We start from the raw sequence: 230,686 nt of genomic DNA, 5'->3' as shown, positions 1-230,686 counted from the left end.
TCGATGCTGTTCCTGTCTGCGGACATGAAGTATCGCCCGCTGCAGTTGTTCTTGTATAACGTCATCACTAGCGCGGATTTCATCCGCAACTCGTCCGCCGCTTCGAACGTTCCGCTGCGGGATATGCCGCTGGAGTCGATGAAGATGGCGACCGCGGTCGTTGCGACCGGTCCTGTGGTGCTGTTCTACCCGTTCGTGCAGCGATATTTCATTCAAGGAATTACCGTTGGTGCGGTAAAAGGGTAAGGCATCTATGCATGGGTATGTGAGGGCCTGGTCTAGTCCCTCTTACCATAACCGCTTGAATGAGCGGAAACAAAGCGATTTATCCAAAATGGGGAGGCTACAAAGAATGGGAAACATGAAAAAGATTGCAATTACCGCGTGTTCGCTTTTCCTTGCTTTCGGCTTAACTGCTTGCGGCAGCAACAACGACAGTTCCTCGGATAATAAGGCAAACAATTCATCCGGCGACACAGCTGCAAACGCTTCATCCAGCAACACGTCTAACGACACGTCTGGCAATGCGAATGCGTCGGACAGCAAGATCGACACGAAGGACTTTGAGACCATTACTTACGTTATGCTCGGCGACAAGCCGAAGAACGGCCAGCTTGAGAAGGTTATGGAAAAAATCAACGTCATTATGAAGGACAAAATCAATGCTGAGCTGCAGCTCAAATGGGTAGAGTGGGCAGACTGGCAAACGAAGTACAACCTGCTGCTTGCTTCCGGCGAGCCGATTGACCTGATTAACATTGGTACCGACTGGCTCGATACATGGGGCAACGCTCAGCGCGGCGCATTCCTGCCTCTGAACGATTTGCTCGAGAAGTACGCACCACAAACATACGCTGAGATTCCGCCTGAAGACTGGGATCAAAGCAAATACAAAGACGATATTGTTCTGATTCCGGAAGATCACTATACGCAATGGGTTAACCACGGCTTGTACTACCGAGGCGACTGGGCTAAGGAGTTCGGCATTACAGGGCCAATCACAGATTTCGCTACGTTCGGCAAATACCTCCAAGGTATTAAAGACAACAAGAAAGACGTGATTCCTTTTGATTCAGCAGGCGCGGCTACTACATTCTACACAGGCTTCGCTACAGCAGAAACAGATAATATCGAGCTTCCTATTTCCACAGGTTATGTAAACGCTTTCTACGGTAAATCGTATGACGACCGCTATACAGTTGACAGCCCAATCTTCAACGATCAATTCATTGATTTCGCGAAGATGTTGAAGCAATGGGGCGATGCTGGTTACTGGCGTGAAGATGTTCTCAACTACAAGGGCGATACCCGCTCTGAGCTGAGAGCGGGTCAAACAGGTGCTGATGCGCATCATACGCAAACGTTCAAGAACCTTCGCGTACAGATGGACCATGACCAACCAGGCTCTGAACTGCAAATGTTCTCGTACTCCGATACTCGGGGCAACTTGATCTCGATGCCGATTACGCACGGCGGTACTTCGGTCGGCGCACACAGCAAACACCCAGAGCGCGCTCTGATGGCATATGAGCTGATTCGTCAAGACAAAGAAGTTTACCAACTGTTTAACTACGGTATCGAAGGCGTTCAATATGAGATCAAAGATGGCGTCCGCGTACGTCCTGCTGGCTACGATGATGCAAAAGACGGTTTCTACTCCGACTTCTGGGGCGGTCGTGTCGACAAATTCGAAATCCCGTCAGACCAAGACTGGAGCGGCATCGGCGACATCTACAAGAAGTATGATGCAATCAAGAAGCCATTCCCTTATGGCAAATTCGTATTCGACAAATCTGCAGTAGACCCAGAAATGACAGCAATTTCTCAAGTGCTCGGCGAGCAAATGCCAGCTATTCTAGCTGGTAAAGCAGGCGACGCTGAGCAAGCGGTAGCTGCGCTTCGCGACAAGCTGAAAGCTGCTGGTTATGACAAAGTTAAAGACGAAATCCAGAAACAACTGGACGCATTTAAGGCATCTGAACAAGGCTAATATCATGTTCATAATCAACCGGGTGGTGCGAAAGCGCTGCTCGGTTGATTTTTTTTGCGATTGACGGCGGGGCGGTCTAGCAGAAGTCAACACGATAAGCAGTAAGTGCAATCATCCACTTATTTCGGTGTAAACGTGATTATCGGTGAGCATAAGCGGAAATATCCATCTATTAGGTGCGGATAGTTGCTCATGCGGCGCAAAGTGGCTGAATAAGTGGATATATGCATCTCATTTCAAGCATTCGTTCCGCATAGCGGGGAGTGGTTGGGCAGCGGCAAAACTTATTTCGTGGTATGTGCTATGATTCACCCATACCCAGCGTCTTACTCTATGAAGGAGGCGAGAGCATGCCAAACGATCAGATGCCGGCCCGATATCAACAGTTATTTCGGGAGCATTATCCATCCGTGCTGCGCAAAATAATCGGTCTCATCGGAGACAGGGCGGCAGCGGAGGACCTGGCGCAGGAAGTGTTTCTCAAACTGTACCGCAACCCGCCGGAAGATCTGGCGAGAACGGGACCTTGGCTGCACCGCGTGTTGACGCGTATCGTATATGACCATTACCGCAAGGCGGGAAGGCTGAATGACTTGAATGAAAAGCAGCAGCATGAAGCGCTCGCAGGGGAACAGACTTATCCGTCCAATGAGGCGGTTGTCATTCAGAGCTGGGAGCGGGACGTTGTGCGCGGCGTGCTGAATAAGCTGTCCGAACGGGACAGGCAAGCGCTGCTCTTGAAGGAGCAGGGCTACAGCCATGCTGAGATTGCTGAGGTGCTGCAAGTGAATCCGAAGATTGTCGGAACGCTGCTCATGCGAGCGGCCAGCCGTTTTAAGAAAAATATGTTGTCCGAGGAGGTTATGGAGCAATGAAACAACCGAAACGCCTGGATGAAGAGAATCAAGGGCTGAACATAACGGAAGACGATGTAGAGCTGGCGCTGAGCCGATTGTTCATGTCCGTGAAAGAGGAAGAGGTCGCGCCGGTTTGGCTGAAAGAGGAACAGATGCCAGCTGCAGCGCAGCGTGAAGATATAGCGAATGAAGCTTTGAAAAATCAAGCTCAAGTTCCGGCTCAAAATCCTGCTCAAGAGCTTGCAACGGCACCCTTACATTTCAACAATATTAATGAAGAGAAAATTTCACATAAGCCTTCGAGCCGCCCACGTTACAAGCGGAGATGGGTATCGCTCGTATCGGCAGCAGCGGTTGCCGGCGTGCTCATTTTCTCGTCCCTAGGCCAGGATGTTATGGCGTCAGTGATGAATACGTTCCGCGTGCAGCATTTCCAGACGGTTGCGATCAGTCAGTCTGATATGGACAGCTTCCGGGCTGCTTTGCAGGAGGGCACGGACGGAACGCGCCAGCTGAACCTGAAGCGCTACGGTGAAATCGAGCAGATAGGCGGCGGCCAGGATCGTGTCGTGAGTGAAGCGGAGGCGGCTGCGCTTGCTGGAGATCGTCAGCTGAAAGTACTCCCGGTCAAAGGGGAAGCGGTCATTCACTACATGCCGGAGCAGCAAATTACGTTCAAGCTGCATCCGAAGGCGATCAATCAGATGATTGCGCTGCTCGGCGGCAAGACGGAGTTCCCGAAATCTGTTGATGGATCGCCAATCAAGCTCGTTATTCCAGGCACTTTTGTCACGGAAAGTACGGACGATTCTTCGTCGAAGCGGCTTACTCAGCTGCCTAACCCATCGCTTGATGTGTCGGACGACGTAGATGTCGAACAGATCCGTCAAGCAGTGCTTGATCTGCCGATGCTTCCCGACGATATGCGCTCGAAGCTGGCCGGCATTGGCGATTGGCGCCACACGCTGCCTGTGCCTTCGTTCTCAACGGATAGCACCCATACGACGAAGATTGAAGGCAATGAAGCGATTGTGACAGACTCGGGCTCTAGCCGTTCGATTATTTGGCTGCAAGATGAATGGGTTTATCAATTAAGCGGCTCGGTGACGGATTACCCGACGGAAGATTCCATTATTAATGAAGCTCGAGGAATGATGAAATGATTATTTTGCAGACCGATCGTCTGTCCAAAACCTACTCATCCGGCACAGGCTGCTCGAATATCTCGCTGAGCATCAAACAGGGGCAAATTTTTGGACTGCTCGGGCCGAACGGAGCAGGCAAGAGTACGTTTGTGAAGATGGTCGTCGGCCTCCTTCGCCCGGACAGCGGCAGCGGCACGCTGTTCGGCAAGCCAATCGGCGATCCTGAATCGCGGGTGAAGCTCGGGTATTTGCCCGAGCTGTTCCGCTTTCAGGATTGGCTGACCGGAGCGGAGGTGCTCCGGTACCATGCAGGTCTGTGCGGCATGACGCGCGCGCAGACGAAGTCGGCTTCCTTCGCCGCGCGGATGAAGGAAGTATTCCGCATCTGCGGGCTGAATGAACGCGGCAATGACCGAGTAAGACAATATTCCAAAGGTATGCAGCAACGGCTTGGACTTGCCTGTGCGCTGCTTATGGACCCGGATTTCATCATTCTTGATGAGCCGTCATCGGCGCTTGATCCCATTGGCAGATATGAAGTGCGGCAGCTGCTAGAACAGCTGCGCTCAGCAGGGAAGACGGTCTTCTTGAACACCCATCTGCTTGAAGATGTGGAGGCGGTATGCGACGAAGTCGCGTTCTTGCATAAGGGGCAGCTTCGTGCCAACGGTTCGATGCGTGACATGCTGCGAAGCGACCTCAGCTGGGAGTTTACGGTTAGCGGCTGGCTGCCGGAATTGCAAGAAGAGCTGCGCGAGCAGCTGCTGCCTGGGATGGCAGTCGAAGTTGCGAAGCAGGCTGCGGATGGCAGCGCCGTCTTGAAGGTGTCCGCCCACGACCGTGAGCAAATCGGCTATCTGATCCGCTTATTAGTAGAGGAAGACATAACCGTCTATGAAGTGGTGCCGGTCCAAGGCAGCTTGGAAGCTTGGTTCCTATCCATGTCAGGCGGGGAAGCTGCTGGAGGTGCGCGTACATGAGCTGGATCGCTTTTGCCGGTAAGGAGCTGCTGCGCAAACGGATTTTACCAGTAACGTTCGTGCTTTCGCTGCTGTTCGTCTCCCTCTTCATCTTCGGCGTCTATAAGATATCGATCAATTTCGAGGGACATGAGGTGACACTCTCCGGGAACGTCTCCGACAGCATTGTGTTAGTGACACTCGGTCTGCTATTCTCCCAAATGATTATTGCGTTCTTCATCCTATTCACGACGATGGGAGCGATCTCCGGGGAGATCGAGAACGGGCTGATGCTGGCTATACTATCGCGGCCAATTGCAAGATGGCGCGTATACCTTGGCAAGTATATCGGATATGCGTTCTGGCTGGTGCTGTACGCGGGCATCATGTTTTTTGCGATATTGCTGCCAGTTCATTATTTGTTGCATTTTCCGATTATGCCGGCGACATTAATAAAGACTTTTATGCTGTTTATATGGATTCCGTTAATCCTGCTTGGCGTATCGATGCTCGGTTCGACGTACTTGCCGATGCTCGGTAATGGCGTTGCCTGCGCAATGCTGTACGGGCTGAGCATGTTTAGCGGTTTCGCCGAAAATATATTCAACCACAGCGGCGAGAATGAGATGGCGAGCCGTTTTGCATTCCTGCTTAAGCTATTAATGCCAGCTAATGCATTGCTGAATCGGATTACGTTTGAGCTGCTGGATGGTCTGGAGCTGCCGCTGCCGGTGCAAGCGGTGGAGAGTATGGGGCCATTCGCTGTGTTTAACGTGCCGAGCGGTGCTTTTGCCTTGTACACCTTATTTTATCTTATCGTCATTCTTGCGCTTGGCTGTCGAGCCTTTCGTAAGAAAGACATCGCTTAAAGGGGAGTTTAACGACAATGAACGATGTAATTCTGCAAGTCCGCGGACTTTGCAAGCATTATAAAGGGGTTAATGCGGTAGACGGCATTGATATGGATTTGCAGAGAGGCGATATTTACGGCTTTCTCGGGCAGAACGGCGCGGGCAAGACGACGACAATCCGCATGATGATGGGGCTCATTCAGCCGACAACCGGCTCTGTCGAGCTGTTCGGCGAGAAGATTGGGCGAGGCAAGAATCCGGTGCTGCGCAAAGTCGGCTCCGTAATCGAGTATCCAGGCTTTTATCCGAACCTGACGGCATTAGAGAATCTTGAGCTTCACCGCAAAATGATGGGCGTGCGAGAGTCGGATGTGACAGAGGATGCTCTTCGTACGACAGGACTTTGGGATGCTAGGAACCGTAAAGCATCTAACTTCTCGCTTGGCATGAAGCAGCGCCTTGGTATCGCTCGCGCGATTCTTCACCGGCCTGAGCTGCTTATTCTGGATGAGCCGACGAATGGTCTTGATCCGATGGGGATTAAGGAGATTCGGCTTCTCATTCAAGAGCTGGCGCAGAAACGGAAGATTACGATTCTCGTCTCCAGCCATATCCTAAGCGAAGTGGAGCAGCTCGCGACGAAGGTCGGCATCATCCACCGCGGCCGAATGCTGGAGGAGACGCCGATGCAGCTCTTGAAGGAGCGAAATCGGCAATATATCAGCTTGCAGGTTGATGAGCCAGAGCGCTCGAAGGAACTGCTCTCGAAGGAGATGGGCATTCAGGATTGCCGTCTTGATGAGGATGGCTGGCTGCGTGTCTATGATGATGGTCATGTACCTGGAGAGATGAATCGGTTGCTTGTTCGTGAGGGAATTCTCGTGAACAGTCTCCATGCGATGAAAGACTCGCTCGAGGATTACTTCGTACGATTGGTAGAAGGCGGTGCTGTACATGCTTGATCTGATTGGCTGTGAATGGCTGAAGTGGCGCAGATCGCGCATGCTCTGGCTCATCCTGCTTGGGGCGCTGCTCCCGGCTGCGCTGAACTTCTTCGTCGAGGTGCATAACTCGAGCACTGGCGCGGAGTTTGGGTGGAAAGGCTTCTTCGATGATAATCTCATGATGATGATGATGCTCATGTGTCCGGCCTTATTTTCGTTATTAATTGGTTACTTGTTCGCGAGGGAGTTTCAAGAGCGTACCGTCAACAATATGCTGACAGGGCCGTATTCGCGGAACCTTGTGCTTGCAGCAAAATTCATCATTGCAGTACCGGTACTCGCGTCTGTGCTATTCCTGTCGTTCTTGATCACGTTCGGATCCGCTTTCGTATTCACGTCAGATCTGCCATCTGCTGAGATATTCTGGCATTCACTTGGCAAATACGGGCTGCTTCTCGCCCTTGAATATGCGCTTGTCCCGATCGCTGCTGCTGTTGCGCTGCTTTGGCGCAGCTACATCCCAGCAATGGGGCTCGGCGTATTCGCGGTCATCTCGGAGCTGACGATCATGCAGTCCAAGTACATCATGTACTATCCGTGGAGCGCTCCGCTTAACATGCTCGACACGATGAATGAACACTACAAATCGACTTCGACTGGTATCATTACGATGTGTGTCGCTTTCATCGTACCGCTTCTCTTTATCATGACGTACTTCCGCAGAACGGATGTGCACAGCGGATAATAGCCTTTCGCATCAAGAGAACAAACAACCTGCTCACTCAAAATAAAAAGATCGCCTTAATCTGTCTGCTTGGCAGGTTTTGGTGATCTTTTTACGTTCTGGCAGAGGGCACCTTTTCTACCTTCCTATGCCTGTAATAACGAAGTGCATGGAGTTCCTTGGCATCCGCGCGAATTGCTCAAGGCAATGGGAAAAGCCTATGGGCAAGGTGGTGACCGAGGCTACTAGGCGAGAGAGGCTTTTCCCGCTCTTGCGTGATCATTCGGGGCTCGTCGAGTGCTGATAGAAGTTTCTGAGAGTGTCCGATTGAATCGACACTCTCTATTTGAGTTCTCAGCTCCGCCAAGCAGCGGATTTCGGTTGGTTCCTTAACTGAGAGTGCTGTCAGCACCTTCCCGAATGAAGTACGGGACTGAGCTGAAGGCAGTCTAATGGAATGGCCGCTGTCCTATTGGACGGAGCGTTTTGTTATTTCCTCTTAAAGTCAAACCTCGGATTCTCGGAACGACTGTGGCGACTTCCCGGTATATTTGCGGAACGTCCGCGAGAAATAATGAACGGAGCTGAAGTGGTACTTGTCTGCAATTTGCATAACGCTTAGGTTGGAAGAACGGAGGTCCTCCTTAGCTCTGCTGATTCGGAACTGATTCATATACTGGATCGGCGATAGACCAGTTGTTCGCTTGAAGAGGTCGAAGAAATAGCCTCTGCTGACACCGAGAGAATCAGAGTAGCTCTCAATGACAATATCGGCACCGCTCAGCAGATCAACCTCGATGCGCTCCAACAGCTTGCTGATGCGAGGATCTGGAATATGCGACTCTTGCAGCGAGAACGTTAAGAAGTGATGGATGAATTCGGCAAAATGGCTCTGTGCTGACATGCTCCGCAAAAAGGTCCGCTCATTCGTGTGCTCATTCGATATGAAGCTTCGCTGCAGCAGGTCGGTCCAGTTCAGCAGCGATGCGCTCACGTTTGCGATTTCGGGCAGGGGGAAAGGGAATTTATCGCCCAGCAGCTCCATATGCAGCAAATCGCGATCGTAGCAGATCGGAGCTGTTTCATCCTTAAAGACAGCTGTGCGATCGACGTAAGACCAATCGAAATAGCAGCATACTTTGGTCATCGGTTCGTTCTCATCCGCGAGCCAGCCATGCGGTTGTCCAGGTTCCATGTAGACCATCATGCCAGGGTAGACTTCGTAATCGACACCTCGCAGCCGGAAGAAGCCCTTCCCCTCCGTAATGAAGTAGATGGAGCTTGCATAGACGAATCTATTTAGGCTGGTCTGTCCGCGATAAAAGTGATATTTGGTGGCGTAGTAGACATAAGGGTGAAATTTAGAGAAATCCATCGCAGCCGTATCCCTTCTTAAGTGGTGTTCTTCACCCGAATTGACCTGACTATTGTGCAACTGTCTGACTGTGAGCTAAATACAATTCAGGACGCCCTCTGGTACATTAAATATAACATATCACTTATTCGAGAAGGGGCTGCGTAGGATGTCTAGCGAGTTGAAATTGTTCAATGATGAGCAGATGATTCAATTTATTACGAAGGGTTATGTCGTTCTTCAGAATGAATTGCCGGAGGAACTGCACCGGAGCGTGATGAATCAAATCGACTTCGCCTTTCAGAATGAAGGGAATCCCGGCAATAACATATTGCCGCGAGTACCGGACATCCAGAAGTTCTTTGAGACGCCGGTTACGAAGGGCGCGCTGACCAGTGTTCTGGGACCTGACTATTATATGCATCCACATCGCCATATGCACTACAATCAGCCGGGCAACGGGAAGCCAGGCGGCGGAGAATGGCATAAAGACGGCTTCTGGTCATCCATGCGCAGCCATCGTCCATGGTGGGTGATGATGTTCTATTACACGCAGGATATTACGGAAGATATGGGCCCGACGGCGATCATGCCAGGCTCCCAATATAATGAAAAGTTTCAGAACGGGCCGGAGCTGCTGCCGACCGGTAAGGCGGGCACTATCGCGCTCGTTCACTTCGACCTCTGGCACAAGGCTTCGTTGAATACGTCGAATATTGACCGCTATATGCTCAAGTTCCAATTCGTCCGTCTAGCTGAGCCCGTATCGCCAAGCTGGAATCATACGAATGCCGTGCCAGCGTTCCCTTCGGACGCGCCCGATGCGCATTTGAATTTGTGGCATGATGTATGGAGCTGGCTCAAGGGAGAACAGAGCTTCGCGACTGCATTGGGCGGCAGCACCGCAGAAGTTCCTGCATTAATCGAAGCATTGTCGAGCGAGAATGAAGTCATTCGAGGCGGGGCAGCTGACAAGCTCGGCTTGATCGGCAAGGCAGCTGAGGCTGCGGTTCCGAAGCTGACGGAGCTAATTCGCGATTCGTCTGAGAATGTGGCGCTGAATGCTAGCTATGCGCTTGGGCATATTGGGAAATCCGGTACGACAGCTTTGCTAAGGGAGTTGGGGGACGGGTCCAAGTTAACGGCGCAGCGTGCGGCCTATGGACTTCAAGCGGCGGGGGAAGAGGCCATTCCAGGTCTTATTCGGCTTCTGGCACTTGGAGAAGAGAACAGTCGAGCACTTGCAGCCTTCGTGCTGGGCATGCTTGGAGCGGTGGCTTCTTCCGCTGTTCCATCATTAATCGTTGCATTGAATGATGTGAGCGAGTGGGTTCGCCGCAACGTTGTGGAGGCGCTCGGCATGATCGGCGAGCCAGCGGATGAGACGATTCCGGCGCTCGTGAGAACGCTCGAAGAAGCGGTTGCGAAGGAGTCCGCGGCGGATATGGAAAATGGCAGCACCGGCTCGTACGTGTACAATCAAGAATATATTACGAACAAAATCGCTTATACGGCGGCATTATCCTTACTGCGAATCGGCAAACTCGGCGATGCGGATCTGGTCATCAACGGGCTGGAGGCCGGCCTTCAGAGTCGGGACCGTTACGCACGTGCCTATGCTTTCGAAGCGCTGACGGCTATCCGCACGGATCGGGCGGTAGATGTGTTGATTAGGAATTACCGCGCTGCACGCTGGTGCCCGGATACGCATAAATCAAGCACGTTTTAAGAGCGACGATTATGGAGGGAGATCTTATTTTATGAAGATTACGAGCGCGAAGAGCTTTATTCTGCATGTTCCGATTACGCCGCCAATCACGGACGCGATCAATGTAGCGTCGCACTGGGGCGTTACCGGCGTCCGCATTGAAACGGACGAAGGCATTACCGGATACGGCTATACCGGAACGACCGCCAAGGGCGATGAGATGATTGCCGATACGATTGATCGGTACTATGCCCCAACGCTCGTTGGCAAAGATCCGACGATGATCAAGCAAATTTGGGATGAGCTGCGATTTGGCCCGATGCACTGGATTGGTCGTGCGGGTATTACGCATATGGCGCTTGCGGCTGTTGATATTGCGCTGTGGGATATCGTCTCGAAGGCTGCGAATAAGCCGCTCTGGCAATATCTTGGCGGACATAAGCCGGATAAGATTAAAGCGTACAATACGAACGGCGGCTGGCTCAATTGGAGCAAAGAGCGTTTAATCTCAGACATTACGAGCATCGTGGATCAGGGCTTCTCTGCGGTGAAGATGAAAGTCGGCAAACCGGATCCGCGCGAAGATTTCGACCGTGTGCAAGCGGTGCGCAAGGCAATCGGCGATGATATCGGCCTCATGATCGACGTGAATCAGCAGTGGAATATTACAACTGCCATGACGTGGGGGAAGAAGCTGGAGCAGTTTGATCTGATGTGGCTCGAAGAGCCGCTTAACCCGGACGATATTGCGGGACATCGTAAACTGGCGGATGAGCTGAACGTGCCGATTGCGCTAGGCGAGCATGTTTACAACAAGTATGCTTTCCGCGATTACATCCATCAAGGCGCTGTGGAGTATGTGCAGGTTGACGTTACGCGTGTAGGCGGCGTAACCGAATGGCTGCAGGTAGCGGGACTCGCTGCGGCGTATGACTTGCCGATCTGTCCGCATGTCGGCGACATGGGCCAAATTCATCAGCATTTGGTGGCATCGACGCAGAACGCGATCATGCTGGAGTACATCCCATGGATTCGGCATATCTTCGAAGAGCCGGCTACTGTCGTTGACGGTTACTACAAGCTGCCCGAGCAGCCTGGAGCTTCGACGACCATTATTCCCCGCTACTTTGATGAGTATCGGATTCGGTAGAGAATGCAGGCATAAGAAAAGAAACTGCCCAGTTTAAAGAGGGCAGTTTCTTTTGTTATTGCCGCGTTTGTTTAATAAGTAGTACCCGGCGGGTGTCTTCACGACGAGAAGCGCAGAAGCGACTCTCAATTGCCTTTCGGTAATGCCGAGAGATCGAATACGATCTCTCAGCGTTAATGCTTCGCTCCCCTGCACCTGGCCGAATATGCAGGTTAGGCGCTCCTGCTGCGGCTTCCCGTCTGCGCCTTACTCTTCTTCGGCGCAGAGCGCCGAATGAAGGCGCGGGCAATCGTTAAGAGCAGCACAGCTGCAGCGGTGACGAAGTATACGACCCGGATGACTGGAAGCTGAGTATCCGTTCCGAGGAAGTAGCCGTGGATAAAGGCCATGATGAAGATCGGGTACGAGGATAGATGGATAAGGAACCAGAGCCTCTTCTTCAGCTTATTGCGCAGATCGGTCGTCAGTATGACGGTAAGCATGCCGTAAGCTGCAAGAGTACCGAGCCCGTTCAGGACAGGATGATTGCGAGCGGCAAAAGGAACAAGGAGCTCGCGCCATGAGAAAGGCATATACGTGTCGATGACGGTGAATACGCCATGCAAGAGACCGACAGCAGTCCCGCTAATGGTTAGAAAGCTGTGCAGCTTATAAATATCCGCCTTGCTCTCCCGCGACCACTGGGGATAGCTATATAGAATGCCGAGACAGATGCCGAGCGCGAGCATCACGTAAGATGCGACGCCAAGCGTACGAATTATCGGCCATGTGGGCAAGTCCACAATATATGAAATCATAGGTAGGCCTCACCTCTCATCTCTCATCTTTTCTTTGCCTAAGTGTGCCAATGCGCATAATCAATTGAGACACTGCGCCATTTGGAAGCGGACTCGAAGGAGGAACGGCTGCCGCAGTAATGGACGCGCCGGTCCCCGCCGAACAGCAGCGCTTCATACTGGTTCGTCTTGTTCTTGAACCGTGTAATCCCTTCGGCAGCGCCAAGAATACATATCGTCTTCGCCCAAATCTCACAAGTGACAGCATCCGGGCCTGTCACTGTGCATTGCTCGACATCGCTGCGGCTTGGCTGCCATGTTCGCGGATCCAGCAGATGATGCTGCTCATCGCCGCCTGCTGCATGCCAGCGTCTTCCGAGCTTGCTCGAAGTAGCTGCCGCGCCATCACAGAGCGCAAGTACGCCAATATCCTCTCCTTGCTGCCACGGATGCTCAATCGCCACGAGCCAGGGATCAGACTGAGGCGCACCCCAGACGGCGAGGTCCCCGCCGGCGTTGATCATCCCTTGCGTCATAGCAAGCTTCCTCATCATATAGCTCGCTAGCCGCTGAACGGACCAGCCTTTGACGATGCCGCCTAAGTCGAGCGGGGCATGCAGCAAGACGGACTTCATGCGGGGATCAATATCCATAGCAGTCTGGCTTTCAGGATGGGCCGCCTTCGCATTCATCGACACAGAAGCGGGCTTCGTTGTCCCTGTTTCCGCAATGAGACGAGACGCCAATTGCTCGAATGAACGATCGTAGCCGCAAGTCTCAATCGCAGCAAGCATACACGGATCGAAGATCCCGCCTGTCTCGCTGCGATAATGCTCCGCGAGCAACAGCACCTCCAGCATCGCATCCGAAATCATGCATCGCTCTCCGATGCGCCGGTTCAATCGACTCAGCTCGCTTTCCTCGCGGAAACGGGTGAAGCGCAGCTCCGTCTTCTGGAACCAGTCCTCGGCGAATCTAGCTATGCCTCGCACCTTGGCTTCCTGCTCAATGGCGAACTTCATTTCAATCTTCGTATTCATCGCCTTTGTACGGAATTGATGCAGCGTCGTATTCACGAGCGACCATCCTCCTCACTCACTTATCCGCTATGAGCGCTCCGTGCGCGTATGTCTCGATGGGGACGACATCTCTCCATCCCCGAACCGCCCTGCGTCATCACTGCCTTGATTATTGCTGTTATCGTTGAACCTATCGTCATACCCGCCGCCATTGCCGGCATTACCGTTATTGTCATCGCTAAAATAGCTGTTGATGTCATCATCATTCATGACCGTATCTGGCGCATTCGCATCATCCGTCACCGATGGAGGAGACTGTGGCGCCTGCTCGGCATACGCCTCCTTGAAGGCCTCGCTCGTTCGCACCGCTTGGAACAGAAGCACGATCCCGAGGGTGGCAACAGCGCCGATTTTCCATTTTCGCCACTTCTTCTGTTTCATAGAATAATGTACACCTACTTTCCGGTTCATATATCTTCATTATATAGGAGCAAGATGAAGTTAAGATGAGATTTAATAGAACAGCCGCAAGAAGACCCCTAAAGATGACCCATGAAAAACCGTTGACCAGCCGTTAAACGAGGGGTTATGCTTACCGATAGAATGCGGCACCCGTAAGAGAAGACAGCAATAATAAGCAATATGAGGTGGAGCAATTGATAGGTAATGGAGCTTGGCGCGCGCAGTGGACGACGGATGTAAGATTGAATGTGCTGGCAGGCATGACGGCTACGCTGGCGCTTATCCCGGATTCATTGGCATTTTCGTTCATGGCAGGCGTGCCGCCGCAGGTAGGTATTTATGCGACAATTTGTATTTTGCTCGTCATTACGTTCTTGGGCGGAAGACCGGGGATGATCTCGGCAGCTGCTGGCTCGATGTCAGTACTAATGCTAACCCTTGTGAAAGAACATGGCATTGCATATCTTTTCGCTGCTACGGTATTGACCGGAATCATTCAATATTTGATGGGTGTGTTTAAGCTTGGCAAACTCGTAAACTATGTACCGCAGCCTGTTCTCACGGGCTTCGTGAATGCCCTGGCGATCATGATCTTTCTATCGCAGCTTCGTTATTTAACAGATGGGTCATGGATGATGTACGTGCTCGTTGCCGCGGCGCTGCTTATTATTTATGTATTGCCAAGGTATTTCAAAGCCGTTCCTTCGCCGCTCGCAGCCGTTGCGGTGCTGACGCTCGTCGCATGGATGTTCGGCCTTGGCGATGTGACGCGCATTGGCGATATTGCGGCGATTGATGCGTCACTGCCGTCATTCCTGCTGCCGGACGTACCCATCTCCTGGGACACTTTCTTCATTATATTGCCGTACTCTCTCTCGCTCGCGGTTGTCGGTTTCACCGAGACGATGCTGACACAGAATCTGCTGGATGAGATGACGGGCGAGAAGACGGATAAGAACAAAGAAATGCGCGGTCAAGGCATCGCCAACTTCATTGCAGGCTTCTTCGGAGGGATGGCAGGGTGTGCGCTTGTGGCGGAGTCGGTGCTTAATGTGAAAATGGGCGGTCGAAACCGTCTGTCAATGCTCGTGGCAGCGTTGTTTCTGCTGCTGCTCGTCGTGGTGCTGGGCGATTTGCTGTCGCTTATTCCGATGGCGGCGCTCGTTGGCATTATGCTTATGGTATGCGTAGCGATCTTCGATTGGAAATCCGTCTTCCAGCTTCATAAAGTACCGGCTGCGGAAACGATTGTCATGCTCGTCACCGTTGCATCGGTTGTTGCTACCCATGATCTCGCGGTCGGGGTCATCGCAGGCGTCATTGTAAGTGCCTTGCTCGTTCTGCTTCGCAGAGGAAATGTGAAGCGAGAAGGAGCGCATGAACAGTAGCTAAGAGAGGAGCGGGCTGCCTTGCTGGAGCGCAAATACAGTTTGTACGATCCGTTATGGCGTGATGGGGGCGATTACCGTCCTCATATTGTCGCGTATTACTTTAAGCAGTGGGTCGATTTTCATATGGACGTTCATTCGCATGATGCGATCGAGTTCATGTATGTCATCTCTGGCACCTGTGTCGTCGAGACGGAAGCGGGGGCGACGGCGATGCGCAAAGGCGATCTCATTCTGCTCGATGCCGGCGTTCCGCACAACTTAATCGTGGAGAAGGACAGCCCGTGCCGGATGCTTAACGTCGAGTTCACGTTTACTGCTTGCGACGGTATCTATCCCTCGATGAAACAGCTGGCGGAGTGCAATGCACCGTTGTCACAGTTGTTGGAACGGCATCAGAACTCCATCGTGCTGCGCGACCCGAGCGATATCCATCATATCCTCAAAAGCATCGTTATGGAGCTGGACACTAGCGGTTCAGGCTCGCACAACGACAGTATGACGCATCTCTTGTTATCACAGCTGCTAGTTCGTGTTGCGAGATTGGCAGCGGAAGAGCCGGCGGATCAGGCGGCAGCGGCTTCGCTCAATCAGCGCTATGTGCGCAAAGCGGCGGAGTATATGCATCAGCATTATGATTGCGAGATTCAAGTGAAGGATATTGCCGCGGCTGTCAGCCTGCATCCGGTATATCTTCAGCGGATATTCAAGGCGACGATGCACATGACCATAACTGAATATTTGGCTGAACTCCGGGTCGAGAAGGCGAAAATGCTCCTTGCCCGAACGGACATTCCTATTATCGATATCGCCGACTATATTGGGCTTAACAGCCGGCAATATTTCAGCATGCTGTTCAAGAAAGTAACCGGGCTGTCACCGGCTGCTTACCGCAAATCCATTGAAATCAGGCGGCATGGATAACGATTCAGGTTGCAATAGTTGACATTAAGATGGCAAAGCTGTTGGAAATGTGGAAACGCCTTCATGCTGACTCCTGCTACAATAATGATGATGAATCAAGCTGGTTCCCCAATATTATTGATGCAGGAGGGGTTTCGATTGTCATTTAAAGTGACCTTTATTGGAGCAGGAAGTATCGGGTTTACTCGCGGACTGCTGCGGGATTTGCTGGCTGTACCCGAGTTCCGCAATATTGAGATTGCATTCACGGACATTAACGCGCATAACCTCGAGATGGTTACGCAGCTTTGCCAACGGGATATTAATGAGAACGGGCTGAACATCACCATAGAGCCGACGACTGACCGTAGAGAAGCGCTTCGCGGTGCGAAATATGTCCTATGCGTCGTACGGATCGGAGGACTTGAAGCGTTCCAGCATGATGTGGACATTCCGCTCAAATACGGCGTCGACCAGTGTGTAGGCGATACGCTTTGCGCCGGAGGAATTATGTACGGACAGCGCGGCATTGCAGCGATGCTCGATATTTGCAAAGACATCCGCGAGATGGCGGACCCGAATGTGCTGCTGCTCAACTATGCGAATCCGATGGCGATGCTCACATGGGCATGCAACAAGTACGGCGGCGTTCGTACGATCGGCCTGTGCCACGGCGTGCAAGGAGGCCATCATCAAATCGCGAATGCCTTCGGCCTTGAGAAGAAGGAAGTCGATATCATCTGCGCGGGCATCAACCATCAGACATGGTATGTGTCCATCAAGCATAACGGCGTCGACAAGACAGGCGAGCTGCTCGAGGCATTCGAGAAGCATCCGGAATACAGCAAGACCGAGAAAGTGCGCATCGATATGCTTCGCAGATTCGGCTACTATTCCACAGAATCCAATGGCCATCTGAGCGAATATGTACCTTGGTACCGCAAACGCGCGGATGAGATCAATGATTGGATCGATATGGGCGTCTGGATCAATGGCGAGACGGGCGGCTACTTGCGCGTATGTACAGAGGGGCGTCACTGGTTCGAAACGGACTTCCCGAACTGGATGAAAGGCGATCCGTATGTGTACTCGGGGGATAAGCGTTCAGAGGAACACGGCTCTTATATAATAGAAGGCTTAGAAACAGGCCGCTTGTACCGCGGACATTTCAACGTGGTGAATAACGGCGTCATTACGAACCTGCCGAATGATGCAATCATTGAAGCGCCGGGTTATGTCGATGCGAACGGCATTAACATGCCGGTTGTCGGCGATCTGCCGCTCGGCCCCGCAGCGGTATGTAACGTAAGCATATCCGTGCAGCGGCTTGCTGTCGAAGCGGCTGTTCGCGGCGATGATAAGCTGCTGCGCCAAGCGATGATGATGGATCCGCTCGTTGGCGCGGTGTGCAATCCGAAAGAGATTTGGCAGATGGTCGACGAGCTGCTCGTTGCACAGGAGAAATGGCTGCCGCAGTACGGCGCGTCAATCGAAGAGGCAAAACAGCGGCTTGCTAGCGGCAACCTTATCCCGACGCGCGACGATTACCGCGGAGCTGCGCGCCTCAAGACCAAATCGGTCGAAGAGATGATGGAGGATCGCGAAGCGGCAACGCTCAATGCAGGCGAGGCGGACAAAGCGAAAGCAGCGCATTAATAGAAGAAGGGGATTGCTCCACCGCGGCATATGCTCGCGGGGGGCAATCCCCTTTGTATAATTAACGTTTCGGATAGAGCGGATAGTCAACAGTGGATGGTACATCAATCAGGATAAGACGAAGCGGCTTATCGCCGGCTGCTGTGATGATCGCTTCTTCGGTTTGGTCGGCTCTCGCCACGATGAAGTCTTTGTGATTGAACGCTGTATCCTTCCCAGCTTGCGATGCATAGGTCCACGAACCGTCGCCGCGGATAGCAAGGGCAGTAAGCGTGCGTCCAGCTTCAATGGTTTGGCTGTATGTCGCGCCAGCCTGGAGCTCAACATCCCACATTTGCGCATCAGCTACGATGGAGATCGGCGAACCGTAGCCCATCACTGTTTTTTTCGCGAAGCCCTCGCCCTTAGCGATTGGGAACTCTTCATGCTCGTACTGGTTGTACGTTGGTTTTGTTTTCACCGCTTCCTGAACGGATGGCTCGAACCAAATTTGGAAGCCTTCCATGTCAGGGCCGACGAAGCGCTCTTCATGGCTGACGCCGGAACCGGTCTGCATGAGCTGCACGCCGCCTGCGCCAATGGTGCTCTTCGTTCCGAGCGTATCGCCATGCTCAGCTTTGCCTGCTACGACATACGTCATAATTTCGAACGCTTGATGCGGGTGAAGCGGAATATAGCCGTCTTTCTTCGAATGAGCCCATGCCCAGTAGAACAGAGTGCTCACGCGTTTCACTACCGAGCCTTCGCCAGGGAAGCCGATTGGCTTCTGCTCCGTAATTTTGCCACCGTCAAAAGCGCCTGTTGCTTGCATTGTTGGTCCGTATACGAGTGTCTGTATCATAATGAATTCCTCCTAATAAATGTAGTTTGTTATTTAGTCGTTTCATTTAAGCATTAGCCGATTGCGTATTCGCCAGCGCCGATCAGCGCAAGTCCGATTGCTACTGCGATCAAGATGATGTTGTATTCCATACCGTTCTGTGTCACCCAGAAGCCGTTCTTACGATGAACCGAGATAATTGCTCCAAGCATTGTCAGTACGAGCAGCACCGCTGCAGGAACCATCCAGAAACCGAGGACGAACAGAAGACCTCCAGCCAATTCCGCCAATCCAGCTAATAAAGCAATCAATACGCCAGGCTTCAAGCCGATGGAATCCATCCAGCTGCCGGTTCCTTTGAGACCATACCCGCCTAACCATCCAAACAGCTTCTGCACCCCGTGACCTGCAAACGTTAACCCAACAACAACGCGAATAATTAATAATCCTAATGCGATACTCATGATGACATTTCTCCTTCATATTTATTTAATATTTTAATTTCTTAAAGTTAAGATATTTGTTAAAACGAAGTCAGCGCACCAGTCTGATCGACTAAGTGAAGCTGCTCTGTGCGGCAATGCCGAGCTTCTTCAACAGGTGAATCGCTTGCGCTCGTTCCTCTTCGGTTAATCCGCTGACGGCTTTGCCGATTGCTTCTTTATGAAGTGGAAAGATCGAATCGAGCAGCGCTGTGCCTTGCTCCGTAATTTCCGCGAAAATCACTCTGCGGTCTGTAGGGCACGCCTTCCGCTGGGCCAATCCTTTGCCAGCAAGCTTGTCGATGACGTAGGTAATATTGCCGCTAGTCATCAAGATCTTCTCGCCAATCTGCTGAAGCGGCTGCTCGCCCTTATGATAGAGAAGCTCAAGGACAGCGAACTCAGTCGGATTGAGGCCATGCTTGCGAATATCCTGATGGACGTGGGCGGTGACCCACTGGCTTGCCCGGGACAAGACGACGAATAATTGAAGTTCATTGCTTGATTGCTGTTCAATCGGTTCACTCATCATGCGCTCACCTCGGTTGTAGTAATCTCAACATCAAATATCTTAACTTAAAGATAAATGAATTTGAACCAATTGTCAAGCGTCTTTATTGAAAAAAGGGCTGAAGCGCCAATCTTGCGCTTCAGCCTATACATTATGTGTGATTTTTAGCACGCTGCTGCTGAACATTAAGTGGCGCTGGGACTTCGTTGCCGCCAGCAAACTGATGTTTAACAAGCTTATTAAAGGAAGCGAACCACGGCGTAAGAGAATGTCCGGCCCAAGCTTCCTGCGCGTATTGAATAAGATGGTTGTTGAACTCTTTGTTCGCCGAGATGTGTACTTCCTGTACGGCAGGCGCCAGACGGCGGACATGAACAGCGATTGTCTGCTTCAGCTCGCCAGAGATCTGATTGTGATCATTAATGGAAAGCGCAGAGTTATATGGCGTCACCATTCGCTGGTTATTCCAATACGGGCTTCCATTCTCTACATTATATACGCCCTGAGTCGAGCCTGAATTGTTCTGCTCTTTTGGGCCGCCGCTCTTCCGGGTGCCGGTTGCGGTCCAATCTGTCGTAATTGCGACGTACGCATTCTTATCTGTAAGAAATACAAGCGCGCCGGCTACTCCGTTAATGCTCGACACATCGCTTGAAATAAGCGAGCTGTACTCAAACCAGTGGTTATCATGCTGTCCGGGCAATCCGCTCATTGTGCCGTACATGCGGCTGCCGAGCATTTTCGGGTCGCCTTTTTGCTTCGTGCCATAATCGTAGGTGCTGTTCTGGACACGGCGTTCATAATTACAGCCGCTTAAAGCGAGTCCTAGCACGGTAACTGAGGCAATCAGGATGAGAAAAGAACGATAAGCTTCACGCTTTTTCATTAAGGGTAGCTCCTTTCATAAACCTATGTTTAGAATGGGCCCGAAAGAAGCAAATATGCATGCTGTTTCAATACATAAAGAACCATGGTTTTTGCACACAATGTAGGATAGACATGGAGGCTTCAACCTATCGATTGGCAAGTGCAAAAAACGAAAAAAACGGCGAGTTTACTGGTATGAGAACAATTTGTGAACACTGCTGGGAAGATTGACAAATAGCACCTCCAACTTTATATTAAATAAAGTGATTAGATTGCGGAAGTTGTCTAACATCTTGGATTTCACGCAGCACAGCCGCTTTTTGCGCCATCATTACGGCAGCTGCGAAAACGTAAAAAGTGGGGTTGATTGATGATGAATCGGTGGCACGTTCTAAAACGGCTTATGCCGCTTCTTGTCGGAATGGTGTTGCTGCTGTCAGCATGTGGACGAGCAGACTTATCTACACTTAGACCGCAAGGGCCGGTTGCCGAAGAACAGTTTGGACTAATGAAATTAACGATCATGATCATGGTTCTGGTCGTTCTGGTTGTGTTTGCAATTGCAGTATACGTTATTATTCGTTTCCGCCGTCGTCCAGGTGATAAGTCAATTCCTGTACAAGTGGAAGGAAACCACAAACTCGAGATTATTTGGACAGTTATCCCGATTGTCCTTCTGATCATTCTTGGTGTGCCAACAGTTAAGTCTGTATTCGGACTTGCGAAGGACTACACCCATGACCCGAAAGCCATTCAAATTCACGTAACAGCTCACCAATATTGGTGGGAATTCGAATACCCTAATCTGGGCGTGAAGACAGCGCAAGAGCTGATCATCCCGAATGATGCGGTTATCTCGGTTGAAGCGAAAACAGCAGACGTTCTTCACTCGTTCTGGATTCCTTCGCTGGCTGGTAAGACAGATACAAACCCAGGCGGCAACGTGAACACTATGTACTTCGAAGCGCCTAAGACAGGCGTTTACCTTGGTAAATGTGCTGAGCTTTGCGGACCATCTCACTCCTTGATGGATTTCAAAGTTAAAGTTGTTGACCGTGCATCCTTCGATCGCTGGGTAGCGGCAATGAAGAACCCCGTTCAGCTTCCGGATGATTCGCAGGTTGCTGACCTTCTCAATAAACAGTGCTTGTCTTGCCACGCAATCGGCGACAAAGGCGTACAGCTGTATCCGAACCTGACAGGTATCGGGAGCCGTCAAGCTGTTGCAGGTATTCTCGTGAATACAGACAAACCGGAATATAAGAACGAAGGCTCCGTTGAGGACAACCTGAAGAGATGGATCAAGGATCCTCAAAAAGTGAAACCAGGCACGCTTATGCCGAAGGTTGACCTTACTGACGATCAGATTAATGCCATCGCGAAATACTTGGCAGGCTTGAAGCTAGAATATTAATTCTTAGGAATGAAGGAGGTACCTACTTTGGCTCACGGACATAAGGTGAAACGGTATACCGGTCTGAAGGACTGGCTAACTACCGTAGACCATAAAAAAATCGGCATTCTGTACTTGCTGTCAGGCGGATTCTTCTTCCTGGTCGGCGGTTTGGAAGCACTCCTGATTCGGATTCAGTTGTGGAAGCCGCTCAACGATTTCGTTGCGGCACATACATTCAACGAATTGTTGACGATGCACGGTACAACAATGATCTTCCTTGCGGCGATGCCGATCATCTTCGCATTAATGAATGCGATCGTACCTTTGCAGATCGGTGCACGCGACGTAGCGTTCCCGTTCGTTAATGCGATTGGCTTCTGGACATTCTTCGCAGGCGGGGTCCTGCTGAATGTCAGCTGGTTCGCAGGCGGTGCGCCGGATGCGGGCTGGACAGCATACGCTCCGCTCTCGACATCGACGTACAGCTCGACACACGGCCTTGACTACTACGTAATTGGTCTTCAAATCGCCGGTATCGGTACGCTGGTCGGTGGTATTAACTTCTTGGCTACAATCATTAACATGCGCGCTCCTGGCATGAGCTTCATGCGTATGCCGATGTTTACTTGGTCGGCGTTTATCACGTCCGCTCTGATCTTGTTCGCTTTCCCAGCACTTACTGTAGGTTTGGTAGCGATGATGTTCGACCGCGTGTTCAGCGGGAACTTCTTCGAACCAACTAATGGCGGTAATGCGGTTCTATGGGAGCATATCTTCTGGATTTTCGGACATCCTGAGGTTTATATCCTCATCTTGCCGGCATTCGGTGTTATCTCCGAAGTTATCAGTACGTTCTCGCGTAAGCGGTTGTTTGGTTACAGCTCCATGGTCTTTGCAACTGTATTGATCGGTTTCCTCGGCTTCATGGTTTGGGCGCATCACATGTTCACAACAGGTCTTGGACCGGTTGCGAACGCATTGTTCTCGATTGCGACAATGTTGATCGCTGTGCCAACAGGTATTAAGATCTTTAACTGGCTGTTCACCATGTGGGGCGGTTCAATCCGTTTCACAACAGCGAATCTGTTTGCAGTCGGCTTCGTTCCAACGTTCGTAATGGGCGGTGTAACAGGCGTTATGCTTGCAGCAGCTCCTGCTGACTTCCAGTATCACGATTCTTACTTCGTCGTTGCTCACTTCCACTACGTAATCGTTGGTGGATTGATTATGGGCTTGTTCTCTGGTCTATACTACTGGTGGCCAAAAATGTTCGGGCGCATGCTGAACGAAGGTCTCGGCAAACTAAGTTTCTGGACATTCTTTATCGGCTTCCACTTGACGTTCTTCGTACAGCATTTCCTTGGTTTGATGGGTATGCCGCGTCGTGTTTGGACATACCTCGACGGTATGGGCTTTAACAACCTGAATATGATTTCGACCGTCGGTGCGATGTTCATGGGTCTTGGAACGATTGTTTTCCTGATCAACATCGTCGTTACAACGATGAAACCGCGCAACGCTTCCAATGATCCATGGGAAGATGGTCGTACGCTGGAGTGGTCCATTCCTTCTCCTGCACCTGAATACAACTTTGCACAAACTCCGCTCGTTCGCGGTTATGATGCATTCTGGAAAGAGAAGATGGAAGGCAAGAAAGAAATGGTTCCAGCAGAACCGCTTGGTCCGATTCATATGCCTTCGCCTTCGAGCCTGCCGCTCTTTATGTCGATTGGTCTGTTCATTGCAGGTCTTGGCTTCATGTATGCGAAAGGTGATTATGGCACAGGCGCTTGGGCGTGGATCTTGCATCATCACATCATTGCCATTCTAGGCCTTGCAATTACACTTGCATGTATGTTCCTACGCTCCGTATTTGACGATCATGGCTTCCATATCGAAACGGATGAAATTCTTGGGGATAAGGGGGTTAAAGCATGAGCGGACACGCACACGTAGACGGACAACTCCCTCACGAACCGGAAAAAGCAACATTAGAGGGTCGTAATAAGGTACTTGGTTTCTGGCTGTTCCTTGGCGGTGAAACGGTATTGTTCGGAACGCTGTTCTCAGCGTTCCTCGCTCTCCGCCATCAAGTTGGCGACGGCAACCCGACAGCGAATGAGCTGTTCGAGCTTCCGACTGTAGCACTTGCAACGTTCATCCTGTTGACTTCCTCGCTCACGAGCGTATTCGCGATTCAGTCGATGCATACGAACCGCGTGAAGTCGATGATCAACTGGTTGATTATTACGGTAATCTTCGGTCTTGCGTTCCTTGGCCTGGAGGTTTACGAGTTCACTAACTATGTCCACGAAGGACATAAGTTCTCCACTAGCGCATTTAGTACATCGTTCTATACACTTGTAGGCTTCCACGGCGCCCACGTATTGTTCGGGGTACTCTGGATCTCGATCTTGATCGCTCAAGTGCTCAAGAAAGGTCTGAATGTCGTTACTGCTCCTAAGATATATGTGGCTGGTATGTACTGGCACTTTATCGACGTCGTGTGGGTATTCATCTTCACCGTCGTTTACTTGATGGGAAAGGTGGGCTAACGAATGGCTGGTCAACATCATTCTGCTGCCGAAGAGAACAAACGCCATAGACACGAAGGTCCTAAGAAACATATTATCGCGTTTATTTTCTCGATCTTGCTGACCATCATTGCATTCGCAATGGTTGCCGCAGGTGAAATTAACACTACGTTTATCTACATCATGCTCGTTGCGATGGCGCTCATTCAAGTCTTCATTCAAATGGGCTTCTGGATGCATATGAAAGATCGCGGACACGTATTCCCGATCGTAGGTATTCTAGGTGGCGTGTTCGTCGTATTCACAATTGTCATCATGGCTTCTTACTGGGCTTGGTGGTAATACAGTCTCAAATTGAAGAGAGGGAGGTCCTTGCTGGCCCCCTCTTTTGCTGTAAATGAATGTGTTTGTGGAAAGGGGTACCATTATGCTCGGATTGCAATATTTTAGTTTTGACGCGCTATGGAGCCCATGGTTTTTCTTCTTTATGACAGCATTAGTCATACTCTATTTCTACTTAGCTGGACCTTGGAAGGAAAAGCATGCACCCGAGGCACCGCCTGTTACCGTGATGCAGAAGACGTTGTTCGTATCGGGGATGGTGCTCTACTATCTGGTACAGGGCGGGCCTTTTGAATTGCTTGGACATCTTATGTTTGCGTTCCATATGATCGATATGTCGGTTTCATATTTAGTCGTTCCGCCGATCATCATGTTCAGCATCCCTGCGTTTCTATGGATGGCCATGTTCTCCGCGCCATTCTGGAAGCGATTCAGATGGGCAACGCATCCGATTTTTGCGCTAATTGTGTTTAATGTATTGTTCTCGCTCTATCATTTGCCAGTCGTGCATGACTACGTAATGATTCATTTTGCTGTACACCGGATCTACTATCTCGTGCTGTTAGCGACAGCATTCTTGATGTGGTGGCAGATCACTTGCCCGATTCCGGAATGGAACCGACTTAGCGATGTACGCAAAATGGCTTATATCTTCGCAAGCGGCATGCTTCTCACGCCTGCTTGTGCGCTTATTATTTTCAACGACACGCCGATGTATGCTACGTATAATGATCCAGAGGTATGGGCGAAAGCGATGGGCTACTGTGTCTCCGGCGATCCGGCTTCACTGCTTGCTTCCTTTAAAGGGCCGGCTTTCTTCAATCTCATGTCACCTGCTGAAGATCAGCAGCTTGGCGGTATCATTATGAAGCTTGTACAAGAAGTGATGTATGGTGCCATTCTCGCCTACGTCTTCTTCCATTGGTATAAGAGAGAGCATGCCGATTCCGACGATCCGTTGCCAGAGCATGGCGCGTTTAATTAGTCGGAAACGATTCATATTAATAGAGGAATGGACGGGATGATGTTTGTCACTGTATGATATTTTGCCTGCAATTAGCACCTCCTTCATTGCCATTAGCGCCATTCTAGTTGCCATTGGCTGGAGTCTAGCGATCAAGCGCAAGCTTGAAGCGCATAAGAAAGTAATGCTTGCCGGTGCGGTTGCGGCATTGCTGTTCTTCATTATTTATATGTGCCGTACGATATTCGTCGGCAACACGGATTGGGGCGGCTCTGATGAGCTGAAGCCGTACTATCTGACGTTTCTATTCTTCCACATCGTACTTGCAACAGTAGGCGCGGTGTTTGGTCTAACGACGCTGACACTTGCATTCCGCAACCAGTTTGCGAAGCACCGCAAGTGGGGACGTATAACTTCTGTTGTATGGTTATTCACGGCTGTTACAGGTATTACGGTATATGTGCTGCTGTACTTGATGTATCCAGGCGGTCACACCAAGCCAGTGTTTGATGTGTTGTTTGGCGGCGCTTAAGCAGCTCGTTTAATGCAGGGAAGGGCGGTAAATCTCTATGATGAGATTTACCGCTCTTTTTTGCGTTAGAGGTAAGTTTACAGATTCGCAGTGAAACAGTACAATCATGTTAAGATGGAACAAAACATGTTTGTTTCAAACAGGAGGGCGATGGCTGGTGTTGCTTCATGGCAAAGAATATACGCGTAGGGAGATCGAAGCCCGCGTCGGACGGATTGAACAGCTTGGCGGCATTCGCAAGCTAACATTAGCCGATGGCAATGAGCAGGGATCATCTATGATTTCGGTTCGGACGGGGGCTGGGCTTGCTTTTGATGTCATGCCGGACAAGGGACTTGATCTGTCCGCTGCGACCTTCTCAGGGAATTCCTTGAGCTGGCAATCGGCAAACGGCGACGTGCATCCTTCGTATTATGACGATAAAGATATGGGCTGGCTGAGAACGGCTTCGGGCGGCTTGCTGATGACTTGCGGATTGATCAGCGTGGGGTCGCCGAGCAGCAGCGGGGGCAAAAGCTACGGTCTTCATGGCAGAGCCCATCATACGCCAGCCAAACAGGTTGCCGCTGAAGGTTATTGGATTGGTGACGAGTATGAAATGCGGATTGCTGGCGTGATCGAAGAAACTTCGATGTTCGGCGGTCATCTTCGGTTAAGAAGAGAGATTCGGACGAGGCTCGGAGAGAATCGGATCTCCATTCGCGATGTGGTGGAGAACGCTGGCTTTGAGCCTTGTCCGCATATGATCCTGTATCATTTTAACTTTGGCTTTCCGTTGCTTACAGAGCAAACCGAGCTTGTTTTCCCGAAAGGAAATGTACAAGCCGTCATAGACGGTGTGCCGGTTGAGGGTTATGACAAATGGACGGCTCCGGCGGCGCCATATCAAGAACGCGTCTATTATCATGACCTGGAACGTGCAGCATCTGGACGACAATCAGTGACGATTCGTCAGCCAGGGTTTCCGATTGCGGCGGGTCAGTCTGCTCCTATTGCAGTAACGCTTAGCTGGAAGTCGGATACGCTGCCGAAGCTTTCGCAGTGGAAGATGCCAGGCGCGGAAATTCATGTATTAGGTATTGAACCGTCCAACTGCGGCGTGGAAGGCATGGAGACGGAGAAGGAGCGCGGTACTCTCGTGATGTTAGAGCCAGGCGAGTCGCGTGAATATGAACTGGATTTGACGATTGTGTAGGAGTGAGCAGCAATGACGGTGAACTTGAATGAACGGCAGCAGCAGCTGATGACGATGCTCGAGAGTACGGGTGAAGTGAAGGTTGCGGGGCTGAAAGAGACGTTCGGCGTGACGGAAATGACGATCCGGCGCGACTTAGAGAAGCTGGAACATGCCGGCTATGTGAAGCGGACATTCGGTGGCGCCATTCTCGCATCGAAGGATGCGACGCTGCAGGATCGCTCCGTCGTTATGACGGATGAGAAGAATCGGATTGGGCGAGCGGCAGCATCGCTTGTGCAGGAGAATGACTCGATCTTCATCGACGGAGGCACGACGACTTTGTATGTGGCACGCCATCTGAAGCCGGGTATGAACATAACTGTTGTGACGAATGCGTTGAACATCGCGCTGGAGCTGCTGGAGAAGAGGATTACGACGGTTGTGACAGGTGGAATGGCGCTCGAAACGACCTCGACGCTAGTTGGGCCGGCGACGGTAGAGTCGATTGGGCGGATGGCTTTCGACCGGATATTCCTGGGGGCGACAGGCGTGAGCGCAAAGCATGGCTTCAGCAACTCGAACATGTATGAGGCGGAGATTAAGCGAATAGCAATTGCGCATGCTGCCGAGGTGAATGTCGTCGTTGACCATACGAAGTTCGGAGCGAAGGAGCTGTTCTCATTCGGGTCGCTTGATACGGTGCATCGCATCGTTTGCGATCAGGCGCCGGAGGAATCGCTGCTCGCGGCATGTAAAGAGAGTCATGTGGAGCTATTAGCTGCTGCGGAGTGAGAGAATGAGCGAGATTGTTTGTTTGTAACATTTCTTATAGACAGATGAATGATGGTTCGATAGAATAATGTTATAAACGAACATTATTTGTTCACATTATAGAAAGCATAAGTTTCATTTGTTCGAATTTCTATAATGTCTCCGCGAAACGCAAGCTTTTGCCGAAAGGACGGCGACAGCCGTTTACACTTGTAGCAGAACTAAGGGGATGAGTTCACATGTCAGCAGTGGCACCAAGGTTAAATCGGATGTTTAGTGAGCAGGGAAAATGTTTTGATGTTGCAGTCGATCATGGATTCTTTAATGAGTATTCCTTCTTAGCCGGAATTGAGAATATGCAGAAAGCAATCGAGACCATTGTGGCAGCGAATCCTGATTGTATTCAGCTTAGCATCGGACAGGCGAAGCGGCTGCAAAGCGTTCCGGGCAAGAAGAAGCCGGGACTTGTTCTGCGTACAGATGCGGCGAATATTTATGGTACAGAGCTGCCGCGTTTTCTGTTCAGCGAGCTTATTGATCGCGCGATTGAGAAGGCGGTATCGCTAGATGCTGTTGCGGTATGTGTGAACCTGCTGTTGCTGCCAGGACAGCCGGAGCTGCATCACCAGTGTGTTCGCAATATTTCGCTCTTGAAGAGTGAATGCGAGAAGTACGGCATGCCGCTTATGGTTGAGCCGCTTGTTATGCTGCCCAATGAGGCGAAGGGCGGTTACATGGTCGATGGCGATATTAACAAAATCATGCCGCTCGTTCGTCAAGGCGTGGAGCTCGGCGCAGATGTCATTAAAGCAGATCCATGTGATGATGTGACGGAATATCGCCGTGTCATTGAAGTCGCTTCCGGCATTCCGGTGCTTGTTCGCGGCGGCGGCCGGGCAAGCGATGAAGAAATCGTGAACCGCACGGTCGAGCTGATGAACCAAGGCGCGTCGGGTATCGTGTATGGCCGCAACGTCATTCAGCACCCGAACCCGGCAGGCATGACGAATGCGCTTATGTCGATCGTGCATCATGGCGCTACGGCTTCGGAGGCACTGGCGATTTTGGCTGGAAAGGGCGTGGAGTAGAATGAGTGCGAGAGTCATTCGATTCGGCGTTATTGGCTGCGGCTTGATGGGCAAGGAGTTTGCGAGCGCGGCAGCGAGATGGCTGCATCTGGAACGTGTGGAGTTCGAGCCGAAGATTGTAGCGGTGTGCGATGCGAACATGGAAGCGACGAAGTGGTTCAAGAAGAACGTTCCAAGCGTGCAGCGGACCTACACCGATTACCGTGAGCTGCTTGCGGACTCTGAGGTGGAGGCGGTGTATTGTGCAGTGCCGCATAACTTGCATGCGCAAATCTATGTCGACATTATTGCCTCTGGCAAGCATTTGCTAGGCGAGAAGCCATTTGGAATCGATAGAGATGCGAATGCACGGATTTCGGCTGCGCTTGTTGCACATCCGGAGGTCATCGTTCGCTGCTCGTCGGAGTTCCCATTCTTCCCAGGCGCGCAAGCGTTGATCAAGATGGTGGAAGAGGGCAAATTCGGCCGAATTATTGAGGTGGAGGCGGGCTTTTGGCACTCCAGTGACTTAGACCCTACGAAACCGATTAATTGGAAGCGCCGTATTGCAACGAACGGGGAGTATGGCTGTATGGGCGATCTTGGCATGCATGTGCTGCATCTGCCGATGCGATTCGGTTGGAAGCCGAATAACGTTCGTGCGCTGCTAAGCAAAATCGTGAGTGAGCGTCCAGACGGCAAGGGTGGCATGGCGCCATGCGAGACATGGGATAATGCGATACTCGCATGTGAAGTAAGTGCGGCAGAGGGCGGCTTCCCGATGGTGCTGTCTACGAAGCGTATCGCGCCGGGCCATGCGAATACTTGGTTTATTCGCATTCAAGGTACGGAGCTATCTGCGGAATTCAGCACGAAAAATCCGAAGCAGGTCGCTACGCTTCCATATTCTCCTGGTCAGCAGCAAGCGTGGCATGTTGTGGATGTTCCTTATAAATCGGCATACGGAACAATTACAGGCGGTATCTTTGAATTTGGTTTCTCGGACTCGATCCTGCAAATGTGGGCGGCATTCTGCGACGAGCTTGCAAATGGAAGAGACGGGATGCAGCAGCCGTTCTATTGTGCAACGCCGGAGGAAGCGCAGGGCAGCCATCGCGTGTTCACGGCAGCGCTCGCATCTGAGCGAACAGGTCAAACGATTGCAATTGACTGGAGGGACTAGCGGTGAGTGCTGCTCGCGCAGGTGCGGAAGTCGTCGTTGCCGGGCATATTTGCCTCGATGTTATCCCGGCAATGCATGAGATGAAAGAAGGTATAGGCGCGATCCTCGTACCGGGCAAGCTTGTCGATATTGGCGCTGCTGTTATCGCCACAGGCGGCGCAGTGTCTAACACGGGACTCGCGCTGCACCGGCTCGGACTGCGCACGAAGCTGATGGGCAAGATCGGTGATGACATGTTCGGCGGCGCAATTGTCGATGTACTGCGCAGCTACGGCGGAGAGGAGCTGTCGAGCGGCATGATTGTTGCCGCAGGCGAGAGCAGTTCTTATACGCTGGTCATTAATCCGCCGAACATTGACCGCATATTCCTGCATTGTACCGGAGCCAATGATACGTTTACGTCTGCGGATATACAGGAGGAGGCGCTTGCCGGGGTGAGGCTGTTCCACTTCGGCTATCCGCCGCTAATGCGGAAGATGTATGAGGATGGCGGAGACGAGCTTGCTGCGCTGCTGGCAAAGGCGAAGAGCGCCGGCCTTACGGTGTCGCTCGATCTGGCGAAGCCGGACCCGGAGTCGCCAGCAGGACGCGCGGATTGGCGCAGCATATTATTGAAAGCGCTACCGCAGGTGGATGTGTTCCTTCCGAGCTTCGAGGAAATTCTGTATATGCTGCGCCGGGAGCAATACGAGTCGTTGCTTGCGCAGCATGGAACGAACGATCTGCTGCCTTTCGCCGAAGGGCCGTTGCTGCGCGAGCTGTCGCAGGAGCTGCTCGATCTCGGCGTCAGCATCGTCGTGCTCAAGCTCGGGGAGCATGGTCTGTACCTGCGGACGTCAGACGATGCAGCGAAGCTTGCTGCCATTGGTGCGGCTGTGCCGGAGGAGCTGGACGCGTGGGTGGGACGCGAGCTGCTCGTTCCCTGCTTCGAAGTCGCCGTTGCTGGCACGACGGGAGCAGGAGATTGCACGATCGCGGGCTTCCTCGCGGGCCTCTTGAAGGGGCTTGCGCCGGAGGCGGTGTTGAATGGCGCCGTTGCAGTCGGCGCCTGCAATGTGGAGCAAACGGACGCGACGAGCGGCGTGCCCGCTTGGGGAGCGGTGCAGCAGCGGATGGCGGCAGGCTGGAGACGGCGCGAGGTGAAGCTTGCGCTGCCGGGCTGGCGCAGCGGCGGCGGGGGAAGTGGCGCTGTCGGTAGCGCGGCTGATGGCGGCGATGCGGGAGGCGGCGTGGCTGACGGCGTGTGGTATGGACCGGAAGAGCAGAAGTAAGCGGCGGTAGAAGACTTGTACCGTCAGTAAGGCGCATTGTCCAGATGAGTATGATTTTTAACGGGAGGCGTTAAGGGATGAGAAGAAGCGAAGTGCGCGCGGCGCAGAAGCGGACGGCGGCGATGTTTGATCAGTTGGGTATTACATTGACACCGGAAGAGCGCAGTAATATTGAGGTTGCGGAGTTTGGGCTTGGCGATCTGCAGCAGCAAGGGCTTGAGCTCATCACATACATCAATACCGACCGCTACTGTGCGAAGGATCTCGTCTTGTTCGCAGGCCAGACTTGTCCCGAACATTCGCACCCGCCGGTTGGCGACGATCCCGGCAAGATGGAGACCTTCCGCTGCCGGTACGGAATCGTATGGCTCTACGTTGAAGGCGAGAGTAACGGCACGATTCAAGCGCGGGTTCCGAGGGGCAGCGAGGAGTACTACACCGTCTTCCACGAGATCGAGCTGAAGCCGGGACAGCAGTATACCATTCCGCCGGGCACGAAGCACTGGTTCCAAGCTGGGGAGAAAGGTGCGGTCGTGTCGGAGTTCTCGAGTACGAGCCGCGATGAGTTTGATATTTTTACAGATCCGAGAATTATCAGGGTTCCGGTTATTGAGGAAGACGTTTAGAACGAAAAAGCAAGGAAACAAGGACACCTTCTAATCAGAAGATGTCCTTGTTTTGATCTATGCGCTCCCCATTGTAACGGTCGCCACAGTGCTTAAACGGCTCTAAATGACCACTTTTATAGGCTAACGGTTGCTAGCGAGCTTATTCAGGGGATTTTCACTGAGAATGGATCACTCTGCAGCAAATAGCCTCTGTCACAACCGTTACCATTTCAAAAGCAGCCCATTTCACGAAATAACCATTCTGACAACCGTTAGAGCCGGATAGAGTCTGCGGCGTGCGCTGAGGCTGGACGGTTAAGAAGGCTACGAGATGCTAGAGAAGCTAAGAGAAGCTAAGAGCGACTAAGAAAGACTACGAGAGACTACGATAGATTACCGGTCTTATCGCGCAGCACTTGTTCCACTTTGGAGAGATGCGCATCCATACGGGCTGCGGCTTCACCGGCATCCTGCTGGCGTATCGCGTCAATGATGCCGCTGTGCTCCTCGAGCAGTCTGCGCGCCGATTGCTGCTCGGCGTAGAACCAGAGCGAGCGTGTATCGCGCATGCTCTCATGAAGGCGCTGCGAGAGCGACTTCATCAGCTCGATCAGCATCGGGTTGCGCGTGGCGCGCGCGATCTGCTCATGCAGCTGCACGTCGGCCTGCTCGCCGAAGGCCTCATCGTCGAGTCGCTGTTCCATCTGCGCGAGCGTCGCCTGCATGGCTGCAAGGTCTTCCGCGCTGCGATGCCTCGCGGCGAGGGCGGCGCAGCCAGTCTCGAGCACTTTGCGCACTTCGAGCAGCTGAAGCAGCGAGTCTGCGCGGTCGAGCCAGTCTTCTCGTGCCGGGGACTCGCCTTGCGACTCCGGCGGGGAAAGCACGAAAGTGCCGCCGCCTTGGCGAATGTCGAGCAACCCCTGGGCTTTGAGCGCGCTTAATGCTTCGCGGATTGTTGAGCGTCCGACACTATATTCAGTAGCGAGGTCGACAACGGAAGGGAGCTTGTCTCCTGGCAACAAGTCGCCTGTTGTGATGCGGTTATGGAGCTCGCGGGATACCCATTCGTAGCTTTTGAGCGGCCTTGCTTGCATGGGGAGTCCTCCTTTATGATAACGGTCGTCAGCACTATTTTTCGAATAGATAAATATGCATATCCGGTTTCTTCATCTTATGATATACTACTTCCAAAACAAAGTCATCAGATGACCTGATCTATTATTTATATATGAGGCTAGGGGGAAACCGTACCATGCTAGGCGATTCGGTAAAACAGAAGCTGCGCGAAATTGTCGGCAGCCAGTGGTTTAAAGACGACAAGGAATCATTGATTACGCATTCCTATGACAGTACGCCAATGCTGCAATCGCTGCCTGACGGGGTGATTTACCCGGAAAATACGGCGCAAGTGTCGGCAATCTTGAAGCTGCTGAATGAGCACCGGATTCCGGTCGTAAGCCGGGGCTCGGGCACGAATCTATGCGGAGGGACGGTTCCGGTAGAGGGCGGCATTGTCATGGTTATGCACCGGATGAACCGGATTCTTGAGGTCGATCTCGAAAATCTCACAGCTACCGTTCAGCCCGGTCTCAATACGAAGCAATTCAGCACCCATGTCGAAGGGCTGGGGCTGTTTTATCCACCGGATCCTGGGAGTATGGCGATCTCGACCATCGGCGGCAACATTGCGGAATGCTCTGGCGGCTTGCGCGGTCTAAAATACGGCACGACAAAAGATTACGTCATCGGGCTGGAGGCTGTTCTTGCGAATGGGGAGATTATTCGGACCGGCGGGAAGCTGATGAAGGATGTGGCCGGCTACGATCTTACGAAGCTGCTCGTTGGTTCGGAAGGAACGCTCGCAGTTGTAACGGAAGCAATTCTTAAGCTCATCCCGCCGCCGAAGACGAAGAAGACGATGCTTGCGATGTATAAGGATCTGTACGGCGCAGCCCGGACTGTTTCCAAAATCATCGAGAACCGCATCATTCCCGCAACGCTCGAGTTTCTGGATAATCCGACGATTCGGGTCGTGGATGATTTTGCGAAGCTGGGGCTGCCGCTCGATATGGACGCGATTCTTCTCATCGAGCAGGACGGCGATCCGGAGATGGTGGAGCGGGATATTGCGCGCATCGCGGAAATTTGCCAGAGCGAGAATGCAGAGCGTGTCACTATCGCAGCGACCGAAGAGGAAGCGCTGAAGCTGATGACCGCGCGGCGGAGCGCGTTCACGGCACTGGCACGTTTGCGGCCGACGACGATTCTCGAGGATGCAACGGTGCCTCGCTCGAAAATCGCCGAGATGGTGCTCGCAATCAATGATATTGCGGCGAGGCATAACGTGACGATCTGTACATTCGGCCATGCCGGCGATGGCAATTTGCATCCGACGGCGACGACGGATGTGCGGGATAAGGAAGAAATTCATCGCGTGGAAGAGGCTTTTGAGGAGATTTTTGAAGCGGCAATTCGTCTGGGCGGCACGATTACTGGCGAGCATGGCGTCGGACTTGTGAAGGCGCCGTACTTGGAGTGGAAGGTCGGTCCTGCGGGGATTGAAGTGATGCGGGGGATTAAGACGGCTTTTGACCCGAACAATATTCTGAACCCGGGCAAAATGTTCGCAAAATCCACGCGTAAAAGGGTGGTGCTTGGCCATGCCTAATCTGCTCGCGTCGATCCTGGAGGCAAAGGGAAGCAAGGGTAGTGAGGGTTCGTGCAGCGAGCTGGCGACAACGCTGAAGAGCACGCTGAACTACGATCAGCTGACGAACTGCATGCGCTGCGGCTTCTGCTTGCCGGCTTGTCCAACCTTCCGCGAAACGGGGATCGAAGCAGAGTCTCCGCGCGGACGGATCGCTCTCATGAAAGCTGTTGCGGACGGCTTGATGGACCCGGATTATGCGTTCGAGACGCAGATGAACCATTGTCTCGGCTGCCGCGCTTGTGAGCCGGCGTGCCCGGCGGATGTGAAGTACGGGCAGCTGCTCGAACAGGCACGGGATTCGGTAGAGCAGCATACGCAGAGCCACCGCTGGTGGGTGAAGCTGGCGCGGAAGACCGCATTTGAAGGGATGTTCCCGCACCAAGGGAGGATGCGTCTGCTTGGTGGCGCGCTGCAGGTGTATCAGAAGTCCGGTCTTCGCGGGCTTGTGCGCGGAAGCGGCATGATGAAGCTGTTCCCGCAGCATATGCAGCAGATGGAGCGCATCCTGCCGGATGCATCGTACCGCGGCGTTGTCGAGCAGATAGGCTCCGTTCATCCCGCGAAGGGTGAGCGAGTCGGTACGGTTGGCTTGTTCCGCGGCTGCATTATGGATGTGCTGTTCACGGAGACGAACAAGCATACGGTTGAGCTGTTGAATGAGGCAGGCTTCGACGTCGTTATTCCCGAATCGCAGAACTGCTGCGGCGCTTTGCATGCGCATAGCGGCGAGCAGGACGGCGCTCGCGAGCTGGCGAAGAGCAACATTGCCGCGTTCAAAGCGGCAGGCGTTGATTGGATCGCCTCGAATGCCGGCGGTTGCGGGGCGCTTCTTGTGGAGTACGATCATCTGCTGCACGATGATCCGCAGTATGCCAGCGATGCGAAGTGGTTCGCGAAGCGGACGCTCGATGTGAGCAAGCTGCTCGTAGAGCACGGCCGCTTGCAGTCGGCCGCTGCAGCTGCTGTTGCCGCGAGCAAGGTGCAGGGGACCGCACCGAGCTGCGGCGGGGCTTCGGCGCCGGCGAGCGCAGGCGGAGGAACTGCGCCGAGCAGTGGCGCGGCGGTGGCTTCTGCAGCGGCGGGCGAGACAGCTGCTGCAGCCGGTGGCTGCGGTGGCGGCTGCAGTGGCGTCAGCTTCGCAGCGGAGGATCCGGTGCGCATTACGTACCAGGACTCCTGCCATCTGCGCAACGTCATGCGCTCCTCCGAAGCGCCGCTAAAGCTAATGAAGAGCGTCGCGAACGCAGAGTTCGTAGAGCTCTACGAGTCGGACCGCTGCTGCGGCTCGGCGGGCATCTACAACCTGACCCAGCCGGAGATGGCGGGTCAGATTCTCGATCACAAGATGGACCATGTGAAGCAGACTGGCGCACATTATTTGCTGACGAGCAACCCGGGCTGCTTGCTGCAGATGAAGCTTGGCATCGAGAAGCATGGGATGAGCGGGAAGATGGAAGCCGTTCATTTGGTTGATTTTCTGCATGAGCGGATATGTAAGGAATAGTGTCGAGTTTGGAGACGGCTGCGCGCTTGGTGATCAAGCGCCTGGTCGTCTTTTTTGCATCGTTGTCAAAATAGGGATAACCCGTCGCCGCATAAATATAAGTAACAACAGGCGAAAGAGGTGCAGCCGTATGGGGAGATCGCTCGGTTCGTGGCTGATCAGGCTGCTCATTGGGATGTTTACCTTGCTGTTTATTTATCCGGCGATTGCGTTCGCATGCCTAGTAATCGGCTTCACTCCGTCTTGGCGGTCGGGGCTCTTGATGCTCGGATCTTCTTTGCTGCTGTATGTTATTTTGAAGCGGGAAGCACGGCAGATGAGATCTATTCGCCGATCAGCCGGGGAGCAGCAGCTTAGCCACTTTCCTGGCAAGTATGAATCTGAAGCGTCCCCACCGCCGCTTAGCGATATTTATTACGACATTGCCGCTGATTTGCGGGAGCAGGAGCGGATTATGAATATTGTCAATAAACGTACCACTAATATTTGCCCGCCAGGCAGCGGACATCCCGCGAATTGCGGTTGCCAATCATGCGCGCCAAAAGTTGGCTGACAGAACAGATATGTGCGCTCAGCGCCGCAGTCCGACATACTAACCAAAGCCCTGTAGCTGAGAGAACACATACGTGCTCTCAGCAACAAAATCACATCAAAAGTTGGTTGGGAGAACATATATGTGCTCTCACCGTCGCAGTTCGACTACTAACTTGAATTTTATAGCTGAGAGAACACATACGTGCTCTCAGCATTAGAATCGCGCCAAAAGTGGGCCGAGAGATCCAATATGATCTATCAGTGCCGCCGCCCAAGTAAAATAGAGGTTAGCGAGAGCCGAAAGATGGCGAGTTGAGAGAGGGAAAACACTCTCTCACGAGTGGAAACTCTCTCAGCATGTGAAAGCCCGCCGGGCATATAACCTCGGCGGGCTTATATTGCTCCTCCCCCAGTGGAGGAGAGTGCCCGGAGGGCGGTACGGAGGCGGAGCAGCGTTAGCGGTCGTTTGCCTAGGCTAAATGATCTGTATGGTCTAGACATCGCAGATCAATTAGCCTTTGTAGTTGGATTCCAACATCTAAATGTTTTATATAATCAGGGGAATCCAAACTACAACAGCGAGCGTAGTCCCGTACCGCCTGCAGGGCACGCCCTCCACGTCTTTTTTCCAATGGTTTACTTTCAATCTCCCTCTTGCTTATACTGTACATATCACGTTTGTGAGGGGAGTTTTGCAGGGAATGAATGCATTATCGCTCGAACAAGTTTTCAAGCAGTATGGTGAGAAGACGGCAGTGAATGGCATCAGCTTCGAAGTAGAGCAGGGAGAGATATACGGGCTGCTGGGAGCGAATGGGGCTGGGAAGACGACGACGATGCGGATGGTGCTCGGGCTTATTTATCCCGATTCCGGCAAAATCCGTTATAACGGCAAGGCCTACAGCAAAGAACAGCTGCGTGGACTCGGCTATTTGCCAGAGGAGCGGGGACTGTACCCGAAGATTATTGTAAGCGACCAAATCATATATCTAGCCCAGCTGCGAGGCATGTCCAAGCGGGATGCGGACCAGAACTTGAAGCGCTGGCTCGATCGGTTCGGCGTGCCGGAGTATTACGGCAAGAAGGTTGAAGAGCTGTCCAAAGGCAATCAGCAGAAAATCCAATTCATCGCATCGGTCATCCATAAGCCCGGCATCGTCATCATGGACGAAGCGTTCAGCGGACTTGATCCGGTCAACGTGGAGCTGCTCAAATCAACGGTGAAAGAGCTTCGCGACAGCGGTACAAGCATTCTATTCTCGACGCACCGGATGGAGCATGTTGAGGAGCTTTGCCGCAACATTACGATTTTACATAGGTCCAATCCTGTCCTGCAGGGCAATCTCAAAGCGATCAAGAAGCAGTTTCCGAGGGAGCGAATCATCCTTGCTACAGATGGGGATGTAACAGGGCTCGCTGGTATTGGGGGGGTCATGAATGTGACTCGTCATGAGTACGGTTATGAGCTTCTCATCAGCAATGAAGCGGCGGGAAGGCCCGTCATTGAATTAGCACTCCAACAAACGAATGTGACACGCTTTGAAATTATGGAACCGACGCTCAATGAAATCTTCATTAAGACGGTAGGTGAGAACCATGAATAGCAGCTTCTGGACGGTCGTTGGATTTACGGCGCGCAACAAGCTGAGAACGAAAGCTTTTATCGTCACGACTCTTATTATTGCGGTTATTATGAGTATCGGCATCAACTTGCCGTATATCATCTCCCAGTTTAGCGGTGAAGGCAAGCCAACTGCGGTCGGCTACATGGAGACGAAGGAAGATCAGCTTGGATCGCAGCTGTTCACAGCTAGTCACATCGGCTCGTTGCTCACTGAATATTACAAGCAGCAGCCGAAGCCGGATCTTGAGATTGTCTCGATTAAGCCAGCGAATGCCAAAGATCAAGACAATGAGGCTGCGCTCAAGCAAGCCGTAGCCGATGGCACAATAGATGGCTACATCACCTTCACACCGAACAAAGAAGGATTCCCGACGGTCACGTATAAATCGGAGAGCCTGATGGAGGGCAAAGTGTCACGGTCGCTGGAAGCCGCGCTTCAAGTGGTGAAACAGAAGGCGATTCTCAGCGGCGGGGGCATTAGCGATGAGCTGATGGCACTCCTGCAATCGCAGATCAAACTAGATACGGTGCAAATCTCAACGAATGGCGGCGCTGGCTCGATCGGTCAAGGCAAGACGGAAGATGAGCAGGGAATGGATATGTTGACGGTGTACGTCATTATTATCTTGCTGTTCATGGCCATTATGATCAGCGGTCAAATGATCGCAAGCGAGATTACAGCCGAGAAAAGCTCCCGTGTTATGGAGATTCTCATTACGAGCGTCGCGCCCCTGAAGGCGATGTTCGGCAAAATATTCGGCATGTTCCTCGTCGTTCTGCTGCAGCTGGCGATCTACGTTCTCGTGATCATCGGCAACATGTCGATGCCGCAAAATAAAGATAAGCTGAGCAGCCTCGGCATTTCGCTCAGCGACATAGATCCTGTTCTCGTCCTTTATGCGCTCTTGTTCTTTTTAACAGGCTATTACCTGTTCGCGACACTGTTCGCTGCAATCGGATCGATCGTCAGCCGCACGGAGGATCTCGGTCAAGCGGTGCTGCCAATAACAATGCTGTCGCTCGCAGGCTTCTACATCTGCATTCTCGGCGGCATTAACAATCCGGGTTCGACGCTCGTCAAAGTGTCGTCGTTTATCCCGTTCTTCTCGCCCTATGCAATGGTCGTAAGGCTTGGCTTGTCCGACCCGCCGCTGTGGCAGGTATGGCTGTCGATCGGTATTTTGCTCGCGACGATTCTTGGCGCAGGCTGGCTGTCCGCGAAGATTTACCGCGCTGGCGTGCTCATGTATGGCAAGAAGCCAACGCTTCGTGAGATCGGCAAAGCGATGCGGGCTTATAAGTAAACGAAGAAGCGACAAACCATGATTACCTAAGACCAGTTAGATCAAACCTTGATCTGACTGGTCTTTTCACTTTCCCCTTGGCATTTACGAATACTAAACTTTTCTGATCTGCAAGAAGATATAAACTATCCATACAAGGACAAGGAGAGGAAGAGCATTAATGACACAGAAGCAAGCTTTGAGTTTCAGGAATGACGGCACGTTTAAAATCGTTCAATTTACGGATCTTCATTGGTCATGCGGCGCTCTGCTCGATATGCGTACCCATGCATTGATGCAGGAAGTTCTGCAAGAAGAGAAGCCGGATCTCGTCGTCTTTACGGGCGATATTGTCTATGCGAACTATAGCGAGGATCCGAAGCGGTCTTTTCTCGAGGCGGTCTCCTGCGTGGAATCGGCCCAAATTCCTTGGGCGGCAGTGTTCGGCAATCACGACACGGAGAAATGGGTCACTCGCGAGGAGCTTATGGAGCTGCAAATGGGATGCGACTATTGTCTTTCCGAACCGGGCCCGGAAGGAATCTTCGGTGTCGGCAATTTCATCCTGCCCATTCATGGATCGGGCGGTCAGACTGCCTTTGCCTTGTACTTTCTAGATTCCGGGAGTAATGCACCTGATTCGGTGGGGGGCTATGATTGGATTCGTCCAAGTCAAATCAGCTGGTATATCCAGAGCTCCAACAGACTTGCCGCCGACTACGGAGAACCACTCCCGTCCTTGGCGTTCTTTCACATTCCAATCCCTGAATATAAACAGGTTTGGGACGAAGAAATTTGCTACGGGGTTAAATATGAGGAGTTTATGCCTCCGCTCATAAATTCAGGGTTCGGCGCTGCTATGTTGGAACAGAAGGATATGCTGGGAACGTTCGCTGGACATGACCACCTTAATGATTTTTACGGCGATTGGCACGGCATACGCCTTTGTTATGGGCGGGGGTCCGGATATAACGCCTACGGCATGGCTGGGTTTGCACGGGGGGCCAGAATCATTCAGCTTCGTGAAGGTATCAGAGATTTCGAGACATGGATTCGGCTGGAAGGAAATATCGTGGAGCGCGAGCAGCCTGTCCACATCCCTGAGAAAGACCGAGATGTGCAAGCTGCTTCCACAGCATCAGAAGATGCTTCAGCTACTGAATGGTGGCTCGCTAAGTATAGAAGCCATTATGACTCTTCTCCTATAGAGACAGGCCCAGTGTATCATCCGGTTTCAACGGAGATGGAAGAGCTGGCGCGTCTGCTAGCGCCTGAGCTCCATCTGGCGGAGAGCGAGCCGTTTGTTTTAAGAGATTGCGTAGCTGTATTTCATCCAGAGCAGCCGCTCATCGCCTATCATCTGTTCTGGGATAGGGTAATGGGACGCAATGAAGCTGATCATCAGTTAATCTGGGTCAGTTATCATCCTGTGACAAAGGAATTGATTGAAATTAAAACCTATTTCCATGAAAATACGATTAGCTCCCATGAAGCACTGGACGAAGCGAGGGCACATCAAAACCGGCCTCAGGTTTATATACAGTGGGGAATTCATGGTCCGTTCCTGACTGGGGGCATCCGTGATGTTACGGTATCACGACTAGTTGATGGCATTCATATTACGAACACAGGACTTGATTCGTTAACGAGCATGTTCTCCGATGCCAGAAAGGGACGGGTGAGAGGCGTACCTCTACAGGAACGCGATCCGTTAAAACCGTTCTCGGGACAACTCTCCGATTATATGAATTTCTCCAAACAAGTAGATACGCAAGACTTTCTTAATAAAGAAAACCGTGTGCTGAAGAACAGACATGCGAATACCGCGATTACTCAGATAGCGCTTGGCTACCGTTTTGTGCCCATGCCAGAATGGCCGGAAGACTGTTCCTCCATCCAGGAAGCCACATACCTCTAGTGACCAAGAAAGTAAAACTAATCGATTCATTGTAGAGCACCCATTCGCGGCCCATTTGGCTAAGAATGGGTGTTTTGTTATGTCGTAACCATGAAAAGAACAAAAAGGAACAAAAAAGTTAAATTAACAAAACAAACATGCGTAATTAATCCTTCGTTTACGTTTGACTTGTATTCTTTGGGAAGTGAGGAAAACAAAATCGTTGCTGACTTCATTGAAACAGGAGGAGAACATTTATGTCTGCCATACAATTTGAGAACGTGCGTAAAACGTATTCGAATGGAAAAACAGTCATCGAAGGTTTGAACTTGGAAATAAGAGATCGTTCGTTTACCGTGCTTGTCGGTCCATCGGGCTGCGGAAAAACGACTGCGCTTCGAATGATCGCTGGTTTAGAAGAGGTTACCGACGGAAGCATTCAGATCGGCAACGCTAATGTAACGAAGCTTGAACCTGGAGAGCGCGATGTCGCGATGGTTTTTCAGAACTATGCGATTTACCCGCATATGACTGTTAAAGGAAATATTGAGTTCGGTTTAAAAAATCAAGGCATGCCTAAAGCCAGTATCGTTGAGCGACTGAAGAGAGTCATTAATCTGGTCGGCCTTGTACAATACACCAATGCAAAGCCCTCTATGCTTTCCGGAGGACAACGCCAAAGAATCGCGCTCGCAAGAGCCATTTCCAAGGAGCCAGGCGTGTTTTTAATGGATGAACCGTTATCTAATCTAGACGCGAAGCTGCGTAATCAAATGCGCAGCGAATTGATTCAGCTCCACCAAACGCTTCAATCGACATTCGTATTCGTCACGCATGACCAAATCGAAGCCATGACGATGGCGACTGATATCGTTATTTTCAATGAAGGCAAGGTCATGCAAGTAGGTACGCCTAAGCAAGTTTACAACGATCCTGACAACATATTCGTTGCTACCTTTATCGGCGATCCAGGAATGAATATCGTAAAGCTTGGCAGCGCTTGTCAACTGGGCTTCAGACCTCAGAAGGCCAAGTTTACGATGAAGGAACCATTTCTAGGCATCTCGCTTGAGGGTGAGATCGTGACAAGTGAAACGCTCGGTTTGGAATGCCTGTATCATGTGAAAACCAATCTTGGCAGCATCATCGTAAAGTCCGAGGAAGAGCTAGATTTCGGGCAGAGCGTTAACGTGTATGTGGCGGAAGAAGACTTGTATTACTTTGACTTGGACGACAATCGCATCCGTGGCGCCTATCAAATCAAGCAATTAACACAAAGCATTCTATTGAAAGAGGGCGTGTGCGTTGCAAGAGAACATTCTATCGCAGAAGCGGCTATCTAAGAAGTCCGTCGCCTCTCGCAATATGCTCATATCCGTATTGTCCCTAGTTGTGAACAAGCTGTTGAAGAATCCTTATGTGCTCATTGCACCTGCGATTATACTCGTTTCTTTATTTTCCTTGTATCCGGCTCTGTTCGCTCTGAAAGTCAGCTTTCTGAAGTGGGATGTAGTTACAGGGGAGAAGACATTCGTTGGATTCGATAATTACCAGTCTGTTTTCACTGATCCTGAGTGGCTGCAAGTCATGAAGAATACATTCTTCTACACCGTATTTACCGTAATCTTCGGCTTAATCTTCGCTCTGTTAATCGGTATTTTGCTGAAGAAAAGCTCGGTGTTGAACAACTTCGTTCAAAGCGTCATTTTTACGCCGCAAATTGTTTCGTTCGTCTCGGTTTCGATTATGTGGATGTGGCTCTTTGATCCACAGATGGGCATGATCAATTATGTTTTCAAATTCATAGGCTTGGAGCCTCAGCTATGGATGCTGAGTCCGAAAACTTCATTGTTGTCGGTCATCATCGTGTCCATATGGAAAGGATTAGGATTTAACGCGATGATCGTAATCGCAGGCCTGCAAAGCATTCCAGTCTATATTTACGAAGCTGCGAAGCTGGATCGCTCAAGCAAGCTGAATACGTTGTTTAAGATTACGATCCCGTTACTGTCGCCGACATTGTTTTTTCTGCTTATTACATCCACAATAGGTGCTTTCACTTCGTTCGATGTCGTTAATCTCATGACCAAAGGCGGGCCGCAGGGATCCTCCAATGTGCTCGTGCACTGGATTTATCAAGTCGGATTTTTGAAATTCCAGCTCGGCAGGGCGATGGCGGCATCCATCTTGTTTCTAATTATGATTGGCATCATATCCATTGTTAACTTTAAGTTCTTCTCTCGGAATGTTCACTATCAATAGAAAGGAGGAACACAACTAGCTATGAAACTGGTTATTCATCTACTTCGTTACCTGCTGCTCGCAGCTCTCATCATCACGTTTATCTTTCCATTCTATTGGATGATCAGTACGTCGTTGAAATCGTTTTTCGAAGCGATCCATTTTCCGCCTGCAATGTTTCCGAAATCGTTGCATTTTGAGAATTATAGGGAAGCATGGGTGAAGGTCAAATTCGTTCACTATGGGACCAATTCGGTCATTATTACACTATTGACGGCAATCGGACAGCTGCTTGTATGTGTTCCTGCATCGTATGCGTTCGCAAAGAAGAAATTTGCTTTATCGGGGTTCTTCTTCGCATTAGTACTCGTCGATTTAATGCTTCCGGCTCAAGTTACATTCGTGCCTATCTATGTACTGCTCAGCGATTTTGGCTGGCTTGATACGTATGCGGCGCAAATTATTCCCTTCATCTATTCCTCCTTCGCGATCTTCTTTATGACGGAGGCGTTCAAGCAAATCCCGGACGAGCTGCTCGATGCGGCGAAGCTGGATCAAGCGACAGAGCTGCAGCTCATGGTTAGAATCATGCTTCCAATTACCAAACCGTTCATTCTTACGCTCATGCTCTTAGCGATCATCGGGAAATGGAACGATTACTTCTGGACCTTAATTCTAACTAACTCGGAGAGTGTAAGAACGCTGCCGATTGCCGTGAAGAGCTTACTGGATGTTGGAGACGGAATCAATGAATGGAATATCTCAATGGCCGGCAATGTCTTGTTAATGGCGCCGGTACTTCTCCTTTATTTGTTCGCGAACCGTTTTATCAAAAATGCGTTCGTTTATGGCGGCATTAAATAGGAGCAGCAATAACTTTAAGGAGGTGATTGCTGGGGAGCAATATTGCAAGTGATGAGGTTCAAGTTATCGTTGGGTATAGGGTAGGAGAAAAAGAGTCATAAAATGACGGAGGAGATTTCCTAATGAAACCAACTGTAAAAAAATTATCAACTTTAGCGATTGCAGGCGCTATGACTGTCGGATTACTGGCAGGCTGCGGTAATGCAGAAACGACGAATGAGAACGGAACTCCGAAGGCGAACGATACTCCCGCGAACGAAACGAGCAAGCACGAGAAAGTTGTCGTCGATTTCTGGTCGATCTGGGATCCAACGAATGGCAACGGCAAATTGTTGGCTGACGCGGCTGCAAAATTCAATAGCGAAAATCCTGACTCCGAAATCGTCGTTTCTGGCCAAGGCGGATACGATGGTGTTGCCGAGAAGCTAGAGGCTGCTTTAGTTGCTAAGAAACCTCCGGTAATTGCCCAAATCGAAGAATCATTTATTGCTCGTTACAGTCCGGTTGCAGCTGATTTAAGCAAATACGTATCCCAAGCAACGATTGACAACTATATTGACGGCTTGACCGTTTCCAGCGTTGTTGACGGCGTATTCAAAGCAGCTCCACTGAACCGCAGCACGCCGATCCTTTACTTAAATGCAGATATGTTGGCTAAAGCGGGGTTGCCTCAAGAGGGTCCTAAAACTTGGGACGAGCTGTATGCATTCGCTAAGAAAATGGCTAAGCCAGATCAAGGCATTTACGGATTTTCAGGCCATTGGGATTCCGATGCTTGGTTCTGGGAGTCGGCTCTTTACTCCTACGGCGGCGAAGTTGTAAACGAAGATGGCTCAGAAGCAGCCTTCGATAACGAGAAAGGCAGCAAAATCGTTGAGCTATGGCAAAAAATGTCTAACGAAAAAACGATGCTGAACCCTTACAGCTCGCAAGGTAACGTGTCCGATATCGTGAAGCAAAATTTTGTCGATGGTAAAGTCGGCATGATCCTTGATTCCGTTGGCTCAATGGGTCCATTGCTGAAAGATCAATCCAAATTCAAGGTTCAAGTTGCTTACCAGCCAGCTGGCGAGAAAAACTCGATGGTAACGGGCGGAGCTAACATGATCGTCTTGGACAGCGCTACGGAAGATCAGAAGAAAGCAGCAGGAAAGTTCCTAGAATACTTGGCTTCGGATGAATTCGTAGTCAACTTCTACAAAACATCCGGTTACTTCGCGACAACGAAGTCTTCATTGGAAACACAAGAAGTTAAAGATCTGTTTGCTGAACACCCGCAATTCAAAGTAGCGATCGATCAACTGCAATTTGCTCATAAGCGTCCTTGGCAGAAGAACTGGCGTGCGATGTACACTTCAATCGTTGATGACTTGAATGGTGCAATGGTGGATACCCAATCAGATGCAAAAGCTATCATTCATACAGCTGATGTAAAAGCGCAAAAAATTATCGACGACAACAAATAAGGAGGTTCCCCTAGTCGTGAGAACCGTGAACGGATTTATGACCGAAGGCAGCTTTTATAAGGGTAATGTCCACTGTCACTCGACGCTATCGGATGGGGCCTTAACCGTTGAACAGCTTCGGGATGCGTATAAAGAAAAGGGCTATCATTTCTTATCGCATTCCGAGCATGATTTCTTCACTAATTTCGAGCCGTCGAATGAAGCGGATTTTATTACTCTTCCTTCAAGCGAAGTAAGTATTCTAATGCCGAAAGGCGACTATCGCATCTACCATCTCCATGTTATTCTAGGAACGGATGAGCATATAAGGAACGCGGCTTTAGAGCCGCTAAAGCATATGCAGCCGATCGTATGGGACGCTTGGGAAGGGTATTCGACCGTGCAAGCCTTCATCGATGATATGATTGCAAGAGGAAATCTCGTCATGTTCAACCATCCTCATTGGTCGACTGTGGAGTGGGAAGATGTGTACGAGTTGAATAACCTTTTTGCGCTCGAGATCTACAATCATTGCTCCGAGTGGCAGGAGAATATGGGCAATTCCCGCATTATGTGGGACACCTTGCTCCGCAAAGGCATGCGTTTGCATGGATTGGCTACGGACGACAACCACAACCGTCAACCGCTCGATTCACCGAAGAACGACTCGTTTGGAGGCTGGATAGTCGTCAAGGCGAAGGAGCTTTCCCGTAATTCGATAATCGATGCCATGCTGAAGGGCAGCTTCTACTCCTCGACAGGTCCTGAAATTTACGATTTTCGAATCGTGGACGATGAAGTGATCTTCGAATGCTCGCCAGTTGAGCGGATTTATATGAACGGCGATGGCCGTCAATATCAAATCGAGATCGGCGAGAACGTAACGCAGCTAAGAAAGAAGCTTCAGGGTACGGAGAAATACATCCGGGTTGAAGCGATTGATAAATTCGGAAAAACAGCTTTTACAAATCCGATTTACTTGGATTAATAGTTCCGATCAAGCCGGAAAATGAAGCTATCACATTCGTTTCCCGGCTTGATTTTTCTATAAAGAGATAAAGGTGGAGAAGCGGTATGCTGCAAGTTGAGCGGATGAGCCTAATATTGGCGGAATTAAATGCAAATGGCAGAATAACGGTCAATGGGCTTGCTGAACAGCTTGGAGTATCTAAAGTAACCATTCGTAGAGACCTGGAGATGCTCAGCCAGGATAACAAGCTCGTCATCGTGCACGGCGGCGCGATTAAATCGAACTTTAGATTGTATGAAGCGCCTTTCAACCAAAGGCATGACATCAACATCGAAGAGAAGATTCAAATTGGGAAGAAAGCCGCTCAGTATATCCAAGATAATGATGTAGTCGCATTCGGCGTTGGCACAACAACGCTTCAAATCGCAAAACACGTGCAGAACAAGCATAATCTGACCATTATTGTCAGCTGTGTATCGATCCTTAATCAATTGATTGAGAGGAAGAAAGCAGGCTTCTTTAGCGAGAAAATCATCTTCCTTGGCGGCGAAATCGATACGGATCAAATGTTCGCAACAGGCAGCATGATGCTTGATATGCTGGATAAATTATATATCGACAAAGTATTCATAGGCGCGAGCGGCTACTCTATCGTCAATGGCATCACGACGTACAATATCGAAGAGGGTAATTTCTTGAAGCGATTGATTAATCGTGCTCGCGAAGTCTATCTCGTTATCGATCACACGAAAATCGAAGCTAAATCATTATACAAATACACGGAATTTAACGATGTGGATTATATTATTTGTGACAGCAATCCGCCAACCGATTGGAAGAAACCATTAGAGAACGAGAAGATTCAGTGGATCAAGTCATAATGATAGAGTAATAGAGTTGCAATCTCAGGGAGGATTCATTCCATCATGAATAGATCGCCAGCTATTGTTGACCAGCATGTTCATACGAGTTATTCTCCTGATTCGATCGAACCATTAGAGAATATCGTCCGTCACGCGCATTCGCTTGGCAAACCATTCGTTGTGACAACGGATCATTTTGATTATGATTGCAAGTTTTTCAAGAAGGATGTCTTGATTGACATGCCTGCGTATGAGCGAGAAGTTGACGTATTACGCAGCAAGTACGACATCGATATTCGAAAAGGAATAGAAGTCGGATACCGCCGGGATTATCATAACGAAATCAATACTTATTTGCAGCAATATTCTTTCGACCTTGTTCTGCTCTCCGTCCATAATAACGGCGTGCTTGATTTTGCGGAAGATCAGTTTCAAGGCCAGCCGCTTGATCTCGTATTCACGGACTATTTCATGCATGTATCTCATTCCGTGAGCGACATGGACAATTATGATGTCGTTGCCCATCTGGATTACTTCGTCCGTTATTCCAAACAGGTTATCAACGAATCTGATTATAAACGAGTAAGCGACACCCTTTATGACCTATTGAAAGTGATTATCCGCAAAGAGAAGGCTTTGGAGCTGAACACGACCGGACTGTTCCGTCAAGGCTGGATACATCCTCACTCTTATTTGCTCCGCATGTACATCGATTTGGGCGGCAAGCTGTTCTCGCTCGGATCAGATGCCCATCGATTAGTGCATTACGAGAGAGGCTTCGAGCAGGCAATCGAGCTATTGAAGAGCTGCAATATCCGGGAAATCGTTCAGTACAAGAACCGTGCGCCTTATATGGTTTCTATTTAGAAGGAGTGTCCTAGCTATCAAAAGCAGCAAACCGATCATACGGGAACAAGATGATTTCTATCCTCAGATGGCTAAGCTAGCAATTCCATTGACGTTGCAGTTTATTTTCACTTCTTCATTTACTTTAATAGATTCACTTATGGTCGCGGGTCTGGGAGAAAATGAAATTGCTGCAGTGGGAATTGTCGGTCAGCTAGAGTTTTTGCTTGTTATGATTTTAGCGGGCGTATTAAGCGGTCCGTCCGTGTTTATGGCGCAATATTATGGTACGAAAAATTATCCCCAAATCAAAAAGCTCGTTGGTTTAACGCTATTTTGCGGTCTGTCGATTAGCGCGGTGTATGTACTGATGATCAACTTGCTGTCACCCTATGTTTTTTTGCCCTTTACGAGAGAAGCGCATCTGCTCGAAACAACAACCTCTTTTATGTCAATCGTCAGCTATGGCTTTATTGCATCGGCTGTCACGACGGCCTATGCGTTAAGCTTGAAAAGTATCGGGATCGTCAAAGAGATCATGTACATCACCATTTTCTCGCTGCTGTTAAATACATTCATGAATTACCTTCTCATCTACGGCAATTTCGGTTTTCCAGCAATGGGAGTGAACGGTGCGGCTGTTGCGACACTCGCTTCGAAGACGGTTGCGATGATTTCCATCCTGATTTTTGTATACAAAAAAGTGAACAGAATATCGATCTCGTTCGCCGAAATGTTCCGCATTGACCGTCAATTGATCGCGAAAGTGTCGAAGATTACATTGCCGATCATCATCCATGAGACGTTCTGGGGTCTAGGGACGACGATGTATATGGTTGCGTTCGGATTTCTCGGTACGACTACACTCGCAATCTTGCAGATTGCAAAAGTGGTAGGCAATTTCGTCAGTGCAGGTGTTGGAGGCTTCGCTCAAGCTGCAACTGTGATGATCGGCGAGCGTATTGGCTTGGATCAGCAGACGCAGGCAAAATTATATGCCAAACGGTTCACCATTATAGGAATTGCTTCAGCATTCATCGTTGGCCTTCTGTTATTTATGTTTGCTCCAATCGTAACCCGGCTTTTTCGTTTCGATGAAGGAATGCAACAGCAAGCCATTCACGTAATTAGGTTAATGTCTGTCATGCTTGTATTTAGCTTTTTGAATTATATTTGGATTGTTGGCGTGTTTCGGAGCGGGGGCGATACAAGGTTCTCCATGTATATGGTACTTGGCGCAACTTGGTTAATCGGCATTCCGCTTACGTTCCTAGCTGCCATTATGAAATGGCCCCTAGAAATCGTATACCTCCTATACACGACAGAAGAAATTGCGAAAGCGATTATTGGTTTTATACGCTATCGGTCAAATAAGTGGCAGACTAATTTGGTCGGACATGAAACGGAAGCGGAGCGAAAGCTGGCCTAACTGAAGTCGATGAAGGTTGCCCCAGGGCAACCTATTTTTTTGTGGTTTTCTAATCTTTTACAAGTGTAAAATGAAAGACATGAGGGGAGGCGTTACGATGAAAGGGATTGTTTGCGACGAAATCGAACGGTTTCGGTATACGGATGATTTGCCGGAGCCAGAGCTGCTGCACGGTCACGCGATTGTAAGTATTCGGAGGATTGGCATTTGCGGGACCGACTATCATGCTTTCAGAGGCAATCAGCCATTTTTCCACTATCCACGCATATTAGGTCATGAGCTGTCGGGTATCATCGAACAAATTGGTGCTAATGAAAGCTCGCTGCGAGTCGGCGATCAAGTGTCTATTATTCCGTATTTGCATTGTGGTCATTGCGTAGCATGCCGCAGAGGAAAGACGAACTGCTGCACAGATATGCGGGTGCTAGGCGTACATGTAGATGGCGGGATGCGCGAGAGGATATCGGTGCCAATCTCACACTTGCTTCTTACCGATGGGCTGACTCTAGATGAAGCGGCAATTGTAGAGCCTCTCGCAATCGGTGCTCATGCTGTCAGGCGGGCAGGAATTGGCGCAGGTGATCAGGTCCTCGTCATTGGCTCCGGACCGATTGGTCTCGGAGTGATGCTCTTTGCGAAACATGCTGGAGCAAGCGTAATTGCGATGGACGTGAACGAGGAACGGCTTGCTTTCTGCAAAGATTGGGCAAAAGTAGATCATGCCGTGAACGCCTTGGAGTCGGATGTGAAGCAGCGGCTGTCAGAGCTAACAGAGGGAGAGTTCCCCATTGCTGTGTTCGACGCGACTGGAAATGCCGGTTCGATGAGCCGATCCTTTGAATTGGCGGCGCATGGCGGGACGCTCATATTCGTCGGACTTGTCAAAGGAGAGATTGCCTTCTCCGATCCTGAATTCCACAAACGGGAGTTAACGCTGATGGGCAGCCGAAATGCGACAAGGGAAGATTTCAATCATGTACTGGATGTTCTGCGTCATACGGACGTCGCTATCGATAAGTATATTACGCATCGTTCTTCATTCGATGGAATGATAAAAGCGTTCGATCAATGGTTAATGCCGGACAGTAAGGTCATTAAAGCGATTGTAGAGCTGAAAGCGGACTAACTATTTCCACTCGGGATGGTGACGAAGCATAATGGATGATCGATTAGTGGCGCAGCGAGGCTTATTGGCTATCTTTTAGTTCAATTTATGTAGCCGGGTTCTATTATTGGAAAGCGTCAAATCGTGATATACTGTTTATGTGATATACAATTTCGGTGCTTGAAGAGCATGATTCCGGAGGATCTGAAATATGCGGAAAGAAAGAAATCCAGATGTGACGCCAACGGAGAATATGGATTCAGCTGCAGCTGCAGCTGCGAACGCGGACAACGATGATGTACTCCAAAGCTTGCCGAGGGCCTTGGCTATAAGTTGGGGATACGTGAAGCAGCAGAAGCGGGGACCGAAAGGCGAGCTGAGCATTAAGATGATCGTCGATGCAGCGATCGCAATCGCCGACAAGGATGGGCTATCCGCAGTCTCTATGAACCGTGTCGCACAATCGCTCGGTTACTCCGCGATGTCGTTGTACAGATATATCCAGAGCAAAGAGGACCTGATACTGCTCATGCAGGAAGCCGTCTGCGCCTATGACGTACCTCCGATATCGGAGGATGAAGACTGGCGGGAAGGCTTGAGGGAATTTGTTCGGGTAACGGCATCGGTATTCTGCGAGCACCCTTGGTTCGGTGATATACCCGTCTCTGGTGTGCCGATAACGCCCAATCATCTGCAAATCGTTGACTGGGCATTGCGATCTCTTCGCAATATGCCGTTAAACGATTACGAGAAAATGTCGTTCGTGCTTCTCGTGAGCAGCTACGCTAGATCTATCGGCCTCATTCAGCGTGATATGATTCTCGCGGTCAGGGCGGGTAAGGCGCCAGAGGCATTCAGCGGTCTCAGCTATACGGAAGCTTTGAAGCAGCTCGTTACAGAGGATGTGTATCCCGATCTGTATCCAATTGTTGCATCCGGCGCGTATACAGGAGAGAACGAGAGTGAGAATACGGTAGGCGATGACTTTGACTTCGGTCTCGAGAGGATACTTGACGGCATCGAGGTCTTCTTGGATCGGAAACGGCAATGAAGCTCCCAGCCAATAAAGCTCTCTGCAAAATAAAACGCAACAAGCAAAGAACAGCAAAAACAGCGCCCCGGCCAACTTGGCAGGAGCGCTGTTTTTTTTGAGGCAAGAGCCGGTTTTACCGCCGTCCTGCCTTCCGCTTGAAGACAAGGTTGCACCAGATGAAGGCGATCACGAGCAGCCCTAGGCACCAAGCAAGCGCCAACCACCCGTTGTTATGAATCGGCGTTCCGTTCAACAGTCCGCGAATCGTCTCAATAACGGGAGTGATCGGCTGGTGCTCCGCAACTCCGCGCAGCCATGTTGGCATCGTGTCGGTGGGGACGAAGGCGCTGGAGAGATAGGGGAGGAACAGCAGCGCGAAGCCGTACCCGCTAGCCGCGCTTGGGTTGCCGGATGAGAGTCCGATGGCGGCGAACAGCACGGTGAAGGCTAGAATGAATAACGCGATGACTCCGAGAGCAGCCAGCCATTCGCCCGCAGAGGCGGAGGAGCGATAGCCGACGAGATGACCGACCCCGATGACGATTCCGGTCGCGACCAGATTGCGCGCAAGGCTTGCGACGATATGCCCCGTGATGACGGAGGCGCTATGAAGCGGCATCGTACGGAATCGGTCGATGATCCCGTTCGTCATATCTTCAGCAACGCTTACCGCAGTCGATGAAGAGCCGAATCCAGCACATAACAGAATGATGCCAGGAACAACATAGACCACATAGTCACCGCCTGGGTCGATCGCCCCTCCGAATACATAGGTGAACATCAGCATAAGCATCACGGGGAGAACGATCGCCATGACCAGCGCTTCGGTATTGCGCAGGCTTAGCCGGATGCTCCGTCCGATAAATACGGCGTTTGTCGTGAGATACGTCGGTTTCACTTCCGTCATTTGTGCAGGTGTCATACAGAAGCCTCCTCTTTCAGCCCAGTAGTAAGCTCAACGAATACATCGTCCATGCTCGGTTTGCGAATGGTGACGCGCGTGCCGGGGGCAATCCGATCACCAAGCCCATTAAGCGTTTGCCGGACATCGTGCAAACTTCCGCTTGTCGGAATCGACATGAGCACTTGCTCATCTTCGCCGATCAGTTCGATGACTTCGCCACCAATACGGGATTTCAGCTGCTCCGACGTGCCGGTCGCAACGACATTCCCGCCGGATATAACGGATATCTTATCTGCAAGCTGATCAGCTTCCTCCAAATACTGAGTTGTCAGAAACACAGTAATTCCGCGCGTCTTCAATTTCACAATAATGTCCCATAAGGCACGTCTGCTTGTCGTATCAAGTCCAGTGGTCGGTTCATCAAGAAACAGAACAGGGCGTGGGGCGACAAGGCTAATCGCCAGATCCAGCTTGCGCCGCATGCCGCCGGAATAGGTCTTCACCCGTTTGTCCGCAGCAGCGGTCAAGTCGAAGAGCTCAAGCAGCTCGGCGGTTCTCGCCCTTGTCTGAGCAGCAGTCAAGCCCGACAGCCTCCCGATCATATTCAGGTTTTCCCGGCTGGTCAGCATCTCATCGACCGCTGCGAATTGTCCGGTCAAGCTGATCGAACGCTTGACTCCGTTCTGCTCTGTCGCCACATCATATCCGGCAACCTTGGCGGTCCCCGCGTCGGCGTCCGTCAGTGTCGTTAAGATGTGGATCAGCGTCGTTTTGCCGGCACCATTGGGACCAAGCAGCGCGTAAATTGTACCTGTCGGCACGATCAGATCAATGCCGTTCAATACGGTCTGCTGACCGTAGCTTTTGCGCAAGCCGCGAATTTCAATGGCATTTGTATGCATATAGAAGTCCTCCGTTTCAAAATTGATTATGTTATAAACAGTTATTTATATAAACAGTATATACACTAAACAGTTAGTTGCGCAATACGTGGACAACCAGAAATTTTTCGAGGGGCGCCGGGTAGTTTCGCAACAACAAAAAAAGCGATTGCTTCATAATGAGCAATCGCTTATTTACACTATCCAATCTCCAGCCGATTCCGAACATTCAATGCCGCGCCGGTCACGACGGCGTCTTCGGCAAGGCTTCCTATAGAGAAGCGGGGCGCGTAGTCAGGGGCGTAATAGGTGTTCTCCAGAGCAGTTTCAGTCGCGATACGATAAAAGTCGGGACTCGATTTCATGAGGATGCCTCCGAGCAGGACGAGCTCTGGATGATAGAGGTTGATCAGATTAGCGAGTCCGATGCCAAGATAAGCGGCGGCTTGCTGGAAGGACTGCTTCACGGAAGGTTCGTCGTCGTTTAACGCCTTCAATAAGACCTCGTAATTAATCCGTTCCTGAGTGACGCCATATCGCTCGCATAGCGATGAACGGCCTCTCTTCGTAATCGCTCGCGCCTCGCGCTCCAATGCCGGCACGGAGCAGAACGCTTCGAGCGCGCCGTAATTGCCGTTCTCATGCAGCCTCGGACCGTCGGAATGGACGATCATTTGCCCGATTGAGCCTTCGGTATCGTATTTGCCATGGACGATGCGCCCGTTCGTCATCATAGCGGCGCGCAAGTTAACGCCAGCGTGCACATAGAGCGCGTGCTCGGCTCGTGGTCCGTGCGAGGAGCCGATTTCGCCCATCAGCGCGGTGTTCGCTCCATTTTCCAATATGGCTCGGTGACCTGTCGCTTGCTCGAACATCTGGCAGATCGGAACGTCCGTCCACCCATCGGCGGCGAAGTACAGCGGGCGGAGAATGATGCCGAGGCTTCGATCAAGCGGACCAACGGCACCGATTCCGAGGCCTAAAACTTGTTCGGCGCCGATTCCGTGATCCTTCAACAAACGCTTCATTAAGCTTGCGGCATGTGCGACGAGAGCATCCGGTTTCATCGTTTCATCCATCCACCAGCGGACGAGCGACTTCGGGTTGAGCGCCATATCGAATAAGCCGAGCGTTGAAGAAAACCGGGATATTTCTAGTCCGAAAATATAGCGGTAATCCGGATTGATTCGGTAAAGAATCGGTTTACGGCCGCCGCTTGAAGGTCCGAAGCCGGTCTCGGCGATCAGCCCCTCGGCAACGAGGTCGTCGAGAAGCCGGGTCAGCGTGCTGTTCGTCAGTTGATCAGCCGCAAGCAGCTCAGCCTTGGATATCGTGCCGCCGCTCTCAGCGATCCGCGAGTAGATCCGTTCTTTGGGGGTGGGAACTGGACTATCTATATGGTTCACGGGCTATCCCTGCCTATCGGTTATCTATCGTATGATCCATCTTTGATTCATTATACAGTACTGAACTTGAATCCAAAATAGATTTTTCTTATCGGAATACTATTTATCAACGCCTTATATATCCGACATAAATTCATTTGATAACAAAATTCCACGAAATACTTAAATCCAAAATGGAATAAAGATGATATTATAGAGGTATAAGGAGTTGAGCGGATATGGGGAGCAATTGGCAAAACCAGTTGAAAACATGCGGTGAGCTGTTTGCAATCTTTACAAAGATAGGTCCATCGACGTTCGGGGGCGGATATGCGATGATTCCAATCATCGAACGGGAAATCGTAGGCAAGCGGCAGTGGCTCGATGAAGCGGAATTGGCTGACATGCTGACACTGGCGGGCAGCGCGCCGGGAGGCGTTGCGGTCAACTCGGCTGTGTTCGTCGGGTATCGCAAAGCTGGCATCGCCGGAGCAATCGCATCGGTCATAGGCATTACTCTTCCGGCGCTGATGATCGTCATCGTGCTTAGCCTGGTGTATTTGCTGTACGGTTCGAATCCGAAGCTGATTGCGGCTTTGGAAGGGATTCATGGCGCAGTAATCGCACTCATTCTGATGGCTGCATACAGGATGGCGAAGGCCTCTGTCATAGACAAAACAACGGCTGTCGTTGCAATCGCGACCGTAATCTTGCAAGTTATATTGAAAATCAATCCGATCCATATCATTGTGATCGGGTTATTCGCGGGCATAGCAATCATCAAGGGCAAGGAGCTGCTCGGTCAACGAACGAGCATCGATAAGATGCCATCGCGGCCTAGCGCGCAGGAGCTCTTCGCGCCGGAATATTACATCTAGACAGAGAGTGGCGACAGACTATGGTATGGCAGTTGTTCTTTACTTTTCTAAAAATCGGATTCGTTTCGTTCGGCGGCGGCTATGCTGTCATCCCGATGATCCAATATGAAGTCGAGGCGCATGGCTGGCTCGAGACGGAGCGGTTCCAGCAAGTGGTCGCGATGGCGGGCATGTCTCCTGGTCCGATCTCGACGAACACAGCGACACTCGTCGGCTACGACTCGGCTGGCATACTAGGCGGCATTGCCGCGACACTCGGAATGGTACTCCCATCGCTTGCCGTCATCGTGCTGCTATCGGCACTCTTCTTCCGGTTCCAAGGGAGCAAGTGGCTGAGGTCCTCGCTGTACGGATTAAGGCCGATTATTGCGGGAATGATCGCGTACGCGGCGCTGCATTTTGGATTCTTGAGCGGCAAAGAAGCGTTCACGTGGATGACCGTATCGACGTTAGTCATCTGTGCGGGCTGCTTGGTGCTGCTCACGCGATATAAGCTGCATCCTGTTGCCGTCATTGCGGCGGCTGGCGTGGCAGGCATCGTTATATATACATGAGAAAGGTTGTCAGATCAAGGAGGGCCGTCCTTAATCCGACAACCTTTTTTGTTATGCGTCGCGCGCGCAGCGGAATCCGATATTGCTGCCGGAGCTGTCAGGCGTATTGGAGCTGCGTGCAGCTACGCGGTAGCGATTGCAATAGGATTTGTGGCAGAGGAAGGAGCCGCCGCGCATCGACTTTGCCGTCCCCTTGGTTGGACCTCTCGGGTTGTGGCGTGGTCCTGTTAAATGGAAGGTCGGACTGAACCAGTCTGAACACATCTCCCATACGTTTCCTGACATATTGTACAGTCCGTACCCGTTAGGCAGATAGGCGTTCACTGGCGCTGTTCCGACATAGCCGTCGCTGGCATGATTTTTCGTTGGGAATTTCCCTTGCCAGATGTTGCAGCGATGCTCGCCGCCTTGTTTTAATTCATCGCCCCACGGGTATCTCTTCTGCATAAGCCCTCCGCGCGCGGCGTATTCCCATTCCGCTTCGGTAGGGAGCCGTTTGCCTGCCCAGCGGCAGTACGCTTCGGCATCCTTCCAAGTGACGTGGACGACAGGATGGTCCAACCGGCTTGCAATATCGGAATCCGGTCCTTCCGGGTGCCGCCAATCCGCCCCTTGCACGACCCACCACCACGGCGTGCTCTGAACGACGCTTGCCACCTTCTTTGCCGTTTCAGGAGAGACGAGCAAATGAAAAACGAACGACCAGCCGAACTGTTCGGTTTCGGTTACATAGCCTGTTTCATCGATAAAACGGGCAAATTCTGCATTGCTAACTGCGCAAGGATCCATATAGAACGGCTCCAACGTCACTTCTCGGATCGGCCCCTCGCCGTCAGCCGGAAATCCCTCTGAGTCGTCCGTTCCCATCAGGAAGGAGCCGCCTTCCAAATACACCATGCTCTGTAGCTCCGCACGTTCGTGGTCAGAAGGAAGGACAGCTTTATCACGCGGCTCGAGCTGTAAAGAGGCTTGCACGTCTAGCGGAACATTCAAATTGAGAGTATTCAAATTCGCTTCGCTCCGCTTAGCCGCGCAGCAAGGCTTAATCGATGATGATTGCAGGTCCATTGTCCGAAGCTCCTTTTCGCTAACGTTTGAAGCCATTATACATGTAATTCTGCGCTTTCACGTACTTCTATGGATAAATCTCCCGATTTTGACGTGCAGCGGGTCTGTGTTTGCGGGTAAGATAGAGCTGGATGTTGAGAGAAATAATGGTGAACCGCACAAAGTGGGAGGATGTAAGGATGCAGCCGAATATTTTGTTAATTACCGTAGATCAAATGAGAGGGGACTGTTTGCACTATTTGGGCCATCCCGTCATTCAAACTCCGAATTTGGACAACTTGGCGAGGAATGGGGCAACCTTCACGAACGCCTATACCGCAACGCCTTCCTGCGTCCCGGCAAGAGCCGCGATCATGACCGGCATGAAACAGGAGAATCACGGCAGAGTCGGATATCAGGATGAGGTGCCATGGAACTATGAACATACGATTGCCGGGGAATTCGCAGCGGCGGGCTATCATACGCAGTGTGTTGGCAAAATGCACGTATATCCCACTCGTAACCTATGCGGCTTCCATAATGTCGTGCTGCATGATGGCTACATGCATTACAACCGGGACCGTTCCAAGGCGACCCCTTTGTCATGGTGGGACCAGTGCGATGATTATGTGAATTGGCTTCGCGAGAAAGCAGGATCGAGTGTAGATATTATGGACAATGGCCTCGATTGCAACGCCTCGACGGTAGCGCGGCCATGGCATCTGGATGAATCCCTGCATCCCACGAACTGGGCAGTGACGCAATCAATCGACTTCTTGCGCAGGCGCGACCCGGGCAAGCCGTTCTTCTTATGGACTTCGTTTGTCCGGCCACATCCGCCGCTAGATCCGCCGCAAGCTTTCTTGGATCTGTACGACGGGATCGAGCTGCCGCAGCCGCCGATTGGAGATTGGGCGGATCGGTCCGATAGCAGCCGCGACGGCTTGAATCCGACGACCGGCCGCGGCATTGTGCATGAGCGTATGCGGCAGCGGGCGCTAGCCGCTTATTATGCGCTGATTACCCATATCGACCATCAAATCGGGCGTCTATTGAATGCATTATTCGAATATGGCGTCCGGAGCAATACAATCATTCTGTTTACTTCAGATCATGGCGAACTGATGGGCGATCATTTGTTGTATAAGAAGATACTCCCTTATGAGGGCAGTGCGAAAGTTCCTTTTATTCTGAGCGATCCAACCGGTGCATTGGGATTGAAGAATGGGAAGCTGGCGGACGACGTCATTGAATTGCAGGATATTATGCCGACACTGCTTCATGCGGCAGCCGTTCCGATTCCGCGTTCCGTTGATGGCATGAGCGTCATTCCACTCGCTCAGCAATTGGCGAAGGACGAGGTAACGTGGCGTGCATATATCCATGGAGAACATAGCTATGGCGAGCTGTCCTCCCACTATTTGACCGATGGAAGATGCAAGTACATCTGGTTCTCGCAAACAGGCGAAGAGCAGCTGTTCGATTTGGAGCATGATCCGCAGGAGCTATGCAATTTGGCGGGGCTTGAGCAGCACGAGCAGTTGCTTACGCTGTGGCGCGGGCGGTTGATTAGCGAGCTTAACGGCCGAGAAGAAGGGTATTCCGACGGTTCGAGGCTTATTGTTGGACAAACACCTGTAAATGTACTGAGCCATTTGCTTTCCAGTAACGATCATTGATCGGGCAGAGGGGAGCTTTGGTTGGAGGCAAGGCTTCCTTATTAGAAAATAGAGAAGCCCGACTTCTGAAATAGAAGTCGGGTTTCTTGTTCGTTAAAGGCTTTGCCAGTCGAAGATGGCGAGCATTATCATTATCGAACAAGCCCTTTGTTCTTCCGGTATTCGCCTGGCCGGATGCCGGTGGCTCGCATGAACGCGACGCTCATATATTCCGTATGCTTAAAGCCTGTACGCTCGGCAATTGTCGCCAGGTTGAGCTTCGTATCGACCAAGAGCTTCTTGACCAGATTCAGCTTGACTGCGAGTATCTCGTCATGCGGCGTTCGTCCAAGCGATTTCTGGAATCGGCTGTCCAGTACGCGGCGAGATACCGAGAAGTGATCAAGGAGATGCTGCACTTGAATATCTTCGTGCGCGTGATCACGGATGAAGCGAATGACATCGGATACCATTTTGTCTTCTACGGCAAGCACGTTGGAGGACAGTCTGACTTGAATGCTGATCGGCTCGATCAAGTGGATTCTCTCTTCAATCGACTCGCCCGCCATCATGCGATCCAGCAGCTGCGCGGCTATATATCCGGTCTTGAGGGCGTTCGTCTGGATGCTCGACAGAGGCGGGGTGGACAGCTCGCATAGCAATTCGTCATTATCGACGCCAATAACGGCTGCTTCATCAGGCACGGCAACGCCGGCATATCGGCATGCTTCCAGAAGCTGCTGGCCGCGAATGTCATAGCACGCCATAATTCCGATCGGCTTAGGCAGCTCCTTCAACCAGCGGATCAGCTCTTCGCTGCTGGAATGCCAAGACTCTTCATGCGCCGCGTCCGCAGGCTCGAAGCAGAGGCAATCGTAGCCTTGCGACCGCAAATAGGCCTGATAAGCTTCGCCCCGAAGAATCGACCATTGGAAGCGGGGGTCGCCGTAGAAGGCGAAATGCTTGAAGCCGCGCTCCACGAAATGCTCAGCCGCCATCGCTGCGATGGACTGATCGTTCGTTTCCACACAAGGCAGGGTAGGAATTCTTCGGGATGCGCTGACGTCAATAGCGGGCAGCCCCTTCTCCCGGATGAACTTCGCCGTCTGTTCATTCTCGATCCGCGCAATAATGCCGTCCCCGTTCCAATGGTCCAACCACGCGAAATTGTTGCTGCCCCTGCTATATTCTCCCAACGTGACGGACCAAGATGAGGCATGCTCACGAAGGTAGTTTTTGATTCCGTTTAACAGTCCGCGCGCATACTCGTTAGAGGTTTCGATGAGCAGCGCTACCTGCTTGCGCTTTGGTGATGTAAATAAACTCATTAAACACCCTCCAATTCGACATATCTTCCAATCACAACGTTTATTCTTGTTGCTTATTATACAATGCTCACGTAAAAAATCTCATTTTTATAAAAAATAATTGCATCGACTTCCTCTGCCGATCGGTTTAAAGTTAGTTATGATAGCGCTTTAGCAAGCACTTATTAGGAGGATGCTCAAATGCAGCAAAAAGTACGTGTGGCTATTATCGGACTAGGCTTTGGAGCAGAGTTTATACCCATTTATCAAAATCACCCGCATGCGGAGATGTATGCGATCTGCCAAAGATCAGAAGACAGCTTGAACCAAATCGGTGATCATTTCGGCATTAGCGCCAGATATACGAGTTTCGAGCAATTGTTGAAGGACGACCGGGTCGACGCTGTACACATTAACACGCCGATCCCGAACCACGCTGAACTGAGCATTGCCGCGCTTAAAGCAGGCAAGCATGTCGCTTGTACCGTCCCGATGGCAACGACTGTGGAGGAATGCCGCCAGATCGTGGAAGCGCAAGAGCAATCCGGGAAAAACTATATGATGATGGAAACTTGTGTGTTTACACGTGAATTTTTATATGTGAAGGAGCTGCGCGATTCGGGCAAGCTTGGTCGCATTCAGTTTTTGCGCGGGGCGCATCATCAGGAGATGGCAGGGTGGCCCGGTTATTGGGAAGGTCTTCCGCCGATGCATTATGCGACGCACGCCGTAAGTCCGCTACTGGCGCTGGCTGGTCAAGAGGCCGACTTCGTATCCTGCCAAGGCTCAGGCCGCATCGCTGACAATCTCGCTGAGAAGTACGGTTCTCCGTTCGCGGTTGAATCCGCATTGTTCCGTTTGCGTGATTCGGAATTGGCAATGGAAGTAAGCCGCTCCTTGTTCGCAACGTCGCGTGAGTATGTAGAAAGCTTCGATATTTATGCGGAGAATATGAGCTTCGAATGGCAGCAGCTAGAAGGTGAAGCTCCAATCGTATTTACTGGAGAACAGGCGGAGAGGGTGAATGTGCCGGATTATGCCCATTTGCTTCCAGAAGGCATCCGAAAGTATACTACGGAAGGTGTCTATGACGCTTCCGAGAATGTGCACTTATCCTTCAAACAGGGCAGCGGCCACGGCGGCTCCCACCCTCATCTGGCGCATGAATTCATCATGAGCATTGTGGAGGAGCGTCCTGCTTTTCCAGATGTATATGCATCGGCTAACTGGACCTGTGCGGGGATCTGTGCGCATGAGTCCGCGATGCAAGGCGGCGAGCTGGTGAAGCTTCCGCAATTCCGCAAATAGGAGAAGGGGGAAAGAAGATGCAGCCATCCTTTTTAAGCGTGGAGAGTACGGAATCATGCATTCGAATTTTTCGCAGCGGTCAGTCTGGACCGATCTTGGAGCAGCACGCTGAGCCAGGCAAGAGACCGTATATTCATCCGGTCGTCGCTCCAGATGGAGGCGGCGTACTGACGGAAAATGTGCCTCCGCATCATCCTTGGCAGCATGGCATTTATGTGGGGCTTAACGATGTGAATGGGGTCGGATTCTGGGAAGAAGGGCTTCGGAACAAGCCTACGGACGGCAGCTTTAATCCGCTGCGTCTTCAAGCGGTCATTGTCGAGTCGAACCATGCGGCTTGGGAAGTAGAGACGGAATGGCTCGATCCGAATGGACAGCCGATGCTGATCGAGACTCAAGGCTGGCGTCTTACGGATCACGGAGAACGTTACGAGCTGGATCTGGTCTGGTCCTTAAAGGCGGTAACCGCGATTACTTTCGGACAATACGCCTATGGCGGCTTGTTCCTCAGAATGCCTTATCGTGAAGAGTTCGGGGGCCAAGCGATCAATAGCGAAGGCCAGATTAATGGGGAAGCAGAAGGACAGCGTGCTCGTTGGGTCGCTTGCTGCTTGCCGATCGAAGGCAGAACGGATGAAGCGGGCATCGCTTATATGGATCACCCGAGCAACGCGGAGCATCCGGTTCCTTGGCGCGTCGATAATCAACTCGGTATCTCGCCGAGCCGCTGCATCGCCGGCGCTTGGCAGCTTGCTGATGGTGAAGTGAGCACCTCGAAGTACCGTGTTCTCGTCTTCTGCGGAAGCACGAATCCAGATGTCGTGAATGCGAGCTGGCAATCATTCGCTAGTCTTTAAGGAGGGAACTACAGAAGATGAGAACGGTAATTGTCGTAAGTCCTGCTTTCGAAATCGTTTGGCCATGGACAGCGGATCGCTTCCACGGCCTCTTTGCGGCGCAAGGTGCAGCGGAGTTTATGCGGTTGGAGCGAGGGGAAACGCGCACGCTGGACCAGCTTATCGAAGAGCCGGGCAGCGTTACGAGATTAGTATCCTTGATGGGCCCTGTTACCGCTGAAGGTATGCGTGCTTTCAGCGGCCTGCAAGAAGCGGTCATTATTGCTCAGCCCTATGACCGCACAATTCCAGAAGACCTGCAGCAAGTGCTGGATGACGCTGGAGTAAAGCTGTACCGTCATAAGAGCGAAGGCTATTGGGGACAGTCCGTTTCCGAGTTCGGCCTTGCCTTGACGCTGTGCGGCTTGCGGCGTATTCCGCAAACCCACCATGAGATTATTACAAGCTTGCAGCCTTGGGATTATGACCCGATTGGCGATAATCCGAAGCGTAGAGGGCATCAGTTCGGAGATAACCCTGACTTTACGAACGGAACGGTCGAAGGCAAGCGTATTCGTATCGTAGGAGCTGGCAATATCGCCTCCAGATACGCAAGCTTCGTCCATATGCTAGGTGCTGATGTTGCGGCATGGGACCCGTTCGCTCCGGAGCCTAACTTCCACCGTACGGGAGCTCGTAAGGAATGGCATCTGGATCGGCTCGTTCAAGATGCGGAAATTTTCGCGCCGATGGTGCCATTGACGCCGCAAACGCAAGGCCTCATTACGGCTGAGCACATCTATGCGCTGCCGAAAGGCTGTTTGGTCGTGCTCGTGACGCGCGCAGACGTCTGCGATATGAAAGCGATTCGGGAACGAGTGCTGAAGGACGAAATCAGCCTCGCTGCAGACGTATTTGATATTGAGCCTTTGCCGCTTTCTGACGAATTGCTTGGCAGACATAATGTCGTGCATACGCCGCATAATGCGGGTCGTACGATTCAATCGTGCGAGCGCTGGGCGGAGCATTTATTCCAGCAGTTTTTGCCGGTATAAGCGGCATCGGCAAGCTGCTGCGCCGTCGATCTTAGCATTCTAACGGACCCTAGAAGCCTTATTTGGCACAAATCACGCGTTTTTGGAATGTAACGGAACTCAGAGATGCTATTCCCATGAAATCAGCCTCTTTTGGCTGTCAAAGTGGCGAATAGCGCTTCTGGAGTCCGTTACATTTTTTTGCGTGCTTCATTTGGACGAATAAGGTGGTTACGTACCGTTAGCCGGGCGAGCGGGAGGTGGAGCAACCGTCGGCTGTCGGCGATCAACTGCGGCGATCAGCTGGGGAAGCAACCGTCGTTCGTCCACCGTCCACCGGTCAACGAGCGGTAAACGAAGATCAGGCATCGGAGGCCGAACGTGGTCATGTACTTCGGCGAAACGCTACGACGAGTACTGCTTGCGGTACCGCAGCATGTACTTCGGCGAAACGCTACGACGAGTACTGCTTGCGGAACCGCAGAGGCGAGACGCCGGCGTACTGTTTGAAGCAGCTGGAAAAGTAAGGCGCGTATTGGAAGCCGACATGCTCGGCGATTTGGGCAATCGACCATTCGGTCTTGAGCAGCAGCAGCTTGGCTTGCTCCAGCCGATATTCGTGCAGATATTCCATCGGCGTGCAGCGGTAGATTTCTTTCATACATCGCACAACATAGTTCGGGTGAAAATGAAGCGCAGCCGCGAGGCTCTCGTTCGTCAGCTCGGTCTGATAATGCTGCCGCAGGAATGCTTCCGTCTTCTCCGCAAGCTTCAAGGCAGGGGAATCGTTCTTCCCGCTATTGCTCTCTTCCAGCACATGCAGCAGTTCCATGAAGAGTTGCTGCTCATTCCAGAACGCTTCGGAACGGAGCCCGCCAGCGGAGGCAAGCAGCTTCTGCAAATGCCGCTCAGCCATCTCGAACTGCGGCGGCGAGGCGTACTGCCGAATTCGAATCCGATAGGGGTTACTCCAAGCATTCCGCACCGGATGGACAGCATCCAGCGGCGAATCCGACTGATGATAGTTTCCTGTGAAATCAAAATGAGTCCAATAGAAAACCGTTTTTTCCTCGCACGGTCTGACCGAATAATGATAGCGGTCGGGCAGCAGCAGCAGCGTCTGTCCTTTGGTCAGCGACCACTCCTGATCGTCTTCGCCAATATAGAGCGTTCCTTTCACAACCCATAATAAATCGAACAGCCCGATGTTCCTACGGCTCGGATGCTGCTCTCCCGGCTGCAACGTCGTTAACCCGGTCGTAATGTAATAAGGAACAGGAGGGATCTCCATCATCACGAATGTCTGCTGCTTGCTCATGTGGCACATCCCCTCACTCAAGATGAGTGTCATATTTTATAAAAAACGTGTTGGACTTATTCGTAGTTTCCCATTGTTTATAACGATAAACTGGATAACATGAATAGTCAAAAGTCATATAAAATCACGCAAATCCAGGAGGAAATATAGAATGGGAGCACCACAAGTGAGGATCAGCGATAGATTTTGGGATTCGTATATAGAGCTTGTCAGGAAGACGGTCATTCCCTATCAGTGGGAAGCGCTGAATGATCGGATTGCGGACGCCGAGCCGAGTTATGCGATCCGTAATTTCCGCATTGCGGCGGGTCTTGAAGAGGGCGAATATGGCGGTATGGTCTTTCAGGACAGCGATGTGGCAAAATGGCTCGAGGCAGTAGCCTATTCGCTTGCGAATCATCCCGATGCAGCATTGGAACGAACGGCGGATGAGGTTATTGATCTGATTGCATTGGCACAGCATGAGGATGGTTACTTGAATACCTATTTTACGGTAAAAGCTCCCGGAGAACGTTGGACGAATCTCTATGAAGCGCATGAACTCTACTGTGCGGGTCATATGATAGAGGCAGCTGTCGCTTATTACGAAGCAACGGGGAAGAGGGGGCTTCTCGAAGTTATGTGCCGATTCGCTGATTATATCGATCTCGTATTTGGCAGCGAGCCCGGCAAGCTTCGCGGCTATGACGGACACCAAGAGATTGAGCTTGCGCTGGTCAAGCTTCACAAGGCAACGGGAGAAGAACGATATCTGGAGCTGGCGAAGTATTTCATCGATGAGCGCGGAGCGGAGCCGAACTTCTTCACAGAGGAGTGCAGGCATAGTGAAGGGGTTAGTATTTGGACGAAGCAGAAGCTGCCGGTGCCTTCTACTAAACAATTGGCGTACCTGCAAGCGCATCGTCCGGTTCGCGAACAGGACACGGCAGTTGGTCACTCTGTTCGAGCTGTCTATATGTATGCGGCTATGGCGGATCTCGCAAGGCTTACGGGGGATACGAGCCTGCTTGCTGCATGTCGCCGGCTATGGGCGAACACGACGAAGAAGCAGATGTACATTACGGGCGGAATCGGCTCGACGCATCACGGGGAAGCCTTTACGTTCGATTACGATCTGCCGAATGATACGATTTACGCGGAAACCTGCGCTTCCATCGGTTTAATCTTCTTTGCTCAGCGCATGCTGCAGCTGGAGGTGAAGAGCGACTATGCGGACGTGCTGGAGCGGGCGCTCTATAATAACGTAATCGGCAGCATGTCGCAGGACGGCAAGCATTACTTCTACGTTAATCCGCTGGAGGTGTGGCCGAAGGCTTCGCAGCTTAATCCCGGCCGCCATCATGTTAAGGCTGTACGGCAAAAATGGTTCGGCTGCTCCTGCTGTCCACCGAATGTCGCTCGGCTGCTCAGCTCCTTGAACGGGTATATCTACACGTCGTCCGCAGCGGACAATATCATTCATACGCATCTTTTTATCGGCAGCGAAGCTAGCTTTACGCTTGCGGCGGGGAAGGTTGCGTTTGTTCAGCAATCGAACCTTCCATGGGAAGGTCGAGTGTCGATCGAACTGACCGAAGCGCCGAATGAGGCGTTCGCGCTTGCTCTGCGCATACCGTCGTGGAGCCGCGGGAAGGCAACATTAACGCTAAACGGCAAACCTTCGGAATACAAAGTGGAAAATGGGTATGCTGTTCTTTGTCGTGTATGGTTACAAGGTGATGTCGTTGTATGGGAGCCTGAATTGAAGGCACAGCTGACGGCGGCACATCCGGAGATACGAGCAAATGCCGGCAAAGCCGCTATTGAGAGAGGGCCGCTTGTCTATTGCTTGGAGGAAGTCGATAACGGCGATGCCCTCTCAGCCTTGACCATTCGAACTGGCATGGAGCTTCAATCCACCTACGACACTAGCCTCCTGGGAGGGGCGGTTACGATCACAGTGGAAGGCCGATCGGATAATAGAGATTCATGGCAGGAAGATACGCCGTATCGACCGTTAGAAAATAATAAGCAGTCATCAAGCGTCACCCTTAAAGCAGTGCCGTATTACTTGTGGGGGAATCGTCGGCCAGGAGAGATGACCGTATGGATTCGGACTGCTTCCGCGGGGAATGCGATGTCATAAAAAGCAAGCCCAGACACATCTAGATGTGTCTGGGCTTTTCCAATTCTTTTGTTCTCAGCGGCTGCCTACGCAAGATACGATTCAATCGCGATGGAGTTCGGACCGTTGTCTCTTGCACGGCTAAGCGATTCAATGGAATCCTCGACCATTTGGCGAATGGCAGGCAGCTTAATATGTCCAACAAGTCCGCCGATGTAGCAGCCCATTTGCTTCTTGCACCCGATGCTGGAGAAGTCGTATCGCTTGATTTCTTCAATAATAGACTGCGCGGTTTGAGTACACAATTGCTCTCCGGCTTTGGCAATGACGACGAATTCGTCGCCGTGAGCACGGCCGATGGCGGCACCTGGCAACAGACGCTGGACATTCGATTCGATGACTTGATAGAAAGCGACAATGACCTTGTCCCCTACCTCGAAGCCGTAATCGTCGTTGACTTGTTTAAAATGACTAATATCGAGGCGGAATACGCTGATCTGATCCTGCGGAGAGCATGAGCCGACGATGCTAGAGGCTGCATCAAGGAACGTTTCGAAATTCGGGATGTTCTTCTTGATTTCATGAACGCCTGCCTGTTCAAGGAGCAATAAATCTACTTTTTTATCCATTTTGAACCCTTCCTTCTCGATGAAGTGGATGAGGCGGTCAATTGCGATTTTCTTCTGAATATGCACATTTAACGCTGAGTGAATTTCTACACGCTTACGGATCAACTGCTGGATGATTCGGAGGCCATCCGTAGGCCCGCTCAGAAGCTCTTTTATTTCGGATAATGTAAAATCAAGATTTTTAAGAATGACGATCCAATTTAATAGATGCGATTGGTTAGACTCATAGGAACGGTAGCCTGTCTCCGCATCAATTGCGGTAGGCTTTAGCAGCCCGATCTCGTCATAATGGCGTAGCATTTTGGCAGTTACGTTGTTCATTGCAGCGAATTCGCTAATTTTCAAGCAAGGCGACCCCCTCATGACGTATTCCGGCCGGAATAACTAACCTAAAGATAAACCTTCCCCTAATAGGAAAGTCAATGCTTTTATATATGAATGTCGTTTTTTGTATTTTTGCTTGGTAGGAAAGAGCGTTATGAAACACGAATAGGAGATGAATACCAAGAAATGGAGGGTGGCAACGATGAAGCTAGTACTTCTATTCGGACCGATGGCTGTCGGCAAAATGACGGTAGGGCAAGAGCTTGAGCAAATCACGGAACTGAAGCTGTTCCATAATCATATGACGATTGAGCTGCTGTGCCCGTATTTCGGGTTTACCCCGGAGATGTGGGATTTGAACTATCAGTTCCGGATGCAGATCTTCGAGGCGTTCGCGAAGGGCGATGGCTACGGAATGATTTTCACCTACGTATGGTCGTTTGATGTGGAGGAGGATTGGATTTACGCGAAGCGAATCTGCGATATATTCGAAAAGAACGGCGGCGAAGTGTACTGGGTCGAGCTTGAGGCGGATTTGGATGCGAGAATCGAGCGGAACCGAAGCGAGAACCGGCTCGCTCATAAGCCATCGAAGCGGGATGTCGAGCAATCGGAAGCGAGAATGCTCGCTGGAGTGGAGCAGCATCGGCTGAACTCGGTCGAAGGTGAGCTTGTGCATGAACGCTACTTGAGAATTAACAATACCGATCTGACGCCGGAGGAAGTTGCGGAGAGGATTAAGGGATATTTTGAATTGTAAATGCATTCTTCCAACATTGTAACGATCCCCATATTGCTATTTGCCGCTTTTCCGGCACTATGCAACCATTTTGCCCGTAATTACGTCTATTGAGTTCGTTAGGGTTTGAAAGAGTGTGGTTTCAGCCCAATAGCGATTGTGGAGTTCGTTAGACGAAAGCGATCGGGCGCGAATGCTGCCTTCTATAAATTACCTCTAAACAATGGGTCGCGTTTCTGCCAAGATAGTAATGAACTAGAATCCAAGAATCAGTAATAGAATAGAGGTTCCCTCTTGATTAACATCAACAATTCGGTACGAACAGATAGAAGCACCATCGATCAGTTTCAGAACCAAATCAGATTGAAGCTTCCCGCTGACTATATCGCGTTTTTGGAACAGTATAATGGCGGGTGTCCAGAGCCGAGTATATTCCATATGAAGATCTACCATCCGCTGGACATGGAGTCAACCATAATGAAGTCCTTCTTCGGTTTCGGCCTGGAAAATGGCGATGATCTTATGGAGAAATATCGTTTCTACAAGAAGCTGCTGCCGGCGGACTCGATTCCCATCTGCAGCACGGAGGGCGGGAATATCGTTCTGATGTCGCTCTCCATTGAGAATTATGGCGAGATTTATATTTGGGATCATGAACGCGCTCCTCGGCATCGGGCGATGCTGTATGATTTGCAATATATTGCCGACTCATTTACAGATTTTCTAAAACGAATTATGCCCTATGATCTTAGTGATGTCCCGACCAAAGGTTATGAAGTAGAATCGCTCTGGATACATCCTGATTTCTATAAGATTATGAATAATGATTAAGCTTTGGGCTGTTTGAACGATGATTAGCATTTATTTTTTATTTGCTGTCTCCATCTCTCCGAACCTCGGAAGGTGGAGCTTCTTTTATATGCAAGTAATCGGTTAAAATGGTTACATATGAACGGAACTGTCTATCAACGTTGACCAGAGGAGCGACCGCCATGCAAAAGGTATTCTTCATCTCCGACCATCATTTTGGACATAAACACATTATAGATTTCGAATCGAGGCCTTTCGCCGATGTCAATGAGATGAACGAGCGGATGATTGAGAGCTGGAACTCGGTCGTCGGCAAGAAAGATAAAGTATTTCACTTGGGCGATTTCTCGTTTCTGAATCAAGAGAAGACGAAGGCGATCGTGTCGCGGCTGAACGGTTACAAGATCCTCATTCTCGGCAATCATGACAGGGGCCGCTCGCGGGCGTGGTGGCTGGAGGTTGGCTTCGATGAGGTGAGCGAGCATCCGATCATCTACAAGGATTTCTTCTTCCTCTCGCATGAGCCGATGTATATGAACAAGCATATGCCGTACGTGAACGTGCATGGACATATTCATTCGCAAAAATATGCAGGAAGCAACTACTTCAACGTCAGCGTAGAACACTGGGACTACACCCCGATTACGTTCGAGCAGATCCGCGATGCCGTTGTGCCGAGCGAAGAGGGCGAATGACCTTATGCGAGGCGGCAGTAAATGTTCAGGACAGCTTGGGTAAAATGCTTTATACTGCTGAGAAAGAACATGAATTGGAGTCAATCGCACATTTTGAATCGGTTGTGACCAGGCAGCCGGGTTTCAACCGATAAGTGGAGTTGTTTATATAGTGGGAACGCCTTATTCGGCGATATTAACGCTTATGGTGACGGCCGGCGTCATTAATGTCATTATGGGCATTTACGTTTTCTTTTACCGGGCCAAGCAGTCCATGTCGAAAACCTTCATCGCCTTCACGCTTCTCTCGGCGGTTTATGTATTCGGCTCTACGCTTGAGCTTTCAGCAAGCACTCTTGCGGAGGTTAAGCTCTGGATTAAGGCGGAATATTTCGGGATGCCGTTTCTGCCGCCGCTTAATTTGCTGCTTGTTATGTACTTCCTCGGCATGGACCGCTTACTAAAACGTCCTGTCCGTATTGCGATGTTCATCCTTCCGGTCATTACACTTGTGCTTGTGCTGACGAACGACGCGCATGGGCTATACTACCGCTCGATTGAGCTGAAGCAAGGGGCTTCTTTTCTAAAAGCGAACCTGAACGCCGGGCCGTGGTACATTATCGCTGGTGCTTATACATTCGGCTGCATGATCGGCGGCGTTACGCTGCTGCTCATCTATTGGAATCGCATGAAATCGTCGTATCGGCTTCAGCATATGACGATGCTTGCGGCGCTATTGCTGCCGCTGGCAGGAGATTTCTTGTACTTGGGCAATCTGACGCCAGATGGCATTGATCCGATTCCCGCCATTATGGCCTTCACGTCCGCACTCTATATGTGGGCGCTCGCTGGCAGAGGCATGTTGAACGTGGTGCCAATTGCCCGCGATAATCTGTTTGAGAGCATGAGCGACAGCGTTCTTGTGCTGGATCTGGAGAATCGGCTCGCCGATTATAATCCGCCAGCTGCGCTCGTTATGCCTGAGCTGTCCGCGCAGCATCTCGGCATGCACATTGACGAGTTATGGCAGTACTATACCGATGAGCCGCTTGCGAATCTGGTGAATGGTGATCTTCAAGATGAGCGAGAAGTGATCTGGACGATCGGCGATCGGTCCTATCATTACAGCGTTCGTTCCTCGGTCGTCCGTAAGAGCGGGGGGCAGGTGGTCGGCAAGCTGCTCATTCTTATTGATATTTCGGAGCAGGTAGAGCTGCAGAAACAGCTGCATTCGCTTGCTTTCTACGATGGGCTGACGGGGATCTACAATCGCAATCACTTCCTGCACATGAGCGAACAGCTCATTGCGCAGTCGATAGCAAGCGGTGGCAGCTTCGCCGTTCTGCTGTTTGATATTGATTATTTTAAGCGAATTAACGATACGTATGGTCATGATGTCGGCGACCAAGCGCTGCAGCACGTCGTCACCGTATGCCGCCGCATGCTTCGTGATGGAGATGTGTTCGCTCGGTATGGCGGCGAGGAGTTCGTCGTCGCGCTGCCTGGCATGACACTGGAAGAGGCGGGACAAGCTGCGGAGCGCATTCGCGCTAAGATTGCGGATCACCCGATGGCGATGCCGGTGGAGTCGATCGCGATTACAGCCAGCTTCGGCGTTGCTGCGGGAGACGGTCAAGCCGCTTATGAGGTGAAGCAGCTGCTCAAGCTTGCGGATCAAGCGCTGTATGATGCGAAGCGCGCAGGACGAAATAGAGTGTGTTTGGCTCAGAGAGCCCTGGCATATAGCATATGAGGGCTGCGTGTTGACAGCATACAGGTTTGATGCTAAATTCAATATTACCAGTTGGAATAGTAGGAATATGTATATCCACCGGAAAACCGGAGAATGCGCGTAAAGTGCATCTCTGGTTTTTTTTATCTCACGAGGAGGGAATAGTTTGAACGACATTATAAAGCATTTGCAGACGCATCGCTCGATCCGCAAATTCAAGCCGGAGCCGGTGACGGACGAGCAGTTGGCTTCGATACTTGCATCCGCGCAAGCGGCATCGACATCGTCCAATATCCAAGCTTACAGCGTGGTAGGGGTGCGCAATGAAGAGACAAAACGCCAATTGGCCGAGCTTGCAGGAGGTCAGAAGCATATAGAGGAGGCACCTCTGTTCCTTGTGTGGTGCGCAGACTTGAACCGGCTGCAGACAGCGGTCCGACTGCACGAAGGCGATGAAGACAGGGAGCTAGTGCAGAATTTGGAAACGTTTCTGCTGGCGACCATCGACACCACTCTTGCGGCGCAGAACGCGGCTGTTGCCGCAGAATCGCTCGGACTTGGTATCGTCTACATCGGCGGCATCCGCAACAATCCGTTGCGGACGGCAGAGCTGCTGAAGCTGCCTCAGCTCGTTTATCCGGTATTCGGCATGTGCCTTGGCGTGCCCGACCAGGAGCCAGACATTCGTCCTAGGCTACCGGGGACTGCTATTTACCACGAAGAAATTTACGGAGACGAAGCATTCGCATCCAGCATAAAAGACTATGACGAGACGACTAGGGCATATTATGCATCCCGTGCCGGCGGCGGCAAGGATACGAATTGGTCCAAAGAGATGTCATCCCGTTTCCGCGAGGATCTGTTGCGCCGTCACTTGCACGATTTCATTGAAGGTCAAGGCTACCGCTTCAAGTAAGAGGATTGTTTTGATAGTAAGGGAGACTGGCTCATAGACGCGAAGTTGCGCTGCTAACAGACGGGACTTCTGTATAAACTACCAAATAAATGGGGATGATAGTGATAGATTATAGTTGTTTTAAATGTAAGGAGGATATGCTAGTTGAAGTGTCTGAACTGTAATTCGATTGATATAGGTAAGATCGGTAAACATCATTATTATTGTTGGAATTGCTGTATTGAGATGACTGTAAATGGTGAGAAACTGGACTTATTTCAGGTGGAGAAAGATGGTACTGTGAGCTCGCTTAACGATTTGTTTACAGATGAGATTCAAATCTATGCAGGCCTGCAATGAACGGTCTACTCAATCGGACGAAAAAAACGTGATATGTTAATAAGAAGCAGAGAACCCCGCCTTGTTCACCATGGCGGGTTTTCTTTTATTTAAGAAGGAAAAATTTTATAACTAGGGAATATCCATCATTAGTGTGAGAGCAAGTCTCAAATAATGAGAGGGCGGATGAAACGATGAGTTACCAGGAAGCAAACGAAGGCTGGGTCAAATACGAAGGTAATCCTGTACTAGGCGGAGAGCTTGGCACTTGTTTTGATCTTGCGGTGCTGAAGGATGGAGATACATACCGCATGTATTTTTCTTGGCGGCCGAAGCAATCGGTCGCGATGTCAGAAAGTCAGGATGGCGTCAATTGGAGCGCGCCCATTATTCTGATTGGGCCTCGCAAGGAGAGCGGGTGGGAAGAAGAGATCAATCGACCCGTCGTATTGAAGAAGGGCAACCGCTATCTCATGTGGTACACGGGACAAGTCCAGCCTGGCCAAGAGCATGGCCATTCATGGATCGGCTATGCAGAGAGCGCAGACGGATACCGGTGGTCTCGCCTGGACAAGCCGGTACTCTCCTTCGACGAGCAATGGGAGAGAAACGCCGTCATGTGCCCGCATGTCATCTGGGATGAGGAAGGAGAGATATTCCAGATGTGGTATTCGGGAGGCGAACAGTATGAGCCTGATGCAATCGGATACGCGACAAGTAAAGATGGTATCGATTGGACTAAACATGAGGCAAATCCGATCTTTCGCGCGGACCCTTCAAGCCGATGGGAGCAGCATAAGGTCACCGCGTGTCAGGTCGTCAAACACGATGCATGGTATGTGATGTTCTATATTGGATTTGAAGATGTGCACACTGCTCGCATCGGAATCGCCCGTTCGCGTGACGGCATCAGCAATTGGGAGCGATTGCCGGCCAATCCGATTCTATCGCCTGGGGGAAGGAGCTGGGATGGGGAAGCGTGTTATAAGCCTTACGCAATCTATGACGACGAACGCTGGCTGCTCTGGTATAACGGAAGGAACGGCCACGTTGAACAGATTGGTGCGGCATTCCATGACGGCGAGGACTTGGGATTCTAGGGGGAGAAATTCATGTTTAACGATGTGAATCCCCTTGTGCCTGAACACGGGGACTATTTTCTGCTTCAGGACGTCTCTTATCGTGGCAACCGAATTACGATTTATTTCGACAGAGATGGAAGCCGGTACAGTATAGGCGCAGGTATGGTATGAGTGCAACGACATAATATGCCAATAGGTAGCCATGGGGCTACCTTTTTTTCTCTTCAAGAGAGGAAGGACTCCCTAATAAAGGGGATTCTCATGTCGCTAATGAGCGTATTTTGATAGCGCATACAAAAAGCTGTTGAGAACAATCGTTATTATCTGTACAATATGATTAAGCGCTTAATCTACCATTGAAATATGTGGAATGCGCTATTATTTTAGGCATCTCTGAATCATATATTACAATTCTGGTATCGATACCAGAGAAAAAGCTAGTCATACAGGGAGGCAATATATAATGGAATTCTTGACGATTAATGGCGTTTCACTGTCTCGGCTTATGATGGGGACAGGCGATATTAGTAAGATGGACGGAATGGAAATGCTCGATATCTTTGTTGCAGCTGGCGGAACGACTATCGATACAGCGCATCAATACCGAAGAGCAGAAGTGACGATCGGCGAGTGGATGGCAGCTAGAGGAAACCGCAGTCAGATGGTCATTATGACTAAAGGCGCTCATCATGACGACGGGAGCCCGGGACCTCGGGTGAATGCGGAAGCGATTCGTAAAGATTTGTATGAAAGTCTTGAACGATTGCAAACCGACTATATTGATTTGTATGCCCTTCACCGCGATGAGCCAGGAACGCCAGTTGGACCGGTTATGGATGAGTTGAATCTCCACTTGGCTGCAGGCCGAGTACGTGCGATCGGCGCGTCCAACTGGTCGTATCAGCGCATTCAAGAAGCGAATGATTATGCAAAGGCTAACGGTTTGCAAGGCTTTATGTTCAGCAGTACGAACCTCGCGCTCGCGACGGCGAACGAGCCGAGATGGGCCGGTTGCGTGTCGGCGGATGAGCAGACATGCCAGTGGCATGAACAGTACCAGATTCCACTGCTTTCTTGGTCGTCGCAGGCTGGAGGATTCTTCACAGGTCTGTTCTCGCCTGAGGATCGTTCGAACGAGGAGATGGTGCGCGTTTATTACAACGATGACAACTGGCGTCGTTATGAGCGTGCGAAGGAACTGGCAGAACGCAAAGGCGTCACCGCGCTGCAAATCGCGCTATCCTTCGTGCTTAACCGTCCATTCCCGACAGGTGCTATTATCGGGCCTCGAAATGAAGCGGAGCTGATGGATTCTGTGAAAGCAATGGAGATTGAATTAACGGCACAAGAGCTTGAATGGTTGGATCTAAAATGTGAGGAGCTGGCAGGATGAGACATAAATTTGCGGCACAGCTGTATACGCTGAGAAACGAGTTGAAGAAAGATTTTCCTGGCACTCTTAAAGAATTGAAGAAGATGGGCTGGAGCGCTGTTCAGATCGACGGCTTGCACGGCAATGATCCGCGAGAAATCGCAGCGGTAATGAATGAGCTTGGCCTTCATACGGCAGGCATGCATGTCGGCCTTGAGCGGATGAAGTATGATTTGCCGGCTGTGCTGCAGGAGGCGAGCTTGTTCAAGACGAAGGATTTCATCTGTCACTCGCTGCCGGATGAGCTGATGAACCCCGAAGGCTACCGGAGCGTTCGTAACGATTTGCGCCAAGTCGCAAGCCAAGTGACTGATTTGGGATTGCGGGCAGGATACCATAACCATGACTTCGAGTTTCATACATCACTTGATGGACAATATGCATTGGATTATGTGCTTGAGCTGGACCTCGTTAATCCTGTCTATCCGGAAATTGATACTTACTGGGTGAAGAAGGCGGGACTGGACCCGCTTAGCTATATCCGGCAGTATGCTGGACGTATGCCTATTCTGCATCTGAAAGATATGACTTCGGACGGACGCGAATACTTTGCGGAAATTGGGACTGGAGTGATCGATTTTGTTCCGATTATTGCGTGGGGTGAGCAAAGCGGTTTGGAATGGTATTGCGTGGAGCAGGATTATTGCCCGGGCAATCCGCTTGATAGCATAGCGCTAAGCTTTGACAATTTGCAGAAAATGGAACCGGCCGTTAAGCGGTTATTGCAGCAAGTTTAATTAAATATGTCATGAATATGAATAGTCAGCTACCTTTGCACCTACTTGGTGGAACCATGGATTTGGAATCGTAGATATATCCAGATGAAGTCGTTTGTGGGGCATCTATTAAAACTTTGTAAAAATGAAATTATGGTATAGATTTATTTTAGAAGAGTTGCTATAATCACTTTGTGATAACGTTTTCATTTCCGGCACATCTAGGAAATGTTTTTTTTAAAACATTCTGGTAACGATTCCAGAAATAACACAAGCGAGACGATTGACATCATTGAGAGAAGAAGGTGAATTGAAAGCTTATGGCACAGACGTCGACTTCGAACATGAAGCCGAGCAAGCCTGGAGCTGCTTTGTGGAAAAACATTGTGCTCCATCGCTACTTATACTTCATGCTGCTTCCGTGTCTCTTGTTTTTCATTATTTTCAATTATATTCCGATGGGGGGCTTGCTTCTCGCCTTCAAGGAGTACAAGTTCAACAAGGGGATTCTTGGAAGTCCATGGATCGGGTTTGACTATTTCGTAACGTTCTTTCATTCGTATCAGAGTAGAGAATTGATTCAGAATACGCTCATTATTAGTTGTATGAAGCTGTTTGTGTACTTGCCGTTTCCGATCGTGCTGGCACTTATGTTCAACGAGGTTCGGAACAAATGGTTCAAGAACGTTTCGCAGAGCGTTCTCTACTTGCCGCATTTTCTCTCGTGGGTCGTCGTAGTTGGTCTTGTTCAGCGGATTCTTGCGCCAGATACAGGCTTACTTAATGAACTCATCACGAATATGGGCGGCGATGGAAGCACCTTCTTCATGATGGATCCGAAGTATTTCTATCAGATTATGTTCGGAAGCCATTTGTGGAAGTCGATCGGTTGGGATTCAATCATTTATATGGCAGCGATTTCAGGTGTAAATCCCGATATGTATGAAGCAGCAAAGATTGATGGCGCAGGCAAGCTTCGAGAGATATGGAGCATTACGCTTCCTTCGATTATGCCTACCGTCGTTATTCTGTTCATTTTATCGCTTGGCAACATATTATCCGCCGGTTTCGACCAGCTATACTTGCTCCGGACACCAGGTAATATGCAGCTTTCCGATATATTGGATACTTACATTATTCGCGTAGGATTAAAAAACGGCCAGTTTGGTTATGCGACTGCTGTCGGAATGATACAAGGTATAATTGGACTTATACTTGTCGTATTCGCGAATCGCCTCTCACGCAAGGTATCTGACACATCTTTATGGTAACGCTTCCATGTCTCATTATGCAGCATCTAACCATTGGTGGAAATGTCAACTGACGTATTCATAATAATCTAGAAAAAAAGGGGTATAACGCATGAGCAGAAAATGGATGAAGTTTCTAGCGCTTCCTGTTATGGCGGCAATGGTATTGACGGGTTGCTCCAACAACGGGAATAACGTAGCCAACAATGATCAAGCTTCGGACAGCAAGAACGCTACAACTAATAATGCAACTGCAACAAATGCAACTGACGGAAAGCCGGCAACATGGATCGCAGACCGCAAAATTAAAGGTTTAGTGTTCATGGGAACTGACGATTATACCGAAGAAATGAACCCCGAAATCAAAGCGGAAATCAAGAAGCAAACAGGTATCGATTTTGAAATCGAAATTATGAAATCTGCCGACTCGCTTGAAGGTATGATTGCAGGTCTTGCAGCGAATGACCTGCCGGATTTCATCGCTTTCTACCTTAATAACAGCGGTCGTCCGGAAATGCCAGTCGCTCTGAAAGCAGCGCGCGAGGGCATGTTCACGGATCTGGCTCCTTTCTTCAAAGATTCGAAAGTATACAGCAAATACTTGCAAGACGATTACTTGCCAGCGGATACGAAGTTCGGTGTCATGTTCCGTCCTGAGTTTAACGGCGCTACTTACTTCGCGCATATGAACATTCAGCGCAATGGCGGTCAAGTGACTTGGAGAGGTGTAGGCGGTCCTTACATCCGTAAGGATATCGCAGACGCGCTTGGTGTTGATCCACGCACAATTACAACAACGGCTCAACTGGAAGATCTAGCTAAGAAGATCAAAGCAGGCAATTTCAAGGATAAGAACGGCGCAGCTGTAACTCCAATCGGTCCTGGATACTGGGGTGGTCATGAAATTGGTGCCCTGTTCAACGATTTGGAGTGGGGCGACTCTGACCAACGTATCAAGCAAGACAAAGACGGTAAGATTCTTCACGAAGCGCAAACGCCTATCGCTATGAAACGGGTTGAATATGTACAAAACTTGATCAAAGATAAACTGATTCAACCGGAGTTCTTCACGATGGACGAGAGCCGCGCTACAGAAGGTGCAATCAACGGCACTTGGGCAATTATTGCGGATATGCACAGCTATCAAGAATTTAACCAAGATATGCACTACATTCCACTTGGTCCAATCAATAAAGTAGACGGTCCTTATAAGAAGGTAATTGATTTCAAATCGGGTTACTCTGCATGGGCAGTTCCGGCTACAACTGAGAAACCGGAAGAAGTTGTGAAGTTCGCTGACTGGCTTGCTAGCCGTCAAGGCAAGCTGCTGTGGAAATACGGTATCGAAGGCCGTGATTATACGCTTGATGCGAACGGCAACCCGCTTGTGAAGAAAGAAGTTATCGATCTGAAGGCGAAGGATCCGAACGAAGCGAAGAAGCTTGGTTTTGCAGGAGTAGGCAACAACTGGGGCGATATTCTCGGCAGCACTGACAACGATAATAAAGCGGATTTCGGTGAAGAGAACTATGGCGACAACACGAACTCGGGTCTATTCCCGGCAGTTGAGAAAATTGCGACATTCTATGGCCTGGATCAGAAGATCAAGGACGCTGAAGTCGTGGATGCATACCAGCCAAATGCGTTCATCGGTGAGTTCGAAAACGGTACTGATTTGAAGACGGCGCTCGATAACTACAATGACAGCCTGGTTCAAGCTTACTACAGCAAGAACCTTGATGCAGCGAAGAAGATTTTGGACAGCGCTTTGAAACAAATGGAATCGGCAGGTCTTGATGACTACTTGAAGCTTCTTGCTGAGAAGAATGCAGATCCAAAAACGAAAGTGAAACTGTAACAGCTAGCAGCATCTCAATCACAGATGGTTAGGCGGTTTCGTCCGCAACCCGGATGAAACCGTCTTTCTTGATTGTTTGATCAGCTTTGCAGCAGGAGGGAGAAAACGGTGAACGAATTTTATAAGCTTAGTGTAGGGGAACGAGTTTTTCGAATTGTCAATTATACACTCATCGTATTGCTGTGCTTATCGATTGTTCTTCCTTTCCTAAACATATTTGCGTTAGCATTCAATCCCGGTAAAGATGCGGAAAGAGGTGGCATTTACTTCTGGCCGCGCGTTTGGACGCTCGAAAACTTCAATAAAGTGTTTGAATCCTCGAATATTGCAACTGCTTTCGGTATTTCGATGTTTCGTACCGTAGTAGGAACGATTTCCAGTGTGTTTTTGACAGCGATGGCTGCCTATGCGCTTAAGAGTAAGACTATTCCCGGCGGCAAGTTTTTCATGATGTTTATCTTCTTTACAATGTTGTTTGGCGGAGGCACAATTCCTTACTACATGCTACTGAAATGGATACATTTAACGGACAACATCTGGGTGTATGTAATACCGAGCTTGTATAGTGCATGGAATTTGATTATTATTCGGACATTCTTCCAGCAAATTCACCCGAGTTTGGAAGAGTCGGCCCGAATTGACGGATATAACGACTTTGCAATCTTTATGCGCATTATTTTGCCGCTCAGTCGTCCGGTTATCGCAGTTATCGGTTTGTTCAATGCGGTCAGCCATTGGAACGATTGGTTCACAGGTGCTTTCTTTGTACGTAAAGCGAGTTTAAGGCCGTTGTCCACGCTACTGCAGGAGATGCTGACTAGCGCTGAAGCGATGCGAAACACGCTGAACCAAGCAGCAGGAACAGTCAATTATACGCAGCTTGATAAAATTCAAATTACAGGTGACTCGCTCAAAATGGCGACGATTATCGTTGTTGTCGCTCCGATTATTATTATTTATCCATTTGTTCAGCGGTATTTTGCCAAGGGCATTATGATCGGATCGATGAAAGAATAGAGAATAGAAGGAATTTTGCCATATAATGAAGAATTGCTTTCCAATGATATTTCAAGTAAGAGGGTGAGTTATGTGCAGCCAAAGATTAAAGACGTGGCACGGCTGGCCGGTGTTTCGGTTACGACCGTTTCCCGTGTACTCAATGGCGAGAAGTATGTCAAAGACGATCTCAAACAGAGAGTATACGTTGCCATTGAAGAATTAGGATATGCTCCTAGCCAAATTGCCCGTAGTTTGGTGCGTAACAAAACAAACCTGATCGGCGTCATCGTTCCGGATATTACGTCTAGCTTCTATGCGACGATTCTAAGTAGCATTGAAGAAGCAGCGAGTGCCAACGACTATAATTTGCTCGTGTGCAACATTAGCGAAAATATTGATAAAGAGCATAAATATTTGAACGTCTTTCAGGAGATGCGGGTCGAAGGCATCATCATCATGCATGAGAAAATTAACGAGGACATTCGAAATCTAATTCAGAAGATGAAGATTCCGGTGATCTTCTCAAGCGTTAAGCCAATGGAGCAGGAATTCGTTTCCGTCATCGTCGATGATTACAAGGCAGCCTATGATGCGACTAATTATTTGATCGGGCTTGGGCATGAATCGATTGGATTTATCGGCGGCGACATGAGGGACATTACTTCCGGCCAGAACCGTTACAGCGGCTACCGTAATGCGCTGACGAACAGCGGCATCAAAATCATACATGAGCATATCCGTTTCGGCGACTACAAGGTGAAAAGCGGCTATGAGCAAATGAAAGCGCTATTACGCGTGAAACAGCCCCTGACTGCGGTGTTCGCCGTGAGCGATGATATGGCTGTCGGAGCGATGAATTGCATTCGCGACAATGGACTGCGTGTACCCGAGGATATTTCTATCATGGGGTTTGATGGTAGCCAACTAACGGAGCTGACTCGCCCGACGCTTACCTCGATGGAGCAACCGATTCATGAAATGGGCAAGGTGACGATGAGAGTACTGCTCAGTCAAGTCGAGACTGGTGAAGTGCCTACAAGCGATATTATTCTTGAGCATCGGTTGGTTGCACGCGAAAGCTGCAAAGTGAGAAATGGTTCGTAGCAGGGTGAGAAGCGCATAAATGGAGCAGACGGGGATGAGGCAGTTGTGAAGAAATACGATGCAATTGTTATTGGCGATGCAAACATCGATTTGGTCGTTGCCGGCTTGAGCGAGCTGCCAGAGCCAGGACAAGAAGTGTTTGTCCGCGATATGACGCTTCATGTTGGCGGCGGAGCCGCTTTGTTCAGCATGGCCTTGGCGAAGCTTGGTCTGAAGCTTGCATTTAACGGCACACTTGGCGAGGATGGTTTCGGAAACTTCGTACGGGAACAATTTACGCAATATGGAATCGATACAAGCTATATATACAAGAGCAACTTCAATACAGGGATTTCCATTGCGATTAACCCCGAGGTAGACCGTTCCTTCATCTCTTATTTGGGCTCTAATACAGAGCTAAGCTTGCAGCAGCTGGATATGGACAGCGTAGCTTTGGCGAGGCATGTGCATTTGACAGGGTACAAGGGAAGAAGGAACCATGCCGAATATATGAAGGTTGCGAAGGAAATTAAGTCACTTGGAGTGACCACCTCGATCGATGTAGGCTGGGATGAGACGGGCGAATGGTTCTCGGGTATTTTTGAACTGATGCACGAGGTGGATGTCTTCTTCATGAACGAAGTGGAAGCGCAACAGTTTACAGGATTGTCAAATATCAAGGATATTCTCCACAAGTTTGCGGAATACACCGATCATATCGTCATTAAGCTGGGTGCAGCTGGAGCGGTTGCGGCTGTCCATGGTCAGACTAAATTCCGGTCCGGGTTTCAAGTGCCTGTTGTCGATACGACGGGTGCAGGTGATTCGTTTAATGCGGGTTATATTTACGGGTTTCTCACCGGACAGTCCATTGAGATGAGCTTGCTATACGGCAACGCTTGCGGTGCATTATCCGTATCCATGTCCGGCGGCAGTACCGGAACGCCTGACGGCATTAAACTGGAAAAGTTTATTTCCGAGCGGGGCAGCAGTACGACAGAGATCTGGGAGACAGCGTAGTATCCCTTGCAAGGAGGAATGAAGTGATGGTCAGCAAGCTGAAATTTCGGCAAGACGGTACTTTCAAAATTATACAGTTTACCGATATGCATATCGGTAACGATCATGAAGAGGACAGGGTGAAGGATGGGATGACGGCCGACTTGATACGGCGTATTATTGCCTCCGAGCAGCCCGACCTGATCGTGCTTACCGGCGATATGATCTGGAGCGACGGCGTAGCTAACCCGCAACAAACATTTCGCAGGGCGATTATGCCTGTTGTTGAATCAGGGCTCCCTTGGGCGGCCGTATACGGTAATCACGATGCGGAATCAGGAGTCACACGGGAGGAGCTGCTCGCGATTCAGCAAGAGCATGAGCAGTGCCTAAGCGTTGCTGGGCCTGCTGACATTAACGGGATCGGCAATTATGTTCTTGTCATTGAAGGTGCTTCTGGTGATTCAGATGCGGCAGCGTTATATTTCTTCGATTCTGGTATCAATGCGCCTAAACCGATCGGCGGCTATGCGTGGATACATCCAGATCAAGTTCATTGGTATACCGAGCAATCCAGCCGACTTGCAGAGCAGCACGGCTCGCCGCTGCCTGCCTTGGCCTTCTTCCATATCCCATTCCCGGAGTATGAAGAAGCGTGGACCGGCGAGGATGTTACTGGAACGAAGGAAGAAAATGTGGAGTGCCCGCGAGTCAATACCGGCTTATTCGGGGCGATGGTTCATATGGGCGATGTTATGGGAACATTCGTCGGACATGATCATGATAACGACTACTGCGGCACCTTGCACGGCATACGTCTCTGTTACGGCCGAGTTTCCGGCTACAACTGCTATGGTAAGTTTCAGCGAGGCGCTCGAGTTATTACCCTTTCCGAAGGGAAGCGGAGCTTTGAGACTTGGATTACGGAAGCAGATGAGGGAATTGTACGATGAAATTCGAATTTAGCCGTGAATCGGTTGTTTCTGGTATCGATACCAGAAGCTTAAGCAACGCTCCACGATGACTAACCACGAGTACGGAGGTACACATGAACCATACTATGTTTGGTGGAAGTATTAGCCGGAATGTTCTGGAAGGCTATCTTTCCAGGGCAGTTACGGCCGCAGATTTGGTCAACAGTGCTACTTTAAGCGATGACTTGAGGATGATCAAGAACATCGGGGCTAAGTTTCTAGGCCGTGCTTCAGGCGTGTGGCTGCTGGAAGCGGATGACGATGAGCATTTCCGCAAGTCCAGGGCGCTTGCTGAACGTGTACATGAAGTCGACCCGGACATTATGCTGCAGACATGCATTTTCGAAGCTGTTTTCCAAGAAGTAGAGAAGATTAAGATTCCGGATTGGGTGTTCAAGGCTTTCCAATTACCGATCGAGAATCGTACTTTCTGTATTACCGATATGCTGTTTGACGGGAGACCACAAGGGTTCGTCTGGGAAGATGGCGGAGGTATTCCTGATTTGAATAAGCTAGAGTCACAGTTCTGGTTCTATTACCGGGCGGTAAACTATATCGATGCCGGATTCGAAGCCATTCATATGGGTCAGATTCATCTATATACCGCCGAGGATCAGGGGTTCAAGAAGACGATTTCTTTATTCCAAATGATCCGGGACTACGCGAGAGATCATGCGCGGCGAGGCATTGTGCTGCTCGACGCACATACGCACGGAGTGAATATTGACGGCCGGCTTCTATTCGACTTTCATTCCATGCCTTATTCACGGATGCCGATTCTCGATAGACCAGGCGACAAGCTCGCTTTGGTGCAAGAGGGATTCAGTGAAGGCGGTGTAACGCCAAGTGGATGGAGCTGCGATTCTTTGCCGATGCTGATGGAGCTCGATAATTGGGGCGGCAAATTTTTCGATGAGAACGATAACCTCCCGAGCGAACGTAGGGCATGGAAGGAATGGTGGGGGTACGATCAGATTGCTTGGTTTGCCTCGCAGGATGAAGAGGGACGCAACCAATTTCTTGAATACGCCTTCAAATGGACGGCTGTAAATAATGTCAACGCTTATATGCAGATGCCGATTCGAAGAGGACTAGGCAGCTGTCAGGTTCCAATGCAGACCGGCAGTGCGGGAGTAGAGCTATCTAACTGTTATCAGGCCAATCGAGCAGGAGAGGGCTGTCCACTTGGATTTGGACAGGAAGAGATGATTAAAACGCTGTGGCAATCGGAAAAGGAACTCAGGCAGAGAGCAGGTAATCCGCTGCCGAACACTTCCTATGGAGCGGAAGACAGTTACGATCCTGATACTGGAATCAAGCTTCCGGCGCGTGTTATCTTATACGGAAGCTTCCAGCATCATGTAGGCGCGATAAACCAAGATTCCAATAGCGAAACGACGCGGATGACTTACATCGGTAATAGCATCTATCGACGCGCGTTTGTTATGCCGTTCAAAGGTTCATATGAATATGCGGTTGCGCCATACGGAACATTGTCTCAGACCTATTCCATTGACGGTTATCCGCGAAGCGGGTCTTCGACGAAAGCAACAATGGTCATAGAACGAGATAACACTGTGATTGAATTTCTCTTCAACTTCATGAATCGGAGCCTAACGGTACAAGTAATCGAAGGATTGTAGTGCAGATTGGGTTGGAAATTAAAAATCTTAGTGTGTAATCTTAGTTAGAGTACAACGACATAAAGATCCCCAAAAAAGAACCTTGATATTTCAAGGTTCTTTTTCATTAGAGGAGATTATCTTGTCGGTTTTTTTAAATCAAGAAAATCCCACTATAATAGAAAAGTTCCGTTATGAACGCGGTTCATCTTTTTATGCATATATGTGGTATGATATATCTAAATATTTGAACTTATGAAGGGGAAGAAGTTGTTTTGAACCTTGAACTGCAGCAGTTTAAAGCAGAATTTTTTAAAGCGCTTGCCCATCCGATGCGGATTCGCATTTTAGAGGTTTTGTCTGAAGGCGAACGAACTGTAAATGAGATTCAAACCATCATTGGAAGCGAAGGCTCATCGGTTTCTCAACAGCTTGCTATTCTTCGCAATAAGAACGTTGTTTACGGATTAAAAGACGGAACGACAGTTATATATAGTTTACGTGATCCACTTGTGAAAGAGCTTCTGGCGGTTGCAAAGAACATCTTTGATAATCACTTAGTTGGGACGATCACGATGCTAGAGAATATACGAACTGAATAATACTCGAAATGATCAATGCCAATTGCAGGCATTGATTTTTTTTGTACTCAGAATTATTATTATTTCATATATTCAAATATTCAAATATTATAAGAGAAGAAGGGTTCCGAGATGAATTGGTCGAGCAGGTTCAAAGGGTACAACTTAGAATCGTTGCAGCGAGACATCGTTTCAGGGTTAATAGTCGGGATCGTAGCTATCCCACTGGCGATGTCCTTTGCAATAGCCTCTGGGGTAAAACCTCAATATGGAATTTACACTACGATAATTGCTGGCTTTCTTATCTCTCTGCTCGGAGGTTCGAAATTTCAAATTGGAGGGCCCACAGGTGCATTTATTCCGATATTAGTAGGTGTTGTATTGCAATATGGGTATGAAAATCTACTGATCGCCGGGTTCCTTGCCGGGTTGTTTCTTGTATTGATGGGAGTCTTTAGGCTCGGTATTCTTATTCAGTTTATCCCTCGTCCAGTCACGATTGGATTTACGGCAGGCATAGCAGTAGTCATATTTTCAGGTCAGATCTCCAACTTTCTGGGTCTTAAAAACATTTCACGGCATAATGATTTTTTTTTAAACATGAGAGAAATCGTTCTTCACCTGCCAACTCTGAGCCTATACAGTCTATTAACAGCAGCCATTTGCTTAATCGTTATGTTACTGACACCAAAATACCTTTCGAAATTTCCAGCGTCACTCATGGGTCTAATTGTATCTACACTTGTTTCGATGCTTCTGTATAAAGGTGAGATAAGCACAATCGGTTCCGCATATGGAGCTATTCCAAGTTCACTGCCGGTATTTTCATTACCTCATATAACACTTGAAAAGATCGTCCTTCTCATGCAGCCAGCGTTAGTTATTGCAATGCTTGGTGGTATTGAATCGCTTTTGTCCGCCGTTGTAGCGGATGGCATGACTGGCAGCAGACATAACAGCAATAGGGAGTTAATCGGGCAAGGAATAGCCAACATAGGAGCTTCATTATTTGGTGGCATTCCTGCTACTGGAGCGATTGCGCGTACGGCGACAAATATTAAAAGCGGAGCTGCTTCGCCAGTCTCGGGAATGATTCACGGGCTTGTAGTGTTAATCATCCTCTTGCTATTCGCACCACTTGCATCGGACATACCGTTATCAAGTATGGCGCCAATACTCATGGTTGTTGCTTGGAATATGAGTGAACGTAAGCATTTTGCTCAATTGTTTCGCGCGAAAACGAGTGAATCCATGATTATGGTCGTCACATTTATACTGACCGTTTTAATGAATCTTACAATCGCTGTTGAGATGGGGTTGTTACTAGCGGCAATTATGTTTGTGATGCGAATGAGAAGTTCTCTAAGAGTGACGAAGATGCAGTATGATAATCTCAAGATTGTAGAAGACTTGAAGCCATTCATGATTAATGATGATTCAAGGATCGGCATTTACTCGATTGAGGGTCCCTTGTTCTTTGGAACAGCAAATAAGTTTGAAGAGTTATTCGAAAATGAGAGTACTTCGAACCAAAAAGTTATAATTATCAACTTGAAAGGCGTATCCCTTGTTGATTCGACCGGCGAGTCCAAGTTAGCTACCATCGTCAGTCGTTTAGTTTTAAAAGGCGGGACGATCATTTTCTCGGGCTTACAGCAGCAGATAAAAGAGTTTTTTCAAAAAAGCGGCTTTGTTCATGTGATTGGAGAAGAGAACATATTCGAGGATTATTACGATGCGATATATGAAGCTCATAGAAGGACAACTGCTCTTAATCGAACAAACTGAAGGCTTGATTCAATCTCGGGTAAGCTAACGTGGAAATAATAGATAAATATTTGAATTTACAAAAATGAAGGGGGGAATTTCGGAATTTATTGTCGCGTAACATAAATTCCAAACCGAAAATGAAGCGGAAAGCATTTGTAAGGTTTGCATTTCCGGTGGAGGTTCTTGCTGCATTGGCTGTCAGCATCTTATAGTTAGAGGCCGCCTCCCGGAATAGACCGAGCCGTATCGGTTGTTATTTAGATGTATCTGCATTATAATGCTTTTTATATTCAAACTTTTGAATATTTGATTTTATATAAAATAAAGATATGAGCAGACAGACGGTAACCAACATTGGCGTTGATGCTTTGAATGGAGATAATGAGTGATGTCGGATTTTCCAAATTGTCCTCAATGTAACTCGGAGTATACGTACGAAGACTTAGGATTATTTATTTGCCCGGAATGCAGTCATGAATGGTCGGAAGAATCGGACACTAAGAAGAGTGACGATAATAAGATTATCAAAGATTCCAATGGAAATGTATTAAGCGATGGCGATACCGTGACCATAATTAAAGATCTTAAAGTCAAAGGGAGTTCGTCTGTTTTAAAAATAGGTACCAAAGTAAAAAATATTCGCCTTGTTGACGGCGATCATGACATTGATTGCAAGATTGATGGCTTTGGAGCCATGAAGTTAAAATCCGAATTTGTAAAAAAAGTATAGGTAAGTTGGCTGAGTAGGCTAAACCGGGGAAGGTTCATTTGCGTCAAACAAAAGGCACTCACTAAAGAGTGCCTTTTCTGATTTCATTTCACCGAATACCCATTGACAAAAACTAATCCAATTAGTTAATCTAAAGCTAATAAAACTAATGAGATTAGTTTTCCTTGGGGAGGAACGAATACAATGAGAATAACGCGCAAAGGTGACCTGTATCAGCTTACGTTTATGCCGAGATTGTTTCCTGTGAATTGCTACTTCGTGGATGAGGGCAGCGAGCTGACGCTAATTGATGCGGCGCTGCCGTTTAGTGCCGATCCGATTCTGCAAGCGGCGAAGGATCTCGGCAAGCCAATCACGCGCATCGTGCTGACGCATGCGCACGGCGACCATGTCGGAGCGCTCGATAAGCTGAAGGCAGCGCTGCCGAGCGCGAAGGTGTACATCTCGGCGCGGGATTCCCGTCTGCTAGCGGGAGACCGCAGCCTGCTCGAAGGCGAGCCGAACACGCCGATAAAAGGCGGCGTGCCGACGAAGCTGGCGACTCGCGCAGACGTTCTGCTGAACGACGGCGACATGGTCGGATCGCTGCGCGCCGTATCCTCGCCAGGTCACACGCCGGGCTCGATGGCTTTCCAAGATACGCGAAGCGGCGCTCTCGTTGCTGGCGATGCGATGCAGACGCGTGGCGGAGTCGCTGTCTCGGGACAGTTGAAGCTGCGGTTCCCGTTCCCAGTTTTCGCAACTTGGCATAAGGAAACCGCGCTTGCTAGCGTACGCAAGCTCCGCGACCTCAAGCCGACCCTCCTCGCCGTCGGGCACGGCGAAATGCTGGAGGATCCAGCTGCCGCCATGAACAAGGCCATCGCAGAAGCAGAGAGCAAGCTCGGACTGCAGAAGCGATAACACACCACATCACATCATAAGGAGACCTCATCATGCCAAGAGTGGGACTTGATCTTGATACGATTTTGCAGGCGGCGGCTGAGCTTGTCGATGCGGAAGGACTAGAGACGCTAACGCTCGCGACATTGGCGCAGAAGCTAAGCGTTCGCTCTCCTTCGCTATATAACCATGTGAACGGACTACCGGGGCTGCGCCACCAGCTAACACTCTACGGCCTGAACCAACTAGGAGCGGTTATGCGCAGCGCCGTTCAAGATAAGAAGAGAGATGATGCGATACGTGCGCTCGCGCACGCTTATCTGGAATTTGCTCGCAAGCATCCTGGGCTGTATGCGGTCACGCAGCGAGTCATGGACCGTGCCGACACGCAGATCCAGCAAGCGGCGGGCAGCATTGCAAGCATTCCAATCGAGGCGCTGCGCGAGTATGGTCTCGATCACGAGCTGAGCATTCATCTCGTGCGCGGACTACGCAGCCTGATGCACGGCTTCGCCTCAATCGAGCAGCAGGGCGGATTCGGGATGCCGATTGATCTGAACATTAGCTTCCAGCTGATGGTCGATACGTTTCTTGCAGGCATTCATGCGCAAACGTCGAAGTAACTCGTACGGTCCCATTTATTGTCGAGGAGGCGTCTTCCTTCATGTTTATAGTCAATTCTCGCGCACTGATAGAGCGGACAATGAATGGCACCATTGAAATTGTGGTTCAAACGCGGAACAAGCCGGGCGGTCCTCAGCGAATAGAGCTTCCGGGCGGCAGAATTGAGCCGTTTGAATCGCTGTTCAAGGCGCTTATTAGAGAAGTGAAGGAAGAAACGGGATTGGACGTTACAGAGATTGAGGGCGAAGATACGCGGATAGACACCGAAGGGATTGACCCCAATTTCGAAGTGGAGTGTTTGAGACCATTTGCCGTTTATCAAACGACAAAAGGGCCATTTGATTCGGTTGGCGCCTATTTCCGCTGCAAGGCCAGTGGCGAATTGTTGCAATCAGGCGATGAAACGAAAAATCCCAGATGGGTGAATGTAGATGAATTACGGCGGTTGATGAGCGACGATCCGCTGCAGTTCTCAGATGTGGACCGTGCAGGAATCATGTATTATTTAAAATATGTCGAACGATACCGTCCTTGAGGGCGGTTTTTCTTACTCTGCCAGGTGAGCCCAAAAGGAGTTTCTACCATGCCTAAATTCAACACGCTCAGCACGCGATTCATTCTGCTCTTCTGTGCAATTACGGTTCCGCTCTTATCTATTCTGTACCTCGCCGGCAATTTCACGAAGGGCGTCGTGCTGACGCAGGTGGCGAATTCGTATCAGAATCTGGTCAGCTCCTCGCTCAATATGATTGACCGGAGCCTCGACGATATTGCGATTAATATGATGGACATCGTCAACCATGATGATAACTTCCAGAAGTTCGGGCAGCCGGGGCTGTCGGATTCGGAGTACTATTTTGCCCAGATCGGCCTCATTCAGCGAAATTCGATGTATCAGTCGTATTATCATACGGTTGATATGTTTTTTGTCTATTCCAAACCAAGCAGCATGCTCGTATCGACGAATATGGCTGGCGCGACGCCTGGGTATTACGAGACCGTCCGGGCATGGATTACCGAGTCGTTCCACCATCCGGAGCAGCTGAAGAACGTCATGTACAAGTGGAACATCATCCGAATCAAGGACCAGAACTTCCTTTACCGGCTCGTCAGCGATGACCTGACCAACAACGCCTACATCGGAGCCCTCATCAACGTCAACAGCTTGAAGATGCCGCTCGGCAATCTTAATCTGCGCAAGGGCGGGGATCTGCTCTTCTTGGGCAATGACGGCGGAATTCTATCCGAACCTTCGCCTTCACTTGGTTCGCTCAGCAGGCTGCCAGCCGAGGAGCTGAGCCAGAATCATTCCTTCTCGTATACGAGCGAGAAGACCAAATATCTAGTCGTGGCGAACCATTCCAAGAACAGCCCGATGAGTACGGCGGTCGTCATTCCGAATTCAGAGCTGCTGCAGGGATTAAGCGGATTTCAGACGATTACGAGGTGGATGCCTCTAGTTGTTTTCGCGATTCTGCTGCTGTACGGCTTTATCTTTAGAAGCATGATTTTTACTCCGATTCTTCAATTGCTTGGCGCGATCCGCCGCATTAAAGAAGGGAAGATGGAAGCACGGCTGCCGGACTCGAACATCGCGGAATTCGCGATCATCAACCATACGTTCAACGGGATGGTCGAGGAGATTACCGATCTGAAAATCGGGGTATACGAGGAGCGTCTGCGCGCTCAGAAAGCCGAGATGAAGCAGCTGCAAACGCAGATTAATCCGCACTTTTTCCTGAATGCGCTGAACATCGTCTTCCAGCTGGCGGACCTTAAACGAGTGGAGCTTGTGAAAAAGATGGTGCGCCATCTCGTCCAATACTTCCGCTTCATGATCCGGGTGAACAAAGAGACGATTACGCTCGATCAGGAAATGGAGCATATTCGCAACTACCTTGAGATTCAGAAAATGCGGTATCAGGATGATTTTGAGTTCGAGATTTCGATTAAGGATGATCTACGGGAGGCCTGCCTGCCGTCGCTGTTCATTCAACCGTTCGTCGAGAACGCGATGATTCACGGGCTGAGCTTGAAGCCGGCGCCGTTTCGCCTTACGATTACTGCACAGCGCGATGAGGCGCAGCAGGATCAGATGATCATTGATATATGCGATAACGGCAAAGGCATGACGCTAGAGAAGCTGGAGCAATTAAATGCGGCGGAATATCTCCCGGATTCGGATGAAGAGGGGCATATCGGCATCTGGAATGTGAAAAAACGGCTCGTAATGCGATACGGCGATACAGCGACGCTTATTTTCCGTCATGAAGAACCTAGCGGAATTGGGATACGCCTGACGCTGCCGATAGAGTACGCGTAAGGTAGTAAGGAGAGAGAATAACGGATGTACAACATGTTAATCGTGGACGATGAGCGATATGCGGCTGAAGGAATATGCAACTGCCATGACTGGGAATCGCTCGGCATCGGAGAAGTGCATACCGCCTTCAGTGCGGAAGAAGCGAGAGCGCTCCTAACGGGGCACGTCATCGACATTCTAATCTGCGATATCGAGATGCCGGATGAGGATGGATTGTCGCTCGTAAGATGGGTGAAGGACCATTCCCCGCATACGGAATCGTTGTTTCTGACTTGTCACAGCGAGTTCGACTATGCCAAGCAGGCATTCCAGCTGAAGAGCTTCGACTATTTGCTCAAGCCGGTGGATAGCTCCGAGCTCGCGAATGTCGTCACGCAGATGATCCGTGCAATCAAAGAGCGTGCGGAGAAGGCGCGTTCGGCTGAGCTCGTGCAGAAATACGAGTCGCTCTGGAGCAAGCAGCAGCCGAAGCTGGCCGAGCGTTTCTGGCAGGATCTGCTGGCGCGGCGCATTTTGACCTTCGGCGACTTCCTTGAGCGGGCGCTTCTGGATGCTCAGCTGGCGCTGTCTCCGGATGCGCATGCGCTGCCGATTCTCATTCATGTGGAGGAATGGCTGCGGCCTTTCGCCGGGCGCGATCTGGAGATGATGCGCTACGCGGTGCAGAAAGCGGCGGAGGAAGTGCTGCTTGCCGGGCAGCAGGGACAAGTCATTATGGATCGCAACGGGCAGCTGTTCGTTATGGTCTACGAGCAGCAGACGACTGGCGCACTTGAATTCGCAGCTGCAGCAGAGCACTGGGAAGCGAAGTGCCTCGGCTTCGCGGCATCTTGCAAGGAGCTGTTCTACTGCCGAATCTTCTGTTATGTCGGCTGCTTCGCACCGCTCCACGATATACCCGGCTTAGGCGATGGGCTGAAGGAGCTGCAGCATACGCATGTTGCCAAGACGAGCGCGGTCCTCGTATACAGTGCGGAGATGGACGCTGCGCTTGGCGAGAAGGAGAAGAACAGCTTCGTGCAGCAATCGATCCAGTTCATTAAGGATAACGTGGAGGAAGACATCTCTCGCGATGATGTTGCCGCGCATGTCGGGCTGAATCCAGCCTATCTGTCGAGGCTGTTCAAGAAGGGGACCGGCATCAACCTCATTGACTACCTCATCGAGACGAAGATGAACCGGGCGAAGCAGCTGCTAGATACGACGGACATGACGGTCAGCATGATTGCGCAGCAGGTCGGCTACTCGAACTTCTCCCATTTCACCCGCATGTTCCGCAAACGGTTTGAAGTGAACCCGCAGGAATATCGGAAGCATTAGCGGATAAGCGGTGTAGAGTGGAGTAAAGTACAGTAAAGTACAGTACAGTACAGTAAAGCACAGCACAGCACAGCACATCTCCGTGGAGACCCGGCTCAGAATGCAGAGAAACCGCGTTTTTATCAAAACGACCGGTTTCTTCTTTCTTGCGCGTAGTGCAATCCCTACAATGCGATGATAACTGCGAACATCCACTTATTTGGCCGACATAGGCCAATTAGTGGTGATATAAGTGCCAATATCCACCTATTAAAGGTGTTTATATCTATGTGAGCAGGAAACCCCAGATTTAAGTGGATATTCGCACTTATCTCCTGAATCAGTCGCCACCTTTAGAAAATAAGTGGAGTATTACACTTATGCAGCCCAGCCCAGCCCAGCCCAGCCCAGTATCGGCGAACAAACAAAGCGTTCAACCGACCATCCTAGCACCCAAGCATGGCTCTCCTCTCCAGGAGGGCCGTGCTTTTTTTATGCCAAAGTCACAAAATGACTAAGCCCAGGTAACAAAAGGAGCGGAGACTCCGCATCCTTCCAGCTATGATAAAGGCATAGAAAGCAACAGGCGGTGGTTCAACAATGGAAGCAGTACAGCAATCGGCGGCGGCAAGACCACGGGGACCGCTTCGGAAGCTATGGAAGTTCCGGGCGCTCATCATCCTCGCATTACCGGGTCTTGTCCTGCTGCTGATCAACAATTATTTTCCGATGTTCGGCGTGTTTCTCGCATTCAAAGATTTCAACTATGCCAAAGGCATCATCGGCAGCAACTGGAACGGCTTCGATAACTTCCACTTTCTGTTCGCGACAAGCGATATGTGGCATGTCATCGCTCATACGCTTGTGTATAATCTCGCTTTTCTAATCATTAACACCGTGCTGTCGGTGCTGCTCGCATTGCTGCTGAACGAGGTGAAGAATCGCTTCTTATCCAAGTTCTATCAGAGCACGATGCTGCTGCCGCATTTCATCTCAATGGTCGTCGTAGCGTACCTCGTATACGGATTTCTTAACCCGGAGCTTGGCTTCATTAACAAATCCATCCTCGAGCCTGCGGGCAAAGAGGGCATCTCTTGGTACATGTCCCCGCAGTATTGGCCATATATACTAACGGTCGTGAACATCTGGAAGTCGGTCGGCTTCGGCTCGGTCATCTACCTCGCGACGATTGTCGGTATTGACCGTGAATACTACGAAGCGGCTATGCTGGATGGGGCAAGCAAGTGGAAGCAGATGACGAAGATTACGCTGCCGTTCCTCATTCCGGTCATCATTATTTTGACGCTGCTCGCAATCGGTCGCATCTTCAGCGCCGACTTCGGCTTGTTCTACCAAGTGACGATGAACGCAGGGATGTTGAAGAGCACGACAGACGTTATCGACACTTATGTCTACAACGCGCTGCTCGTCACGGGCGACACGAATTTAGCTTCGGCGGCTGGTCTGCTGCAAGCAGTCGTCGGGTTCATTCTCATCGTATCGGTCAATATGATCGTGAAGCGGGTGAGCAATGATAAAGCGTTATTTTAGCGGCAAAAGGCAGAGGCAAAAGGAGGCTGTTCGCTTCATGAGGGGCAACAACTGGACGAACGTCCTGATCAATATCGGTTTAATTCTAATCAGTCTTGCATGTATCATCCCATTCTGGCTCGTGCTGATGGTATCGCTTAGCGGACCGACAGCATTGGCCAAATACGGCTATAGCTTCTGGCCGAAGCAATTCGATCTCGTCGCTTATAAGTTTCTGATCCATGACGCGGAGCCGATTATACGCTCCTTCGGCGTATCCATTGCCGTGACCGTCATCGGAACCGTTGCAAGTCTTGCGATTACATCGGCGCTTGCCTTCTCTTTATCCCGGCAGGACTTCCCGTATCGCGGCGCACTTAGCTTATTCGTTCTTATTACGATGCTGTTCGGCGGAGGATTGCTGCCGTGGTATCTCGTCTATACGAAGCTGCTTCATCTGCAGGATACGATGATGGTCCTCATCATTCCCGGACTTCTCGGCGGCTTTAATGTCTTCATTATGCGGACTTTCTTCACGACGAGCATCCCGCCTTCGCTGATCGATTCCGCACAGATCGACGGCGCGAGCGAGTACCGCACGTACTTCAATATTATCCTGCCGCTGTCGCTGCCGGTGCTGGCGACGATTGGCTTGTTCGTTATCGTTAACTATTGGAATGACTGGTTTACGAGCTTGGTGTTCATCAAGACGGATACACTCTACAACCTGCAATATTTCTTGTACAACACACTGATGAATGCACAGTATTTGCAGTCGGTCGCTGACAAAGCGCATATCGATGTCAGCACGATGCAGACGCAGCCGCTTGAGGAGCTGCGCATGGCGATGGCGATTATTGCCGTCTTGCCGGTGGCGCTCGTGTTCCCTTTCTTGCAGAAGTATTTTGTAAAAGGGCTCACGATTGGCGCGGTGAAAGGCTAGACTCAGCATTGGCCGGGGTTAGTCTGCAGCTAACAGATGGCACAAGCTGATTTAGTATACAATAGTCCTATCTATAGGAGGTTCACCTACGATGAGAATAAGAAGAGGGTCAATCGTTCTGTCATCGCTCCTGCTGTCCATGTCGCTAATTGCGGCGGGCTGCGGAAGCAATAACAGTACGAATAATGAAGCAGCGAACAACAACAACAAAGCTGCAAACAACAAAACAAACACATCGAACAATGCCGGTAACACAAACACAAGCACGAACACAAAGGCCGATGAGAAGAAGGCGCTGGACCCATACGAAGTTGTGATGGTCTACCCGGATCCGAATCAGAGCGACCTCGGCACTGTGCAGACCGCGATGAACGATTATTTAAAGAAGACGTATCCAGACATGAACATGACGGTGAAATTAAGCCCGATCGACTGGAGCGCTTACTCCGATAAGCTGAACCTGATGATGTCCTCAGGAGAGAAATTCGACCTGCTCTGGACCGCCAACTGGATGAACTACGAGACACAGGTGAACAAAGGCGCGCTGCTGCCGCTGGATGATCTGCTGACTCAATATGGTCCTGACATTAAGTCCGTGGAAGGCGACCTGCTAGAAGGCGCGCGCCGCAAAGGCAACATCTATGGCGTCCACGTCCATCAAGAGCTTGGCAACCCGCAAGGCGTCGCGCTGAGCAAAGAACTCGTAGATAAATATCATATCGATCTGAGCCCGCTGAAGTCCGGCGAGTTCAAGGACCTCGGTCCGATTCTGAAGCAAATTAAAGATGCCGAGCCTGGCGTTACGCCGGCAGTAGGCCCGTCTTTCCCGCTTGGCGCATACTTCGGCTCGGGCAGCATGGAGAACATTATCGGCCCGATCGGACTCGACCAACGCGATACGAATCCGGATAACCAGTACAAGGTTGTAGATGCATACGAGACGACGCGTTACATGGATCTCGCGAAGCTGACGCACGAATGGTACAAAGCCGGCTACATCAACAAGGATGCAACGACGCCGGGCATCGACATCTGGAAGAAGTTCCAGGCGAAGACTGCTTTTGCGGCGATCGGTACAGACCTTGAAATCGTGAAAGACATGAAGATCGGCGAGCCTTCTCTCATGGCGAACAAGAGCACGCAGCTTGGCATGGACATCATCCAAGTGCCGCTCAATATCGACCGTCTACACACATCGAAGCTTTCGGCGACATTGCAGGCGATCTCCCAAACGTCGAAGGACCCTGCCCGCGCAATGATGCTATTGAACCTGTTCTACAAGGATAAGAACCTGCTCACGTTGTTCAACTACGGCGTGGAAGGCACGCATTATGTGCTGAATAATGACCAAATTGATGTGCCGGCAGGCAAAACGAAAGATAACGTCGGCTTCTTCCACGACAATCAGTGGCAGCTGGGCAACCAAATGCTCAACTACACTCGTGTCGGTGAAGACCCGAACAAATATTTGAACTACGAGCAGTTCAACGAGCAAGTAAAGAGCCAATCCTCGCCGCTCATCGGCTTCGTATTCGATTCCGAACCGGTGAAGAACGAGCTGATCGCGGTTTCCAAGGTACAGAGCACGTTCGATCCAGGCTTCCAATCCGGCCAGCTTGATCCGGAGAAGGAGCTGCCGAAGATGATCGATAAGCTGAAGAGCGCCGGCCTTGATAAAATCATTGCGGAAGCGCAGAAGCAAGTCGACGCATGGCGCGCGGCGAACGGCAAGTAAGTCGAGTTTGTATGAAGAGAATCGGGGTATGACCCACAAGGTTATACCCCGAATTATTTTTTAGCAGAAGGATGTGCATGGACTCATGTTAAACGTAACCATCTGGAACGAATATTTGCACGAAATCAATAATGCCAAAGTTGCGGCGATCTACCCGACAGGGATTCACGGTGCGCTTGCAGAAGCTTTAGAGAGAGAAGACTTCTATGTGCGGACAGCGACATTAGAGCAGCCAGAGCATGGCTTGACGGAAGAAGTGTTGAACGCGACCGACGTTCTCATCTGGTGGGGGCATCTCGCCCATGACCGGGTTGAGGATACGATCGTGGAGAAGGTGTATCAGCGTGTTCTGGACGGAATGGGACTTATCGTGCTGCACTCCGGCCATGCGTCGAAGATCTTCAGCAAGCTGCTCGGCACGCCAACGGGACAGCTCAAGTGGCGCGAAGCAGACGATAAAGAGCGGATCTGGGTTGTGAACCCGGCGCATCCGATTGCAGCTGGCATTGGCGAGTATATCGAGCTGCCGAAGGAAGAGATGTATGGCGAGCACTTCCACATCCCTGCGCCGGATGAGCTTGTGATGATTTCGTGGTTTGAAGGCGGGGAAGTGTTCCGCAGCGGCGTAACGTACAGTAGAGGCCGGGGCAAAATCTTTTATTTCCGTCCGGGTCACGAGACGTACCCGACCTACCACAACCCGCAAATTCAGCGCGTCATTGCGAACGGAATCCGCTGGGCGGCACCTAGCACTGCTGCTGCTCCTGTATACGGACATACAGCTCCGCTGGAGAAGATTCAGCCGAAAGCGTAAGCCTGGAGTGATAACAAGGAGGAACGATGAAGACGATGAGCAAGTATCGAATTGGCTTAATTGGACTCGGCGGCATGGCGCAGGCGCATATCCGCTGGATGTCGGCATTCGCAGACCGTTTGGAGCTTGTTGCGGTGAGCGATGTGAATGAAGAAGCGCTGGCACGAGTCGGCGAACAGCAGGGTATTGCGTCAGAGAAGCGCTATGTGAACTATACCTCGCTAATTGCAGACCCGGACGTGGATGCGGTCGTATCCGTTACGCCGAACAATGTGCATGCGGACATCGTCGCGCACTGCCTCGCGGCACGCAAGCCGTTCATGGCGGAGAAGCCGTTCACCCGCGTCTTCGAGGAAGCGGTGCCGCTGCTTGCGCAGTACGAGCAGCATCCCGTGCCAGCGATGATCGGCTTCACGTATCGCTTCACGCCTGCGTTCCGCTATGCGCGAGAGCTCATTCGCGAAGGGAAGCTTGGTCAGATTCGCAGCTTCTCGAGCCAGTATTTGCAAGGCTGGGGAGCGCCTCAGTATAACGTTGGTTACAATTGGCGCTTCGACAAGTCGGTGACCGGTACTGGAACGCTCGGCGACCTCGGCTCGCACATGATTGATATGGCGCGCTTCCTCTTCGGCGAATTCGAAGAGCTGTCGGCGCAGCTGCATACGATTGTGCCGCAGCGTCTAGATTCGCGCACAGGCGAGCAGGTGAAGATTGAAGTCGATGACTTCGCGAGCTTCCAAGCGCGGATGAGCGGCGACGTGCACGGTATCTTCCAAACATCGCGCAATGCTATCGGCTCCGGCAACCAGCACGAGATCTCGATTTATGGCGACACCGGTACCCTCCATGCATCGACGGAGGACCCGAACAAGATCGTATGGATTCGCGAGGAAGACGGCCAGCTGGCTCGCACCGTATTGAACGTTCCGAAGCGCTGCGAAGTGACGCAGTATGAGCATTTTTTGGCGATGCTTGATGGCGGTCAGCCGGACGGATTGCCGGGCTTTATGGACGGCTATCGGAATCAGCAGGTGCTGGATGCGATTATTCGGGCGAGCGACTCGAAGACGGTTGTTCAACTGTAATAGATCAGAGGAAGACCGTTCGCAGCTTGATGCTGCGGGCGGTTTTTTGCTGCCTGCAGCCGGAAGATTCGCCTACATTCATCTATTCCCACTAGTAGGGGAATCAGTTAGAATTGGAATAAGTTTTTTGCCGTGAAGCGGCTCTCTTCATTATGGATTCGAGGTGAATGCTGTGCTCAAGATGCTCATTGTAGATGATGAACGATTCGAAAGAGAAGGCGTTAAGTTTCTGATTGAGAAGTACGGACTGCCTCTGGAGATCTTTGAAGCGAATAGCGGAGAGAGTGCGCTGGCGTTCATGAAGGAGCATCCGGTCGATATTTTATTTAGCGACATTCGCATGAACGGGATGGATGGCCTGCAGCTTGCGGCACAGATCCGGGAGCTGGACATCCCGGTGAAAGTGATCTTCATGAGCGCTTTCGGCGAATTTGAGTATGCACAGAGAGCGATCGACCTGAAGGCGATCCGGTATATTCTGAAACCGGTGCAGGTCGATGAATTTCTGAAGGTCGTATCGCGGGTTATGCAGCTGTGCAGCGAAGAGTTGCAAATGCAGGAGAAGCAGCAGCGGCTGGAAGAAGCCTACCGCAACGATTCGCTTTATTCGAAGCAGAAGCTGCTATCGAATCTCGTGCTCGGCCATTCTGCCGGTGGAGAAGAGCTGCAATCGCAGCCGCTGGCAAATCTAATCGGCATTCCGCGCGTACGGCTTGTTATGTTGGATTCCAGAACGAGATTCTTCGATCTGCTCGATCAGCATTTCGAGCAGCGGCTAGCAGAAGTGCTAAAGCGCAGCTTCGAGCTCGTTCATCTGAATGAGTTTCAGAGCTTGCTTATCCTCGAAGGGAACGATCTTTCGCGAGAGGAGCTTATCTCTTCCGGCGAGCGGTTCATTCGCTGGTTCCGTGACTTGTACGGCGGGGATCTGAGTATCGTCTTGAGCGGTCTCGCCGAGAATAGCGAGCAGCTCGTGAACGAATTTGCCGCTGCCGAATCGATGCTGGAATACAAGTTCTATCACGATGAAGGCACGGTGCTGCTTGCGCATTCGGCGGCCCATGGCAAAGAAGAGATGCAGGCAGTAGTGGACACGGCACTCACGGAGCTAAGGCAGCATATTGCGCAGTCCCGCTACGAGCTGGCGAAGCTGCGATTCGAGCAGCTGTTTAACGATTTGCGCAGCAGCGAGCAATTCTCCGTCATCTATGTCAAATTCATTTGCACCGAAATTGTCCGGGCCATATTCGAGGCATCGGCGAAGAAGAGTGCCGATTCGTTCAAGCAGCAGCTGGAGCAGATATACCGTGCTTCCAAGCTAAGCGACCTGCGTAAGGTCATACTGTCGATGTTGGAAGAGAAGGAGTCTCCTGCTGTTGGCTCTGGCACTATTTTCGCTTCCGTTGCCGGCTCTGCTTCCGGTTCGCCGGATTCGATGCGCAAGGTCATCGAGAGTATTGTGCGGATTATTGAGAGCGAGTACAGCTCCGACCTATCGCTGGAAGCGCTGGCCGATCGCGTGTATCTCTCTCCAAGCTATTTAAGCCATCTGTTCAAGAAGCAGCTCGGCGTCAGCTTCAATAAGTATTTGACTATATACCGGATGGAACGGACGAAGGAGCTTCTGCTGACGACCAATCGCAAAATCATCGATATCGGCCTTGAAGTCGGCTACAGCAATTTCCCTTATTTCAGCTCGCTCTTCAAAAACCATTACGGCATGACGCCGTCGCAATTCCGGGAAGAGGCGGTTCGATGAAGAGGGCGCTCACAGAGCTGTTCAACAGGCTGCGATTCAAGCATAAGCTGTTCCTCTCGTATTTGATCGTTATCATTATCCCGATTATCGTGCTCGGCGTGTATGCGTACAATCAGTCCGAGCAGATGCTCAAGATTCAAGGCATGCAAGGCATCGAGAAGAACGTCGATACGATATCGGGCGGCATTAACGGCTCGATCGAGCGCTATAATCACACGATCCAGTCAATTGTATATAACAAGACCTTTCAGAAGATCGTATCGAATGACTACCGCGATCTCGTCAATCTATCCTACGATTTGAAGGAATACCTGTCCCCCTACTTCACGATGATGACGATACTGGACAAGGAAATTGATGAAATCAAATTCTACACCCAGACCTATGTGCCTGAATACGGCGAATCCGTTCAATTAGCAAGCCGCGTAAGCGAGGAGCAGTGGTACAAGGAGGCGCTAAAAGGTACAGGCAGCCAGTGGTTCTCGGATAACGGCATCATCGTTGTCAGCAAGTTTCCCCATTTTTCAAACGACAAAGATACGAATTTGGTGTATATGCGCATCAACGAGGCCAGTTTATTTAACAATGTAGCGGCGCTCGCGAAGGACGATACCGTTATCATTACGGACAAGCAGGGACGGATCATCTATTCGAATCAGCAAGCATCCGCAGCTGCCGACGAGCCGGCATTGGACATGACTCGGCTTAGCGGGCTCAAGGAAGGCCTTATTGACTTCGGAGGGGCTAAGTCCTATCTCGTGAAGAAGCCGGTCGAGCTGACGAGCTGGACCATCTATTGTATCGTCCCCGCATCGCAGCTGACGCAGAATGCCGGATCGATCATCAATGCAACGCTCATTATTATCGCTTTGTGCATGATCATCGTTCTGATTGTCATCTGGATCTTCTCCAAAACGATGCTGCGGCGCGTGCTATCGCTCAATTCGCTCATGAAGCGGGTAGAGATCGGTGATTTCAGCATGAGAGTCCGTAGCGAGTCGAAGGACGAAATCGGTGAACTGACGAACCGCTTCGGCAATATGCTGATTCGGCTTAATGAGCTCATTGACGAGCTATTCCGTAACAAAATCGTCCAGAAGGAAGCAGAGTTTAAAGCGCTGCAATGGCAGATGAATCCGCATTTTCTGTACAATACGCTGTCGTTCATTAACTGGAAGGCTCTGCGAAGCGATGCCCATGATATCAGTCATGTCGTCACGACGTTGTCGAAGTTTTACCGGACAGGGCTGAATCGCGGCGACAACATCATTCCGGTGCGGGATGAGCTGGAGCATGTGAGATGCTACATCGAGATTATCCAGACGATGAAAGAGAACAGCTTCGACGTGGTCTATGACATCGACGAAGCGGTGGTCGGCTGCAAGACGATCAACTTTATATTGCAGCCGCTCGCAGAGAATGCGATTATTCACGGTATCAACCGTAAGGAAAACGGGCGCGGCGTATTAATGATTAAGGCGGAGCTCATTGATGGGAAAGTAATGTTCATCGTTGAGGATAACGGGAACGGAATGCCGCCGGAAGCAGCAGAGACACTGCTGGAGAGCCACTCATCCGGCTACGGGCTGAAGAACGTCAAGGAGCGGCTCCAGCTGAAATTCGGCACCGATTACAGCATTGAAGTAAAGAGTGAAGAGGAGCAGGGTACAAGAATGAAGATTGTCATCCCTGCGTGAGGGTCTATACGCGTGATGTTACTGCCGATTTCGGCTGCTACCTTATTCGAGAGTGCTGAATCTGAGCTCTCATATTCTTAAACAGCCGATTTTCGCGCTGAGAGTTCGATTTACGCTCTCTCAGCATCGCGCTCGTCCTGTCAGGTTCACATACGATGCCAACAGCAAATCGGTCACCTGCCTCAGCATGTACAACGAGAGTCGCACCGTGGAACAAGGTAATAGTAATTCCGAGTGAGGTATCCCTATTGATAGAGCCTGTCCCAATATCTGGGGCAGGCTCTATTGTATTTCTAGAACATCGTAGAAAACTGAAAGTATTCGCAAATATTTGATAATTTCAGGAGGAAGCGGCTTTGTTATAGTTTTGTTAAAGGAATTCGCTAGCGAAGAAAGGAGTGCCGCGGGTGAACGAAACAGCAATCGTTAGCCAGTCAAATGCCGCTGTCCGTGATGTTAAGCAGGAACGGGCAAGGGTAAGGAAAGAGAAGCTCAAAAAGGTTAAACAGTACCGCGTGCTGCTTCTGATGATGGTGCCTGCGGTCATCTACTACATCGTTTTTCACTATTTGCCGATGTACGGTGTTCTGCTCGCCTTTAAAGATTTCAAAATACTCAAAGGCATCATGGGCAGCCCATGGGTAGGCTTCGACGTCTTCCACAAAATTCTTCATGACGACTACTTCTACACCGTGCTCAAGAACACGATCATTATCAGCTTCTACAAGCTCATCTTCGGCTTCCCGGTGCCCATTATATTCGCACTTCTGCTAAGCGAAGTGATGAACGCCAAGTACAAGAAGCTGGTTCAGACGGTCTCTTATCTGCCCCATTTCATCTCATGGGTTGTACTCGCCGGTATCTTCTTCACCTTCTTCTCGATGGAAGGGCCGGTTAACACGATCATCACCTACTTCGGCGGCGATCCAGTGCTGTTCTTGGCAGATCCGAGATACTTCCGCTCCATACTCGTTATAACCGGTATTTTCCAAGGGTTTGGCTGGGGTTCGATTATCTATTTCGCGGCGATTTCAAGCATTGATCCGATGCTGTACGAGGCCGCGATTATCGACGGAGCGGGGCGGTTTAAGCGGATGTTCTACATCTCCATTCCGATGCTTATCCCGATCATCGCCATTATGCTGATCCTCTCGATGTCCGGCATTCTCGATGCAGGCTTCGATCAAATCTTTAACCTGTACAATGCGCAGGTGTACAACGTTTCCGACATTATCGATACCTATGTGTATCGCAAAGGTATCGTCGAAATGAGCTACAGCTATGCCACAGCGGTCGGCCTGTTCAAGTCAGTTGTCGCTTTGATCCTCATCTTCGTCGTCAACCGGATTGTGAAGTGGATCGGCGGCAAGGATCACGCGCTATGGTAGAACGAACAGGAGGTGCTCTCTAGGATGATTAACGTAAAGAAATCACCGGCTGACCGATTTATTGATCTCATTATTTATCTGGTGCTCGGCGTCATCGTGGTCATTACGCTTTATCCGTTCTGGACTCAGGTTGTCATCTCGCTTGACGGCGGAGGCGTGGACGGAGCCGCATACGCTTCAGGGTTCGTGCTCTTTCCATCCAAGCTGACCTTCGGAAGCTATAAGCTTGCCTTTCAATTCAAAGAGCTATGGACCGGTTACAGCTATACGCTGCTGCGGACTGTGCTTGGCGTCACTTTCTCCGTCCTGTTTACTTCGATGACGGCATATCCGCTTTCGAAGAAGGACTTGCCCTTGAATAAATATTTTACCGGCATGATTCTGTTCACGATGCTGTTCGCCGGGGGGACGATTCCATCCTACCTGCTTATCAAAGAGCTTCATATGATGAACACGATCTGGGCGCTTGTCGTACCAGGCATGATCGGAGCGTTCAACGTCCTCATCATGCGCAACTTCTTCCGCTCTATTCCGGAAGAGCTTGAGGAGTCGGCGCGCGTCGATGGTGCAGGCTATCTTCGCATCTTCACGCAGGTCGTGCTTCCGCTCTCGAAGCCGGTCATTGCCACGGTTGCCCTCTGGGTCGGCGTCGGCCATTGGAACGCATGGTTCGATTCGCTGATGTATATAACCGATCCAGGCAAGCAGGTACTGCAGGTCGTCCTTCGCAAAATCATCATCCAGAACAATACGTCCGACATTACGCTGCTTATTCAAAATCTGGGCAAGGATACCGAGTTCTCGGGCCGTCAGCTGCAAGCGACGATCGTCATGTTCTCTATTATCCCGATGCTCATCGTCTACCCGTTCATTCAGAAGTACTTTGTCAAAGGTGTTATGATTGGTGCTATTAAGGGATGAAGATCCTCTCTAATAGATATAGCATTACACATTCATAGGGGAGTGGTTGATGTGAAAAGAAGCAATAAGCGTTGGTTAGCAGGCGCGATGGCAAGCTCGCTTGTTCTTACGGTGTTGGCGGGATGCGGCAGCTCGAGCTCGAATGAAAATGCGGGAACGAACAATTCGGCGAAGTCGGATAATACGGCTAGCACGAATACGACGAATGCATCATCGAACAATGCGGCAGCAGACAATAAACCGGCCGAGAAGAAATTGCTGAAATTCTGGACCTCAAGCCCTGAAATCGCGAAGGCAGATGCGCCTGGCGTGAAAGCGATTCGCGATAAATTCGGCGTTGACGTCGAATTCGTGCCAACTGGCGGAGAAGGCTTCAAAGAGAAAGTGAATCTGATGATCTCCTCCGGCGATATTCCGGACTGGATGAAAGAGCCATCGTTCACGGATTATGATAAATATTTGCAGCAAGGCATTATCGCCGAAATTCCGCAAGAGCTGATCGAGCAGAATATGCCGAAGTATGTGGAGTGGCTTAAGCGCTTCCTCGGCGACGATCCGTTCAAATACGTTAGACGTGACGGCAAAATCTACGCGCTTCCAGTTATTTGGGATATCGGTATCGACGGTCTCGACCTCGGATTCCGAGAAGATTGGATGAAGAAGGTTGGCGTGACGAAGACGCCTGAAACGATTGATGAAATGGAAGACCTGCTGACGAAGTTCCGTAACGACGATCCAGACGGCAACGGCAAGAAGGATACATACGGCATGACGGCTTCCGGTGAGAACATCGAGAGCATGTTCAGCTCCGTATTCGGCGCATTCGATTCCTACCCGAACATCTTCCGCGAGAAGGACGGCAAGGTCGTTCGCGGCGAAATCGAGCCAGGCGCGAAGCAAGCGCTTGAAGTGCTGAACCGCTGGTATAAGAAGGGCATTATTGATCCTGAGTTCGTCGTGAACAAAGGCAACAACGTTGAAGATAAGGTGCTGACCGATAAAGTCGGCGCAATCGAGTACTACTGGTGGTCCTTCCTGCCAGGCACCGCATTCCTCGGCGGCGAACAGTGGTACGATAAGCTGAAAGCGAAGCACCCTGACTTTAACTTCGCCATTACAGGCGGCGTGAAGGGTCCAGACGGCAAGTACGGCATCTCGCAGTACAACCCGGCGTATGCATCCGGCGTCGTATTCGGCAAGCAGCTTGCTGACGATCAAGACAAAATGATCAAGTACATGCAGGTGTTCGAGGCTTCCCAATTCGAGCCGGACATCTATGAGAAGCTGAACTTCGGCGATAAGGACCAACAGTGGAAGCTCGGCGACAAAGGCACTGTGGAATACCTTGGCAAGTACACGGATGAGAAAGAACGTCAGAAGCTTGGGCTTGGCGGCTACTCGATGAGCGGCTCGTTCAATGACTACGACTTCCAAACGTCCTATACCTCCGATGCAAGCCTGCGCCAGCTGGCGAAGGACACAAGAGCGAAGGGCACTCGTGTCATCGACATTCTCGCTCCGTTCAACAAACCGGTCTACAACGAAACACAGGATAAGCTGAAGCAGTACACGACGCAGAACTTCATCGACTTCATCACAGGACGCAAATCGCTGAATGACTTCGATTCGTTCGTAGCGGAGTGGAAGAGCATGGGCGGCGACAAAGTGCTGGAAGAAGCACAGCAAGTGTACGATGCGAATTTGAAACAATAATAAGTCAGGCTGCGATGTCCTTTCCAATGCGAGTTGGGAAGGACATCCGTGTTTACGAGCGTATATGAAAAGTTAAGAGGCAAAAGGAGAGGATCATATGACGATGACGATGGCACGGATTGAGGCGGGGAAGCTGTCTTTTCTAATCAGTAACAAAGGGGAACTAATCGGACTGCATCACACGGTCAGCGGTGTCAGCTATGAGCTGGATGGACACCGGAATCCGCTGCTGCAAATTGTGAATGGAAGGGAAATTGAAGCGCCGACCTCTGCTAAGTACGACGAGGAATGCGGCGTGCTGGCGCTCTATTATGAACAGTCAGGCACGGAGGTGGACGTCCGAATCACAGTGAATCAGCAATACGTCACTTTCGAGGTCATTCTCATCGCGGTCGCACGAGGCAAAGAAGCGATCGATGCTCTCATCTGGGGGCCATATGTGACGAAGCTTGCCGATTCGATCGGCGAGTCGGTCGGCGTCGTTCATGACGGTGACTTCGCGGTCGGCATGCTGGCGTTGAATGCGAAGACGGTTGGCGGCTGGCCTGCCGAGCTGCCGCGTCAGCCTTGTGCGAACGAGCCTTATGCGGACAGCAAATTCGAATACGGCGACAGTACGGCGTGGCCGGTCAGCGAAGGAAGCTTGCTGCAAGCTTTCGCCCGCAATCGGACGAAGGGCGGACGCCGTCCGGTCTGGAATTTGACCGATGTTGAAGTGCAGCCGCTGCAGGGGGATGAGGCACAGCTCGGCGGTACAGGTATTGCTCTCTTCGGCTGCGACGTGAGCGAAGTGCTGGATACCATTGAAGCGATTGAGCTCGGCGAAGGATTGCCGCATCCGATGATTGAAGGGGAATGGGGCAAGAGGTCGAAGGCTGCGAACCAGTCGTATCTCATCACGGACTTCTCGGAATCCACGATCGGCGACGCCGTGGCATACACGAAGAAGGCGGGTCTCAAGTACGTGTATCACCCGGATCCATTTACTAAATGGGGGCATTTCGTGCTAAAGCCGGGACAGTTCCCGAACGGCGATGAAAGCATGCGTGCCTGTGTGAAGCAGGCAGAGGATGAAGGCGTATACGTCGGTGTCCATACTTTGACGAATTTCACGACGTTGAACGATTCGTACGTGACGCCGGTGCCGCATGAGGGCTTGCAGACGGTTGGCGTCTCGCTGCTTGTCGAGGGGGTTGGTGCTGAGAGCGATGAGCTTATTATCGCTGATCCGCAACCATTCACCGAGAGCCTGTTTCGGAAATCCGCTAAGCTTGGCACGGAGCTGATCGAGTATGAGGCAGTGTCGGAGCAGGCGCCATGGAAGCTTCTCGGCGTAACGCGCGGCGTGAACGGAACGACGGCAGCTGCACATGAAGCTGGCACAGCGATCGGCAGGCTATGGGATCACCCGTATGATGTATTCTTCCCTAACATGGAATTGCAAGATAAGTTTACGGAGCGGTTAACAGAGCTGTTCCAGCAGACAGGGCTGCGGCAAATTTCATTCGACGGACTTGAGGGCTGCTATGCGACAGGTCAAGACGGCTATGGAGTGAACCGCTTCGTTCAGCAGTGCTACGAAGGCTGGGAGCATGAGGTCATTAACGACGCGAGCATCGTCGTGCCGAACTATCTATGGCATATCTTCACCCGTTTCAATTGGGGAGAGCCGTGGGGCATATCGACACGGGAGGGTCAGCTCGAGTGGCGACTTACGAATCAGCGTTACTTCGCGCGCAATTTCATTCCGCCGATGCTCGGCTGGTTCCTTATCCGCTCCGTTTCGGATCGTTTCGAGGCGACGACGCTCGATGAGATTGAATGGGTGCTCTCCAAGGCGGCGGGCTTTGACGCTGGCTTCGCGCTTGTTGCGGATATGACAGTGCTTCGGCGCAACGGCAACGTAGAGGAGCTGCTTGCAGCCGTTCGCGAGTGGGAAACCGCGCGACGGCTTGGCGTCTTCACGGATGAGCAGCGCGAGCGGATGCGCGATCCGAAGAGCGACTGGCATTTGGAAGCGGCAGGCGAGGGAGGCTGGCTGCTGTATCCGGTGAGCATCTCGAAGCCGCTCACTTGCAGCCCGGAAGAGCTGCAGCCGGGGCAGCCGGGAGGCTCGGATTGGGCATTCTTCAACAAGTTTGGCGAGCAGCAGCTGCGATTCACGCTACGCGTCTCTCCGTCTTACGGCAACGAGGATGCGTCAGTGAAACGGCCGACCTTCTATACGCAAGGCACTTATATGACGTTCGAGACGGAAATTGCAGCGAATCAATATTTGGTCTATGACGGCGGTTCTAAGGGCCGCGTATATGACCTAAATTGGAATATCATCAGGGAAGTGAAGGCTAGCGCCGAAGCGCCGGTGCTGCGAGCAGGCGGACAGACGCTGTCGTTCAGCTGCAAGTTCGAGGGCGATCCGAAGCCGGTCGTCACGGTTCAAGTGGCGACTCGCGGCGAATGTGAAATCGTCCGGAAGGAAGCGAACTAATGGAGCGGCTGCGTGATTATACGATTGTTCAAGGTGACGGACAGTGGCTTGAAGGGGAGGAGGCTGGCGCCTCCTCGGTGCTGTCGGCAGGAGGCTCGGATACGATTGCGCTACTCTCGGGGGAAGGACGGCAGAAGCTCGCCGATGGCGAGCTTCGCTTCACGTTGACGCCGCTTGGCCTTGCGGGCAGAGTAGGTGCTATTATCCGCTATTCCTCCGCGAATAGCTGGATCTTCATCGGCTGCGATACGCCGATGGACCCTTTCGGCAGAAGCACTTGGATATGGGCGCTGCCTGACGGGGAGCGGGGCGTGCTGTTCAAGTCCGACCCGCTCTATGAAGATCATCCTTATGAGCTTGTGATCCGATATGTCGGGACTGTTCTTACCGTCATGATGAACGGTTATGAAGTTTATCATGGGAGCATCCCGGAGCTGTCGACGGTTCAGTCGTCCGGGGCGGTCGGATTCCGCGCATGGCATGCGGAGGACGGCAGCGGCGACGGATGCGCTCGAATAAGTGAGGTGAGTGAGAGGGAGATTGATGCGCCGAAGTATCAGCAGCAGCGACATGCCGATGATGACACGAGTACAGAAAGCTGGACGTTAACGTCCGAGTTGTTCGCGGTAGAGATCGATGCTGCATTTCCTCGTGTACTCGGTTATCGCTGGCTTGCATCCGGCGCGGTCTTGCATGGTCAGGAGGAGCGGCTGCAATACGTCGATTTGAACAACGAGCGGTATGAACCGCTCGTTGCCGTCGAGCGGCTTTCAGCGAACTCGGCTGCGTACGAGCTGCAGTTTCCTGAACTTCAGGTCGAGATGACAGCGGTAATCACCGTATCCGGCGCATCTCTGGAGTTTAAGATCACAGCTATTCAAGAACGAGGCGAGTTCCGCATTCGAACGATTGCGCTGCCGAATCATGGGCTTGTCTCTGTGCGGGATACGCAGTCAGGCGCTGCGGTTGCGCTATCGGAAGGGATTAAAGGCGATAGCTTCGCTATAGCCGCTGATCTGGAGCCGGAAGCGGCGCCTGCTTATAAAGCCATTGCTATCGTTCATACAGCAGAGCTGGCTGCAAGCGTCATCGGCAATTCACTGAACAATCGCAGGCGGCTGTGCGTGCGGACTGTGCAGCGAAGCGGGTATAAACAAACCGCTCTGTGGCACGGTTATTGGACGTACCGGGGACCGGATATGCGAATGACAGGCGAGCCGTGGGCGAAGGTGCTTGTGACGGCAGATCGCAATGGCGACGGAATCGTCGATTGGCAGGACGGCGCGATAGCCGTGCGTGAAGCGCTGCCGCCGATCCCGGGAGCGGATACGCTGCGGTGCAGCTATGCGCATATTGCGATGAACTTCGGCAGCTTGGCTCAGTTTCCCTTTCTACGGATTCTGGACAATGTGAAGAAGCTTCATCTCTATACCGATGGCTTCGGTCAGATGCTGGAGTTGAAAGGCTATCAAAGCGAAGGGCATGATAGCGGTCACCCCGATTATGGAAATAACTTCAATAAGCGGGCAGGCGGGCTGCGTGATCTGAACCTGCTTGCAACGCGTGCGCTCGATTACGGAGCAGTCGTCGGCGTTCATATTAATCATAGCGAGGCGTACCCCGAAGCAAGAGCGTATTCGTCTTCGCTCGTGACGACGACTCCCGGCTGGCGGTGGATGGACCAGTCGTATTACATCGACCGGGAAGCGGATATACGGTCCGGCAATTTCGATAAGCGTCTCGATGAGCTGAAGGAGCAAGCTCCTAACCTTGGCTTCGTCTACGTCGATACGTACCGCGATGAGCATTGGGCGGCTTGGCGTATAGTGGAGCGGCTTCGTGGTCTTGGCTATACGATCTGGACCGAGGAAGCCGATGCGCTCGATGCGGATGCGATATGGACGCATGACTCAACTGGAGACAGCGTCATCTCCCGGTTCATTCGCCATCAGGATAAGGATGCCTATGCCGAGGATGTGCTGCTGAAGGGCGGTTATGACCGCTATGGCGATAACGGATTCATGGGCTGGCAAAATGAACGTGATCTCACTTCCGTTGTTCGCGCCTTCTACACGAAGCAGCTGCCATACCGGTATTTGATGCATTTTGCGCTGATGAAATGGACGCCTTCGGTCGAGGCGATTCTTGAGGGCGGCGTTACCTCGAGGATCGAGGACGGAGCTGCGGTCATTCGGAAGGATGGGCGATTGATCGCTCGAGGCGATACCGTCTTCCTGCCATGGGACCCGATTCAAGAGACGAAAATCTACCATTGGAACAAAGATGGCGGCATGACACGCTGGCAGCTTCCGTTACACTGGCCTCAGAACGGCAGCGTAAAGCTGTACCGGCTATCTGCGCTCGGCCGTGTTCATGAGCAGGATGTCGAAGCGATCTCGGGAATGGTTACGGTAAGTGCGGAGGCTAACACGCCGTATGTGCTGTACCAGGAGGAAGCGCCGCCGAATCCGAAGATCATCTGGGGAGAGGGCAGTCCTGTAAAAGATATGGGCTTCGACAGCCATAGCTTCGACTGGTGGACGAAGTCATCTTCCTCGGGCGACACCGGGCATATTGCGATCGCGGCGACGAGCTATGGGCAATCTTATCTCCGCATTAGCGGTAATGACGGTGCAGATGCTTGGGTGAATCAAAGCTTGGCCGGGCTGAAACCAGGCGCCACTTACTCTGCATCTGTGTGGGTGCAAGTGTCAGATGGCCGCCGGGCCGCGCTTCGGATCGATGGCTGTGATGGTGCAGCGAAGGTACACGAGATTGACCGAACGGCTGTCGTCAATTGGGACCCGGATTCGGATAAACGAGGCACGTATTACCAGAGGCTTCAAGTTCGATTCCAGCCGCCGCAACAAGCGGATGCGCTTCCGCCGATGCTATCGCTTGTCGCTGATCAGGGCGATGCGGAGTCGTATGTTTATTTTGACGATGTACGGGTAAGTGAGGCAGGTGCGAGCGGCGAGAGCGCACATGATTATTATGAAGATTTTGAACAAGTGGATGCAGGCTGGGGGCCGTTCGTCAGCGCGCAGCCGAAGGTGAACAAGACGCATCTCTCGCAGCGGCATGAAGGTTATACGGACGATACGATTGAAGGGGAATGGTCGCTGAAGACGCTCGATCAGGTGACCGGCGAGCTGCTGCGCACGCTGCCTTCAACAGTCCGGCTGCTGCCGAATAGCACTTATCAACTATCTCTGCGCTATCAAGTGGAGCATGGAGGGCAATATACGATTGTTGTGCGTACGAGCGATGGCGGGGCAGAGCAGGACTTGGAAACTGAGCCACTACGCCAAGGGCTTCATGATTGGCAAGCGGAAGTGACGACTGGCGCATTCTCGGATTATTACATCGCGATCATGAGGCATGATAGCAGTCCAGGTTCTCTAGTAATCGATCAATTCGGAGTGTCCCGGATGGACGAAATTCAGTAATAATATCCCTATAGATCGTAATTCTGTCACGCGGATATGAAAGTTTTACATGCTATAGTGAATGGATAGATTCGATTCGCTAGTGGCACGTAGGCAGTATCCGCAGATACAAGGTACAACGAGAAAGGAGACTGGCGATGCTGCTTGAGGTCATTGCACTAACAGAGGAAGACGCCATAACGGCTTCGCGCTTCGGCGCCGACCGGATTGAGCTTGTTTCAGTCATTGAAGAGGGAGGGCTTACTCCTGATGCCAGCGTCATCTCGCAGGTAGCGGCGGTATGCACGATCCCGATGCACATTATGATTCGCCCGCACAGCCGGTCGTTTCATTATTCGGAAGCGGATTTAGCGGACATGATCCGCTCGATCCAGGAGATTCGGGCGATGCGGCTGCCGAAGCTCGGCGCGTTCGTGCTTGGCGTGCTAAACGCCGATCAGACCGTCGATGAAGAGCAGTTGAAGCAGCTGCTTAAAGCTGCAGGCGATGTGCCGGTAACCTTCCATCGCGCGTTCGATGAAGTCCGAGACCAGGCTGAGGCGCTTGATACGCTGATGCGTTACCCTCAGGTTCGCACGGTACTTACTTCCGGCGGCGTGCCGAATGTGCTGCATGCGACCGAACAGATTGCTCAGCTCGTCCAGCAGGTACAAGCGAAAGGATCATCGCTAGAAATCTTGGCGGGCAGCGGTCTTACAGTAGAAGCGGTGTCCGAGTTCGCGGAGGCGACGCAGGTGAGGGCCGTACATTTTGGCTCAGGCGTTCGCGAGAGCGGCTCGTCCACTGCGCCGATTGATTCGGCTCGGCTCTCGGACCTGCGCGCCATTCTGAATCAGCGATAACAAACAAGGAGGCAGCTTAGATGAAAATCGGATTAAGCACGTACAGCCTGCTCCCGGCGCTCAAGTCCGGAGAGATGACTGTGCTGGACGTTATTCAATGGATCGCCGACAACGGCGGGGAACATATGGAGATGGTGCCTTACGGCTACACGCTCGTTGATAACCTGGAGCTAGCAGATGCGGTAAGGGAGAAGGCAAAAGAAGTCGGCATCGCATTATCCAACTACTCGATGCCTGCGAACTTCGTGCAGCCGACGGAAGAGGAATTCGAAGCAGAGATGGCGCGGGTGAAGTCGCATATCGATCTCATTCACCGGATGGGCATGAACCATCTTCGTCATGACGTGACGGCGTTCACGATTCCGAAGGAACAGATGACGATTGCTTGGTTCGAGGAGAGCTTGCCGCTCATCGTGCGAGGCAGTCGGATTATTGCCGATTATGCAGCGCAGTTCGGCATTACGACGACAATTGAGAATCACGGCTTCAGCGTGCAGGCGAGCGACCGTGTGCAGCGCGTGCTGCAAGCGGTTGACCGGCCGAATTTCAAGACGACGCTCGATGTGGGCAACTTCATGTGCGTTGACGAGAACCCGATCATCGGCGTTATGAGAAACTTGCCGTATGCGTCGCTCGTTCATTTCAAGGACTTCTACTTCCGTCCTTACGATGCTCCGCCAGGAGGCGGCGATTGGTTCCGCACCTCTCACGGCAACTACTTGCGCGGCGCAATTGTCGGTCACGGCGAAATCGAAATCCGCAAAATCGTCAAGCTGATCAAGGATTCCGGCTACGACGGCTTTATTACAGTGGAGTTCGAAGGTATGGAAGAATGCAAATCCGCTTCCAAGATTGCAATGGACAATCTGCGGACGCTTTGGCAAGAAGCATAATATCACCCGATTTCAAGGAGGCGTACACGAAGCGATGCAAACGGAGCAGCTTATCATTCCTAGCGCAAAACAGCTGGCATACCAGGAGTTGGAGTTCGGACTCTTCATTCATTTTGGATTGCGTACCTTCTATGAAGGCTATGCCGATTTCGACGAGCGGGCGATGACGCCTGCCGCCTTCAATCCCGTGGGACTGGACTGCGAGCAGTGGATTCGCACGGCCAAGGAAGCCGGTATGGAATACGCGGTGTTGACAGCGAAGCACCATGACGGGTTCTCGAACTGGCCTTCGAAATATAGCAGCTTCACGGTCGAAGCTTCCCCATGGCGTGACGGACAAGGCGATGTCGTTCGCGAATTCGTGAACGCTTGCCGGAAGAACGATGTGAAGCCGGGGCTTTACTATTCGCCGTACGACGGCTCGGCGGACTTCTACACGCAGGATGCCAAAGCGTACGACGATTACTTCGTCAATCAGATCACGGAGCTGCTGAGCGGCTACGGCGATATCGATATATTGTGGTTTGACGGCTGCGGCTCGGAGGACCATACGTATGATTGGCCGCGCATTATCGGCGAGATTCGCCGCATGCAGCCGAACATTCTTATCTTTAACATGGGTGATCCCGACTTCCGCTGGATCGGCAATGAAGACGGCATTGCGCCGACTCCTTGCTGGAACGTGGTAGATTCGACGGACTTCTCGATCTATACGGATAAGCTGGATGATCTTGGCGAGCAGATGTGGCTGCCGGCAGAATGCGACGTGCAGATGCGCGCGAACGGTTCCACTTGGTTCTACAGCGATGCCGACGAGCATATGGTGAAATCCGTCGATGAGCTGATGGGGCTCTACTATCTCTCCGTCGGCAGAGGCACGAACCTGCTGCTGAACATCGGACCGCACCGAGATGGCTTGCTGCCTGCCAAGGATGCAGACCATTTGACGCGTTTCGGCGAAGAGATTCGCAGACGCTTCGGCAATCCGATTGCGACCAATGAAGCTTGGGTGCAGGAAGGCCGCACATGGCAGTATAAGGCGCAAGCTTCGCATCTTATCGACCATGTAATTATTGAAGAAGATCTCACTGGCGGCGAGCGGGTACGCCGTTTCACAGTCTCTATCATCTCAGCCAAATCGCACCGCCCTGTTACGATGTACGAAGGCAGCAATATCGGCCACAAAGCCATTATTCGTATTCCTACTGTAAAAGCGGCCGGAGTCATTGTGGAGGTAACCGAATGCGATGACGAGCCAATTCTTCGTTCCCTCTCGGTTCACTATACGGGTGGCGACGTTTAAGAGCAGCTAGATTATATGAGCACAGCCCGAGCCTGGTAGATTTCATCTGCCAGGCTTTATTTTTGCAGTGTAGTGAATGAAGAGAGGAGGGAACGGCACAGTGAAGAATCGAAAATCGATCCTCGCGCTAGCAATCACGACGCTGGTGTTATTGTCAGCAGTTGCTTCCGTAATTGTTATCCATCACGGTCAAGGTGGTAGAGCTCCCGCGGTAGTTGACCCGCATGAGATCGGGCTCAATACTCAAGATCCTTACTTTACTGCGGAAGACGACTTAAACCGCATGTATGATCAAGTTCGAAGCACTGGCGCGCAATGGGTACGGGCAACTTTATTCTGGGATATGATGGAACAATCAAAGGGGAGCATCGATTGGCCCCAGGCAGATCGCATTCTCGATACGGCTGCGGCAAAAGGGCTGAAGCTCGTGCTCGTTATTCGCTCAGCGCCTTCTTGGGCGGCTGACGGCGCAGATACTTCACAGCACAATTATATGCCCTCGGACGGAGATGCATATGGGCTTTTCTGCTATGAGGTTGCCAAAAGGTACTTGGAGAAAGGCGTTCCGATTGTCTTCGAGCTCGGTAATGAAGAGAACATGCAGTTTTTCAATATGCCAGAGGTTGATGCTGCTCAATATACGAGGGCGATGCTAATTCCCGGCTCGGAGGGCATCCGCAGAGCGGCGATGGAGCTTGGCATGGTGCGTCCGCTTGTGCTCGTTGGCGGATTCGCGCCTGTTGAGCCCGCCTATATCCCGGGCAGCGTCCGGCCTCTTGATTTCATGCAGACGATCTATGACAGCGGCGGGCAAGGTTATTTTGACTCCATTGCCTATCATCCGTATACGTATGTGTCTGAGCCGTCGAGCACCCACTGGACATTTAGCGAGCTTGCAAGTCTCGTCGATCTCATGGATAGCCGCGGCGATACTGATCGCAAAATCTGGGCAACCGAAGTAGGCTGGGCTACTGGCACAGGAGAAGGGGAAGTAAGCGAGGCGGACCAAGCGCAATTCACAAGTAAGGCGTTCGATGTTTGGTATAGCTTGCCTTACGCTGGGCCTATGCTCTGGTACGAGCTGGTGGATAACGCCTCGGACGATGATGCCGACAGGGAGAACAAATTCGGGTTATTGCACAGCGATGCAAATTGGACACCTAAACCGGCGTACGACGTATTCGTGGCCAAAGCTCGTTCCTATTATGTGAAGTGATGGAGCCAACGCGGCTAGAAGTTGTGGTAAACTTATCCTGAATCTTTAATAGAAAGCGGTGGATGCGGGGATGGCGATTCACATTGCTTTGCTGCGCGGCATTAATGTCGGCGGGAAGAACAAGATCAAGATGGCGGAGCTGCGTGAAGCGATGGAAACAAGCGGATTTGCGCGGGTGCAGACGTATATTCAGAGCGGCAACATATTGTTCGAGTCGGATGAAGAGGAGCCGGAGCTATGCCGCCAGATCGAGCAGGTAATCGAGAATTCGTTCGGGCTGTCCATTCGAGTCATTATTCGCTCCGCGGCAGAGCTTGAGCATATCGCGGCGAGCTGTCCGTTCACAGAAGCGCAAATTGCTCAGGCGGAGGCCTCCTGTGAAGGAGAATGCTTGTATGTGTCGATGATGCTGGAAGCCCCGAAGCCGGACAAGCTTAGCAAGCTGGAAGCTTTCGATGCCGGCGCGGATCAGTGGGCGCTTGCTGGCCGTGATCTGTATCTGCTGTTCGCGGAGAGCGTCCGCAATTCTAAGCTCGCTGTCCAAGCGGACAAGCTGAGTCCGCCGACGACGGTACGCAACTGGAACACCGTGAACAAGCTGGTTTCATTGGCGCGTGAAATGGAGGGACAAGCATGAACACGGACAAGGATATGAATATGAACTATGACTTGACGCATTATCCATACTCGTCGCGAAGAACAGCGACCGTTGCACGTAATGGCATGGTCGCGACTTCGCAGCCGCTTGCTTCGCAGGCAGGGCTTCGCGTTCTGCAGCAGGGCGGCAATGCCATCGACGCTGCTATCGCGGCTGCTGCTTGTCTCACCGTTGTCGAGCCGACCTCGAACGGTATCGGCGGCGATGCGTTCGCCATTCTATGGTGCAAAGGCCAAATGTATGGCCTTAATGCAAGCGGCGGCGCGCCATCGTTGCTGAAGCTGGATGCCGTCAAGCAGCGCGGCCACGCGGGGGAGATGCCGACAAGCGGCTGGCTGCCGGTCACCGTCCCTGGCGCGCCGGGAGCTTGGGCGAGCCTGTCCGAACGGTTCGGCAAGCTGCCGTTCGCGCAGCTGATGGAGCCTGCCATCGCCTATGCAGATGGCGGCTATCCGGTCAGCCCGGAGCTGAGCATCAAGTGGTCGCGGGCTTATGAGGTGTGGAAAGCTCGGCGCGAGAGCGGCAGAGAAGGTGCGAGTGGCGTCTATGACGAGTGGTTCCGCGTCTTCGCGCCAGAAGGTCGGGCGCCGAGGCCGGGAGAGATGTGGCGCTCGGAAGGCCACGCGCTCGCGCTTCGCGATATTGCCGCGACGAAGGGCGAATCGTTCTACCGCGGCGAGCTGGCGGAGCGAATCGACCGCTATGCGCGGGAGAGCGGCGGCCTGCTTCGCAAGGAAGATCTAGCCGCATTCCGGCCGGAATGGGTGCAGCCGCTGTCGGTCAATTATCGCGGCTACGATGTGTGGGAGCTGCCGCCGAACGGGCAAGGGCTTGTCGCGCTGATGGCGTTGAATGTATTGAACGGCATCCCGCTTGGCGACAAAGACAGCGTGGAGACGTACCACGCCCAGATCGAATCGCTCAAGCTGGCTTTCGCGGACGGGAAGCATTACATTACCGATCCGGCGCGGATGAGCGTCAGCGCGGAAGAGCTGCTGTCGCAGGATTATGCGGCGCAGCGAAGAAGCTTGATCGGCACGGAGGCGCTTATGCCGGAGCCGGGCGAGCTGCCTAAGGGCGGAACGGTCTACTTGGCTGCAGCCGACGGAGAAGGCAATATGATCTCTTTCATCCAGAGCAATTATAACGGCTTTGGCTCCGGTGTCGTTGTGCCGGGCACAGGCATCAGCCTGCAAAACCGAGGGCATTCTTTCTCGCTTAATCCTGCACATGCGAACGTGTTGGAGCCAGGCAAAAGGCCTTATCATACCATTATTCCAGGCTTTCTTACGAAGGACGGACAACCGATCGGTCCGTTCGGCATCATGGGTGCATTCATGCAGCCGCAAGGACATTTGCAGGTGATCTCGAACCTGATCGACTATAAGCTGAACCCGCAGGCTGCCCTTGATGCGCCGAGGTGGCAGTGGACCGAAGGCAAGCAAGTGCTTGTAGAAGCGGAGGTTCCGTCTGCTATTGCAACGGGGCTTCAGGAACGAGGGCATCACATTCAAGTGATGGCCGACCGCAAACCTTTTGGCTGCGGACAAGTGATATGGCGGGAGCCGAGCGGCGTATTGATTGGCGGGACAGAACCAAGAACGGACGGCTGCATAGCTTCATGGTGATTGCGGCGATATGGAGAGGAGACTTGTAGCCTGATGATTGGACATGCAACTAGACAACAATCGGCGGAACCGCTCTGGTTCCTGCAAGAAGCGGAGCTCACGGCAGCGAATGAATGGCTGCAGCTTCCGGCGGATGCGCTTCGCGCGCTAACGACAGCAGCAGCGGAGATACGCGCAGATGAAGCGCTCAGCGAGCTAGCGCAGGAAGGACGAGTGCTGCTGTTCCCCGAGGACGGGAGCGAAGTTAGCGCCTACCGAGCGGAAGTGTCCGATTGGATCAAGCGCACAGGCGATAAAGCTGCGCAGTTCATCCCGCTCGTCCTAATGAGCGGACTGCCGCGAACCATTAAACAGTATCAGCACTACGGCATCCCGGCAGAGGTGCTCGTCCATACGCTGAGCGACTTGAAGCTGTGGATGGAGCACTACTACCGCAAGCACGGCAGCTGGGGCACCGATATTATGTGGATGCATCATCATTTGACGTTCCAGCTGTTCCGCCTCGGGAGACTTCAGTTCTGCTGGAGCCGGTTCAATGGGCATATGGTGGTGCTGCGCAATACGAAAACAAGCGAAGTGGTCGTTATGGCGGAAGGCGGCATCCGCTTCCGGCGCGATGGCCTCATCGACGGCACAAGCGGGCGGTTCGAGTCTTCTGATCACGGAGGAGACGCTTGGCAATCTGAGCTTCTTCTTGAAGAAGCTTCAATACGCGGACACCGCATCAATGCTGATGGCTATGCGAGCCAAGCGCAGACGGTCTTGTCTCCACGCGAGGATTGGGACATTATCCTTCGAGACGGCGATTCCGTGCTCGATATTCATGTCGCGGCAGATGGCAAGCTGGACATCCGCGAATGCGGCGAATCGCTGCGCGAGGCGAGCCGATTCTTCGCGCAGTACTTCCCGGAAGCCAGCTTCCGCGCCTATGCTTGTACTTCATGGCTGCTGGATTCGCAGTTCAGGCAGCTGCTGGCACCAGCTCAAAATATCGTTCAATTCCTGAACGGATTTCATCTCTACCCATCCGCAAGCGACGGCACCGAAGGGCTGAGGCGGATCTTCGACGGGCAATTGTACGCCGATTGGGCGGATGCGCCGCAGGATACGTCACTTCGCCGTATCGTTCGGCAGCATATGATGGATGGTCACTCGCTGCGCGATATGGGCGGGGTTATTTTGCCGGACGACAAGGTGTGGCAGTAACTTTAGGTGGCTGTTCGTTTATGTTAGAATTAGCAAATTAGAAGTATATGAACATCTAAGAGGGGTATCTATTCTACATGCTGCCATTACAACGAAAACAAGCTGTGCTGAACTATTTGGCGCAGCGCGGCGCTGCAACGATGAAGGAATTGAGCGATCATTTTGGCGTGTCGGAGATGACGATTCGCCGCGATCTGACCTTGCTCGAGCAGGAGCTGCGTGTTACACGCTCGCACGGTGGCGTCGTCTACAATGATACCGGCGCGGTGGCGGACGAGCCTGATCTCGCAACGAAGCTTGCGAACAACGGGGATGTGAAGGACAAGCTGGCGGCTTATGCGGCAGGGCATTTTGTTCGCAGCTCCTCCGTTAATATATTGGAGAATGGTACGACCGTTTCGCGTATGGCAGACTATCTCGGAGCCTATGACAACTTGACGCTGGTTACGAACGGGATCGACACGCTGGGCAGGATTCGTCCGCTCTCTGCGAAGAAGCATACGATCATTAGCTGCGGCGGCATGCTGCGCGAAGTGTCGGGCACATTCGTTGGCCCTGTGGCGGAGGAGTTTTTCAAGCGCTACCACGCGGATACGCTGTTCCTGTCCGCACTCGGCTATTCCCATGAAGAGGGCTTCACGGATCCGAATCTGATGGATACGCAGGTGAAGAAAGCGATGATGCGCTCCGCAGAGAAAGTCGTTATTCTGCTTGATTCGTCCAAGATCGGCAAGCGGTTCTTCTCCACCGTTGCCCGCCTTGGCGACATCCATGCTTTCATTACGGATGACCGAATTACAGACGCGGATAGGCAGACGATTGAAGAGGGCGGGGCAGAGCTGCATATCGTTTAATTCCTTCCTTTTACAGATGTCCAATCATGTTCATTTATGTTATATTGTGATAGTTAATATGACATGAAGGAGCTGGACTTTACGTGAAGGCAGCCTACAATAAAGCACCATCCATCACCATACGCGGTTATGACCATGAGGCTTGGTCAGGCTATGAGGCGATCGGGCGCACCCTATCAGCCGCACTTGCGCGAATTGAAAAAGAGAAAACGGTTGTCGTCATCGAATGCTACCCCGGTGCGAGACAGCTGGAAATTATAGACGGACTGAGCGATACGCTTCGTCCGTCGCTTGTCGTTCAAGCAGAAGATGCGGCTCTGGAGCCAAGCGATGTCGATGCCAAAGTCGAGCGCTACATGACGGATGATCGTGTGTTTGGCTATATGACGCCGTTCAAGATTGAGGAGTTTTACAATCCAGAGCGAGTCGCGGAACTGCAGGAGCAGATCGCAGCAGCGGACAAAGGCATCATTCTCGTCATCGGCTTCGGCGCTTCGCTCATTACTCATGGCGATGTGTTCGTCTACGCGGACATGGCGAGATGGGAAATCCAGCAGCGTTACCGCTCGAAAGAGTACGCGAACTGGAGAACAGCACGCAAGGAAGAGGATATTCTGCGTCTTTACAAGCGCGGCTTCTTCTTCGAATGGCGGATGGCGGATCGGCTGAAGCGTTCGTTGCTGGAAAGCATAGATTTCTACTTGGATACGAATACGAAGGATGACCCTAAGCTGCTCTCGAGGCAGGCACTGTTCGCTGGACTTGGGCAAGCGGTGAGCCAGCCGTTCCGGCTTGTGCCGTATTTTGATCCGGGCGTATGGGGCGGCACTTGGCTGGAAGCGAACATTGAGCTTCCGAAGCGAGCGCATCCGTATGCATGGGGATTTGATGGCGTACCGGAGGAGAACAGCCTTTATTTCGATTATGATGCGATTCGGGTCGAGCTGCCTTCGATTAATGTGGTGTTCTTCGAGTCGATCCAGCTGCTCGGCGAGAAGGTGTATTCGCGCTTCGGCGCTGAATTCCCGATTCGATTCGACTTCTTAGATACAATCGGCGGGCAAAATCTTAGCCTGCAAGTGCATCCGACGACGGACTATATCCGCGAACAGTTCGGCATGCCGTATACGCAGGATGAGAGCTACTATATTCTCGAAGCTTCGCCTGGCGCGGAGGTGTACTTAGGGCTGAAGGACAATATTCAGCCAGAAGCGATGCTGGCCGATTTGCGCAAAGCGCAGGAAGGCGGCAATACTTTTCCAGCGGAGCAGTACGTCAACGTCTATCCGGCGGCAAAACACGACCATTTCCTAGTCCCGGCAGGCACGGTCCACTGCTCGGGAGCGGGCTGCATGGTGCTGGAGATTAGTGCGACACCTTATATTTTCACATTTAAGCTGTGGGATTGGGATCGGCTTGGCCTCGACGGGAAGCCGCGGCCTGTTCACGTGGAGCATGGCTCCAAGGTTATTCAGTGGGATAGGACGACCGACTGGACGACGAGCAGCTGCGTAAGTGTGGTCGAGACGATTGCGGAAGGTGAAGGCTGGAAGGAAGAGCGGACCGGTCTGCATGAGCTGGAGTTCATCGAGACAAGGCGGCACTGGTTCTCCACAGCTGTTCTTCATCAAGCAAACGGCAGTGTGAATATGCTGAACTTGATTGAAGGGGAGGAAGCCGTTGTGGAAAGTCCGGACGGCGCCTTCGAGCCGTTCATCATCCGTTACGCGGAAACGTTCATCGTGCCGGCATCCGTTGCTTCTTATACGATTCGCCCAAGCGGGCCAAGCATTGGCAAAACAATTGGAACGATTAAAGCGTACGTGCGAGCATAGGAGGCGGAACTAGCAGATGAGCCGAGACATAATACTTGCCTTCGATGTTGGCGGAACTCAGATTAAAGCGGCGGCGATGCATGATGGCGAGATCATCGCCTCGACCGTGGGGCACTATGATTCTCGCTCGGAGCTTGGGGCGGATGCGATTATTGCCCACTTTGTAGATATTGCCGTCGATGTGCTAGGGAGTGGAGGGCTATCGGAAGAGAAGGTTGTTGGGTTCGGGCTTGCCTTCCCTGGCCCCTTCGATTACGAGCAAGGTGTCTGCCTCATTCAAGGACTTGGCAAATTCGAGTCACTGTACGGGCTTAACATCGGGGAAATGCTGGACGAAGCGATCCGTTCGCATGCACTGCTGAGTGGACGATTAAGCTTGGAATTCCGCATTGCTTTCGAGAATGACGCTGCACTGTTCGGCCTCGGAGAAGCGAATAGCGGCGGCGAAGCGGTTGGCGCGGAGCGTGCCGTGTGCTTGACGATTGGGACAGGGCTTGGCTCCTGCTATCTGGAGCGAGGACAGCTTGTGAAGCATCGCCGCGGCGTGCCCGAGAATGGCTGGTTGTACGCACAGCCATACGGCAACCGGATCGCGGATGAGTGCATCTCGCGCAGAGGTGTTTTGCAGCTGGCAGAGGAGATGGGAATGGAGCTTGCAGGCAGAGATGTGCGCGAGCTCGCAGCTGCTGCAGCTTCTGGAGATGCAGCTGCTGTCCATCTGTTTGATCACTTCGGGCGGCGGATGGCGGTCATTCTCGGCCCGGCGTTTCAAGCGTACGAGCCGAATCGGATCGTGCTCGGCGGTCAAATCTCGAAGAGCGCGGATTTGTTCGCCCCCGCGTTCAAGGAAGGGCTGCTCGCACAGGGGATTATCGCGCAGGTGCAGGTAAGCTTGGATACGTTCGCGAGCACGTTCAGAGGGATCTATCATTTGGTTAAATAGAGTAGAGCGATAGAGCGGAGAAGCAGAGGAGAGATTGCTTCTCTGCTTTTTTGTTGGTGTTCACGAACGATTGATCCATAATTCGCGCTAGGAGATGACTATCCCCTTTTCCATCATTTTTCTTTTTGAATCTCAGACCGTCAAACATTCTCTGATTTAATGTTAATCGCGTCTTGCAGAAGCCGCTATAGGATAGCGGCAAAAAACAGCATACTTCTCGGTTGTTTAAGAAGTAACATCGCATCATTAAGCTTACGGGACACTTTAGAACAACGATAACAGGCTGATTTCGGCAACCTGTTACGTTAATGTGCAGTTTAGTGGAGGTGATACTCATTGTAGAAATAGAGTATAACAAGGAGAAAGTCCATATATTCGAATTAAGGTATGTGTTGAGAGACTATATTCCGGAGTCTATGTTTATTAAATATTCTCATAATACAGAACTTTACTATATTCAAGAATTACTTGAGTTTGACCCTAATGTTCGTTTTGTTGGAGAACTCCCGATGATCTGGAGTACACATTATACATACAATCTGATGGGTAAAGGTTTAATGCTTAATTACCGGAGTTCTTTTATTATAGGTAACACAAATAAAAACATAGGTGCGCCTAATCCAGATTGATAGTCTGTAAGGGAGCACTTTACACAAATCATGCAACTAAATGCCGCGGTATGCGTTTTAAGAGTAGAGGTGAGTTTATGAGGGTGTACAAACAAATCATTGTCATATTGGTAGCAGTTGCATTAATGACCGGCTGTGCATCTCAGAATGGTTCATCGGATCAGGGAATAACAGTCGCTGTTGCATCGCTACCAAAAGTCGAAAAGCCCTATCCTCGTGATAAAGCTGTTGCAAACGGGGATATTGTTGGTTTTGGCGAGAATATTTCTAATCTGGATACCTGGAAGCGCTTTTTGAATAACGTAGCAAACAAGCAACCGGATGCTGTGCGAATCACCCAGTATACGATTGAAGGTAGCCCGATATTTTATGAGTTTTCTTCTAATGGGAAAACGATAGAATATACCTATGACAATTCAATGGATGGGTACGCGGGACAAGGAAAGGGCAGAAGGAGCACGAGCTGTAGCGGGATATCAAAGAAGCAGATTAATTCCGCAGTTGCCGATAAGAAATATGTGCTTATTGGTTGCTCGTCCGAGGAGATCGGAAACACGTTTTATTTCTAGTTTGACTCAGAAGTAGCATACTGTTTGAAACGAAATATATTAAACTGGCTGATTACCATTATTCTAATAGGGGCCAGCGCATGGACCATATGGTATTTAACACCGAAACACTACACGAAAACAATAGATGGTGTGTATTATCAGCTCGGGCAAGAGGGCGTAATTGAGCAGGTAAAGGTGTGCATTTGAACGGGAAGTTGCGCCAGCACATCAATGGTCGTTCCGTGGTAACGTAGCATTTGAGGGAAATAAAGTACCTCAGCTGCCCAAAGATAGAAGTGCACTTGAGATGATTTACACTGGCGAAAATTACACTTCAATTGTTTCCTTTTTTACGATTAATGATGAAAAGGGTTCTATTACGCCTGCGATTTATCAGTATGGCGCAGTATATGTCAATGACGACTTCACTGCATTTACGGTTGCATTGTTCGATCATCAGTCAGAGGGAAGCAAAGGTTCGTGGTCTGAAACAAACGGGTACATGATAATCGCACCTGCCAATGCTAGAGAAGAAGCAATGAAAACATCCGGGGAATTGATTAACAATTTCAAAGAGAATAGTTGACTATGATAGCACAAAGCTTAACCTAACGGGGATTATCGCTCAATACAACACGACGGCAGCTGGCTTAATAGTCAGCTGCCGCTTTTCATTGAACTAACGGGCAGATTTGAGGAAGGCCAACAGAAAACAGAAGTGTATAGGAAATATTTGTATTGGTGACGAATCCATTACAGCAAACTGTTTACTGGAGGCACAAATGACGAAATTAGCGATTATAACCGATATTCATGGGAACAGCCCCGCATTAGAGGCAGTGCTAGACGATATTTTCTCTATGAATGTTGATCACATTTATTGCTTAGGCGATGTGGTTGGCATTGGACCCGACTCTAACGAACTCTTTGAACAGCTATTATCACGAAGTGATATTTCATTTGTTGTAGGAAATCATGATTTAGCTGTTTTGGCTGCATATCATGGTGAGGTTGCTCCTAAAGGACATCAAAATGAACGGCATCATCATCAGTGGCTGGCCGACAGAATCAACCCAATGTACATCGAAGAGATGAAAAAGTGGTCTAAACAATTAATAGTAAATCTTTTCAATAAACAATTTCTGTTTAGTCATTATCATCTTGATCAAGATGAATGGTTTATGCCTATTGACAATAACCCAACAATTCAGTGCTTGGATCAACACTATAAAGATACAGAGCATAGTGTAGTATGTTTTGGACATCATCATATCGTACATCACTTTGATTCTGGAGAACGGGTTTATTTTAATCCAGGTTCATTAGGTTGCTACGATAAACCACTCGCAAGATACGGTATTATCACAATAACTAAGGATGTATTGAACGAAGAATTAATTGAAGTACCCTACAACAACAAGGAGTTTCTTAGATCTTATCATCAACTTCAGGTGCCTGAACGCGAATTTATCCTAAAGATTTTCCATGGTGGGCAGCTGAGTTTTGAAGAGGCTTGATCTAAGATGGACCATAGCACAACGAAGTACAGGCTGCCGATAATCAGCGCCTATTCCGCTAACGGGGCAGTTTAGTTCAATCCGTAGTCGGGAATCCTGAAATAGTCTTTAATAAAAACGATTCAGAGGCCGATGCATAAAATGGAATTCAAATCAATATTAAAAATCACTTTGAGTATTATTGCGGGTATTCTATATCTATTACCAGTTCTTCATCGGTATCAATATCAAAAGGAATTAAAGGAACTGAAGAGAGAGCGGGCATTATCGCGTCTTTTAAAAGAGAGATGGTTAAGACGGATTCAATTTAGTATGATCTCGATAATCTTGGCAACCTTATGTTCCATCTTAGTAATCTTTTTAAGGTGATCTATTCTTAATTTAGTTACTGCAAGTTATTAAACGATAACGGGCATCTTTAGAGTGAATTTTATTTGCAGAAGGTGATTTAGACACGAAACATCAGATCGTGAAGCAAGATGTAATGAGATTACTGATAAATGTGAGTCCTTCCTATCAAGAACGATGGGAGGAGTATACTAATAACGAATACGTAGATGATGCAGAACATCTATTGTATAGCGATCTAGGGGATTTTATTGATCACGTTATTAACTTATATATGAACAATAAGCTGGATGAACTCCCAGAAATATTCAATGTTATCGAGCAGCTGCACGTGAGTGGGGATGAGTATGTTCAAGAAGCCGCTACAATTGGATTTCTAGAAGGAGTACAAAATATAAGTTCAAACATAGAAATCGATCCAGAGGTTTTCGTCAAATGGTTACAGCCGGAGTCTCTCAAATGGTGGAATCATCTAAATGATCTTTGGGAAGGGAAAACAAACTATATCGGTGGTGTCAAGAAATAAAGTTGTGAAGTACATCGGACAAATTTGCAAGAATCATTATGCCAATGGGATCGATAGTTGAATACATACACAGAGGCAGCCGTCGAGTATCGATCGGCTGCCTCTGTTCAACTAAACCAGCTAATATCTTGTCAAGATTTTTCAATGGAATCTCGAAAACAGACTGCTATACTAGAATCTGAGCAAGGCAAATAACCCTCTGAAATGACGTTGGAAGGTTTTTCTTGTGTTGGTTGCTTAGGCTAATTCCAAATCGATGAAGGTCTCTTTGTGCTTAAGCAATGCGAATATCCAGTGTAGTAGCTTGTTAACGCAGGCAACCATGGCGGCCTTGTAAGGCTTACCTTCAGCGATCTTCTTCTCGTAAAATGCCTTCATTTTCTTGCTACCGGAGCGCCGCAAGCTGCAAAGGACGGCCAAGAATAAGGTATGCCGAAGCCTACTGGAGCCGCGTTTTGTAATTCGATTGATCGTTGCTGTGAATTTCCCCGACATATGAACACTGGGATCTACACCAGCGAAGGCAACCAATTTCTTCGGGTGATTAAACCGATCGATTTCACCGATTTCCGAAATAATCGTTGCAGCTTCATTGAAATAACACCGCTCTACCACGCCTTCCTCGATTTCATATAGGAGCGTAAGAGGAAAGCATAAAAATAGCTTTTTATCTATATATAATAACTATTTTGGTATTATACACTATTAATCTTCTGCCCTAGAATAAGAGTTATATTTATTTGGTCCGTATAGCTTTATGCGATAGGCACAGTTTTTATGGCCAGCTCAAAACAATGAAACACCATCACCAAGATTCGGAGATGGTGTTTCATTGTTTTTTGATAACGATTAAAAAATATAGCGCTTTCATAATTATTTCGGCTATATTTAAATTCTATTCCATTCTTCCTTAATTAATCGGAATCGTCTGATCTAGCGGCCAGAATAATCAGGAGGTAAGTATGAAGCGACTAAAGCACATTTCACTTCAGAAGAAGCTACTCATTATTATGATTTTTCTATATTTCCCGCTGCCGGTGATCGGTTGGATCTGGTATCAGAAAACGTACCATGTCATTGAAAGCAATGCCGTTGATTCCAGTATTCAAATGGTGAACCAGGTCAACGCGCACTTGGAGACGTATTTCACTGAAGTGCAGCGGACGATGCTGCCGATGTTGTCCAGCGATTTAACCGGGGATTTTCTTAACAATCAAGATGACGATCCCATTAAACGCTTTGAGCTATCTTATCGAATCGAGAAAGAGTTGTTCGCCAAAATCGTAATGAACCGGTCGGATATTTATGGCATCTCGCTGATTTCCGATCGTATTAAAGCGACCTCAAGCTCGAGCTACATGCTGGCAGAGGAGCGTTATTCGCCCTATCTCAAACGGCTGAAGGCTTCCGGTAGATTTAGAATTATGGGATTTGAAGGAACGCCAAGCACACGAGTTGTCGCCATGGCGATGAAATTTAATCCGCCGCAAAGCTATATGAAGCAGGGGATGCTTATCGTCGACCTCAAGCGTGAGGAAATGGTGCATATCATTCAACAGGTGCAGCTTGGGCAGACAGGCTTTGTATGGGTGGCCGATTCAGCCAATCAGGTCATCTATCACCCGCAAGACGAACTTTTGACGAAGGTAGTTCCCGCTAAATATTTGAAGGAGATGGGCACGAAGCAAAGCGGCACTTTTACAATAAATACGGATATGGGCAAGAAGCTCGTCGTATTTATCCGCTCTGACCGAACGGATTTGACATTGATATCAGAGGTGCTGCTGTCGGAGCTCAATCAATCTATCGTCACGGTAAGCCGTATTTCGATTGTTGTACTGGTTCTTCTCTTCCTACTATCCATGTTGGCAGCCAGCGGCGTTGTTTACTCGATCACCAAGTCATTAGTGAAGCTGTTGCAGCTGATGAAAAGCGCAGAGATGGGTGACTTCACCGTCAAGGCCCCTAATCCTAATGAAGGGGGACACGAGATCGGGAGCTTGTATCGGGGGTTTAACAAAATGGTCGAAGAAATCAAACGGCTCATCGAAATTGTCCATGTGACAGAGCTGCGCGAGAAGGAGCTTGAAGTGAAGCAGAAGGAATCCCTCCTTCACGCAATGCAAGCTCAGATTAACCCTCATTTTCTGTATAACACGCTGGAGTTCATTAATTCCAACGCCATTGTGGAAGGCAATGAGAAGATTAGCAATATGATTGTCTCTTTGGGAGACATGTTTAGGTACAATGTGCAAAATCCAAACGGGGGCGTTTTTCTGGTAGATGAACTTCGGCATATCGAAGCGTATCTCGCCATACAATCGGAGCGCTACCAGACGTTTACTTATCGAATTGATGTCGATCGAGCGTTATCGGCTTCGATTCCTGCCGTTCGTTCGACGCTCCAGCCTATTGTGGAGAACTGCTTCAAGCATGGCTATGAGCAGCATAAAATCCGCCCAGGCGCGATACGAATTGCAGGCAGAATGGTGGATGGTGACCGTTACGTCCTGGAAATCTCCGATACAGGGAAAGGAATGCCGCTTGAAATGATGGAACGCTATAATGCGTCATTCATGAAAAACGAAGCGGAAGAATCCGACAGCTTCAATCACGAGAACGGTCCGTCGTCCATTGGCCTGCATAATGTGCATACTCGCTTACGAATGCTCTTTGGAGAGCCGTTTGGTCTATTTATTGCCTCATCGGATGTGAACGGAACAACGATTCAATTAGTGCTGCCGCTCCCGGCGAAATCGAAGGAGGAAACCGATGAGTTACCGCATCTTGCTGGTTGATGATGAACCAATGATAAAGCTTAGCATGCGTAAAATATTAACCGATACCCATCCTGATTTTGAAATTGTCGGAGATGCGATGGACGGGCAAGAAGCACTTGAGCTTGCTGAACAGAAACGACCGCATGTCATTATTACAGATATCAGTATGCCCGTCATGGGTGGGCTGGAGCTTATTCGCGCCATCCATGAGAATGGCTGGAAGCCGGAGATTGTGATTTTGAGCGGGTATGGGGAATTCGATTATGCGAGGCAAGCGCTGCGCTACGGCGTGGCGGATTATATTCTGAAGCCGATTCGCGTATCGGCGGTAAAGGAGCTTATGCTGGGGCTGTATGCGAAGCATAAGGAAACAATCGATTCTTCCCGTACAAAGAGCGACCTCATGTATCAATGCCTGCCGGCTGCCAGCAATTTGTTTGAACTCATTTGGAAAGCAGACGAACTCGGCGTTAAGAATGCATCGGAGGAAGTTGTCCAGCTGATTCTCGGCTGCGATCTGCCGGATGAGCAGAAGAAGGGGAGCCTGCTCGACGTCGCTGCTGCCATTCGTCATCAGTCAAAGGAGCGAGGAACACCGCTAGCTTTCGATCTGCTGTGGAAGGAACAGCTCTCCGAGATGACGCAAGAGTTTTGCGCTATGCTGCAGCATAGGGTTCTTCAAGTCAGAAACAGTCGGAATTGGGGGAGGCATGGCGCGATTCAAGAGGCAGTAGCGGTTATTCATGCCCGCTTTGCCGATCCAGAGTTTAAGCTTGATGAGCTGCTGTCGACGCTGGGTATGTCCGTCACGCATTTCTACAATCTGTTCAAACAGGAGACAGGCAAGTCATTCATCTCCTACCTGATCGAATACCGCATTGAGCAAGCCAAAGAGCTGCTGAGTCAACACAAACAGCTAAAAACCTATGAGATCGGCGAGCAGGTGGGTTACCCGGATTATTCCCATTTCACAAAATTGTTCAAGAAGATTGTCGGTGTCACGCCAAGTGAATATAGGAAACTCATGTAAACGCTCTCATTTTGTGATGAATAGCACATACCCGTGAAGATATCTACATCCTCAATTCCACTCAAGGCCCCTAGTATAAGAGATGTAAACAGCATTGCGAGAGACTAGTCACTTCTTGTTAGGGGGATGAATGAAACAATGAAGCTTAGAAAAAGTACAACTCTGGTACTAGGCACGGTGCTTCTGACCGGCGGTCTAATGGCGGGGTGCTCGAGCAACAACAATGAGCCTGCCGCAAGCAATAACAAAGGCAATAATTCCGCAACGACAAACACGCAGCAAAACACGAACAAAGACACAAACACAGCTGCAGCGCCGAAGGTCAATGAGTTTGGCTGGACGGTTCCGGAAAAGACGATCACGATTGATTACTACTCTGCGGATAAGGACAACCCCGACAAGGTGGCCAAGAAATTAGTCGCAATACACGACTACTTCCTGGAGAAGTTTAACGTCGACATCAAGAAAACGCAGTATGATGTGGACGGCAAGGAAAAGATGAACCTGATGCTTGCTTCCAATGATTATCCTGGCGTGATGTCTTCCATGGACAGCGACACGATGGATAAATGGCGGTCACAAGGCAAGCTGATCGACCTGGCTCCTTTGGTAGACAAGTACGGACCTAACATTAAGAAAGAACTTGGCGCCAAATACAATTCGTACCTGGATAAGGATGGCAAGCTATGGGGACTGCCAAGAGGCTGGGGCTACCTGCCGATTCCGGACTTTAGCGCTCACATTCGCTGGGACTGGTATCAAGAGATGGGCTCACCGAAGATTGAGACGCCGGATGACTACTACAATGTGCTGAAACAAATGGTAGCGGCTCATCCAAAGGATGCGCAAGGCAAGAAGACTTATGCTATTTCCTGGAACGATCAGATTAGTTTAAACAACGTGGTTGGGATCTGGGGGCTGAAAGACGGCTATAAGGAAGATTCGAGCCATAACCTGATACACTGGCTGAATACGTCAGAAGGTCTTGAGATGGTCAAATATTATAACCGCTACTTCCGTGAAGGGCTTATGGATCCGGATAGCTTCTTGAACAAATACGATGATTGGAAGCTGAAGTTCTCTAACGAACAGATTCTTGGCCATATCGGACCTTGGTGGCAATCGTGGAATGCCGGCCATGAGGTATGGAAGACGACTATGCCAGGTTGGACGGATGAGCAACGCTATGTGCAAATCAGCCTGAAAGCGCCGGGAGCGGAAGCTGCTTACCTGTCAGGAAAAGATACAACGGGCTGGAATTACACCGTTATTACGGATAAAGAAGCGAATCCTGAGGATGTTATTAAGTTCCTCGACTTCGAAATGACGCCGATGGGTACACGCTTAACGGGCTGGGGCATTCCGAATTTGCCGGACTCGACATGGAACTTTGAGGGCGATGGCAAATGGTCCTTCAACGACGCGCAGAAGCAGAAGCTGTTCGCGGGTACGTTCGAGTACGACAAGATTGATGAAGTTACAGGCCAAAACCAAATCTGGTTGGATCACCCGCAAGGTCTCATGAGCGACGATAATAAAAGCACCGCTTGGTATGACCAGAACTTCAATATGGAAGACAAGTGGAAAGCGCTTATGAACACGAACCTGAAGGATACGATCTATGACAATACGGCAAGACGTATCGTCTTCACCGCGGATAATCCGCTCACAATCGTCAATCAGCAAATCGAAGATCTAATCAAAACCAGCTTTGCCAAGGCGGTTATGAGCAAGACAGAAGATGGAGCCATTGCGGCCTTTAACGACATGCGCGATAAAGCCAATAAACTCGGTCTGAAGGACATCGAAGCATTCCGTACGCAAGAGTACCAGAAGAATTTAGCTAAAATGCAGTAGGGCGGCAAACGGGGGAATCGTCCTGTCCAAGGCGGTTCCCCTTTTTACTTGGCCCATAGGAAATGGAGGTGCAAGGCATGACCCAATTGTGGAAGAGGGTACGGCGCGAGCGCCAAATATGGCTGCTCTGTATACCGATGATCTTATGGGTGCTTACGTTCTCATATTACCCCATGTATGGACTGCTGATTTCGTTTCAAAATTATGTACCCGGTCACTCCATGTTCTCGCATTGGATTGGCCTCGACAATTTCGTTCGATTCTTCAATGAACCGGACTTTCTGCAGATCGTTCGCAACACACTCGTCATTAGCTTCTTGAATCTGGTCGTTGGCTTTCCGGCTCCGATTTTTCTGGCCTTGCTGTTAAATGAATTGAGAGGCCGTGTTTTTAAAAAGACCATACAATCGCTGTCGTACATTCCATATTTTATATCGTGGGTGGTTGTTGCCAACATCCTCATTACACTCCTTGGAAGCGATGGGATTCTGAACGATATATTGCTCAGACTGGGCTTCATAGACGCTCCGATTGGGTTTCTGACGGAGGGCAAATACTTCTGGACGATCCTTGTAAGCAGCAATGTGTGGAAAGACATGGGCTTCTCCGCCATTATTTATTTGTCCGCGATTGCCGGCATAGATAAGGAGCTGTATGAGGCGGGACGGGTAGATGGACTTGGCCGCTTCGGACTTATTCGCCATATTACCCTGCCGGGTATTCGCTCTACGGCTGTACTTCTGCTTATTCTCGCGATTGGCGGCATTCTCAATGCCGGATTCGAGCAGCAGCTCTTGATCGGCAATCCGCTCACGCAGGACCATTATGAAGTCATTGATACGTATGTCTATCGTTTCGGCGTACAGCTCGGCAATTACTCATATGGCACAGCAGTCGGTTTAATGAAGAGCGGCATCGGCCTCGTTCTCGTCGTCATTGCGAACCGTCTGTCCAAGCGTTACATGCAATCATCTATCTTTTAGAAAAAAGGAGGTCTGCTGTAATGGAAAGCTCCTATATTCGGGCTACATTCATGAGCCGAGTGGCTGATGTCATCATCATTGTTGCGCTGTTGCTGCTTGGCTTCATCGTTGTCTATCCATTCATCAACCTGCTGGCGCTCTCCTTTAATGACGGGGCTGATGCAGCGCGCGGCGGCATTTATTTCTTCCCTCGCAAGGTTTCGTTCTCAGCGTATAACATGCTCTTCGAGAATGAGAAGCTGCTGCGAGGGCTTGGCTGGTCCATTCTTCGGGTCGTAATTGGTACCGGCACTTGCTTGTTCATGACGGGGTTATTATCTTATATCATTAGCATTCGAACGTTTTCCGGCCGCAAGTTTATGAGGGTCCTGTTCTTCGTGACAATGTATTTCAGCGGCGGCATCATTCCGACGTATATCTTGATGAATAAGCTGCATCTGACCAATACGTTTCAGGTGTATTGGATTCCTGGGCTGATCAATGCGTATTTCATGCTGCTCATGGCTTCGTATATTTCCGACCTGCCGGAAGCGCTGTTTGAATCGGCAAGGATTGACGGTGCCGGAGAGCTCCGTATCTATTGGAAAATTGTAATTCCTGTCGCAATGCCGGTATTTGCCGCGGTTTCGATCTATGGCGCGGTAGGACACTGGAACTCCTGGTTTGATGTCATTCTGTACAACTTCAACGGCAAATACGATACGCTCCAGGTTTATCTGCGGCGGCTTCTTCTTGAAGTAGAAGCGACACAGCAAATTCGCGATCAACAGCTGCTGCTGCACAAGTTTCAAGGCTTGTCTCCGCAGACACTTCGAGCGGCAACGACCATCCTTGTTACCGTGCCGATTCTATGCGTATATCCATTCCTGCAAAAATATTTTATCGGCGGGATCACGTTAGGCTCCGTCAAAGGATGACCATTATAATGCAAAGGGGCCATGCAATCCCATGCCAGTACTAAGTTCGTTTAAGCTGACTTCATCTTCTGAAGCGCTGCAAGCCGCAGCATTATGGGCGAAGGAGCAAGCGCTTGCCTATGCATACGTGAATGATCCGGTCGGCCCGTGGTATGAAGCTGCGCTTCCCGGCCGCCAGGCGTTCTGTATGCGCGATGTGTCCCATATGAGCGCTGGTGCTGCTGTGCTTGGTTTAGGCTCACACACGAAGAACATGCTGCTGAAGTTTGCTGAGAACATCAGTGCGACCAAGGATTGGTGCACGTTCTGGGAGATAACCAAAGACGGGCTTCCCTGTCCGGATGATTATACGAATGACGCTGATTTCTGGTATAACCTGCCGGCCAATTTCGATATTATCGCATGCTGCTTCAGACAGTATTCATGGAGCGGGGATCGCGACTATTTAGAGGATGAACGGCTGCTGAACTTCTATGAACGGAGCTTGAATGAATACGTGCAGCGCTGGGATCGCGACGGCGACGGCATTCCCGACCATGTGAAGGGCGAGGGAAGGCGCGGCATTGCGTCTTATGTGGAAGACTCACTTACGCCGAAAGTCGGGGGTGATCTCGTTGCCGCTCAGTATGGAGCTTATGCGGCATACAGCGCGATTGCCGCCCTGCGCGGAGAGAATGATAAATCAGCGCACTACAACGCTTTAGCAGAGCGCCTGCAGCAACTCTATGATACGTGGTGGAGCGAAGCGCAGCAGCGGTTTAGCGCGGCGATTTTGCAGGACGGTCAATTCCATACGGAATACTACTTATCTGCACAATATATGCCGATTTATTTTGGACTGATCGCTTCAGATGAGAAGCGCCGGCTAGCAGTACAAGATATTATTCGCAATGGCGTATCCAATGTCGAGGAAATGTCGCATTTGCCTGATGTTTATTATGCCATGGGGGAGAAAGAATTGGCCTATCAGGCCATTCTCAAGCTAAGCGATACATGCACGAAACGCAGGGAATATCCAGAGGTGTCGTATTCCGTAATCGGCAACCTCGTTACCGGAATGCTGGGAGTCCTTCCATTTGCCGACCGTCATGTGGTAGAGGTTGCCCCGCAGCTGCCTGAGAGCGTCGACTGGGTGAAAGCAGAAGGTATCACATTGCTGAACAATACCCTCTGTGTCGAAGTACGGGATTGCTCGATTACGGTGGTTAATCAGAAGGGGCCAGTTATCGATGTGCGTATTGGCGATCAGCAGTTTTCGCTTGCGGAAGGAGAGGAGATCAGCGTATGAGAAGTATTCAAGCAGGCAGACATACAGTGACGGTAGAAGGGGCTGAGCAGCCATTCGAAATCGCAATGTCGACCTCTGAGCTGAGGCCCGGTGTGCAGATTGTTCATGTTCGGTTTACCGCTGCTACCGCCGCGGTACCACCTGTTATTAGGCTAAAATGGGAGCAGCCCATCATTGATACCCATGGGCTGTGGCATCCTGCGGCAGACCGTAATCGGAGCTTTCCAGCGGATTGGGCGGACGGCTATACGGTAAAAGCAACAAGCTCTGCACCTGTATGCACTTTCTATAACAGTGAAGGTATCAATCGCCATACATTTGCCTTCTCCGATACGCTGTCGCCGATTGGGGTGAAAGCGGGAATTCACGAAGAGAGTGCCGATTATCATTGCGTCTTGACCCTATTTCATGAAGGGGCTTCGCCGATTACTGTTTATGAGGCTGATTTGCTGCTGGATAGTCGCGAACTCCCTTATTATGAGTGCTTGAGCGATGTATCCTGCTGGTGGGCGGGGATGAAGGGCGTGGAGCCTGCATTCGTACCGGATGCTGCCAAGGAGCCCATGTATTCGACCTGGTACAGCTTCCACCAACGAATGACGCCGGAATTAATTGAAGAGGAATGCAGATTGGCCAAAGAGATCGGCTGCGAAGCTGTCATCGTGGATGACGGCTGGCAGACGGCAGATAATGAACGCGGCTATCTCTTTTGCGGTGACTGGGAAGTGTCCGAAGAGAAATTTCCGGATATGCGGGCGCATGTTGATCGCGTGCATGCAATCGGACTTAAGTATTTGCTATGGTATTCGGTTCCCTTCATTGGCAAGCGGAGCAGGGCTTGGGAACGCTTCGAAGATAAAATGCTGTACATCAATGAAGGACTTGGCGCAGGTGTCATAGACCCGCGTTACCCTGAGTCACGCGCGTATTTGATTGGTTTGTATGAGCGGGCTGTGCTGGAGTGGGACTTGGATGGCTTGAAGCTCGACTTTGTTGACTCGTTCGTCTTACCTCGCAATTCCGATACGAGTGGAAGCGAAGGGATGGATTACATATCCGTACCCGCAGCGGCAGATCGGCTGTTGACGGATGTCATCGAACGCCTCAGTGCGGTAAAGCCGGATATTCTCATTGAGTTTCGCCAATCGTATGTCGGGCCGCAAATGCGCAAATACGGTAATATTTTCAGAGCGTCGGATTGTCCGAACGATCCCATTACGAACCGGCTGCGGACGTTGGATATCCGCCTCTTGTGCGGAAATACGGCAGCTCACGCGGATATGATCATGTGGAATCCGGGCGAACCCGTGGAAAGTGCTGCCATGCATTTGATTCATGTACTGTTCTCAGTGCCACAGGTATCGGTGCAGCTTCATCAGATTCCTGAGGATCACAGGCGAATGCTGGTCTATTGGCTGGATTTCTTCAAAATGCATCGCGAGACGCTGCTCGAAGGAAAGCTTGAGCCGCTCAATCCCGAGCTGCTATATCCCCTTGTGCGGGCAAGTTCTGCAAATAAACGGATTATTGCGGCGTACAACGACAATGTCGTAACGACCGGCGCCGAATTGCCGGCCCAGCTCATCGTCGTCAACGGTACAGGAAAGAACAGGCTTGTACTGGAGTTTGACGAGGTGCCAGGGAATATGGAACTGGAAGTGCGTTCCTGCACAGGGGAGCTTGTTCGCCGGGAGGCGGTTAGCCTTCAGCAGCGCGTATATGTATTAGCTGTGCCAAGCGCCGGCGTTGCTTGTATGACGAGGGTTTAACAAAATTAGACTGTCGACTATGTGATATGCTCCCCTTCAAGTAGCGGTTTATTTATTAAACCTGTCTACTTAAAGGGGAGCATATCAATTAACGGCAGCCTGTTTGCGCTAACGGGTAGTTTAGAGTGGAATCTAAAGAGGCTTAAATAGTATACTTGACTGTTCCAAAATATGGATTATACTTGTTGCAAATAGCTGAATGGTGGGATATGTGCAGTGATGATGATGATGGTGTTTCTGACGGAAATTAAAGGTTAATCTAACCTAATAGCATCATTACTGCTTTCGTATGAAATGCATTAGGACGGCGATAGCCGGTTCTTCTTAGAAACAAGCCCCGATAAAGGGGCTTGTTTTTTACTTCTTAGGATAATCATTAGTCCTCGTCTTCGTGATCATGGTCTTCATGATCGTGACTCTCATGTTGACCGTGATCTCCGTCATGGTCATCATCTTCTTCGTCATCTTGCTTTCCGTCATGGTGGTCATCGTCGCGGTCACCGCGAGCGAACTGCTGCTGCTTTTTCTTTACTTGCTGCTCTTTATGATTTTTTTGCCAAGCTTCTTGCAGCGCTTTTTTCTTAGCGATTAGCGCTTTTTTCTGCTCTTTTTGCGCTAGCTGTTCTTTATTTGCGAGTTGTACCTTTTGGTCATCTTGATCTTGTTTCACAGTTTGAACTTTAGCATTGTCTTTGTCTTTGTCATCATCTTTTTCTTGAACATATTTCCATACTTCAGGTCGATTAGTGAATTTGATTTCGATATTGATTTCGACCTTGGTCGGTTCGATAGCAAAATGCTTGAACAGCGCATCCAATACTTGCTGCTTATTCATGTTCTCTTGTAATTTGACGTCATCCAGAAGCTGTTGGATAAATTGTACCGCTTCGCTGCCTGTCAGGTGGTTTTCCGCATTCTGGCCACGGTTTATTTCTACCTTGGACTCAACCTTCGCTTGCGCCTGTTCGAGCTCAATTTCAATCTTTAGGTTTTTGCCGGCGATTTTAATTTCCAAGTCTTTCAACTGATCGAGCTTTATCGGTCCCTCACTCGAACTCGGTTGAGCAGTTGAGGATTTAGGTGTTGCGATAGCTTTTGGAGGGACAACATATGTATCGCTTGCTGTAGTCGGTTTGTCCTCAGTTGTTGCGGACGAATCATGATCCGCGTAGGCGACGAATCCATATGAAAGAATGATAGAGCATAGTGCTCCGATTAACATATAGGCAATTTTCTTTTTCAAAAATAAACCCCCTCAAGTGTGTTTTATTGGCTCGTGGCAGCCAGTATATGAATTCGTCATGTAGGTCTGGTTTTTAGTCCGTACAAGGCTTTTCAATTAAATTACATATCGGTTCTTGGAATCAAAGGAAATGACATTTAAATTGAATATGCGTAATTTTGCAGTACTGCGACTCGTCCTAATCATGTAAATTAGAAATAAAAGGTAATACAAGGAGGCTGCACGATGAAGCTGTCCCACAAGCAGAAGCTGTCGATGTTGAACGATGGATATATTCACGTCCCAGGTGTAATCCCGATGATTATGGTAGATCAAGCGGTCAAGCATATTAATCACGCGATCGGTGAAGGGATGCCGCCTGAGCGGATGACGACGTTCCGCGCGCAATCGTACTGTCCTGACTTGCAGGACAAGTCTCCGATTACAGGGCTCTACAATGATACGCCTGTTAAGTCACTCGTCGAAGATTTGCTAGGCGAAGGAATGAGTCTACCTGTCGGCAGCGGGCAAATCGCGCTGCGGTTTCCATCGCTTCAAGACCCGCCGAATGTGGCGCGTCCGCATTTGGACGGCATGTACTCCCCGCACAACGGGGTAAAGGAAGGGACAATCGGCAACTTTACAATGCTTGTCGGCGTATTGCTCAGTCCTGTGCGTGAGGATTTTTCTGGTAATTTCACAGTATGGCCTGGAACACACGCTTCATATGAGCAGTACTTCCGTGAGCATGGAGCGGAATCGCTGCTAGACGGCATGCCGCCGGTTGCGCTGCCAGAGCCTGTCCAAACGAAGGGAGAGCCGGGGGACATCTTCCTCGTACACTATCAGCTAGCGCATAGTGTAGCGGCGAATGCATCTCCTTGGCCTCGATACGCAATCTTCTTCCGGGTGAAGCACACCGAGCACGGCATAGACTGGAAGGCTCCGATGACCGATATTTGGCTGCACTGGCCGGGGATTCGGGAGATAAAGAGCTGAATGTGCAAAACGAGCAGAACCAGCTACACGGGCATATTTTATAAAATGTATACATATTGTACTCATTAATTTTGTATGCTAGTCTAGGACTATCAAGTCGAGGTATATTTCTATTTCTACCCTTACGAAACGGGGGAGTGAGTGCGGAGAATGGAAGCTTTGCGGCGATTGAAGGTTAGTGACAATAAGCGATTTTTGGTGCAAGAGGATGGTTCGCCATTCTTTTGGCTTGGGGATACGACATGGGAGCTGTTTCATAAGCTGAACCGTGAAGAAGCGATAGAGTATTTGCGTAATCGGGCCGAACTGAAGTTCAATGTCGTTCAAGCCGTCGCATTATCGGAATTCGAGGGACTGACGACGGACAATTATTACGGGCGCAGGCCGCTGAAGCTGAACGCGGAGGGCCAGTACGATCCAACAATGCCGGATACGGACGGCGACTATCATTATTGGAATCATGTCGATTATATCGTCGATCGAGCGGCGGAGCTTGGCATCTATATCGCGTTGCTGCCTACTTGGGGCGACAAGTACAATTTGGCTTGGGGCAAAGGGCCTGTCGTGTTCGATGCTGACAATGCGCGTGTATATGGCAAATGGCTTGGGGAGCGCTACAAGGATCGCACGAATATTATCTGGGTGCTGGGCGGGGATCGACCACTGCATACGGGGCTTCATTTTGACGTGAATCGGTCGCTTGCTGCGGGCTTGTCGGAAGGTGATGGTGGCTCGAACTTAATCACTTTCCATCCTTGCGGCAATACGTCGTCGTCATTCCATCTGCACGATGAGCGCTGGCTGGACTTCAACATGATCCAATCCGGACACCATGCGCAGGTCCGCGTCAATTACAGCCATGTCAGCGCGGATTATGCGAAGTCGCCGGTGAAACCGACCCTCGACGCGGAGCCTTGCTACGAGGATCACCCGATTAATTTCAAAGAGGGGAACGGTTATTTCGACCAAGCGGATGTGCGGCAAGCAGCCTATTATGCCGTCTTCTCCGGTGCGTTCGGACACACGTATGGTCATCATTGCATTTGGTCGATGACGACGGAGCAGACGCCATACTTCGTGATGAACTGGAGTGATGCTTTGAATCGTCCGGGAGCTATGCAAATGCAGCATGTACGCGGGCTAATCGAGTCGCATTCGTTCTTCGATCGGGTGCCGGATCAGAGCTTACTTGCTGCCAATCTGGAAGGCGCCAACTATATGGTTGCGACGCGCGGGGAACGGTATGGCCTCATCTACAGCCCGAACGGACTGGCTTTCACCGCGGTGCTCAGTCGATGGAGCGGCAGCCGCATTAGCGCTTCCTGGTTTGATCCGAGAACAGGTCATTATAGTGAAATTAGCGAGTACGAGGGTGGCGGTGAAGTGAGGTTCGTGCCTCCAACGAGCGGCCGAGGTTGTGATTGGGTGCTGGAATTAGTGGTTCAATAAATCATTTGGCTGCCGGTTATGCCGGCAGTCTTCTTGCTTTTATATGAAGTAGGAGGTGAGGGCCTTGATGAAGTTGACGAGATTTCTGTGCGGCGTCGTATATGCGCTATTGCTCTGCTCGCACCTGACGGCATGCCGGGGAGAACCTGCGGCAGTTAAGGAGATAGGCAGCGAACAATCGGAGTCGCCAGCGATTAAGCTGGAGACGATCCTCCCGGAGGGGACGCTCGACAATCCGGTTGGCGTGGTAAGCGAGAACGGGGTATCGAGCAGCTTGAAAGGCATGTTGTTTGTGGTGGAGCAGAAAGGGAAAATCGTTATGCTCGATCCGGCACATCCTGCTTCGGAGCCGAAGACCGTGCTGGATATTCAGGATCGGGTCCACTCAGACGGGAATGAGCAGGGGCTGCTTGGGCTTGCTTTTCATCCGAAGAAACCAGGCGTTGCCTTCGTGAACTACACGACGAAGACGCATTCTGTCATCGCCAGATTTGTGATGAAGGACCCGGGGCATCCGGAGCTGCTCGATCCGAAGAGCGAGGTCATTCTGCTTACATACAAGCAGCCGTTCGCGAATCATAAAGGCGGACAGCTTGCTTTTGGCCCAGACGGGTATTTGTACATTGGGACTGGTGACGGTGGCAGCGGCGGCGATCCTTACGGCAATGGTCAAAATAAACATACGCTGCTCGGCAAAATATTGCGCATCAACGTGGATGTCGGCGGATACCAGGGTAAAAAATACACCATTCCGGCTGATAATCCGTTCGCGGATGGAAAAGCTGGCGAGCCTGAGATTTATGCATATGGCTTGCGTAATCCATGGCGGTTCAGCTTCGATTCCACGACTGGGAAGCTGTGGGCTGCCGATGTCGGGCAGGACCGTCTGGAGGAGATCGATATTGTCGAGAAGGGCGGCAACTATGGTTGGAATGTGATGGAGGGAGACCTCTGTTATAAGCCCGAGGAGGGCTGCGACAAAACAGGGTTGATCGAGCCGATCTACACGTACGGGCGGGATCTTGGCGTCTCCGTTACTGGCGGATACGTGTATCGGGGGTCAGCGATTCCTGATCTGGTTGGCTGGTATATCTATGGCGATTATGCGATGGGTACGATTTGGGCTCTGCGACAGGAGGCAGATGGAAGTGTGCGGAACGTGACGCTGCTCCAGTCAGGCGAGCTAATTACTTCCTTCGGCGTCGACGCAGCGGGCGAGCTGTATGTGTGCGCGCAGAACGGCAGCTTGCTTCGGATTGTTCAAGGGTGAGCAAGAAGGGTACTCAGTACCCCACATCGGCGCATCCATTTCTCGCCCTCAATAAAAAACACCGAGAAATTCCCCAGATCAGGGACTTTCTCGGCATTCGGATGCCGTCGCACGAACGACGGCTACTTGCTATTCTTCGATGTGCTTCGGTTTAACATGTTCCGCAAACAGCGCACCAGAGCGTGCATCGGCGAGCACAGTGGTGAGCCATTGCTTCTCCGTCTCACCGAACTGGATGAAGCCTCGGATCATCAGCTCCGAGCCGCGCGGAATGATGCCTTCCTTCAATTGAAGAACGGCGGTCATCCGTACGATTCGGGCTTCGCAATCGGCTAGCTGCTTCACGATCAATGCTTCAACCTTGGCAGGATCGCCATGTCGGATGAATGGCATCGTTAGGAAGACCGGATGCTGCGGATAAGAGTTCTGCTTGAACTCCGCATGCAATAGATCTTGAAAAGATGCTTTGCCAGATTCGGTAATCCGGTAAATCGTCTTGTCCGGCCGATTGTCGCCAGGCACCGAGACGACTTCCGCCGCCTCGATTAACCCGTCCTGCCGCAGCTGGTCAACCGCGTAATACAGCGACCCGTCGCGAAGCTTGAAGCATTCATTCCAATTGCGGTATTTGATCGTTTGACGAATTTCGTACGGGTGACGCTCGCACTCCATCAATAGCCCCAGGATTAAGAGCCGCATGGACATTGGCTGCTAGCCTCCGTGGTACGAAGGTTCAGGTTTTCCTGCGCCTTCGCCTTGCGGGCCTTGTGGACCTGGCTTGCCTGAAGCGCCTTTCGGGCCTCCGGCAGCTTTGCCGATTTCAAGTCTTGCGCGGCCGAGCAGGAGTGCGAATACAATCGCAAGAACCGGCAGGATGACCGACCATTGGAAAATAAACACGATGGAGTCTGAGAGCTTGCTTAACAGCGTATTAACGACTTCAGGGGAAAGACCCATTTGCTTTTGAATGACAGGATCCAAGAGAGCCTGGCCGCCTTTAATTTTCTCGGCAACCGCGGGATCCATATTTGGAATTGCTTTGACATCGGACTGGAATGCAGATTTCTGTAACGTACCGAATACGGTTACGCCAAGCGCGGAACCAATCGTTCTAAAGAACGTGATCAGCGATGAAGCCGAACCTTTATATTGCGGTGGTACAGCGTTTAGTGTCGAGATGTTCAGCAGGGAGAAGGATACGCCGATACCAAGACCGACAATGATCATGAACAATGTGATGACAAAGCGGCTTGTTTGATCATCCATCACGAAGCCGAGCAGCGATGTGCCGATAATCAGCGTAAGTGCGGATAGAAGCATAACGTCGCGGTATCTGAAACGTGTCGCAATCCGGCCGCCAATCTGGCTGCTCAGAACGACGCCAAGCATCATTGGTGTAAGTACGCTACTCGTTTCGGTAGCCGTTTTATGGAATACCCCTTGAATGAAGATTGGGATATAAGTAGCTGTGGCAATCATTACGCCGCCGTATAACAAGCTGATGCCCATGCTGCCTGTTACGACATTGTTTTTGAAGAGGGACAGCTGAATGATCGGGTCTTTCGCTTTACGCTCCACAAAGAGGAATCCGATCAACAGTACAGCAGAAGCGACGAACAGGGAGATCGTCTTCGCCGAAGCCCATGGCCAGTTGTCCGAGCCGCCCAGCTCAAGGCCGAACATGAGGAACAGGATGCCCGCAGTCAGGACGATTGCGCCTGCCCAGTCGATAACTTGTTTGCGTGCATTACGAGTTTCATGGTAAGCCTGCGTGATGAACAGGACCGCAAGAATGCCAATCGGCACGTTAATGTAGAAAATCCAGCGCCAGCTGACGCTGTCTGTAATAACACCGCCCATAACGGGACCAAATACGCTCGAAATACCGAATACGGCACCGAAAAGTCCCATCATCTTACCGCGTTTCTCAGCAGGGAATATGTCAAAAATAATCGTGAACACGATCGGCATAATTGCACCGCCGCCGATACCTTGAATCGCGCGGTAGATGATCAGCTGATCCATGTTTGTTGCCGTGCCGCACATAATCGACCCTAACATGAATAGGATTAGGCCGGATAGGAAAAATCTTTTGCGTCCGTACATATCGGACAGCTTGCCGAAGATCGGCGTAGATACGACCATGGCGATCATGTAGGCGGAATAAACCCAAATAAATTTATCAAAGCCGCCGATCTTTTTGATGATCGTAGCCATTGCGGTCGACACGATCGTCTGATCGAGCGCCGCCATAAACAGCCCGAGCAACAATCCGGCAATGACGAGCTTTACGTTACTTCTCTTGGCGTCCACTTGCATTCTCCTCTCGCTCTTGCGTGAATAATCATAACTCAAATTTGAATAGCCATTCATTATTATACTCAAATTTGAGTTTCTAACAAGTGAATTTGAGTAAATCTGTTTAGAAATTATTTTGCCCGGGTATAGGGCGGGGAATTCGGGTTGTGTTGAGGGGTGGGAAGTTAGTCAAAACCGTCGAAGAAGTCCAGCAAACCAGCTACATTGAGTACTAACGAGCAAATGTGTATCCTCCAGGGATACACATTCAATCAGAATCTACCGACATCTGCCCACAGAAGCAAAAAGCCCACGCAGCGCATCAACCGTGCCGCATGGGCATTACTATTTAATCGTTCTCTACTACTCGAGCGACTGGCCCGGAGCAGGTACGGCATTTGCCTCTTAGCAGGAGACCATGCTTCTCTTTCTTGATGCTGTAGTCGACAATTTCAACAGCCCCACCGCATTTGCCGCAAAATACGTTGCGAACAAGCTTCTCGCGATGCTGCTCCGGAATTGCTTTCCATGTTTGCAAAGCTTGGATCGAGGTGACGTTCTCGTTCTTCGCCATCGAATACTCACTCCCATTCTATTCGATTAGTTTCACTCCGCCAACAACAATTAGAACAGCAGCGCGAGCCATTCTTCCCGATCAACCGGGCCAAAATACACCGTCAAATCCACATCCGCCAGCGCCGCAGCGACATCCTCTGCATTATAGCGCACGCCTGCGAGCCGCGCCGTTACATCGCTCAATTCGCCGGTGCCGAAGAAGTCGCCGAAGATGGACGCTTCGGCAATGATGCCGTCCAACACATCGAGCCGCACGTCGAAGGTGCCGGCTGCAAGCCGCTTCACTTGGCGCACGTTGAATGCCGGGGAGCGACCGTAATTCCAATCCCAGCTGCGGTACCTCTCTTCCGCAAGCTGATCGACTGCTGCGAGATCCGCCTCTGTGAGCGGATACACCGGAATATCTTTGCCGCCGAAGATGGACTCCAGCAGGAATGAGCGGAACTGATCCATCGTCATCGGCTCCTGCAAGAATTCGGCGATGTTCGCGACGCGGCTGCGGACGGACTTTGTCGCTTTCGATTCGAACTTAGCCGGATTCGGCTTCAAAGCCGACACGATAGAATCCACCTCGGAGCTGAACAGCAGCGTACCGTGGCTGAACATGCGGCCTTTCGTCGCGAACTGCGCATTGCCGGAGATTTTGCGCTCGCCGACTTGCAGATCGTTGCGGCCGGACAATTCAGCATTGACGCCTAGCCCGCGAAGCGCCGCCACTACGGGCTCCGTGAACTTACGGAAGTTATGAAACGATTTGCCGTCGTCCTTCGTGATGAAGCTGAAATTCAAATTGCCTAGATCATGATATACCGCGCCGCCGCCGGATAGTCGGCGTACGATATGAATGCCGTGCTCTTCCACGTAGGAAGTGTTCACCTCTTCGGCGGTATTTTGATTCTTGCCGATAATGATGGATGGTTCATTAATGTAGAAGAGCAGAAAATCTTCATCCCCCGTCAGATTGCGCAGAACATACTCTTCAAGCGCAAGGTTCCAGGCAGGATCATTGTTGCCCTGATTATCGATAAATCGCATAGCAATGTACCTCCATCTATTTGACCGTGACTGTCCCCCAAGCGGACTTGCGGATTTCTGTCGGGGTGCTGCCGGTCTGTTCTTTGACAAGACGTGCCAGGTGAAAAGCCGTTTTGAACCCGCAGCGTGCAGCAATCTCGCCAACGGCGAGGCCGGACTGCGTCAGAAGCTCGGTCGCCTTCAGCACGCGATAGTGCCACAGATAGCGAATCGGCGTCATCTGATTGTAGCCGTGAAACAGCCGAACGAGATGCTCGGGCGAGACACCGGCCGCGCTGGACAGCTCAGGCAAGGAGATTTCCTCTGCAAAATGCTGCTGCACATACGTAAGTGCTCCTCGAATGCTCGGATGCAGCTCTTGCTGCTGTTTCGTCTCTGCGATACGTGCGGCAAACGAGTGGAACGCCGCATACCCAAGGCTCACCATCAGCTCGTTATGGTTCAAGCCATCTTCCTTCATGGACAAGATCATATCCGTAATGGTATTGAGCGCTTCCGGAATCGGCATGCTAAAGGGAAGGCTGTCCAAATACGCCAACTCGAATTCGGTAAGCGGCTCCACGGATAAGGAGATCCAGCGGTGCCAAGATTCCTGCGTCTTCGCGAAGGCAAAATACTCTTGATGATGCGGCTTCAGCAGGACGACTTGTCCCGGCTTTACATCATAATGAACGCCGTCAATCGTTATGTCGAGCTCTCCCGTATGAAGCAGCACGAGCTGTATATCCTGCTGCACGCGCGGACCATAGGTACCACGTGGTGGATAGACGATGGTGCCCGCGTGAATGGATGTTATTTTGGCATAAGGCAGGCTCATCTTTAGTTCCCAGCTCCTTATCTCCATTATAACGATATCGCCGTTAAACAGGAACAGCCCGGCGATATCCGCCAGGCTGCGCAGCAACATATTTTTCCATTAGTAAATGCGTTTCGCTCCGGCAAAGCGCGGGCTCCAATAGGTATTGTCCAGCTGCTGAACGTAGACGCCCTTCGAGGATGTAGCTGAGATGAACGAACCATTGCCCATATAGAAACCGACATGATCGACGGCTCCAGTCGTTCCGATACGGAAGAAGACGAGATCACCCGGTCTCAGCATGGCGCGTGCTACGTTACTGCCTTGCATAAATAGATTCGCAGCGGTTGTCCTTACTTGAGGGACTCCGAATTTAGTGAACATGAAGTAGACAAAGCCGGAGCAATCGAAGCCAGACGTGCTTGACCCGCCCCAGGCATAGGGAACGCCTATGTAAGATGAACTATCCCCAATCAGCTTCTGCTTCAAGAGAGCATGATTGATGGCATCGCCGGTAACTGGTCCAGCAAGTCCGTCAGCTGGGAGGCCGTAGTTGTTCTGGAAAGCAAGAACGGCATCACGAGTAACCGTACCGTAATAGCCGGTTGCTGTAGGGTAGTTGAAGTAACTCAATGCTTTTAAATTATTTTGCAGCGTCGTGACGTTATCGCCTGTTGTACCCAGGCTCATAATGGCAGCGCTTGCGTGCGCGCTATTAATGAACGGCGAAGCAGCCTGTGCTGTTCCTGTCAGAAGGGTGAAGGCGGCCGCGGCTAGCAATAGTTTCTTCCTCATGTTAGTCCTCCATCCAAAATGGGGATAAATACTCCTATTCTTTCTCAGCATACCAGCAACAAACAAGAGAGATAAGCTGTGTTTTGCTGGAAAAAAAGACAGCCTTGGCATCTCTGCCAGGCTGTCCACTTCATTACATATTAGTAGAGCGGAAATTTCTTCTGTAAATCTATGCGCGGAGTCGTCGCATCCTCGCGGATATAGTGGCAAACGTATGAACGGCGCCAGCGATCTGTGCTGCGGTTGCGTCCCGAGGAGTGAATGAGCAGCTCGTGGAAGAAGAGGATGTCACCTTGCTCCATGATAACAGGCACCTGCTTCGTAAGATCGATGCCTTCCGTTTCATCGGTCCAAGGCTCATGCTCATCGAGGTTCTTCACCGCGCCATGTGGCAGAAGGCCGAGGCGATGCGACTTCGGAATGACCCATAGGCAGCCATTCTCTTCATCGACTTGCTCTTCCATCGCGATCCATGCGGCAATCATCGTCATCGGATCGTTCTTAATATAGTAGAAATCCTGATGTGCAGCCTGTCCTGGCGATCCCGGCTCTTTATAGAAGAACATGCTCTGAATGCCGACCGCCTCGCGACCCATTAGCTGAGCGAGCGTTCCGCGAATGACAGGAAGCTTCATCATCTGTGCCGAGAAGCCGTCTTGCAGATGCGGATTGAAGAGGCGCACGGAGTAGCGTTTGCTCGGCTCACATGCCGCCCATTCCGGCATCGGGTCCATATTTCGCAGATCATAGATATGTCCGTTATAGGCATCTATCAAATCAGCGGAGCAGCCGTTCTTGATGAGCAAGAAGCCGTCATCTTGGAATTGATCTATCTGCGCCTGTGTTAGAGGCGTTGCAATTGGCGGAATTACTTTATTCATTGTCGTCATCCCCTCTCCTTGATTAACTAAAGCATACCGTGGAAGAGGGAGACGGACAATGGCTGGCATTATCACAAATATATCTGAAATTGATATTTATGCGATTGGGTAGTCAACGACAACAACATTCTCAAGCAAGCCGCCGAGCTGCTGTACGAAAGCTTGGTGAAGCGGATGCGGACCATATGCGCGGAGCGCTTCCTTGTTCTCGAACGTTACCCGGAGGCCGAGGGAATAACCGTGGATGTTATTCGTTTCTTCCGTCACATTAATGCCGGCACTCACATCAACAATGCCAGGGATGGCGCCTTTGAAAGCAAGCAGCCGAGCTAGCAGCTCCTGCTCCTTCTCAGGTGTAATTCGATCGTTGAATTTGAAAATGACTAGATGCTCGAACAAGTGGATCGCTCCTTTAAATTAGGGGATTTTAGGTGATCGTTCAATCCGTATTATAGCAAAAATCAGCTGAGATGGATTGACGCTTATTTTGGCATGTGGTTATGTCTTGAATAATTTTTTATTATACTACTGCATTGGTGTATTAATATACTAAAGTGAGGTGGGGCATAAAATGCAGGAAGAGATCCGAATGGCCATGCCAAAAGGGAATAAGTTGGTTTCTGAATTGTTTCGTAAAGCAGGGTATCCTTTGCCAGATGATTTTGATGAATCACGAAGATAGATGGTCCAGTTGATTATAGATTCGTTAAGAAACAGAACTGACGTGCACGAGTTAGGAGGGAAACCGTTGAAAGAGTTGTACTTAATCAGACATGGCGAAGCCGAGCACTTACTGAAAGGAATGGTTGGCGGATGGTCAGATACGCCGTTAACGGATAAGGGACGAAATCAAGCCATGCTGACAGGAAAAAGATTGCATTCATTGTTGCAAAACAAACCTATCAATTATTATGCTAGCGATCTATCGAGAGCAAGCGATACAGCTATCATAATAGGTGAAATGATTGCAAGGAGACCCCTAATCGTTAAAGAACTAAGGGAATTAAGTAATGGACTTGCAGCAAACAAAACGAAAGAACAAGCCGAGCAATTAAAGCTGCCGCTCACGGATCCCATACTTGAATGGATACCTTACCCCGAGGCGGAAAGCTGGGCAATGATGCAAGATAGGGTAGCGCGGTGTATGGAACAAGTTAAAAAAGATATCTATGAGACAACCGTGATTGTCACTCATTCGAATACGATCAATGCGATCATATATTGGTGGCTAGGATTTGAAGCTGAGCTGATTTCCAACGTGTCCTTTGATATTGATCCATGTAGCATCACTTTGCTAAACAGAGTCGAATGGACTGGGAGCAGAAATATTTCGAAGTTAAACGATACATGCCATTTGGGAATAGAGGGGTAACACGAGTACTCCGTCCCTTATGGGACGGTTTTTTTTGTGCTTTTAATTGAACCGAGGAGGAATTGAGATGTTGCAAATGTTCGATGTGCAAGATTCAGTGCTTAACCAAATTGCGGATGAAGTTCAGTACAATCTCATTTATCGGATTTGCGAGTCAAAGCATTCTAAATGCCTAAAGGCGCCCGATGAAACAATGATCTTTGCCCAGTCAGAAGGCCATAACGCCTGGTTATGGATTTCGAAACAATTTTCGGAAGATAAAAAGAACAAGTTAATGCAAGAGCTTTTAGAGGTTCTTAAGGGAACTACATTAACTGTTTTTTTAGTTGAGCTGACTGCCAGCCCCTCCTTCTTACAGAACGGTTGACCAAGCTCTTCTTAACAATTGCACACCACGCTCCATATCCTTCTCTTTAATTCCTCCAAATCCGAGATAAATCTTGGGGTTGCCACCAGCTAATCGTAATTGAGCATCTTGGCTACCGTATACAAGAACACCTTGCTGCTTGGCCAATTCAATTAGTTTCTCGGCACTGACAGAGGTAGTAATAGATAATTCGATATGCAGCCCTGAGCCGCTGCTATTGACTGAGACAGAGTTCGGCATATGGATGCGTATGTATTGAACCAATGCCTCGTGCTTTAATCGATAGAGCTTCCGCATCCGCCTTAAATGGCGGTACCAATGACCGCGAGACATAAATAACTGCATCGCCCATTGATTCATTCTTGAAGGGCAGGAGTAGACTTGATCTAATGATTGAAGTTTTCCTAATAGCTGCTGCGGTAAAATCATATAGTTCATACGCAATGAAGGTGTAAATACCTTTGAAAATGTGCCCATATAGATGACGACGCCGTCCTTGTCCAATCCTTGAAGTGAAGGGAGTGGTTTGCCGGAGAGTCGAAGCTCCCCGTCATAATCATCCTCAATAATATATCCGCTGTACTTATTCGCCCATCCGAAGAGGGAATGAATCTCCATCAATCGTTAGTAGACTGAAATCAATGTAACCTTCTTCCTTCTCTGTTTGTCCAATTGCTTCAAGCTCGGTTTCCTGCTTCCTATGAGATCTGGAATCCGTCTGAATGGATACTCTCTCCAAATACGGATTAATTACAATTAAGCCCGCTCTTTCTTTACTAAGAACATATCCTTCTTCCAACAACAAATGATAGGCGGTTTCTATCGTCGTTTTGCTAATGTTTAACTGTCGTCCGAGCGAGCGAATGTAGGGTAGTTTCATGCCGTTCTTTAAGACGCCTTCCTGGATCAGTGCCCGAATATGTTGATATAACTGCATATATAGTGTTCCGTCTGTATGAAATGTAAGGTTTAGCTCGATGGTTCTCACTTCCTCATCTGACCCTTAAATATTATTCTAAACTGAACCTTTATAAAGGGTCATTCCTATTTTAATAAGTTTCCATCAAGTGCGAGGAGAGATATGAAGATGAGGATGGCATTTATATTATTTGATGATATGACGACGTTAGACTTCTCCGGGTTCCATAATGCGGTGACTATACGATCTGATATTTATCCCTGGCGGCATAGCGACACGGCAATTAATCCACGACCCGATCTTTATCGATTGGATTCGGACCGCGCAAGAAGTGGAATACAAAGTCTCTGTATGCACGGGGGCACTCCTGCTCGGAGCAGCAGGTTTAACGAAGGATAAGACGATAACGACAAACCCGTTAGCCTTGGATTTGCTGGAGCCGTATTGCAAGGAAGTCGTCAAAGTTCGAGCTATGCGAGATGGGGATGTGTTTACCGGCGGCGGAATAACAGCCTCCATCGACCTCGGTTTGTTCTTTATTGAGTCCATAACGAACAAAGAAGTCGTACAAGAAATTCAAACCTATATGGACTATCCCTACTATAATCTTTGAGAATGCAGGAGGGACAACCATGATTGAACAAACCGTTGCTGAGAGATTGAGATTGAAATTGTTCGGCATTGTACTGCCAAGTGCGAGTGAGCCTGCTGCTAAATACGCGAATTACGTGAAAGTGAATCATCTTTTGTTTGTCTCGGGTAAAGGACCTGCAGGTAATCCTAGGGGAAAGCATGGAGCTGAGTTTACAACAGAAGAGGGTTATCAGTTCGCTAGACAGGCTGGAATTGAAATTCTCGCTGTATTGGAATCAGCTCTAGCTTCTTTGGATAAGGTGAAGAGAGTGGTTAAAATTCAAGGGTTCGTGAATGCAGCCCCTGATTATGAGGAGCATCATAAGGTGTTGAATGGCTGTTCAGATTTAATGCTAGACGTTTTCGGGGCCAAGGGCGTACATGCTCGTTCGGTTTTTGGAGCTGTTTCAGTAAGAGATAATCTTCCGATTATTATCGATTCGATATTTGAAGTGGAAGAATAGAATGTGACAGCAAAAAACCACCTCCATTTCGAGAGGTGGTTTATTCATTATTAGCCCATCATCATTTTGCCAACGGCTGCCTCAGTCTCTTCCTCGAACGCTTTCGCATCGACCATCCAAGGCGTTACGCCGAGCAGCATTTTGCGCATATTGCTGGTCGCTTCGGACTGGATTCTCTCCGATGGCTCATAGCCAGGCCATGTACGCAGGGCGGATTGTGCGTAGTTGTAGATCAGCGAGCGCCGAGTTACGTCGGACAGATTGTTCAGCGCCGAGTGGTACGTGTAGCCGTTGAAAATAACAGCAGTACCTTTCTTCACGTTCATCCGTGCATGTCCAGGCAGATCTTCTTGCTTCTCGACCTTCGGCAGATCAGCATCCTTCATGTTATTGCTTCCGGGCAGGAACGCCAGGCAGCCGCCGTCATAAGGAACATCAGAGAGGAAGTAGAACACTTTAATCATCCACGGCACTTGCTTCTCGCCGATGAACATCTTCGTCGAAGTATCGCGGTGCCAGTTCGTGTGCGACACTTTGCCCGGAGGCTTCAGCAGGGCGTCGTTGTCGATCATAACGAAGCTGTTGCCAATCAAGTCGCGCATAATGTTCATCATCCGCTTATGCTCCATCAGCTGAAGGAAATCCTCGCCGTATTCGATAATGCCGCAAATTTGCTTTACATGATTCAGCTGGCCCGTAGCCGGGTTCACCCGATTATTCGTTTCGAATTCGACGAACGCCTCGTCGATTCGGTCATTGTATAGGTTTACTTCATCTTCACTTAGAAAATTGTCCAGGACGAGAAATCCATCGCGTTCCCACATCAATTGCTGTTCCTCAGTAAGTCCGTGCAAGCTCATTATTACGTCCTCCTCATTAGCGGATCGCTTTATTTATCTTTATTTTAAAGGATGCGGAGGTCGTATAAAATAAAGCAGATTGCCGACTATACACCATAAATTGCTGTTGTGCTGCAAAGATCAGCCTGACCGCTTACGAGCGTCTTAAATTTCGCCGGAAGTCGCGCGGTGATTCATGCTGCACCTTAAGAAAAGCGTGCAGGAACGCATTATAGCTGGCGAATCCGCTCTGGATGCTGATCTCGTTAATGGAGTGTGAGGTGCTGATCAGGAGCCGCTTCGCATGATGCACCTTCTTCAGAAGCACATATTCTTTGGGCGTTACACCGTATTGCTTCTTAAATTGGCGGATAAAATGGTACAAGCTAAGCCCAGCAATTGCTGCCAGATGCGACACGTCCTCTACGGTTAAGTAGCTCGCGTCTATATAGGCTTTTGCACGCTGCAGTGATTCAGGCCCCGCTCCTCCATAGCCGGAAGTGGCGTGGCTGCCGCTTAGGTCGCGCCGAATGCGATAGAATTCGAGCAAGAACTGATAGAGCAGCGCTGAGATGGGCAGCTCATGAGGTGTATTCTCATCTTTCATGAGCGCGATGATCCGTTCGAGCAGCTCGGTCAGCTCGTTGTGCGGGGTCGGCAGCGATTGAATCATGGAATAAGACCCTTCGCCGTAGAGTCTCGGCCAATAGTGCTCGATATCAATGCCGTCGAAGACAAGATAGTGCATCTCGAACGGGTTATTCTCTTCGGTCTTGTACGCGTGCGGGATGCGCATATCATGGATAAGACAGTCGCCTTCGACGATGTCGATCCATTGGTTGGCATGCTTGAAGCTGCCTTTGCCCTTGGTGACGAACAAGATCTCATAGGCGGGATAGTAGTCGCGATAGTAAGCGAAAGCGCCGTGCGGCGCGTCATAACCGCCGATTAGGCCGTGAAACAGTTGGCTGCGTGCGAACTCGCTCGGCGTGCCGATATATTGGTATGATGCCAGGGGGGAAGTCATACGAGCATCCTTTCCGCTTTTACATTGGTGCTTTCATTATAGCGTGGATTCGTTGCTCGCGTCAGGCGCCGCCTATTACAATGAGGACAAGCAAGCTCTATTATCGTGAGGATGGATGGGGGATGGACGATGGAACGAGCGGAAGCAGAGGCAATAGCCGATTGGATGCGGCGTTATAGCGAATCCGGGGCAGTGAATACGTACGATGTAACGCGGATTAGCAGCGGCGGCGCACCATTGCAAGGATTCCACCAATGGGCGAACGGGAAGCCGCTTGTGGATGCTTTTTACGTCAGTCGGCCGCTGCTGGGCGGATCGCTTTATGTGCTGTTCATTGATTGGCACCGGAACGACAACTATTACATGGCTATCTATGCCGGCGATAAATCGACGACACATGCCGAGATTCAGAAGCTTGTTTATGACGAGGAAGGGCAGCCTACGCATCTTCGCTGGACGTACAATCCGCTGAAGCGCGATGGCGGCAACGCCGTGCGCAAAGCTTACTTCAAGCAGCAATGGGGCGAGCTCGCTGTGACAATTCCCGTGCTGGGCGCTCTGGCTGAGGAGGAGATCGGCCTTTTTTTGGACGCGATCTTCGATGTAGTGGACCGGCGGCTGAAGGCAGACCATGCTCCGGAGCTTTTTGACGAATTTGACAAAATGTAGAATTGTGATTGAAAATGCCGTTATGGAATAGGCATTGCGGCCAATAAAATGTATAATACCGATAGGGATTCAAAACTATTATCAATAAGGAGCATCAAGATGTCAAAAACATTGATTTTCGGCCACAAAAACCCGGACACAGACACGATCTGTTCTGCAATTGCTTACGCGGATTTGAAAACAAAGCTCGGCCAAGAAGTTGAAGCAGTTCGTCTTGGAGAAGTGAACGGCGAAACGCAATATGCGCTGGACACGTTCAAAGCAGCAGCGCCTCGTCTTGTTGAGACAGTTGCGAACGAAGCAAGCAATGTTATCTTGGTTGACCACAACGAGCGCCAACAAAGCGCGAGCGACATCGACAAGGTGCGTGTTCTTGAAGTAATCGACCACCACCGTATCGCTAACTTTGAGACAAGCCACCCGCTTTACTACCGCTGCGAGCCAGTGGGCTGTACGGCGACAATTCTTAATAAAATGTACAAAGAGAACGGCATCGCAATCGACAGCAACATCGCTGGTCTGATGCTATCCGCGATCATCTCCGACTCCTTGCTGTTCAAATCGCCGACTTGCACGCCGGAAGACGTTGCGGCAGCTCGCGAATTGGCGGCAATCGCTGGCGTTGACGCTGATACTTATGGCCTCGAAATGCTGAAAGCTGGCGCAGACCTGAGCCAGAAGACAGTTGCTCAACTGATCTCCATCGACTCGAAAGAGTTCACAATGGGCAGCTCCAAGGTTGAGATCGCACAAGTAAACGCAGTTGACGTGAACGACGTTCTGTCCCGTCAAGCTGAAGTTGAAGTGGCATTGAACCAAATCATCGCGGACAAAGGCCTTGACCTGTTCGTACTCGTTGTAACTGATATTCTCAACAACGACTCCGTTGCAATCGCTCTTGGCAGCAAAGCAGCGGCTGTTGAAACAGCATACAACGTGAAGCTCGACGATAACAAAGCGATTCTGAAGGGCGTAGTTTCCCGCAAATCGCAAATCGTTCCAGTATTGACTGAAACGCTGAGCAAGTAAGTTGACTGCTCTGCACATAGGAAAGCCGCATCTCCTAGGGGGATGCGGCTTTTTTTGCGTTGGTAGGCGAGAGAGCAGGCAGGCACGCAGGCAGTCAGGTTGAACAGGCGGGCATAAGTGGAAATATCCATTATATTCCGACTGAGAGCTGAATGAGCCTACAATAAGTGCGTATATGTAATTATTTCCATTCTACTAGGAGCATTGAGAAAAAAAAGTGGACATTTGCAATTATTAATTGGCCTGCTCTATGGCTCAGGCATTGTGCAAGCTTGAGCAGAGAGTCAGCATAGCAGCAGCACGTTTATCCGAAGGCTATCCGGAACTAGCTCGTTAGAAAACGCTGGATCATTATATCCACCGCAAAGCCTACCCCGTACCAAACGCCAACAGCCAATACTACAGTGAGCAGTCTGAAGTGATAGTTAACAATGTCGCCGAAGCCCAGTAGCTGCTTAAATAGAAACTCGACATTGCTGACGAGATTTGCCGATATTTGATTATCGCCTTCGCCAAGTCCGTGCTGTACACTTTGGTCGATCCATACGGAAACGGCAGTGAGAATGAGTTGAAGGATAGGCAACGCATAACGCAATTTCAATCCCTTACGCAAAGTAGCTCTCCACCCATCTATTAGGATTTACATAGCATTAGACTGCGGCTGCGCAAGGAAAGTTGCGAAAACAAATAAGGCTGCCAAGCGGCAGCCTTAAGGTTACAGTTATTTGATGAAACCAATGCTAATGATCTCAAACTCGCTGACAGAGACAGTGGCAGTACCGTCGCCGTCTCCGCTGCCCAGACGCGCATCAGAAGCATCCTCGAGGATGTTGCTCGGATATAGCTCGCGATGCGTTGGGGAGCTGACGGTCAGCTCGGCTGGCTGGCCGGACAGGTTGTACCAGCGAGCGATCCAGTCGCCGCGGTCTTCGCCCACCTTGAGGCTGGAGAGCGCGAGGCCGGATGCACCCGTCGTGCTCCAGCTTAGCAGGCTGTGCTCGGCAGGAAGGCTGCCGCTATGCACGCCAGTTTGGCTGACGGTGAACGGCACCTGGAAGCCGTATGCTTGCTGGTATGCCGCGAAGCGATTGACTTCGCTCTCGCCCTCGCCGCCATGCGGAATGATCATCCACTCCGCTTCGTTGTCGCCGAGGCATTGCGCATCCGGAGTCGTGAACACTCCCCAGTCGCCAAGCTCGCCAACGGAGCGAAGCATCGTGACTGCAATTGTGCTTCTGCCATCACGCAGCACTTCGTATTCATTGAGACCTTTGTTCGCAATAGTCAACCCGCGGCCGGCATGATGCACATCGACAAAAGCGCTCTGGTGCTGGCAGTTGCTCGGGTTCTGCCATTCCACTTCCGGCTGCGCCTGGCGTTCTGCGACTTCGAAGATCGAGTCCGCGAAGTGGCTGGAAGCCGTAACATCAGACGGGAAGAGGACGCGCAGGCGCTGATCCTTCGCCGGATTGCTAATGCGCGCATGCACGCGTACGCCTGCCTCGGAACGGTTCAAGCTGACGCGCGTGACAATGGTCATCGGCACAAGCTTGCTCGAACGCTGCGCTTGCCGGTGGAGGAACGGAATCATCGTTGCAATTTCCGTCTGAAGCCGCTCATCGGCACTCTCTGGAACTTCGAACGTATGCGTAATTTCAAATGCTGCGCGGTATGGCGTATCTTCGACCTGTACGATTGAAGCCGCAAGTCCCTGCGTCGTAATCGCTTGATCTCCATTCGGCTGCTTGAAAATATATTCGTTGCCAATATCCCCAACGTTCTCGTAGTAGCCGAGGCCAGTGAAGGTTTGACCCGTGCGCTTATCAAGCAGCGTCAAGCTGCCGTCCGCTTCGATTGCGACACGCAGCGAAGCATTCTCCAACGTGTTCGGCTGTGTAATGAGCGAAGCGTCCCTACCAGCCGCGCCAGCCGTACCAGCTGCATCTTCCCCAGGTACCCATGCAAAAGTTGAATAGCCCATCGCAGGAAGCTTCGCCGCTTCGAACGTCACCTCGATAACGCGGGCAAAATACGGCTGTCTGAACCGGTCGCTCGGCAGATCATAGTTAAAGCGAACGCCTTTATCGACAACCGTGCAGTCGATCCGCTCACCAGTATGGTTTACGAGATAGCCGACCGCTGTCGATTGCTCCGCGACGAATGCAGCAGTCGCATCTGGTGTCTCGCCTGGCTTGGAGTTGAAGTAGCGGCGGCCAAGCTCAAGCTCCACCGTCACGACGCCAGAACCGCTATAGCCGCTCGTGCTGTAGACAACGAATGGCGCAGCTTCCGCGCTGATCGAGGCGAAGCCCGATGTATCGATCTGCTCGCTTAGATGAGCGGCGCTGTCCGCGATGACCGATGCGGCTACGCCTTTGCTCTTCTCGAAGCGAGTCTTCATCTCGTGGTACACTTCATCAACGCTGCAGCCGCAGATGCTGTCATGCGGATGGTTCTGCATGAGCGTTCTCCAAGCATAGTTCAATAATCCATGCGGGTACGGACGTCCCGCCGAATGGGCGAATGCCGCGAGTGGCTCAGCGACCTTCTCCAGCATCGTCTGATTCTGCTGATTGAGCTGCTTAATATATACGCGCGCAGAAGCAGTGTTCACTAGCGTGAACCAGCCGTCTGTCCGTTGGCCGCGCAGCTCGCCGCGAATCGTACTGAGCGATTCTGGCAGGGAAGCCTGTACAGCCTTCATATAGTCATCATAATTGGAATGAATGAATTCGTGATCCGGGTACAGCTCGCGGGCTGTCCGCAGTGCAGCAGACAGATTCGCTTGCGGAGGCTGATGATCGCAGCCGTTCATGAGCAAGAGATGCGGCGTTGAAGCAAACTTCGACGCATTCGCAATGGCATTGTCCCAGAATCTGCGCGCCGCTTGCGGCTCCTCTGGAATTTCCATGCCGTTGTGATACCAGTTGGCGAATAGAATGCCGAGCACTCGCGAGCCATTCGGCGACTCCCAGTACATCTCGGAATAAGGAGACTCGAGGTCCATTGCTTCCGCTACACTGTTGTTGAAGCCGGTCGCTTTCACGCCGCGTCCGAATACGGCTGTCGTAATGCCAGCTTGCTCGAGCAGCTGTGCCGCTTGCCCCATGTTTCCGAATGAGTCGGGGAAATAGCCGAGCTTCGATACCGGCCCGAATGCCCGTGCATCCCGATGCCCGATCTGCATGTTCCGCACATTCGCTTCACTGCTAGTCAGAAACTCATCTTGCAGGATGTACCATGGTCCAGCGGATAAGCGGCCTTCCTGCACGAGTTGAACCAGCTTTTCCCGCTTCTCGGGATAGACCTGCAAATAGTCGTCGAGCACAATCGTCTGACCGTCGAGGTAGAAGCTCTTAAACTCCGGATCGTTATCCATAATGTCGAGCAGCTGATCCATCGTCTGAATAAGCTTGGCATGATGCGCCTCGTAAGGCATATACCATTCCCGGTCCCAGTGGGTATGCGAGATGACATGAATGACCGCTTTTGGCGTTGTCATAGTGGGTGGTGACCTCCTAAATTTGCGATTAAAGTATATTTTAATAATAACGAAGTCCGATTTTCTTGTAAATTAAAATATATACAAAAAAGCCCGCGACCTGATGGTTACGGGTGGAAGCGAAGTGTTTAACTTATGGTTAGTGGGTGGTCTTGGTATTGTCGACAGAGCATGTATCAACTGGTTAGCGGATGGTCCGGGATTGACGGCGGTGAGCTAGTCGATTGTCTGGCGATCAGCTTCGTGCTGAGCACGAGCTTGTTGTTGTTGCTGTCTTGTCCGCGCTCTGGGGCTAATACGAGCTTCGCGGCTTCGCGGCCGATGCTGTAGAAATCCTGCTCGATCGTCGTTAGCGGCACTTCCAGATGCTCGGTGAAGGAGAGATTGTCGAAGCCGGTAATGGACAGCTGCTCCGGTACGGCGACGCCCGCTTGCAGCGCGGCTTTCAATAGCCTCGTGGCGGTATAGTCGTTCACGACAACGGCAGCCGTTGGCGCCGGATCAAGCGAGAGCAGCTTGGACAGCATGAACTCGCCTTCTTGCGCCGGCTCTGCGAGCAGCTCCTTGTATTCGGTGGCGGAGCGAATCTCATCAATATTGATGAGCCACTCCGGCATAGGCGGAATGCCGGCTTCGATAAGCGCGTTGCAATAGCCTTTGTACCGGTCGCTGACGGACACGGCTTCCCTCCACGATTGGCAGACAAAGGCAATCCGGGTATGGCCGAGCTTAATGAGATGCGAAGCGAGATTATAGCCCGCTTCCACGTTGTTGGAGATGACGAGCGGCGCATCCAGTCCTTCGATGTTGCGGTCGATGAGGGCGAAAGGGATGCCTTCAATGGTGAGGCTGCTGAATACGTCGATGTTCTTGTAGCTGGACACGGGATAAACGATAATGCCGCTCACGTGGTCCTTGGTCAGCCTCTGGATAATGCTGCGCTCGACGCTGTCATCGTATTTGGAATTATGAAAGGTGACGTATAACCCTTGCTTCGCGCATTCTTCCTCAACCCCGCGAAAAATCTCATAGCCTACTGTTTCGCTAAAAGGCATAACGAGCGAGATCACAGGCATAGCGTGGTGAGGAGAAGGAGCGGCAAGATCCGATGCGAGCGTAGCCCCAGATCGGGATTCCGCTTGTGTAAATTGCGGAGGCTCCGGCCGCTCGGTGACGAACGTGCCTGCTTTCTTAATCCGCTTAATGAGGCCGTTTGTCTCCAGCTGGCGCATGGCATTGGTTACCGTAATGGCACTGACGCTGAACTGCTCAGCGATCTCGGGTCCAGTCGGCAGCTTATCTCCTGCGTGCAGCTGCCCGGTTCCGATCTGATCTGTATAGTAATCGATAATGATTTGATAGCGAGGTTTACGTTCGCTCAAGGGTGCTCCTCCAACTTCGTGCCGATGCATTAATATATATTTTAATTAGTATAAGGCAAGGTCGGCGAAATGCACAATAGCGGGCAAGATGTGGGGAAAAAGCAAAAACGCAGTAACCTCTCGGTTATCTGCGTCTCGTTCTGCTCGTATGATTAAACATTAAGCTTCATCTACAATAATGGTGCCCTTCATTTCGCGATGTCCGGAGCCGCACATAACGGAGCAATGGAACTCGAAGGTGCCGGCGTTCGCCGCATCGAATTCGGCGCTGCCGTTGCCTTGGATGTTTACGCTGTAGTCGGGAATTGTGAAGCCGTGGCCGCCATCATCGCTTGCAAGCGTGATCTTCACATGCTCGCCTTTCTTGACGTGAATTTCCTTCTGATCGTACTCGAAATCTTTAGCCCCGAGCTTAATCTCGTGCGTTTTGCCCGATGACGCGTTGTCTGCCTCTTTTGTAGTGCTGGTTGAGTTGTTCGTGGTGGTGGTATTAGATGTTGTATTGCTGCTGCCTGAGTTCGTGTTGTCCGAATTACTGCTTCCGCAAGCGCTGGCAATGGCTGCTGTAACGATGAGCGCCAAGATCAGTATCCCTGTTTTTGCTTTCACGATTATATCACTCCCCCAAAGGTTGGCTACATTTTCCATTCTAGCAGAGCTACATTAAAATAGTATGAAAGGAACGATTCTATCTGTGGAGAATTTATTTAGAGGAGATAGAGGAGATAGAGGAGATAAAGGAGGGAACTGGCGATGCCGATAGGCCGCACGACGAGGTTGCTGACAGACACGGGTAGGAAGAATCCTTTTGACAGTGATGGTGGGGCGAGACGGATCATGGTCAGTATCTATTACCCTTCTGCGAAAGTGGATCCCGTGGTGCCGCTGCCTGTTTATCCGCAATTGTTCGAGCCCGGCCAAGCGGCAGCGCTCGCTTTTTTGCGCAGCAATGGCGTAGATCCGGCGTATATCGCTTCCTTGCAAACAGACATTTATAACGATGCTTTATTGGCGGATGCCGATCTTGCTGCTCCGTCTTTCCCGGTCGTAATTTTATCGCCGGCCTTCGGTATTGAGCGCGATATGTACTCCTTCGCGGTACGGAAGCTGGTGCGGAGCGGCTTCGTTGTGTTGACCGTCGGCGCCACCTATGAATCGGTGTTTACGGTATTCCCGGACGGAGAGAAGATTGCGCAGCTTCCTTCCTTAACGAATCTTCAATTGACGGATTGGCAGAGCTGGAACTCGCTGCTGGAGGTGCGCGTACAGGATCTTGCTTTTGTGTTAAATCAGCTAGTGGTGATGAACGAACAAGACGCGCTTCTGCGAAACCGGTTGAATCTCCAGCAGGTGGGTATAGCAGGGCATTCGCTTGGCGGGGCTGCCGTATATCATGTTCTGGGTAGAAGCACTTCTGTAAAAGCAGCTATTTTGCTCGATCCAAGCCTTCATATGCTCGGTTCCGTCCGCAAGCAGGTTCAAATACCAGTGATGCTCATGCGCCAAAATGCATCCACCTATGAAATGCTGCTCAGCAGCGGTTGGTCGGAATCGCTTGCAAGCGAGACGATAGCAGGACAGCGGCAGCTTGCCGATGTGCTGACGGGCTATCGATGCTTCGTGCGCGTGCATGGCGCGAATCATCTCTCGTTCAGCGACGTGCCTCTATTTATGTCGGACGCGAGCATCGCGGAGAAGCATAAGCTGATCGGTGCTGCGATCGCGGACTTCATGAAGGAGCATGTCTGCGGCGCGGCAGGGCAGCATACGAACCGGGTTCGATCGTATGCGGGACTTAGTGTTATTCAGAGTGACGGGCATTCGGCAAGCTAGGAGCTTTGGGGAAGGATTCGCGGATGGAAAGGAATGCCGTTCTGTTCTACAAATACGCATCTATCCCCTTCCTCTATGAGCGGCTGAACATATCCTATAGTGAAAGAGTAGGGGGTGGTCATGCTGGCTAACCAATTTCTGGACATGCGGTTGTCGGTTCACTCGAATACGAGCGGCGGCGATACGGAGCTGACGAATACGCCGCTGCTGATCGGCGACATCGGTCTGCAAACCGCAGGAACAGCTTCAGTTAACGTGAACAATGTTCGCGTATTATTGACGGGAACGGTCTCCGTTTCCAAGTTTTATGATCCCGATGTCATCGAGGCAACAGAAGAAGCTATCCTCGCCTCGAGAACGCGCTTGCATTAAAGCTCTCAGGGCCGATACGCGTACATCCTTCGGACGAAAATATGAAGAGCGAGTAGACAAGCTCATGCGAAGCGGGAAAAGGAACGTTGTAATCGGAAGCGGTCAGATGGAGAACCTTCACGCCGGACTCGGCTCGACTGTACTCTTAGCGAGTGTAGCCGATAATCGGATCAGTTGGCAGTAATCCTCTGCTGGCGCCGATGGCAACGACCTTGTCATCCGGCAGCTTCTCGGGAATATCAATGGCGGCTATGCCGGACAGCTGGACGCGGATAATGCCGGATGCGCCGGTGACGTTTAGACCGACAACACCGATCATTGTTGGTGTATCAGCAAGCAGCTCGATGTTGATCGAGTTGCCATTTGAAGCATTTTGCGAGGTGCGGGTCGTCTAGTAATTTGCTCAGGGGACATCCTCTGAGAAAATATGGATACTGGTTACATTTATGTATCCCATTAACAAAACATACATATGCGGAAAACATCCTCTTAATAGAAGCGCATTAAGATAAACCCGTATCTATTAATAGGAGGTCATGAAATGAAACGGATTGGCAAAGGTATGAAAAGAGCGATTGCGGTAACAGCGGTAGCTGCAGTTGCAATTACGAGTAGTGTCGCTGCACAAACATCAACGCCTGCGAATGCTGCATCCTCGCAAACGAAGAACGTCATTCTATTCGTCGGAGACGGTATGGGTACGGCACAGCGTGATGCGATTCGCCTTGCAACAGTCGGCGAGAAGGGCAAGCTGGCTATGGATGCCATGCCCTATGTCGGTCTATTGCACACGAGTTCTACAGTTCCGGTTACGGATTCTGCAGCGGCTGCGACTGCTTTTGCAAGCGGCGTGAAGACGTATAACGGTGCAATTGGCATGGACGAGAACAAGAAGTCTGTAAAGACGATTATGGAATATGCGAAAGACGCTGGTAAATCGACTGGTGTCGTGACGACGAGCCAAGTAACGGATGCGACAGGCGCAGCTTTTGGCGCGCATGTTGAGAACCGTGCGTTGCAAAGCGATATCGCGCTGCAGTATCTCACGAAGAGCAAGATCGACGTTATCCTCGGCGGCGGCGAAGACTTCTGGTACCCTGCAGGCGAGCCGGGCAAGTTCAAGGACGAGCCGGCTGAAGATCCATCCGAGAAGAGCAAAGGTACGCAGGGCAATCTCGTGAATAAAGCAAAGCAGCTCGGCTACAGTTTCGTGTCGAACAAGACGGATCTGGCAAAAGCAAAAGGCGGCAAGCTGCTCGGCCTCTTCTCGAATGAAGAAATGTTCCAGCAGCGTCCAGAGGGCAAAGGCGACATCTACAATCCAGTCGTTTCACTGCCTGCTATGACGAAGAAAGCAATTGATACGCTGTCGGCGAATAAGAAAGGCTTCTTCCTGATGGTTGAAGAAGAGGGCACAGACGAGTTCGCGCACAGCAACAATGCGAAGATGACGATCAAGGCAGGCCAGCAGCTGGACAGCGCGGTTCAAGTAGCGAAGGATTACGCGAAGAAGAACCCGGACACGCTCGTGCTTGTCCTTGCTGACCATGAAACAGGCGGCTTCTCCATCGAAGAGGTAAGCGCGGATGACGAGAGCGGCGACGGCATATCGAAGGAAGACGGTCCATTCGCAATCGCGAACTCGAAGCTGAACTTCGTTGTCGACTGGACAACGTCCGGCCACACGGCGGTTGACGTGCCGGTAACTGCAACAGGCAAGAACGCAGAGCTGTTCTCGGGCGTGTATGAGAACACGGAGATTTTCACGAAGCTGATGCAATCGCTAGGGTTTAAGAAATAAGTATTGTGTGAGGTGAGGTGAGGAGAGGAGAGGCGGGATCAGCTGGAAACAGCTGAACCTAGCTGAATCTAGCTGAACCGGGCCGAGCGTAGCTTGAACCGAGCCCGATCCGATCCGGGTCGAGCGGAGAGGGGCTCGAGCCGATCTGAACCGATCTGAACTGATCCGAACCGATCTGAACCGAACCGATCTGAACCGAGCCGAGCCCAGCCGAACTCAGCTCAGCCCATGCTCCCAATATGATGCCCCCATCCCTCGCTAATTGGCGGTGGTGGGGGTTTTTGTTGTGTTGACCGAGGTGGAGGAAAGGCGGATGACTGGGAGATCCGAGAGGCAGGGAGGCGTTCCCGCGGAGAATTGGTGGGGAGCGGTTGGAATCGTGGAAAGATGGAATGAGAAACGCCAGACCGCCCAAAGAGAGTCCCGTAGGTATCTACATTGGTGGAGTAGCGTCCGGAACGCCGAAAGAGAGTACTGTAGGTATCTACATTTGTGAGCGAGTAATTGTTCTAGTGGACTACATTGGCGGAAATCCGTAGCAATGGGAGGAAGAAGGGTACCCCATACCCTACATCACGGGAATTCTGAGGAAAAGAGAGAAAGAGGAGTACCCAGTACCCTACATCACGGGAAATCTGCGGAAAAGGAAGCAAGAAGGGTACCCAGTACCCTATATCGTAGGAAATCCAGCGAAATGAGGGAAAGAAGCTGGTCTGGTGGACCACATTGGCGGAAAACCGCCGCAACGTGGGAAAGAAGCTGGTCTTGTGGACCACATTGGCGGAAAACCGCCGCAATGAGAGAAAGAAGCTGGTTTGGTGGACCACATTGGCGGAAAACCGCCGCAACGTGGGAAGGAAGCTGGTCTGGTGGACCACATTGGCGGAAAACCGCCGCAACGTGGGAAAGAAGCTGGTCTGGTGGACTACATTGGCGGAAAACCGCCGCAACGTGGGAAAGAAGCTGGTCTAGTGGACTACATTGTCGGAAATCCGGTGGGATGAGTGAAAGAGGCTGGTCTAGTGGACCACATGAGCGGAAAACCGCCGCAATGGTTGCAAGAAGCTGGTCTACAGGACTACATTAACGGAAATCCGCCGCAATTTGGGAAAGTAGCTGGTTTGATAGAAACCGGCTCGGTGATCCCCTCGCAGCCAACACAAAAAAGCGAACCACGGAGCAATCGTCCATGGTTCGCTATTTCCTATGCTCGCTTACTTCGATCTAAGGAACGCGTTTAATTGCTTTTGCTTCTCTTTGAGCACTTTATCGAGTCCGTTTGCGACTTCTTTCTTCTGGAATTCTTTCGCTTTCGAAGGGTCGATTGAGCCTGTTTCCAGTCCGGCAATATATTTGCTGCGGACGGTAACGAGAGCGGCTACTTGCGATTTCACCGGCTGAGCGTTGAAGGTAAAGCCAAGCGCCGGCGATAGCTTCGCGCCTTTGTTGAACGCTTTAAATTGAGCCCATTTGTCTGGAGCTTCCGTATTCCAAACATAGTTCAAGAACTGGTTGCCAAACATCCATGTCGCGCCTGGATTGTAGTTCGCTGCGTCCGGACCAGGTTTAATGATTTCGTTAGTTACTTTCTTGTAATGCGTGCCTTCGATCCCGAAGTTAAGCAGATTGTTTAAGTATTTGTCAGAGTGGAGCAAGTTGATGAACATCATCGCACGTGCTGGATTTTTGGACGTAGAGGAAATGCCGAGCATCGAACCCGCTGTTTCGCCGGTCGATACTGTACGCCCCGTCATATTAATTTGTTTCAGCTTGCCAGCCAAGTTCGCAGCAATGCCGAGCTCGGCATCTTTACCTGGCTTCAGCGATGCGACGATCATAAAGACGTTGCCTTTCTTCAGGGCATCCTGACCGGACAGCTGCGTCGTTGCGGCATCTCTGTTGATATACCCTTTCTTGAAGATGTCGCGGGTGAGCGACAGCTGGTCCATATACTGCTTGTCGTCAAATCTTGTTATGACTCTCGTGCTTGTGCCGTCTTTGCGGATCAATCCTTCGATTGTCGTATCGCCAAGGTAATCCTGCTGCATGAAATAGTGGGAGTTGAAGTTGTCGCCGTCACGCAGGAAGAGCGGTGTCATTCTCGGCATTTTCTTCTTGACCGTCGCTAGAATCGGAACGAGATCATTAACAGATCTGACAGCATTCAGCTGCGTTGTCAGGCCGAGCCGGTCGGCGATATCTTTGCGGTAGATGACGCCGCCTTGCGCAGCCAATTCTTTGTTCGTCGGAATGCCGTAGTTATGGCCATTAACCTTAGAGCCCTTCAGGAAAGCAGGATCAAGGGACCGTGTTATGTCTTTGCCATATTGGGCGATCAAGTTGCCAGCAGGTCCTCTGGAATCGTCGAGCGCCAGAAACACATTTTTAGCTACATCGTTTGCATGACCGTTCCATTGCGCTGTAAAAATAACATCCATCGGCTCGCGGCTTGCTTTGAGCAAGTTCATTTTGCTGTCCCATTGGCCCCAATCGATCGGGATCAAGTCAATCGTCGCATTGATTTTGGACTTTAAATAAGTGTTCATTCTCGCTTCAACTTTAGCCTCATCCTTCGCCGGCGAGCCAGGGTAGTACAAAGTCAGCTTGTATGGCGCTAGTGAACTGCTCGATGCTGCGCTCGCTACCGGTAACGCGGATAAAACTAGGCTAGCCCCTACAATGAGAGAGATGCTTCTTCCCAGCTTTCTTTTTCCTACGAACATGTGGTAGTGCCTCCCTTATAAGTTTAAATGCGATGTATACTCAACCGGATGCAACCGGACCGAGCCGTTCGTAATACCAACAAATACTCGCCTCATTACCCCTTTATCGCTCCGACAGTCAAGCCTTTGATGAAGAAGCGCTGGAAGAAAGGGTAAGCGAACACGATAGGGCCAATACCGACAACAGCCATTGCCATAGTTACCGTTTCTGTGGGCAGCTGGTAATCCGGATTCTGAGCCAAGATCGCCGAGTAAGCCGTCGAGTTGGCGCTTAGGAAGGTAATATCGAGCAGTGCCTGATACATGCGGAATTGGATCGTATAGAGCGTATCTTCATTTATGAAGAGCAAGCTTAGAAACCAATCGTTCCAGTAGTTCAATGTACAGAACAGGCCAACGGTCGCAAGGACAGGCAATGAGAGCGGCAGAACGATCTGGCCGAATATGCGCCACTCGCCTGCACCGTCGATCTTCGCGGATTCCAGAAGCGCAGATGGCACGGAATGAGTGAAGAAGGTACGAATAAGCAGGACGAAGAACGGCTGCACGAACATCGGAATCATGAGCACCCATAAGTTATCCCGCAGATGCAAGCCCTGCGTGTACAGCAAATAGAAGGGAACGAGTCCGCTGTTGAATAGAAGCGTGAAGAACATGATGAAGGAGAATGTTTTGCGATGCGGAAAATCTTGCCTTGATATCGGATAAGCATACAGCGCCATCGTAATAAGCGCGATCAGCGTTCCGCCTAACGTGATGAGGATAGAAACACCATAAGATCTGACAATACTGCCCCAGTCGCTGATCAGGAAGTCGTATGCTGCGGTGCTGAATTTCTCCGGCCATAGCTTATACCCGTCTACCAACACGGAATTCTCGTCCGAGAAAGAGACCGCGACCACGAGAAGGAGAGGCAGTACGCAAAAAATCGTGTAGAGCCAGAAGAAGCCGTTGATTAGAAAGTTTGGAATGCTTCCGATTTCATTCATGTGCTTTTTCCGTTTTGCTGCGGCTGTAGCCATTTCGAGCCCTCCTTAGAACAATGCATCGTCTTTGCTGATCCGACGAATGACCAAATTTGCCAGCAACACTAGCAAGAACCCGACAAGCGCTTGATACAGGCCGGCCGCGGAAGACATGCCAATATCGGCGCTTACAATAAAGCCTTGGTACACGTAGGTATCAATGACGAGCGTCGTATCATAGAGGATGCCCGAATTGCGAGTCACCTGGAAGAACAATCCGAAGTCGGAATAGAAAATGCGGCCGATCTGCAGCAGAGTCAGAATAATCATGACCGGACGAATCAAGGGGAGCGTAATGCTGCGGATTTGACGCCATTTGGATGCGCCGTCTATCGTTGCCGCCTCAAAGTACTCTTGGTCGATTCCGATAATCGCGGCCAGGAAGATCACCGCATAATACCCGATCCATTTCCACGTATTAATGAGAGGTAGAATGATCGGCCACCACTTGGGCTCCGAGTACCAGTCGATCGGCTCGACGCCGAACCAGGGAAGCACGACTCTATTCATGATACCGATGTCCGGGTTCAAGAAAGCGTATACAAGATAGGAGATGACGACCATCGACAGGAAGTAGGGAAGGAACATGACCGTCTGATGAAGCTTCGCCAATCGGCGGTTTCTCATGGCATTAAAGAGGAGAGCGAACGCAACGCCGATAAGCAAATTCAAGAAGATGAAGACAGCGTTGTAAAGCAGCGTATTGCGGGTAATCGTCCAAGCGTCGGTCGTGCTGAACAAGTAGTCGAAGTTGGCAAGTCCAACCCATTTGCTGTCTAGAAAGCTTTGGATGAAACTATCGGCCGTATACTCAATTTGCTTGAAGGCGATCAAAGAGCCGAGCATTGGGATGTAATTGTTTAGCAGCAGGACAAGCAGTGCCGGAGCCATCATGATATAAAATGCCCCAAACCTCTTCCAATAGCCGATGTTTTGTTTGGTTCGCGCTTTCGGCATTGACGTCTTCCTGGTGGATTCCACAGCTTCTATATTAGGCGGCATCCCCATAACCATCCTTTCTTTCTCTTGTACCTTTATTGTAAAGGAGTAGGAAGATAGCCATCTATCTACTGAGGTGACTGACATAGCACTGTGGTGACATTGAGGGGAGACTAGCATGATTGTGAAATTCTAAGAATTTATAAGTTTCACGGTATAAATGAGCTTAGAATTCTCCGGAATGTAACGCGCTGCGCGGCCAAAAGGATGGCGGCAGCCGTTTCACCTTGCTAATGCATAATTTGATGCATTTTGCGATATTCCTGGGGGGATAAGCCTGTCATCTTCTTAAATAGCTTGGCAAAATAGGAGAAATGGACATAGCCGACTTCTTCCGCAATGTTGCTTACTTTATCGTTCGTTTCGATCAAGTACCGTTTCGCGCGCTCGATACGTATTTCCGTAATATAGTCCGATAAGGAGTTTCCTGTCTCTTTGCGATACAGGCGCGATAGATAAGCTGGGTTGCGGTAGACAGAGGCGGCGATGTCGTCCCGGTTCAATTCCGTATGCAAATGTTCATGTATGTACGACTGAACCTTCGCAATGACGGCGGAAGCATCGCGCGGACGCTCCGCGATGGCTTGTCCCATTTTATAGACCATTTTGGCGGCCCATGCCAGCAGCTGGATTGAATTTCGCGGAACTTGATATTCCTTCAACTCACTAACTGTGAAAACATCGTAGATGGAAAAGCCTTTGCGATAAGCGACGCGATACAGCATGCTCATCATGCCATAGTGGAACAGCTCAAGCGCTTCGCGGCTTGCTTGCTCGGTCTGCCACTGCTTCAATGTGTCTTCGAGCACCATGCCCAGCTGTTCATAACCGCCGTTATCGAGCAGCGCTCCCCAATCCGCGAACGAAGGAATTTGAATGCCCGTGCCGGCGGCACTCGTTTCATAGCCGCACGAAGCTGCGTCCTGCACAGACTGTGGGGCGGACACATTGGATCTCTCCAATTGCTGCAGCCGCTCAAGCGAGCTGGCAAGTGCGCCTAAACCAGTGCCCTCCCCCACATAACAGGAAACTCTGCAGTGAAAATAACTTTGGCAGGCCCTCACATATTCACTGCATTTCCGAAGCAAAGCAGCGCGATCAGCGGTTTCGCCTTCGTTCAAATACAGCAGTACCATGTTCAGTTCGTTACGGTCTTGCAGCACTGTGCCCGGCCATTCCCCTAAAATAATCTCCGCAGCCGATTTCCGCAGAGCGTACTCCATGATGCTTTCGTCGCGCGTATCGAGCTCGATATCCCATTGTTCGATGCTGAGCAGAACCGGAAGCACCTTACTGCCTTCGCCAAGCGGAATATCGAAGTAATCGAATTGCCGCTTCAACCGCTCGGGAGTCAGACGTACGCGGCCAGATAGAAGCTCTTGCCAGAAACGCTCCACTAGGATGGGAAGCTGGTTCTTCCATTGCCTGCGGCCTAGTTCGATGATCTCCTCGAATTGCTGCTGTTCTCTTCGCAGCTCGATCTCGACCAAAGCGCGTTTCACGACTTCCTTCAACGCATCGTGATCGACAGGCTTCAAGATGTAGTCGAAGCAGCCGTTATGCAGCGCTTCCTGCGCGTAATCGAATCTCGCATGCCCCGTAAGGAAGATGGTCAGCGTGTGAGGGCGGTTATCCCTTGTCCAGCGAAGCAGCTCCAGTCCGCCGAGGCCGGGCATTTCAATATCAGAGATGATAAGATCCACGGGATGCTCCTCTAGCAGAAGGATCGCCCCGGCTGTATCCTCAGCCTCCATAATCGTGTGGATCGGCAAATCGCTCCAATCGATACCTTGCGTAATGCCTTTCAGCGCGTAGATTTCATCGTCGACGACAAGCATTCTAACCATCCGAGTAGTCCCCTTCCGTTTCGTATAAGCAGGAGTATGAGTATGAGAAAATCGTTATTGTCCATCTTCGAATTCGCTTGTCCCGCGAAGCGGCAGGCGCATACAGACGATTGCACCTCCGGACTCGCCGTTCTGAAAGGTAATCCCTCCTTCATCGCCGTACAGCATGCGGAATCTTCGGCGAATGTTCCAAATCCCTAGATGATGCTCGCCTGATTCATTCATATCCATGCCGCTGTGCAATTCTTCCATAAAGGCTGCAGGGAATCCCGGGCCGTTGTCCACAATTGTCAGCATGAGGTATTGGTTCGGCTTCTCATCATCATTGCTTGAGGCGATGACGATACGGAACGGCTTGCCGTCTTGAACCTTCTTACTGAACCCGTGTATGACCGAATTTTCGACGAAGGGCTGCAGCAGCAGCGGGGACAACGCTACTTGCAAATGCTCGGGGAGCACATGAATCTCATATTCCAGCTTTGTCACGTAACGGATTTTTTGGATTTCCAAATAATGCTCGATATGTCGGATTTCATCATCCAGCGTAATCACCGTCCGATGCCCGAGCATTAAGAAACGGAAGTAGTCAGCCAAATGCAGGCTCATCTTCTGCACCAATTTGTAGTCCTTCAATGCGGCCAAATTATAAATAATATTGAGGCTGTTCATATAGAAATGAGGATTGATTTGGATTTGGAGATGTTTATACTCTGCCTTCTGCACGCGAATCTGTTCCTCGTACACGTCGATTTTGAGCTTCTCGATCTGTTCGGCCATTAAGTTGAACGTGCTCGACATGAAGGCAAATTCGCTGTTACCGGGGTTGACCGGCAGCCGAACATGGAATATCCCTTGGCCCAGCTTCCGCATGCCGCGAATGAGTGCGACCAACGGCGTGAACATCACCTTTTGCAAGAACAGCCAATAGAAGGATAAGACGATGGCAACGGTCAGCGGGATCCAGATATACAGCATTTTTTGAAAATACGGCAAGTTTTTGAGCGTATACGTTTCGGGGATAACGATCATATAGTGAATATCAGAAATCGCTGAGGGCTGGGTAATGACGAGAAAATGATTGTGGTTCCATGTCGTTCGTCCCTGCTTGGTCATCTCCACGATATCGTTATGTAAGACCGTCTCTTGAACGACTGGCAGGGGCGAGTTCGTCAGCGGATTGCCTGCCGGATCAACGACAAACGTCGCCCCATCGGGACCAACGTCAAATTTGCTGAGTTCTTCGTTTAATCGGTCAATTTGCACCAGTGCCCCCATGTAGACGCCGGAGCCTAAATCGACCGTTTTAATGAGGTAATTCGTGTCGTGCGGAATGGAGAAGCGCTCCCAGCGCTGCGTTTCTTCAGGCAAATTCTTCGAGGCAAGCTTCGTGGTGTAATTCAGCAGAGCATCCTGCACCTCAGCGAAGTGGAAGCTGTATTGAGTGGAGAAGAACATATCGTCATCTTTGCGGGAATAAACGAAGAAGGTGTCGACTTTATTGTAGTAGCCGGTATCGAGCAAGAAGCGCCGAGTCAGCTCCATCTTCGCCATCGTATAATCCGAATCATCGTTTTGCAGGGACAGCGTTTGTATCGTTTGAATGTCCGGGTCGCCTTGCATGCGATATAAATAACGCATGGTTTCCTGGAGTATGGCGTCGTTATTCTTCACCTGCTGCTCCATGAGGTTGTTATAATGCAGCGAGATTTGGTCGCGCACAACGTTCGTCGCATACACATTGTTGTAGATGAGAAAGAGTACCATAGGTGCAGTCATCATCAGAAAGCCGAATACGATCTTGAACCGAACGGACTGCCAAAATTGCATGGTCCCCATCCCTCGCATCGTAGTATCCAAGTTATTCCAAGCTCATTCAAGCATACTCTAGACAAATGAAAGCGGCAACAAAATATGGGTCTATCGTCGCATTCATAGAAAAGGGGGCTGCCCCTTAAGTCTTTATGACTTTTGGGACAGCCCCCTTAGTAAGCTGGGTTGAGTTAGTGCTTCACGGTCCAGCCGGTTGCAGGCGGTTCGATGACGAATTGGTGCTGCTTGCCATCGGTGTCTTCGATGGTAAGCTTCAGCCCGCCCTCGATGGGGAGGATGTCATGCACCTCTCCGCCTGGGACGAGCTCTTGGACGAGCGGCTCCAGGACGGGGATAAGTGCATCCTCGAGCCACATGCGCTCCACGTGCCATTGCGGTGCTGGCGCGAGAGCGGGATAGCCGCTTGCTGGTGCGCCAAGCACGGCTGCCAGTTTGAGCGGATCGTCGCCGTTGCCTAGCGGTAGAGCATCAGCTCCAACCGCGGCGACAAAACGTAAACAAAGCTCAATCGCATTCAGCACCTCATCATATTCGATGCTGCCATTGGCATAGCGGATTTCGACCGTTCCGATATCGAACCATGCCGCCGTATTGATGCCTGAGCGGTGGGATTGCGGGCGCCCCCTATGGCGAACCGACTCTGCGCACGGCTCCGCCACATAGCGCTCCCGCATCTCCTTCGTCACGCGCGGACAATAAATACGCCGATGCTCGCTCATCTGAAGCAGCTGCGCCAGCGCACCCTGATAGAGCAGCGCGGCGTCCAGCAGCGAAAGCACAGCATCCTGCCCCCAATGCTCAAGACCGACATGAACATGCAGACCGCAGCTCCAATTGGCGGATGCGCCTTGCGCTTTGAGCCGCTCTAGCATGATGCGGATCTGCTCGCGCTGAGACCACAGCATCGGAGGAGGCTTGAGCTCGCTTCCCGACTCCGCGCCAGTATCATCAAGCTGGTGCTCATCCAGCGACATGAGCCAGCCTGGCAGCAGCGCAAGCTCCTCCGGCTTGCCTCCCACGAATTCTATCTCAACGCCGAAACGCAACATATTCCAATCGACAACAGATGGCCACATGCCAATCACCGTTCCTCTCATTTTTGAAATCAAGCAGGCGAAATGAGAGTAGGCGGGCCTCGGGCACGCAGAGCACATCCGGTACATGTTTTGGCTTAACGGGGGATTTTCATTCTTGGCATCGCTGCACGCCTCCCACTAGGTATTTTCAACTACTACATCATTTCGCTAGCTCCAACTGCTATTCCTCTCTCAAAAAATGTGTACTCATTTAGTTCATCTACCAGCAGGCGTTCATAACATATTGGGAATAGATAGGGAGGTGGTTAAGTATGGCGATTCAATTTTTGGACATGCGGTTATCGGTTCACTCCAATGAGAGCGGAGGAACGACGGCGTTGTCGGATACTCCGCTGTTAATCGGCGATATCGGACTGCAAACGGCAGGGGTGTCCCCTTTCAATGTTAGCAATGTTCGTGCGCTGCTCACGGGAACAGCCTCGGTTGCCAAGGTTTTCGCGCCTACGACAGATGAAGAGGTTCCTGATCTCACTGCGCGAATTACGATTACGGTTGAGCGTAATGGAACAGGTACAGCTGGCACGGGGACTGTGATTTTGGAAGAGATTGTACAGGTTGGCGTCGCACAGACGACGGTTGCACCGCTTAGTGTAAGTGTTGGCGATTTTCCTCCTGCTGCTGCAGTGGAAGCGGGTCAGATTCGGTACACCATGTTCATTAGCGTGGACAATCCACTTTCAATTGCTTTCCAATTCTTGCTGACTGGCCCTGCCGTATTTAACGGCGTCGCTACAGCCGGCACAACCTAATATATGTCTATGGAGGACGCAATCTTACAAGTTTAAGGTTGCGTCTTTTTGATGCGTGAGAGTAATGCTAGTCGTGAGAACCGCATGGAAAAAAAGGTTCAGAATGAAGTCCCGTTACCGAGTTGTGATCGCTTTGTTAGTGGTATTGCTGAATGGCTTCGTGCCGCGGGCGCAGGCCGCGCAATCTGAGGAATCGTCAGGACCATCGACAATCGAAGTCATGTGAAAGTGGTGAGCTACGAGCATCTTGCGGACTACGAGCTGCCTTGGAATTGGGAGCATATTCGGAGGTAATTGACGGTTGCGCAATGCTGCATAAGTGGATGCATAAGTGTAATAATCCATTTATTGTATTGCTGGAGGAGCCAGATTCATGAAATAAGTGCGAGAATCCACTTATCACATAAGATTTCAGCTCAAATGGAGATTAATGCCCGTAATATGTGGATAATTGCGCCTATTTCACGGATAATGCGAAATGTCAGTTAAGTAAGTGGATATTCGCACTTATGATTGCATTGTACATAAGCGAAAATAGCTGGACGCAGCTTGCACGTACGCCTGCCCGAGCGCTCCAGTCGCGTAGGCGAAAAAAGAGTCGGCCCCCCAAACCCGGGCCGACTCTTTTCCTCATTTACGGCAAAGCAACGCCGCGCGATGCGACGTACAGACTGTACCATTCCTCGCGCGAGAGGCGGAGCGTCGCCGCGTCTTTGCACGCGCGGATACGCTGCGGGTTGATCGTGCCGATGACCGGCTGAATACCTGCCGGATGCGTCATCAAGAATGCGAGCACGATCGACTCCTTCGTCGTGTCGTGCTTGTCAGCCAGCTCCGCGACGAGCTGCGCCGTCTTCACGACGCTCTCGCTTTGCCCATCCAGCGAGCCGCCGGAATAGCGGCCTTGAGCGAGCGGTCCCCACGATTGCAGCTGAATGTTCTCGAGGCGGCAATATTCCATCGTGCCTTCCGGGAACACATTGCTGCGCCATGCTTCCTGATTAACGCTGACTGCGGTGTCGAGGAAGCCGAGCTTGTGCAGGCTCATCTCCAGCTGGTTCACGATGAACGGCTCGCCCGAGTAAGCCGACAGCAAGCGGATTTGACCTTGGCTCATGTTCGAGACGCCGAAATGGCGCACTTTGCCGGATGCTTTCAGCTTCTGGATCGCGCTTGCTACATCTTCCGGGTCGACGAGCGGGTCCGGACGGTGCAGCAGCAGAATATCGAGATATTCGGTGCCAAGACGCTCCAAAATGCCGTCAACGCTACGCAGAATATGGTCCTCCGTAAAATCAAACCGGTGCGGCGAGCTGCCATCGCCGAAGCGGATGCCGCACTTCGATTGCAGAATGATCTGCTCGCGAAGCTCTGTACGCTCCTTCAGCAGTTGGCTGAACACGCGCTCCGCCTTGCCTGCCGTATAAATATCGGCATGGTCATACATGTTAATGCCGATTTCGAGAGCGGCATCAAGCGCCGCATGCCCTTCCTTATAGTGCTCTGCTGTAATCGGGCTGCTTGCATTCCAGTCGCCGCCAAGTCTCATGCAGCCAAGCACTAGCTGGCTTGCCGGAATGCCACGGCGTTGAAGCGGTATCGGTCTTGTCATATGTAATCGTCCTCCAAATCAGTGTTAGATGAAATTCACTTTATTACGAATCAATTCCCGTCCCATTATGCTCCACGCGCTTCCAAAATAAAAGTAGTGAAATAATTGATATGTAATGATACAAGGTATATATAGTACGCCAAAGTATAGCGGAAATCACTCCATTACTGCTGGACTCCGCCTCATGATTTTGTTCTACTCGCAAGTAAATGATATGGAATCGACACAAAAACGCATGCTTTAACAGATGCGTTTCTTGTTTTTCCTGTTATAATAAAGGAGCAAGTTGGATGACGGGTGGCAAAGGAGAATTGCCGTGAACGAGGCGCAATTAGTGATGTTATCGAGGCAAGGCGATGAGACGGCCTTCAATAAGCTGGTCGAGCTGTACAAGGATAAGCTGTCGAGAATGGCTCATACGATTCTCCGCAGTAAGACGGATGTCGAGGATGTCGTACAGGAAACGTTTCTGAAGGTGTATTTGAACCTGAACCGCTTCGATGAGAACAAACGATTCTCAACCTGGATTTTTCATATCGCCAAGAATGTATGCCTTGATTTGCTGCGCCGCCGCAAAACACCGCCGTTGCCGTTAGATCAACCCGTTACCGCTCATTCCGAACAGAACTTGTCGCTTCACGATGTCATTCCGCACACCTCGCTATCTCCAGAAGGCGAAGCGATCGAACGCGAGCTGGCGTCGAAGATGACGGAAGTCATTGCGAAGCTGCCGGAGAAGTATAGAACCGTCGTGTATCAGCGCTATGTGCTGGAGATGTCCATGGAAGATATCAGCGAGCTGAACAACATTCCCGTCAACACAGTGAAGTCGCGCATTCACCGCGGCAAAGATTTCATGAAGAAGCGCTGGGGCAAGACACTGCTCATGTATTCGCTGCTGCTGTTCAACTTCTTATTGCTCGTAATTCCTTAATAGATCAAAGTGCCTTGGAAAGTCCCCTCGGACTTCTCGGCACTTTTTTTATTTGTGCGAATCTCGCAGACAACTCTGCTGTTCGCGCTTTCCAGTCTTTGCGCCAGCGGCATGCTGTTCCTTCCGACTCCGCAGCCCAAATCGAGCAATTGAGCATTATTTTTGTTTGACAGCAGCTCAAAGGTATCCATAACGGTTTTGACAGGCTTATGTAACCAAGTATCTTGAGTAAACAGCTTAACGTTCTCATAGTATTCGTCATGATAGAGCTTTCCCTTCATCCGAATTTCGTCTAGACGACTAAGTGGCATGAGCACGCGCTCCCTTTCATAAGTAATGTGATTCTACTGTAGTTAGCTAAGCTTTCTACTTCGACGAAAAGTTGACATTGTCCTTGAACGACAGCTTGGCGAAGCTGAGAGCGCATAATACGTATTCTCAGCGCAATAATCGACCGATTGAAGCTCTGAGAGTACAGATTCAGCACTCTCAGATAAGGAAACAGCCGAAATCGGCAGCCTGCCGAAGCCGAGAGTGCATAATAGAGAGTAACCGATTGAATCGAACTCTCTATGCGATTGGTGTAAACTGCTGTGCGCGGGCACCATTGAGGCTTTTTTTTATTTCCAGCGTAGAAAATGTATAGCCAGCAAGGCTTCCGGGACGGTATAATATCGAGAACTGCGAAAGTTTCGACAACTTTCGCAGATTGACAAATTCCGATAATTCCGGTAGGGTTATTGGTAGATAAGCTTGCGCATACACATCAGACAAAAAGAGTAGGGGAGAAACGTAATGAAAAAAGGGTTTTTGCTAGTCGCAGCACTTATTTTATTGTCTTCGTTGTTCGTCGGATGTTCCAAGAATGACAATTCTGCTTCCAATAATGGAGCAAACAAGAATGCAACAGCTAATGCAGGCACGAATGAAGGCGGCAATGCGGCAGCGGACACAACAGCTGACGCGCCTAAGAAGAAGGTTGCACTCGTGCTGCCAGAGAAGATCGGCGTTAATGCATTCTTCGTACAAATGGATGAAGGCTTCAAAAAAGCTGGTCAAGAATTTAACGTGGACGTGAAAACAATCGAATCGACAGACCCTGCCGCATTCGAACAGAACCTTCGCGCTACAGTTGCTGAGAACTACGATCTGATCATCACAGCTACTTTCCAAGCGGAAGATGCACTGAAGAAAGTTGCTGCTGAGAATCCGGACAAGCCTTTCGCAGTAATCGATACCGTTGTTGATCTGCCTAACGTTCGCAGCGTTGTATTCCGCGAGTATGAAGCTTCGTACTTGCTCGGCGCAGCTGCTGGCCTTACGACTAAGACAAACAAAGTCGGTATGGTCGTTGCCATCGACGCTCCGCTTCTGAAGAAATATACAGTTGGCTTCCAAGAAGGCTTGAAATATACGAATCCAAATGCAGAAATGCTCGTGAACTACGTTGGCGGCTTTACTGACCCAGCGAAAGCGAAAGAGCTCGCATTGCTGCAATTCTCCAAAGGTGCTGACTTCATTGCCGGCGCATCCGCTGTAGGCGACCTTGGCGTGTTCGAAGCGGCGAAAGAGAAAGGCTTCCACACTTCCGGTCAAGACATCGACAACACTGGCGTTGATCCAGAGCACGTTGTACTTGCACAACTGAAAAGCACAGATACTGTCGCTTACGAAACCGTTAAATCGTTCGTGAACGGCGACTTCAAATTTGGCGCAGTTGATTACGGTTTGAAGGAAGACGGCGTTGGTCTTACTTACGTAACGCGCGACAGCAAAACTCCGCTTAACGCGTTCGTTGGCCAAGCGAACATCGATAAGCTGAAAACGATTAAAGATGATATCGTATCGGGTAAACTTGTTGTAAAAAACCCGCTAGCTCAATAAAGTGAAGTTGCCGGCTGCGCGCAAGATGCAGCCGGTTTCTTTCGATTTATAGATCCGGCAGATTTGGATCGATTGGATAGAGATGAAAGGAGCAGAGCAGCCGCATGTTGTTGAATATGGAGAACATATCCAAGTCGTATGGTCCTGTTAAGGCGAATACGGACATTAATTTCACGCTTGGCAAAGGCGAAATTCATGCGCTCGTCGGTGAGAACGGCGCTGGTAAGACAACGCTGATGCGTATTCTCTACGGCATGGAGAAGCCGACGAGCGGAACGATTCTCGTGGGCGGTAAGCCTCAGTCCTTCGCTACGCCAGCGGATGCGATCTCGAGCGGGATCGGCATGGTGCATCAGCATTTCATGCTTTTCCCATCCTTCACGGTGGCAGAGAATATCGTCATCGGACAGGAAACGAAAAAGTGGAGCGGATTCGACCGCAAAGCGGCTGCCGCAGCGGTAGAGAAGCTGTCAAAGCTATACGGCATGCCGGTTGATCCGCATCAGAAGGTCGAGTCTTGCTCGCTCGGTGTCCAGCAGCGGGTTGAGATCTTGAAGGTGCTGTATCAAGGCGCGGACATCATCATTCTCGATGAACCGACAGGTGTACTGACACCCCTTGAAGTAAAAGAGCTGCTCGTCTCGATTAAGCGGCTGGCGAGCCAAGGGAAGAGCTTCATTATCATCAGCCATAAGCTGCAAGAAATTATGGAAGTAGCTGACCGTATCACCGTTCTGCGCGATGGTCGCGTGACCGGTGTCGTTGATGCGAAGAACACGGACATTGAACAGATTTCGCGTCTGATGGTTGGCCGCGACTTGGTACAGATGGAGCGCAGTGCGCCGAAGCTTGGCGCGCCGGTGCTTGAAGTAAGAGGGCTCACCGTGCCAGGCGATCGAGGCAAGCCGCTAGTAGACGGCGCAAGCTTCAAAGTTCATGCCGGCGAGATTGTCGGCGTCGCAGGCATCTCGGGCAACGGCCAATCGGAGCTTATTGGCGCGATTGCAGGTCTGCAAGGAGCTAGCAGCGGACAAGTCATGCTGGTCGGACAGGACGTAACAAGCGCTCCGGTGCGGAAGATACGCGAGCTCGGCTTAGCGCATATTCCCGAAGACCGCTATCAATGGGGAGCTGCGAAGGACGCGACAGTCGTCGAGAACGGCCTCATGGGTCATGCCCGCAAGCAGCAGCGCTCCGGTATTATGCGTGGACGGAGCATTCGCAAGATGGTCGAAGGCTGGGTGAAGCGCTTCGAAGTCAAGACGGGTTCTCTCGATACGAAAGTACAGTTTCTATCCGGCGGCAACTTGCAGAAGCTGATTGCAGCGCGCGAGCTTGCGCAAGGCACGCCGTTTCTGATCGCTGCCGAGCCGACGCGCGGCGTCGACGTCGGCGCGATGGAGATGATTCATGGCGAGCTGCTGAAACGGCGCGATGAACAAGGCGCGATTCTGCTCGTGTCCTCCGAGCTGACAGAAATACTGAAGCTGTCCGACCGCATTCTAGTTATGAATGAAGGACGAATCGTTGGAGAATTGGCGGCTGATGAAGCGACAGAAGAACAAATTAGTTTATTGATGGCAGGAGGCAAGCGGCATTGAACTTCAGCAAACTTAAGAATGGCATGGGCGCGCTCGTTCAGCCCGTTATTGCAATCCTACTTGGCTTATTAATCGGCGCTATCGCGATTGCGATCGTTGGCGGCGACATCGCGCAGACGTATACCGAGATGTGGAAGGGCGCCTTCGGCAGCTTCTACTTCTTCACGAATACATTATCCCGTGCAACACCGATTATTCTAATCGGTCTTGGCACGACGCTCGCCTTCCGCGCTGGCTTCTTCAACCTCGGCGCAGAAGGTCAGATGATTCTCGGCGGCTTATGCGCCGCGATTACGGCGCTCTATCTACCCGGCCCTGGCTGGGTGAAAATGATTGCAGCGATTATCTCCGGCATCGTCGCAGGCGGAATCTGGTCTGCATTCGCGGGTTGGATGGACGCGAAGTTCCGTATGAATCTGCTCATTACGACACTCCTTCTCAACTATATTGCATCATTGTTTGCGGGCTACATAGTCGCATATCCGCTCAAGGATAATACCGGCTCGGCGGCGATGGCGCAGACGAAGATGATCGAGCACGGCGCATGGCTGCCGAAGCTGTTTCACGGCATGAGCCTGCACGCAGGTTTCCTGCTTGCTGTGGTTGGAGCTGTGGTGCTCTACTTGTTTATGAAGTTTACAGTCAGCGGCTATGAAGTGCGCATGCTCGGCAGCAATCCGCTGTTTGCCGCTTACGGCGGCGTGCAGCGCGGCAAGCTCATGCTCTACAGCATGATTGCAAGCGGCGGCTTCGCAGGTCTAGCTGGCGCCGTGGAAGTGCTCGGCACGCAGTATCGCTACCTCGACGGCTCGCTGTCGACGCCAGGCTATGCGTGGTCCGGCATTATGGCGACGCTGCTCGCTGGCTCCCATCCGCTTGGCACGGCAGCTGCCGCGCTGCTGCTTGCCGCATTGCAAACCGGCGGCATGGGCGTCGAGCGGAACACGGAAGTGCCGCTGGAGATCGCAAGCGTAATCCAAGCGACGCTTATTCTGTTCGTCTCGGCGAAGATCAGCTATTCCTTCATTAAACGCAAGAAAGCGAGGGCTCAAGATGGATCAATTGCTTGATGTGTCGCTGTTTAATTCAGCGCTGCGGATGGTTACGCCCATCCTGCTGGCCGCGCTCGGCGGCGCTATCTGTTCACGTGCAGGACTGTTCAATGTTGGTCTTGAGGGCCTCGTGCTCTTCGGAGCTTTCTTCGGCATCGTAGGTAACTATTTGACAGGCAATGTATGGCTTGCTGTGCTGTTCGCTGTCGTATGCGTCATGCTATTTTCGCTTATATTCGGTTATTTAAGCATTCATCTGAAGGCGAACGCCATAATCGTCGGCATATCGCTGAACTTTCTGGCGCTTGGACTCACATCGTTCTGCTTGCGGGCGATCTTCCATGTGAAAGGCGCCTACTACGACAAAGATATGAAAGGCTTGCCGCAGCTCGATATTCCGCTTATTAAGGATATACCGTGGGTCGGCGGCATCCTCTCCGGGCATTCACCGCTAGTATATCTTGCTATCGTACTCGTATTCGTGTTTCAATATTTCTTGTTTAGAACGGTTAGAGGCTTCCGCCTGCTTGCTGTCGGGGAGAACCCGGTGGCTGCGAAGAGCTTAGGCATCAAAGTGACGCGCATCCAATACGGAGCCGTGCTAATCTCCGGTTTGCTATGCGGCCTCGCAGGTGCGCAGCTATCGCTTGGACAAGTGACGATGTTTACGGAGAACATGACTTCCGGCCGCGGTTTCATCGCTCTCGTGGCGACGATGCTGGGACAATCGAATCCGCTCGGCGTTGCAGCCTCGAGCATGCTGTTCGGCTTCATGGATGCAATCAGCATCCGGCTGCAGGGCTTCTCGATGCCGACGAATTTTACGAATATGCTGCCTTACGTCGTGACGCTTGTCATGATGTTCTTCTTCAAGAATAAGAGCTATGTGCAGGAAGCACGCAAAGCGAATGAGAGCTCCAGATAAGACGAGAAGCAGGAGGAATGAGAGTTGCATAATAAAGCGGAACGTTTGAAGAACGCGAGAGTTGTGGAGCTGGATCCGAATTTGGATCCTGAACTGGCACGTCGTTTGCCGCCTGGTCAGGCGCTGACCGAGCGGTTCCCGATTCTGCATGAGGGCGAAGTGCCGCAATATGATCTGGATACATGGACGTTCCGTGTGTTCGGAGAAGTGGAGAAGGAGCTGACCTTCTCGCTTGAGCAGCTGAAAGCGATGAAGCAGACGGATGTCGTCAGCGACATTCATTGTGTGACGCGCTGGTCGAAGTTCGATACGAATTGGGAAGGCATCCTGTTCAAAGACCTTCTGCCGCTCCTAGGCGTGAAGCCGGAAGCTCGTTATGTGATGGTTCATGCGGATAATGACTATGAAACGAACGTGCCGCTTGAAGACCTTATACGTGACGATGTCATGCTGGCGTTCATGTTCGATGGCAAGCCGCTGACACCGAAGCATGGCTTCCCTGTCCGTCTGGTTGTACCGCATCTGTATTTCTGGAAAAGCGCAAAGTGGGTACGCGGGTTCGAGTTTATGAAGGAAGACCGCCTGGGCTTCTGGGAGCGCAACGGCTTCCATAACGTGGCTGACCCGTTCCGAGAAGAACGGTTCTCCGGCGAGGATCTAGGCTTGCCGGAAGATTTATGGGTGGATGTGGATTTTGACTAATGACTCTTATGCCGATCTTGCAAATTCATACCGAGGACGCCGCTGAGTACGCCATTGTATGCGGCGATCCGAATCGTGCTGCACTCATTGCAGCTAAGCTCGACAATGCGAGAGAGCTGGCATTCAGCCGCGAGTATCGCACGTTTACTGGCGAAATGAACGGCGTTCGCCTTCTCGTAACGAGCCACGGCGTAGGCTCGGCCGGGGCAGCGGTCTGCTTCGAGGAACTGATCCGCGCAGGCGTGAAGACGCTCATCCGTGTCGGCACGGCTGGCTCCTACTCCGAGGAGCATCCGGCTGGCAGCCTTATCGTCAGCACCGCAGCAGTTCGCGCGGAAGGGCTGACCCGCGGGCTCGTGCCTGACGGCTACCCAGCTGTCGGTGACGGCGATGTTGTGTCTGCGCTCTACGCTTCAGCGCTGGAACAGGGCGGCATCGTCAAGAAAGGACTGACCGTCTCGCTTGACGTCTTCTTCGCCGGCGTTGAGGAAGTGCCGCACCGCAAGTACAAGCAAGCAGGCGTGCTCGCGGTTGAGATGGAGATCGCCGCGCTCTATGTGGTCGCTTCGCTACGCGGCGTGCGCGCTGGCGCAATCGTAGCGCTGGACGGCTATGCGGACAGCGATCTCGCGGCTACGTACGATCCGCACACCAACGTTGTCGCGGATGCGGTCGAGCGCGAGATTCAGGCTGCGCTTGGAGCTATCGTGAAGCTGGCTGGAGCTGGACAGGCCTAATCTATCTATTCGAATAAAAAGGTATGCCCTCGCTAAACTGGTCCCTAAGTCAAGGACACTTAAAAAAGAGAGTTAGGCAACCGACAAAAGATGATTCCTGTACTGGACAGGGGTCATCTTTTTTAATCCCCATTGGTATCTGTGATTGTTGTAGTAGTGGATATAGCGATCGATTTCAAGCTTTAGTTCTTCCAAAGTGGTGCAATTGCGACTTTTCACGTGGTCTTTCATATGGCCGTAAAAGGACTCCTGAGGCGCGTTATCCCAGCAGTTTCCTCGTCTGGACATGGACTGTCCAAGCCCCATCTTCTTCAGCAGTTTCTGATATTGGGGGCTTGTATAGTGAGAACCTTGATCGGAGTGGATGAAGGCATCCTTGTGTAATTTTAAGCGGCGCTGCTTCTTGAGTTGGTTAACGGTATCTGTCGCTAATGACAGGTTAATTTGTTTAGAGAGGTTGTAAGCGAGGAGTTCCCCTGTAGAACCATCTAGAATGGTGGACAAGTAGCCGAACTCTGAGTGGCGTCCAAACGGGAGGTAAGTGATGTCCGTGAGCAGCACAAGACCCGGAATCCCCTTCTTGAAATCCCGTTGCAGCTTATTTGGTACAACCCGATGTTCATGTGTTGCCTTTGCCATTCGTCTGTAAGGATTAGGCTTACGATGAGGACAAACCAGATTCAACCGTCGCATATGTCTGCAAATCCGTTTGCGGTTGTAGATGACTTGAAACTCATTTTCTAAGACCATCTTTATTGAGCGGGAACCCTTTTTAAAGCCTCTTCGACAGAAAGCCTTTTTGATTAGTTCTCCAGCCTCTGCATCCCGTCGAGCTCTTTCTTTACGAGCCTCTGCGGTCCTTAAGTAGCTGTAATAGCCCGAATGTGAGACATTAAGCAGTTCACATAAGTAACGCGTCATGCGTTTAAATCCTTGTATTACAGCGTCTTCAATTAACTCGAAAAGCTTATTTTTGGGGAGGATTTCTCCCCTTGCTACCAGCAACCTTTCTTTCGTGTCTGCTTTTTTTAGCAGTTCAAGTTGGGATTCCAGAAGTTTGATCCGCGCGTCTTGCTTAGCGATGACCTCTTCGGAGGTCATTTCTCGTTTAAGTGGACGACCTGAGGATTCTTTACGGGAATCTGCGAGTCCGATAATTCCGTTTGTCTGATAGGCTTTTTTCCAGCGGTCCGCACTTTGCTCCACGCGCTTCATTCCTAGAACATCCACATTTAAGCCATGGGCTTCAAAAATCTCTCTTGGCGTCTTGCCTTGGATATATTGGTCGATAACAACCTTTTAAACTCGTCTGAATAGGTTATGGCTTTGTCACTTATTTTCGTGACGTACTTGTTCTTTGAAAGAAAATCTTGTTCTGTCTTAGAGAAAAGTTTCTTGCTCATGATGCCCTCCTTAAATGCCAATACCAGTATACAAAAAAGTCCCCATAGCCTAAACACTTTTTTCAAAGTGTCCAGTCTATGGGAACCAGTTTACGCGGCATACCTTTTTTTTAATCATTTAAAAGCTACAAACGCCTGCTCCATCCGCAGCCTGTCAGCATAGGATGATCACATTACTGCGCAATGGAGCTGATAAATTTGGCTGTAAAGATAGATGTGCTCATTCCGGCAATAGAGAAGGATTTGACGACTCTGCCCTATGTGATCAACGCTGTCCGCAAGCATGTGAAGCATCCAATTGGCCGTATCCACATCGTATCGCCGAAGCGGTCCCGGATCATCGCGATGTGTAAGCGCAAAGGCTGCCGGTTCGTGAATGAGAATACGGTTCTGCCGATAACAAAGCGCGACATCATCTATCGTTCGAAGCGGTGGGAGCGCTCGGGCTGGCTGTTTCAGCAGCTGCTGAAGCTGAGCGGCGATAAGCTGTGCAGCTCGAAGTATTTCCTGACGATCGACGCCGATACGGTGCTCATTCGTCCCCATGTATTTCGGACCGCTGGCGGCAAGACCGTGTTTTACAGCCGCAACTGGAGCCAGCCGGAATATTTTCGCACCTATCGCAAGCTAATGGGCAAGAAGAGGTCCGCGCCAAGGTCGCTCGTGGCCCACTATATGCTGTTCGAGAAGTCGAAGCTGCAGCGGATGAAGCGAATGATCGCAGCAAAGCACGGCACAAGCTGGTACCGGGCAATTATTCGCAGCATGGACCGTACGAAGCAGTTTGCCTTCTCCGAGTTTGAGACGTACGGGAACTACGTGTACTCGGGTAATCCGAAGGGCGTGCAGCTGCGCAAGACGCTGAACCGCAGCTTCAATATGAGCATCGCCCAGATGCCGCAGAAGCGGATGCAGGCACTTTCGCGCAAATATCGCTCACTCTCCTTCCATAAGCGCAAAGGCTACTCAAGAAAAACAAAGTCGGCTTCAAAGAGACGCTAACAGGCGCACAGAAAGCGGCCTGAAGGGGGGGATTAGGCTTGCGCATTGTTCTGCTGTGCGGCGGCTCGGGGAAGCGGCTGTGGCCATTGTCGAATGAAATTAGGTCGAAAATCTTCCTGAAGCTGCTTCCTGCGAACGCTACGAATGCAACGAACGCTGGCAGCGCGGATTCAGGCAAAGAATCGATGATTCAGCGAGTATGCCGGCAGCTGGAGGAAGCCGGGCTGCTGACCTTCGCTTCCGTTGTAGCGCATCAACGCCAGGCGGAAATTACGCAGCATCATATCGGCAATCGCATCCCGTTCATCGCAGAACCGCATCGGCGCGGGACATTCCATGCTATTACGCTCGCTGCGGCGTATTTGCATGCGAAGCAGCTGGCTGGGATGGAGGAGACGATCTGCGTAATACCCGCTGATCTCTATGCAGACGTAGATTTTCTAAGCATGCTGTGCCAGTTTCCTTCCGTCCTTGCTGCGTCGGGAGCGCAGCTGGCCTTGCTCGGGGTGACGCCAGGGCATCCTTCTACTCAATTCGGCTATATTGTCCCTAAGCAGAATCAGACGGCTTCTGATTCTGCTTCCGATTCTCCGGCTTCATCCGACCCTCCAGCGGCTGGTTATGCGATGGTCGAGCAGTTCACTGAGAAGCCTGATGAAGCGACTGCGGAACAGCTCATCAACCGCGATGCGATGTGGAATTGCGGAATATTCGCTTTTTCGCTCAAGTTCATACTTGATATTATGGTTCGCAAAGGGTTACCGACGGACTATGACGAGCTCCTTGGCTGCTACGAGCAGCTTCCCGAGCAAAGCTTCGATGTCGAGGTTGTGGAGAAGGCAGCATCGGCAGCGGTTATTCCCTATCGCAGAGAGTGGCGGGATTTAGGCGATTGGAACGTGCTCCCGCATTACTTGGGCAGCTCGAATATCGTAGGCGCAGGGACTGTCTCGGACGATTCGCCGGGTACGCATATCGTCAATGAATTGCAGCAGCCGATTCATGTGATCGGCGTGCCGAACATTATTGTCGCTGCTAGCGCAGATGGAATACTTGTCGCTCGCAAGCAGGAGGCGAACCGGATCAAGTCGATGCACCATGATGGTCAGCGGCTCATGTATGGCGAGGAGAGGTGGGGCAGCTACCGTGTCCTCAATTATTCCTTGCCAGGGCAGCAGCCCCAGACGATGACGAGATTAATCCAGCTGTTGCCGCTTAAAGCTACAAGCTATCATGCGCATAAGCAGCGGGAGGAATGCTGGACGATTCTATCCGGTACGGGGGAGTTTATTCTGGAAGCGGTCAGTCGCCGGGTGCAAGCCGGGGACATGCTGCATATCCCTGCTGGTGCGAAGCACGCGATGCGAGCCTTGTCGGCGCTCGAATATATTGAAGTGCAGATCGGCAGCGAGCTGGATGAAGACGATGTGCTTCAGCTTGCTGCAGACTGGGATAGCATTGTACGATACGGCCAGGGGGGACTTGCCCAGCCGTAAGTAGGAGCTTCGGCGCTGATCCGAAGGTCCTCTTTTTCTTTTGACAAGGAATATTCTTACATGCTATGTTAGGTTCAATGTGAATTTAAAAAATGAAATTATTGCTGGAGGTCGTGCCATGTTAGTCGTGACAACAGAGGGGATTGCCGGATACCGCATAGAGAAGGTGCTCGGGCACACGTTTGGAGTCGTCGTACGCAGCCGGGGGCTTGGCGGGAATATTACAGCTTCCATTCGCAGCTTGTTCGGTGGGGAAATTAAAGAATATACCGAAATGATCGAAGACGCACGGAAGGCGGCAATTGATCGGATGATTAAGAATGCGCATGCGATGGGCGCTAATGCGATTATTATGATGCGCTTCGACTCGGGTGAGATCGGGCAAACGATGTCCGAGATCGTGGCGTACGGCACAGCGGTTGTGGCGGAGAAGGAGTAGTGACGCGATGGCCTACTTCCTGAGCGTTTATTTTGCCATCCAGCTGCTTATTGTCATCCTTGCGGCAGCAGGCACGCTTTGGTACCGTCGCAGGCGGCTGGTTCAGCGGTTGAACCAACCGCCTAGCGGCTTTCAGCGCACAGATGAAATCTTCATTGATCCGACGACTGGTATAAAGCAGCAGGTGTGGTTTAACCCGCGTACGGGCGAGCGGTTCTACCAAACCATAGAATCGTAGGCATCACCTGCGACGTAACGAAAAAAATAGCGACGATCTAGATGGAGTGAACAGATGGAATTTCTCATTTATTTTGCACAGTGCAGCGCTATTATCGTTACCTATGTCTTTCTATTAAGATGGATCTATCCGTTCTATGAGCGATGTTCGCCGAAGGTACGGCCGATTCTTTCGGGGCTCATCTTCACGATTATCGGAGTTGCGATTATGCAAAAGCCGCTTGATCTTACCCATGGCCTTCATATGGATGTACGGCATGTCAGCATTATTCTATCAGGTGTATTTGGCGGTCCCATCTCCGTACTGATTACGACGCTTTGTATTGGACTTTATCGGTTGTCGATGGGGGGGGAACTCTTAACGCCGCTTGGATCGCTCGTTGTTTCGGCATTCATAAGCGTCGCAGCTTACCGGGTGAAGCAGTGGCGCGAGGATGCATTCGATAAATACATATGGCTGTTCAGCTTCGCAATCGGCCTGCAAATTACGCTATGGTTCTATTTCTTCTCGCCGAATGAATCGTCTCGCTACTACATGAATCATTTTTCCATAACATTCACACTGTTTCATACCGTTGCAATACCGCTTTATTACTCGTTAATTTCTCGGGAATTAAAGAGGTTCTGGGCAGAACGCTCCCTGGTGCAATATAAGGAGCATCTGGAGGAGCTCGTCGACGAGCGGACAAGTGAGCTTGTCGCCAATAACACCCAGCTGGCAGAGGCGAAGCTGACTGCAGAGAACGCAAGCCGTGCGAAGGGCGAGTTTCTTGCGAACATGAGCCATGAGATTCGGACGCCGATCAATGCGGTTATCGGGCTAAGCTATTTGCTGCAGCGAACGGAGCTTGCGCCTCTTCAGAAGCAGTACGTTGAGAAGACGCTCATATCGGCGAAGAACCTGAATACGCTCATCAATGATATTCTTGATTTTTCCAAGATTGAGTCCGAAAAGGTTGTGCTGGAGCAGGTCGACTTCGATCTGTATGAAGTGCTCAGCCAAATGTCGAAGCTGATCAGTGTTCGCGCGTATGATAAAGGGCTGAAGCTGCATTTTTCCATTCATCACGAAGTGCCGCAAATGCTGTTGGGCGATCCGTTCCGGCTGAATCAAATTCTGCTCAATCTATCGAATAATGCCGTGAAATTTACCGAACATGGGGAAATTTCCTTCGAAGTTACGGTGTACGAGCGTTACGAGCGCGGAATTGTGCTGCAATTTGCTGTTAGCGATACGGGAATCGGCATTACGGAGGAGCAGCAGGAGCGGCTGTTTCACGAATTCAGCCAAGCGGATATGTCGACGACGCGCAAGTACGGCGGCACGGGTCTTGGGCTTGTCATCAGTAAAAATCTTGTCGAGCTTATGGGCGGTACGATCGGAGTGGAGAGCGAAGCGGGGCAGGGCAGCAGCTTCACCTTCACGGCTAAGTTTGGTTATAGCTCAGGCGCGCTCTATTCCATGCATATTGCGAAGGCGCTGAAATATTTGAAGGTGCTGCTCGTCTGCGAGGATTCGGACATGCAGCTCGTGCTCAAAGGGCAGCTGGAGCAATTCCAGTTCATCGTGACCGTTGTGGAGCCTGGGGCTGACATTATCGAACATATCTATAATGAGGGCGGCCGATATGACCTTGTCATTCTGGATTGGAAGCCAACGAACGAGGCGGCGATTCCGCTCGCTGAACGAATTAAGCATGAATTCGCCAGTTCGATACAAGTCATCGTTCTCATTACCGCGTATCATGATCCGGAGCTGCACCGCAGCTTGCAATCGTCGGTGATCGAGAAGGTTCTCTATTATCCGATCAGTCATTCCAATTTGTACAATGAGCTGATGGGGCTGTTCCAGGAGCATTTCCTCACCAGCCAAGCTGCTGCTGCCGGAGAGGGAGAAGATGCGGAGGCATACGCTTCGCTGAGCCATGCGCGTGTTCTGCTCGTAGAGGATAACGAGATTAACCAGCTCGTGGTCAAAGAGATTTTGCATGGCAAGCATATTCATGTCGAGGTTGCTGAAAATGGTGCCCAGGCGGTCGAGAAGGTGAAGCAGCAGCCGTTCGATGTTATTCTGATGGACCTGCAGATGCCGGTCATGGACGGTTATGAGGCAACGCGCAGAATTAGGGAGATTCCGTATGCGAAGAATACGCCAATCATCGCGATGACGGCTGATGCCATGAAAGGCGTCGAGGAGCAGGTGCTCGGAGCGGGGATGGATTTCTACGTGACGAAGCCGTTTGATCCGATGCAGGTGTTCAGCATTTTGCAGCGGTTTATACAGCGCAAGTAGGGGGGAGACCGTATGCAGCGGCTCTTCGCTTGAAGGCATCTGAAACTAAAGCACCCCGAAGGGGGTGCTTTTTTTGCTTTTGGATGCTCATCATCTCAACTTCGTCTTCGCTTCTGTCGGATGCCAATGGATCATTTTGAAAAGCTGTTCCTGCATGTAGGCAGGCGAATGGTTGAATCCACTCTCTACCCAGTGGAAAATAAGGCCGAGCAGTGCATGAATCGAGAACGCAGCCTGCAGATCCGGATCGATACCGCTCTCGGAGTAAACCAGCTCCTCCATGGAGATGTGCTTCAGCGCCTGGAACATATGCTCTCGCAAACTTGTCGCGACGTTGCTCTGGAGCAGCGTGCTGTAGATTGAGGCATGCTCGTGAATATGCTCAAAGATCTTGATTGAATTCGCGCTCATCTCGCTGATTCGAAATATCGCTTGATGCTCGTATGGGGCGCGAAACGATTTTAACAGCTCGAGAATCAATTCGTGGATAATATCGCTGAGCAGTGCATCTTTATTCTCATAGTGTGTGTAGAAAGTGCCGCGGTTATAATCCGCCCGCTCGACAATGTCCGTAATGGAGACGTCATCGTAGCCTCTCTCGGACATAAGCGATAAAAGTGCTTGTTTCAGCGCGATCTTGCTTCGGACGACGCGGCGGTCGATTTTTTTAGGCAGCTGGGACAAATTTCTTCACCTCGTTATTCAACATGGGGAATGGAACTGTTCGTTAGTTAACAAAGAAAGCGCGTTTACTGATTGTTTGTCATGTCGCTTCTTTATTATACTTCAAATTAACAGGTGTATGTTTAGTGAACATCTGTCTAATAACGGGAGGTAGATATTCATGAAACTTTCTGGCAAAGTAGCCATTGTAACGGGAGCAGCATCTGGTATGGGAAAGGCGATTGCAGAGCTGTTCGCAGTTGAAGGCGCTAAAGTGGTTGTGTCTGACATGCGCTTGGAAGCGGCGGAAACGGTTGTTGCAGGTATCATCGCAAATGGTGGAACTGCGCTAGCGGTTGCGGCGAACGTGGCAGTTGAAGAGGACGTACAGCGTTTAGTTAATACGACAGTGGAGCAGTTTGGCACTGTTCATATTTTGATAAACAATGCAGGTATTATGGACAATATGGTTCCGGCAGGCGATCTGACGGACGAGCTGTGGGAGCGTGTATTCGCGGTCAACGCGACTGGTCCGATGCGCACTATCCGTAAGGTACTGCCGATCTTCACGGAGCGTAAGAGCGGCGTAATTGTGAATATCGCATCTGTCGGCGGTCTCAATGGTTCGAGAGCCGGCACGGCTTATACGGCATCGAAGCATGCGGTTGTCGGCCTTACGAAGAACGTTGGCTTCCAATATGCGAACCAGGGTATTCGTTGTAACGCCATCGCTCCAGGCGGCGTGAACACTAATATCGGTACGACGATGTCAGCGCCGAATCCGCTCGGAATTGAGCGTGCAATGCTCGGCATGGGCATCAATCCACGCACGGGCGAGCCTGAGGAAATCGCGAAAGTTGCGCTGTTCCTCGCGTCGGATGATTCCGGCTTCGTGAACGGCACGGTCGTTACCGCCGATGCAGGCTGGACGGCGTATTAAGTGTAAAGGAAATTGGCTGTCCCGTAAGTCACTGTAGCGGCTTGCGGGGCTTTTTTTGTTGATTGGCTACATGAGTAGGCGTGATCTTTACGCATCATTTCGGCTGAACCCGCTTGCCGCGCGGAAATGGTGCTGAGAGAACAAATACGTTCTCTCAGCGCCAAAACTAACCGATAAAACCTCCGAGAGAACATATACGTTCTCTTATACCGAAGCGATCCTGCTTGACGCACGAAAACGATCCCAAAAACCCCCGAGAGACCACTCTGTGCCGAACTTGGCAATCGAATATTTTACAATATTGCTGAGAGAGGGAGTACGCTCTCTGACTGTAATGAATGAGTTCTCTCGGCGTCCCGCCTTCGCAAGCAGGAAGACTAACCCTCGGCGGCGAACTATAAAGATAAAGTACGCCTCGAGGTGATCACGATGCAAGATAAAGTTTACACATACAATTACTCGCGCTGGGAGTCACTGGCACAGGCGAAGGCGTTGTTCACGCGGCCGAAGCTGGACCTGACGCCGGATTCTGCGCGCGAGTATCTGGAACTGGCGCGGCTCGGCATAGATCCCGCGGGGAAGCGAGTGCTCTGCCTAGCGAGCGGGGGCGGGCAGCAATCGGCTGCATTCGCTCTGCTTGGCGCGGATGTGACTGTGTTTGACCTGTCACCGTCCCAGCTGGAGCGCGATCAAGCGGCGGCTGATCACTACGGATTAACAATCCGCACACAGCAAGGTGATATGCGGGATCTGAGCTGTTTTGAGGCGAATTCGTTCGACCTCGTCTGGCAGCCGTACTCGCTCAATTTTGTACCGGATTCACGGGTTGTTTTTGAGCAGGTATCCCGGATTGTCCGTGAGGAGGGGCTGTACTACTTCATGTGCGCGAACCCTTTCTTCGCCGGGTTGACCCATGAAGCATGGAACGGTGAGGGCTACACCTTGAAGCATCCGTACGAGGATGAACGCGTCACATCGTACCCCGATCAAGAGTGGGTATACGATCAAACAGCAGCCCCTCGCCGAATCGAGAAGCCAGTGGAATATACGCAAACGTTAAGCCGCATGATGAACGCGCTTATTAAGGAAGGATTCCAGCTCGCTTATTTCGGCGAAATAACGAGCGATTATCCGGGTTCGGAGCCGGGAGACTGGGGGCATTTTACAAGTATTGCCCCGCCGTGGATGGAGTCGGTCTGGCGGTACGCGCCAAGCGCACGTTAACTCACTGCTGCTTTACCGTCATGGCTGCGCACCAGCGCGCGTTAACTCACTGCTGCTTACCGTCATGCTTACGCTCTCACAGGTGTTAACGTCATGGCCGCGCATAAGCGCACGCGAACTCAAAAAGGTGCTTACTGTCCTGTGCATTTGCACAAACAGTAAGCACCTTTCGTCTAATCATGAGCCTGCGAATCCTCGCGGAACCTCGCCGGCGTGACGTTCATCAGGCTGCGGAAGGTTCGCGAGAAGTAGTGCACAGAGCCAAATCCGGTTGTCTCGGCAATCTCCTTAATCGACTGCTCGGAGTAGCGCAGCAGCTCGGCAGCTCTGCGCACGCGCTGATTGCGGACATAGTTCGTATACGATTCGTTCACGCCGGAGGAGAATAGACGGGAGAGATGGCGTGGCGACAGATTAATCTGTGCGGCGACCTTATCCAGCGACAGCTCGTCATCGCTTAGATTGTCGGTGATGAACAGCTTCGCCTGCTTCAGCAGCGCCGATGAGCTGCGCCGCGGTGCAATCCATTCTGCTTGAAGCGGCTTCACGAAAACGCCTGGCAGCGCGAGCAGCAGCGAGCACGCGACCTGCGGGAGCACCGCTTCCGGCAGCGACGGCGCATCGCCGCTGCGGCGCATGATGGACCGCCACAGCTGAGCGGCTGCGAGGTCATCGCCATCGTACACGACAACAGTGTCCGACTCCGCCATCGCTTGATAGACAGCACGCATCGCCTCTGAGCTGCTGCTCTCGTCTAGCTCGAATGCAACGTAGAAGATCGCAAGCTCCGGATCGCATTGAATCGTATGATTAATGCCCGGACGCGAACAGAACAAGGTGCCGCTCCGAAGCTCATAATTCGTGCCGTCATCTGTATAGGTGCCTTGTCCATCCAGCACATAGCAAATTTCGAAGAAGGAATGTTTATGAAGGAAGTTGGAGGTTAACTGTTCGTTAACACCCCAATAATGAACGGTGAACACGGCATCCGGCGATTTTAGCCGAAGCGCATATTGATTAAGCCACGTATCGCTTTCATTCCATAGAAACATAGCAGCATCTCCTAACTATTCGTTGATGGCGTGAAAAGACAAAAAGCTGTCGTCTCTCTCTAAAGACCGAAACCCCTTGATTCTACTACAATAAAGCCATAAGAACTTCACTAATCTCACCGGAGGGATGTAACATGATTACACCACAAGATGTAGATTTTTACAATGAGAATGGCTATTTGCTAGTAAAGGGAGTCTTCAATAAACAAGAGGTAGAAGAGATGCGCGAAGCTGTCGACAAGATTGTTGACCGCGCCGCACGTGCGAACATGGATGCGAACCATCAGTGGCAGGGCGACTTCCTCCCGGCGGAGGAGCTGAAGAAGCTCGTGCTGAAAGGCTTCCACGACGTACAGTATCATGATGCCGCTTTCCTGCGCGCGATGGCGCATCCGAATATGACGGCTGTATTGTCGCAGCTTATCGGTCCGAATGTACAGCTTCACCATTCCAAAATGCTCGTGAAGCCGCCAGAGAACGGCGCTGCATTCCCGATGCATCAGGATTACCCGTACTTCCCGCACGATAATCACACGATGCTTGCGGCAAGCGTGCATATGGACGATGCCGATATTGAGAATGGATGCCTTCACGTCATTCCTGGCTCTCACAAACAAGGTCCGTTGCAGCATGTTGGCAGACATTATCTGAATGCCAAGGAATACCCGGTTTCTGAGGGTACTCCATGTATAGCAGAAGCAGGCGATGTGCTGTTCTTCAACTATTTGACGATTCACGGTTCGCCTGCGAACAAGAGCGAGCGCACCCGCCGCAACGTGCTGTACCAGTACCGCAGCGCGACAGACTTCCCATCGAACCGCGAGCACATTAATTGGGGAAGCGGCATTATGGTATGCGGTGAGAATCCGAACTTCAACAAAGCAAGACCGGAATTTAATCTCGTATAGTTTGCCTTATATGGATTTCCAGCAAGCCGGCATGTGCGCATAATGCGCCATGTCGGCTTGTTTATTATGGTATGCGGCTTTCTTCACATGGAGTTCATTTATGGATGCTATTGTGAAGCGTGTAACATCAAATAGAGAGGTGGAATTTTAACCTTATGGAACGTTCTAGCATTAAATTAATGGCTGCAGCGATGCTGCTCTCGGTCATGCTGGCCGGATGCGGCGCGAAGGGTGAAGACCAGCCAGCAAATAATGGACAAGCGGCTGTCAGCAATGTGGGCAATAGCGCAAGCGGCAGGGGACCGGTTCGGCCGGACCGTACGGCGGACTTCTTTGCAAAAGTAGTCAGCGTCTCGGATAACGCCATTGTTGTGCAAAAATCGACGACGAAGCCGAGTGACATGCCGCAAGGCGGCGGTTTTGGCGGCGGCGGTGGCGGTAAACGTCCGCAAGGCGATGGAAAGCAGTCTGGCGGTAACGGCGATGCGCCGCCAGCGGATTTTCAGCCACCGGCGGATGGGGACCAGCCTGCTGACGGTGGTGCTGAGCAGCCGGCGGACGGCGCGCAAGGCGGCCAGAACGGGAAAGCCGGAGAAGGCAAAGGCCGCGGCGGCAATCGCCAGGGCGGTGGCCGGTTTGGAGGCGGCGGCTTCATGAACCAAATGAAGTACGAAGCTGCTCAAACTTCGGTCGCTGTAGATGCCGATACGAAGATTGTCTCCATCAGTCGCGGACAAGACGGCATGACGACGAATACGCTGCAGGCTGCCGATCTGAAGGCGGGCGACGTCCTTTCAGTTTGGCTCGCGTCCGACAACACAACGGCACAATACATCATGCTCCGGTTTAATCCGGCTGCTATGCAAGGACAAGGAAAGGCAGGAAACGGACAATGAGAAAATGGTGGGTGCTTGGCATCGGCGCGCTGCTCGTTGCGGCAGCGGTTGTTGTCTACTTAAAGATGGACAAGAAAGAAGAACCGGTTGCGCAAGCCCAAGCGACGACTCAGGTTGTGAAAGGAACAATTGATGTCAGCGTGAGCGGCACTGGCAGCTTGGCGCCGGTTGAACGTGAAACGATTAAGGGAAGCAAGCAAGGCACGGTAGATAAGGTGTATGTTAAGGAAGGCGACATCGTTAAGAAGGGCGATGTGCTGCTCTCCATTGAAGGGGAAGACAATTCCGATAAGATCAAGTCGGAGCAAGTGAACCTCGAGAGTAAGAAGCTCGACCTGCAAGATACTCAATCGAAGTTGAAGTCTGCGACGGATGAGAACGAGATCGCCAGCATTAAGCTGAATCTGAAGAAGCAGCAGTTGTCGATCGACCAGTCGAACGAGACGATTGCCGATTTGGAGGAGGCGCAAGACGGTGACACAATCACTGCGCCGATTGCCGGCAAAGTAACGACATTGTCTGTTCTGGCAGGCGACTCGCTCAGCCCATCGACGGAATTGATGGAAATTGCGGATTTCGAACATTTGCAAATCGCGGTCGGCATTGACGAGCTTGATATTGCGAAGGTTAAAGTCGGCCAAAGCGCGACAGTATCTGTAGAAGCGATTGCGAATCAGACGTTTACAGGCAAAGTAACGAAGATCGCTGACGAAGGTACGTCGAGCAACGGTGTTGCATCCTTCGACGTAACGGTAGCGATTGATAAGCCAGGCGCGCTGAAGAGCGGCATGTCGGCTGAAGCGAGCATTCAGATCGAGAAGAAGGAAAATACGCTCATGCTTCCGATCGACGCTGTTCAATCGTTCGGCAACCGTTATATGGTTATTTTGCCGGCAGGTACAACAGGTGCACCAGGTAAAGGCCAAGGCGCAACTGGAACTGGAACTGGTAGAGGAACGGGCACTGGAACTGAAAAAGGTGATGCGGGATCTGGCCAAGGTGCACAACCAGGAGCAACGAGCGGCGGCACGAGAGGTCAAGGCAGCTTTAGCGGCCAAAGAGCCCCAGGCGGCCAAAATGGTCAAACCGGCCGTACAGGTTCAAGAGGCAATTTTGCTAGCCGATTCGGAGGCGGTGTTCCAACTATGATTGAAGTCGGTATTCATAATGAAGATTATATCGAAATTCTTTCCGGACTGAAGGAAGGCGACCGTGTCGTTGTTCCGACGGTGGTCACTTCAACTTCGAACCAGCAGCAGCCTGGATTCGGTGCAGGCGGCTTCGGCGGCGGCTTTGGCGGAGGTGGCTTCGGCGGTGGAGGCGGTACATTCCGTGCAGCAGGCGGAGGCGGCTTCGGAGGAGGCGGCCAACGTACAACTAGCGGAGGTGGCGGAGGCGGCACTGGCGGCGGAGGAGGTTCGCGATAATGGAAGCTAATCCTCTTATCCAGATTGAGACGCTCTCCAAGCAGTATAAGATGGGCGGCGAAACGGTTCATGCGTTAAGCGAAATATCGCTGCGTATCAACTATGGCGACTTTATAGCCATTATCGGACCATCCGGCTCCGGCAAATCGACGCTGATGAACGTCATTGGCTGTCTAGATGCACCGACCGAAGGGAAATATTGGCTTGATGGCGAGGAAGTGAGCCGGCTTCGTGAGAATCGGCTTGCCGAGATTCGCAACAGGAAGATCGGATTTATTTTTCAAGGCTTCAACCTGCTGAACAAGCTCTCAGCGCTTGAGAACGTGGAGCTGCCGCTGATCTACCGCGGCGTTCCGGCGAAGCAGCGTAAGGAGCAGGCAATTGAGGCGCTGACGAAGGTCGGTTTGGGAGAGCGCGTGAAGCACAAACCAAGCGAGCTCTCCGGCGGTCAGCAGCAGCGGGTGGCGATCGCTCGCGCGCTTGCAGGCAATCCGCCGATTCTGCTCGCGGATGAGCCGACAGGGGCACTCGATACGCGCACAGGCGCAGAAGTCATGCAGCTTATGAAAGAGCTCAACAAGCAAGGCCATACGATTATTTTAATTACGCATGATATTGAAATTTCCAAGCAGGCTAAACGCGTCGTGCGCATTCAAGACGGTCAAATAAGCGAAGAAGGCGGTGAGAGACGTGAACCTCAGTCAAGCCTTCAAAATGGCGGCTAAAAGCATTCTCGCCAACAAGATGAGGTCACTCCTCACCATGCTTGGCATCATAATTGGCGTTGCCGCGGTTATCGCGCTTGTCGGCGTCGGTCAAGGGACAACGAAACAGGTTACCGACCAGGTCGAGAGTCTCGGCACGAATCTTCTTACCGTCAACATTACGGGCCGCGGCTCCAAGACGACGGTGGATTATAAAGAAGCGGAAGAAATTACGAACAAGGACGACATCGCCTTCGCAGCGCCGGTCAATCAGCAGAGCGCGACCGTTAAGAATGGCAGTAAGAGCACGACTGTCAGCGTTGTCGGCACGACGGCAGATTACCTCGATGTGAAGGAGTACAGCTTGGCGCAAGGCCGCTTCGTTGCACAGATTGACCTCGATTATTATCAGCGGATCGCGGTGCTCGGCTCGACGACCGCGACGGACCTGTACGGTTCTGCGAATGCGGTTGGACAAACGTTTCTCATTAATGGCGTGCGGTACAAAGTCGTCGGTGTGCTGGCGTCCAAAGGCAGCTCGCTAACCGGTTCTAACGATGAAGTGGTCGTCATTCCGATTACGACTTCCGAGCGATTGTTTAAATCCAAAGGGGTTAAGACGATCAATGTACAAGTGGCGGAAGCAGACAAGATGGACCAGGTCGTAACGGAGCTTGAAACAGCGCTCAGCAAAAAATTCCGCGGCGACACAGACAGCTACCGCGTCTTCAACCAGCAGGATTTGCTCGACTCGTTCAGCAGCATATCCGATACGCTGTCTTTGGCGCTCGGCGGCGTTGCTGCGATCTCGCTGCTTGTCGGTGGCATCGGCATTATGAATATTATGCTCGTATCGGTTACCGAGAGGACGAGGGAGATCGGTATTCGCAAAGCGATTGGCGCGAAGAAGCGTGACATTCTGACCCAATTCCTCATCGAAGCGATCGCGCTTAGCGGTCTCGGGGGATTACTTGGCGTCGGCATAGGTATCGGCACGGCCCAAGTGCTGTCCAAGGCGATGTCGATGACGGTCGTCTTGTCGCTGCCGATTATCGGCCTCGCATTCGGCTTCTCGGTCTTCATCGGAGTGGTGTTCGGGCTGTTCCCAGCAAACAAAGCATCGAATCTGCGTCCGATAGAGGCGCTGCGTTTCGAATAACTATAATGGAACAAGTGCGGATTGGCGCAGACAGCGCCTCCCGATGCTTGTTTCATTTTTTTTATATCCAAGCGCTTTTTTTATATTTCATTCCCGAGCACAGTCTATTAAAGTAGCGTTATAACGGTAATTTAATCGAGAGAGGTGCTAGGCTTGAAGCAGAAGTTTACTTATACCCCGCCGGCAAACGGCTATCCGGAATGGAATAACAATCCCGAACTATTCGCGCTTAATCGGATGAAGGCTCATGCGACGCTGATGCCTTTTGATTCTGTAGAAGAAGCGCTTAAGGGCGATCGTGCAGCTTCACGCAGCTGCTTGTCCTTGAATGGCATGTGGAAATTTGCTTTTGCGGAGACGCCTTCTCAGCGTATCGTCAATTTCTATGAGGAGGGCTACAACACTTCCGATTGGGCAGAAATCAAAGTGCCTGCGCATTGGCAGCTCCAAGGCTATGATTACCCGCAGTATACGAATATTCGCTATCCGTGGGAAGAGTCGGAGCCTGAACTGATGCCGCCTTTTGCACCAACCAAATACAATCCTGTCGGTTCCTACGTCCGCAGCTTTACCGTGCCTGACGATTGGGCGGGACAGCCGGTGTTCATCAGCTTCCAAGGGGTTGAATCGGCGTTCTACGTATGGGTCAATGGCGAGCTTGTAGGCTATAGCGAGGATACATTCACACCGGCTGAATTCGATCTTACGCCATATTTGCGCGCAGGCGAGAACAAGCTGGCGGTGGAAGTGTACCGCTGGTGCGATGCAAGCTGGCTGGAGGATCAGGATTTCTGGCGGATGAGCGGGATCTTCCGCGATGTTTACTTGTATACGACGCCGAAGGCGCATATCTATGATTTCTTCGTGCTCACGGAGCTGGATGAGGCTTACCAGGACGCGGAGCTGAAGCTGAAGGCGACCATTACAAACTACTGGGAAACGCAGCTTGGCACGGTCACGGTGGAAGCGCAGCTGTACGACAGCGGGCATAAGCCGGTGCTGGCTCAACCGCTTGCGGTGACGACGACACTTGGCGCAAGCGAAGCGGAAGTAGAGATCGATGCATCTGTTCTTGTTGCGAATCCGCTCAAGTGGAGCGCAGAAGAGCCGAACCTGTACACGCTCGTCATCAGTTTGAAGGACCATGAGCAGCAGTTGCTTGAGACGATCAGCTCGCGCGTTGGCTTCCGTAAATTCGAGATCAAAGACGGTCTTATGCTTATTAATGGCAAGCGCATCGTATTCAAAGGTACGAACCGTCATGAGTTCTCCTGCCATACTGGACGCGCGCTTGAGCTGCAGGACATGATTACGGACATTAAGCTGATGAAGCTCTACAACATCAATGCTGTTCGTACATCTCATTACCCGAACCAGCCGGTATGGTACGAGCTATGTAACGAGTATGGCTTGTATGTCATCGACGAGGCGAACTTGGAGACACACGGCAGCTGGTCGTATGATCAGTTGGAGCTTGTGCCGAAGAACGTGCCAGGAAGCAATCCGGCGTGGAAGGCAAATGTGCTTGATCGGGCGAATTCGATGCTGCAGCGCGATAAGAACCATCCTTCCATCGTCATGTGGTCGCTTGGCAACGAGTCGTTCGGCGGAGATAACTTTGTGCATATGCATGATTTTCTGCGTGATGCGGACCCTTCCCGAATCGTTCACTATGAAGGCGTCACGATGTGGAGAGATTCGGCTGCGGCTACCGACGTGGAGAGCTATATGTATGCTAAACCGCACAAGCTGGTGGAGTATGCGCATGATTTCCGTCCGAAGAAGCCATACATTCTATGCGAATACACGCATGCGATGGGCAATTCCTGCGGCGGGCTCCATATCTATACAGAGCTGTTTGATAAGTATCCGGTGCTGCAGGGCGGCTTTATATGGGACTGGGTCGATCAAGCGATCTGGGTGGAAAGCGAAGACGGCAGCGGCGGGCATATGGCATATGGCGGCGATTTCGGCGAGAAGCCTCATGATGGCAACTTCTGCGGCAATGGGTTGATCTTCGCAGATCGCAGTGTTACACCGAAACTTGTTGAAGTGAAGAAATGTTATCAAAATATAGACGTTAACGCTGTTGATCTAGTGAAAGGTATTGTCAGCATCCGTAACAAATCGCTCTTTACGAATGTGGATCGCTATACGCTGCAATGGTCGGTGGCAGTTGACGGAGCGTTAGCGGAGGGCAATACTGGAAGCTTGTCCGTATCCGTGGCTCCTGGCGAGACGCAGGAAGTGGTGCTGCCGCTGCTGGCGAACAATGAAGGCGAAGCCGTGTTGACGGTTAGTTTCGTATCGAAGGAAGCGTCTGCATGGGCGGAAGCAGGCCATGAAGTGGCGTTCGAGCAGTTCATCCTGCCGGCGGCTGAGCAAGCGGCTGCTGCTGTAAAGCGCAAGGAAAGCGAAGGTGCGGTGCAGGCGGTTGAAACCGCAGCAGCCGTAGTTGTAAGAGGAGCAGACTTCTCGGCAACCTTTGACAAGGCGACAGGTAGTCTTGTGTCCTATCAAGTGCGCGGTGCGGAGCTGCTGAAAGAGGCGGTTACGCCTAATTTCTGGCGCGCTTACACCGATAATGACCGCGGCAACAAGCATCATGAACGCTGCGCAACTTGGCGCAGTGCAGGTGAGGAGAAGGTGCTTCGTGAGCTGAGCTGGGATGTGCTGCCGGATCGTGTCATCGTTCAGACATCGTATCTCCTTCCCACGACTTCGGCATCCCAGTGCGCGGTTACGTACACGGTTTCTGGCAGCGGAGCAATTGAAGTCGCGCTACAGCTCGCTCCAGGTGAGAACTTGCCGGAAATACCGGAGGTAGGCATGATGCTTGTCATGAACAGCTCCTATGACGAACTGGAATGGTATGGCAAAGGGCCGGAGGATTCGTATTGGGACCGTCAATCCGGCGTGAAGCTGGGCTTGTACAAAGGCAAGGTTCAGGAGCAATTCGTTCCTTATCTACGACCACAAGAGTGCGGCAACAAGATGGCTGTGCGCCGCGCTTCAATAACGGGTGAGAAGGGAACCGGCCTGCAAATTACGGGCTCGCCGACTTTCGAGCTGAATGTGCTTTCCTATACACCGTTTGAACTCGAGGCGTATGATCATGCTCATCTGCTGCCTGCTAGCGATAAGACAGTCGTACGGATCAACTACAGACAGATGGGTGTTGGCGGCGACGATAGCTGGGGCGCAATGCCGCATCCGCAGTATCTGCTGCAAGCGAATCGGACTTATGCATTCTCGTTTACGATTCAAGGGAAGTAAGCGGCTCAAATGAGAAAAAGCGTCCCGGCGAGTTTGTTGTATGTGTTCCATACAATAAACGGACTGGGACGCTTATTTTTAACATTTAGTTATCGATGATGACTTTTTGGCCTTCGGTGAGGCCTTGTTTAACTTCAACTTGATCGTTCGTTTTCAGTCCGACCTCGACATCGACCTCTTTAACCCTGTCGTTCTCGATCGTCTCAATGTAGTTGCGTCCGAACATCGTTTGGAGTGCGCCGCGTGGAATGACAAGCACATTATCACGTTTCTCGATAAACAGCTTAATATCGGCCATTGTACCGATCTGTACTGGCGGTTTCGGTGCATCGATCGCAATAATTAGTGCTCGCGCGTTGCGTCGCTGAATGCTTTCGACATCGCTTTTTGGCGCAGTTGCTGGCGTTTGAATAACTTTTCCTTTGTACGTCTTGTCATCGAATGTCAAAGCGACCTCGATGCCCGGCTTCACGGCGCTAATCTTGCTGACGTCCGTTGCTTCATAGACGAAGTTCACTTTACTCGGATTGGAGATGACGGCCATGACACGCTGTGCTTCGACGGCTTCCCCTGGCTTTATTTCATTCAGGTAGGTAATGATACCGTCTGAGGGGGCTAGCAGCAGTGCCTTCGCGTACTCCTTCTCGAGCGATCCGAGCTGAAGCTGCTCCTTCTCGAGATCTATCTTGGCAAATTGGATTTGGTCCTTGTCCGTGCCATTCTTCACCGTATCCGAATATTGAAGAGAACGCTGTTCAACTGTGAGCTTCTGCAGCTTAATCCGCAGGGGCAGGTCGCCGGTGTCGATCTCGGCAATCGGATCGCCCTTCTTCACTTTATCGCCTTCCTGGACATGCAGCTTCTTCAATATCCCCCCGCTCTCAGGGAAGGAAACATTGTTGTTCGTATCGGATGAGGCAGTTGCGATGGAAGTCAGATACAGCTCCATATTGCCGCGCGTAACGACGGCAGTTTCGTGTACTTCTTCTTTCTTCGAAAGGATGGGCGGCTGGAGCGATTCTTCTTCAGCTGGCAGCAACGAGCAGCCGCTAAGCAGCGATACTGCAATTGTGCCGGCTAATGTGAGTCGCAGCAAGGAACCTCGGTGGCTGCGGCTTCTGGAACGTCTAGTTTGCACTATGAAATTCTCCCCTTCGTTGGGATTGCATTTAATAGGACAAGAAAATGCTACTATATCAAAGAATAACGGTCGTTAATAGCGATGTCAACGGTTTCATTTCCAGTTATTAGAACAATATGGAAAGCTTAGCTCTTTAATTGTGCCAACTGCGCATCTATGCTAAGGTTGCTTTTAGATTAGGTAGAGAAGGTGACGAGCAAAAATGACAACAGCTACAGCGCGATCTGCGGCGGTGCAGACCGGTACTGTTTATGCGATTCTATTCGCAATCAGTTCGGTGCACTTAATGAATGATACGATGCAGGCGGTCGTCGCGGCATTATTTCCTATTTTGCAGAAATCATTGTCGTTATCTTACGGGCAAATCGGTTGGATTGCTTTTACGCTTAATATGACGTCTTCCGTAATGCAGCCGCTAGTCGGCTACTTCTCAGATAAGAAACCGGCACCATGGATGCTGCCTGTCGGAATGGGGCTTAGCTTAATCGGGATGGCGGGACTCGCATATGCGCCTGGCTTCTTGTTCGTGCTGCTCTCGGTCGTATTCGTCGGCTTCGGCTCGGCGATCTTCCATCCGGAGGGCTCGCGTGTCGTTTACTTCGCAGCTGGCGGCCGCCGAGGCTTGGCGCAGTCCATCTATCAGGTAGGCGGCAACGCGGGCAGTTCGCTGGCGCCGCTGATGACGATCTTTATCTTCGTGCCGCTCGGTCAGAGAGGGGCGATCTGGGGCACGCTGCTTGCGGTATGTGCGATTCTTATCCTGCTTCGCGTCGTTCTTCCGTGGTATCGGGAGCAGCTGGCGCAGAATGGCAAGCCGGTGAAGCGGGCTGCTGCAAAAGCTGGTAATATAGGTAACGCCGCAGCTGCAGTAAAGCTCAGCCGCTCCGCCGTAACGGTGGCGCTTGGCATTCTCATTCTGCTCGTGTTCGCGAGATCGTGGTACATGAGCGGCATTTCGACATTCTATCAATTTTTTGCTGAAAATAAATACAGCCTGTCCGTCCGCGAAGCGCAGGTGCCCATCTTCCTGTTCATGGCTGCAGGCGTGCTCGGCACCTTCTTCGGCGGCGTTATGGCAGACCGAATCGGTCGCAAGCGGATGATCGTGCTGTCCATGGCGTGCGCTTCGCCATTCGCGCTCATCCTGCCGCATCTTCCGCTCGCGTGGATATATCCGATTGCGTTTATGCTCGGCTTCATCCTGCTGTCGGGGTTCTCGGTCAGCGTCGTCTACGCGCAGGAGCTGCTCCCTGGCAAAGTCGGCATGGCCTCGGGGCTCATCACGGGCCTCGCGTTCGGCATGGGCGCGCTCGGCGCAGTAGTGCTTGGCAAGCTTGCTGAGGTGTGGGGACTCGACCGAATGATGACGACATCCAGCTTCCTGCCGCTTATCGGCTTGCTGGCTATTTTGCTGCCGCCAGATCGCCGGGACACGGCCTAAGTGAGGTAGAGTGCCCGAGAAAGAAGTCTATGGGACTTCTTTCTCGGGCACTTTTTTTTGAGAGGGGCGCATTCTCATGAGTCGCTTGGTGTGCGGAGAGTAAGTATAAGTGGGCTCGCAGTGTTAGCCGTCGATAAACTGGTGTGGCGGCGAGGTGAGAGATCCAATATGATCTCTCAGCACCGCAGCTCAAGTAACATGGAGGTTAGAGAGAGCTGAGAGATCAGATAGATGCGTTTTCTCAGCTTGGAAAGATGCTGGTTTGGTGGGCAGTGAGATCAATATGTGCTCACGGAGTTTGAGTCGGCGCCAAACCTGTGCTGCGGCGAGTTGTGAGTGACAATATGTGAGCACAAGAGATCTAAATACCTAAAACAGTCTCACGAGAGCGGGAAAAGCCTCTCTCACAGAACACCAAACCCCGAAATCCTCCGGAGCCGAGTGCGAGGAAAACCTCTCTCAGCCGCAGCCGGAGGTGTCGCGAGACCCCTAGCTTCACCCGCGGCAACAGCGGATTTTACCACGTATCCGCTATAATAGAACGCGGACTTGTACAGAATGGCCCCGGTCGCGTAAGCTATAAGGGACAGCTAACGAGCTGATCGCCTATTTATTTAGAGGAGCGTGCATATTGCATGGCGAAGAGTGGCGCAAGGAAACGATTGGAGCAGAAGCTAAAGAAGGGCGGAGTCGACCCGAGGATGCAACGGGGAAGCTGGAACGGCGTGAAGCCGGTAACCCAGATTAAGCCGGACAAACGCAGCAAATACCTCATTCCAAAGAATGACGATGATCGAGGCTTTAAGCGACCGCAGAGTGGCTTTAAGCTTGGATCATCGTCATTCTTTTTTACAGCAGATATATATCACTTTACCTCGATCACAAACACCACCGAGCTGTCACCTTTGGAATACTTCCCGTCCTCCGTTTTCCAATAAGCCGATATGCCATAGTGATAGACTCCAGGTGCGGTAGGAGCTTTGAACACGCCATCTGCCAGCGTCACCATCTCATACGTATTGTCATCGAGAAATTGCTGCGCTATTAATTCCGAAGGCGCAGGCACATCCTTGAGGCTGATACGGATCTCCTTACCAGCTTCAACGGCAGTTGGCTCGATCCCCTGCGTCATCATTTTCCCCCAAGCATAGTCGGCGCAGCCGCGATTGCCCCAGCAGTATGTACCCTGGGTAACAGGAACATCCGTATCTCCAGCAGAAACATGAAATTCAGGCAGCGTATCTTGCGAGAGTTCACGGACCTTCGAGGATACCTGACCCTTCCATTCCTTCGTGTTAGGCAAGCTTATGACCCAGGCAAGCGAACCGGCAACGATCAAAATAAGTATTACCCACCGCCATTGCAGCTGTTTCATTGTTGAATCCCCCTCTATTTTCTCTCTAGACGAGCATAAAGGGTGAAAGGTTACAGTTCATGAGAGTGCTTTGAACGTGGATGGAGCACATTGATAATCTGCTTGTGAGTTTTGAGATCACTCAGATAATATTATGGCAAGGTTGCTAAAAAACAAACATAATTATATAATATCTATAAATAAACCAAACTAAATACGGAGTTGTTTGAAAATGAACGTATCGGAATCATTCTACAACGCATCTTCCACGGAGCTCAAGCAAGGCTATGCCTATCATGCGGATACTGAAAGCTACTATTGCCTCGTGTGCGGCGAGCAGTTTGAAGAAGGGATCGTGTATCAGATCGATTCGCGCTTCATGGAAGCCCACAAAGCGGTTGGTGTGCATATTACCAAGCAGCATGGGTCCATGCTAGAATATTTGCTTGCACTAGACAAGAAACTTACAGGTCTGACTGATTTGCAGAAAGATCTCATCGGCGCGTTCGCATCAGGCATGTCCGATGCCGACACCGTTAAGATGACTGGCGGCGGCAGCGCCTCGACGATCCGCAATCACCGGTTCGCGCTCAAGGAGAAGGCGAAGCAAGCAAAGCTGTTCCTAGCCATTATCGAGCTGATGGACGGCGGATTGGCGGCAGGTCAGAAGTTTGTTCCCGTCCACCGCAGCGCTCCGCTCGTTGATGAACGATATGCGCTAACAAGGGACGAGTACAGCGCACTGCTCGCCAAGTATCTACCGCAAGGCTTAGCTGGTCCGCTGACCGGATTGCCCCGCAAAGAGAAACGCAAAGCAGCACTGCTCCGCCATGTCGCTACCGCGTTCAAGAAGGGCCGCAAGTATAAGGAAACTGAGGTGAACGAGCTGCTCAAACGGTTTATGCCGGAGGAGTATGTGACACTGAGACGATATCTAGTCGATTACGAATTTCTCGCCCGGGAGAGCGATGGAAGCACGTATTGGGTGAACGTGTAACAGGCGGTATGACGTTTGGTTTGTACGAGTACGAAGTAGGAGGATTTCACAAAATGACAGTAAACAGACGCAAGGAACTGCAAAATGAATATGGCATGAAACAACGCGCAATGGGCGTGTATCAAATTGTAAATGATCGCAACGGCAAGCGGTATGTCGCCGCTTCCTCGACGATCGAATCCGCATGGCAGCGCGAGAAATTCACGCTAGATATGGGCGGCCACATGAACAGCGAGCTGCAGCGGGAGTACAAGGAGCAAGCTGGCGCAGATTTTCGCTTCGAGGAGCTTGAGCGGCTGAAGCTTGGAGAAGAAGTGCGCAATGATTACAAGGACTCGCTCATTCCAGGCACGAATGCGCTTAACCGGTCCGTCGTCATGTCCTACCGGGATTCGCTGAAGAAGCTGGAGCAGAAATGGCTTCAGGAGCTGCAGCCGTACATTCCGAATGGCTTTAATAAGCCGCCCAAATAGAACAATAAAAGGGGTTGACAATTGTGTTCCGCAATCGATTTTTCCAAACGATATTAATGTCTAATATTTTGCTGCAAATCGGAATATGGGTCCGTAACTTCGCCATCCTGCTGTATGTGACGGATAAGACGGACAATGATCCGGTTGCCGTATCGCTCATCTCGGTCGCGGAGTTCGCGCCGATCTTCCTGTTTGCCTTCATCGGCGGCACATTCGCTGACCGCTGGCGTCCGCGCAGAACGATGATTTGGTGCGACTTCCTGTCAGCTGCGGCTGTCGGCGTCGTCCTGCTTGCGCTCGTTTACGAATCGTGGGCAGCTGTCTATTTTGCCACATTCTTGTCGGCTACGCTCTCCCAATTCTCCGCTCCATCCTCGATGAAGCTGTTTAAACGTTATGTGCCGCAAGAGAAGCTGCAAAGCGCGATGGGGATTTTCCAGACGCTGATGGCGCTGTTCATGATTGCAGGTCCTACGATTGGCACGATTGTCTTCCAGAACTTCGGCATCCAAGTCTCGATTGCCATCATGGGCGTCGCCAGCTTATTGTCCGCGCTCGTCCTCATCCGCATTCCGCGTGATGAAGCAGCGGCGCCTTCTGCCGAAAAGAAACAAACGACGGTACTAACCGAAATGAAGGAAGGCCTTAGCTATGTATGGAAAAGCCGAGTTCTTCGCACCATGTGCATCACGTTCCTGCTTGCCGGTTTATCCGGGGGAGTTGGCCAAACGATGGGGATATTCGTCGTAACGGAGAGGCTCGGTCAGCCAAAAGAGTTTCTGCAATATGTGCTCATGATCAGCGGAATCGGCATGCTCGCCGGAGGTGCTGGTGTTGCGGTGCTGTCCAAGAAGATGGCGCCAGTCAAAATGCTTGCGCTCGCGCTCGCTGTCTGCACAGTCGGCACGATCGGCGTCGGCTTCTCGACAAACGTTCCAGTTACGCTTACGCTGCAGCTGTTCATGGGAATGATTTTCCCGATGATTCATATCTCGATTAATACGATTATGCTGAAATGGTCGGAGGCGGCCTTCATCGGTCGGGTCAGCGGCATTCTAGGTCCGATGTACATGGGAGCGATGGTGCTAATGATGGCAATCGCCGGTCCGCTGAAGACGGTATTACCGCTAACCGTCATCTATACGATCTCCGCTTTGTTCATGCTGGCGGGTACGATTTCGCTCCTGCCGCTGTTCAAGCAGCAAGCGCCTAAGATGCCGGATACGAGCCTATCTGCATAAATTTCACAAAAATACCTGTTGACACGTTAAGGGTCAGCAGGTAATATCATGTTAAATCATAGTAAGTCGATAGGAATATAATAAAATAATCCACCGGATAGCCGGAGAGAGACTCGTTCATCTTGATCTTGAGATGAATGTGTCTCTTTTTTTTTTCCTTACGACCAAAATTCCGATGGAGGTCATGCTCATGAAAACTTATTTTACAAAAAAATCAGCTTTATCCGTTTTCGCCCTCATTATCGCTTCATCCCTGGTTCTATCGGGGTGTGGGGCAAAGACAGCATCGACGACGGCTTCGGCAAAAGGCAGTGATGGCGGTCTGGAAGTAACGGAGCTGCGCTATCAAGGCTCTGTCGGCGCGGTGCTCTTCCCAGAGCTGGCGGAGGATCTCGGTTATCTCGCACCGCTGAAGCTGAAGTTTATCGGCAATACGATTAGCGGACCGCAGGATATTCAGTCCGTTGTGACAGGCGATATTGATTTTGGCGGGGCGTTCAATGGTGCGATTGTGAAGCTGCTGGCGGCGAAAGCACCGATCAAGTCCGTCATTTCCTATTACGGCGTGGACGATCAGACTTGGACGGGATATTACGTGCTCGACGGCAGTCCCATCAAGTCGGCGAAGGATCTGATAGGGAAGAAAATCGCGGTCAATACGCTCGGCGCCCATCATGAATTTGTCATCAAAGAGTACCTGCACCGTGCAGGTCTGACCAAAGATGAGATCGACCAAGTGACGCTCGTCGTTGTCCCTCCGGTGACTTCAGAGCAGACGCTTAGAGCGAAACAGATCGACGTCGCAGCGCTCGGCGGCATCCTACGTGATAAGGCATTGGAACGCGGCGGTATCCATCCGTTATTCAAGGATAAAGATCTGTTTGGCACATTCAGCGCAGGAAGCTACGTGCTGACGAACAAGTTCATCAAGAACAATCCGAATGCGACTCGCAAATTCGTTGAAGCGACGGCTAAAGCCATTGAGTGGGCGCGCACGACGCCAAGAGAAGAGGTAGTGGCAAAGCTCGAGAGCATTATTGAAAAGCGGGGACGCAAGGAGGATGCGGGCGCGATCAAGTTCTGGAAGACCACAGGCGTGGCGGGCAAGGGCGGACTCATTGCAGATAAGGAGTTCCAAACATGGATCGACTGGCTCGTGAAGGAAGGTAACTTGAAGGAAGGCGAGCTGCAGGCAAAGGACTTGTACACGAATGAGTTCAACCCTTACAAGGACGAAGCAAACGCGAAATAGCGTGCTGAAAAGGAGAGGTGAACTGCGATGACAACTGAGGCTATAGAGTCGATAGGAACGGCAGAGACGACAGATAAGACGGCGAAAATCAGTCTGCAGCATGTGCGCAAATCATTCCGCATTCAGCGGAATTTGAACCATCTCAAAGAAGAGCTGCAGCCGATATCGGCGCTGCAGGATATCAATTTGGACGTGAAACCAGGAGAGTTCATGGTCATTGTCGGACCGAGCGGCTGCGGAAAGTCGACGCTGCTCGATCTGCTGGCAGGGCTCACGAAACCAAACAGCGGGCAAATTCTAATGGACGGCAAGCCGATAACCGGACCGAATCTCGATCGCGGCATCGTGTTCCAGCAATATGCGCTGTTTCCATGGAAGACGGCGCTTGCGAACGTTGAGTTCGGCCTCGAAGCGAAGGGGGTTCCTCGTAAGCAACGCAGCGAAATCGCACGCAAATATATTCAGCTTGTCGGCTTAGCGGGCTTCGAGCATCGCTATCCGCATGAGCTGTCCGGCGGCATGAAGCAGCGCATCGCCATTGCGCGCAGCCTCGCATACGATCCCGAGGTGCTGCTGATGGATGAGCCTTTTGCCGCGCTCGATGCACAGACTCGGGAGACGTTACAAACGGAGCTGCTGCGCATTTGGGAAGCGACTAAGAAGACGATTATTTTCATCACTCACGGTATCGAAGAGGCGGTCTATCTTGGACAGCGAGTAGCGGTCATGACGTCGAGGCCTGGGCGGATTAAACAAATCATCGAGGTTCCGTTCGAGTCGAGAACGACGGAAGAGGATTTGCGGTCGAACCCCGAATTCGTGCGGATTCGGCATCAAATATGGGATTTGTTGAAAGACGAGGTGTCACGGGCGCAGGAGCAGGAGAAGAACAAGAGCCTGAACGCGGCGGGCAAGAAAACAGCAGGCAAAGGAGCGGGTGTTGATGGCTAACGTATCGACAACGACAACTTCAACGTCGACGAGATCCTCCGGCGAGGTACTTGGGCGCTATGAAGCGGGGAATACGGCAAGCAGACGATTGAATAGTTCTGCGGTGCTCCGGGCGGTGCGGGTGAAGGCGCAGCAATGGTTTCGCAATTTGATCGTCATTGTCGCATTCCTTGCCATATGGGAAATCGCGCCGCGAACGGGGCTGGTAGATAACACGTTCTTCCCGCCGCTCTCTCGCGTGCTCGAAGCGTGGTGGCAGTTGCTCTTGTCCGGCGATCTGGCTGAGCACGCGGAAGCGAGCTTATCCCGCTCGCTCGGCGGCTTCCTGCTGGCGCTTGTCGTCAGCGTTCCAATCGGTCTTGCCATCGGCTGGTGGAAGCCGGTCGCTGCTTATCTAAGCCCGCTGCTCGAGGTGATGCGCAACACGGCGCCGCTTGCGATACTGCCGGTGTTCATCTTGCTTCTTGGACTTGGCGAAACATCTAAGATCTCCATCGTCTTCTACGCCTGCTTCTTCCCGCTGCTCCTTAACACGATCAGTGGCGTGAAGAACGTCGATCCGCTGCTCATTAAATCGGCAAAGTCGATGGGGCTGTCGCATCTTGACCTTTTTCGCAAAGTGATTATTCCGGCTGCGATTCCTACGATCTTCATCGGTATCCGGCAGTCCGGCGCGGCGTCCATTCTAGTCCTCGTTGCTGCGGAGATGGTCGGGGCCAAATCAGGCCTCGGTTATCTCATCCAATATACGCAGTTTAGCTTTCAGATCCCAGAGATGTACGCAGGCATTCTATCGATCTCCGTCATCGGCCTTATTCTCAACTATGTCATCTTGTATATTGAGCGTAAATTAACGGCGTGGAAACAGACCTACGGCGACTAAGCGACTTTCGGAAGGTGTGTGAAAAGCAATGAGCAAGCACAAGAAGCAAATGAACCTCAACGTATTCATTATGAACGCAGGTCATCACGAAGCGGCTTGGAGGCATCCCGGAACCGAGCCGCACAACATAACGGACATCGCTTACTTCCAGCGCATTGCCCAAATCGCTGAGCAGGCGAAGTTTGACTCGCTCTTCCTGGCTGACGGCCTTGCGGTGAGCAACAACATTAAGCACGGCGCTTTTGTCGGACTCGAGCCGTTCACGCTGCTCTCTGCACTTGCTGCTGTAACGAAGCAGATCGGCCTGATCGGCACCGTGTCGACGACCTACAACGAGCCGTTCCATGTCGCCCGCAAATTCGCTTCGCTTGACCATATCAGCAAAGGGCGTGCAGGCTGGAATATCGTCACCTCCGGCAGCGAGTTCGAAGCCGGGAACTTCAGCAGGGACTCGCATCTCGCGCATCATAAGCGGTATGAACGGGCGCATGAATTTCTGCGAGTAACGACGGGCTTATGGGATAGCTGGGAGGACGATGCAATCGTCATCGACCGTGACGCAGGTGTGTTCGCTCAGCCGGATAAGGTGCGGGCGATCCACCATGAGGGCGATACGTTCCATGTGCGCGGCCCGCTGAACATTCCGCGCTCGCCGCAAGGCTATCCCGTGCTCGTGCAGGCTGGCTCGTCGGAGGACGGCAAGGAATTCGCCGCGCAGTTCGCGGAGGCGATCTTCACGGCGCAGCAGACTCTTGCGGATGCGCAGCAGTTCTACCGCGATGTGAAAGCAAGAGCGGCAAGGTACGGCCGCAACCCTGACGAGCTGAAGATTCTGCCAGGCATATGCGCGGTCATCGGCGCGACAGAGTCCGAAGCGAAGGAGAAGGAGCAGCAGCTGAACGAGCTGACAGTGCCTGAGTACGGTCTCACCCAGCTTTCCAACATGCTCGGCATCAGCTTGTTCACGTATCCACTGGACGGTCCGCTGCCTGAGCTGCCGAACGTAAGCGACATTAACGGCAATAAGAGCAGATTCCAGCTCGTGGCGGATCTTGCAGGGCGCGAGAAGCTTACCATTCGCCAGCTCATTCACCGTCTCGCCGGCGGTCGCGGCCATCGCGTATTCGCGGGCACAGCGGTGCAGGTTGCGGATCAGCTGGAGGAATGGTTCACGCAAGGAGGCAGCGACGGCTTCAATGTGATGCCGCCATACTTGCCTGCTGGGCTAGAGGAGTTTGCATCGCAGGTCGTGCCGGAGCTTCAGCGTAGAGGACTGTTCCGCACAGAATATCAAGGCAGCACGCTTCGGGAGCATTTTGGTCTAAGCCGTCCGGTTAATCAGTTCGCGGCAACGATTTCGAAGAATAGCCAAATCATCTAAATAATAAGGAGGCCATAAATATGAGCCAAGTAGAACGTAATGAAGCCGTGGAAGCAAGCGTTAATTTCGAGGTACGCCCTGTAGCAGGGAGAATCGGTGCAGAGATTCGAGGAGTGGAGCTGTCTGCGGATTTGAACGAAGAGACAGTCAGCTTCATCCGGGAAGCGCTTCTGAAGCATAAAGTCGTCTTCTTCCGCGGCCAGCATCAGCTGGATGACGCAGGTCAGGAGGCTTTCGCGAAGCTGCTTGGCAGCCCGGTGGCGCATCCGACCGTGCCGATCAAGCAAGGGACCGATTACGTGCTTGAGCTGAACTCCGCGCATGGCGCTCGCGCAGATTCCTGGCACACTGACGTAACGTTCGTTGATGCGTATCCGCAAGCGTCGATTCTTCGCGCGGTTGTCGTGCCGGAAGCGGGCGGCGATACGGTATGGGCGAATACGGCAGCTGCTTACGACAATCTGCCAGCCGAGCTGCAAAAGCTCGTTGACGGCTTATGGGCGGTCCACTCGAATGAGTACGATTATGCGGCCTATCGTAGCAAAGAAGTAGATGAAGCGGCGATCGCAAAGCATCGCGAAGTGTTCGCATCCACCGTCTATGAAACGGAGCATCCGCTTGTTCGTGTTCATCCGGAGACGGGTGAGCGCACGCTAGTGCTCGGTCATTTTGTGAAACGGATTCTTGGCTTGTCCTCGGCGGACTCCGCGCAGCTGTTCTCGCTGCTTCAGAGCCATATTACGAGACTTGAGAACACGGTTCGCTGGCGCTGGTCGGAAGGCGACGTGATTATCTGGGACAATCGGGCGACACAGCACTACGCTGTGAACGATTATGGCGATCAGCACCGTGTCGTGCGGCGCGTAACGATTGACGGCGATGTGCCGGTCAGCATTGACGGAAAGCACAGCGTAACCCGCAAGAAGGTGCCGGCATCACCGCAGTCTGCAGTAGAAAGCGCATAATGGCTTGAACGATAGCCTCTGGCAGCAGTCAGGTGCCCGCGATCATTGCGAGCGTCGACGCTGTCAGAGGCTTTTTCCATTCCAAGGTGAAATGTTTGCTATGATTATTTGCTATGATAGACAATAACAAACCATTTCGCATGGAAAAGGGTGGTGAGGAACATCGTACCGCATGAATTTGCTCCCTCGCATGAAGCGGTAATGGTTTCCAATATGATCGGCTATGGCCTACTGCTGCTCGTGGCGATCATTGTATGGCTGACTGGGCGCAAATCTAGCGTGCCGGAGCCTTTGTACTTCCTGAAGCTACTTGGCTATTTGGTGCTGTCGGTGTTTGCTTTTCGCTTCAATGGCTTCGCGCTTCCATTCGGTTTATTGCTCGCATATTTAATGATGCGGAGAACGAAGCATAACCGTCCGGTGAAGCAGACGGCGGTGCTGTTAGGCGGCATGCTGTTTCTGTTCTCGTTATTCCCGCTCGCTGAAAGGCTCGATCACCTGCTCGACCCGCCGCATCAGATGTCTACATATTTGGATCGCGGAATTAATCCTACCATACAAGGCTTTAACATGACGGTGCTGGATAACAAAAAGAAGCTATGGGCTACACTTGTGGAGCGGGATACGGAGAGCGTGCAGCTGTATAAGGCGCTTGCGGATTCAAGATCAATCGAGACTGTTCCGGTGTTGTGGGAGCCTAACGTAACGATTGAGCTGAGGCAGGATCATAAGCAAGAACGATTCCGGGAGCTGCAGTTTCAGTTTGATCGAGATGGCCGCTATTTCACGCTATACAATGGATCGACGACGTACAGCTTTGAAAGCACAGCTGCGTTCAGGGAGATTTTCGTACAGAAGATCATGCCGCTTGTTCGGAATAGATCAGCATAGCTTTATGGTGCTTATTGGCGGAGTAGACTGCAATAGAGCGAAAAAGAGCTCAATAGAGCGTAGAGCAAATCCGCAATAGACCGCATCCGTTGACAGAGGGGCGGTCTTTTTTCGGCGATACGGGTCGTGTAGGGCAGAGCAGAGCACGCGGCGCGCTAACGAACCGTATGTTCCTTATTGCGGTCAAAATTACACTTATGAAAATTTAACGAACTGTAACAACACTATTTGGTGATTTTTAGGCGAAAGAAGCTCATTTGCAGTAAATAACGTCAGTCCAGTTCGTTACAGCGCTAATCTCTGCCAAAAAGGACGAATAACGATTGTTGAGTTCGTTAGCGCTGGCACAGGCGAGTGAAAAACGCGGGGAACAGCTAGGCAGCTAGAGTTCCCAACAGCCGAACACCGAACAGCCGAACATCCAAACAGCCAAACAGCCAAACAGCCGAACAGCCGAACAGCCGAACAGCCCAACAACTTTTGCCAGCATATGCAGATTGCGGGGGCTAGTCAGCGGACCACGGCAAGGAATTGCCCGTTGGGACTGAGAGTCTGATATTCGGACTCTCAGTGCTAAATTGCGGCTAATATTGGACTGAGAGTCGGATTTCCGTACTCTCAGTGTTCTTAGCTTTCAATAAGGCCGTGTTCAGTGATCTAAGAGTCCGATATTCGGACTCTCAGATCGAAATTGCGGGTAATATTGAACTGAGAGTCGGCTTTCCGGACTCTCAGTGTTCTCAGCTGTCGGTAAGTCCGCATACCGGTCATCTCGACAAATATCATGCAAAGGGGCTGTACCTCAAGTAGGTACAGCCCCTCGATTATTTTAACGGACGCCACAGCGCTTATTTGCCACCAAATGACTATTCTTAAAATCTAACGGTTACCAGAGAGGTTATTTGGCCCAAATCGGAAGAATTCGCTCTCAAATCGCCACATAGTGTCACTGATAACCGTTAAAAATTAGAAAGAGCCATTGTTAGCCAAATAGTGTTCGTGACAACCGTTAGCGCCATTTTCGCTGAAGAAAGTTTGAACATCCGCCTTCACTACCCAAGCTACCTAAGCTACCTAAGCTACCCTAGCTGTCCTTCATCTTCACCAAGAACGCGTTAATCGCATAGTGCGCCGCGCCGCGAACAGCGGACGTGTCCCCAAGCTCCGCGTACAGAATTCGCAGCTGTCCGCGGTGATACGCAAGTGCGCGTCTAGCGACAGTTTCAGAGACCGCTTCGCTGATCCAAGCTTCGGCGCGTCGCATCCGGTTGCCGATGATGACGACATCCGGATTGAAGATGTTGACGATGTTGGCGATGCCTGCGCCGATCCATTCTCCGATGCCCCGGAACAAGGCGATGACATCCTCTTTGCCTTGTTCGGCTGCTTCCAGCAGACTGTCCAGATCGTCGTCATAGCCTGCGTTGGCCGCCTGCTCAAGCAGCGCATTCTCCGAAGCATACAGCTCCCAGCAGCCATGGTTGCCGCAGCGGCATGGCTTGCCGCCAGCTTCAATGGACAGATGGCCAAGCTCGCCGGAGAAGCCGGACGCGCCTTTGTACAGCTCCTTGTCCAGAATAATGCCGCTGCCAATCCCGATGCCGATGCTGACATAGATTTGTGTAGCAATGCCGCGGCCTGCTCCATACTTCTGCTCGCCCTGCGCGCCGGCGTTCGCTTCATTATCAATCGTCACCGGAACGCCGAACCGTTCCTCGATAAGCGTGCGCAGCGGCACGTCTGACCAAGATAGATTCGGAGCGAACAGAATCGTACCTTCATCATTGATGATGCCTGGCACACCGATTCCGATACCTACCAATCCGTACGGGCTGGTAGGTATCGCTGTCTCGAGCCCTTCGATGCAAGCGATGAGCTGGTTAATGACTTTATCCTGTTGCTGGGTATGCAGCGGCAGCGTCCGTTCGACGATGACGGTTCCTTCGAGATCGGTGAGTATGCCGCGAATATAATTGACGCCCAGATCGATTCCGACGGCGTAGCCCGCCTTGGCATGGAACAGCAGCATATTCGGCTTGCGCCCGCCGCTGGATTCGCCTGGTCCGATATCGACAACGAGATGACGGTCGATCAGATCTTGAACGAGACTCGACACCGTCGCCTTGTTCAGTCCGGTCCGCTCCGAGATTTGCGCGCGTGAAAGAGGCGCGTGACGAAGCACGGCCTCCAGCACGATTGCTGTATTGATTTTTTTGACTAGCGTCAAATCCCCGGTTTTCTTAATCGCCATACCCTAACGTCCCCTCGAATCCGCCTCTTGCGATGATTTGGAAACGATTTTACCACGAGGAAGTGGAAGTTGCATCTTTTTATTCCTCTTCGTCGTAGACGCGGATGGTCCATACATTGGATAGCGACGTGCCTCTTACTGTTGTTCCGTCATCAGTGAACGTGGAGCCGGCATTCGCTTGGTTATCGAGCTTGCCACCTGGCGGCTCCTCTTTCACCGTCGCTTTGAACGACACGGTTGCATAAGCGCCGGCAGCAATTGTGCCGATCGGAATACCCGCCGAACCCGGTGATGCATCAGGCAGACGCTCGCCGTTCACCCAGACGCTGCCTGGTACGAACACGGCTTCGCTCGGCAGCGGATCACGGAGCACGACATTGGCAGCCGGATAAGGGGTTGGGTTACGGACGATCAGATTGTACGTGATGCGGTCGCGGACGTTGGCGGACAAGGAGCTGGATGATTTCTCGATGATGAGCCCTACAACGTTGACTGTTCGGCTTGCTTCAATCCGCCCTGTTTCATTTGACGAAATGACAGCGGTGTTCACGATCCGCGAGCCCGGTTGTGCATCAGCCGGAATGATGAACCATAGATACCCGACCTCACTAGCGTCTGGTATCAGCTCATCCAGATGGAAGGACAGCCCCACTGGCTCATCGACGAGCAGAATGTTATTCAGCGTCACATTGCCTCGGTTTATAAAGAACAGACTCATACGCAGCTTCTGCCCAGGCAACCCAATCGGCGGCAGCAGCTTCGTGAGGCTGAGCTCAGGAGCCGGGAGAACGAGAACCGAGGCGCTCGTCGTCGCTGGCGGCGTCTCGCTCGAAACCGCCGTGACGACGTTCGTCACGAACGAGTTGGCTGGCGTACCTTCAGGAACGATATAATCCGCAATCAATGTGGTTGCAGAAGCGGATCGCTAACGACGACGTTCGTGATCTCGGTGTTGGAAGTGTTGGTAACGACGATGATGAAATGGACCGTTTCGCCAGGCAAAGCGGTCGTGTGATCCACAGTCTTCTCGACCGATAAGCCGAAAACAGCTGCAACGGTCACTTCGGCGCTTGCCGTGGCGGCTGGCGTCTGGTCCGTGATTACGATTGCCGTATTAGTCAGCTTCGTGCCCGCGGGCGTTCCAAGAGGAATGACGAATGGAACTGTCGCTACATACTGACCGCCAACCGGCAGAGACGGGACCGTAACGGAGAAGGACAGCTCCGGATCCGTTATCATGACGTCCGTTAGCGGGATATTGCCCGTATTGGTCACGACGATCGAGTATTCAACCGTAGCGCCTGGAGGCGCGAGCTGCGAGCTTGGCGTCTTCGTGATCGTAATGAGCGGAGCAGGGATAATGAGCACGTTGGTGCTCGCTGTTTCAGTACCGATCTGGGATACAAGCGTTGCGGTATTGTGAATGATCGTACCTGAGGGAGTTCCCGGCGGAACGGTGTCCATGCCGAAGAAAACGACCGAGGTATTCGGGTCCAGCTTCGTAATGGTTTGATTTAATTGCAGGAGCGGGTCGGTTAATACCAGATTGAAGAGTGGCGTTGCCTGGGATTCGTTTCTGACCGTGAGGGTGTAATCGATGGTCTGCCCAGGGATTGCCGTGATGGTATCGGCTTCTTTGGTCAAAGAGACAGACGGCGTTTCTGTGATGAGTACCGATGCGGAATCCGTCAGCGTCACAGGCAAATTGCTGGCAGTGAGTGTTGCGGTGTTGACGAAGTTGCTCCCAATTGGTGCGTTGGCAGGAATGACGAACGGCACCTCCAGCAGCTGTCCGTTTGTAACCGAAGGGAACGTTACGTCAATGCCAAGTATCGGATCGACTAAGTGTACATTCATCAATGTGACGAAAGCTGGAACTTCAACGGTGAACGTGTAAGTCACCGTATCTCCATGCATAGCTTCCGTAGGCTGCACGCTTTTGAAAAATTGGGCATCGATTGGACCGGAGTCGATGTTGATCGTAACAGAGGCGGATTGCGGAGGCGTCAGGCTGCTCTGCGCTGTTACGGTATTCAAATAACTGCTTCCCGGCGGGCCGGGTTGAATTTGGGATTGAATCGTGAACTGCATCGATTGCCCGGCTGGAAGCTCAGGGACCGTTTGTTGAAAGTTCAATAAAGGGTCGCTGACCATAATGTTCGAAAGCTTGCCGGCACCGGTATTGGTGACGGTGATGACGTAGGCGAGCGGTGTTCCCACCGGGCCGGTGACGGAGCTTCCTCCGTTGACGGTCTTCGTGAGCGAGAGTCTAGGCGTGCAGAAGACTTCCGGCAAACAGCCGGTGAACGGCACGTTATGCTCTTCGATGGAACCGGTCGTATTCGTGAGCGAATCCGCTACGATCGTGCCGTCGATATTGCCGAAGCCGGAGGCGCTCCAAGCGGCGAACGGCGCGAGCACGGAGCCTTTGATCGACAGGTTGAGGTTGAACGCGTTCGTCGCCTGAAAGAAGTTCCACATGATGAAAGCGCCGTCTGCCGCTGTGGACTGACCGCCGTTTCTGAAGATGGCGTAGCTGCCGAACCCGACGCTCGTGCCGGTGATATTGACGAGAATCGCAGAGCCGGGAGGCGCAATGATGTTAATGCCGTTCGCAGAGGAAAGGGATACGCCTGAGCCAGCGACGTTGTTCCCGTTGATCGTGAATATGTTCAGCGTGGGGCTGTTCCCTTGCAGAACGATTTGTCCGAAATTGACAAATGCGGTTCCGTTCGGGCTAAGAGTACCCCATGAGGCAGATGCGCAAGTTAAGTATTATTCAGCCGCAGCGAAGTCAACCGGTGTTCCGCGGAAAGGCTGGCCAGAGACGCCGTTATTGTTCGTCATCGTGTATTTAATAATGGTTCCGGTCGGACTGATGACGCTGTTGCCGTTGAAGTTCGTGCCGCCTGTAATATTCATATTGCCGCCAACGATAAGATCGGCTCTTGTCTGTGAGGATGTCAAGGCAACGCCAATCCCGTAGCTGTTGTAGGTCGCATTGCCGCCAACGGCTACACGTCCGCCGGAATCGACGAACGATTGCGTATGATTGCCGAACACGAATACGTTAAAATCATTTGCCGCGCCTAAGTTACCACAAGCCATTTAGAGGTTCGCCTCCTGAAAAATGTCGAAACTTTGTCGAAAATAAACTATTTACAGGCTATGCGGAGGCCTAGCTTCGGATGCTTGTATGAAAACAAAACTGGGTGAAAAAAACATACTTTGTTTAGTAGACAAACAAAGTTTCTTAGTGCTAGAATAGGGTCATAAGAACGTTTACATTATTTTTAGGAGGCAATCATAAATGGCATATTTCAATAACATCGGTAAAATTGCTTACGAAGGCAAAGGATCGGACAATCCACTTGCATTTAAACATTACAACCCAAGCGAAGTCGTACTTGGCAAAACAATGGAAGAGCACCTGCGCTTCGCGGTTGCTTACTGGCATACATTCACTGGCGCTGGCTCCGACCCGTTCGGCGTGGGCACAGCAGTTCGCGGCTGGGATAGCGCTAACGAGATGGACCAAGCGAAACGCCGCGTAGAAGCGAACTTCGAGTTCCTGAGCAAGATCGGCATCCCTTACTACTGCTTCCATGACCGTGACATCGCTCCGGAAGGCGATACGCTTGCTGAAACGAACAAGAACCTCGACGTAATCGTCGATATGCTTGAAGAGAACATGAAAGCAACTGGCGCGAAGCTGCTCTGGAACACAGCAAACATGTTCACAAACCCGCGCTTCGTGCACGGTGCAGCAACAACTTGTAACGCAGACGTTTACGCATACGTTGGCGCACAGCTGAAGAAGAGCCTTGAAGTGGGCAAACGCCTTGGCGCAGAGAACTATGTATTCTGGGGCGGCCGCGAAGGTTATGAGACGCTGCTCAACACGGATATGGCGCTTGAGCTCGACAACCTTGCTCGCCTGTTCGACATGGCGATCGCATACTCGAACGAAATCGGATTCGACGCTCAATTCCTCATCGAGCCGAAGCCGAAAGAGCCAACGAAGCATCAGTATGATTTTGACGCAGCTACAACAATTGCGTTCCTACAGAAGTATGGCTTGAAAGACAAGTTCAAGCTGAATCTTGAAGCGAACCATGCAACGCTTGCAGGCCACACTTTCGAGCACGAAATCCGCGTAGCAGCAATCAACGGCATGCTCGGATCGCTTGATGCGAACCAAGGCGACCTTCTGCTCGGCTGGGATACGGATGAATTCCCAACTGACCTTTACTCGACTACGCTTACTATGTTCGAAGTGCTCAAAGCAGGCGGTATTGGCCGTGGCGGCATTAACTTCGACGCGAAAGTACGCCGTGGCTCGTTCGAAGACCAAGATTTGTTCCTAGCTCACATCGCAGGTATGGACACTTACGCTTGGGGTCTGAAAGCAGCAGCGAAGCTGATCGAAGAGAAAGTGCTCGACAACATCGTGGACAATCGCTACCGCAGCTTCCGCGACGGCATCGGCGCTGAGATCGTAGCAGGCCGCGCAACGCTGGCATCGCTTGAGCAGTACGCACTGCAAAACAACGTCATCAAGAACGAGTCCGGCCGTCAAGAGCGGGTCAAATTGATGCTGAACGAAATCATCTACAGCGTATAGGAGGATCAACCCTGCATGTCCTACGTCATCGGTATTGACCTCGGCACAAGCGCGGTAAAGGTGCTGCTTCTTGACCGAAGCGGCACTGTAACTGCCGAAGCGTCGCGCGACTATCCGCTTTATCATGAACATTCCGGCTGGAGCGAACAATCGCCGGAGGATTGGGTTGCGGGCACGATCGGCGCGATTAGCGAGCTGGTCGGAAGCGCAGGCATTCCGGCTGACGCAATCGAAGGAATCAGCTTCTCCGGCCAAATGCACGGTCTTGTTCTGCTAGACGCAGCAGGGAAGCCGGTACGCAAAGCGATTCTATGGAACGATACGCGCACGACTGCGGAATGCCGCGAGATCGAAGCGCTTGTCGGTGGGGAGCAGCTGCTGACTTTAACGCGCAATCCGGCGCTGGAGGGCTTCACTCTGCCGAAGATTCTATGGGTGCGCAAGCACGAGCCGGAAGTGTTTGCACAGGCGGCTTCGTTCCTGCTGCCGAAGGATTATGTGCGTTATCGGTTAACAGGCGCGCTTCATATGGATTACTCCGATGCGGCTGGTACGCTGCTGCTTGATGTAGCGGGGAAACGCTGGAGCAATGAGGTGCTGGAAGCAGTGAAGCTGCCAGCATCGTTCTGCCCACCGCTTGTCGAGTCGCACGCGATGACAGGCACATTGCTGCCTGAACAGGCAGCGGCTTGCGGCCTTAGCGCAGACACGAAAGTGTTCGCGGGCGGCGCAGACAATGCATGCGGCGCCATCGGCTCGGGCATCCTGCAAGAAGGACTGACGATGTGCAGCATCGGTACGTCCGGCGTTATCCTGTCCTATGAGCAAGGAAGCGGCAATGACTTCCGCGGCAAAGTGCATTTCTTCAATCACGGCAAAGAGGATGCTTTCTATGCAATGGGCGTTACGCTCGCGGCAGGATACAGCCTCAGCTGGTTCAAGAATACATTCGCGAAGGGCGAGTCCTACGATGAGCTGCTTCAAGGCGCAGGCGACGTGAAACCGGGCTCGAATGGTCTGTTGTTCACGCCGTATCTCGTCGGCGAGCGTACGCCTCATCCGGATTCGGTCATTCGCGGCAGCTTCATCGGCATCGACGGCTCTCATGAACGGATTCATTTTGCAAGAGCGGTGATGGAAGGCATTACGTTCTCGCTTAACGAGTCGGTTGATATGTTCAGGCAGGCGGGCAAGACAGTCGATACGATTATCTCGATCGGCGGCGGCGCGCAGAATCCGGTGTGGCTCCAAATGCAAGCAGACATCTTCAATGCAGACGTAGTGGCGCTTGAGAACGAGCAAGGTCCTGGCCTCGGAGCAGCAATGCTCGCGGCATATGGCAGCGGCTGGTTTGAAAGTCTGGACGCTTGCGCGGAGCTGTTCGTGAAGCGCTCCTCCGTGTACAAGCCGAATCCGGCTGCTGTGGATGCGTATGCAGGCTTATTCCGGATTTATCAGGATATCTATGCACAGACTCGCGGCATGAACGCTGCCTTGCAGCCGTACCGCAAATAATTGTTTCATTAATAAAGCAATCCGCCGGCTCCCGTTCAAGGACAGGAGTCGGCGGATTTTTTTTTTTTTTGTCCATTTATGCGACTATTTAATTATTTAAACTTCTGTAAAGGGATGGTAAAATAGACGAGCAACTATGTCGCTAGCACTAGATTGGAAGAAGTTACAAGCGGAAAATATCGGGATTTGTCGATTGGACCGCTGTTTATTGGGGACTGGTCCAAAGTATACTGGTGTTAGTATGACCAGATTATAGCAATCTATTTAACTGATGGCAGAGGCGGAGATCCACGAGATGAAGAAAAAATTGAAGCTAAACAAGAAGCCTGACTTGCAACTGAACCCGATGAATGTGAAGCTCAAAATGACGGTTGGCGCCAAACTAATGCTGTCGTTTATCAGCGTTCTCCTGCTGCTCGTTGCTAATGGTGTAATCAGCTCTATGATGATGTCCAAGATGAACGACAATTCGAAGGTCATTGCGGATAGATGGCTGGCCGGCGTAGAAACAATCAATAATATCAACTACATGGCGGATCATGTGCTCTCCACGCAGTACAAGCTTCTCATTGAGCAGAACGAGAACTTGAAGAAACAATACACAGCAGAAGCAGATGCGATGATTCAGAAAGTGAATGACAGCTTCGCATCGTATAAATCGATTATTAACGATACGGATTCCCAGGATCAAGGGTTGGTTGCCAACCTTGAGACAGCCTGGAAGACTTATGAGAGTACATACAAGAAGACGGTTGAGCTTTCAAAGCAGAACCTCTCGATAGATCAGGTGTCTAATTTCATGAAACAATCGGAGAAGTCGTACATGGCTATTCAAGCCAACATCGACTATCTGGTTCGTAATAACCATAGCGGTGCTGAGGATGCGAGGCAAGTCAACCTTGACATCTATAACCAGTCAAAGCAGATGGTAATGATTGCGCTAGCGGTTGGCGTACTGCTCGTCGTGCTGCTTACCTGGTATGTAAGATCTGCAATCTCGAAGCCGATCAAGCAAGCGGCAACAGTTGTGAACGATATTGCTGGCGGCAATCTGCTCGTCACGATGCCGAAGATTCGCAACAAGGACGAGATTGGCGCGCTATTCGCTTCGCTAAGCGGCATGATCAGTCAGCTGCAGACGGCGATGCGCGGCGTACAGGAAGCATCCGCAGGCATCGCTTCTTCTTCGCAGCAGATGCTCGCGATTTCGGAGCAGAATGCAAGCGCGTCCCAGCAAGCGGCGGAATCCGTGTCGCAAATGGCTGCGGGTACGGAAGTGACGCTGCAGCGCTTCGAGGAAGTAAGCAAGACGACGCAAGATCTCGGCGAAGGCATCAACCGTATTGCGGAGTCGACCTCCGTCGTAGCGAGCTTGTCGGCGGATGCGAGCCGTGAAGCCGCTGTCGGTCTTGAAGCGGTGAAGCAGGCCATGGTGAAGATGACCGGCATTAATGAAACGGTGCAGAAGTCGGTTGAGCAAGTGAATCAGCTGGAGCTGCATACCCGCAATATCGGCATGATCTCGAAGCTGATCGGCGAAGTGTCCAAGCACACGAACTTGCTTGCGCTCAATGCTGCCATTGAAGCAGCTCGCGCAGGAGAGCATGGCCGCGGCTTCGCTGTCGTTGCCGATGAAGTACGCAAGCTCGCGCAGCAAACTTCCGAAGCAGTTGAGGAGATTGAGAACGTCATCCAGCAAGTAACTGACGATACGCTTGTAGCCGTACAGTCAATGAACGCGACTGCGGTTGAAGCTGGCGAAGGTCTGCGCAGCGTACGCGAAGCAGGCGAGTCGTTCGCAGGCATCGCTGCCGCATCGGAGCGGGTATCCGGCCAGGTGCAGGAGGTTGCCGCAGCTTCGGAGCAGATGGCGGCAGGCTCGGAACAGGTGATAAGCAGCATGAAGCACCTGAAGGAAATCGCCAGAGGCAGCGCAGAGACCGCGATGACAGTAGCGGCGACGACTGAGGAGCAGACAGCTTCTGCAGAGCAGATTGCAATCTCTTCGCGCTCACTCAGCGAAATTGCGCAAGGGATGAACGAAGTCGCTTCGAAGTTTAAGCTATAAACGAAGCTATTAGCTGCAATTAAAAACAACCTCCAACCCACCTCGTACGAAGCGGAATTGGAGGTTGTTTTATTGATGCGGTTAGCATGAGTCTTCCGTTATAGTGGACCCCAAATATCGTCTGGCAAGACGCCGAGATGCTCCGCGATGAGATGCGCGGTGAGACGCTGCGGCTTCTTGATTTTGCCATTGCGGATGTTGGAGATGGTCGTTAATGAAATCTGTGTATTCTCGGCGAGCTTCGTAACGGTCATGTTCCGCTTCAGCATGAGCAAGCGAAGCTTGAAGGAAGGAGCGTCGTCCTTCCCATATTCCTCTATATCTATCGTTTGCTTGGCAGACTTTCCGTCCGCGGGAGCAATTGTCTCGATAGTCAGAACGACGATGGCGAAGCAACGGAAAGTACCATTAGGATAGAAAAAAGGTTTAAGCAGTGCATGAGCGTAGAACTGCTCGTCTAGAAGCTGTAATTTAAACCGGAGCGACTCCGGTTCCTGCTTGGTTCGAAGATCATTCAGAAAAGCAAGTACCCGGCTGCGATCTTCTTCGGCGACGAAACTCTGATGCGGCATCGTCGCAATCGTTTGGCGGTCAAGGCGCATCGGCTCATAGTAGCTGCGCATGGATGTAATGGAACCCGTATTCGTCAAGACGAGCGACATTTCTATGCGCTGCTTAATGAAATAATCGTTGATCCACTTATGCTCGGAGCAGTCCCTGAACGTAATCAGATAATAGTCATCTTTTGCGTACATAATCGGCTTTACATGCAATTCAGCGAATATGTGCATATTGCCTGGCATGATCAAGTCGAACTCTGCATGCGCTTCAGGCAGCTTGTCCGAAATCATCTCACACATCCGGTCAATTAGCGGCCATAGCTCGTTCGAAACAGACTCAGGCATATTCATCAGCTTGTTGCCAATGAGCGCTTCCTGCTTGAATCCTGTTACAAGGCAAAAAGATTTCGTGCAATCATGAATATATCTTGAGTTCTGCTGCTTGCGAATAATTAATATCGCATTTGCAGTATTTGCGAACATATCAACCATCATTGTGCATCGCACCCCTGCATGTGTTGTATGCGGGTATTATAACATAACTTTATATAAAGTGAGTGAAAGCCTTCGAGAGGTGGATAAAATATCGAGCATGGAGGAACGCTAGCTAAGAATGGATAATTTTAGCTAAAAGAGGATGTGCACGATATGCAGGATACAGCATTAATGTTTCAATTTGGAGATTCTGGTTCAGCTCTGCTCGCAAGCTCGACCTTGCAAGAGCTCGGTTATGATCCCGTCATTCAGCAAGGATCAAGTGTACATATTCATATTCGAGGCAGCGATCTGACTTCAGCGCTGGAGATCGCGCAGTCACACGGCGGACAATTGGCCGTGCAGTCCTCGATTCCGGATATTGAGCTGACGAACGATGCTTACAATATGGCGAACATTACGA

The 230,686-nt window shown here is 51.2% G+C and carries 207 protein-coding genes and 2 pseudogenes (2 of these 209 running past the window's edge); 155 read left to right on the top strand and 54 right to left on the bottom strand.

The window, feature by feature from the left end; all coding sequences use genetic code 11:
• The 8 genes from AC0LWF_RS08490 to AC0LWF_RS08455 form a co-directional block, all read left to right on the top strand.
• On the top strand, positions 1-246 hold the end of the coding sequence (locus tag AC0LWF_RS08490; protein ID WP_474651113.1) for a carbohydrate ABC transporter permease. It extends 660 nt beyond the left edge of the window; the window shows 246 of its 906 coding nt (coding positions 661-906); the start codon falls outside the window, past its left edge; the stop codon is at positions 244-246.
• A 106-nt stretch (positions 247-352) separates the two neighbouring features.
• Positions 353-1,990, top strand: coding sequence for an ABC transporter substrate-binding protein (locus tag AC0LWF_RS08485; RefSeq protein WP_474651112.1), 1,638 nt, complete (start codon positions 353-355; stop codon positions 1,988-1,990).
• 350 nt (positions 1,991-2,340) lie between these two features.
• Positions 2,341-2,865, top strand: coding sequence for a sigma-70 family RNA polymerase sigma factor (locus AC0LWF_RS08480; protein WP_474651111.1), 525 nt, complete (start codon positions 2,341-2,343; stop codon positions 2,863-2,865).
• Positions 2,862-4,010 (top strand): hypothetical protein, encoded by a 1,149-nt coding sequence (locus AC0LWF_RS08475; RefSeq protein ID WP_474651110.1) that lies wholly within the window; start codon positions 2,862-2,864, stop codon positions 4,008-4,010. The genes AC0LWF_RS08480 and AC0LWF_RS08475 overlap by 4 nt, the downstream gene beginning before the upstream one ends.
• Positions 4,007-4,972: an ABC transporter ATP-binding protein gene (locus AC0LWF_RS08470; protein ID WP_474651109.1), complete on the top strand. Its 966-nt coding sequence runs from the start codon at positions 4,007-4,009 to the stop codon at positions 4,970-4,972. The genes AC0LWF_RS08475 and AC0LWF_RS08470 overlap by 4 nt, the downstream gene beginning before the upstream one ends.
• Positions 4,969-5,820, top strand: a complete 852-nt coding sequence (locus AC0LWF_RS08465) for an ABC transporter permease (protein WP_474651108.1) — start codon at positions 4,969-4,971, stop codon at positions 5,818-5,820. Before AC0LWF_RS08470 ends, AC0LWF_RS08465 begins: the two co-directional genes overlap by 4 nt.
• A 17-nt stretch (positions 5,821-5,837) precedes the next feature.
• Positions 5,838-6,764 (top strand): ABC transporter ATP-binding protein, encoded by a 927-nt coding sequence (locus AC0LWF_RS08460; protein ID WP_474651107.1) that lies wholly within the window; start codon positions 5,838-5,840, stop codon positions 6,762-6,764.
• Positions 6,757-7,491: an ABC transporter permease gene (locus AC0LWF_RS08455; protein ID WP_474651106.1), complete on the top strand. Its 735-nt coding sequence runs from the start codon at positions 6,757-6,759 to the stop codon at positions 7,489-7,491. Before AC0LWF_RS08460 ends, AC0LWF_RS08455 begins: the two co-directional genes overlap by 8 nt.
• A gap of 484 nt (positions 7,492-7,975) precedes the next feature.
• Here the strand turns inward: AC0LWF_RS08455 and AC0LWF_RS08450 are convergent, their stop codons facing one another.
• Entirely contained in the window at positions 7,976-8,845 is an 870-nt protein-coding gene (locus AC0LWF_RS08450) for an AraC family transcriptional regulator (RefSeq protein WP_474651105.1), read from the bottom strand.
• A gap of 148 nt (positions 8,846-8,993) precedes the next feature.
• Here AC0LWF_RS08450 and AC0LWF_RS08445 point away from each other — a divergent pair, with 148 nt between their 5' ends.
• Together AC0LWF_RS08445 and AC0LWF_RS08440 are read left to right on the top strand one after the other, a co-directional pair.
• On the top strand, positions 8,994-10,553 hold the full coding sequence (locus tag AC0LWF_RS08445) for a HEAT repeat domain-containing protein (protein ID WP_474651104.1): 1,560 nt from the start codon (positions 8,994-8,996) through the stop codon (positions 10,551-10,553).
• Positions 10,554-10,584: 31 nt separating this feature from the next.
• Positions 10,585-11,682, top strand: coding sequence for a mandelate racemase/muconate lactonizing enzyme family protein (locus AC0LWF_RS08440; RefSeq protein ID WP_474651103.1), 1,098 nt, complete (start codon positions 10,585-10,587; stop codon positions 11,680-11,682).
• A 212-nt stretch (positions 11,683-11,894) separates the two neighbouring features.
• Here AC0LWF_RS08440 and AC0LWF_RS08435 read toward each other — a convergent pair whose 3' ends face one another.
• The 3 genes from AC0LWF_RS08435 to AC0LWF_RS08425 are packed head-to-tail and all read right to left on the bottom strand — an operon-like array spanning position 11,895 to position 13,918.
• Positions 11,895-12,479, bottom strand: coding sequence for a ferric reductase-like transmembrane domain-containing protein (locus tag AC0LWF_RS08435; RefSeq protein WP_474651102.1), 585 nt, complete (start codon positions 12,477-12,479; stop codon positions 11,895-11,897).
• A gap of 38 nt (positions 12,480-12,517) precedes the next feature.
• Positions 12,518-13,534, bottom strand: coding sequence for an FAD:protein FMN transferase (locus tag AC0LWF_RS08430; RefSeq protein ID WP_474651101.1), 1,017 nt, complete (start codon positions 13,532-13,534; stop codon positions 12,518-12,520).
• Positions 13,535-13,564: 30 nt separating this feature from the next.
• Positions 13,565-13,918, bottom strand: coding sequence for a hypothetical protein (locus tag AC0LWF_RS08425; RefSeq protein ID WP_474651100.1), 354 nt, complete (start codon positions 13,916-13,918; stop codon positions 13,565-13,567).
• A gap of 215 nt (positions 13,919-14,133) precedes the next feature.
• On the opposite strand from AC0LWF_RS08425, the gene AC0LWF_RS08420 reads away from it, so the two are divergent.
• The 3 genes from AC0LWF_RS08420 to melA all read left to right on the top strand — a co-directional run bounded on the left by AC0LWF_RS08420 (position 14,134) and on the right by melA (position 17,886).
• Positions 14,134-15,327, top strand: coding sequence for a SulP family inorganic anion transporter (locus tag AC0LWF_RS08420; RefSeq protein ID WP_474651099.1), 1,194 nt, complete (start codon positions 14,134-14,136; stop codon positions 15,325-15,327).
• 21 nt (positions 15,328-15,348) lie between these two features.
• Positions 15,349-16,251: an AraC family transcriptional regulator gene (locus AC0LWF_RS08415; RefSeq protein WP_474651098.1), complete on the top strand. Its 903-nt coding sequence runs from the start codon at positions 15,349-15,351 to the stop codon at positions 16,249-16,251.
• 138 nt (positions 16,252-16,389) lie between these two features.
• Positions 16,390-17,886 carry an alpha-glucosidase/alpha-galactosidase gene (gene melA, locus AC0LWF_RS08410; RefSeq protein WP_474651097.1) on the top strand — a complete coding sequence of 499 codons (1,497 nt, stop codon included), beginning with the start codon at positions 16,390-16,392 and terminating at the stop codon, positions 17,884-17,886.
• A 61-nt stretch (positions 17,887-17,947) separates the two neighbouring features.
• Here the strand turns inward: melA and AC0LWF_RS08405 are convergent, their stop codons facing one another.
• The 4 genes from AC0LWF_RS08405 to AC0LWF_RS08390 all read right to left on the bottom strand — a co-directional run bounded on the left by AC0LWF_RS08405 (position 17,948) and on the right by AC0LWF_RS08390 (position 20,585).
• Positions 17,948-18,724 (bottom strand): pirin family protein, encoded by a 777-nt coding sequence (locus tag AC0LWF_RS08405; protein WP_474651223.1) that lies wholly within the window; start codon positions 18,722-18,724, stop codon positions 17,948-17,950.
• Between the two features lie 56 nt (positions 18,725-18,780).
• The gene (locus AC0LWF_RS08400) at positions 18,781-19,170 is read right to left on the bottom strand and encodes a DoxX family protein (RefSeq protein WP_474651096.1); all 390 of its coding nucleotides are present in this window, start codon (positions 19,168-19,170) and stop codon (positions 18,781-18,783) included.
• Positions 19,171-19,261: 91 nt separating this feature from the next.
• On the bottom strand, positions 19,262-19,720 hold the full coding sequence (locus AC0LWF_RS08395; RefSeq protein WP_474651095.1) for a MarR family winged helix-turn-helix transcriptional regulator: 459 nt from the start codon (positions 19,718-19,720) through the stop codon (positions 19,262-19,264).
• 130 nt (positions 19,721-19,850) lie between these two features.
• Entirely contained in the window at positions 19,851-20,585 is a 735-nt protein-coding gene (locus AC0LWF_RS08390) for a hypothetical protein (protein WP_474651094.1), read from the bottom strand.
• Positions 20,586-20,936: 351 nt separating this feature from the next.
• On the opposite strand from AC0LWF_RS08390, the gene coxB reads away from it, so the two are divergent.
• The 12 genes from coxB (at position 20,937) to AC0LWF_RS08330 (ending at position 32,429) form a co-directional block, all read left to right on the top strand.
• Positions 20,937-21,980, top strand: coding sequence for a cytochrome c oxidase subunit II (gene coxB / locus AC0LWF_RS08385; RefSeq protein ID WP_474651093.1), 1,044 nt, complete (start codon positions 20,937-20,939; stop codon positions 21,978-21,980).
• Positions 21,981-22,007: 27 nt separating this feature from the next.
• On the top strand, positions 22,008-23,900 hold the full coding sequence (gene ctaD, locus AC0LWF_RS08380; RefSeq protein ID WP_474651092.1) for a cytochrome c oxidase subunit I: 1,893 nt from the start codon (positions 22,008-22,010) through the stop codon (positions 23,898-23,900).
• Complete coding sequence (locus AC0LWF_RS08375; RefSeq protein ID WP_474651091.1) at positions 23,897-24,517, top strand: cytochrome (ubi)quinol oxidase subunit III; 621 nt, start codon at positions 23,897-23,899, stop codon at positions 24,515-24,517. The genes ctaD and AC0LWF_RS08375 overlap by 4 nt, the downstream gene beginning before the upstream one ends.
• Before the next feature lie 3 nt (positions 24,518-24,520).
• A complete protein-coding gene (locus AC0LWF_RS08370; protein ID WP_474651090.1) occupies positions 24,521-24,838 on the top strand; it encodes a cytochrome C oxidase subunit IV family protein in 318 nt (105 codons plus the stop codon).
• Positions 24,839-24,923: 85 nt separating this feature from the next.
• The gene (ctaG, locus tag AC0LWF_RS08365) at positions 24,924-25,823 is read left to right on the top strand and encodes a cytochrome c oxidase assembly factor CtaG (protein WP_474651089.1); all 900 of its coding nucleotides are present in this window, start codon (positions 24,924-24,926) and stop codon (positions 25,821-25,823) included.
• 43 nt (positions 25,824-25,866) lie between these two features.
• Positions 25,867-26,334: a DUF420 domain-containing protein gene (locus AC0LWF_RS08360; protein ID WP_474651088.1), complete on the top strand. Its 468-nt coding sequence runs from the start codon at positions 25,867-25,869 to the stop codon at positions 26,332-26,334.
• Between the two features lie 157 nt (positions 26,335-26,491).
• Entirely contained in the window at positions 26,492-27,529 is a 1,038-nt protein-coding gene (locus AC0LWF_RS08355) for an aldose 1-epimerase family protein (protein ID WP_474651087.1), read from the top strand.
• A 12-nt stretch (positions 27,530-27,541) separates the two neighbouring features.
• Positions 27,542-28,303 (top strand): DeoR/GlpR family DNA-binding transcription regulator, encoded by a 762-nt coding sequence (locus AC0LWF_RS08350; protein WP_474651086.1) that lies wholly within the window; start codon positions 27,542-27,544, stop codon positions 28,301-28,303.
• A 218-nt stretch (positions 28,304-28,521) separates the two neighbouring features.
• The gene (locus AC0LWF_RS08345) at positions 28,522-29,370 is read left to right on the top strand and encodes a class I fructose-bisphosphate aldolase (protein WP_474651085.1); all 849 of its coding nucleotides are present in this window, start codon (positions 28,522-28,524) and stop codon (positions 29,368-29,370) included.
• A 1-nt stretch (position 29,371) separates the two neighbouring features.
• Entirely contained in the window at positions 29,372-30,532 is a 1,161-nt protein-coding gene (locus AC0LWF_RS08340) for a Gfo/Idh/MocA family protein (RefSeq protein ID WP_474651084.1), read from the top strand.
• Positions 30,533-30,534: 2 nt separating this feature from the next.
• Positions 30,535-31,803, top strand: a complete 1,269-nt coding sequence (locus AC0LWF_RS08335; protein ID WP_474651083.1) for a carbohydrate kinase family protein — start codon at positions 30,535-30,537, stop codon at positions 31,801-31,803.
• A gap of 77 nt (positions 31,804-31,880) precedes the next feature.
• Positions 31,881-32,429, top strand: coding sequence for a D-lyxose/D-mannose family sugar isomerase (locus AC0LWF_RS08330; protein WP_474651082.1), 549 nt, complete (start codon positions 31,881-31,883; stop codon positions 32,427-32,429).
• A gap of 365 nt (positions 32,430-32,794) precedes the next feature.
• Here the strand turns inward: AC0LWF_RS08330 and AC0LWF_RS08325 are convergent, their stop codons facing one another.
• Positions 32,795-33,505, bottom strand: a complete 711-nt coding sequence (locus tag AC0LWF_RS08325) for a FadR/GntR family transcriptional regulator (RefSeq protein WP_474651081.1) — start codon at positions 33,503-33,505, stop codon at positions 32,795-32,797.
• Between the two features lie 158 nt (positions 33,506-33,663).
• On the opposite strand from AC0LWF_RS08325, the gene glcD reads away from it, so the two are divergent.
• The 16 genes from glcD (at position 33,664) to AC0LWF_RS08245 (ending at position 52,777) form a co-directional block, all read left to right on the top strand.
• A complete protein-coding gene (glcD, locus tag AC0LWF_RS08320; RefSeq protein ID WP_474651080.1) occupies positions 33,664-35,079 on the top strand; it encodes a glycolate oxidase subunit GlcD in 1,416 nt (471 codons plus the stop codon).
• Positions 35,072-36,625, top strand: coding sequence for a (Fe-S)-binding protein (locus tag AC0LWF_RS08315; protein WP_474651079.1), 1,554 nt, complete (start codon positions 35,072-35,074; stop codon positions 36,623-36,625). The genes glcD and AC0LWF_RS08315 overlap by 8 nt, the downstream gene beginning before the upstream one ends.
• A gap of 130 nt (positions 36,626-36,755) precedes the next feature.
• Positions 36,756-37,178 (top strand): hypothetical protein, encoded by a 423-nt coding sequence (locus AC0LWF_RS08310; protein ID WP_474651078.1) that lies wholly within the window; start codon positions 36,756-36,758, stop codon positions 37,176-37,178.
• A gap of 682 nt (positions 37,179-37,860) precedes the next feature.
• Positions 37,861-38,763, top strand: a complete 903-nt coding sequence (locus AC0LWF_RS08305) for an ABC transporter ATP-binding protein (protein ID WP_474651077.1) — start codon at positions 37,861-37,863, stop codon at positions 38,761-38,763.
• A complete protein-coding gene (locus AC0LWF_RS08300) occupies positions 38,756-40,087 on the top strand; it encodes an ABC transporter permease (protein ID WP_474651076.1) in 1,332 nt (443 codons plus the stop codon). The genes AC0LWF_RS08305 and AC0LWF_RS08300 overlap by 8 nt, the downstream gene beginning before the upstream one ends.
• A 160-nt stretch (positions 40,088-40,247) precedes the next feature.
• Complete coding sequence (locus AC0LWF_RS08295) at positions 40,248-41,984, top strand: metallophosphoesterase family protein (protein ID WP_474651075.1); 1,737 nt, start codon at positions 40,248-40,250, stop codon at positions 41,982-41,984.
• Positions 41,985-42,220: 236 nt separating this feature from the next.
• Positions 42,221-43,306: an ABC transporter ATP-binding protein gene (locus AC0LWF_RS08290; RefSeq protein ID WP_474651074.1), complete on the top strand. Its 1,086-nt coding sequence runs from the start codon at positions 42,221-42,223 to the stop codon at positions 43,304-43,306.
• A complete protein-coding gene (locus AC0LWF_RS08285) occupies positions 43,269-44,225 on the top strand; it encodes a carbohydrate ABC transporter permease (RefSeq protein WP_474651073.1) in 957 nt (318 codons plus the stop codon). Before AC0LWF_RS08290 ends, AC0LWF_RS08285 begins: the two co-directional genes overlap by 38 nt.
• A gap of 21 nt (positions 44,226-44,246) precedes the next feature.
• The gene (locus tag AC0LWF_RS08280) at positions 44,247-45,068 is read left to right on the top strand and encodes a carbohydrate ABC transporter permease (RefSeq protein WP_474651072.1); all 822 of its coding nucleotides are present in this window, start codon (positions 44,247-44,249) and stop codon (positions 45,066-45,068) included.
• A 122-nt stretch (positions 45,069-45,190) separates the two neighbouring features.
• Entirely contained in the window at positions 45,191-46,534 is a 1,344-nt protein-coding gene (locus AC0LWF_RS08275) for an ABC transporter substrate-binding protein (protein WP_474651071.1), read from the top strand.
• Positions 46,535-46,550: 16 nt separating this feature from the next.
• Positions 46,551-47,501: a CehA/McbA family metallohydrolase domain-containing protein gene (locus tag AC0LWF_RS08270; protein WP_474651070.1), complete on the top strand. Its 951-nt coding sequence runs from the start codon at positions 46,551-46,553 to the stop codon at positions 47,499-47,501.
• A gap of 86 nt (positions 47,502-47,587) precedes the next feature.
• Positions 47,588-48,364, top strand: a complete 777-nt coding sequence (locus AC0LWF_RS08265) for a DeoR/GlpR family DNA-binding transcription regulator (RefSeq protein WP_474651069.1) — start codon at positions 47,588-47,590, stop codon at positions 48,362-48,364.
• 45 nt (positions 48,365-48,409) lie between these two features.
• Complete coding sequence (locus tag AC0LWF_RS08260) at positions 48,410-49,213, top strand: histidinol-phosphatase HisJ family protein (protein WP_474651068.1); 804 nt, start codon at positions 48,410-48,412, stop codon at positions 49,211-49,213.
• Between the two features lie 67 nt (positions 49,214-49,280).
• Entirely contained in the window at positions 49,281-50,621 is a 1,341-nt protein-coding gene (locus tag AC0LWF_RS08255; RefSeq protein ID WP_474651067.1) for an MATE family efflux transporter, read from the top strand.
• A gap of 97 nt (positions 50,622-50,718) precedes the next feature.
• Entirely contained in the window at positions 50,719-51,747 is a 1,029-nt protein-coding gene (locus AC0LWF_RS08250) for a zinc-binding alcohol dehydrogenase family protein (RefSeq protein WP_474651066.1), read from the top strand.
• Between the two features lie 190 nt (positions 51,748-51,937).
• On the top strand, positions 51,938-52,777 hold the full coding sequence (locus AC0LWF_RS08245; RefSeq protein ID WP_474651065.1) for a TetR/AcrR family transcriptional regulator: 840 nt from the start codon (positions 51,938-51,940) through the stop codon (positions 52,775-52,777).
• Positions 52,778-52,892: 115 nt separating this feature from the next.
• Here the strand turns inward: AC0LWF_RS08245 and AC0LWF_RS08240 are convergent, their stop codons facing one another.
• From AC0LWF_RS08240 to AC0LWF_RS08230, 3 genes are all read right to left on the bottom strand, one after another.
• The gene (locus tag AC0LWF_RS08240; protein ID WP_474651064.1) at positions 52,893-53,681 is read right to left on the bottom strand and encodes an ABC transporter permease; all 789 of its coding nucleotides are present in this window, start codon (positions 53,679-53,681) and stop codon (positions 52,893-52,895) included.
• On the bottom strand, positions 53,678-54,565 hold the full coding sequence (locus tag AC0LWF_RS08235) for an ATP-binding cassette domain-containing protein (RefSeq protein WP_474651063.1): 888 nt from the start codon (positions 54,563-54,565) through the stop codon (positions 53,678-53,680). Before AC0LWF_RS08235 ends, AC0LWF_RS08240 begins: the two co-directional genes overlap by 4 nt.
• A gap of 179 nt (positions 54,566-54,744) precedes the next feature.
• On the bottom strand, positions 54,745-55,950 hold the full coding sequence (locus tag AC0LWF_RS08230; RefSeq protein ID WP_474651062.1) for an ROK family protein: 1,206 nt from the start codon (positions 55,948-55,950) through the stop codon (positions 54,745-54,747).
• Positions 55,951-56,168: 218 nt separating this feature from the next.
• Between AC0LWF_RS08230 and AC0LWF_RS08225 the strand changes: the two genes are divergently transcribed.
• Both AC0LWF_RS08225 and AC0LWF_RS08220 read left to right on the top strand, forming a co-directional pair.
• Entirely contained in the window at positions 56,169-56,807 is a 639-nt protein-coding gene (locus AC0LWF_RS08225; RefSeq protein WP_474651061.1) for a chromate transporter, read from the top strand.
• A gap of 20 nt (positions 56,808-56,827) precedes the next feature.
• A complete protein-coding gene (locus AC0LWF_RS08220) occupies positions 56,828-57,361 on the top strand; it encodes a chromate transporter (protein WP_090580372.1) in 534 nt (177 codons plus the stop codon).
• A gap of 51 nt (positions 57,362-57,412) precedes the next feature.
• Here AC0LWF_RS08220 and AC0LWF_RS08215 read toward each other — a convergent pair whose 3' ends face one another.
• Positions 57,413-58,429 carry a formylglycine-generating enzyme family protein gene (locus tag AC0LWF_RS08215; RefSeq protein WP_474651060.1) on the bottom strand — a complete coding sequence of 339 codons (1,017 nt, stop codon included), beginning with the start codon at positions 58,427-58,429 and terminating at the stop codon, positions 57,413-57,415.
• Positions 58,430-58,608: 179 nt separating this feature from the next.
• On the opposite strand from AC0LWF_RS08215, the gene AC0LWF_RS08210 reads away from it, so the two are divergent.
• Entirely contained in the window at positions 58,609-60,087 is a 1,479-nt protein-coding gene (locus AC0LWF_RS08210; protein ID WP_474651059.1) for an arylsulfatase, read from the top strand.
• A 131-nt stretch (positions 60,088-60,218) separates the two neighbouring features.
• Here AC0LWF_RS08210 and AC0LWF_RS08205 read toward each other — a convergent pair whose 3' ends face one another.
• Entirely contained in the window at positions 60,219-61,394 is a 1,176-nt protein-coding gene (locus AC0LWF_RS08205; RefSeq protein WP_474651058.1) for a XylR family transcriptional regulator, read from the bottom strand.
• 180 nt (positions 61,395-61,574) lie between these two features.
• On the opposite strand from AC0LWF_RS08205, the gene AC0LWF_RS08200 reads away from it, so the two are divergent.
• Genes AC0LWF_RS08200 through AC0LWF_RS08190 form a run of 3 tightly spaced genes read left to right on the top strand, consistent with a single transcriptional unit; the run spans position 61,575 to position 64,572 of the window.
• Positions 61,575-62,681: a Gfo/Idh/MocA family protein gene (locus AC0LWF_RS08200; RefSeq protein ID WP_474651057.1), complete on the top strand. Its 1,107-nt coding sequence runs from the start codon at positions 61,575-61,577 to the stop codon at positions 62,679-62,681.
• A gap of 17 nt (positions 62,682-62,698) precedes the next feature.
• Positions 62,699-63,538, top strand: a complete 840-nt coding sequence (locus AC0LWF_RS08195) for a DUF6807 domain-containing protein (protein ID WP_474651056.1) — start codon at positions 62,699-62,701, stop codon at positions 63,536-63,538.
• Between the two features lie 17 nt (positions 63,539-63,555).
• Positions 63,556-64,572, top strand: a complete 1,017-nt coding sequence (locus tag AC0LWF_RS08190; RefSeq protein WP_474651055.1) for an NAD(P)-dependent oxidoreductase — start codon at positions 63,556-63,558, stop codon at positions 64,570-64,572.
• A 433-nt stretch (positions 64,573-65,005) separates the two neighbouring features.
• On the opposite strand, the gene AC0LWF_RS08185 is transcribed toward AC0LWF_RS08190, so the two are convergent.
• On the bottom strand, positions 65,006-65,869 hold the full coding sequence (locus AC0LWF_RS08185) for a helix-turn-helix domain-containing protein (protein WP_474651054.1): 864 nt from the start codon (positions 65,867-65,869) through the stop codon (positions 65,006-65,008).
• 151 nt (positions 65,870-66,020) lie between these two features.
• On the opposite strand from AC0LWF_RS08185, the gene AC0LWF_RS08180 reads away from it, so the two are divergent.
• Positions 66,021-67,994, top strand: coding sequence for a glycoside hydrolase family 127 protein (locus AC0LWF_RS08180; protein ID WP_474651053.1), 1,974 nt, complete (start codon positions 66,021-66,023; stop codon positions 67,992-67,994).
• 65 nt (positions 67,995-68,059) lie between these two features.
• On the opposite strand, the gene AC0LWF_RS08175 is transcribed toward AC0LWF_RS08180, so the two are convergent.
• On the bottom strand, positions 68,060-68,947 hold the full coding sequence (locus tag AC0LWF_RS08175) for a diguanylate cyclase domain-containing protein (RefSeq protein ID WP_474651052.1): 888 nt from the start codon (positions 68,945-68,947) through the stop codon (positions 68,060-68,062).
• Between the two features lie 181 nt (positions 68,948-69,128).
• On the opposite strand from AC0LWF_RS08175, the gene AC0LWF_RS08170 reads away from it, so the two are divergent.
• The 51 genes from AC0LWF_RS08170 to AC0LWF_RS07920 all read left to right on the top strand — a co-directional run bounded on the left by AC0LWF_RS08170 (position 69,129) and on the right by AC0LWF_RS07920 (position 128,810).
• The gene (locus AC0LWF_RS08170; RefSeq protein WP_474651051.1) at positions 69,129-69,686 is read left to right on the top strand and encodes a DEAD/DEAH box helicase family protein; all 558 of its coding nucleotides are present in this window, start codon (positions 69,129-69,131) and stop codon (positions 69,684-69,686) included.
• A gap of 273 nt (positions 69,687-69,959) precedes the next feature.
• Complete coding sequence (locus AC0LWF_RS08165) at positions 69,960-70,496, top strand: SMI1/KNR4 family protein (protein ID WP_474651050.1); 537 nt, start codon at positions 69,960-69,962, stop codon at positions 70,494-70,496.
• A 161-nt stretch (positions 70,497-70,657) separates the two neighbouring features.
• A complete protein-coding gene (locus tag AC0LWF_RS08160; RefSeq protein ID WP_474651049.1) occupies positions 70,658-71,170 on the top strand; it encodes a phosphoesterase in 513 nt (170 codons plus the stop codon).
• 151 nt (positions 71,171-71,321) lie between these two features.
• Positions 71,322-72,902, top strand: a complete 1,581-nt coding sequence (locus AC0LWF_RS08155; protein ID WP_474651048.1) for a histidine kinase N-terminal 7TM domain-containing diguanylate cyclase — start codon at positions 71,322-71,324, stop codon at positions 72,900-72,902.
• 145 nt (positions 72,903-73,047) lie between these two features.
• A complete protein-coding gene (gene nfsA / locus AC0LWF_RS08150; RefSeq protein WP_474651047.1) occupies positions 73,048-73,797 on the top strand; it encodes an oxygen-insensitive NADPH nitroreductase in 750 nt (249 codons plus the stop codon).
• A gap of 144 nt (positions 73,798-73,941) precedes the next feature.
• Positions 73,942-74,136, top strand: a complete 195-nt coding sequence (locus AC0LWF_RS08145; RefSeq protein ID WP_474651046.1) for a hypothetical protein — start codon at positions 73,942-73,944, stop codon at positions 74,134-74,136.
• Positions 74,137-74,309: 173 nt separating this feature from the next.
• Positions 74,310-75,215, top strand: coding sequence for a family 43 glycosylhydrolase (locus tag AC0LWF_RS08140; protein WP_474651045.1), 906 nt, complete (start codon positions 74,310-74,312; stop codon positions 75,213-75,215).
• 12 nt (positions 75,216-75,227) lie between these two features.
• Positions 75,228-75,368: a hypothetical protein gene (locus AC0LWF_RS08135; protein WP_474651044.1), complete on the top strand. Its 141-nt coding sequence runs from the start codon at positions 75,228-75,230 to the stop codon at positions 75,366-75,368.
• 292 nt (positions 75,369-75,660) lie between these two features.
• Positions 75,661-76,590 (top strand): aldo/keto reductase, encoded by a 930-nt coding sequence (locus AC0LWF_RS08130; RefSeq protein WP_474651043.1) that lies wholly within the window; start codon positions 75,661-75,663, stop codon positions 76,588-76,590.
• Positions 76,587-77,366 (top strand): sugar phosphate isomerase/epimerase family protein, encoded by a 780-nt coding sequence (locus AC0LWF_RS08125; RefSeq protein ID WP_474651042.1) that lies wholly within the window; start codon positions 76,587-76,589, stop codon positions 77,364-77,366. Before AC0LWF_RS08130 ends, AC0LWF_RS08125 begins: the two co-directional genes overlap by 4 nt.
• Before the next feature lie 299 nt (positions 77,367-77,665).
• Positions 77,666-78,616 (top strand): ABC transporter permease, encoded by a 951-nt coding sequence (locus tag AC0LWF_RS08120; protein ID WP_474651041.1) that lies wholly within the window; start codon positions 77,666-77,668, stop codon positions 78,614-78,616.
• A 91-nt stretch (positions 78,617-78,707) separates the two neighbouring features.
• Entirely contained in the window at positions 78,708-80,453 is a 1,746-nt protein-coding gene (locus AC0LWF_RS08115) for a type 2 periplasmic-binding domain-containing protein (RefSeq protein ID WP_474651040.1), read from the top strand.
• Between the two features lie 108 nt (positions 80,454-80,561).
• Positions 80,562-81,470, top strand: a complete 909-nt coding sequence (locus AC0LWF_RS08110) for a carbohydrate ABC transporter permease (RefSeq protein ID WP_474651039.1) — start codon at positions 80,562-80,564, stop codon at positions 81,468-81,470.
• Positions 81,471-81,542: 72 nt separating this feature from the next.
• Positions 81,543-82,556 carry a LacI family DNA-binding transcriptional regulator gene (locus AC0LWF_RS08105; RefSeq protein ID WP_474651038.1) on the top strand — a complete coding sequence of 338 codons (1,014 nt, stop codon included), beginning with the start codon at positions 81,543-81,545 and terminating at the stop codon, positions 82,554-82,556.
• A 45-nt stretch (positions 82,557-82,601) separates the two neighbouring features.
• Positions 82,602-83,555: a carbohydrate kinase family protein gene (locus tag AC0LWF_RS08100; RefSeq protein WP_474651037.1), complete on the top strand. Its 954-nt coding sequence runs from the start codon at positions 82,602-82,604 to the stop codon at positions 83,553-83,555.
• A gap of 26 nt (positions 83,556-83,581) precedes the next feature.
• Positions 83,582-84,487, top strand: coding sequence for a metallophosphoesterase family protein (locus AC0LWF_RS08095; RefSeq protein WP_474651036.1), 906 nt, complete (start codon positions 83,582-83,584; stop codon positions 84,485-84,487).
• A 95-nt stretch (positions 84,488-84,582) separates the two neighbouring features.
• Complete coding sequence (locus AC0LWF_RS08090) at positions 84,583-86,151, top strand: hypothetical protein (protein WP_474651035.1); 1,569 nt, start codon at positions 84,583-84,585, stop codon at positions 86,149-86,151.
• Between the two features lie 254 nt (positions 86,152-86,405).
• Positions 86,406-86,732, top strand: a complete 327-nt coding sequence (locus AC0LWF_RS08085) for an ArsR/SmtB family transcription factor (protein ID WP_474651034.1) — start codon at positions 86,406-86,408, stop codon at positions 86,730-86,732.
• 111 nt (positions 86,733-86,843) lie between these two features.
• The gene (locus AC0LWF_RS08080) at positions 86,844-88,499 is read left to right on the top strand and encodes a SulP family inorganic anion transporter (protein WP_474651033.1); all 1,656 of its coding nucleotides are present in this window, start codon (positions 86,844-86,846) and stop codon (positions 88,497-88,499) included.
• 370 nt (positions 88,500-88,869) lie between these two features.
• Positions 88,870-89,211 carry a zinc ribbon domain-containing protein YjdM gene (locus AC0LWF_RS08075; RefSeq protein WP_474651032.1) on the top strand — a complete coding sequence of 114 codons (342 nt, stop codon included), beginning with the start codon at positions 88,870-88,872 and terminating at the stop codon, positions 89,209-89,211.
• 183 nt (positions 89,212-89,394) lie between these two features.
• A complete protein-coding gene (locus tag AC0LWF_RS08070; RefSeq protein WP_474651031.1) occupies positions 89,395-90,114 on the top strand; it encodes an MBL fold metallo-hydrolase in 720 nt (239 codons plus the stop codon).
• 32 nt (positions 90,115-90,146) lie between these two features.
• On the top strand, positions 90,147-90,716 hold the full coding sequence (locus tag AC0LWF_RS08065) for a TetR/AcrR family transcriptional regulator (protein ID WP_474651030.1): 570 nt from the start codon (positions 90,147-90,149) through the stop codon (positions 90,714-90,716).
• Positions 90,717-90,757: 41 nt separating this feature from the next.
• Complete coding sequence (locus AC0LWF_RS08060; RefSeq protein ID WP_474651029.1) at positions 90,758-91,252, top strand: NUDIX hydrolase; 495 nt, start codon at positions 90,758-90,760, stop codon at positions 91,250-91,252.
• A gap of 48 nt (positions 91,253-91,300) precedes the next feature.
• On the top strand, positions 91,301-93,040 hold the full coding sequence (locus AC0LWF_RS08055) for a sensor histidine kinase (RefSeq protein ID WP_474651028.1): 1,740 nt from the start codon (positions 91,301-91,303) through the stop codon (positions 93,038-93,040).
• Between the two features lie 24 nt (positions 93,041-93,064).
• Positions 93,065-94,360: a response regulator transcription factor gene (locus tag AC0LWF_RS08050; protein ID WP_474651027.1), complete on the top strand. Its 1,296-nt coding sequence runs from the start codon at positions 93,065-93,067 to the stop codon at positions 94,358-94,360.
• 579 nt (positions 94,361-94,939) lie between these two features.
• The gene (locus tag AC0LWF_RS08045; protein WP_474651026.1) at positions 94,940-95,890 is read left to right on the top strand and encodes an ABC transporter permease; all 951 of its coding nucleotides are present in this window, start codon (positions 94,940-94,942) and stop codon (positions 95,888-95,890) included.
• 37 nt (positions 95,891-95,927) lie between these two features.
• A complete protein-coding gene (locus AC0LWF_RS08040; RefSeq protein WP_474651025.1) occupies positions 95,928-96,812 on the top strand; it encodes a carbohydrate ABC transporter permease in 885 nt (294 codons plus the stop codon).
• A 91-nt stretch (positions 96,813-96,903) separates the two neighbouring features.
• Positions 96,904-98,547, top strand: a complete 1,644-nt coding sequence (locus tag AC0LWF_RS08035) for an ABC transporter substrate-binding protein (protein ID WP_474651024.1) — start codon at positions 96,904-96,906, stop codon at positions 98,545-98,547.
• Between the two features lie 85 nt (positions 98,548-98,632).
• Positions 98,633-99,361, top strand: coding sequence for a ThuA domain-containing protein (locus AC0LWF_RS08030; protein WP_474651023.1), 729 nt, complete (start codon positions 98,633-98,635; stop codon positions 99,359-99,361).
• Positions 99,362-99,396: 35 nt separating this feature from the next.
• Positions 99,397-100,446, top strand: coding sequence for a Gfo/Idh/MocA family protein (locus AC0LWF_RS08025; protein ID WP_474651022.1), 1,050 nt, complete (start codon positions 99,397-99,399; stop codon positions 100,444-100,446).
• A gap of 181 nt (positions 100,447-100,627) precedes the next feature.
• Positions 100,628-102,205: a response regulator transcription factor gene (locus tag AC0LWF_RS08020; protein WP_474651222.1), complete on the top strand. Its 1,578-nt coding sequence runs from the start codon at positions 100,628-100,630 to the stop codon at positions 102,203-102,205.
• The gene (locus AC0LWF_RS08015) at positions 102,202-103,902 is read left to right on the top strand and encodes a sensor histidine kinase (RefSeq protein WP_474651021.1); all 1,701 of its coding nucleotides are present in this window, start codon (positions 102,202-102,204) and stop codon (positions 103,900-103,902) included. Before AC0LWF_RS08020 ends, AC0LWF_RS08015 begins: the two co-directional genes overlap by 4 nt.
• 407 nt (positions 103,903-104,309) lie before the next feature.
• The gene (locus AC0LWF_RS08010) at positions 104,310-105,290 is read left to right on the top strand and encodes an ABC transporter permease (protein ID WP_474651020.1); all 981 of its coding nucleotides are present in this window, start codon (positions 104,310-104,312) and stop codon (positions 105,288-105,290) included.
• Positions 105,291-105,314: 24 nt separating this feature from the next.
• Positions 105,315-106,211: a carbohydrate ABC transporter permease gene (locus AC0LWF_RS08005; protein ID WP_474651019.1), complete on the top strand. Its 897-nt coding sequence runs from the start codon at positions 105,315-105,317 to the stop codon at positions 106,209-106,211.
• 51 nt (positions 106,212-106,262) lie between these two features.
• A complete protein-coding gene (locus tag AC0LWF_RS08000; RefSeq protein WP_474651018.1) occupies positions 106,263-107,924 on the top strand; it encodes an extracellular solute-binding protein in 1,662 nt (553 codons plus the stop codon).
• Between the two features lie 97 nt (positions 107,925-108,021).
• Positions 108,022-110,412, top strand: a complete 2,391-nt coding sequence (locus AC0LWF_RS07995) for a hypothetical protein (protein WP_474651017.1) — start codon at positions 108,022-108,024, stop codon at positions 110,410-110,412.
• The gene (locus AC0LWF_RS07990) at positions 110,412-113,861 is read left to right on the top strand and encodes an endo-alpha-N-acetylgalactosaminidase family protein (protein ID WP_474651016.1); all 3,450 of its coding nucleotides are present in this window, start codon (positions 110,412-110,414) and stop codon (positions 113,859-113,861) included. The genes AC0LWF_RS07995 and AC0LWF_RS07990 overlap by 1 nt, the downstream gene beginning before the upstream one ends.
• Before the next feature lie 137 nt (positions 113,862-113,998).
• Positions 113,999-114,703, top strand: coding sequence for a copper homeostasis protein CutC (locus AC0LWF_RS07985; protein ID WP_474651015.1), 705 nt, complete (start codon positions 113,999-114,001; stop codon positions 114,701-114,703).
• Between the two features lie 20 nt (positions 114,704-114,723).
• A complete protein-coding gene (locus AC0LWF_RS07980) occupies positions 114,724-115,596 on the top strand; it encodes a sugar phosphate isomerase/epimerase family protein (RefSeq protein WP_090580484.1) in 873 nt (290 codons plus the stop codon).
• 34 nt (positions 115,597-115,630) lie between these two features.
• The gene (locus AC0LWF_RS07975; protein ID WP_474651014.1) at positions 115,631-116,899 is read left to right on the top strand and encodes an alpha-L-fucosidase; all 1,269 of its coding nucleotides are present in this window, start codon (positions 115,631-115,633) and stop codon (positions 116,897-116,899) included.
• A 100-nt stretch (positions 116,900-116,999) separates the two neighbouring features.
• A complete protein-coding gene (locus tag AC0LWF_RS07970) occupies positions 117,000-118,115 on the top strand; it encodes a hypothetical protein (protein WP_474651013.1) in 1,116 nt (371 codons plus the stop codon).
• Positions 118,116-118,185: 70 nt separating this feature from the next.
• Entirely contained in the window at positions 118,186-118,752 is a 567-nt protein-coding gene (locus AC0LWF_RS07965) for a DUF1697 domain-containing protein (protein WP_474651012.1), read from the top strand.
• On the top strand, positions 118,749-120,401 hold the full coding sequence (locus tag AC0LWF_RS07960) for a gamma-glutamyltransferase family protein (protein ID WP_474651011.1): 1,653 nt from the start codon (positions 118,749-118,751) through the stop codon (positions 120,399-120,401). The genes AC0LWF_RS07965 and AC0LWF_RS07960 overlap by 4 nt, the downstream gene beginning before the upstream one ends.
• 33 nt (positions 120,402-120,434) lie before the next feature.
• Complete coding sequence (locus AC0LWF_RS07955) at positions 120,435-121,607, top strand: acyltransferase domain-containing protein (RefSeq protein WP_474651010.1); 1,173 nt, start codon at positions 120,435-120,437, stop codon at positions 121,605-121,607.
• 77 nt (positions 121,608-121,684) lie between these two features.
• Complete coding sequence (locus tag AC0LWF_RS07950; RefSeq protein WP_474651009.1) at positions 121,685-122,461, top strand: DeoR/GlpR family DNA-binding transcription regulator; 777 nt, start codon at positions 121,685-121,687, stop codon at positions 122,459-122,461.
• A gap of 83 nt (positions 122,462-122,544) precedes the next feature.
• Entirely contained in the window at positions 122,545-124,296 is a 1,752-nt protein-coding gene (locus AC0LWF_RS07945; protein ID WP_474651008.1) for a class I mannose-6-phosphate isomerase, read from the top strand.
• Between the two features lie 16 nt (positions 124,297-124,312).
• Positions 124,313-125,239, top strand: a complete 927-nt coding sequence (locus AC0LWF_RS07940; RefSeq protein ID WP_474651007.1) for an ROK family protein — start codon at positions 124,313-124,315, stop codon at positions 125,237-125,239.
• A 712-nt stretch (positions 125,240-125,951) separates the two neighbouring features.
• On the top strand, positions 125,952-126,437 hold the full coding sequence (locus AC0LWF_RS07935; RefSeq protein ID WP_474651006.1) for a DUF4362 domain-containing protein: 486 nt from the start codon (positions 125,952-125,954) through the stop codon (positions 126,435-126,437).
• 289 nt (positions 126,438-126,726) lie between these two features.
• Positions 126,727-127,005, top strand: coding sequence for a hypothetical protein (locus AC0LWF_RS07930; protein ID WP_474651005.1), 279 nt, complete (start codon positions 126,727-126,729; stop codon positions 127,003-127,005).
• Between the two features lie 196 nt (positions 127,006-127,201).
• A complete protein-coding gene (locus tag AC0LWF_RS07925; RefSeq protein WP_474651004.1) occupies positions 127,202-127,936 on the top strand; it encodes a metallophosphoesterase family protein in 735 nt (244 codons plus the stop codon).
• A gap of 469 nt (positions 127,937-128,405) precedes the next feature.
• Complete coding sequence (locus AC0LWF_RS07920; RefSeq protein WP_474651003.1) at positions 128,406-128,810, top strand: DUF7674 family protein; 405 nt, start codon at positions 128,406-128,408, stop codon at positions 128,808-128,810.
• A gap of 237 nt (positions 128,811-129,047) precedes the next feature.
• Here the strand turns inward: AC0LWF_RS07920 and AC0LWF_RS07915 are convergent.
• Positions 129,048-129,398: pseudogene (locus AC0LWF_RS07915) on the bottom strand (transposase); the annotation flags it as partial.
• A 374-nt stretch (positions 129,399-129,772) separates the two neighbouring features.
• Between AC0LWF_RS07915 and AC0LWF_RS07910 the strand changes: the two are divergent.
• The 7 genes from AC0LWF_RS07910 to AC0LWF_RS07880 all read left to right on the top strand — a co-directional run bounded on the left by AC0LWF_RS07910 (position 129,773) and on the right by AC0LWF_RS07880 (position 139,434).
• On the top strand, positions 129,773-131,608 hold the full coding sequence (locus AC0LWF_RS07910) for a sensor histidine kinase (RefSeq protein ID WP_474651002.1): 1,836 nt from the start codon (positions 129,773-129,775) through the stop codon (positions 131,606-131,608).
• On the top strand, positions 131,583-132,620 hold the full coding sequence (locus tag AC0LWF_RS07905) for a response regulator transcription factor (RefSeq protein ID WP_474651001.1): 1,038 nt from the start codon (positions 131,583-131,585) through the stop codon (positions 132,618-132,620). Before AC0LWF_RS07910 ends, AC0LWF_RS07905 begins: the two co-directional genes overlap by 26 nt.
• Before the next feature lie 138 nt (positions 132,621-132,758).
• Positions 132,759-134,477: a type 2 periplasmic-binding domain-containing protein gene (locus tag AC0LWF_RS07900; RefSeq protein ID WP_474651000.1), complete on the top strand. Its 1,719-nt coding sequence runs from the start codon at positions 132,759-132,761 to the stop codon at positions 134,475-134,477.
• A gap of 77 nt (positions 134,478-134,554) precedes the next feature.
• Positions 134,555-135,460: an ABC transporter permease gene (locus AC0LWF_RS07895; RefSeq protein WP_474650999.1), complete on the top strand. Its 906-nt coding sequence runs from the start codon at positions 134,555-134,557 to the stop codon at positions 135,458-135,460.
• Positions 135,461-135,480: 20 nt separating this feature from the next.
• Positions 135,481-136,377: a carbohydrate ABC transporter permease gene (locus tag AC0LWF_RS07890; RefSeq protein WP_474650998.1), complete on the top strand. Its 897-nt coding sequence runs from the start codon at positions 135,481-135,483 to the stop codon at positions 136,375-136,377.
• A 31-nt stretch (positions 136,378-136,408) separates the two neighbouring features.
• A complete protein-coding gene (locus AC0LWF_RS07885; protein WP_474650997.1) occupies positions 136,409-137,665 on the top strand; it encodes an MGH1-like glycoside hydrolase domain-containing protein in 1,257 nt (418 codons plus the stop codon).
• Positions 137,662-139,434 carry a glycoside hydrolase family 36 protein gene (locus AC0LWF_RS07880; RefSeq protein WP_474650996.1) on the top strand — a complete coding sequence of 591 codons (1,773 nt, stop codon included), beginning with the start codon at positions 137,662-137,664 and terminating at the stop codon, positions 139,432-139,434. Before AC0LWF_RS07885 ends, AC0LWF_RS07880 begins: the two co-directional genes overlap by 4 nt.
• A 376-nt stretch (positions 139,435-139,810) precedes the next feature.
• On the opposite strand, the gene AC0LWF_RS07875 is transcribed toward AC0LWF_RS07880, so the two are convergent.
• Positions 139,811-140,677, bottom strand: a complete 867-nt coding sequence (locus tag AC0LWF_RS07875; RefSeq protein WP_474650995.1) for a YusW family protein — start codon at positions 140,675-140,677, stop codon at positions 139,811-139,813.
• Positions 140,678-140,902: 225 nt separating this feature from the next.
• Between AC0LWF_RS07875 and AC0LWF_RS07870 the strand changes: the two genes are divergently transcribed.
• From AC0LWF_RS07870 to AC0LWF_RS07860, 3 genes are all read left to right on the top strand, one after another.
• Positions 140,903-141,655, top strand: a complete 753-nt coding sequence (locus AC0LWF_RS07870; RefSeq protein ID WP_474650994.1) for a phytanoyl-CoA dioxygenase family protein — start codon at positions 140,903-140,905, stop codon at positions 141,653-141,655.
• 150 nt (positions 141,656-141,805) lie between these two features.
• The gene (locus tag AC0LWF_RS07865; protein WP_474650993.1) at positions 141,806-143,104 is read left to right on the top strand and encodes a glycoside hydrolase family 140 protein; all 1,299 of its coding nucleotides are present in this window, start codon (positions 141,806-141,808) and stop codon (positions 143,102-143,104) included.
• Between the two features lie 67 nt (positions 143,105-143,171).
• Positions 143,172-144,374: a PQQ-dependent sugar dehydrogenase gene (locus tag AC0LWF_RS07860; RefSeq protein WP_474650992.1), complete on the top strand. Its 1,203-nt coding sequence runs from the start codon at positions 143,172-143,174 to the stop codon at positions 144,372-144,374.
• A 129-nt stretch (positions 144,375-144,503) separates the two neighbouring features.
• Here the strand turns inward: AC0LWF_RS07860 and AC0LWF_RS07855 are convergent, their stop codons facing one another.
• The 8 genes from AC0LWF_RS07855 to AC0LWF_RS07820 form a co-directional block, all read right to left on the bottom strand.
• On the bottom strand, positions 144,504-145,079 hold the full coding sequence (locus tag AC0LWF_RS07855) for a PadR family transcriptional regulator (RefSeq protein WP_474650991.1): 576 nt from the start codon (positions 145,077-145,079) through the stop codon (positions 144,504-144,506).
• Between the two features lie 6 nt (positions 145,080-145,085).
• Positions 145,086-146,693, bottom strand: a complete 1,608-nt coding sequence (locus tag AC0LWF_RS07850; RefSeq protein WP_474650990.1) for an MDR family MFS transporter — start codon at positions 146,691-146,693, stop codon at positions 145,086-145,088.
• Positions 146,694-147,021: 328 nt separating this feature from the next.
• The gene (locus tag AC0LWF_RS07845; RefSeq protein ID WP_474650989.1) at positions 147,022-147,246 is read right to left on the bottom strand and encodes a hypothetical protein; all 225 of its coding nucleotides are present in this window, start codon (positions 147,244-147,246) and stop codon (positions 147,022-147,024) included.
• Between the two features lie 50 nt (positions 147,247-147,296).
• A complete protein-coding gene (gene lplA, locus AC0LWF_RS07840; protein ID WP_474650988.1) occupies positions 147,297-148,283 on the bottom strand; it encodes a lipoate--protein ligase in 987 nt (328 codons plus the stop codon).
• 16 nt (positions 148,284-148,299) lie between these two features.
• A complete protein-coding gene (locus AC0LWF_RS07835) occupies positions 148,300-149,100 on the bottom strand; it encodes a helix-turn-helix domain-containing protein (protein ID WP_474650987.1) in 801 nt (266 codons plus the stop codon).
• A 99-nt stretch (positions 149,101-149,199) separates the two neighbouring features.
• The gene (locus tag AC0LWF_RS07830; RefSeq protein WP_474650986.1) at positions 149,200-149,874 is read right to left on the bottom strand and encodes a C40 family peptidase; all 675 of its coding nucleotides are present in this window, start codon (positions 149,872-149,874) and stop codon (positions 149,200-149,202) included.
• A gap of 140 nt (positions 149,875-150,014) precedes the next feature.
• Positions 150,015-150,755, bottom strand: coding sequence for a phytanoyl-CoA dioxygenase family protein (locus tag AC0LWF_RS07825; protein WP_474650985.1), 741 nt, complete (start codon positions 150,753-150,755; stop codon positions 150,015-150,017).
• Positions 150,756-150,851: 96 nt separating this feature from the next.
• Positions 150,852-151,154 (bottom strand): Dabb family protein, encoded by a 303-nt coding sequence (locus AC0LWF_RS07820; protein WP_474650984.1) that lies wholly within the window; start codon positions 151,152-151,154, stop codon positions 150,852-150,854.
• 349 nt (positions 151,155-151,503) lie between these two features.
• Between AC0LWF_RS07820 and AC0LWF_RS07815 the strand changes: the two genes are divergently transcribed.
• Together AC0LWF_RS07815 and AC0LWF_RS07810 are read left to right on the top strand one after the other, a co-directional pair.
• On the top strand, positions 151,504-152,127 hold the full coding sequence (locus tag AC0LWF_RS07815; RefSeq protein WP_474650983.1) for a histidine phosphatase family protein: 624 nt from the start codon (positions 151,504-151,506) through the stop codon (positions 152,125-152,127).
• Positions 152,128-152,194: 67 nt separating this feature from the next.
• Entirely contained in the window at positions 152,195-152,494 is a 300-nt protein-coding gene (locus AC0LWF_RS07810) for a hypothetical protein (RefSeq protein ID WP_474650982.1), read from the top strand.
• On the opposite strand, the gene AC0LWF_RS07805 is transcribed toward AC0LWF_RS07810, so the two are convergent.
• Positions 152,480-153,115 (bottom strand): aminotransferase-like domain-containing protein, encoded by a 636-nt coding sequence (locus AC0LWF_RS07805; protein ID WP_474650981.1) that lies wholly within the window; start codon positions 153,113-153,115, stop codon positions 152,480-152,482. The two genes, AC0LWF_RS07810 and AC0LWF_RS07805, sit on opposite strands and share 15 nt — an antisense overlap.
• Entirely contained in the window at positions 153,078-153,431 is a 354-nt protein-coding gene (locus AC0LWF_RS07800; RefSeq protein WP_474650980.1) for a GntR family transcriptional regulator, read from the bottom strand. Before AC0LWF_RS07800 ends, AC0LWF_RS07805 begins: the two co-directional genes overlap by 38 nt.
• A 229-nt stretch (positions 153,432-153,660) precedes the next feature.
• Between AC0LWF_RS07800 and AC0LWF_RS07795 the strand changes: the two genes are divergently transcribed.
• Entirely contained in the window at positions 153,661-154,026 is a 366-nt protein-coding gene (locus AC0LWF_RS07795) for a DJ-1/PfpI family protein (RefSeq protein WP_474651221.1), read from the top strand.
• Positions 154,027-154,045: 19 nt separating this feature from the next.
• A complete protein-coding gene (locus AC0LWF_RS07790) occupies positions 154,046-154,510 on the top strand; it encodes a RidA family protein (protein WP_474650979.1) in 465 nt (154 codons plus the stop codon).
• Positions 154,511-154,560: 50 nt separating this feature from the next.
• On the opposite strand, the gene AC0LWF_RS07785 is transcribed toward AC0LWF_RS07790, so the two are convergent.
• Together AC0LWF_RS07785 and AC0LWF_RS07780 are read right to left on the bottom strand one after the other, a co-directional pair.
• Positions 154,561-155,370, bottom strand: coding sequence for a phytanoyl-CoA dioxygenase family protein (locus tag AC0LWF_RS07785; protein ID WP_474650978.1), 810 nt, complete (start codon positions 155,368-155,370; stop codon positions 154,561-154,563).
• Between the two features lie 133 nt (positions 155,371-155,503).
• Positions 155,504-156,376, bottom strand: coding sequence for a helix-turn-helix domain-containing protein (locus AC0LWF_RS07780; protein WP_474650977.1), 873 nt, complete (start codon positions 156,374-156,376; stop codon positions 155,504-155,506).
• 129 nt (positions 156,377-156,505) lie between these two features.
• Between AC0LWF_RS07780 and AC0LWF_RS07775 the strand changes: the two genes are divergently transcribed.
• Positions 156,506-157,045, top strand: coding sequence for a hypothetical protein (locus AC0LWF_RS07775; RefSeq protein WP_474650976.1), 540 nt, complete (start codon positions 156,506-156,508; stop codon positions 157,043-157,045).
• Positions 157,046-157,144: 99 nt separating this feature from the next.
• Entirely contained in the window at positions 157,145-158,074 is a 930-nt protein-coding gene (locus AC0LWF_RS07770) for a manganese-dependent inorganic pyrophosphatase (protein WP_474650975.1), read from the top strand.
• A 325-nt stretch (positions 158,075-158,399) separates the two neighbouring features.
• Here AC0LWF_RS07770 and AC0LWF_RS07765 read toward each other — a convergent pair whose 3' ends face one another.
• The 4 genes from AC0LWF_RS07765 to AC0LWF_RS07750 all read right to left on the bottom strand — a co-directional run bounded on the left by AC0LWF_RS07765 (position 158,400) and on the right by AC0LWF_RS07750 (position 163,567).
• Positions 158,400-158,687, bottom strand: a complete 288-nt coding sequence (locus AC0LWF_RS07765) for a hypothetical protein (protein ID WP_474650974.1) — start codon at positions 158,685-158,687, stop codon at positions 158,400-158,402.
• Between the two features lie 108 nt (positions 158,688-158,795).
• Complete coding sequence (locus AC0LWF_RS07760; protein WP_474650973.1) at positions 158,796-161,576, bottom strand: alpha-mannosidase; 2,781 nt, start codon at positions 161,574-161,576, stop codon at positions 158,796-158,798.
• A 176-nt stretch (positions 161,577-161,752) separates the two neighbouring features.
• Positions 161,753-162,958 carry a GntR family transcriptional regulator gene (locus tag AC0LWF_RS07755; RefSeq protein ID WP_474650972.1) on the bottom strand — a complete coding sequence of 402 codons (1,206 nt, stop codon included), beginning with the start codon at positions 162,956-162,958 and terminating at the stop codon, positions 161,753-161,755.
• 159 nt (positions 162,959-163,117) lie between these two features.
• Positions 163,118-163,567, bottom strand: coding sequence for a cupredoxin domain-containing protein (locus AC0LWF_RS07750; protein WP_474650971.1), 450 nt, complete (start codon positions 163,565-163,567; stop codon positions 163,118-163,120).
• Between the two features lie 144 nt (positions 163,568-163,711).
• Between AC0LWF_RS07750 and AC0LWF_RS07745 the strand changes: the two genes are divergently transcribed.
• Entirely contained in the window at positions 163,712-164,791 is a 1,080-nt protein-coding gene (locus tag AC0LWF_RS07745) for an alpha/beta hydrolase family protein (protein WP_474650970.1), read from the top strand.
• Positions 164,792-164,911: 120 nt separating this feature from the next.
• The gene (locus AC0LWF_RS07740) at positions 164,912-165,163 is read left to right on the top strand and encodes a hypothetical protein (RefSeq protein ID WP_474650969.1); all 252 of its coding nucleotides are present in this window, start codon (positions 164,912-164,914) and stop codon (positions 165,161-165,163) included.
• Positions 165,164-165,308: 145 nt separating this feature from the next.
• Here the strand turns inward: AC0LWF_RS07740 and AC0LWF_RS07735 are convergent, their stop codons facing one another.
• Positions 165,309-165,482, bottom strand: a complete 174-nt coding sequence (locus AC0LWF_RS07735) for a hypothetical protein (RefSeq protein ID WP_474650968.1) — start codon at positions 165,480-165,482, stop codon at positions 165,309-165,311.
• Positions 165,483-165,704: 222 nt separating this feature from the next.
• On the opposite strand from AC0LWF_RS07735, the gene AC0LWF_RS07730 reads away from it, so the two are divergent.
• Positions 165,705-166,964, top strand: coding sequence for an alkaline phosphatase (locus AC0LWF_RS07730; protein WP_474650967.1), 1,260 nt, complete (start codon positions 165,705-165,707; stop codon positions 166,962-166,964).
• A 58-nt stretch (positions 166,965-167,022) separates the two neighbouring features.
• Here the strand turns inward: AC0LWF_RS07730 and AC0LWF_RS07725 are convergent, their stop codons facing one another.
• Positions 167,023-167,202 (bottom strand): hypothetical protein, encoded by a 180-nt coding sequence (locus AC0LWF_RS07725; RefSeq protein ID WP_474650966.1) that lies wholly within the window; start codon positions 167,200-167,202, stop codon positions 167,023-167,025.
• A gap of 488 nt (positions 167,203-167,690) precedes the next feature.
• On the opposite strand from AC0LWF_RS07725, the gene AC0LWF_RS07720 reads away from it, so the two are divergent.
• Positions 167,691-167,936 carry a hypothetical protein gene (locus tag AC0LWF_RS07720; protein ID WP_474650965.1) on the top strand — a complete coding sequence of 82 codons (246 nt, stop codon included), beginning with the start codon at positions 167,691-167,693 and terminating at the stop codon, positions 167,934-167,936.
• A gap of 242 nt (positions 167,937-168,178) precedes the next feature.
• Here the strand turns inward: AC0LWF_RS07720 and AC0LWF_RS07715 are convergent, their stop codons facing one another.
• The 6 genes from AC0LWF_RS07715 to AC0LWF_RS07690 all read right to left on the bottom strand — a co-directional run bounded on the left by AC0LWF_RS07715 (position 168,179) and on the right by AC0LWF_RS07690 (position 176,464).
• Positions 168,179-169,687: an ABC transporter substrate-binding protein gene (locus AC0LWF_RS07715; RefSeq protein ID WP_474650964.1), complete on the bottom strand. Its 1,509-nt coding sequence runs from the start codon at positions 169,685-169,687 to the stop codon at positions 168,179-168,181.
• A gap of 95 nt (positions 169,688-169,782) precedes the next feature.
• Complete coding sequence (locus AC0LWF_RS07710) at positions 169,783-170,709, bottom strand: carbohydrate ABC transporter permease (protein ID WP_474650963.1); 927 nt, start codon at positions 170,707-170,709, stop codon at positions 169,783-169,785.
• A 12-nt stretch (positions 170,710-170,721) separates the two neighbouring features.
• Positions 170,722-171,669 carry an ABC transporter permease gene (locus AC0LWF_RS07705; protein ID WP_474650962.1) on the bottom strand — a complete coding sequence of 316 codons (948 nt, stop codon included), beginning with the start codon at positions 171,667-171,669 and terminating at the stop codon, positions 170,722-170,724.
• Between the two features lie 272 nt (positions 171,670-171,941).
• Positions 171,942-173,558, bottom strand: a complete 1,617-nt coding sequence (locus AC0LWF_RS07700; RefSeq protein ID WP_474650961.1) for a response regulator transcription factor — start codon at positions 173,556-173,558, stop codon at positions 171,942-171,944.
• Positions 173,559-173,612: 54 nt separating this feature from the next.
• Positions 173,613-175,385, bottom strand: a complete 1,773-nt coding sequence (locus AC0LWF_RS07695) for a cache domain-containing sensor histidine kinase (protein WP_474650960.1) — start codon at positions 175,383-175,385, stop codon at positions 173,613-173,615.
• A 173-nt stretch (positions 175,386-175,558) separates the two neighbouring features.
• Positions 175,559-176,464 carry an amidoligase family protein gene (locus AC0LWF_RS07690; RefSeq protein ID WP_474651220.1) on the bottom strand — a complete coding sequence of 302 codons (906 nt, stop codon included), beginning with the start codon at positions 176,462-176,464 and terminating at the stop codon, positions 175,559-175,561.
• Between the two features lie 272 nt (positions 176,465-176,736).
• Here AC0LWF_RS07690 and AC0LWF_RS07685 point away from each other — a divergent pair, with 272 nt between their 5' ends.
• A complete protein-coding gene (locus tag AC0LWF_RS07685) occupies positions 176,737-177,234 on the top strand; it encodes a hypothetical protein (RefSeq protein ID WP_474650959.1) in 498 nt (165 codons plus the stop codon).
• 634 nt (positions 177,235-177,868) lie between these two features.
• Here the strand turns inward: AC0LWF_RS07685 and AC0LWF_RS07680 are convergent.
• On the bottom strand, positions 177,869-178,846 hold the full coding sequence (locus AC0LWF_RS07680; RefSeq protein ID WP_474650958.1) for an aldo/keto reductase: 978 nt from the start codon (positions 178,844-178,846) through the stop codon (positions 177,869-177,871).
• 316 nt (positions 178,847-179,162) lie between these two features.
• Here AC0LWF_RS07680 and AC0LWF_RS07675 point away from each other — a divergent pair, with 316 nt between their 5' ends.
• The gene (locus tag AC0LWF_RS07675; protein ID WP_474650957.1) at positions 179,163-179,780 is read left to right on the top strand and encodes a sigma-70 family RNA polymerase sigma factor; all 618 of its coding nucleotides are present in this window, start codon (positions 179,163-179,165) and stop codon (positions 179,778-179,780) included.
• Here AC0LWF_RS07675 and AC0LWF_RS07670 read toward each other — a convergent pair.
• Complete coding sequence (locus tag AC0LWF_RS07670) at positions 179,777-180,091, bottom strand: class I SAM-dependent methyltransferase (protein ID WP_474650956.1); 315 nt, start codon at positions 180,089-180,091, stop codon at positions 179,777-179,779. The genes AC0LWF_RS07675 and AC0LWF_RS07670 overlap by 4 nt on opposite strands.
• Positions 180,092-180,575: 484 nt before the next feature.
• Between AC0LWF_RS07670 and AC0LWF_RS07665 the strand changes: the two genes are divergently transcribed.
• The 6 genes from AC0LWF_RS07665 (at position 180,576) to AC0LWF_RS07640 (ending at position 186,681) form a co-directional block, all read left to right on the top strand.
• Positions 180,576-181,664 (top strand): BMP family lipoprotein, encoded by a 1,089-nt coding sequence (locus AC0LWF_RS07665; RefSeq protein ID WP_090580625.1) that lies wholly within the window; start codon positions 180,576-180,578, stop codon positions 181,662-181,664.
• A gap of 104 nt (positions 181,665-181,768) precedes the next feature.
• Positions 181,769-183,265 (top strand): ABC transporter ATP-binding protein, encoded by a 1,497-nt coding sequence (locus tag AC0LWF_RS07660; protein WP_474650955.1) that lies wholly within the window; start codon positions 181,769-181,771, stop codon positions 183,263-183,265.
• 23 nt (positions 183,266-183,288) lie between these two features.
• Positions 183,289-184,335, top strand: a complete 1,047-nt coding sequence (locus AC0LWF_RS07655; RefSeq protein ID WP_474651219.1) for an ABC transporter permease — start codon at positions 183,289-183,291, stop codon at positions 184,333-184,335.
• The gene (locus AC0LWF_RS07650; protein WP_474650954.1) at positions 184,319-185,242 is read left to right on the top strand and encodes an ABC transporter permease; all 924 of its coding nucleotides are present in this window, start codon (positions 184,319-184,321) and stop codon (positions 185,240-185,242) included. The genes AC0LWF_RS07655 and AC0LWF_RS07650 overlap by 17 nt, the downstream gene beginning before the upstream one ends.
• 24 nt (positions 185,243-185,266) lie before the next feature.
• Positions 185,267-185,944 carry a sulfite oxidase-like oxidoreductase gene (locus AC0LWF_RS07645; protein WP_474650953.1) on the top strand — a complete coding sequence of 226 codons (678 nt, stop codon included), beginning with the start codon at positions 185,267-185,269 and terminating at the stop codon, positions 185,942-185,944.
• Positions 185,944-186,681: a nucleoside phosphorylase gene (locus AC0LWF_RS07640; protein ID WP_474650952.1), complete on the top strand. Its 738-nt coding sequence runs from the start codon at positions 185,944-185,946 to the stop codon at positions 186,679-186,681. The genes AC0LWF_RS07645 and AC0LWF_RS07640 overlap by 1 nt, the downstream gene beginning before the upstream one ends.
• A gap of 72 nt (positions 186,682-186,753) precedes the next feature.
• Here AC0LWF_RS07640 and AC0LWF_RS07635 read toward each other — a convergent pair.
• A protein-coding gene (locus tag AC0LWF_RS07635) for an IS3 family transposase (RefSeq protein WP_474650951.1) occupies positions 186,754-188,084 on the bottom strand; the annotation gives its coding sequence in 2 pieces (ribosomal slippage) (positions 186,754-187,973 and positions 187,973-188,084; 1,332 coding nt in all).
• A 183-nt stretch (positions 188,085-188,267) separates the two neighbouring features.
• Between AC0LWF_RS07635 and AC0LWF_RS07630 the strand changes: the two genes are divergently transcribed.
• The 5 genes from AC0LWF_RS07630 (at position 188,268) to AC0LWF_RS07610 (ending at position 193,551) form a co-directional block, all read left to right on the top strand.
• Entirely contained in the window at positions 188,268-189,086 is an 819-nt protein-coding gene (locus AC0LWF_RS07630) for a DUF6492 family protein (protein WP_474650950.1), read from the top strand.
• 38 nt (positions 189,087-189,124) lie between these two features.
• Entirely contained in the window at positions 189,125-190,582 is a 1,458-nt protein-coding gene (locus tag AC0LWF_RS07625; RefSeq protein ID WP_474650949.1) for a sugar phosphate nucleotidyltransferase, read from the top strand.
• 118 nt (positions 190,583-190,700) lie between these two features.
• Complete coding sequence (locus AC0LWF_RS07620) at positions 190,701-191,021, top strand: heavy metal-binding domain-containing protein (RefSeq protein WP_474650948.1); 321 nt, start codon at positions 190,701-190,703, stop codon at positions 191,019-191,021.
• A gap of 7 nt (positions 191,022-191,028) precedes the next feature.
• Positions 191,029-191,259, top strand: a complete 231-nt coding sequence (locus AC0LWF_RS07615) for a hypothetical protein (protein ID WP_474650947.1) — start codon at positions 191,029-191,031, stop codon at positions 191,257-191,259.
• Positions 191,260-191,313: 54 nt separating this feature from the next.
• Positions 191,314-193,551: a response regulator gene (locus AC0LWF_RS07610; protein WP_474650946.1), complete on the top strand. Its 2,238-nt coding sequence runs from the start codon at positions 191,314-191,316 to the stop codon at positions 193,549-193,551.
• A gap of 90 nt (positions 193,552-193,641) precedes the next feature.
• Here the strand turns inward: AC0LWF_RS07610 and AC0LWF_RS07605 are convergent, their stop codons facing one another.
• A complete protein-coding gene (locus AC0LWF_RS07605) occupies positions 193,642-194,235 on the bottom strand; it encodes a TetR/AcrR family transcriptional regulator (protein ID WP_474650945.1) in 594 nt (197 codons plus the stop codon).
• A gap of 160 nt (positions 194,236-194,395) precedes the next feature.
• Here AC0LWF_RS07605 and AC0LWF_RS07600 point away from each other — a divergent pair, with 160 nt between their 5' ends.
• Together AC0LWF_RS07600 and AC0LWF_RS07595 are read left to right on the top strand one after the other, a co-directional pair.
• Positions 194,396-195,154, top strand: a complete 759-nt coding sequence (locus AC0LWF_RS07600; protein WP_474650944.1) for an SDR family oxidoreductase — start codon at positions 194,396-194,398, stop codon at positions 195,152-195,154.
• A 429-nt stretch (positions 195,155-195,583) separates the two neighbouring features.
• Positions 195,584-196,378, top strand: coding sequence for a class I SAM-dependent methyltransferase (locus tag AC0LWF_RS07595; RefSeq protein WP_474650943.1), 795 nt, complete (start codon positions 195,584-195,586; stop codon positions 196,376-196,378).
• A gap of 173 nt (positions 196,379-196,551) precedes the next feature.
• Here AC0LWF_RS07595 and AC0LWF_RS07590 read toward each other — a convergent pair whose 3' ends face one another.
• Positions 196,552-197,430 carry an AraC family transcriptional regulator gene (locus tag AC0LWF_RS07590; RefSeq protein WP_474650942.1) on the bottom strand — a complete coding sequence of 293 codons (879 nt, stop codon included), beginning with the start codon at positions 197,428-197,430 and terminating at the stop codon, positions 196,552-196,554.
• A gap of 134 nt (positions 197,431-197,564) precedes the next feature.
• Here AC0LWF_RS07590 and AC0LWF_RS07585 point away from each other — a divergent pair, with 134 nt between their 5' ends.
• The 6 genes from AC0LWF_RS07585 (at position 197,565) to lacZ (ending at position 205,800) form a co-directional block, all read left to right on the top strand.
• The gene (locus AC0LWF_RS07585; protein ID WP_474650941.1) at positions 197,565-198,338 is read left to right on the top strand and encodes a phytanoyl-CoA dioxygenase family protein; all 774 of its coding nucleotides are present in this window, start codon (positions 197,565-197,567) and stop codon (positions 198,336-198,338) included.
• Positions 198,339-198,493: 155 nt separating this feature from the next.
• Positions 198,494-199,234, top strand: coding sequence for a hypothetical protein (locus AC0LWF_RS07580; RefSeq protein WP_474650940.1), 741 nt, complete (start codon positions 198,494-198,496; stop codon positions 199,232-199,234).
• Positions 199,231-200,661: an efflux RND transporter periplasmic adaptor subunit gene (locus AC0LWF_RS07575; RefSeq protein ID WP_474650939.1), complete on the top strand. Its 1,431-nt coding sequence runs from the start codon at positions 199,231-199,233 to the stop codon at positions 200,659-200,661. The genes AC0LWF_RS07580 and AC0LWF_RS07575 overlap by 4 nt, the downstream gene beginning before the upstream one ends.
• A complete protein-coding gene (locus tag AC0LWF_RS07570; protein ID WP_474650938.1) occupies positions 200,661-201,386 on the top strand; it encodes an ABC transporter ATP-binding protein in 726 nt (241 codons plus the stop codon). Before AC0LWF_RS07575 ends, AC0LWF_RS07570 begins: the two co-directional genes overlap by 1 nt.
• Positions 201,352-202,524: an ABC transporter permease gene (locus tag AC0LWF_RS07565; protein WP_474650937.1), complete on the top strand. Its 1,173-nt coding sequence runs from the start codon at positions 201,352-201,354 to the stop codon at positions 202,522-202,524. Before AC0LWF_RS07570 ends, AC0LWF_RS07565 begins: the two co-directional genes overlap by 35 nt.
• A gap of 153 nt (positions 202,525-202,677) precedes the next feature.
• Positions 202,678-205,800, top strand: a complete 3,123-nt coding sequence (gene lacZ / locus AC0LWF_RS07560; protein WP_474650936.1) for a beta-galactosidase, LacZ type — start codon at positions 202,678-202,680, stop codon at positions 205,798-205,800.
• A gap of 85 nt (positions 205,801-205,885) precedes the next feature.
• Here the strand turns inward: lacZ and AC0LWF_RS07555 are convergent, their stop codons facing one another.
• Complete coding sequence (locus tag AC0LWF_RS07555) at positions 205,886-206,938, bottom strand: efflux RND transporter periplasmic adaptor subunit (RefSeq protein ID WP_474650935.1); 1,053 nt, start codon at positions 206,936-206,938, stop codon at positions 205,886-205,888.
• A gap of 205 nt (positions 206,939-207,143) precedes the next feature.
• On the opposite strand from AC0LWF_RS07555, the gene AC0LWF_RS07550 reads away from it, so the two are divergent.
• Both AC0LWF_RS07550 and AC0LWF_RS28015 read left to right on the top strand, forming a co-directional pair.
• Entirely contained in the window at positions 207,144-208,382 is a 1,239-nt protein-coding gene (locus tag AC0LWF_RS07550; protein ID WP_474650934.1) for an MFS transporter, read from the top strand.
• 635 nt (positions 208,383-209,017) lie between these two features.
• Complete coding sequence (locus AC0LWF_RS28015; protein WP_488656651.1) at positions 209,018-209,320, top strand: hypothetical protein; 303 nt, start codon at positions 209,018-209,020, stop codon at positions 209,318-209,320.
• Here AC0LWF_RS28015 and AC0LWF_RS07545 read toward each other — a convergent pair.
• On the bottom strand, positions 209,248-209,757 hold the full coding sequence (locus AC0LWF_RS07545) for a hypothetical protein (protein ID WP_474650933.1): 510 nt from the start codon (positions 209,755-209,757) through the stop codon (positions 209,248-209,250). The genes AC0LWF_RS28015 and AC0LWF_RS07545 overlap by 73 nt on opposite strands.
• A 211-nt stretch (positions 209,758-209,968) precedes the next feature.
• Between AC0LWF_RS07545 and AC0LWF_RS07540 the strand changes: the two genes are divergently transcribed.
• The 9 genes from AC0LWF_RS07540 to AC0LWF_RS07500 all read left to right on the top strand — a co-directional run bounded on the left by AC0LWF_RS07540 (position 209,969) and on the right by AC0LWF_RS07500 (position 218,770).
• Complete coding sequence (locus AC0LWF_RS07540) at positions 209,969-210,733, top strand: DUF2087 domain-containing protein (RefSeq protein ID WP_474650932.1); 765 nt, start codon at positions 209,969-209,971, stop codon at positions 210,731-210,733.
• 53 nt (positions 210,734-210,786) lie between these two features.
• Positions 210,787-211,206: a GIY-YIG nuclease family protein gene (locus AC0LWF_RS07535; RefSeq protein ID WP_474650931.1), complete on the top strand. Its 420-nt coding sequence runs from the start codon at positions 210,787-210,789 to the stop codon at positions 211,204-211,206.
• A gap of 23 nt (positions 211,207-211,229) precedes the next feature.
• Positions 211,230-212,447: an MFS transporter gene (locus tag AC0LWF_RS07530; RefSeq protein WP_474650930.1), complete on the top strand. Its 1,218-nt coding sequence runs from the start codon at positions 211,230-211,232 to the stop codon at positions 212,445-212,447.
• 190 nt (positions 212,448-212,637) lie between these two features.
• Positions 212,638-213,699, top strand: coding sequence for an ABC transporter substrate-binding protein (locus tag AC0LWF_RS07525; RefSeq protein ID WP_474650929.1), 1,062 nt, complete (start codon positions 212,638-212,640; stop codon positions 213,697-213,699).
• Positions 213,700-213,726: 27 nt separating this feature from the next.
• Positions 213,727-214,650, top strand: coding sequence for an ABC transporter ATP-binding protein (locus tag AC0LWF_RS07520; protein ID WP_474650928.1), 924 nt, complete (start codon positions 213,727-213,729; stop codon positions 214,648-214,650).
• Complete coding sequence (locus AC0LWF_RS07515) at positions 214,643-215,533, top strand: ABC transporter permease (protein ID WP_474650927.1); 891 nt, start codon at positions 214,643-214,645, stop codon at positions 215,531-215,533. The genes AC0LWF_RS07520 and AC0LWF_RS07515 overlap by 8 nt, the downstream gene beginning before the upstream one ends.
• A gap of 28 nt (positions 215,534-215,561) precedes the next feature.
• Positions 215,562-216,914, top strand: coding sequence for an LLM class flavin-dependent oxidoreductase (locus AC0LWF_RS07510; protein WP_474650926.1), 1,353 nt, complete (start codon positions 215,562-215,564; stop codon positions 216,912-216,914).
• Between the two features lie 20 nt (positions 216,915-216,934).
• Positions 216,935-217,879 carry a TauD/TfdA dioxygenase family protein gene (locus AC0LWF_RS07505; RefSeq protein ID WP_474650925.1) on the top strand — a complete coding sequence of 315 codons (945 nt, stop codon included), beginning with the start codon at positions 216,935-216,937 and terminating at the stop codon, positions 217,877-217,879.
• 153 nt (positions 217,880-218,032) lie between these two features.
• On the top strand, positions 218,033-218,770 hold the full coding sequence (locus tag AC0LWF_RS07500; RefSeq protein ID WP_474650924.1) for a hypothetical protein: 738 nt from the start codon (positions 218,033-218,035) through the stop codon (positions 218,768-218,770).
• A 1,084-nt stretch (positions 218,771-219,854) separates the two neighbouring features.
• Here AC0LWF_RS07500 and AC0LWF_RS07495 read toward each other — a convergent pair.
• The 4 genes and pseudogenes from AC0LWF_RS07495 to AC0LWF_RS07480 form a co-directional block, all read right to left on the bottom strand.
• A complete protein-coding gene (locus AC0LWF_RS07495; protein WP_474650923.1) occupies positions 219,855-221,021 on the bottom strand; it encodes an ROK family protein in 1,167 nt (388 codons plus the stop codon).
• A gap of 79 nt (positions 221,022-221,100) precedes the next feature.
• Complete coding sequence (locus AC0LWF_RS07490) at positions 221,101-221,925, bottom strand: hypothetical protein (protein WP_474650922.1); 825 nt, start codon at positions 221,923-221,925, stop codon at positions 221,101-221,103.
• Positions 221,922-222,878: a DUF7507 domain-containing protein gene (locus AC0LWF_RS07485; protein WP_474651218.1), complete on the bottom strand. Its 957-nt coding sequence runs from the start codon at positions 222,876-222,878 to the stop codon at positions 221,922-221,924. Before AC0LWF_RS07485 ends, AC0LWF_RS07490 begins: the two co-directional genes overlap by 4 nt.
• 240 nt (positions 222,879-223,118) lie before the next feature.
• A pseudogene (locus AC0LWF_RS07480) lies at positions 223,119-224,129 on the bottom strand (choice-of-anchor A family protein); the annotation flags it as partial.
• 202 nt (positions 224,130-224,331) lie between these two features.
• Between AC0LWF_RS07480 and xylA the strand changes: the two are divergent.
• From xylA to AC0LWF_RS07465, 3 genes are all read left to right on the top strand, one after another.
• Positions 224,332-225,645 (top strand): xylose isomerase, encoded by a 1,314-nt coding sequence (xylA, locus tag AC0LWF_RS07475; protein WP_474650921.1) that lies wholly within the window; start codon positions 224,332-224,334, stop codon positions 225,643-225,645.
• A gap of 15 nt (positions 225,646-225,660) precedes the next feature.
• Complete coding sequence (gene xylB, locus AC0LWF_RS07470) at positions 225,661-227,160, top strand: xylulokinase (protein ID WP_474650920.1); 1,500 nt, start codon at positions 225,661-225,663, stop codon at positions 227,158-227,160.
• A 295-nt stretch (positions 227,161-227,455) separates the two neighbouring features.
• Positions 227,456-229,228, top strand: coding sequence for a methyl-accepting chemotaxis protein (locus AC0LWF_RS07465; protein WP_474650919.1), 1,773 nt, complete (start codon positions 227,456-227,458; stop codon positions 229,226-229,228).
• 98 nt (positions 229,229-229,326) lie between these two features.
• On the opposite strand, the gene AC0LWF_RS07460 is transcribed toward AC0LWF_RS07465, so the two are convergent.
• Positions 229,327-230,283, bottom strand: coding sequence for a helix-turn-helix domain-containing protein (locus tag AC0LWF_RS07460; protein ID WP_474650918.1), 957 nt, complete (start codon positions 230,281-230,283; stop codon positions 229,327-229,329).
• A gap of 171 nt (positions 230,284-230,454) precedes the next feature.
• Between AC0LWF_RS07460 and AC0LWF_RS07455 the strand changes: the two genes are divergently transcribed.
• Positions 230,455-230,686, top strand: partial view of a hypothetical protein gene (locus AC0LWF_RS07455; protein WP_474650917.1) — the 5' portion only. Its footprint extends 149 nt past the window's final position; only the first 232 of its 381 coding nucleotides appear in the window; its start codon is at positions 230,455-230,457; its stop codon lies off the right edge, out of view.

The organism is Paenibacillus sp. sgz302114, assembly GCF_056120345.1.
The sequence above is the reverse complement of the archived record's forward strand: the minus strand, read 5'-3'. Positions and strand labels throughout refer to the sequence as shown.

What these genes read in the sequence shown, in the direction of transcription:
- AC0LWF_RS08485 (WP_474651112.1), top strand. Translation starts at nt 353, where the DNA reads ATGGGAAACATGAAAAAGATTGCAATTACCGCGTGTTCGCTTTTCCTT.
- AC0LWF_RS08480 (WP_474651111.1), top strand. Translation starts at nt 2,341, where the DNA reads ATGCCAAACGATCAGATGCCGGCCCGATATCAACAGTTATTTCGGGAG.
- AC0LWF_RS08475 (WP_474651110.1), top strand. Translation starts at nt 2,862, where the DNA reads ATGAAACAACCGAAACGCCTGGATGAAGAGAATCAAGGGCTGAACATA.
- AC0LWF_RS08470 (WP_474651109.1), top strand. Translation starts at nt 4,007, where the DNA reads ATGATTATTTTGCAGACCGATCGTCTGTCCAAAACCTACTCATCCGGC.
- AC0LWF_RS08465 (WP_474651108.1), top strand. Translation starts at nt 4,969, where the DNA reads ATGAGCTGGATCGCTTTTGCCGGTAAGGAGCTGCTGCGCAAACGGATT.
- AC0LWF_RS08460 (WP_474651107.1), top strand. Translation starts at nt 5,838, where the DNA reads ATGAACGATGTAATTCTGCAAGTCCGCGGACTTTGCAAGCATTATAAA.
- AC0LWF_RS08455 (WP_474651106.1), top strand. Translation starts at nt 6,757, where the DNA reads ATGCTTGATCTGATTGGCTGTGAATGGCTGAAGTGGCGCAGATCGCGC.
- AC0LWF_RS08450 (WP_474651105.1), bottom strand. Translation starts at nt 8,845, where the DNA reads ATGGATTTCTCTAAATTTCACCCTTATGTCTACTACGCCACCAAATAT.
- AC0LWF_RS08445 (WP_474651104.1), top strand. Translation starts at nt 8,994, where the DNA reads ATGTCTAGCGAGTTGAAATTGTTCAATGATGAGCAGATGATTCAATTT.
- AC0LWF_RS08440 (WP_474651103.1), top strand. Translation starts at nt 10,585, where the DNA reads ATGAAGATTACGAGCGCGAAGAGCTTTATTCTGCATGTTCCGATTACG.
- AC0LWF_RS08435 (WP_474651102.1), bottom strand. Translation starts at nt 12,479, where the DNA reads ATGATTTCATATATTGTGGACTTGCCCACATGGCCGATAATTCGTACG.
- AC0LWF_RS08425 (WP_474651100.1), bottom strand. Translation starts at nt 13,918, where the DNA reads ATGAAACAGAAGAAGTGGCGAAAATGGAAAATCGGCGCTGTTGCCACC.
- AC0LWF_RS08400 (WP_474651096.1), bottom strand. Translation starts at nt 19,170, where the DNA reads ATGAGTATCGCATTAGGATTATTAATTATTCGCGTTGTTGTTGGGTTA.
- AC0LWF_RS08395 (WP_474651095.1), bottom strand. Translation starts at nt 19,720, where the DNA reads ATGATGAGTGAACCGATTGAACAGCAATCAAGCAATGAACTTCAATTA.
- AC0LWF_RS08390 (WP_474651094.1), bottom strand. Translation starts at nt 20,585, where the DNA reads ATGAAAAAGCGTGAAGCTTATCGTTCTTTTCTCATCCTGATTGCCTCA.
- coxB (WP_474651093.1), top strand. Translation starts at nt 20,937, where the DNA reads ATGATGAATCGGTGGCACGTTCTAAAACGGCTTATGCCGCTTCTTGTC.
- AC0LWF_RS08375 (WP_474651091.1), top strand. Translation starts at nt 23,897, where the DNA reads ATGAGCGGACACGCACACGTAGACGGACAACTCCCTCACGAACCGGAA.
- AC0LWF_RS08370 (WP_474651090.1), top strand. Translation starts at nt 24,521, where the DNA reads ATGGCTGGTCAACATCATTCTGCTGCCGAAGAGAACAAACGCCATAGA.
- ctaG (WP_474651089.1), top strand. Translation starts at nt 24,924, where the DNA reads ATGCTCGGATTGCAATATTTTAGTTTTGACGCGCTATGGAGCCCATGG.
- AC0LWF_RS08350 (WP_474651086.1), top strand. Translation starts at nt 27,542, where the DNA reads ATGACGGTGAACTTGAATGAACGGCAGCAGCAGCTGATGACGATGCTC.
- AC0LWF_RS08345 (WP_474651085.1), top strand. Translation starts at nt 28,522, where the DNA reads ATGTCAGCAGTGGCACCAAGGTTAAATCGGATGTTTAGTGAGCAGGGA.
- AC0LWF_RS08340 (WP_474651084.1), top strand. Translation starts at nt 29,372, where the DNA reads ATGAGTGCGAGAGTCATTCGATTCGGCGTTATTGGCTGCGGCTTGATG.
- AC0LWF_RS08330 (WP_474651082.1), top strand. Translation starts at nt 31,881, where the DNA reads ATGAGAAGAAGCGAAGTGCGCGCGGCGCAGAAGCGGACGGCGGCGATG.
- AC0LWF_RS08325 (WP_474651081.1), bottom strand. Translation starts at nt 33,505, where the DNA reads ATGCAAGCAAGGCCGCTCAAAAGCTACGAATGGGTATCCCGCGAGCTC.
- glcD (WP_474651080.1), top strand. Translation starts at nt 33,664, where the DNA reads ATGCTAGGCGATTCGGTAAAACAGAAGCTGCGCGAAATTGTCGGCAGC.
- AC0LWF_RS08315 (WP_474651079.1), top strand. Translation starts at nt 35,072, where the DNA reads ATGCCTAATCTGCTCGCGTCGATCCTGGAGGCAAAGGGAAGCAAGGGT.
- AC0LWF_RS08310 (WP_474651078.1), top strand. Translation starts at nt 36,756, where the DNA reads ATGGGGAGATCGCTCGGTTCGTGGCTGATCAGGCTGCTCATTGGGATG.
- AC0LWF_RS08305 (WP_474651077.1), top strand. Translation starts at nt 37,861, where the DNA reads ATGAATGCATTATCGCTCGAACAAGTTTTCAAGCAGTATGGTGAGAAG.
- AC0LWF_RS08300 (WP_474651076.1), top strand. Translation starts at nt 38,756, where the DNA reads ATGAATAGCAGCTTCTGGACGGTCGTTGGATTTACGGCGCGCAACAAG.
- AC0LWF_RS08295 (WP_474651075.1), top strand. Translation starts at nt 40,248, where the DNA reads ATGACACAGAAGCAAGCTTTGAGTTTCAGGAATGACGGCACGTTTAAA.
- AC0LWF_RS08290 (WP_474651074.1), top strand. Translation starts at nt 42,221, where the DNA reads ATGTCTGCCATACAATTTGAGAACGTGCGTAAAACGTATTCGAATGGA.
- AC0LWF_RS08280 (WP_474651072.1), top strand. Translation starts at nt 44,247, where the DNA reads ATGAAACTGGTTATTCATCTACTTCGTTACCTGCTGCTCGCAGCTCTC.
- AC0LWF_RS08275 (WP_474651071.1), top strand. Translation starts at nt 45,191, where the DNA reads ATGAAACCAACTGTAAAAAAATTATCAACTTTAGCGATTGCAGGCGCT.
- AC0LWF_RS08265 (WP_474651069.1), top strand. Translation starts at nt 47,588, where the DNA reads ATGCTGCAAGTTGAGCGGATGAGCCTAATATTGGCGGAATTAAATGCA.
- AC0LWF_RS08260 (WP_474651068.1), top strand. Translation starts at nt 48,410, where the DNA reads ATGAATAGATCGCCAGCTATTGTTGACCAGCATGTTCATACGAGTTAT.
- AC0LWF_RS08255 (WP_474651067.1), top strand. Translation starts at nt 49,281, where the DNA reads ATGGCTAAGCTAGCAATTCCATTGACGTTGCAGTTTATTTTCACTTCT.
- AC0LWF_RS08250 (WP_474651066.1), top strand. Translation starts at nt 50,719, where the DNA reads ATGAAAGGGATTGTTTGCGACGAAATCGAACGGTTTCGGTATACGGAT.
- AC0LWF_RS08245 (WP_474651065.1), top strand. Translation starts at nt 51,938, where the DNA reads ATGCGGAAAGAAAGAAATCCAGATGTGACGCCAACGGAGAATATGGAT.
- AC0LWF_RS08240 (WP_474651064.1), bottom strand. Translation starts at nt 53,681, where the DNA reads ATGACACCTGCACAAATGACGGAAGTGAAACCGACGTATCTCACGACA.
- AC0LWF_RS08235 (WP_474651063.1), bottom strand. Translation starts at nt 54,565, where the DNA reads ATGCATACAAATGCCATTGAAATTCGCGGCTTGCGCAAAAGCTACGGT.
- AC0LWF_RS08225 (WP_474651061.1), top strand. Translation starts at nt 56,169, where the DNA reads ATGGGGAGCAATTGGCAAAACCAGTTGAAAACATGCGGTGAGCTGTTT.
- AC0LWF_RS08220 (WP_090580372.1), top strand. Translation starts at nt 56,828, where the DNA reads ATGGTATGGCAGTTGTTCTTTACTTTTCTAAAAATCGGATTCGTTTCG.
- AC0LWF_RS08215 (WP_474651060.1), bottom strand. Translation starts at nt 58,429, where the DNA reads ATGGACCTGCAATCATCATCGATTAAGCCTTGCTGCGCGGCTAAGCGG.
- AC0LWF_RS08210 (WP_474651059.1), top strand. Translation starts at nt 58,609, where the DNA reads ATGCAGCCGAATATTTTGTTAATTACCGTAGATCAAATGAGAGGGGAC.
- AC0LWF_RS08205 (WP_474651058.1), bottom strand. Translation starts at nt 61,394, where the DNA reads ATGAGTTTATTTACATCACCAAAGCGCAAGCAGGTAGCGCTGCTCATC.
- AC0LWF_RS08200 (WP_474651057.1), top strand. Translation starts at nt 61,575, where the DNA reads ATGCAGCAAAAAGTACGTGTGGCTATTATCGGACTAGGCTTTGGAGCA.
- AC0LWF_RS08195 (WP_474651056.1), top strand. Translation starts at nt 62,699, where the DNA reads ATGCAGCCATCCTTTTTAAGCGTGGAGAGTACGGAATCATGCATTCGA.
- AC0LWF_RS08190 (WP_474651055.1), top strand. Translation starts at nt 63,556, where the DNA reads ATGAGAACGGTAATTGTCGTAAGTCCTGCTTTCGAAATCGTTTGGCCA.
- AC0LWF_RS08185 (WP_474651054.1), bottom strand. Translation starts at nt 65,869, where the DNA reads ATGAGCAAGCAGCAGACATTCGTGATGATGGAGATCCCTCCTGTTCCT.
- AC0LWF_RS08180 (WP_474651053.1), top strand. Translation starts at nt 66,021, where the DNA reads ATGGGAGCACCACAAGTGAGGATCAGCGATAGATTTTGGGATTCGTAT.
- AC0LWF_RS08170 (WP_474651051.1), top strand. Translation starts at nt 69,129, where the DNA reads ATGAAGCTAGTACTTCTATTCGGACCGATGGCTGTCGGCAAAATGACG.
- AC0LWF_RS08160 (WP_474651049.1), top strand. Translation starts at nt 70,658, where the DNA reads ATGCAAAAGGTATTCTTCATCTCCGACCATCATTTTGGACATAAACAC.
- AC0LWF_RS08140 (WP_474651045.1), top strand. Translation starts at nt 74,310, where the DNA reads ATGAGTTACCAGGAAGCAAACGAAGGCTGGGTCAAATACGAAGGTAAT.
- AC0LWF_RS08135 (WP_474651044.1), top strand. Translation starts at nt 75,228, where the DNA reads ATGTTTAACGATGTGAATCCCCTTGTGCCTGAACACGGGGACTATTTT.
- AC0LWF_RS08130 (WP_474651043.1), top strand. Translation starts at nt 75,661, where the DNA reads ATGGAATTCTTGACGATTAATGGCGTTTCACTGTCTCGGCTTATGATG.
- AC0LWF_RS08125 (WP_474651042.1), top strand. Translation starts at nt 76,587, where the DNA reads ATGAGACATAAATTTGCGGCACAGCTGTATACGCTGAGAAACGAGTTG.
- AC0LWF_RS08120 (WP_474651041.1), top strand. Translation starts at nt 77,666, where the DNA reads ATGGCACAGACGTCGACTTCGAACATGAAGCCGAGCAAGCCTGGAGCT.
- AC0LWF_RS08115 (WP_474651040.1), top strand. Translation starts at nt 78,708, where the DNA reads ATGAGCAGAAAATGGATGAAGTTTCTAGCGCTTCCTGTTATGGCGGCA.
- AC0LWF_RS08095 (WP_474651036.1), top strand. Translation starts at nt 83,582, where the DNA reads ATGGTCAGCAAGCTGAAATTTCGGCAAGACGGTACTTTCAAAATTATA.
- AC0LWF_RS08090 (WP_474651035.1), top strand. Translation starts at nt 84,583, where the DNA reads ATGAACCATACTATGTTTGGTGGAAGTATTAGCCGGAATGTTCTGGAA.
- AC0LWF_RS08080 (WP_474651033.1), top strand. Translation starts at nt 86,844, where the DNA reads ATGAATTGGTCGAGCAGGTTCAAAGGGTACAACTTAGAATCGTTGCAG.
- AC0LWF_RS08075 (WP_474651032.1), top strand. Translation starts at nt 88,870, where the DNA reads ATGTCGGATTTTCCAAATTGTCCTCAATGTAACTCGGAGTATACGTAC.
- AC0LWF_RS08070 (WP_474651031.1), top strand. Translation starts at nt 89,395, where the DNA reads ATGAGAATAACGCGCAAAGGTGACCTGTATCAGCTTACGTTTATGCCG.
- AC0LWF_RS08065 (WP_474651030.1), top strand. Translation starts at nt 90,147, where the DNA reads ATGCCAAGAGTGGGACTTGATCTTGATACGATTTTGCAGGCGGCGGCT.
- AC0LWF_RS08060 (WP_474651029.1), top strand. Translation starts at nt 90,758, where the DNA reads ATGTTTATAGTCAATTCTCGCGCACTGATAGAGCGGACAATGAATGGC.
- AC0LWF_RS08055 (WP_474651028.1), top strand. Translation starts at nt 91,301, where the DNA reads ATGCCTAAATTCAACACGCTCAGCACGCGATTCATTCTGCTCTTCTGT.
- AC0LWF_RS08050 (WP_474651027.1), top strand. Translation starts at nt 93,065, where the DNA reads ATGTACAACATGTTAATCGTGGACGATGAGCGATATGCGGCTGAAGGA.
- AC0LWF_RS08045 (WP_474651026.1), top strand. Translation starts at nt 94,940, where the DNA reads ATGGAAGCAGTACAGCAATCGGCGGCGGCAAGACCACGGGGACCGCTT.
- AC0LWF_RS08040 (WP_474651025.1), top strand. Translation starts at nt 95,928, where the DNA reads ATGAGGGGCAACAACTGGACGAACGTCCTGATCAATATCGGTTTAATT.
- AC0LWF_RS08035 (WP_474651024.1), top strand. Translation starts at nt 96,904, where the DNA reads ATGAGAATAAGAAGAGGGTCAATCGTTCTGTCATCGCTCCTGCTGTCC.
- AC0LWF_RS08030 (WP_474651023.1), top strand. Translation starts at nt 98,633, where the DNA reads ATGTTAAACGTAACCATCTGGAACGAATATTTGCACGAAATCAATAAT.
- AC0LWF_RS08025 (WP_474651022.1), top strand. Translation starts at nt 99,397, where the DNA reads ATGAGCAAGTATCGAATTGGCTTAATTGGACTCGGCGGCATGGCGCAG.
- AC0LWF_RS08020 (WP_474651222.1), top strand. Translation starts at nt 100,628, where the DNA reads ATGCTCATTGTAGATGATGAACGATTCGAAAGAGAAGGCGTTAAGTTT.
- AC0LWF_RS08015 (WP_474651021.1), top strand. Translation starts at nt 102,202, where the DNA reads ATGAAGAGGGCGCTCACAGAGCTGTTCAACAGGCTGCGATTCAAGCAT.
- AC0LWF_RS08005 (WP_474651019.1), top strand. Translation starts at nt 105,315, where the DNA reads ATGATTAACGTAAAGAAATCACCGGCTGACCGATTTATTGATCTCATT.
- AC0LWF_RS07995 (WP_474651017.1), top strand. Translation starts at nt 108,022, where the DNA reads ATGACGATGACGATGGCACGGATTGAGGCGGGGAAGCTGTCTTTTCTA.
- AC0LWF_RS07990 (WP_474651016.1), top strand. Translation starts at nt 110,412, where the DNA reads ATGGAGCGGCTGCGTGATTATACGATTGTTCAAGGTGACGGACAGTGG.
- AC0LWF_RS07985 (WP_474651015.1), top strand. Translation starts at nt 113,999, where the DNA reads ATGCTGCTTGAGGTCATTGCACTAACAGAGGAAGACGCCATAACGGCT.
- AC0LWF_RS07980 (WP_090580484.1), top strand. Translation starts at nt 114,724, where the DNA reads ATGAAAATCGGATTAAGCACGTACAGCCTGCTCCCGGCGCTCAAGTCC.
- AC0LWF_RS07975 (WP_474651014.1), top strand. Translation starts at nt 115,631, where the DNA reads ATGCAAACGGAGCAGCTTATCATTCCTAGCGCAAAACAGCTGGCATAC.
- AC0LWF_RS07965 (WP_474651012.1), top strand. Translation starts at nt 118,186, where the DNA reads ATGGCGATTCACATTGCTTTGCTGCGCGGCATTAATGTCGGCGGGAAG.
- AC0LWF_RS07960 (WP_474651011.1), top strand. Translation starts at nt 118,749, where the DNA reads ATGAACACGGACAAGGATATGAATATGAACTATGACTTGACGCATTAT.
- AC0LWF_RS07955 (WP_474651010.1), top strand. Translation starts at nt 120,435, where the DNA reads ATGATTGGACATGCAACTAGACAACAATCGGCGGAACCGCTCTGGTTC.
- AC0LWF_RS07950 (WP_474651009.1), top strand. Translation starts at nt 121,685, where the DNA reads ATGCTGCCATTACAACGAAAACAAGCTGTGCTGAACTATTTGGCGCAG.
- AC0LWF_RS07940 (WP_474651007.1), top strand. Translation starts at nt 124,313, where the DNA reads ATGAGCCGAGACATAATACTTGCCTTCGATGTTGGCGGAACTCAGATT.
- AC0LWF_RS07930 (WP_474651005.1), top strand. Translation starts at nt 126,727, where the DNA reads ATGATTTACACTGGCGAAAATTACACTTCAATTGTTTCCTTTTTTACG.
- AC0LWF_RS07925 (WP_474651004.1), top strand. Translation starts at nt 127,202, where the DNA reads ATGACGAAATTAGCGATTATAACCGATATTCATGGGAACAGCCCCGCA.
- AC0LWF_RS07910 (WP_474651002.1), top strand. Translation starts at nt 129,773, where the DNA reads ATGAAGCGACTAAAGCACATTTCACTTCAGAAGAAGCTACTCATTATT.
- AC0LWF_RS07905 (WP_474651001.1), top strand. Translation starts at nt 131,583, where the DNA reads ATGAGTTACCGCATCTTGCTGGTTGATGATGAACCAATGATAAAGCTT.
- AC0LWF_RS07900 (WP_474651000.1), top strand. Translation starts at nt 132,759, where the DNA reads ATGAAGCTTAGAAAAAGTACAACTCTGGTACTAGGCACGGTGCTTCTG.
- AC0LWF_RS07895 (WP_474650999.1), top strand. Translation starts at nt 134,555, where the DNA reads ATGACCCAATTGTGGAAGAGGGTACGGCGCGAGCGCCAAATATGGCTG.
- AC0LWF_RS07890 (WP_474650998.1), top strand. Translation starts at nt 135,481, where the DNA reads ATGGAAAGCTCCTATATTCGGGCTACATTCATGAGCCGAGTGGCTGAT.
- AC0LWF_RS07885 (WP_474650997.1), top strand. Translation starts at nt 136,409, where the DNA reads ATGCCAGTACTAAGTTCGTTTAAGCTGACTTCATCTTCTGAAGCGCTG.
- AC0LWF_RS07880 (WP_474650996.1), top strand. Translation starts at nt 137,662, where the DNA reads ATGAGAAGTATTCAAGCAGGCAGACATACAGTGACGGTAGAAGGGGCT.
- AC0LWF_RS07870 (WP_474650994.1), top strand. Translation starts at nt 140,903, where the DNA reads ATGAAGCTGTCCCACAAGCAGAAGCTGTCGATGTTGAACGATGGATAT.
- AC0LWF_RS07865 (WP_474650993.1), top strand. Translation starts at nt 141,806, where the DNA reads ATGGAAGCTTTGCGGCGATTGAAGGTTAGTGACAATAAGCGATTTTTG.
- AC0LWF_RS07860 (WP_474650992.1), top strand. Translation starts at nt 143,172, where the DNA reads ATGAAGTTGACGAGATTTCTGTGCGGCGTCGTATATGCGCTATTGCTC.
- AC0LWF_RS07855 (WP_474650991.1), bottom strand. Translation starts at nt 145,079, where the DNA reads ATGTCCATGCGGCTCTTAATCCTGGGGCTATTGATGGAGTGCGAGCGT.
- AC0LWF_RS07850 (WP_474650990.1), bottom strand. Translation starts at nt 146,693, where the DNA reads ATGCAAGTGGACGCCAAGAGAAGTAACGTAAAGCTCGTCATTGCCGGA.
- AC0LWF_RS07845 (WP_474650989.1), bottom strand. Translation starts at nt 147,246, where the DNA reads ATGGCGAAGAACGAGAACGTCACCTCGATCCAAGCTTTGCAAACATGG.
- lplA (WP_474650988.1), bottom strand. Translation starts at nt 148,283, where the DNA reads ATGCGATTTATCGATAATCAGGGCAACAATGATCCTGCCTGGAACCTT.
- AC0LWF_RS07835 (WP_474650987.1), bottom strand. Translation starts at nt 149,100, where the DNA reads ATGAGCCTGCCTTATGCCAAAATAACATCCATTCACGCGGGCACCATC.
- AC0LWF_RS07830 (WP_474650986.1), bottom strand. Translation starts at nt 149,874, where the DNA reads ATGAGGAAGAAACTATTGCTAGCCGCGGCCGCCTTCACCCTTCTGACA.
- AC0LWF_RS07825 (WP_474650985.1), bottom strand. Translation starts at nt 150,755, where the DNA reads ATGAATAAAGTAATTCCGCCAATTGCAACGCCTCTAACACAGGCGCAG.
- AC0LWF_RS07810 (WP_474650982.1), top strand. Translation starts at nt 152,195, where the DNA reads ATGTTGCAAATGTTCGATGTGCAAGATTCAGTGCTTAACCAAATTGCG.
- AC0LWF_RS07800 (WP_474650980.1), bottom strand. Translation starts at nt 153,431, where the DNA reads ATGCAGTTATATCAACATATTCGGGCACTGATCCAGGAAGGCGTCTTA.
- AC0LWF_RS07790 (WP_474650979.1), top strand. Translation starts at nt 154,046, where the DNA reads ATGATTGAACAAACCGTTGCTGAGAGATTGAGATTGAAATTGTTCGGC.
- AC0LWF_RS07785 (WP_474650978.1), bottom strand. Translation starts at nt 155,370, where the DNA reads ATGAGCTTGCACGGACTTACTGAGGAACAGCAATTGATGTGGGAACGC.
- AC0LWF_RS07780 (WP_474650977.1), bottom strand. Translation starts at nt 156,376, where the DNA reads ATGACTTCCCCCCTGGCATCATACCAATATATCGGCACGCCGAGCGAG.
- AC0LWF_RS07775 (WP_474650976.1), top strand. Translation starts at nt 156,506, where the DNA reads ATGGAACGAGCGGAAGCAGAGGCAATAGCCGATTGGATGCGGCGTTAT.
- AC0LWF_RS07770 (WP_474650975.1), top strand. Translation starts at nt 157,145, where the DNA reads ATGTCAAAAACATTGATTTTCGGCCACAAAAACCCGGACACAGACACG.
- AC0LWF_RS07760 (WP_474650973.1), bottom strand. Translation starts at nt 161,576, where the DNA reads ATGACAACGCCAAAAGCGGTCATTCATGTCATCTCGCATACCCACTGG.
- AC0LWF_RS07745 (WP_474650970.1), top strand. Translation starts at nt 163,712, where the DNA reads ATGCCGATAGGCCGCACGACGAGGTTGCTGACAGACACGGGTAGGAAG.
- AC0LWF_RS07740 (WP_474650969.1), top strand. Translation starts at nt 164,912, where the DNA reads ATGCTGGCTAACCAATTTCTGGACATGCGGTTGTCGGTTCACTCGAAT.
- AC0LWF_RS07735 (WP_474650968.1), bottom strand. Translation starts at nt 165,482, where the DNA reads ATGATCGGTGTTGTCGGTCTAAACGTCACCGGCGCATCCGGCATTATC.
- AC0LWF_RS07730 (WP_474650967.1), top strand. Translation starts at nt 165,705, where the DNA reads ATGAAACGGATTGGCAAAGGTATGAAAAGAGCGATTGCGGTAACAGCG.
- AC0LWF_RS07715 (WP_474650964.1), bottom strand. Translation starts at nt 169,687, where the DNA reads ATGTTCGTAGGAAAAAGAAAGCTGGGAAGAAGCATCTCTCTCATTGTA.
- AC0LWF_RS07710 (WP_474650963.1), bottom strand. Translation starts at nt 170,709, where the DNA reads ATGGCTACAGCCGCAGCAAAACGGAAAAAGCACATGAATGAAATCGGA.
- AC0LWF_RS07705 (WP_474650962.1), bottom strand. Translation starts at nt 171,669, where the DNA reads ATGCCGAAAGCGCGAACCAAACAAAACATCGGCTATTGGAAGAGGTTT.
- AC0LWF_RS07700 (WP_474650961.1), bottom strand. Translation starts at nt 173,558, where the DNA reads ATGGTTAGAATGCTTGTCGTCGACGATGAAATCTACGCGCTGAAAGGC.
- AC0LWF_RS07695 (WP_474650960.1), bottom strand. Translation starts at nt 175,385, where the DNA reads ATGCAATTTTGGCAGTCCGTTCGGTTCAAGATCGTATTCGGCTTTCTG.
- AC0LWF_RS07690 (WP_474651220.1), bottom strand. Translation starts at nt 176,464, where the DNA reads ATGTGGCCATCTGTTGTCGATTGGAATATGTTGCGTTTCGGCGTTGAG.
- AC0LWF_RS07685 (WP_474650959.1), top strand. Translation starts at nt 176,737, where the DNA reads ATGGCGATTCAATTTTTGGACATGCGGTTATCGGTTCACTCCAATGAG.
- AC0LWF_RS07680 (WP_474650958.1), bottom strand. Translation starts at nt 178,846, where the DNA reads ATGACAAGACCGATACCGCTTCAACGCCGTGGCATTCCGGCAAGCCAG.
- AC0LWF_RS07670 (WP_474650956.1), bottom strand. Translation starts at nt 180,091, where the DNA reads ATGCCACTTAGTCGTCTAGACGAAATTCGGATGAAGGGAAAGCTCTAT.
- AC0LWF_RS07665 (WP_090580625.1), top strand. Translation starts at nt 180,576, where the DNA reads ATGAAAAAAGGGTTTTTGCTAGTCGCAGCACTTATTTTATTGTCTTCG.
- AC0LWF_RS07660 (WP_474650955.1), top strand. Translation starts at nt 181,769, where the DNA reads ATGTTGTTGAATATGGAGAACATATCCAAGTCGTATGGTCCTGTTAAG.
- AC0LWF_RS07655 (WP_474651219.1), top strand. Translation starts at nt 183,289, where the DNA reads ATGGGCGCGCTCGTTCAGCCCGTTATTGCAATCCTACTTGGCTTATTA.
- AC0LWF_RS07650 (WP_474650954.1), top strand. Translation starts at nt 184,319, where the DNA reads ATGGATCAATTGCTTGATGTGTCGCTGTTTAATTCAGCGCTGCGGATG.
- AC0LWF_RS07640 (WP_474650952.1), top strand. Translation starts at nt 185,944, where the DNA reads ATGACTCTTATGCCGATCTTGCAAATTCATACCGAGGACGCCGCTGAG.
- AC0LWF_RS07630 (WP_474650950.1), top strand. Translation starts at nt 188,268, where the DNA reads ATGGAGCTGATAAATTTGGCTGTAAAGATAGATGTGCTCATTCCGGCA.
- AC0LWF_RS07620 (WP_474650948.1), top strand. Translation starts at nt 190,701, where the DNA reads ATGTTAGTCGTGACAACAGAGGGGATTGCCGGATACCGCATAGAGAAG.
- AC0LWF_RS07615 (WP_474650947.1), top strand. Translation starts at nt 191,029, where the DNA reads ATGGCCTACTTCCTGAGCGTTTATTTTGCCATCCAGCTGCTTATTGTC.
- AC0LWF_RS07610 (WP_474650946.1), top strand. Translation starts at nt 191,314, where the DNA reads ATGGAATTTCTCATTTATTTTGCACAGTGCAGCGCTATTATCGTTACC.
- AC0LWF_RS07600 (WP_474650944.1), top strand. Translation starts at nt 194,396, where the DNA reads ATGAAACTTTCTGGCAAAGTAGCCATTGTAACGGGAGCAGCATCTGGT.
- AC0LWF_RS07595 (WP_474650943.1), top strand. Translation starts at nt 195,584, where the DNA reads ATGCAAGATAAAGTTTACACATACAATTACTCGCGCTGGGAGTCACTG.
- AC0LWF_RS07590 (WP_474650942.1), bottom strand. Translation starts at nt 197,430, where the DNA reads ATGTTTCTATGGAATGAAAGCGATACGTGGCTTAATCAATATGCGCTT.
- AC0LWF_RS07585 (WP_474650941.1), top strand. Translation starts at nt 197,565, where the DNA reads ATGATTACACCACAAGATGTAGATTTTTACAATGAGAATGGCTATTTG.
- AC0LWF_RS07580 (WP_474650940.1), top strand. Translation starts at nt 198,494, where the DNA reads ATGGAACGTTCTAGCATTAAATTAATGGCTGCAGCGATGCTGCTCTCG.
- AC0LWF_RS07575 (WP_474650939.1), top strand. Translation starts at nt 199,231, where the DNA reads ATGAGAAAATGGTGGGTGCTTGGCATCGGCGCGCTGCTCGTTGCGGCA.
- AC0LWF_RS07570 (WP_474650938.1), top strand. Translation starts at nt 200,661, where the DNA reads ATGGAAGCTAATCCTCTTATCCAGATTGAGACGCTCTCCAAGCAGTAT.
- AC0LWF_RS07550 (WP_474650934.1), top strand. Translation starts at nt 207,144, where the DNA reads ATGACAACAGCTACAGCGCGATCTGCGGCGGTGCAGACCGGTACTGTT.
- AC0LWF_RS28015 (WP_488656651.1), top strand. Translation starts at nt 209,018, where the DNA reads ATGGCGAAGAGTGGCGCAAGGAAACGATTGGAGCAGAAGCTAAAGAAG.
- AC0LWF_RS07545 (WP_474650933.1), bottom strand. Translation starts at nt 209,757, where the DNA reads ATGAAACAGCTGCAATGGCGGTGGGTAATACTTATTTTGATCGTTGCC.
- AC0LWF_RS07540 (WP_474650932.1), top strand. Translation starts at nt 209,969, where the DNA reads ATGAACGTATCGGAATCATTCTACAACGCATCTTCCACGGAGCTCAAG.
- AC0LWF_RS07535 (WP_474650931.1), top strand. Translation starts at nt 210,787, where the DNA reads ATGACAGTAAACAGACGCAAGGAACTGCAAAATGAATATGGCATGAAA.
- AC0LWF_RS07525 (WP_474650929.1), top strand. Translation starts at nt 212,638, where the DNA reads ATGAAAACTTATTTTACAAAAAAATCAGCTTTATCCGTTTTCGCCCTC.
- AC0LWF_RS07520 (WP_474650928.1), top strand. Translation starts at nt 213,727, where the DNA reads ATGACAACTGAGGCTATAGAGTCGATAGGAACGGCAGAGACGACAGAT.
- AC0LWF_RS07515 (WP_474650927.1), top strand. Translation starts at nt 214,643, where the DNA reads ATGGCTAACGTATCGACAACGACAACTTCAACGTCGACGAGATCCTCC.
- AC0LWF_RS07510 (WP_474650926.1), top strand. Translation starts at nt 215,562, where the DNA reads ATGAGCAAGCACAAGAAGCAAATGAACCTCAACGTATTCATTATGAAC.
- AC0LWF_RS07505 (WP_474650925.1), top strand. Translation starts at nt 216,935, where the DNA reads ATGAGCCAAGTAGAACGTAATGAAGCCGTGGAAGCAAGCGTTAATTTC.
- AC0LWF_RS07495 (WP_474650923.1), bottom strand. Translation starts at nt 221,021, where the DNA reads ATGGCGATTAAGAAAACCGGGGATTTGACGCTAGTCAAAAAAATCAAT.
- AC0LWF_RS07485 (WP_474651218.1), bottom strand. Translation starts at nt 222,878, where the DNA reads ATGAATGTACACTTAGTCGATCCGATACTTGGCATTGACGTAACGTTC.
- xylA (WP_474650921.1), top strand. Translation starts at nt 224,332, where the DNA reads ATGGCATATTTCAATAACATCGGTAAAATTGCTTACGAAGGCAAAGGA.
- xylB (WP_474650920.1), top strand. Translation starts at nt 225,661, where the DNA reads ATGTCCTACGTCATCGGTATTGACCTCGGCACAAGCGCGGTAAAGGTG.
- AC0LWF_RS07465 (WP_474650919.1), top strand. Translation starts at nt 227,456, where the DNA reads ATGAAGAAAAAATTGAAGCTAAACAAGAAGCCTGACTTGCAACTGAAC.
- AC0LWF_RS07460 (WP_474650918.1), bottom strand. Translation starts at nt 230,283, where the DNA reads ATGATGGTTGATATGTTCGCAAATACTGCAAATGCGATATTAATTATT.